The 230686-nt window shown below is 47.4% G+C and carries 188 protein-coding genes, 1 pseudogene, 1 riboswitch and 1 other annotated feature (1 of these 191 cut by a window edge); of the genes and pseudogenes, 158 read left to right on the top strand and 31 right to left on the bottom strand.

What is annotated here, in order from left to right:
• The 3 genes from BUA14_RS16950 to BUA14_RS16940 form a co-directional block, all read right to left on the bottom strand.
• Positions 1 to 227 carry the start of an APC family permease gene (locus BUA14_RS16950; RefSeq protein ID WP_072773693.1) on the bottom strand. It extends 1600 nt beyond the left edge of the window, so the window shows 227 of its 1827 coding nt (coding positions 1-227); its start codon is at positions 225 to 227; its stop codon lies beyond the left edge, outside the window.
• Between the two features lie 249 nt (positions 228 to 476).
• Positions 477 to 1175 (bottom strand): response regulator, encoded by a 699-nt coding sequence (locus BUA14_RS16945; RefSeq protein WP_072773692.1) that lies wholly within the window; start codon positions 1173 to 1175, stop codon positions 477 to 479.
• Positions 1165 to 2724 (bottom strand): DUF4118 domain-containing protein, encoded by a 1560-nt coding sequence (locus BUA14_RS16940; protein WP_072773691.1) that lies wholly within the window; start codon positions 2722 to 2724, stop codon positions 1165 to 1167. Before BUA14_RS16940 ends, BUA14_RS16945 begins: the two co-directional genes overlap by 11 nt.
• A gap of 257 nt (positions 2725 to 2981) precedes the next feature.
• Between BUA14_RS16940 and gatC the strand changes: the two genes are divergently transcribed.
• The 17 genes from gatC to BUA14_RS16850 all read left to right on the top strand — a co-directional run bounded on the left by gatC (position 2982) and on the right by BUA14_RS16850 (position 26954).
• Entirely contained in the window at positions 2982 to 3266 is a 285-nt protein-coding gene (gene gatC / locus BUA14_RS16935) for an Asp-tRNA(Asn)/Glu-tRNA(Gln) amidotransferase subunit GatC (RefSeq protein WP_072773690.1), read from the top strand.
• A gap of 14 nt (positions 3267 to 3280) precedes the next feature.
• On the top strand, positions 3281 to 4747 hold the full coding sequence (gene gatA / locus BUA14_RS16930) for an Asp-tRNA(Asn)/Glu-tRNA(Gln) amidotransferase subunit GatA (protein WP_072773689.1): 1467 nt from the start codon (positions 3281 to 3283) through the stop codon (positions 4745 to 4747).
• A 16-nt stretch (positions 4748 to 4763) separates the two neighbouring features.
• Positions 4764 to 6206 (top strand): Asp-tRNA(Asn)/Glu-tRNA(Gln) amidotransferase subunit GatB, encoded by a 1443-nt coding sequence (gene gatB, locus BUA14_RS16925; protein ID WP_072773688.1) that lies wholly within the window; start codon positions 4764 to 4766, stop codon positions 6204 to 6206.
• A 330-nt stretch (positions 6207 to 6536) separates the two neighbouring features.
• Positions 6537 to 7892 carry an MFS transporter gene (locus BUA14_RS16920; protein WP_072773687.1) on the top strand — a complete coding sequence of 452 codons (1356 nt, stop codon included), beginning with the start codon at positions 6537 to 6539 and terminating at the stop codon, positions 7890 to 7892.
• Positions 7893 to 8235: 343 nt separating this feature from the next.
• On the top strand, positions 8236 to 9819 hold the full coding sequence (locus tag BUA14_RS16915; protein WP_072773686.1) for a 4-hydroxyphenylacetate 3-hydroxylase family protein: 1584 nt from the start codon (positions 8236 to 8238) through the stop codon (positions 9817 to 9819).
• Between the two features lie 154 nt (positions 9820 to 9973).
• Positions 9974 to 10744, top strand: a complete 771-nt coding sequence (locus BUA14_RS16910) for an electron transfer flavoprotein subunit beta/FixA family protein (RefSeq protein ID WP_072773685.1) — start codon at positions 9974 to 9976, stop codon at positions 10742 to 10744.
• Between the two features lie 16 nt (positions 10745 to 10760).
• Positions 10761 to 11750 (top strand): electron transfer flavoprotein subunit alpha/FixB family protein, encoded by a 990-nt coding sequence (locus BUA14_RS16905; RefSeq protein WP_072773684.1) that lies wholly within the window; start codon positions 10761 to 10763, stop codon positions 11748 to 11750.
• Positions 11751 to 11861: 111 nt separating this feature from the next.
• The gene (locus BUA14_RS16900) at positions 11862 to 13910 is read left to right on the top strand and encodes a heterodisulfide reductase-related iron-sulfur binding cluster (RefSeq protein ID WP_072773683.1); all 2049 of its coding nucleotides are present in this window, start codon (positions 11862 to 11864) and stop codon (positions 13908 to 13910) included.
• 211 nt (positions 13911 to 14121) lie between these two features.
• Positions 14122 to 14697 (top strand): TetR/AcrR family transcriptional regulator, encoded by a 576-nt coding sequence (locus BUA14_RS16895; RefSeq protein ID WP_242954677.1) that lies wholly within the window; start codon positions 14122 to 14124, stop codon positions 14695 to 14697.
• A gap of 52 nt (positions 14698 to 14749) precedes the next feature.
• Positions 14750 to 16822, top strand: coding sequence for an oxidoreductase (locus tag BUA14_RS16890; RefSeq protein WP_072773682.1), 2073 nt, complete (start codon positions 14750 to 14752; stop codon positions 16820 to 16822).
• A 273-nt stretch (positions 16823 to 17095) separates the two neighbouring features.
• Positions 17096 to 17884: an SDR family NAD(P)-dependent oxidoreductase gene (locus tag BUA14_RS16885; protein WP_072773681.1), complete on the top strand. Its 789-nt coding sequence runs from the start codon at positions 17096 to 17098 to the stop codon at positions 17882 to 17884.
• 628 nt (positions 17885 to 18512) lie between these two features.
• Entirely contained in the window at positions 18513 to 20114 is a 1602-nt protein-coding gene (locus BUA14_RS16875) for a class I adenylate-forming enzyme family protein (protein ID WP_072773679.1), read from the top strand.
• Between the two features lie 251 nt (positions 20115 to 20365).
• The gene (locus BUA14_RS16870; protein ID WP_072773678.1) at positions 20366 to 21391 is read left to right on the top strand and encodes a ketopantoate reductase family protein; all 1026 of its coding nucleotides are present in this window, start codon (positions 20366 to 20368) and stop codon (positions 21389 to 21391) included.
• A 32-nt stretch (positions 21392 to 21423) separates the two neighbouring features.
• Positions 21424 to 22365, top strand: coding sequence for a 3-hydroxyacyl-CoA dehydrogenase family protein (locus BUA14_RS16865; protein ID WP_072773677.1), 942 nt, complete (start codon positions 21424 to 21426; stop codon positions 22363 to 22365).
• A 45-nt stretch (positions 22366 to 22410) separates the two neighbouring features.
• A complete protein-coding gene (locus BUA14_RS16860) occupies positions 22411 to 23724 on the top strand; it encodes a GntP family permease (RefSeq protein WP_072773676.1) in 1314 nt (437 codons plus the stop codon).
• A 56-nt stretch (positions 23725 to 23780) separates the two neighbouring features.
• Positions 23781 to 25619: an acyl-CoA dehydrogenase gene (locus BUA14_RS16855; RefSeq protein ID WP_072773675.1), complete on the top strand. Its 1839-nt coding sequence runs from the start codon at positions 23781 to 23783 to the stop codon at positions 25617 to 25619.
• Positions 25620 to 25667: 48 nt separating this feature from the next.
• On the top strand, positions 25668 to 26954 hold the full coding sequence (locus BUA14_RS16850; protein WP_072773674.1) for a CoA transferase: 1287 nt from the start codon (positions 25668 to 25670) through the stop codon (positions 26952 to 26954).
• 194 nt (positions 26955 to 27148) lie between these two features.
• Here the strand turns inward: BUA14_RS16850 and BUA14_RS16845 are convergent, their stop codons facing one another.
• Entirely contained in the window at positions 27149 to 29155 is a 2007-nt protein-coding gene (locus tag BUA14_RS16845) for a sigma-54-dependent Fis family transcriptional regulator (protein WP_084078685.1), read from the bottom strand.
• A gap of 354 nt (positions 29156 to 29509) precedes the next feature.
• Here BUA14_RS16845 and BUA14_RS16840 point away from each other — a divergent pair, with 354 nt between their 5' ends.
• From BUA14_RS16840 to BUA14_RS16825, 4 genes are all read left to right on the top strand, one after another.
• Positions 29510 to 29743, top strand: coding sequence for a zinc-ribbon domain-containing protein (locus BUA14_RS16840; protein WP_072773673.1), 234 nt, complete (start codon positions 29510 to 29512; stop codon positions 29741 to 29743).
• Positions 29744 to 29815: 72 nt separating this feature from the next.
• A complete protein-coding gene (locus BUA14_RS16835; protein ID WP_072773672.1) occupies positions 29816 to 32185 on the top strand; it encodes a molybdopterin-dependent oxidoreductase in 2370 nt (789 codons plus the stop codon).
• A complete protein-coding gene (locus BUA14_RS16830) occupies positions 32166 to 32594 on the top strand; it encodes a 4Fe-4S dicluster domain-containing protein (protein WP_084078683.1) in 429 nt (142 codons plus the stop codon). Before BUA14_RS16835 ends, BUA14_RS16830 begins: the two co-directional genes overlap by 20 nt.
• A 160-nt stretch (positions 32595 to 32754) precedes the next feature.
• Entirely contained in the window at positions 32755 to 32985 is a 231-nt protein-coding gene (locus tag BUA14_RS16825) for a hypothetical protein (RefSeq protein ID WP_072773671.1), read from the top strand.
• A gap of 147 nt (positions 32986 to 33132) precedes the next feature.
• Here BUA14_RS16825 and BUA14_RS16820 read toward each other — a convergent pair whose 3' ends face one another.
• A complete protein-coding gene (locus BUA14_RS16820) occupies positions 33133 to 33342 on the bottom strand; it encodes a hypothetical protein (RefSeq protein WP_242954676.1) in 210 nt (69 codons plus the stop codon).
• Between the two features lie 414 nt (positions 33343 to 33756).
• On the opposite strand from BUA14_RS16820, the gene BUA14_RS16815 reads away from it, so the two are divergent.
• From BUA14_RS16815 to BUA14_RS16630, 37 genes are all read left to right on the top strand, one after another.
• The gene (locus BUA14_RS16815; protein ID WP_072773670.1) at positions 33757 to 35388 is read left to right on the top strand and encodes an AMP-binding protein; all 1632 of its coding nucleotides are present in this window, start codon (positions 33757 to 33759) and stop codon (positions 35386 to 35388) included.
• Positions 35389 to 35408: 20 nt separating this feature from the next.
• Complete coding sequence (locus BUA14_RS16810; RefSeq protein WP_072773669.1) at positions 35409 to 36284, top strand: MBL fold metallo-hydrolase; 876 nt, start codon at positions 35409 to 35411, stop codon at positions 36282 to 36284.
• A gap of 35 nt (positions 36285 to 36319) precedes the next feature.
• Complete coding sequence (locus tag BUA14_RS16805; RefSeq protein WP_072773668.1) at positions 36320 to 36736, top strand: PaaI family thioesterase; 417 nt, start codon at positions 36320 to 36322, stop codon at positions 36734 to 36736.
• Positions 36737 to 37344: 608 nt separating this feature from the next.
• On the top strand, positions 37345 to 38928 hold the full coding sequence (locus BUA14_RS16800) for a [FeFe] hydrogenase, group A (protein WP_072773667.1): 1584 nt from the start codon (positions 37345 to 37347) through the stop codon (positions 38926 to 38928).
• A 12-nt stretch (positions 38929 to 38940) separates the two neighbouring features.
• Positions 38941 to 39717 (top strand): 4Fe-4S dicluster domain-containing protein, encoded by a 777-nt coding sequence (locus BUA14_RS16795; protein ID WP_072773666.1) that lies wholly within the window; start codon positions 38941 to 38943, stop codon positions 39715 to 39717.
• Between the two features lie 33 nt (positions 39718 to 39750).
• Complete coding sequence (gene nrfD / locus BUA14_RS16790; protein ID WP_072773665.1) at positions 39751 to 41004, top strand: NrfD/PsrC family molybdoenzyme membrane anchor subunit; 1254 nt, start codon at positions 39751 to 39753, stop codon at positions 41002 to 41004.
• A gap of 25 nt (positions 41005 to 41029) precedes the next feature.
• Positions 41030 to 41962 carry a 4Fe-4S dicluster domain-containing protein gene (locus BUA14_RS16785; protein WP_178371721.1) on the top strand — a complete coding sequence of 311 codons (933 nt, stop codon included), beginning with the start codon at positions 41030 to 41032 and terminating at the stop codon, positions 41960 to 41962.
• Positions 41963 to 42061: 99 nt separating this feature from the next.
• Positions 42062 to 42403: a zinc ribbon domain-containing protein YjdM gene (locus BUA14_RS16780; protein ID WP_072773664.1), complete on the top strand. Its 342-nt coding sequence runs from the start codon at positions 42062 to 42064 to the stop codon at positions 42401 to 42403.
• A 192-nt stretch (positions 42404 to 42595) separates the two neighbouring features.
• On the top strand, positions 42596 to 43900 hold the full coding sequence (locus tag BUA14_RS16775) for an alkaline phosphatase family protein (RefSeq protein WP_072773663.1): 1305 nt from the start codon (positions 42596 to 42598) through the stop codon (positions 43898 to 43900).
• 43 nt (positions 43901 to 43943) lie between these two features.
• Positions 43944 to 44369 carry a universal stress protein gene (locus tag BUA14_RS16770; protein ID WP_072773662.1) on the top strand — a complete coding sequence of 142 codons (426 nt, stop codon included), beginning with the start codon at positions 43944 to 43946 and terminating at the stop codon, positions 44367 to 44369.
• 52 nt (positions 44370 to 44421) lie between these two features.
• Positions 44422 to 45333: a LysR family transcriptional regulator gene (locus BUA14_RS16765; RefSeq protein WP_072773661.1), complete on the top strand. Its 912-nt coding sequence runs from the start codon at positions 44422 to 44424 to the stop codon at positions 45331 to 45333.
• Positions 45334 to 45515: 182 nt separating this feature from the next.
• Positions 45516 to 45905: a rhodanese-like domain-containing protein gene (locus BUA14_RS16760; RefSeq protein WP_072773660.1), complete on the top strand. Its 390-nt coding sequence runs from the start codon at positions 45516 to 45518 to the stop codon at positions 45903 to 45905.
• Positions 45906 to 45941: 36 nt separating this feature from the next.
• Positions 45942 to 46142 carry a DUF362 domain-containing protein gene (locus tag BUA14_RS28015; RefSeq protein ID WP_072773659.1) on the top strand — a complete coding sequence of 67 codons (201 nt, stop codon included), beginning with the start codon at positions 45942 to 45944 and terminating at the stop codon, positions 46140 to 46142.
• Entirely contained in the window at positions 46132 to 46311 is a 180-nt protein-coding gene (locus tag BUA14_RS28010) for a histidine kinase (protein ID WP_242954675.1), read from the top strand. Before BUA14_RS28015 ends, BUA14_RS28010 begins: the two co-directional genes overlap by 11 nt.
• A gap of 358 nt (positions 46312 to 46669) precedes the next feature.
• A complete protein-coding gene (locus BUA14_RS16740) occupies positions 46670 to 47470 on the top strand; it encodes a methyltetrahydrofolate cobalamin methyltransferase (protein WP_072773658.1) in 801 nt (266 codons plus the stop codon).
• A 46-nt stretch (positions 47471 to 47516) separates the two neighbouring features.
• Entirely contained in the window at positions 47517 to 48149 is a 633-nt protein-coding gene (locus tag BUA14_RS16735; RefSeq protein ID WP_072773657.1) for a corrinoid protein, read from the top strand.
• Between the two features lie 37 nt (positions 48150 to 48186).
• Positions 48187 to 49164, top strand: coding sequence for a uroporphyrinogen decarboxylase family protein (locus tag BUA14_RS16730; protein ID WP_072773656.1), 978 nt, complete (start codon positions 48187 to 48189; stop codon positions 49162 to 49164).
• A gap of 78 nt (positions 49165 to 49242) precedes the next feature.
• A complete protein-coding gene (locus tag BUA14_RS16725) occupies positions 49243 to 49791 on the top strand; it encodes a DUF2284 domain-containing protein (protein WP_072773655.1) in 549 nt (182 codons plus the stop codon).
• Positions 49792 to 50119: 328 nt separating this feature from the next.
• Entirely contained in the window at positions 50120 to 52111 is a 1992-nt protein-coding gene (locus tag BUA14_RS16720; RefSeq protein WP_072773654.1) for a sigma-54-dependent Fis family transcriptional regulator, read from the top strand.
• Positions 52112 to 52331: 220 nt separating this feature from the next.
• Complete coding sequence (locus tag BUA14_RS16715; RefSeq protein WP_072773653.1) at positions 52332 to 53552, top strand: CoA transferase; 1221 nt, start codon at positions 52332 to 52334, stop codon at positions 53550 to 53552.
• 22 nt (positions 53553 to 53574) lie between these two features.
• Positions 53575 to 54345 (top strand): electron transfer flavoprotein, encoded by a 771-nt coding sequence (locus tag BUA14_RS16710; RefSeq protein ID WP_072773652.1) that lies wholly within the window; start codon positions 53575 to 53577, stop codon positions 54343 to 54345.
• A gap of 15 nt (positions 54346 to 54360) precedes the next feature.
• Positions 54361 to 55323, top strand: coding sequence for an FAD-binding protein (locus BUA14_RS16705; protein ID WP_072773651.1), 963 nt, complete (start codon positions 54361 to 54363; stop codon positions 55321 to 55323).
• 38 nt (positions 55324 to 55361) lie between these two features.
• On the top strand, positions 55362 to 56660 hold the full coding sequence (locus BUA14_RS16700) for an FAD-dependent oxidoreductase (protein WP_072773650.1): 1299 nt from the start codon (positions 55362 to 55364) through the stop codon (positions 56658 to 56660).
• A complete protein-coding gene (locus BUA14_RS16695; RefSeq protein WP_072773649.1) occupies positions 56657 to 56938 on the top strand; it encodes a ferredoxin family protein in 282 nt (93 codons plus the stop codon). Before BUA14_RS16700 ends, BUA14_RS16695 begins: the two co-directional genes overlap by 4 nt.
• Positions 56939 to 56983: 45 nt before the next feature.
• The gene (locus tag BUA14_RS16690; protein WP_242954674.1) at positions 56984 to 59032 is read left to right on the top strand and encodes an oxidoreductase; all 2049 of its coding nucleotides are present in this window, start codon (positions 56984 to 56986) and stop codon (positions 59030 to 59032) included.
• A gap of 27 nt (positions 59033 to 59059) precedes the next feature.
• Positions 59060 to 59830, top strand: a complete 771-nt coding sequence (locus BUA14_RS16685) for an enoyl-CoA hydratase/isomerase family protein (protein ID WP_242954673.1) — start codon at positions 59060 to 59062, stop codon at positions 59828 to 59830.
• 15 nt (positions 59831 to 59845) lie between these two features.
• Positions 59846 to 60988 (top strand): acyl-CoA dehydrogenase, encoded by a 1143-nt coding sequence (locus BUA14_RS16680; protein ID WP_072773648.1) that lies wholly within the window; start codon positions 59846 to 59848, stop codon positions 60986 to 60988.
• A 115-nt stretch (positions 60989 to 61103) separates the two neighbouring features.
• Positions 61104 to 62567 carry an SLC13 family permease gene (locus tag BUA14_RS16675; RefSeq protein ID WP_072773647.1) on the top strand — a complete coding sequence of 488 codons (1464 nt, stop codon included), beginning with the start codon at positions 61104 to 61106 and terminating at the stop codon, positions 62565 to 62567.
• A 205-nt stretch (positions 62568 to 62772) separates the two neighbouring features.
• Positions 62773 to 64242: an SLC13 family permease gene (locus BUA14_RS16670; RefSeq protein ID WP_072773646.1), complete on the top strand. Its 1470-nt coding sequence runs from the start codon at positions 62773 to 62775 to the stop codon at positions 64240 to 64242.
• 69 nt (positions 64243 to 64311) lie between these two features.
• Entirely contained in the window at positions 64312 to 65526 is a 1215-nt protein-coding gene (locus tag BUA14_RS16665; RefSeq protein WP_072773645.1) for a CoA transferase, read from the top strand.
• A gap of 63 nt (positions 65527 to 65589) precedes the next feature.
• Positions 65590 to 66744, top strand: coding sequence for a methyl-accepting chemotaxis protein (locus BUA14_RS16660; protein ID WP_072773644.1), 1155 nt, complete (start codon positions 65590 to 65592; stop codon positions 66742 to 66744).
• 37 nt (positions 66745 to 66781) lie between these two features.
• On the top strand, positions 66782 to 68359 hold the full coding sequence (locus BUA14_RS16655) for a class I adenylate-forming enzyme family protein (RefSeq protein WP_242954672.1): 1578 nt from the start codon (positions 66782 to 66784) through the stop codon (positions 68357 to 68359).
• A 31-nt stretch (positions 68360 to 68390) separates the two neighbouring features.
• Positions 68391 to 69191: a TIGR03084 family metal-binding protein gene (locus BUA14_RS16650; RefSeq protein WP_072773643.1), complete on the top strand. Its 801-nt coding sequence runs from the start codon at positions 68391 to 68393 to the stop codon at positions 69189 to 69191.
• Positions 69192 to 69612: 421 nt separating this feature from the next.
• On the top strand, positions 69613 to 69963 hold the full coding sequence (locus BUA14_RS16645) for a hypothetical protein (RefSeq protein ID WP_072773642.1): 351 nt from the start codon (positions 69613 to 69615) through the stop codon (positions 69961 to 69963).
• 38 nt (positions 69964 to 70001) lie between these two features.
• A complete protein-coding gene (msrB, locus tag BUA14_RS16640; protein WP_072773737.1) occupies positions 70002 to 71108 on the top strand; it encodes a peptide-methionine (R)-S-oxide reductase MsrB in 1107 nt (368 codons plus the stop codon).
• Positions 71109 to 71172: 64 nt separating this feature from the next.
• On the top strand, positions 71173 to 71952 hold the full coding sequence (locus BUA14_RS16635) for a response regulator transcription factor (protein WP_072773641.1): 780 nt from the start codon (positions 71173 to 71175) through the stop codon (positions 71950 to 71952).
• On the top strand, positions 71949 to 73682 hold the full coding sequence (locus BUA14_RS16630; protein ID WP_072773640.1) for a cache domain-containing sensor histidine kinase: 1734 nt from the start codon (positions 71949 to 71951) through the stop codon (positions 73680 to 73682). The genes BUA14_RS16635 and BUA14_RS16630 overlap by 4 nt, the downstream gene beginning before the upstream one ends.
• Here BUA14_RS16630 and BUA14_RS16625 read toward each other — a convergent pair.
• A complete protein-coding gene (locus BUA14_RS16625; protein WP_242954671.1) occupies positions 73679 to 74197 on the bottom strand; it encodes a hypothetical protein in 519 nt (172 codons plus the stop codon). The genes BUA14_RS16630 and BUA14_RS16625 overlap by 4 nt on opposite strands.
• A gap of 288 nt (positions 74198 to 74485) precedes the next feature.
• Between BUA14_RS16625 and selD the strand changes: the two genes are divergently transcribed.
• From selD to BUA14_RS28550, 26 genes and pseudogenes are all read left to right on the top strand, one after another.
• The gene (selD, locus tag BUA14_RS16620; protein WP_072773639.1) at positions 74486 to 75508 is read left to right on the top strand and encodes a selenide, water dikinase SelD; all 1023 of its coding nucleotides are present in this window, start codon (positions 74486 to 74488) and stop codon (positions 75506 to 75508) included.
• Positions 75509 to 75677: 169 nt separating this feature from the next.
• Positions 75678 to 76271, top strand: coding sequence for a sulfurtransferase-like selenium metabolism protein YedF (gene yedF / locus BUA14_RS16615; RefSeq protein ID WP_072773638.1), 594 nt, complete (start codon positions 75678 to 75680; stop codon positions 76269 to 76271).
• 58 nt (positions 76272 to 76329) lie between these two features.
• Positions 76330 to 78102 carry an aminopeptidase P family protein gene (locus BUA14_RS16610; protein ID WP_072773637.1) on the top strand — a complete coding sequence of 591 codons (1773 nt, stop codon included), beginning with the start codon at positions 76330 to 76332 and terminating at the stop codon, positions 78100 to 78102.
• Positions 78103 to 78274: 172 nt separating this feature from the next.
• Positions 78275 to 79027, top strand: a complete 753-nt coding sequence (locus tag BUA14_RS16605) for an exodeoxyribonuclease III (protein ID WP_072773636.1) — start codon at positions 78275 to 78277, stop codon at positions 79025 to 79027.
• 253 nt (positions 79028 to 79280) lie between these two features.
• Positions 79281 to 79946: an amino acid ABC transporter permease gene (locus tag BUA14_RS16600; RefSeq protein WP_072773735.1), complete on the top strand. Its 666-nt coding sequence runs from the start codon at positions 79281 to 79283 to the stop codon at positions 79944 to 79946.
• Positions 79927 to 80604 (top strand): amino acid ABC transporter permease, encoded by a 678-nt coding sequence (locus BUA14_RS16595; RefSeq protein WP_072773635.1) that lies wholly within the window; start codon positions 79927 to 79929, stop codon positions 80602 to 80604. The genes BUA14_RS16600 and BUA14_RS16595 overlap by 20 nt, the downstream gene beginning before the upstream one ends.
• A gap of 10 nt (positions 80605 to 80614) precedes the next feature.
• The gene (locus tag BUA14_RS16590) at positions 80615 to 81364 is read left to right on the top strand and encodes an amino acid ABC transporter ATP-binding protein (RefSeq protein ID WP_072773634.1); all 750 of its coding nucleotides are present in this window, start codon (positions 80615 to 80617) and stop codon (positions 81362 to 81364) included.
• Between the two features lie 37 nt (positions 81365 to 81401).
• The gene (locus BUA14_RS16585) at positions 81402 to 82295 is read left to right on the top strand and encodes a cysteine ABC transporter substrate-binding protein (protein ID WP_072773734.1); all 894 of its coding nucleotides are present in this window, start codon (positions 81402 to 81404) and stop codon (positions 82293 to 82295) included.
• Between the two features lie 358 nt (positions 82296 to 82653).
• A riboswitch (SAM riboswitch) is annotated at positions 82654 to 82760 on the top strand.
• Positions 82761 to 82858: 98 nt separating this feature from the next.
• Positions 82859 to 83782: a homoserine O-acetyltransferase MetA gene (metA, locus tag BUA14_RS16580; protein WP_072773633.1), complete on the top strand. Its 924-nt coding sequence runs from the start codon at positions 82859 to 82861 to the stop codon at positions 83780 to 83782.
• 74 nt (positions 83783 to 83856) lie between these two features.
• On the top strand, positions 83857 to 84459 hold the full coding sequence (locus BUA14_RS16575; RefSeq protein WP_072773632.1) for an HDIG domain-containing metalloprotein: 603 nt from the start codon (positions 83857 to 83859) through the stop codon (positions 84457 to 84459).
• Between the two features lie 496 nt (positions 84460 to 84955).
• Entirely contained in the window at positions 84956 to 86041 is a 1086-nt protein-coding gene (gene serC, locus BUA14_RS16570) for a 3-phosphoserine/phosphohydroxythreonine transaminase (protein WP_072773631.1), read from the top strand.
• Positions 86042 to 86090: 49 nt separating this feature from the next.
• Entirely contained in the window at positions 86091 to 87254 is a 1164-nt protein-coding gene (locus BUA14_RS16565; RefSeq protein WP_072773630.1) for a phosphoglycerate dehydrogenase, read from the top strand.
• Between the two features lie 126 nt (positions 87255 to 87380).
• Positions 87381 to 88616 (top strand): DUF1015 domain-containing protein, encoded by a 1236-nt coding sequence (locus tag BUA14_RS16560; protein WP_072773629.1) that lies wholly within the window; start codon positions 87381 to 87383, stop codon positions 88614 to 88616.
• A 198-nt stretch (positions 88617 to 88814) separates the two neighbouring features.
• Entirely contained in the window at positions 88815 to 89471 is a 657-nt protein-coding gene (locus BUA14_RS16555) for a DUF1847 domain-containing protein (RefSeq protein ID WP_072773628.1), read from the top strand.
• A 225-nt stretch (positions 89472 to 89696) separates the two neighbouring features.
• Positions 89697 to 90920, top strand: a complete 1224-nt coding sequence (locus tag BUA14_RS16550) for a PucR family transcriptional regulator (RefSeq protein WP_072773627.1) — start codon at positions 89697 to 89699, stop codon at positions 90918 to 90920.
• A gap of 2 nt (positions 90921 to 90922) precedes the next feature.
• Positions 90923 to 92959 (top strand): molybdopterin-containing oxidoreductase family protein, encoded by a 2037-nt coding sequence (locus BUA14_RS16545; RefSeq protein WP_072773626.1) that lies wholly within the window; start codon positions 90923 to 90925, stop codon positions 92957 to 92959.
• Positions 92956 to 93504, top strand: coding sequence for a 4Fe-4S dicluster domain-containing protein (locus BUA14_RS16540; RefSeq protein ID WP_072773625.1), 549 nt, complete (start codon positions 92956 to 92958; stop codon positions 93502 to 93504). The genes BUA14_RS16545 and BUA14_RS16540 overlap by 4 nt, the downstream gene beginning before the upstream one ends.
• A 262-nt stretch (positions 93505 to 93766) precedes the next feature.
• Complete coding sequence (locus tag BUA14_RS16535; protein ID WP_072773624.1) at positions 93767 to 94468, top strand: TorD/DmsD family molecular chaperone; 702 nt, start codon at positions 93767 to 93769, stop codon at positions 94466 to 94468.
• Positions 94469 to 94484: 16 nt separating this feature from the next.
• On the top strand, positions 94485 to 97070 hold the full coding sequence (locus BUA14_RS16530) for a molybdopterin-dependent oxidoreductase (protein WP_072773623.1): 2586 nt from the start codon (positions 94485 to 94487) through the stop codon (positions 97068 to 97070).
• A gap of 16 nt (positions 97071 to 97086) precedes the next feature.
• A complete protein-coding gene (locus BUA14_RS16525; protein ID WP_005815824.1) occupies positions 97087 to 97626 on the top strand; it encodes a DMSO/selenate family reductase complex B subunit in 540 nt (179 codons plus the stop codon).
• 21 nt (positions 97627 to 97647) lie between these two features.
• Positions 97648 to 98517, top strand: a complete 870-nt coding sequence (locus BUA14_RS16520; protein WP_072773622.1) for a dimethyl sulfoxide reductase anchor subunit family protein — start codon at positions 97648 to 97650, stop codon at positions 98515 to 98517.
• A 304-nt stretch (positions 98518 to 98821) separates the two neighbouring features.
• Entirely contained in the window at positions 98822 to 99367 is a 546-nt protein-coding gene (locus BUA14_RS16515; RefSeq protein ID WP_072773621.1) for a ferritin family protein, read from the top strand.
• A 237-nt stretch (positions 99368 to 99604) separates the two neighbouring features.
• Complete coding sequence (locus BUA14_RS16510) at positions 99605 to 100921, top strand: NAD(P)-dependent oxidoreductase (protein WP_072773620.1); 1317 nt, start codon at positions 99605 to 99607, stop codon at positions 100919 to 100921.
• A gap of 237 nt (positions 100922 to 101158) precedes the next feature.
• Entirely contained in the window at positions 101159 to 103660 is a 2502-nt protein-coding gene (locus tag BUA14_RS16505; protein WP_072773619.1) for an HD domain-containing phosphohydrolase, read from the top strand.
• Between the two features lie 197 nt (positions 103661 to 103857).
• Positions 103858 to 105093 (top strand): LL-diaminopimelate aminotransferase, encoded by a 1236-nt coding sequence (locus tag BUA14_RS16500; RefSeq protein ID WP_072773618.1) that lies wholly within the window; start codon positions 103858 to 103860, stop codon positions 105091 to 105093.
• A gap of 279 nt (positions 105094 to 105372) precedes the next feature.
• A pseudogene (locus tag BUA14_RS28550) lies at positions 105373 to 105601 on the top strand (hypothetical protein).
• A gap of 35 nt (positions 105602 to 105636) precedes the next feature.
• On the opposite strand, the gene BUA14_RS16490 reads toward BUA14_RS28550, so the two are convergent.
• Positions 105637 to 106644, bottom strand: a complete 1008-nt coding sequence (locus tag BUA14_RS16490; RefSeq protein WP_072773733.1) for a helix-turn-helix transcriptional regulator — start codon at positions 106642 to 106644, stop codon at positions 105637 to 105639.
• Between the two features lie 382 nt (positions 106645 to 107026).
• Here BUA14_RS16490 and modA point away from each other — a divergent pair, with 382 nt between their 5' ends.
• The 14 genes from modA to BUA14_RS16420 all read left to right on the top strand — a co-directional run bounded on the left by modA (position 107027) and on the right by BUA14_RS16420 (position 120230).
• Positions 107027 to 107866: a molybdate ABC transporter substrate-binding protein gene (modA, locus tag BUA14_RS16485; protein ID WP_072773617.1), complete on the top strand. Its 840-nt coding sequence runs from the start codon at positions 107027 to 107029 to the stop codon at positions 107864 to 107866.
• A 157-nt stretch (positions 107867 to 108023) separates the two neighbouring features.
• On the top strand, positions 108024 to 108716 hold the full coding sequence (gene modB, locus BUA14_RS16480) for a molybdate ABC transporter permease subunit (RefSeq protein WP_072773616.1): 693 nt from the start codon (positions 108024 to 108026) through the stop codon (positions 108714 to 108716).
• Positions 108716 to 109384 (top strand): ATP-binding cassette domain-containing protein, encoded by a 669-nt coding sequence (locus BUA14_RS16475; protein WP_072773615.1) that lies wholly within the window; start codon positions 108716 to 108718, stop codon positions 109382 to 109384. Before modB ends, BUA14_RS16475 begins: the two co-directional genes overlap by 1 nt.
• A gap of 138 nt (positions 109385 to 109522) precedes the next feature.
• Positions 109523 to 110290, top strand: a complete 768-nt coding sequence (locus BUA14_RS16470; protein WP_072773614.1) for an ABC transporter ATP-binding protein — start codon at positions 109523 to 109525, stop codon at positions 110288 to 110290.
• Positions 110283 to 111086: an ABC transporter permease gene (locus BUA14_RS16465; RefSeq protein WP_072773613.1), complete on the top strand. Its 804-nt coding sequence runs from the start codon at positions 110283 to 110285 to the stop codon at positions 111084 to 111086. The genes BUA14_RS16470 and BUA14_RS16465 overlap by 8 nt, the downstream gene beginning before the upstream one ends.
• 13 nt (positions 111087 to 111099) lie before the next feature.
• Positions 111100 to 112113, top strand: a complete 1014-nt coding sequence (locus tag BUA14_RS16460) for an ABC transporter substrate-binding protein (RefSeq protein WP_072773612.1) — start codon at positions 111100 to 111102, stop codon at positions 112111 to 112113.
• Positions 112114 to 112322: 209 nt separating this feature from the next.
• Complete coding sequence (locus tag BUA14_RS16455; RefSeq protein ID WP_072773611.1) at positions 112323 to 113318, top strand: GGDEF domain-containing protein; 996 nt, start codon at positions 112323 to 112325, stop codon at positions 113316 to 113318.
• A gap of 55 nt (positions 113319 to 113373) precedes the next feature.
• Positions 113374 to 113622, top strand: a binding site (T-box leader).
• Positions 113623 to 113755: 133 nt separating this feature from the next.
• Complete coding sequence (locus BUA14_RS16450) at positions 113756 to 114745, top strand: ABC transporter substrate-binding protein (RefSeq protein ID WP_072773610.1); 990 nt, start codon at positions 113756 to 113758, stop codon at positions 114743 to 114745.
• 174 nt (positions 114746 to 114919) lie between these two features.
• Complete coding sequence (locus BUA14_RS16445; RefSeq protein ID WP_072773609.1) at positions 114920 to 115837, top strand: ABC transporter permease; 918 nt, start codon at positions 114920 to 114922, stop codon at positions 115835 to 115837.
• Between the two features lie 17 nt (positions 115838 to 115854).
• A complete protein-coding gene (locus tag BUA14_RS16440; protein WP_072773732.1) occupies positions 115855 to 116649 on the top strand; it encodes an ABC transporter ATP-binding protein in 795 nt (264 codons plus the stop codon).
• Between the two features lie 156 nt (positions 116650 to 116805).
• Positions 116806 to 117630 carry an amino acid ABC transporter substrate-binding protein gene (locus tag BUA14_RS16435; RefSeq protein WP_072773608.1) on the top strand — a complete coding sequence of 275 codons (825 nt, stop codon included), beginning with the start codon at positions 116806 to 116808 and terminating at the stop codon, positions 117628 to 117630.
• Between the two features lie 147 nt (positions 117631 to 117777).
• Positions 117778 to 118437 (top strand): amino acid ABC transporter permease, encoded by a 660-nt coding sequence (locus tag BUA14_RS16430; RefSeq protein ID WP_072773607.1) that lies wholly within the window; start codon positions 117778 to 117780, stop codon positions 118435 to 118437.
• A gap of 18 nt (positions 118438 to 118455) precedes the next feature.
• The gene (locus tag BUA14_RS16425) at positions 118456 to 119220 is read left to right on the top strand and encodes an amino acid ABC transporter ATP-binding protein (protein ID WP_072773606.1); all 765 of its coding nucleotides are present in this window, start codon (positions 118456 to 118458) and stop codon (positions 119218 to 119220) included.
• A 215-nt stretch (positions 119221 to 119435) separates the two neighbouring features.
• Positions 119436 to 120230, top strand: a complete 795-nt coding sequence (locus tag BUA14_RS16420) for a diguanylate cyclase (protein WP_178371720.1) — start codon at positions 119436 to 119438, stop codon at positions 120228 to 120230.
• 263 nt (positions 120231 to 120493) lie between these two features.
• Here the strand turns inward: BUA14_RS16420 and BUA14_RS16415 are convergent, their stop codons facing one another.
• Positions 120494 to 120916, bottom strand: a complete 423-nt coding sequence (locus tag BUA14_RS16415) for a helix-turn-helix domain-containing protein (protein WP_072773604.1) — start codon at positions 120914 to 120916, stop codon at positions 120494 to 120496.
• Between the two features lie 304 nt (positions 120917 to 121220).
• Between BUA14_RS16415 and BUA14_RS16410 the strand changes: the two genes are divergently transcribed.
• The 8 genes from BUA14_RS16410 to BUA14_RS16375 all read left to right on the top strand — a co-directional run bounded on the left by BUA14_RS16410 (position 121221) and on the right by BUA14_RS16375 (position 131981).
• Entirely contained in the window at positions 121221 to 121382 is a 162-nt protein-coding gene (locus BUA14_RS16410) for a Rha family transcriptional regulator (protein WP_242954670.1), read from the top strand.
• Between the two features lie 221 nt (positions 121383 to 121603).
• Entirely contained in the window at positions 121604 to 123394 is a 1791-nt protein-coding gene (locus tag BUA14_RS16405; RefSeq protein ID WP_072773603.1) for a sensor domain-containing protein, read from the top strand.
• Between the two features lie 26 nt (positions 123395 to 123420).
• Positions 123421 to 125409, top strand: coding sequence for a methyl-accepting chemotaxis protein (locus BUA14_RS16400; protein WP_084078681.1), 1989 nt, complete (start codon positions 123421 to 123423; stop codon positions 125407 to 125409).
• 73 nt (positions 125410 to 125482) lie between these two features.
• Entirely contained in the window at positions 125483 to 126088 is a 606-nt protein-coding gene (locus tag BUA14_RS16395) for a TetR/AcrR family transcriptional regulator (protein WP_072773602.1), read from the top strand.
• A 17-nt stretch (positions 126089 to 126105) separates the two neighbouring features.
• On the top strand, positions 126106 to 128796 hold the full coding sequence (locus BUA14_RS16390) for a PAS domain S-box protein (RefSeq protein ID WP_072773601.1): 2691 nt from the start codon (positions 126106 to 126108) through the stop codon (positions 128794 to 128796).
• Entirely contained in the window at positions 128777 to 129163 is a 387-nt protein-coding gene (locus tag BUA14_RS16385; RefSeq protein ID WP_072773600.1) for a response regulator, read from the top strand. The genes BUA14_RS16390 and BUA14_RS16385 overlap by 20 nt, the downstream gene beginning before the upstream one ends.
• A gap of 240 nt (positions 129164 to 129403) precedes the next feature.
• Positions 129404 to 131053, top strand: coding sequence for a hydroxylamine reductase (gene hcp, locus BUA14_RS16380; protein WP_072773599.1), 1650 nt, complete (start codon positions 129404 to 129406; stop codon positions 131051 to 131053).
• 169 nt (positions 131054 to 131222) lie between these two features.
• A complete protein-coding gene (locus BUA14_RS16375) occupies positions 131223 to 131981 on the top strand; it encodes a transposase (protein ID WP_072773598.1) in 759 nt (252 codons plus the stop codon).
• A gap of 150 nt (positions 131982 to 132131) precedes the next feature.
• On the opposite strand, the gene BUA14_RS16370 is transcribed toward BUA14_RS16375, so the two are convergent.
• Both BUA14_RS16370 and BUA14_RS16365 read right to left on the bottom strand, forming a co-directional pair.
• Positions 132132 to 132917, bottom strand: a complete 786-nt coding sequence (locus BUA14_RS16370) for an enoyl-CoA hydratase/isomerase family protein (RefSeq protein ID WP_072773597.1) — start codon at positions 132915 to 132917, stop codon at positions 132132 to 132134.
• Positions 132918 to 132994: 77 nt separating this feature from the next.
• Positions 132995 to 135022, bottom strand: a complete 2028-nt coding sequence (locus BUA14_RS16365) for an oxidoreductase (RefSeq protein ID WP_072773596.1) — start codon at positions 135020 to 135022, stop codon at positions 132995 to 132997.
• Between the two features lie 209 nt (positions 135023 to 135231).
• On the opposite strand from BUA14_RS16365, the gene BUA14_RS16360 reads away from it, so the two are divergent.
• The 8 genes from BUA14_RS16360 (at position 135232) to BUA14_RS16325 (ending at position 147157) form a co-directional block, all read left to right on the top strand.
• Positions 135232 to 136014 (top strand): electron transfer flavoprotein subunit beta/FixA family protein, encoded by a 783-nt coding sequence (locus BUA14_RS16360; RefSeq protein WP_072773595.1) that lies wholly within the window; start codon positions 135232 to 135234, stop codon positions 136012 to 136014.
• 57 nt (positions 136015 to 136071) lie between these two features.
• Complete coding sequence (locus tag BUA14_RS16355; RefSeq protein WP_072773594.1) at positions 136072 to 137058, top strand: electron transfer flavoprotein subunit alpha/FixB family protein; 987 nt, start codon at positions 136072 to 136074, stop codon at positions 137056 to 137058.
• A 144-nt stretch (positions 137059 to 137202) separates the two neighbouring features.
• Positions 137203 to 137796 carry a fatty acid metabolism transcriptional regulator FadR gene (gene fadR, locus BUA14_RS16350; protein WP_005817154.1) on the top strand — a complete coding sequence of 198 codons (594 nt, stop codon included), beginning with the start codon at positions 137203 to 137205 and terminating at the stop codon, positions 137794 to 137796.
• A 135-nt stretch (positions 137797 to 137931) separates the two neighbouring features.
• Entirely contained in the window at positions 137932 to 140319 is a 2388-nt protein-coding gene (locus BUA14_RS16345) for a 3-hydroxyacyl-CoA dehydrogenase/enoyl-CoA hydratase family protein (RefSeq protein ID WP_072773593.1), read from the top strand.
• A 13-nt stretch (positions 140320 to 140332) separates the two neighbouring features.
• On the top strand, positions 140333 to 141487 hold the full coding sequence (locus BUA14_RS16340; RefSeq protein ID WP_072773592.1) for a thiolase family protein: 1155 nt from the start codon (positions 140333 to 140335) through the stop codon (positions 141485 to 141487).
• A gap of 187 nt (positions 141488 to 141674) precedes the next feature.
• The gene (locus tag BUA14_RS16335) at positions 141675 to 143450 is read left to right on the top strand and encodes an acyl-CoA dehydrogenase family protein (protein WP_072773591.1); all 1776 of its coding nucleotides are present in this window, start codon (positions 141675 to 141677) and stop codon (positions 143448 to 143450) included.
• 167 nt (positions 143451 to 143617) lie between these two features.
• A complete protein-coding gene (locus BUA14_RS16330; RefSeq protein ID WP_072773590.1) occupies positions 143618 to 144958 on the top strand; it encodes an acetyl-CoA hydrolase/transferase family protein in 1341 nt (446 codons plus the stop codon).
• 108 nt (positions 144959 to 145066) lie between these two features.
• Entirely contained in the window at positions 145067 to 147157 is a 2091-nt protein-coding gene (locus BUA14_RS16325) for a heterodisulfide reductase-related iron-sulfur binding cluster (protein WP_072773589.1), read from the top strand.
• Between the two features lie 129 nt (positions 147158 to 147286).
• Here the strand turns inward: BUA14_RS16325 and BUA14_RS28005 are convergent, their stop codons facing one another.
• Entirely contained in the window at positions 147287 to 147451 is a 165-nt protein-coding gene (locus BUA14_RS28005) for a hypothetical protein (RefSeq protein WP_178371719.1), read from the bottom strand.
• Positions 147452 to 147593: 142 nt separating this feature from the next.
• Here BUA14_RS28005 and BUA14_RS16320 point away from each other — a divergent pair, with 142 nt between their 5' ends.
• From BUA14_RS16320 to BUA14_RS16295, 6 genes are all read left to right on the top strand, one after another.
• Entirely contained in the window at positions 147594 to 148517 is a 924-nt protein-coding gene (locus BUA14_RS16320; RefSeq protein ID WP_072773588.1) for an MBL fold metallo-hydrolase, read from the top strand.
• Positions 148518 to 148672: 155 nt separating this feature from the next.
• Positions 148673 to 149926, top strand: a complete 1254-nt coding sequence (locus tag BUA14_RS16315) for a DUF445 domain-containing protein (RefSeq protein WP_143153474.1) — start codon at positions 148673 to 148675, stop codon at positions 149924 to 149926.
• A gap of 50 nt (positions 149927 to 149976) precedes the next feature.
• Positions 149977 to 151275 (top strand): DUF445 domain-containing protein, encoded by a 1299-nt coding sequence (locus BUA14_RS16310; RefSeq protein WP_072773587.1) that lies wholly within the window; start codon positions 149977 to 149979, stop codon positions 151273 to 151275.
• Positions 151276 to 151558: 283 nt separating this feature from the next.
• Positions 151559 to 152134 (top strand): TetR/AcrR family transcriptional regulator, encoded by a 576-nt coding sequence (locus BUA14_RS16305; RefSeq protein ID WP_072773586.1) that lies wholly within the window; start codon positions 151559 to 151561, stop codon positions 152132 to 152134.
• Positions 152135 to 152266: 132 nt separating this feature from the next.
• Positions 152267 to 153406, top strand: a complete 1140-nt coding sequence (locus tag BUA14_RS16300) for an efflux RND transporter periplasmic adaptor subunit (RefSeq protein ID WP_072773585.1) — start codon at positions 152267 to 152269, stop codon at positions 153404 to 153406.
• Positions 153403 to 156534 carry an efflux RND transporter permease subunit gene (locus BUA14_RS16295; protein WP_072773584.1) on the top strand — a complete coding sequence of 1044 codons (3132 nt, stop codon included), beginning with the start codon at positions 153403 to 153405 and terminating at the stop codon, positions 156532 to 156534. The genes BUA14_RS16300 and BUA14_RS16295 overlap by 4 nt, the downstream gene beginning before the upstream one ends.
• Positions 156535 to 156648: 114 nt before the next feature.
• On the opposite strand, the gene BUA14_RS16290 is transcribed toward BUA14_RS16295, so the two are convergent.
• Complete coding sequence (locus BUA14_RS16290) at positions 156649 to 157368, bottom strand: FadR/GntR family transcriptional regulator (RefSeq protein ID WP_178371716.1); 720 nt, start codon at positions 157366 to 157368, stop codon at positions 156649 to 156651.
• A gap of 365 nt (positions 157369 to 157733) precedes the next feature.
• On the opposite strand from BUA14_RS16290, the gene BUA14_RS16285 reads away from it, so the two are divergent.
• The 21 genes from BUA14_RS16285 (at position 157734) to BUA14_RS16190 (ending at position 181056) form a co-directional block, all read left to right on the top strand.
• On the top strand, positions 157734 to 159122 hold the full coding sequence (locus BUA14_RS16285) for an FAD-binding oxidoreductase (protein ID WP_072773583.1): 1389 nt from the start codon (positions 157734 to 157736) through the stop codon (positions 159120 to 159122).
• Between the two features lies 1 nt (position 159123).
• Entirely contained in the window at positions 159124 to 160428 is a 1305-nt protein-coding gene (locus BUA14_RS16280; protein ID WP_072773582.1) for a (Fe-S)-binding protein, read from the top strand.
• A gap of 278 nt (positions 160429 to 160706) precedes the next feature.
• On the top strand, positions 160707 to 161564 hold the full coding sequence (locus BUA14_RS16275) for a sugar diacid recognition domain-containing protein (protein WP_072773581.1): 858 nt from the start codon (positions 160707 to 160709) through the stop codon (positions 161562 to 161564).
• A gap of 142 nt (positions 161565 to 161706) precedes the next feature.
• A complete protein-coding gene (clpP, locus tag BUA14_RS16270; RefSeq protein ID WP_072773580.1) occupies positions 161707 to 162315 on the top strand; it encodes an ATP-dependent Clp endopeptidase proteolytic subunit ClpP in 609 nt (202 codons plus the stop codon).
• Positions 162316 to 162491: 176 nt separating this feature from the next.
• Positions 162492 to 163373: a UTP--glucose-1-phosphate uridylyltransferase GalU gene (galU, locus tag BUA14_RS16265; RefSeq protein WP_072773579.1), complete on the top strand. Its 882-nt coding sequence runs from the start codon at positions 162492 to 162494 to the stop codon at positions 163371 to 163373.
• Positions 163374 to 163661: 288 nt separating this feature from the next.
• Positions 163662 to 164387, top strand: coding sequence for a hypothetical protein (locus tag BUA14_RS16260; RefSeq protein ID WP_072773578.1), 726 nt, complete (start codon positions 163662 to 163664; stop codon positions 164385 to 164387).
• 42 nt (positions 164388 to 164429) lie between these two features.
• Positions 164430 to 164603 (top strand): hypothetical protein, encoded by a 174-nt coding sequence (locus tag BUA14_RS28000; RefSeq protein WP_178371715.1) that lies wholly within the window; start codon positions 164430 to 164432, stop codon positions 164601 to 164603.
• A 422-nt stretch (positions 164604 to 165025) separates the two neighbouring features.
• Positions 165026 to 165691, top strand: coding sequence for a Crp/Fnr family transcriptional regulator (locus tag BUA14_RS16255; RefSeq protein WP_072773577.1), 666 nt, complete (start codon positions 165026 to 165028; stop codon positions 165689 to 165691).
• Positions 165692 to 166007: 316 nt separating this feature from the next.
• Entirely contained in the window at positions 166008 to 166712 is a 705-nt protein-coding gene (locus tag BUA14_RS16250) for a Crp/Fnr family transcriptional regulator (RefSeq protein ID WP_072773576.1), read from the top strand.
• A 240-nt stretch (positions 166713 to 166952) separates the two neighbouring features.
• Positions 166953 to 168293, top strand: a complete 1341-nt coding sequence (locus BUA14_RS16245) for an MFS transporter (RefSeq protein ID WP_072773728.1) — start codon at positions 166953 to 166955, stop codon at positions 168291 to 168293.
• A gap of 38 nt (positions 168294 to 168331) precedes the next feature.
• Complete coding sequence (locus BUA14_RS16240; RefSeq protein ID WP_072773575.1) at positions 168332 to 169585, top strand: M24 family metallopeptidase; 1254 nt, start codon at positions 168332 to 168334, stop codon at positions 169583 to 169585.
• Positions 169586 to 169640: 55 nt separating this feature from the next.
• Positions 169641 to 170573, top strand: coding sequence for a ketopantoate reductase family protein (locus tag BUA14_RS16235; protein WP_072773574.1), 933 nt, complete (start codon positions 169641 to 169643; stop codon positions 170571 to 170573).
• 293 nt (positions 170574 to 170866) lie between these two features.
• The gene (locus tag BUA14_RS16230; RefSeq protein WP_072773573.1) at positions 170867 to 171211 is read left to right on the top strand and encodes an autorepressor SdpR family transcription factor; all 345 of its coding nucleotides are present in this window, start codon (positions 170867 to 170869) and stop codon (positions 171209 to 171211) included.
• Positions 171212 to 171244: 33 nt separating this feature from the next.
• Positions 171245 to 171910: an SdpI family protein gene (locus BUA14_RS16225; RefSeq protein ID WP_072773572.1), complete on the top strand. Its 666-nt coding sequence runs from the start codon at positions 171245 to 171247 to the stop codon at positions 171908 to 171910.
• Between the two features lie 210 nt (positions 171911 to 172120).
• The gene (locus BUA14_RS16220) at positions 172121 to 172864 is read left to right on the top strand and encodes a hypothetical protein (RefSeq protein WP_072773571.1); all 744 of its coding nucleotides are present in this window, start codon (positions 172121 to 172123) and stop codon (positions 172862 to 172864) included.
• 163 nt (positions 172865 to 173027) lie between these two features.
• Positions 173028 to 173354, top strand: a complete 327-nt coding sequence (locus tag BUA14_RS16215; RefSeq protein ID WP_072773570.1) for a hypothetical protein — start codon at positions 173028 to 173030, stop codon at positions 173352 to 173354.
• Positions 173355 to 173522: 168 nt separating this feature from the next.
• Positions 173523 to 175376 (top strand): cell wall-binding repeat-containing protein, encoded by a 1854-nt coding sequence (locus tag BUA14_RS16210; RefSeq protein WP_072773569.1) that lies wholly within the window; start codon positions 173523 to 173525, stop codon positions 175374 to 175376.
• Between the two features lie 120 nt (positions 175377 to 175496).
• Positions 175497 to 177359 (top strand): polysaccharide biosynthesis protein, encoded by a 1863-nt coding sequence (locus BUA14_RS16205; RefSeq protein WP_072773568.1) that lies wholly within the window; start codon positions 175497 to 175499, stop codon positions 177357 to 177359.
• Between the two features lie 14 nt (positions 177360 to 177373).
• Positions 177374 to 178729 carry a nucleotide sugar dehydrogenase gene (locus tag BUA14_RS16200; protein WP_072773567.1) on the top strand — a complete coding sequence of 452 codons (1356 nt, stop codon included), beginning with the start codon at positions 177374 to 177376 and terminating at the stop codon, positions 178727 to 178729.
• Between the two features lie 203 nt (positions 178730 to 178932).
• Entirely contained in the window at positions 178933 to 179970 is a 1038-nt protein-coding gene (locus BUA14_RS16195; protein WP_072773566.1) for a Gfo/Idh/MocA family protein, read from the top strand.
• A gap of 117 nt (positions 179971 to 180087) precedes the next feature.
• Positions 180088 to 181056: an N-acetyltransferase gene (locus tag BUA14_RS16190; protein WP_072773727.1), complete on the top strand. Its 969-nt coding sequence runs from the start codon at positions 180088 to 180090 to the stop codon at positions 181054 to 181056.
• 80 nt (positions 181057 to 181136) lie between these two features.
• Here BUA14_RS16190 and BUA14_RS16185 read toward each other — a convergent pair whose 3' ends face one another.
• From BUA14_RS16185 to BUA14_RS16145, 9 genes are all read right to left on the bottom strand, one after another.
• Positions 181137 to 181460 (bottom strand): nucleotidyltransferase domain-containing protein, encoded by a 324-nt coding sequence (locus tag BUA14_RS16185; protein ID WP_072773565.1) that lies wholly within the window; start codon positions 181458 to 181460, stop codon positions 181137 to 181139.
• Positions 181461 to 181603: 143 nt separating this feature from the next.
• Positions 181604 to 182215, bottom strand: a complete 612-nt coding sequence (locus BUA14_RS16180) for a sugar transferase (RefSeq protein ID WP_072773564.1) — start codon at positions 182213 to 182215, stop codon at positions 181604 to 181606.
• Complete coding sequence (locus BUA14_RS16175) at positions 182215 to 183441, bottom strand: glycosyltransferase family 4 protein (protein ID WP_072773563.1); 1227 nt, start codon at positions 183439 to 183441, stop codon at positions 182215 to 182217. The genes BUA14_RS16180 and BUA14_RS16175 overlap by 1 nt, the downstream gene beginning before the upstream one ends.
• 87 nt (positions 183442 to 183528) lie before the next feature.
• Positions 183529 to 184872 (bottom strand): O-antigen ligase family protein, encoded by a 1344-nt coding sequence (locus tag BUA14_RS16170; protein WP_072773562.1) that lies wholly within the window; start codon positions 184870 to 184872, stop codon positions 183529 to 183531.
• 3 nt (positions 184873 to 184875) lie between these two features.
• Positions 184876 to 186294, bottom strand: a complete 1419-nt coding sequence (locus BUA14_RS16165; protein ID WP_072773561.1) for a flippase — start codon at positions 186292 to 186294, stop codon at positions 184876 to 184878.
• A gap of 4 nt (positions 186295 to 186298) precedes the next feature.
• Complete coding sequence (locus BUA14_RS16160) at positions 186299 to 187423, bottom strand: glycosyltransferase family 4 protein (protein ID WP_072773560.1); 1125 nt, start codon at positions 187421 to 187423, stop codon at positions 186299 to 186301.
• Between the two features lie 6 nt (positions 187424 to 187429).
• A complete protein-coding gene (locus BUA14_RS16155; protein WP_072773559.1) occupies positions 187430 to 188617 on the bottom strand; it encodes a glycosyltransferase family 4 protein in 1188 nt (395 codons plus the stop codon).
• 19 nt (positions 188618 to 188636) lie between these two features.
• Positions 188637 to 189980, bottom strand: coding sequence for an O-antigen ligase family protein (locus tag BUA14_RS16150; protein ID WP_072773558.1), 1344 nt, complete (start codon positions 189978 to 189980; stop codon positions 188637 to 188639).
• A gap of 97 nt (positions 189981 to 190077) precedes the next feature.
• Positions 190078 to 191190: a DegT/DnrJ/EryC1/StrS family aminotransferase gene (locus BUA14_RS16145; RefSeq protein WP_072773557.1), complete on the bottom strand. Its 1113-nt coding sequence runs from the start codon at positions 191188 to 191190 to the stop codon at positions 190078 to 190080.
• Between the two features lie 163 nt (positions 191191 to 191353).
• Between BUA14_RS16145 and relB the strand changes: the two genes are divergently transcribed.
• Positions 191354 to 191578, top strand: a complete 225-nt coding sequence (gene relB, locus BUA14_RS16140; RefSeq protein ID WP_427846696.1) for a type II toxin-antitoxin system RelB family antitoxin — start codon at positions 191354 to 191356, stop codon at positions 191576 to 191578.
• Positions 191578 to 191847, top strand: coding sequence for a type II toxin-antitoxin system RelE family toxin (locus BUA14_RS16135; protein WP_178371713.1), 270 nt, complete (start codon positions 191578 to 191580; stop codon positions 191845 to 191847). Before relB ends, BUA14_RS16135 begins: the two co-directional genes overlap by 1 nt.
• Positions 191848 to 191914: 67 nt before the next feature.
• On the opposite strand, the gene BUA14_RS16130 is transcribed toward BUA14_RS16135, so the two are convergent.
• Positions 191915 to 193981, bottom strand: coding sequence for a cell wall-binding repeat-containing protein (locus BUA14_RS16130; RefSeq protein ID WP_072773554.1), 2067 nt, complete (start codon positions 193979 to 193981; stop codon positions 191915 to 191917).
• Positions 193982 to 194345: 364 nt separating this feature from the next.
• Positions 194346 to 195497 (bottom strand): Fic family protein, encoded by a 1152-nt coding sequence (locus BUA14_RS16125; protein ID WP_072773553.1) that lies wholly within the window; start codon positions 195495 to 195497, stop codon positions 194346 to 194348.
• A gap of 535 nt (positions 195498 to 196032) precedes the next feature.
• Here BUA14_RS16125 and BUA14_RS16120 point away from each other — a divergent pair.
• The 7 genes from BUA14_RS16120 to BUA14_RS27990 all read left to right on the top strand — a co-directional run bounded on the left by BUA14_RS16120 (position 196033) and on the right by BUA14_RS27990 (position 205693).
• Positions 196033 to 196245: a hypothetical protein gene (locus BUA14_RS16120; protein WP_015945260.1), complete on the top strand. Its 213-nt coding sequence runs from the start codon at positions 196033 to 196035 to the stop codon at positions 196243 to 196245.
• A 100-nt stretch (positions 196246 to 196345) separates the two neighbouring features.
• On the top strand, positions 196346 to 196513 hold the full coding sequence (locus BUA14_RS27995) for a hypothetical protein (protein ID WP_015945259.1): 168 nt from the start codon (positions 196346 to 196348) through the stop codon (positions 196511 to 196513).
• Positions 196514 to 196897: 384 nt separating this feature from the next.
• The gene (locus tag BUA14_RS16115) at positions 196898 to 198523 is read left to right on the top strand and encodes an N-acetylmuramoyl-L-alanine amidase (RefSeq protein ID WP_072773552.1); all 1626 of its coding nucleotides are present in this window, start codon (positions 196898 to 196900) and stop codon (positions 198521 to 198523) included.
• Between the two features lie 476 nt (positions 198524 to 198999).
• Positions 199000 to 202764: a cell wall-binding repeat-containing protein gene (locus BUA14_RS16110; protein ID WP_072773551.1), complete on the top strand. Its 3765-nt coding sequence runs from the start codon at positions 199000 to 199002 to the stop codon at positions 202762 to 202764.
• Between the two features lie 82 nt (positions 202765 to 202846).
• Positions 202847 to 204772: an Ig-like domain-containing protein gene (locus BUA14_RS16105; protein ID WP_072773550.1), complete on the top strand. Its 1926-nt coding sequence runs from the start codon at positions 202847 to 202849 to the stop codon at positions 204770 to 204772.
• Between the two features lie 258 nt (positions 204773 to 205030).
• Complete coding sequence (locus tag BUA14_RS16100; RefSeq protein ID WP_072773549.1) at positions 205031 to 205456, top strand: transposase; 426 nt, start codon at positions 205031 to 205033, stop codon at positions 205454 to 205456.
• Positions 205457 to 205537: 81 nt separating this feature from the next.
• Complete coding sequence (locus BUA14_RS27990) at positions 205538 to 205693, top strand: hypothetical protein (protein ID WP_178371712.1); 156 nt, start codon at positions 205538 to 205540, stop codon at positions 205691 to 205693.
• Between the two features lie 407 nt (positions 205694 to 206100).
• Here the strand turns inward: BUA14_RS27990 and BUA14_RS16090 are convergent, their stop codons facing one another.
• From BUA14_RS16090 to BUA14_RS16065, 6 genes are all read right to left on the bottom strand, one after another.
• Complete coding sequence (locus BUA14_RS16090) at positions 206101 to 207855, bottom strand: hypothetical protein (RefSeq protein WP_072773547.1); 1755 nt, start codon at positions 207853 to 207855, stop codon at positions 206101 to 206103.
• Between the two features lie 684 nt (positions 207856 to 208539).
• Positions 208540 to 209268, bottom strand: coding sequence for a hypothetical protein (locus BUA14_RS16085; protein ID WP_072773546.1), 729 nt, complete (start codon positions 209266 to 209268; stop codon positions 208540 to 208542).
• 14 nt (positions 209269 to 209282) lie between these two features.
• The gene (locus BUA14_RS16080; protein ID WP_072773545.1) at positions 209283 to 210146 is read right to left on the bottom strand and encodes a tyrosine-type recombinase/integrase; all 864 of its coding nucleotides are present in this window, start codon (positions 210144 to 210146) and stop codon (positions 209283 to 209285) included.
• A 304-nt stretch (positions 210147 to 210450) separates the two neighbouring features.
• Positions 210451 to 211251 carry a hypothetical protein gene (locus BUA14_RS16075; protein WP_072773544.1) on the bottom strand — a complete coding sequence of 267 codons (801 nt, stop codon included), beginning with the start codon at positions 211249 to 211251 and terminating at the stop codon, positions 210451 to 210453.
• 29 nt (positions 211252 to 211280) lie between these two features.
• Entirely contained in the window at positions 211281 to 212141 is an 861-nt protein-coding gene (locus BUA14_RS16070; protein ID WP_072773543.1) for a tyrosine-type recombinase/integrase, read from the bottom strand.
• 185 nt (positions 212142 to 212326) lie between these two features.
• Complete coding sequence (locus BUA14_RS16065; RefSeq protein ID WP_072773542.1) at positions 212327 to 213964, bottom strand: hypothetical protein; 1638 nt, start codon at positions 213962 to 213964, stop codon at positions 212327 to 212329.
• A gap of 611 nt (positions 213965 to 214575) precedes the next feature.
• Between BUA14_RS16065 and BUA14_RS16060 the strand changes: the two genes are divergently transcribed.
• Together BUA14_RS16060 and BUA14_RS16055 are read left to right on the top strand one after the other, a co-directional pair.
• Positions 214576 to 217821 (top strand): hypothetical protein, encoded by a 3246-nt coding sequence (locus BUA14_RS16060; protein ID WP_072773541.1) that lies wholly within the window; start codon positions 214576 to 214578, stop codon positions 217819 to 217821.
• 21 nt (positions 217822 to 217842) lie between these two features.
• Entirely contained in the window at positions 217843 to 218457 is a 615-nt protein-coding gene (locus tag BUA14_RS16055; protein ID WP_072773540.1) for an Ig-like domain-containing domain, read from the top strand.
• An 83-nt stretch (positions 218458 to 218540) separates the two neighbouring features.
• Here BUA14_RS16055 and BUA14_RS16050 read toward each other — a convergent pair whose 3' ends face one another.
• Entirely contained in the window at positions 218541 to 220130 is a 1590-nt protein-coding gene (locus BUA14_RS16050) for a caspase family protein (protein WP_072773539.1), read from the bottom strand.
• Between the two features lie 184 nt (positions 220131 to 220314).
• Between BUA14_RS16050 and BUA14_RS16045 the strand changes: the two genes are divergently transcribed.
• The 5 genes from BUA14_RS16045 (at position 220315) to BUA14_RS16025 (ending at position 227714) form a co-directional block, all read left to right on the top strand.
• Positions 220315 to 222699 carry a cell wall-binding repeat-containing protein gene (locus tag BUA14_RS16045; RefSeq protein ID WP_072773538.1) on the top strand — a complete coding sequence of 795 codons (2385 nt, stop codon included), beginning with the start codon at positions 220315 to 220317 and terminating at the stop codon, positions 222697 to 222699.
• Between the two features lie 38 nt (positions 222700 to 222737).
• On the top strand, positions 222738 to 224654 hold the full coding sequence (locus BUA14_RS16040) for a cell wall-binding repeat-containing protein (RefSeq protein WP_072773537.1): 1917 nt from the start codon (positions 222738 to 222740) through the stop codon (positions 224652 to 224654).
• A gap of 100 nt (positions 224655 to 224754) precedes the next feature.
• Positions 224755 to 225870 (top strand): TolC family protein, encoded by a 1116-nt coding sequence (locus tag BUA14_RS16035; RefSeq protein WP_072773536.1) that lies wholly within the window; start codon positions 224755 to 224757, stop codon positions 225868 to 225870.
• Between the two features lie 27 nt (positions 225871 to 225897).
• Positions 225898 to 227130 carry a TolC family protein gene (locus BUA14_RS16030; RefSeq protein ID WP_072773535.1) on the top strand — a complete coding sequence of 411 codons (1233 nt, stop codon included), beginning with the start codon at positions 225898 to 225900 and terminating at the stop codon, positions 227128 to 227130.
• A gap of 167 nt (positions 227131 to 227297) precedes the next feature.
• Entirely contained in the window at positions 227298 to 227714 is a 417-nt protein-coding gene (locus tag BUA14_RS16025) for a hypothetical protein (protein ID WP_072773534.1), read from the top strand.
• Between the two features lie 81 nt (positions 227715 to 227795).
• On the opposite strand, the gene BUA14_RS16020 is transcribed toward BUA14_RS16025, so the two are convergent.
• On the bottom strand, positions 227796 to 229508 hold the full coding sequence (locus BUA14_RS16020; protein ID WP_072773533.1) for a cell wall-binding repeat-containing protein: 1713 nt from the start codon (positions 229506 to 229508) through the stop codon (positions 227796 to 227798).
• Between the two features lie 387 nt (positions 229509 to 229895).
• On the opposite strand from BUA14_RS16020, the gene BUA14_RS16015 reads away from it, so the two are divergent.
• A complete protein-coding gene (locus tag BUA14_RS16015; protein WP_072773532.1) occupies positions 229896 to 230366 on the top strand; it encodes a VanZ family protein in 471 nt (156 codons plus the stop codon).
• Positions 230367 to 230686 lie beyond the last annotated feature (320 nt).

Raw genomic sequence — 230686 nt, 5'->3', positions numbered from 1 at the left:
GCCATTAAAAGGATTAAAACCCCCACCGCAAGAGGAAGAGAATACCAAAAGGCGGCTGCTCCCGCTGTAGCCAGAACAATCAGGATTTGCTCCGGGCCATAAGCCACTGAGGACAAAGCATCTGAGGACAGAATGGCCAAAGCTTTCTTTTTGTTAAGTTTTTGCTCTCCCAGCTCTGTTGATTTCAAGGGACGTCCGATTAAGAAACGCTTGAGGGAAGAGATCATTGTTCATGCCAGCTCCTTTTATATTTAAAGCAACAACTAAAGCAAGCAACCCTTAGGTTTACTTCCGCCTCTATTTATAACACCGATCATATAAAGAGAGGATTAAGGTTTTTAGCCGGACCATAAAGATTCCATAAAGATTTTGCTGAAAATCTCATAAAAAAACGGCTGAAATCCCAATTATTCCTTTAACCAAAGAATAATTATAGATTTCAGCCGTTCAAGGCGGGTTTTAAGTGTTGCAGAGTACTAGTCTTCCATCATGCGATAGCCGACGCCGACTTCCGTAACAATATAGCGGGGTTCTCCCGGGTTTTGTTCGATCTTTCTGCGGATATTGGCCATGTTGACCCGCAGTGCCTGGATTTCATTGGTATAAGGCCCCCATACTTCTTTCATGATAAAATCATGGGTGAGGACCTTGCCCATATTTCTGGCCAGCAGAACCATGATCTTATATTCAATGGGGGTAAAATGGACCTCCTGGCCATCAAGTAGAATACGTCTTTTCTGATAATCGATCTCAAGATGTCCCACAGCTATTTTTTCCTGCTCTCCGGGGCTCATCATTAAGTTCTTCTGACTATGCCGGATTGCAGTTCTGATTCTGGCCAGCAGCTCCAAAGTTCCAAAAGGTTTTGTGATATAGTCGTCTGCGCCCAGATCAAGAGCTTCCACCTTTTCCTGTTCATTGCCACGTGCTGAGACTACCACAATGGGTATCCCCGTCCATTGCCGCAGTGATTTCAAAACCTCGGTGCCATCCAGATCCGGCAAGCCCAGATCGAGCAAAATCAAATCCGGACCATAGGAGGAAGTCAGGGAAATGGCATCCTTGCCTTTCGCTGCCCTGATGACCTTATAATCATTGGCTGTTAAGGTAGCCGCAATAAAGTTGCTGATTTTCTCATCATCCTCAACAATTAATAGTAAAGGTTTATTGTTCAAGGTCAGTCCCCTCCAAAGGCAGTGTAAACCGAAACATGGCACCGCCCGCTTTTTTATTGGCAGCTTCCATTTTACCATGATGGGCTTTGACTATGGACATGCAGATGGATAAGCCGATGCCCATTCCCCTTGCTGAGTCGGCGCTGCGCTTACCGTTGGGAACATAGCTCTCAAAAAGGTAAGGGAAACTCTGCTCCGGGATGCCGGTTCCATAGTCGATAACTTCAAACAGGGCCTCTTCCCCGAGCTTTTTCACATTGACCTCAATGGCGGCGTTTTCCGGGGAATGCTTAATGGCGTTTTCGATCAGATTAATCAGAACCTGCTCAATCAAGGTGCCATCCATGGGTACCAGCAGCAGCTCCGCCGGTACATCAACCTTGATCCTTTGCTGAGGAAACCGCTTTCTGATGCGGCTGACAGCTGCCGCGACAATCTCCTCAGCAGCCTCGGCCGTCTTGGCGACATTCATCGTTCCCTCTCTGATGCGCGTCACGGACAGCAGGTTCTCCACCATTCTGATCAGCCACTGTGAATCCTCTTTAATATTGGCCAGCAATTGCTGTTGAGTAGGTTCATCCAGGGTTTGACGATTTTCAAGAAGGGTGGAGCTTGCTCCTAGAATAGCTGTCAGAGGGGTGCGGAGGTCGTGAGAAATAGCCCGCAGCAGGTTGCTTCTCATTTTTTCTTTTTCCGATTCCACAAACAGCCTTCTTTGTTCATCCGATAAATGCTGCCTTTCCAGAGCCAGCGCTACCTGGGAGGTGATCACCTGGAGCAGGGAACGGCCGGCTGTATTAAGCTCCCCTTGAGCGCAGGATAAGCCGATTACCCCAAGCACCTTACCCTGGGCAATAACCGGTACATAAAACCCCTGGGAACCCATGGGGGTATCTGAACCTAATCCTGCCTGGGCCTTATGTAAGAAGGCCCATTGAGCCGCTGCCCGTTCCCCTTCGACTAACATAAAGGAAGCATCGGTTTCAGCCGGGGATTGCCTCAGAACACCTTGGGAAGCTCCCGGATCCTGGGCGTAAAAAATTGCCGATCGCTCAAAAAGCTTGATCATATAGTGATTGATTAAATGGATGATCTTATCCAGTCCCCTGGTGACAAGAAGCTGCTTGCTTATTTCATATAAAAGCTCTGTGCGGTGCTCTCTTTCCAGAGCAAGCTGGGTCTGAGACCCGGCGCGGATGGTCAAAGCGCTGGTGAGGGATGCCACGATCAGCATAATCAGCAGCGTAACCGGATAATCGGCTTGTATAACATGAAAAGTATAGTAAGGAGTGGTGAAAAAGAAATTGAATAAAAGAACGCTTAAAGCAGACCCCACACTGCCGTAAACATAGCCATTGGTTGTTCTTGAAATAATGAAGACAGACAAGATATAGACCATAATGACATTCTGCTCACCGATCGCCAAAGCGCGCAGCCCCATGGAAAACAAGGTTGCCGCGGTGAGTAAGCCTATGGTTTTAAACGTATCCGTCCAGGATAAATAAGTAGTTGGGGCAATCGGAGATGGCTTAAAAAGGCTGCTTTTCATAAATTCACCACCTTAAATTGACTATACTATACTCTTATTTTCCTATCTAAGCAAGGTGAAGCGGCAGGAACTCAGCCGGCTTTTTCTGGGCTCTGCAACGAATTTTGCACAAGAGAAGGAGTTATAAGTCATTTGTTGAATTGTTGAGTTGAAAGGTAAATTATAGCGAAAAAGGTAAGATGAAGGTGAATTGCGCTATAAATCGGCCTATAAAATGCTGATTCAGGCATGAACCCGATGGAAAAGGATGTGAACCGATGGAAATAACCGCAAAAGATGTTGAAAGGTTGGCTTTCGTGAGCCGCCTGGAATTGACCGACGAGGAAAGGGCCGCCTATACCAGGTCCCTTCAGGAAAGCTTAAGCTATCTGGACCTGTTAAAACAAGCTGACACAACTGCCGTAGAAGCGGCGGAGCGGGTGCTGCCGATGATCAACCTGTTTCGGGAAGACAAAGCCCAGCCCGGTTTGGCTAGGGAACTTGTTTTCGCCAATGCACCTGAGGAAGAGGATGGGGCTTTTAAAGTACCCCGTATACTATAGACAGGAGGTTTTTCATGCAACTTCATACATTAACCGTTCATCAGCTCAACCAACTCCTGGCGGACAAGGAGCTCAGCAGCCTTGAATTGACTCAGGCTTATTTAGAACGGATCCGGCAAAAAGACCATGAGCTTCAAGCCTTTGTGACGGTTACCGGGGAGGAAGCTTTAGCCCAGGCCAGGCTTGTTGATGAGCGGCGGCTGCGGGGAGAAGAGCTCTCTGCTCTGGCCGGTATCCCCATGGCCGTTCAAGACAATATTTGTACGGCGGGAGTGAAGACAACCTGCGCATCCCGGATGCTTAGTCATTATATCCCTCCCGCCGATGCCTCAGTCCTGGGCAGATTAAAAAAAGCAGGCTCAGTATTGATCGGAAAAACCAATCTGGATGAGTTTGGCATGGGTTCTTCCACCGTGCATTCTGCATGCCATGACACCAGGAATCCCTTTGATCTCACGGCAGTACCCGGAGGTTCTGGCGGGGGAGCAGCTGCCGCAGTAGCTGCGGGGGAAGCCGCCTTTGCCCTGGGTTCGGACACCGGAGGGGATATCCGTCAGCCGGCGGCATTTTGCGGAGTCATAGGATTTAAGCCTACTTACGGCTATGTTCCGAGAACCGGTCTGATCTCCTACGCCTCTTCTTTAGATCAGATCGGACCCTTTGCCCGGGATCTTAAGGATTTGGCCCTGATCTTAAAGACGATTTGCGGTCATGATGCCTGGGATTCAACATCGGCTTTGCTGGAGGTGCCCGATTTCAGGAAGAGCCTCAGCAACGATATTAAAGGCCTGAACATAGGGTTGCCGAAAGAATATTTTGCAGCAGGAGTATCCCCCGGAGTGGCCGCCAGGCTCCAGGAAGCGATCAATAAACTGGAGGAATTGGGTGCCCGCTGTGTTGAGGTAACGCTACCCCATACGGAAGTCGCCGCCGCAGCCCATTATGCCCTTTCCTGTGCTGAAGCCAGCTCCAACTTAGCCCGTTATGATGGGGTGCGCTATGGTTTGCGGGTGGAAGGGGAAGATGTGCTGAACATGTTTATGAAGACCCGCGGCCAGGGGTTTGGCTCCGCAGTGAAACGAGGCATCATGCTGGGCACCCATGTGCTCAGTTCGGCTCATTATGATGACTATTATACCCAGGCCCTTAAGGTCCGGACCCTGAACAACCAGGACTTTGCTCAGGCTTTTGAGCAAGTGGATTGCCTCTTGACTCCGGCCGCCCTGACCACGGCCCCACAAAAGAGCGACCTGGCAGGGGATTCTTTGGCCCTCGTCCATTCCCATCGTTGCACCCGGCCGGTGAGTCTGGCCGGTCTGCCGGCCATGTCCCTGCCCTATGGCCTAAGCGAGGGGATGCCCGTAGGCCTGCAGCTGATAGCCCGCCATTTTGATGAGCAAACATTGCTGAGGGTTGCGTATACCTTGGAGCAGAATACGGATCAAACCCGACCGCAACCTAATCCAGCCGATCAAAAATGATTAATAGGGGGTCAAAATGAGTACATATGAAGCAGTCATTGGTTTAGAGGTTCATGTCGAGTTAAAAACCCAGTCTAAATTGTTCTGTGGCTGTTCTACTGAATTCGGGAAAGAGCCCAATACTCAAGTATGCCCCGTTTGCCTGGGACTGCCCGGCAGCGCGGGGGTTTTAAATAAGACCGTTGTGGAGCTGGCCACGAAGGCCGGACTCGCTTTAAATTGCCAAATCGGCCTCACCACCTGGTTTGACAGAAAAAACTACTATTATCCCGACCTGCCCAAAGGCTATCAGATTTCCCAGGTATTCCGGCCGATCGCCGCTAAGGGGTATCTGGATATTGAGGTGGATGGAGAGCAGAAACGAATTCACATCACCAGAGCTCATATCGAAGAAGATCCGGGCAAGCTGGTGCACTCAGGGGGCTCCATAACCACCTCCCATTCGTCGTGTGTGGACTATAACCGCTCCGGCATCCCCCTGATTGAGATCGTATCGGAACCGGAAATCCGTTCCGGGACGGAGGCTAAAGCCTATCTTGAGAAGCTGAAGGCCATCCTGGAATACACCGGTGTTTCCGATGTGAAGATGGAGCAGGGTTCCCTGCGCTGTGATGCCAATGTTTCGGTGCGTCCGGCAGGGACCACCGCTCTGGGCACCAAGACAGAGGTTAAAAATATGAATTCCTTCCGGGCTGTACAGCGGGCTATTGAGTATGAAGTGGCAAGGCAGATTGCTGTTCTGGAGGACGGGGAGGCCGTTATTCAGGAAACACGGGGCTGGGATGAGAACAAGGGCATCACCTTATCCATGCGCAATAAGGAGAACCCGGATTACAGATGCTTCATCGATCCGGAGCTCCCCCAGATCGAGCTGACAGCGGAGTGGATTGAAGAAGTCAGGGCCGCCCTTCCCGAATTGCCGGATGCCCGCCGGAAACGGCTTGTGGAAGAGCATGGATTGCCGGCTTATGACGCGGGAATCATCACCAGTTCACTGGCCTTGGCCGAATTCTTTGACGCGGCCCTGAAGAAATTCCCCGATGCCAAATTGATCAGCAATTGGATTATGGGCGAACTCCTGCGGCTCCTGAACGCTCAGGCCATGGAGCTGAGTGAAGCCAGGGTTACTCCGGACGGGCTGGCCAAGCTGCTTGAACTGATCAAGAAGGGGACCATCAGCAATAAAGTCGGCAAAGAGGTTTTCGAGCTGATGTTTAAGGAGGGCAAAGAACCGGAGGACATCGTCAAGGAGAAGGGTCTGGTGCAGATCTCCGACGCGGGACAGCTGACCCGGATACTCACGGACATTATCGCCAAAAATCCCAAATCGGTGGAGGATTTCCAAGCCGGCAAAGAACAGGCTATCGGCTTTTTGGTAGGCCAGGTCATGAAGGCTACCAAGGGCCAGGCTAATCCAGGCGTGGTCAATACCATGCTCAGGGAAATTCTCACCAAGTGATAAAGTAAAGAGAAGGGCTCTGTTCCATGAAGAAAAAAGCTGAAGACCGAGTGTGGTGACCGGTCGTTCAGCTTTTTTGCTTCCGTTTCCCCTCTTGATCGAGGCTATCTAGGAAAATTGCAAAGATAGAAAAAATTTACGGTACAGGTAGGGGATAGTATGATATAATAAAGTAATTTATTTAGGTAGAGCGCTCGCTCAATGAGGCTGCCTTGTAAATTCTGTGTGCGAGTCTCTTTATTCAGTCATGTGCAATACGTCACTTGAGGGGAGTGATTATCAGACAGTGTCAAGCAGTGACCATAAAAAAATATAGGGGGCGATAAATAGATGACTAAGACTACGATTTCTGCCATTATCGATCGATTAGGAGTTACGAAATATACGTGGACAATCTGGATATTGGTGGGTCTCGCATTGGTGTTTGATGGTTATGACTACATCATCGTTACTTATACAATGCCGCAGATGGCTCAGGAATGGGGGTTAACCAAGGTTCAAACAGGAAGCCTTGCTTCCTGGAGCATGCTTGGTGTGGTGATAGGGGGAGTAATCGCCGGGATGTGTTCCGATCGTTTTGGCAGAAAAAAGACCCTTGCTTTCTTTGTAGCTTTTTACTCCTTGTTAACCTTCCCCATTTATTTTGCGCCAAGTTTTGCTGTCTTTGCTATGCTCAGGATAATAAGCGGGATTGGCATTGGTGCCTGTATACCGGTCGCAATAACACTGGCATCCGAGAATTTCCCAACGAAAAACAGAGGCTTTTTTACAGCCGCCACCTTGTGTTTTTATGGCTGGGGATGGGTGCTTGGTGGGATTGTGGCCCTTAACGTGGTTCCTGCATATGGGTGGAGAGTGTGTTTTCTGATCGGAGGATTGCCTGCCCTTTACGCCATATTTATTCTATATAAATTGCCCGAATCTATGGCATGGCTTATAGGCAAGGGGCGTGAAGCAGAAGCCATAGAAATAATTAAACGCATGGAGAAAGTAGCGACAGGTAAGTCCAGTGAATGGCTTCCAGGCAGTATAGTCTTACCGGCTCCCCCTAAAAAAGTGGGCGTAACTGCTCTTTTTTCTTCAGGTTATGTCAAAGCAACGATCGGTGTCTGGCTTCTTTACTTCATGAGCATGTTTATTATTTATGGGGTAACAAGCTGGATGCCAACCCTTCTTGTTGAAAGAGGATATGGTTTGGTTCTGGGATATTCGTTCTCTATTTTGCAAAATCTTGTCGGCTCGATTGGCGGGTTCGCAACCGGTTTTGTGGCAGATATTATTGGACGCAGAAAAAATGTTATTTATAGTTTTCTATTTACGGCCGCAGCAATTTTCCTGTTAGGATCTGTTACAGGCAAATGGCCGGTACTTATTATTGCGGTGTTGGTTGGTGTTTGCATGCAATATGCCAATGGCGGAGCATTGCCCCTCATGACTGAAATATATCCCACCGAATTTAGAAATACCGGTGTCTCCTGGGCTCAGTCATTTGGGCGAATCGCAGGATTTCTCAGCCCGTTAATCGTAGGTTATGTTCAACAGCTCGGCCTTGATTTCAGCAATACAATGAAGATGTTTGCTATTCCGGCAATCATTTGTGTACTGGTTTCAGTGTTTTTAATTGTTGAAACGAAGGGAAGAACCGTCGATAGCATTGTGGGTATTAAAGTGGGAGAATTTAATTGATCCTTTGTTTTTTATTGAGCCAAGTTAGACCAGGCAGACCAAATTCCCAAACGCGTTTGGGAATTTGGTCTGTGTCCATATATAAACTCTTCTCCGACATGCATGTAGATGGTCAAGTTAATGGACCACTTCGTAGTGGTTTTAAGTTGCCTGTGTATAACTTCTCATGGGGTATGTTCACCCAAAATCTTTAATAAATATATAAGTAAATATATATTTAAATGATCTTGACGCTAAAAAAAAGATATGATAGGCTTAAAACATGAACGTAAGTTCTTTTTTTCTCATTCTGATATAGAGCGAGCGTTCAATCAATTAAATTATAGTATGGGAGGATTTTAAAATGGGAGTTGGCACTTACGAAGCTTATCGGGAAAGACTACTTAAAATGAAACCCAATGTCTACTTAAATGGTCAGAAGGTTGATCGGTCGGGTAGCTGGATTGATGGCGGCTGCTATGTTATGAAGCAGAACTACGATCTTGCCAATGATCCGGAATATGCAGATGTCTGTACCGCTACTTCTCATCTTACCGGAGAAAAGATCAATCGGTTCACCCATATTCATCAGTCCAGAGAAGACTTGCTCAATAAACAAATGATGACCAGACTCCTTTGCCATCATGTAGGTGGCTGCACCCAGCGTTGTATGGGTTCAGACGCCTTGAACGCTCTTGCCGTTGTTACTTATGATTGTGATGAGGCTTGCGGAACCAACTACCAAGAGCGTTTTAACAAGTATCTTCTATACTGCCAGGAAAATGATCTTATTTGCAATTGTGCTCAGACTGACGTTAAAGGTTCACGCAATCCTAAGTATAAGAGAGCACATATGCAGCCTGACCCGGATCAGTTTGTCCATGTTATCAAGACTGATGTGGACGGCATTGGCGTTGACGGAAAGCCCTGTAAAGGGATCATTGTTCGTGGTGCCAAAATATGTAACTCTAATGCTCCTTACGTGGATGAGATCATTGTTAACCCAACTAAGTTTATGGGCAAGGGCGATGAGGGGTATGCCATAGCCTTTGCCTTACCGGCTGACTGGGACGGCATTAAGCTTATGGCACTTCCCGGCCAGCATCATAAGAGAAAACACCTTGAGGCTCCCTTTAATAAAGTCGGTGATGTGGAATCGCTGACAATTTTTGATGATGTGTTTGTTCCTGAAGATCGGGTATTCATGAATGGCTTTGATCATCCCGATGTCGTTCAGTATGCGGGTTATTTGGCACTCATGTTCGCTCATTTCCACAGACATTCTTATACCGGATGCAAGACAGCGGTATCGGAAGTTATCGGAGCTCAGGCAGCCCTGGTTGCAGATGTGAATGATATCGCCAAAGAACATCACGTACGGGAGAAAGTCTGTGAAATCATCAGTACGGCTGAACTGGTCTTTGCAGCAGGTCAAGCATCCGCTTTGCGTGCCGTGAAGTTTCCTAACGGATCTTGGGTACCGGATGAAATCCTCACCAATGCAGGCCGGAAACTGGCAGGACAAAAAATTTACCATGAGTATGAGACTTTGGCTGACCTGACGGGAGGAATCTGCGCTTCTCTTCCCACTGAGGAATCCTTCTTCGCTCCGGAGACAGCCGAGCTTTGCAACAAGTACATCATGCGTAACCCTGACTACACCGCAGAAGAGACCCACCGTGTCATGCGGATGATGGAGGATAAGCTTTGTGATGCCTTTGAATCCGCCCAAGCCGTCGCCGGAGTCCATGGGGGTGGATCTCCGCTCATGGAGACCATTACCATGATGAGCCGTTATGATCTGGAGCCCTTAAAAGATATTGCCAAATACCTTGCCGGTTTTGAAGGTGTGAAGTGCCCCCGTTACGAGCGGCCAACAGTAACTCCGCGGGCTATGCTGGATAAATTTAAGAAGACTCAGGTCAATACCCCGCAAGAAACGACATAAAGCCTGTGCTACAGTTGGCAATAGTAGTATAAGGAGAAAGGGAAGCCTCCGCTGTAAAGTTGTATTTTGAGATTTATCGATGCCAGTGACTTAACAAGCGGGGGCTTCGCGATGTTTAAAACGCAAAACGCTTGATCAACAAGGGGGAAGTAGAATGAATATCGTAGTGTGTCTCAAGCAGACCTTTGATACCGAAGCTTTAGTTGTTCTTAAAGATGGTAAAATCGACCCAACAGGAGTGACCTTCGTTATCAACCCCGATGATGAGTATGCAGTGGAAGAAGGAATCCGCCTCAAAGAGAAACATGGCGGGGAAGTTGTTGTCCTCGCTATTGGGAATAATCGTACCCCTGAAGCCATTCGTACCGCATTGGCTATGGGAGCCGACCGGGCGGCGTTGATCGATGATCCGGCTCTTGCGGAAGCAGATGATCAAAGCAATGTTGAAGCTCTGGCCCAATATATTTCCACCCTCAACTACGATATTATCCTGACCGGTATAGCCAATGTGGATACCGGCTCCGTACAAACAGCCCAACGTCTCGCCGAAAGACTGAAGCTCCCTTGCGCCAATATGGTCACTAAGCTGGATATTGATGGAATGAAGGCAACAACCCTCCGGGAAATTGACGGAGGTAAAGAGCTGCTTGAATTACCACTCCCGGCAGTCATCGCAGCCCAGCAAGGTCTCAATGAACCTCGATACCCCTCCGTACCCGGAATTATGAAAGCGAAAAAGAAAGAACTTAAGACATTTAAACTGCCTGACTTAGGGATAGATGCTTCAAGTGTGGGAACCCAAATTCAAATCGAAAAAATAACCCTGCCTGCTGCCCGCCGGGCCGGATACATGATTCAGGGGGAACCTGCAGAAGCAGCCGGTGAATTAGCGAGAATACTCTCCGCAGAGAAGAAAGTACTGTAAGAGGAGGAGTTAAGAAATGGCAAAAGGGATTTGGGTTTATATAGAACAGAGCAATATGAAGATACGCAAAGCTTCCCTGGAAATTATGAGCAAAGCCAGAGACGTTGCGGACCAAGCCGGAGAAGAAGTGGTTGCCGTACTGATCGGGCAGGGAGTAGAAGCCCTGGTGAATACAGTGATACCCTATGGGGCCAATAAGGTAATCCTTGTCGATGATGCCCAATTGGCCAATTACACCACAGGTTCCTATACTTCTGTCTTGAATAAGCTGATTCGCGATCATGAGCCCAAAGCACTTTTACTGGGACATTCGACGTTGGGGCGAGATTTGGCGCCCCGCCTCGCTCAACGTCTCGGAGTGGGAATGGTGGAAGATTGTATTGCTATGGAATATGATCCGACAGCATTGCTTACCTTGAATCACGCCATCTATACGGGCAGGGCTTTTGCCCAGGTTAAAGTCATCTCAACCCCAATTATTGCCACGATTCGCCCGAATTCCTTCGCAGTCAGTGAGCCGGATGCCACTCGCCAGGCAGAGGTGATCAGGGAAAATGCTCAAATCGATGCTGATGATTTACGGGCTATCGTTAAGGATATTGTGATGGCCGCATCCAAGCGTCCTGATTTAGTCGAAGCCAATGTGATCGTAGCCGGGGGACGCGGAGCGAAAAATGCTGAAGGATTTACCCTTTTAGAAGAGTTGGCCGACGTCGTGGGTGGAGCGGTAGGAGCATCCCGGGCTGCCGTTGACGCAGGTTGGATCGACATTAAGTATCAAGTGGGGCAAACCGGGAATACCGTAGCCCCCACACTCTATATTGCCTGTGGAATTTCCGGAGCGATTCAGCACCTGGCCGGTATGAATTCTTCCCAAGTGATCGTAGCTATCAACAAAGATCCGGAGGCGACTATATTCAAGGCAGCAGACTACGGAATTGTCGGAGATATGTTCCAAGTTGTGCCTTTGTTGAAAGAGGAGTTTAAAAAACTTGTCAACCGCTGACACCATGTTAGTCAATTAAACAGCGAAGTGTGAACGGCTTCGCTGTTTCAGTTAATGGTAAAAACCCGGACTATCCCTTGATGGAGTATAAAGAAGAGGAGGTTTTCCCCCATGCGATTATCATGGCTGATTGTGTTTTTTGTGTTAGCGTGTGCAGCAGGCTACGGCTTTACTGCAGCCTTCCGCAAAAAACTGAACATAGTGTTGTTAGGCGCGCAAGACGAACCCTTTGCTCAACCCGGTGTACGCTGGAAGAATTTCGTGAGCAAAATCTTGTTGCAAAGCAAAATGATTAAAGAACCTTACGGCATCGTGCACTTCTTCATTTTCTGGGGATTTATCTTTATTTGCCTGGGAGAAATCCCCTTCATCTTTGAAGGATTATTCCCCCGCTATCCCATACCCTTTTTAAGTACTAATCCCTATTTCTTCCTTGTCAAAGATGTTTTGGCCGCGTTAGTGTTTGTCGGTTTAATTATCGGGCTGATCCGAAGATGGATTGTTCGCCCCCAGCGTTTATACCGCACTATGGAAGCCTTTTTAGTGGTATTGTTCATTATGCTGGTCATTCTTACAGAATGGATATCCACAGGGGCTAAATATGTTTTGGAACCCCATAATGTCGCTTATTCACTCGATCCGGTGTACAGGTCGGTGGCAGCCTTGCTCAGTGGACTGAGTGAATCCGCCCTGGTCGGGATAAGGGATGGGGTTTGGTGGTTTCATACGGTGATCCTGCTGGCCTTCTTAGTCTATATACCGAATTCCAAGCACTTACATCTCATTGCCGCCCCCTTTAATGCCTACTTTGCTTCCCTAAAACCCATTGGCGGGCAGATGAAAAAACTGGACCTTGAAGATGAAACCAGCGAAGAATTTGGCGTTTCACGCATTGAAGGCTATACCTGGAATGAGTTATTGGATTGTTTCGCTTGCGGTGAGTGCGGACGCTGCATGGATAATTGTCCGGCAAACCTTTCCGGCAAGCCCTTGAATCCCAAAGAATTGCTGAGCCGCACCTTAAAGCACCACCTCTTAGAGAAAGGGGAAGTCATGCAGAAGTATGGCTTAAAGTCCACCGGAGAGGAGTCGGCAGAAGCCATCGCCGAAATCGCACAAACCCATCCCGAGGATGCAGCCATCCTTCAACAGAGTTTAATCAATGATGTCGTCACCGAGGATGTTTTATGGTCTTGTACCACCTGCATGTCCTGCCAGGTACAATGCCCTGTTTCCAATGAACATGTGAATAAAATCATCGATTTACGCCGCTATCTTGTGACCATGGAAGGTAATTTTTCACCGGAGCTGCAAACCACCTTCCGCAACATTGAAAACAACTCCAATCCCTGGGGTGTCGGCTGGAATAAACGGGACGAATGGGCAGCGGAACTCAATATAAAGCCCATGAGCGAAGCAGAGGATGCAGAATATCTCTTCTTCGTTGGGTGTGCAGGGTCCTTTGATAACCGGGCCCGCAAAGTCTCGACAGCTCTGGCGAAGATACTTCAAGCAGCCAATGTTAATTTTGCCATCTTGGGAGCGGAAGAAAAGTGTTGCGGTGAGTTTGCCCGTCGTGCCGGGAATGAATATCTCTATCAATCCTTAGTGGCTGAGAATGTCGGGTTATTGAACGGCTATAATGTCAAGAAAATCATGACAACCTGCCCCCACTGTCTTAACACTCTGAGAAACGAATATCCGGAATTCGGTGGACATTACGAAGTAATTCATCATACCCAGTTCATTAACGAGCTGCTCAGCAGCGGTAAGTTAAAACTCAAGCAAGATCCGGTCAGCGAACCGCTAAAAATCGTCTATCACGATTCCTGTTACCTGGGGCGTTACCAGCAAGAGTACACGGCACCACGGGAAGTATTCAGCAAAGTGCCCGGAGTGCAATTGCTGGAAATGGACCGTCACCATGACAAGAGTTTTTGTTGCGGTGCCGGTGGTGGTCGGATGTGGATGGAAGAGCATCTCGGCGAGAGGATCAATGATATGCGGGTGGAGCAAGCGCTTGCCAAAGAGCCCCAAGCCATTGGAGCCAACTGTCCTTACTGCATTACCATGTTGGAGGATGGCATAAAAGAGCAACAGAATTTGGAGCAGCTCATCCAGGTTGTGGATCCAGCCGAACTTATTGTTAAGTGGATTTAATACCTATGGAAATCTTTGCAATACTTGACAAAGGTCAGGATATCTTGTATTTTGAACGTTAAAGAAGCCTTATTGGCACACTCGTACTGAAGTATCCACTGTAATCCTTAAAAAGGAGGGAATAGTTACGGATAATAAAGTGTTCAGTCCCCTTGTGAAAACTCATGCAATTTCTTCGGCAAAAGATGAAGGATTAATCGAGAGCAAGCATATGCAAATTGTCGAAAGTGCCTGCAAGCTCTTCTTTACTCAGGGATTTCACCCGACGTCGATCCGTGAGATTGCCGAGGCCTGCAATATGTCGATGGGGCAGCTCTATCATTATATCTCTTCCAAAGATGACGTATTATATCTTGTCCATAAGCACTTTCACAAGATTTCCGATGAGTTCATCCGCAATCAGAATATTGATAAGTGTGTTTCCCCAACGGAAAAACTTATTACTTTTATCAAGGCCAATCTGTTCTTTGTTTACGAAAACCGTAAACTTATCCAATTTATTTCCACTGAGACCAAGTATCTCCAAAAAGACTATCTAAAAGAAGTTTTAAAAATGGAGAAGGAATCCACAATTCGCAAATACCACGAACTCTTAATCGAAGTCGATAAAGAACGGCCTCTTCATGCCGATCTGGAGGTTTTGGCCAGTATACTCGCGTATACGGTAGCTTTTGAGGCACTTAAAGGATGGACTGTAAGTGAAAAATCCAAGGAGGAAATCAATCGTGGTATCCTGGATTTTGTTCTCAAAGGAGTAGGCCTCTCAGATCTAGTGGAAAAACCCTGATTTTCTTCTATCTCCTCTCCCCAAAAGGTGGCTTAAGGAAGGAGGAACAGGCATGCCGCTCAATTTATTCTCACCGGGGAGAATCGGCCGGGTAGAACTGAAAAATCGCCTGGTGATGGCTCCTATGGCCTTGGGTTACTGCGATAAAGGTTTCGTCACCGACAGAATGGTTGAGTTCTTCCGGTTGCGTGCCCGGGGTGGAGTAGGGCTGATTTGCTTAGGAGCCGTTCAAATCGATCCAATTCGTAAAACCGATTATGACATGGTCAATATGTATGATGATACCTGTCTTCCCGGCTTACAGCGTTTAACCGATGCGGTTCATGAGGAAGGAAGTAAAATTTTTGCTCAGTTATTGCATCAAGGCCGTTACGCACGGTCCCGGGAATATAAGGGAATGGAGGCTGTAGCGCCATCAGCGGTGGCTTCAGGATACACAGGGGAGACCCCTCGGGAGCTTACCCTGTCAGAGATCAAAGCCTTGACAGCTTACTATGCGGCAGGGGCTAAACGAGCACTTCAAGCCGGATTCGACGGTGTGGAGCTCTGCACCAATTCGGGCTACCTGATTGGTCAATTTCTGTCTCCGCTTACCAACCAACGAACAGATGGCTACAATGGAGATCTCTATGCAAGAATGACCTTTCTTTTGGAAATCATCGCTGCAGTTCGGGAGGCCGTAGGAAAGAATTTTCCTCTTACAGTCCGGCTTGGCGGCCATGACTTTATGGAAGGGGGAAATACGAATTCTGAAGCTCGTAGGATCGCTGGGGAACTGGAAAAGGTCGGCGTGGATGCCCTAAGCATTACAGGAGGCTGGCACGAAGCACAGGTTCCTCAGATTACCATGGAAGTGCCCCGGGGCGGCTACAGCTATTTGGGACGGGGAATTAAAGAGGCTGTATCCATTCCCGTCATCATGAGCAACCGGATGAACATTGCAGTGGGGGAGAAAATTCTCCTTGAGGGCGGTGCGGATTTCATTGCCATGGCCCGTCCCCTGATCGCCGACCCGGAGCTGCCCAATAAGGCACAGCAAGGAAGAATTGACGAGATTCGCCCTTGTGTGGCCTGCAATCAGAGCTGCTTAGATCGGATAATGACACATACGGCGGTTGAATGTTTAGGCAACGCAGAAGCGGGAAGAGAATCCGAGCTTGCACAGGGCGCATACCTGCCAACCCAGGTGAAAACAGCCCATCCTGAGAAAATACTGGTTATTGGTGCAGGAGCAGCGGGCTTGGAGTATGCCCGGGTTGCCTCGGCCCGCGGCCATAGTGTAACGATTTGGGAGCAGGGCAGTCAACCGGGTGGTCAAATCCTTATGGCTTCGGCAATCCCTGGGCGGCATGATTTGGCTGAGTTAATAAATTATCTGACCTGTGCCTGTGCAAAGCAGGGCGTCCTCATCAATTACCAGGTAACAGCTGGGAAAGAAGATATTATAAAAAAGGTTGAAGAAGGGGATTTTACACGGGTTGTTGTCGCCACAGGAGCCGGCCCCCTTGATCCTAAGATTCCCGCTGAGAAGGAAGCAAGGGTAGTCCAGGCTTGGGAGGTATTAAAAAACCGGGCGGAAGTGGGCTCAAATGTCATCATCGTGGGTGGAGGCGCGGTAGGTGTGGAGACAGCCTTGACGCTGGCGGAGATCGGCACCCTGGATTCTGCGGCTCTGCGGCATCTTATGCTTTATAGAGCGGAGACTCCCGATGAGCTATATCATCTGCTCACCCATGGATGCAAAAAAATTACCTTAGTGGAAATGAGCAATTCCATCGGCAAGGATATTGGACCGAGCACACGCTGGTCAGTTTTGGCGCGCCTTAAACAGCATCATGTTAAAATAATGAAAGGGGCGAAAGCAATCTCCATTGCTGAAGAAGGAGTCAACTTGGAAATAGACGGGGGACAGGTCTATGTTCCGGCGGATACTGTTGTGCTTGCTGTAGGAGCGAAGCCAACGAACAGTCTGTATCATGAATTAAAAGGAGCTATCGGCAATCTGGTACTGATCGGTGATGCATCCAAACCGGGAAAGATCAGCGATGCTATTAGAGAAGCTTATCGGCAGGCCATAAGTTTTGGAAGCGGAGGGAGCATTCCGATTCAAAAGTTATTCGATTAATATTGACGCTGAAATCGATTTGTGATAGTCTGAATTTGAACAATAAGTTCTTTTTTTCTCATTACATATAGAGCGAGCGTTCTATTTAATAAAGGAGGGAAGCACGTATGGGAGCTGGCACTTAGATTGGAAGGGGTGAAGTGCCCTCGCTACGAACGCCCCACGGTAACCCCCAGAGCGATGCTTGAAAAGTTCAAGAAAACTCAGGCCGATAAGAAATAACAAAACCATAACTTAAGGGTTGAGTGCAAAAAATTAAAAGGAGATGTTAAAATGGCTAAAGAAATAGGAAAACCCAGCTTTGATTTGACCGGTAAAGTAGCTATTGTTACAGGGGGAACAAAAGGAATCGGTTATGCTGTCGCAGCTACTTTTGCTATGTATGGATGTGACTTAGCTATTACCAGCCGTACCCCTGCTGACTGTGAAAGAATAGCAAAAGATATTGAGACTCTTTACGGGGTAAAATGCCTGGGGATTGCTGCAGATTCTTCAAATAAAAACGATATTGATCGGGTCGTGGCCCAAACCGTTGAGGCTTTCGGGAAAATTGATATCCTTATTAATAATGCCGGTATCAGCGGAAAGACAGCCGCTCTGTTGGATCAGACCGAAGAAGATTTTATGAATGTTATCAACACCAACCTCAAAGGGGTGTTTCAGTTTGCTCAGGCTGTGGCGGCTCAGATCGCCAAACAAGGAAAAGGGGGAAGGATTGTTAACATCGCTTCAGTAGGGGGGCTTATCGGCGGAAAGAGTGTCGCTCCCTATGGTGCTTCTAAGGCGGGCGTTTTGAGCCTGACGAAGACTATGGCCAACGAGTGGGCCCGTTATGGGATCACAGTCAATGCAGTTTGTCCCGGCTATGTTATTACTGAGTTGAATCAGGATATTTTTGCTGATCCGGAGATTAAGGCCAAGATGGAAAAGAGAACTCCTGTGCGCAGGCTAGGTTCTGTCGAAGAGGTGGCTGGCCCTGTGCTGGCCATGGTTTCAGACAGCTTCAGTTATATGACCGGTACCTATATCCTTCTGGATGGCGGACAAACTATCGGCGGCTGATCCAGCCCTTAAAAGCTGATTCTCCAGGATTTTGCTTTCGGCGTTCACTCCGTAAGCTGCGCGGAGCAATCTAATCGCTCAAGACCTCCGCTCTGTCGGGTCCACCTGCGCCGCTAAGTCATCCTATGTGGCAGGCGGCTTGGGCGAAACCCTCGCCCGGGTTTCGTGCCTAAATCGGCTCCTCGAAAGCACTGCTTTCGCACTTTGTTCTCATAGCTGGTTGGAAACGTCCTGTTTCCAACCCGACTCCGCTGCAGTCTTTTCGCGAAGATTGCTTACCTGCTCGCTTAAATCCGTATTTTGCCTTAAAGCAAAATCCTTGGGCTGCTTTTCACGCTTGAGCGGTGCGATGCAGGAAAAAGCCACTAGACCCGGACCACGTTTTCCATTCAGATAAAAGTAGATGAGGGTTAGAATAGATTCTCTGCCATGAACAGATGGATGCTTCTATTCATGGCAGAGAGAAGCACATTTGATCATAAAATTCCAATAGCCAATGCTCCGATATGAAGAGATAAAATTCGACTGAATATGTGAAAATATACTCATTTTTGACATTATACTTCTTTCAGGGTAAGCCTCGTTATTTCACGCGGATAACATCCAAAGCTAAGGAGGCAACTATTCAATGAGGCCTAAAATGCCAACCATGTCACTGGAGGCACAGTCTCACCTAAAAGGAAGACGTTTGGAATTTGAGAGTATAGCCCAAATGCTCACTGTACGAGCGAATGAAATACCGGAAGCAACCCATGTATATTATTATGATCAGATATTAACCTATAAAAATACCAATGACCGGGCGAACCAGGTCGCCAATTTTCTCAAAGAATCAGGTGTGCGCAAGGGGGACATTGTGGGAGTCATGATCCAGAATTCCCCCGAAATTTACTACACCATGTGGGGCGCCCAAAAGTTGGGAGCGATAGCTTTAACCATAAATTATTGCTTAAAGGGCCCGGAAATTGCTTATGTTCTGAATGATGCCAAGCCCAAAGTTGTCTTTGTGGGCAGCGATTTCATGGATGAATTGACAAAGGGACTAAGGAACACTGATACAAAGCCCTCTGTGGTTGAGGTAATAACCCAGGCCAATCATCAGGCGCTGGAAATCAAAACAAATTTAACAGATATTCTCAACAAATATCCTTTTGACGAATGTCTGGTGAAGCAAAGCCTTGATGATCCCTTTTTATTATTATACTCATCCGGTACAACCGGAAAGCCCAAAGGTGTCTTATTATCCAACCGAGCGCAACTGTCGCAATGCCGCAACTTCAACCAAATGGGCTATATCAAAGGGAATGATGTGATGCTGCTGATGCTGCCTATGTTTCATACCAATCCCTTGTGTGTCTTTACTTACCCGCTGAGTTTCGCCGGTCAGGCCCTTTGCATCCGCAGGAAATTTTCACCCAACGATTTTTGGCCTACGGTTATGCACTATGGAATCACAGTAATTATGGGTGTGCCCACCATGTTTGACTATATTTTAAATAAGATTGACCCCTCCCATATCGACTTATCCAAAGTGAAAATCCGCTACGCCTTTACCGGGGGAGCGCCACTTTCTTTAGCTACTCGTCGTGGGTTTAAGGAAAAGTACACTATTGATTTTCTGGTGGGTTATGGACTTACTGAAGGATGTGGGGGCAATAGTACGGAGCCGGCCTTAGGGCGTTACAAAGAAGGCTCCTGTGGAATGGTTCATCCTGAAGAAGTTATCGAAATTATAGATTCAGAGGGCAGGCTCCTGCCGAATAATGTTGATGGGGAAGTATGCATTAAAGGCGATTGCCTGATGTCAGGGTATTTGAATCAACCTGAACAAACTGCGGAAGTTCTGAGAGATGGGTTTTTACATACAGGTGATATTGGTCATTTTGACGATGAGGGCTATCTATATATTACAGACCGCAAAGGGGACATGATCGTACGCGGGGGTGAGAACATCTATCCCCGCCAGATTGAAATTGTGCTTGAAGAGCATCCCCTGGTGGCCGAGGTAGCCGTGATCGGTGTGCCTGATCAATGCCTGGGACAGCGGGTTAAAGCGTATATTGTACCCCGGCAGAAGGGGTTGGCTGCGGAGGAAATCCGGCAATGGCTGCTTGAACGCATGGCAAAGTACAAAGTGCCGGAGTTCTACGAATTTGTGGATCAGCTCCCCCGGACTCCCAGCGGCAAGGTGCAAAAGTTCGAACTTAGGAAAGATCGTGATGAGAAGTAGGACACTTGACACCAAATTGGGACACCGTTTTTCAGATTACCAGACATATGTCCCAAGCTTTCTCAAAGATACGGAAACAAGGGAAGTTTTTCACATGGCATGAGAATTGCATTGATACTATGTGTATGTACATCAGGAAAGGGGAGTGAGCGGGTTATTAGGAAAAAGGAGGTGAAGTGCCCCCCATAAAAATCAGCTGACCACAGGTAACCCCATTGATTCAGCTTCTTAATTTAAAGGAGGAATTTCCTATGAAGATGGCAGTAATGGGAGCAGGCTCTCTTGGTACAATTCTCGGTGCTTTGTTAACAAAACATGGATACGAAATGGATCTTATTGATGTTAATGCAGCCCATGTGAAGGCCCTCAATGAGAAGGGCGCCAAAATTATCGGTCTCATGGATTTGGTTCAACCCGTGAAGGCTCTGACTCCGGATGAAATGACAGAGCCCTATGATCTTATCTTTTACTTGACAAAGAGCACCCAGGATGAGAGTGCTTTACCCTATGTTGCAAAGTACCTGAAACCCGATGGAATCGTCATCACAGGACAAAATGGCATGCCTGAGGAAACATTAAATGAAGTCATTGGCAAAGAGAGAGTCCTTGGCCAGATCACGGGATGGGGAGCTACCTGGATTGAACCCGGGGTTTCTAAGCTTACTTCCGAGCCGGATCACATGACCTATGAGATCGGAGAACAGGATGGACAAATCACGGACCGCTTAAGGCAAGTCGCTGAAATTTTGTCAAAAGCAGGTAACCCCAGAATGCTTACCAATCTGATCGGTACACGATGGAGCAAATGGACTTCGAATTGCTGCTTTAGCGGTATGTCGGCAGTTGTGGCGGGAACCTTTGGGGACGTCCTGGATAATCCTCACGCCATCCGCTGCTCGGCACATATTCTCAATGAATCCATGGCTATAGCCAAAGCCGCCGGTGTGACACCGGAACCTTTCCAAGGGGATGATTATGCTGCACTGGCTTTCACAACCGAAAAAGAGCGGGAAGGGAATATACCTGGTTTAAAGGCCTGTGTAGAATCCCATCGCAATATTCGGACAGGAATGCTCTACGATATTGAAGCCGGGCGATACCCCGAAATAGATACAACCTATAACGGAGTACAGTGTAAACTGGGCGCAAAATATGGCGTGCCAACACCGGTTAATCAGCAGGTCGTAGATATCGTCCATCAAATGGCCGCAGGAAAGTTAAAGATCGATCCTGCCAATGTCAACCTCATTCAGCTGCCTGTATTGCCTAAAGAGTAAGGTATCGTCAGCAAAACGAAAGGGTGATCGCTATGTTTGAAAATTGGAAGCTGTTAGTCGTAGGCGCTGGAGTTATGGGAAGCGGAATTGCTCAACTCTATGCTTGTAAGGGGTTCCAGGTGGCTCTTTACGATAAGTTTCCTGAGCAACTGGACCGGGCTAAGCAATTGATTGCCAATAACATGGAAAACCTTATCAAGGAAGGTCTGGCAACCCAGGAAGAAGCGGAAAAGACCAGGACACTGATCAGCTATGAGACAGACTTGGAGAAATGTGCCCCTCAAGCTGACCTTGTTCTGGAAAGTGTTTTTGAGAATGCTGATGTCAAAAGGGAAACCTTTGCACAACTTGACAAACTATGTGCTTCCGATTGCATTCTCTGCAGCAATACCTCGGCTTCAAACATCTTTGAAATTGCTCCTGTGTCACATCCGGAACGCCAAATCATCACCCACTATTTTAACCCGCCGTTTATTATGGATCTGGTCGAGGTGGTTATGGGACCCAAGACTTCAGAGGAGACACTGGCTAAAGTGAAAGCTTTCCTGATTCAGGTGGGCAAGGAACCTGCAGTACTTAAAGAATACATCCCGGGATTTATTGTTAATCGCATAGCTACCGCCATTACCCGTGAAGCGGGGTATATGGTTACACAGGGGTGGGTTTCAGCACAGGATATAGATAGTGCCATAAGAAATACCAGTGGCATTCGCTATGCTTTTGAAGGCCCCATGGCTCTTTATGACATTGTCGGCTGGGATTTGACCACGTCTGTATCCGTAGGTGTTCATAAATCATTATGCAATGACACCGAAATCGGTAATTCTTTGGGTAAGGAATTGATCGCCAAAGGTGAACTTGGCCTGAAATCCGGTAAAGGTGTATTTGATTATACAGGTGTTGATCCACAGCAATTTATGAATGAAAGAGCGGCTAAGATTATAAAAATGGTCAAAGCAATTAAAGAACTTTAAAGATGGACTGGATTAAGCTGATAAAAAAATTAGGAGGTAGGCATTATGAGTTGGTTAGCGCCAATAGGTGTCCTCTTAGCTATTGTCATATTGGTGGTCATGGCATGGAAAGGCTTCAACATTGTAATTATTGCGCCCTTTGCCGCAGTCTTAATCATCTTGACCAATGGCATGGAATTCCAAACGGCCTTTTTTGCTGGTAAAGGCGCCTATTTAACAGCAGTCGGAGGATTTATTACATCATATCTGCCCATATTTATCCTGGGTGCCTTGTTAGGCAAGTACCTGGAAGATAGTAAAGCAACTGTGAGCATTGCCAATGGGATTTTCAAATTAGTAGGTAAAGACAGCCCCATGAAAGTCATGGTCGCCATATCCATCATTGCTGCGGTATTGACTTACGGAGGAATCAGCTTATTTATTGTTATCTTTACAGTCGTCGCACTTTGCAGACCCATCTTTAAAGAATTAAACTTGCCCTGGCGTCTCGTCATGGTCCCGATGATCTACGGTGGCACGACCTTTACCATGACCATGGTACCAGGAGTCCCTTCCATTCAGAATGTTATACCGACACAACTGGGCACAACCCTGACCGCTGCACCTTTGATGAGTGTTGTGATCAGTCTTGTATCCGCCACCTATGGTTATTTCATGATGAAATATGAGTTGAAACGAATGGTTGCCTCAGGAGAGACCTATTCAGAAAGTGGTCAGGTGATTGACCTTGGTGACACCTCGAAAGTACCCCCCCTCTTTTTGTCAATCCTGCCTATGGTGGTCCTGATTGTCATCATCTTCGTCGGCAGTGCCATGAAAATTCCTAATCTTGTCGTTCCGGCACTGCTTGTTGCGGTTGTTCTGGCTGCATTATGTCTTAATCCCTATATACCCAATCAACTGAAGACACTTAATGCCGGAGCTACTAATTCTTTGCTCCCCATTATATTTACTGCTGCAGCCGCAGGTGTGGGAGCCGTTGTCTTTGCATCTCCCGGCTTCCAGGTCTTACAAGTCGGGATGAGTGCAGCTCCTGGTGGTGCCTTAACTCAGATTCCCATCATTACCGGCTTTATTTCCATGGTTACAGCTTCGGCATCGGGCGCCTTGGGAATTGTTATCCCCACATTTGGTCAGACTTGGATAGCTGCCGGTATCGATCCACAGGTTGTCCATCGGATTTCATCGTTAAGTTCCGCTGTTTTCTCAGCTATGCCACATAGCGGCTTCTTATTCTCTTGCATGGCTGTATTTGGTGTAAGACATAAGGATGTTTATAGACAAATGTTTCTTTTTGGATTGTGCGGAGGGTTCATTTGCCTGATGGTTGCTCTACTTATGGCGGTTACTATTTATTAAATAAGAACGAGCGCTCAATCTTAAAATGAAATAATAAATATACTTTAGCGGGAGGAATGACTTTGGCTGGTAAAAACTTCTTGTACGACATGAGAGAACTGAAATTTGTGCTTAAGGAATGGCTGGATATGGATAAGATCTTTTCCCTGCCGGACTATCAGGACTATTACAGCAGGGAAGAGATCGACCCAATTATTGACACAACCTATAAAATCTGCCGAGATGAGATTTCTCTGATCAATGAGGATTCCGACAAAATTGGTGTTCATTTCAAGGATGGCAAAGTGGTTACCCCGGATTCCTTTAAAAAGGCCTATAAGACGATTAATGACGCAGGTCTGGGAGCGAGCAATGCGGACCGTGAAGCTGAGGGACATCTTCCCTATACCCTGGTTCAGGCCAATTATGAAATTCTCAGCCATGCGGGGTTAGCTTTCACGGGTTTCTGGGGTCTGAATTCCGGGGCAATATCCCTTATTCAGCAGCACGGCAGCGAATTGATCAAGCAAAAGTTTCTGCCGAAGATGTGTGAAGGGAAATGGGCAGGCACCATGAATTTGACCGAGCCGGGTGCAGGGACTGATGTAGGTGCTAATGTCACCAAAGCTTTTGCCACAGATGAACCAGGAATCTATAAAATCAAAGGGAATAAATTGTTTATTACAGCTGGGGATCATGATCTTTGTGAGAATTTTATTCATCTTGTCTTAGCACGGACAGAGAGGGCCCGCCCAGGTACAGCAGGATTATCACTGTTCGTCGTGCCGAAATATTGGGTCAACGATGATGGCAGTCTGGGTGAGTTTAACGATGTCATTACCACGGGTATTGAAGAGAAAATGGGTCAGCATGGCTCCCCCACCTGTTCCCTAAGCTATGGTGAAAATGATAATTGCCGTGGATATATCATCGGGGAGCCACCGGATGAGAGCGGCAAAGGTCAAGGTATTGCTCAGATGTTTGTCATGATGAATGAGGAACGTTTGAATACCGGTATTCAGGGGCTGGCTGCTGCATCTCAGGCCTTTAACTTAGCCCGCGAATATGCAAAAATCCGTGTCCAAGGCACCAAATTTACGGATCCCAAAGGCCCCAAGGTTCGCATTGTCGAACATGAGGATGTTCGCCGTATGCTGATGCTGCAAAAATCCTGCATTGAGGCGATCAGAGCGCTGATCCTCAAGAGTTGTTATTATCTTGACCTTTCCCACGATAGTGAAGATCCGGAAGAGCGGGAATTTGCCGATGGAATGTTCCAGATCAGCAATCCCATGTGCAAAGCCTATGCCACAGATATGGCTTGGCCCCTGATCGCGGAAGCTATCCAGGTCCATGGTGGATACGGTTATGTATCTGAATATCAGGTTGAGCAAGCTGCACGGGATGTCAAGATTTGTTCGATCTGGGAAGGAACCAACTTTATTCAGTCCCTTGATTTGGTTGGCCGTAAATTCAGTATGAACAAGGGCAAGGTGTTCAGGAATTGGTTAGATGATATTGCCACCTTCATTGAAATAAATGAAACTAAGAAAGGTTTTGAAGTTGAATTCAAGATTCTCAAGGATGCTTTCCAGGAGTACGAAGGGATTATCGGTCAGCTGCAAAACTATAGGCAAGAGGGCAAAGCTCAGATGATGCCGTTATTCTCGACAAGGATTCTTCATGCTTCTTCAATGCTTTACTGCTCCAGACTCATTATGGATCAAGCGCTGCTGGCCAATAAGAAACTCAATGAAATAGGGGAGAATCATCCCGACGCCAAGTTCTATAAAGGAAAAATCGCCAGTGCCCGTTTCTACACTAAAAATGTTTTGCCCGAGATTTTTGTAATAAGAAAAGTACTTGAAATCGGGGATACCTCTGCTATAGACATTGATGAAGAGAGCTTAGGCTGATTCATCACACCCCTATACATCTAAAAAAACATTAGGAGGAATTGAACTATGAACCGATGGGAAAAGATCGAACATAAACCGGCTCCACTGTTTACTCCTGTATTTGGACCTCTCACGGGTATTCGGGTTCTGCTCAATGGGACAGTCGTAGCAGCACCTTTCAGCGCTACCATGATGAGTGACTTCGGAGCCGAAGTTATCGCCCTGGAAAGACCTAAAGTCGGAGGAGACCCGGCACGCCATCAAAGACCTCAGATTGTTGAAGGAGACAGATCCATCAGCGGTGCCTGGATGCAAAATGCCAGAAACAAGCTGAGCTTTGCCTTAGAGACGAATCTTAATGTCCCCGAATCCAAAGAGATCTTTTTATCTCTGATTAAAAACTCGGATGTCTGGATTGAGAACATGGTTTGGATTGATAAACTGGGTATTACCGATGAATTGTTATTGGAAGTCAATCCGAAATTAGTTATTTGCCATATCAGCGGATACGGTACACCGGCATTTGGCGGTGACCCAAAACATTTGAACAGGCCTGGCTATGATCCTCTCGGACAATCTGAATCCGGTTGGGCATTATTGCAGGGGTGGCCGGATATAGAACCTTATTATGCTCAACAATATGTCGGTGATTATTTGAACGGATTGTTCGCAGTGAATGGAATTTTAATGGCCTATATGAACAGCCAAAAGACGGGCAAGGGGCAAGTTATTGATGTCAGCTTGACTGAAGGCTGGATGCGGGTTATGGATGATAACTTTACACTCTGGACCCAAAAACAAATTCTCAAGCAAAGACAAGGAATTAAGCAGAAGAATTACCAGCCCGGAGGTGTTTTCGCCACCAAAGACGGAAAGTATGTCAATTTAGGTGCTTATGGTAAAACGGCCTATGAAAAAACCTTAAAGGGCTTTGGCATCGACCTCGAGAAGTTCCCCTATGAAAAAGCAGGGGGGAATGCTGAAGCTGTGGCAAGCCCACTAGGCCAGGAATTGGATGCCACCTTCGCCAAATTCTTCATGGAACATGACGCTGAAGAGGCTGTAAACATTTGTATTAATAATAAAGTTGGCGCTGCCTTTGTAAGAAGCGCTGAAGACACCTATAACCTGCCTCATTGGCATCAAAGAGGGGATTGGGTGAAATACACCGATCAGACCCTGAATAAGGAAGTTGAAGCATTTGGTTTTGTACCTAAAATGTCGGAGACTCCAGGGCAAGTATGGCGTGGTGCCCCTTACTTAGGTCAGGATACTGAGAAAATCCTCAAAGAGCTGCTGGACTACAGTGACAGTGATATTGAGGCTTTAAAAGGAAAAGGGATTATTGACTAAAGAGAGCTATTCCTAATAATTCCTGATAATTCTTGAGGGAGTGTCGAAAAATTGCTTTTTTTAAGCAGTCGATGATGCTCCCTTTTCTTTCCCTGTTCCGCCTTAAGCGCTTTCGATTTTCGGATGGGCATGCCGGCGGCTGCTCATGAAAAAAGGGCCGTCGTTACTTACAAACGACATGCCCTTTTCTTGGTTTAACTGATCTCGTATTCTTTTATTTTGCGATAGAGGGTTGATTTACTTAGTCCCAGGATCTTGGCAGCACCCCGGATGTGGTTGTTGCTTTCATGCAGAGCCTTTATAATAGCTTTTTTCTCAATCTCTTTCATGGAAGGGGTGTTGTCCAGAATAATTTCATTGGGTGATGGTTCCGGTTCCGGCTGAGCCAAGGTTGAGCCGGAGGGAGGCTGATAACTCAGAATTTCCTCGGGGAGATTTTCAGGGCGTATAATCCCTTCGTTGCTCATGCAGACGGCATAGGAAATCGTATTCTGTAACTGCCGCACATTCCCGGGCCAATTATACTGGAGCAATAAGTATTTTGCTGAATTACTCAGGATAGGTTCGTCAATACCTTGATTACTGGAATAGATACGGATAAAGTGTTCAATCAACTGGACGATGTCTGAGCCCCTTTCCCTTAAGGGAGGGACGCTTAACTTAAAGACGGAGATCCGATAGTATAAATCCTCCCGGAATTGATTGTTTTTTACCAGATCCAGCAGGTTCTTATTGGTTGCTGTAATCAACCGGAAATCCACGGGGATGTAACGGCTTCCTCCCACGTGCATGATCATTTTATCTTCCAGCACCCGCAGCAGTACCGCCTGCAATTCCAGAGGCATATCCCCAATCTCATCGAGAAAAAGAGTCCCGCCATTGGCAAGTTCTATTTTCCCAGGTTTGCCCTGGCGCTCGGCGCCCGTGAATGCTCCCCCTTCATAGCCGAATAACTCGCTGGCGATGAGATTTTGTGGAATCGCGGCACAGTTTACGGCAATGTAGGGACCATTGGGCCGGTTTTCAAAGTGGATTGCCTGAGCATAGACATCTTTACCTGTGCCGCTTTCTCCTTGAATAAGAATATTGGAGTTAAAATGAGCGAATTTCTTCGCCATACTTTTCAGCTTCATGGATTGTGGAGATGAGCCAATGATAGTGTCAAAAGTGAATTTAACCATTGCTGCGTAGGGTGACTTAGCAGCTTTTTTTATGTGGTCGGTTTCTTTCAACAATACGATGTAACCTGAAATTTTCTCCTTGCTTTTAATCGGCTTTATTGAAGTGAGAAACAGCTTTTTCTTGGTGTATTTAAGCTGAAAATCAATATGTGAAAGTGTATTTCCTGTCTCTACAACTGATTTAAAGAAGGGCTGCTCCCCAAGAACGTCTTCCACCTGAGAACCGATCAGATCTCTGCCAAAGAGTTCGATTATTTTTAAAGCATTCATATTGGTTCGGATGATTTTGCCATCGTCATCTGAAAACAACATGATCTCTTCAGTGTTTTCCAGTGCGGCATCAAATATCTCGTTCTGTAAGGCAATTTGAAACTGTTTCTGAATGCCCATGGCCATGCTTATGGCTAATCCCAGAGTTTGGGAGTTATGGCTGCGCAAGTTAGGGCTGGTGATGGTAAGAGTACCTTCCAAATTACCATTCTCATCAAAGATAGGAGCAGATGAACAGGCAATGTTCTCAAAAATATGACTGAAATGTTCAGGGCCGCAGAGCTGGATAGGGCTTTTGAGAAGAATACACATGCCATGGGAACAGGTTCCGATGGTTTTTTCCGTCCAGATCGTACCGGCTTCCAGCTTGAATCCATTTCCCCCCAGTGCTTTGACGACACTGAGGATGACTCCTTGCTCATCGCTGATAATAATATAGCATTCTACATGGGAGAGCATGTTTTCCAGGTGGTGAATGAAGGGAGTGGAGGCTTGTATCAACAAGGCCTTTTTCCTCAGCAGCTGCTCAAACATCAGAGGATCCATCTGCGGAGGATAGTCATAATGACGAGGGTCAAGACCATTTTCAGAGGAGCGAAGCCAGGATTCAACGATTTCCGGTCTAACCTCTTTTACCGCGGAGGGATCAATACACTTACGAATTACATCAAGTTTTTGCTGTTTTATCTTATCCATAAGGACTCTGTCGTCCTTAATAAGTGGACTTAGCAATTCTTGCAAAGATTGCATATTAATCCCCCTCATTTATAAGCCATTTTTCACAAGATTGGCTGAGCAGTTAATCCCAACTTTTTGATCGCTTAGATATTACAAACTATAAGAACGATAAGAATAACATGCTACTTGTACCTAAATTATATCAGTAAACCAGTGGGTTGTGGGAACTATTTATCGCACAATCCACATTCTTAAGGGCATAAATTCAATATGGGACTGGGTGATTTCACAATCGGCGATTTATGTCCCAGGGCATTTAAATACCCGAGAATTATAGGGTTTTTAGTATATGGCACGATAATTGCAATTATATGTCTGTGTTCAAAAGCCATGCGGAAGTTATGCAGATGAAGGGAGTGATAAATTATGTGTTTCAGACCGCCGGAAGTAGCGGCACCTAAAAAATGCCCGGAATGCGGGGCAAGAAATCCAGGTGTGTTTAAAACCTGTAAGAAGTGTGGTAATCCCCTGCCTGAAGCAAAGATTACCTGTCCGGAATGCGGCAAGCAAATGCCGGATAGCCATAAAATTTGCAGCAATTGTGGCTTCAACGGAAAGCCTGGGTCGGGTGATCCAACGAAGCGTATGGAAGAGCCATAATTCAGGAGGGTATATCCTTTAAAAAGGTGGATCTTAAATTTTGAATTGATGCTTTAAGGAGGGGAATTTCAAATGTCCAATAAGGAATGGCAGTGGCAGGAAGGCGAATACACAGTGACCCGCTCCACCCATTGGTCAGGGCCGGGATGCCATGATGGATGCGGCCTTCTCTATTATACGAAAGACGGCAAATTGATTAAGGTCGAAGGGGATCTCGATAACCCTTATAACATGGGGAGATTGTGTATGCGTTGTCTGAATCAGGTTGAGGCATACCATAGCCCCCAACGCTTAAAATGGCCGCTTAAGCGTGTGGGCGAACGTGGTGAAAACAAATGGGAAAGAATTAGCTGGGATGAAGCCTATGATATTATTGTCGAAAAGGTAAGAACTATTCAAAGGGAATTTGGACCGGAAACCATAGTTGGCATGGAAGGGACAGGCCGAAACATTATCTGGCAGGTACCCTATTTAACCTACGCGGCCTTTGGCAGCCCGAACTATGTGCTGGGGTTCCTGAGCGGTGACTCTTGTTATCTCCCCAGAGCAGCGCAGCAAGCCGTTATGAACAGCGATTTCTTTGTTTGTGATTGTGCCCAATTCTTTGAAGAGCGTTATGATAACCCTGAATTTAAAAATCCGGAAGTCATTATGATCTGGGGGAATAATCCGGTCATTACCAATGGCGATGGATTCTTTGGACACTGGATCGTCGATGAGATGAGAATGGGAGCAAAACTCATCGTTGTTGACCCCCGTCTGACCTGGCTGGCCGCAAGGGCAGAGTATTGGCTGCAGCTCAGACCGGGAACGGATTGTGCTTTGGCCATGGGTATGCTCAATGTCATTATCAACGAAGATCTTTATGATCATGACTTTGTTGAAAACTGGTGCTCAGGATTTGAAGAACTGGAAGAAAGAGTTCAGGAATACTCACCCGAAGAGGTTGAGAAGATTACCTGGGTTCCTAAGGAAATCATCGAAGCTGCAGCCCGCCGCTATGCGACGGCTAAACCGGCAGCGATCCAGTGGGGGCTGGCCATAGACCAGCAGGTAACGGGGATTGCCACAGCCCAGGCTGTCAACAGCTTATGGGCCATAACCGGAAATACGGATGTCCCCGGGGGCAATATTATCGCCAAGAGCGGCTATAACGTGGATGATGGTTATAGTTGCGGTTACAGCTGGCTTACGCCGGAAATGCAGGAGAAACGTTTTGGCAATGAAAATAATCCTCTCAAAAAGTACGGATTGGCTTCAACTGCTCATGGGGATTCGGTGCTTACTGCTATTGAAAATGGTGGCCATCCCTATCCGGTTAAAATGTTGTGGCTGCAAACGACCAATCCCATTGCCAACATGGCCTCGGAAGCACCCCGGATTTATGAAGCCATGAGAAAAGTGGACTTCAATGTGGTTGTGGATCTTTTCATGACGCCTACGGCAGTGGCTTGTGCCGATATTGTTCTCCCGGCAGGGATGAGTGCGGAACGTGACAGCTTCAGGGCATGGTTTGCACCGCTGCGTGCCATAACCAAGATCGTGGATTATGAAGAGTGCAAATCTGACGAGCAGATTGTACTCGAACTTGGCAAACGCCTGCACCCGGAAGCATTCCCCTGGGAAAACGTACAGGATTGGATGAACTGGAAAATGGGTAATGACAAGGAAAAGTACCCTGAGGCTTTAGTAAGAGAATGGACTCCGGAGGGCAAAAAGTACCGCGAAAGAGGTAATACTCAGGGAATGACCTATACGGAGCTTAAGGAAAAAGTTTATGTTTACCCGGAATGGGCGTACAAAAAATACGAAAAAGGTCTGCTGCGCCGGGATAGACAGCCTGGGTTCAATACTGCAGATGGCAAAGTTCAATTGTACATCGATTTGTTTGAAGCATTTGATGTGGATCCCCTGCCCACACATGTTGAACCCCCTGAAAGTCCTTATTCAACACCGGAGCTCTATAAGGAGTATCCGCTGGTGCTCACTTCGGGTGCACGTTCCTGGGAATTCTTCCACTCTGAGCATCGTCAGCAGCCGACCATGAGAATGTTCCATCCCCAGCCTTTAGTAGAGATTCATCCTGAAACAGCTGGAAAACTTGGCATCAATGACGGTGATTGGGTATGGATCGAAAGCAAGCGGGGCAGATGCAAACAAATTGCCAAATATGTGGATACCATTGATCCCCGGGTGGTCAGCGCAGAGCATGGCTGGTGGTTCCCGGAAAAAGAAGGGGCAGAGCCCAGCTTATTTGGAGTATTTGATTCCAATATCAATAATGTGACATCTCAATGCCAGAATGGCCCCACCGGTTACGGAGCGCCCAATAAAAACCTGCTGTGCCGGGTTTACAAAGTTACTGAGGAAAATAGTCAGGTAATGCCTGGTGAGCAAGTCACCAGAAGAGGAGGTTGGGATTATGTCAGAGCTACTCTCTAATCAGACCCAGGGAAAAGCATCCGCCAATCCCATGGCGAGAATAGGGCTTGAGAGCCGTCTGAAAGTGGAAGATACATCAGGATACGGTTTGCTGATTGATTACGAGTACTGTACCGGCTGCCATGCCTGTGAAGTTGCCTGTATGAAGGAGCTAGCTCTCCCCCTGAATCAATATGGAATCAAGCTGCTCCAGGATGGCCCCCGCCAAACCCCCGATGGGAAGTGGGACCTGAACTATATTCCTTTTCCGACAGCTCTATGCAACCTGTGCGAAGATCGTACAGCCCAGGGCAAAATGCCCAGTTGCGCACAGCACTGCCAGTCCTTGGTGATCAGTTATGGTCCGGTCGGGGAGCTCGCCGAGAAAATGGCCAGAAAGCCCAAAATGGTATTGTTTACACCCCAATAATTCACTCACCCTTATTTGGTGGCAAGGGGAAATCCTTTGCCACCGGACTGAGTTAACAGTAATAAAAATTCTCCTTTTTTGGTTAGATGTTTCTGTAAATTTTTGTTGATGAATATTTTTAATAAAATATTTTTAATGAATTAAAAAGGAGGAGCTAAAATTGAAAATCACCGAAGAAGATATTTTAAATGCTAAAAAGGCCTATGATCATAAGGAAGAAATTGAAGATGAGACCTTAGCTGTGCTTTATGCCAAAGCATTAACACGCAATAGCAAACGATTCCCGGATATCCCGCAAAAGGTTAAGTACGTAGCCTTAAAACTCAAGTCAGGCAAGTTCGTTGTGGAGTGGAGAGGATCAGAGACTTGCACAGCGGACGGAAGACCATAAGAGTTGGCATTATAGGCGATAAAGGAACTGACTCTAAGTGGAGTTAAAAATAATTCCAAATCTGAAGCTGAAAAGAAAAGAAGCTGGTATCCTATATAAAACAGCCATAGGATCAGCTTCTTTCTTCTGTGTTAATCGTTCTGTCACCTAAATAATTCTCTCACCTAAACAATTCTGCTCATCCTCTGGGACATTGAGTTTCTTCGCAATGATCATCGTGTAACCTATCAGCCAGTGGGCAAGGGCTGTCACATATCTTCCCGGTATATAGGCATTTGGATTGGAACGATAGGTCAGCTTCCCGGGAAACTTCGTGCAAACCTGTTCCACATCGTTTGCATTGCTGATTTTCAACACGATTGGCTCGTCCGCATAGAGGACATTTAATGGGCGGGGTCTGGGCAGGCCTCCCATCATGACGGTTTGAGCAATGGGGACTACAGCCGAAGCAATGATGACACATACACCTCGTCCTTTCGAGTGGGTTCAGGAGTTGACTTTCTCTTAAGTCAGCTCACCTGGATGATATGCAATAATGATGCCAGGAGAAAATTCAGTGAATTTCCTGACGGTTGGCAGAGCAGCGCTTTGATTACGAAGTAACGCCGGGTTTAATGAGAAATTTTGGACGGTTTAATTTGGGACAGATAATTCCTATAAATGGGGTTTCCCGTCCCAGCCCTCCCCAAGACCCCATGATAGTGGGTTGTTTCACATTGGCATTGAAAATGCAAGATAAAAAGAAAAGGATTTTTAAGGAGGTCTGGAGGAATGGAAAGAAAACCTTGGCACCCATTCTATGATCCGGGTGTCGATCATTCACCTGTTTATACCGATATACCCTTGAAGGATCAGTTTATTGCTTTGGTCAAAAATCAGCCCAATAAGCCCTATATATATTATTTAAACAAGATAATTGCTTACTATGAAGCCAATACATCAGCCTGTAGATTGGCCAATGGGATGTTGGCTTTGGGAATCAAAAAAGGAGATCGGGTCGTAATCAATCTTCCCAATATGCCTGAATTTTTAATTGCAGCACATGCCTGTTTTAAAATCGGTGCAATTGTCGTACCGACAAATCCCCGCTATACAAAGCGGGAGCTTCAATGTCAGTATCTTAATTGTAAGGCGGAAACGATTATTTGCTTAGATCTGAACTTAGACCTTAATTGCGAGATATTGCTGGAAAATCAAGATGCGCTGAAGAGAATAATCGTGGTTTCAACCCAAAAGCCACCCCTTAAGGTTCAGGAAAAGGAATTTCTCATCCTGTATAACGACTTGGTTGAAAAGGGACGGGAAGTTGAACCTGAGGAAGAGGTCTCGCTTGATGATATTGCGCTGATTATTTATACAGGTGGCACCACGGGAGTCAGCAAGGGATGTTGTATCACAAACTTTAATCTCATCGCCATGGCGGCGGGATGGAAACAAATGTGCCAATACTTTGTGGACCTGGAGAATTATAAGGTTTTATCCTCCACTCCCATGTATCATATTCATGGATTCCAAACGACATTTAACTTCAATATTCTCATTGGCGGAAGCATTATTATCATACCGGAAATTACCCCGGATCATATTTTAGAGGCAGTCAACCAATACGAACCCAATGTGTGGTTGGGGGTTCCCGCTTTGATCGGGGCTTTATGCCTACATCCCAGGTTAGCCCAATCAAAAATGAATAAACTGCAGCATATAGGGTGTGGAGCTTCGCCCATCCCCATATCCCTCATGAATAAATTTGAAAGCATGGTTGGCGTACCGATTATCGAGGGCTATGGAGCTTCTGAGACATCCATGGCCGTTGCCAGTAATCCGATAAGGAAAAGAAAAGCAGGAAGTGTAGGGATACCTTATCCCAATACCGACTGTAAAGTGGTGGATATAGCTACGGGTACTAAAGAATTGCCCTTAGGTCAAGTGGGGGAATTATGCTTTAAGGGGCCCCAGATCGTTAAAGAATACTGGAAGAATCCCAAGGAAACAGCATTGAATTTCCAGGAGGGGTGGTGGCATTCCGGTGATATTGGCTATATGGACGAAGAGGGGTTTATCTTTATTCTTGATCGGAAAAAGGACATGATCATTTGCAGCGGTTTTAATGTTTTTAGCTCTGAAGTTGAAAATGTATTAAACAGTCACCCCCAAATATTAGAGGCGGCGGTAATTGGAGTCCCCGACTTAAAACGAGGAGAAACTGTGAAGGCTTATGTAGTGATTAAATACGGAGAGCAGGTGACTGACCTGGAGATCAAGGATTTTTGCCGCAAATATCTCGCCGCCTATAAGGTGCCTACCGAGGTGGAATTCATCAATGCCCTTCCCCGTACTTCTGTTCATAAAATCAACCGGAAGGCATTGCGCATGCTAAAGGGGAACTGTCATGAAGTCATTTGATTCTGGGAAGGAGGAGTTCAATGAATAATGATCTTGGAGCGAACCTTGAATTCATGGAGGCGCCGCATCAAGCACGTCCTCCGTATTCAAACAGCTTGCTTATTGATGACGATATCAAAGTCCTGATTGATTGTGCCTGTGGCGATGCAAACATTGAACTTCTTCAAGAAAAGGGCATTGATGTCATCATTAATTCGCATTTCCATATTGATCATATTATGAATAATTACAAATTTCCCTCGGCTGAAATCTGGGCTCATGAAGATGATGCTCCGGCAATCCAGTCATTAAATTGTTACAGGGACTATTTGGGGTTTCATGAATTAGGTGAGGGTAAGGTCTGGGAGGAATATGCAAGAACCTATGATATCCATCCTACGCCAATAAAAAGGAAATTATATGATGGAGAAAGCTTGGATTTCGGTAAGAATCGCCTGAAGGTTATCCATACGCCGGGTCATACTCCGGGACATTGCTGTTTCCTTATTAATGATGCCCAACTCTTTAGTGCAGAGATCGATGCACGTCTTTTTGGTCCTTGGTACGGTCATTTATGCAGCAATATAGACGACTTTATCGGGTCTGTTGAATTGTGCCAAGAAATAAAGCCCGCAGTCTTAATAACCTCACACAATGGAATAATCAGGGATAATATTGAGCTGAGACTCCAAAAATTCCTGGATGTTATTTGTGAAAGAGAGGACAAACTGCTGAAAGCATTGAAAAAGCCTTCAACTATCGAAGAATTAACTCATTTGCATATTTTTTATGGACCGGTGAGAACTTTTAACGAATTCCGCAGAGTAACCGAGAAAGCGGCAATTACACTTCATCTGCAACGATTATTAAAGGCGGAAAGAGTAACTCGTTCCGGTCAATGGTATTACGTAAAATAGGAAAAGGTAAGTTCATTTTAGGAAGGATGAGCAAAATGTCAGAAAAAGAGTATGCTGAAAATTGCTTTGTCTGTGGTGAAAAGAATCCGATTGGCCTTCATCTTAAAACTATAAATGTGAATGAAAAATCCCATATGGAACTGGATGTCCATGAGAATCTTTCAGGTTTCGACGGGTTAATGCACGGAGGGTTCATCTGTATGTTATTGGACGAAGTAATGTTTCATGCGGTTGAGTCGTCTGGAGAAACTACGCTGACACTTAGCATAAATACGAACTTTATTAATCCTGCGCTAGTCGGGCACCACCTGGTTGTCGAGGCATGGATTGCCAATCGCCAGGGAAGAAAGATCTATGTAGAGGGGAAAGTTACAGATGGAGATAAAGTAGTGGCCGATGCCAAGGGACTCTACCTTACGGTGGATATGGATTCATTTTTAGAAACGATTTAAATGGTTCAATTACCTTAGAAAAGTAACCAACGAATACCGCCTCCCCGACCGAAGAGGCCTAAGAAAGATAATCTATCTAGCTATTGAACAGGCAACGAGAAGTGGACCATGCCTATCAAAGAATGGAATGGAAAGATTGTTTAGCTCAATCGTGATGGGATAGAATCCTTTGAGAATCCGAACCGAAGCCTAAATTAAATAAAGTATAATTTACAATAATCCCTAACAACATCCACTGTAAAGGTGGATGTTTTTTATTTTAAAAATAATAAACTGAGTTGCGAGATGTTTTGAAAATATTAGACTATTTTATGATTTTTAGAAGGAAAAAAGAGAAAAATGTTGAATTTCAATTAGGATGAATCACTGAAACTACATAATTTGCCAGTTCGAACTACCCTATTGGAAAGGAGCATCAAGATTAGTTCTGAAAATTATAAAGAAATACCCTTGCAAGTGCAAGTGGGTTTTTATACTAATGAAAGAAAATTCTTAAATTTATTAAATACTATGAACTGCAATTATTGATGATGCAATTAAAGCACCCGTTTCAGTCTGGATTTCAACAGCAATCATGCAAAAGACATACTAAAAAGGTGGTAGTAGACATGGAAAGTAAGGCAGGAAAGGGAAGCAATTTGTCCAGACGCTCCTTCCTTAAATTCGCCGGGGGGGCGGGTATAGCCGGTGCCTCCCTGAGCTTAACAGGTTGCGGCCAACCCCTTACCCCAGCCAGTGCGGTGGGCGGAGAGGGCTGGATGCCGACCCAATACAATGAACCGGGGGGCTGGCCCACCAATGTACGCGGCCGTGTCCCCATTGATCCGGAAAACCCTGCCCTGAAGAGAGATGACCAGAAGTGCATTCTCTGCGGGCAATGCATCGAAGTATGTAAAACCATCCAATCCGTGTATGGGAACTACGAATTGCCCCTTAAAAACGAAATTCCCTGCATCAATTGCGGACAGTGTATCCACTGGTGTCCCTCCGGAGCAATCTCCGAGCGCGAAGATATTGATCAAGTAGCCAAGGCTCTCGCCGATCCCAATATCACTGTGGTGGTACAGACCGCGCCGGCCACCCGTATCGGCTTGGGGGAAGAATTTGGGATGCCTGTGGGCACCAATGTCCAGGGCAAACAAGTCGCTGCTTTGCGAAAATTAGGTTTTGACGCGATTTTTGATACGAACTTCGCGGCGGATCTGACCATTATGGAAGAAGGCACAGAACTGGTTAAGCGTATTACAGGAGAATTGCACCATCCTCTTCCCCAGTTTACCTCCTGCTGCCCGGGTTGGGTTAAATTTGTCGAGTATTATTACCCTGAACTCCTTCCCAATTTATCGTCAGCCAAATCTCCCCAGCAGATGGCCGGGGCTTTGGTTAAGACTTATTTTGCGGAAAAGAACCATGTCGAGCCCCAGAAGATCTTTTCGGTGGCTATCATGCCTTGTACAGCCAAGAAATTTGAGTGTCAGCGTCCGGAAATGATTTCCGCTCAAACCTATTGGCACGATGAGCAGATTTCCCCTGATGTGGATGTGGTCCTCACCACCAGAGAGCTGGCCCGCATGATCAAGAGAGCGGGGATCGATCTGCCCTCTCTTCCCGATGAAGAGTATGATCAGCTGATGGGTGTGGCAACCGGGGCCGGGGCGATCTTCGGAACCACCGGCGGCGTTATGGAAGCGGCCGTCCGCTCCGCCTATTATCTGGTCACAGGAGAACAGCCCCCTGCCGCACTTTGGCAATTAACCCCGGTACGGGGCATGGCAGGGGTCAAAGAGGCTGCAGTTTCTATTCCCGGTGCCGGTGAGATCAAGATCGCAGTCATTTCCGGTCTGGATAATGCCAGAGAGATCATGGAACAAGTGAAAGCAGGGAACTCTCCCTGGACCTTCATCGAAGTCATGGCCTGCCCCGGCGGCTGCCAATACGGCGGCGGACAGCCCCGGTCATCGGCTCCTCCTTCAGACAGGGTGCGCAACACCCGTGCCGCATCCTTATATAAAATCGACGCCCAGGCCAAATTGCGCAACAGTCATGATAATCCGCAAATTAAGCAAGTCTATGCCGGGTTCTTAACCTCGCCCTTGAGTGAGAAAGCCGAAGAACTTTTGCATACCCATTATATTTCCAGGGCTGAAGAGTTTGACGCTAAGAAACCCCAAAGCCATGAGTATGAAGTTTAGGAGGTGGCAGCTATGGCAAAGGGAGTCCTTGTCGATATACCCAAATGTATTGGTTGTGAAGGGTGTTCAGTAGCCTGCAAATTATGGAATGAACTTGAATGGGATCAACAGGAAAAAAGCAAAACAGCCTTAGATCGGGCAGTGGAGCCTAACCATGGCCTCTGGCCTGAAGAATGGACATCCATCAACCGTTATAACCTGCAGAAGGACGGCACCGACCTGCGCAGATATGTCAAAACCCAGTGTTTCCACTGTGAAGAGCCCGCCTGTGCTTCAGCATGTTTCTCCAAGGCTATCCAGAAGCTTCCCGAAGGACCGGTCATCTATGATCAGAGCCTGTGTGTCGGCTGCCGCTACTGCATGATGGCCTGCCCTTTTGATATGCTGAGATATGAATGGAAAAAGGCCGTTCCCGGCATCAGGAAATGCCAGATGTGCCCGACGAGAGTGGCCAATAATATGGAACCGGCCTGTTCCTCAGTCTGCCCCACAGGAGCCTTGACCTTCGGGGAGAGGGATGAATTGCTGGCAGAAGCCAAAAAACGCATTCAGGAAAAGGGTTATATAGACAAAATCTTTGGGGAGAAGGAAGCAGGGGGAACCTCCTGGCTTTATATTTCCGATACCCCGCTGGAAGAAATGAGATTCAGAACAGATGTCACCACCGAGCCCCTGCCCTCTTATACCGAAGGATATATGAAAGCCACACCGATTATCGGGGTCAGCTGGGCGGCTGTTTTAGCCGGGTTATTTTTCATTAATAACAAAAACAAAGATCCGCTGGATTGATAAAGTCCAAGAGAATGGAGGGAAGCATAGGCTATGGAAGTGATTACTACATTTAAAAATAAGGCCGGGGAGAAAATGAACACTACCCGGTGGACATTTAGAATGACCCCCATGAGATGGGTGTTTATGGCCATCGCCGCCGCGGCGATAGCAGTCATCATTGTGAGGTTCATCGCGGGACTGGGGGCCACCACCAACCTCAACGACCAGTGGCCATGGGGCTTATGGATTTCTTTTGATGTCCTGTTAGGGGTAGCCCTGGCCGGAGGCGGTTACGGAACCGCTCTCATCGTCTATGTGCTGCGCCGGGATAAATTTTACCCCATTGCCAGAAGCGCCATGGTGACCTCATTGCTAGGTTACATTGTTGTCGTCCTGGGGTTATTGATTGAAGTAGGGCAATGGTTCTTCTTCTGGAGACCTTATGTTTCCTGGGGCCATGCCAGTGTCTTGTTTGAAGTCTTTTGGTGCATCTCCTGCTATACCCTGATTCAGGTCCTGGAGTTCGGTGAAGTAGCAACTGAGAAAGTATTCAAGGGTGCTCACAAATACCTGAAAAAAGCCATGCCCGTGCTGCTGATCATTGGTATCACCCTGCCCACGCTGCACCAGTCATCATTAGGTCAGCTGTTTTATATTATGGTGGGCAAAGTGAATATCCTTTGGTGGTCGCCCCTTTTGCCGCTGTTCTTCCTGTTATCCTCATTTTTCGTGGGAGCAGGTATGATCATTATTGAAAGCAGTCTGGCTGGGAAGGCCCTTAAGCATCAGGTGGATACCTCCGTCCTGCAGGGGTTGGTCAGAATATCCGGCGGGGCCATGATCTTATATGTGATCTTAAAGATTGCCGATATGTCCGTAAGAGGCACCTTTGCCCATGTTTTGGCCTTTGATCTGCCCAGCCTCATGTTCCTGGGTGAACTGGTGTTAGGCTGCATCCTGCCCATCATCATCGCCTTCAGTTCCCTGTCCGGCACCCGCAAAGGGTTGATTGGATTTGGCATCCTCACTGTGGCCGGGGTGGTCATGAATAGGTTTGATGTCCTGTTCACGGGAATGGGCAGCTATCTGAACCAATACGGCGGCCATTATTTCCCCGCCTGGACAGAGATTATCGTCAGCCTCGGCTTGGTTTCCATAGCTTGTTTGGTCTACCTGTTCATAGCCGAAAACTTCAATATTCTCGGGCATCATGGGTCCGAAGCCGTAGCAGGAAAAGGAGCGAAAGCCGGCACCATAAACACAACGGCTCTGCCGGATTACCACGAACGCCAGGCCGGCAAATAATCTTCCCCAAAGAGGTGTCCTGGTTATGTATACTTGTCAGATGGTCCATCATCACCATAACTGCCTCAACACCAAAAAACCCTATGTTAAGCTGTGCCGGTTATGCATCGACTCCTGCCCCCATCAAGCCATTTCCCTATACCGTGAACTCAATGCCCAAGGCTGCACAGAATGCGGGATCTGCATGGCCGTTTGTCCCAGTGATGGTTTTGTTTACTACAGCATCGCTAAGCTCGGTGAGTTTATACGAAATGCAGGGAAGATCATGCTGAACTGTCCCCAGGCCATGAGCGCAGGCTATGGAATTCCTTGTCTGGGGCTTCTCGACCGGGATTTGTGGCTGACCTTGCTGATGATTGCCCGGGAAAAGGAAGTCACCATCCTCACCGGAGTGTGTGCAGCATGCCCGGATAAAAAGGCTTGCGGAATGAGTGTGCGGATTTTCAAGGAGATCCACAATTCATGGCCGGATCATCCAACCCTCAGAATTAAAGTCGCTCCCGATGACGGGGAAAGTGAAACGGGCGGGGAAACCACATCGGTTCAAAACCGGAGCGGGGGGAAGGGCTGGCGGGACATCGGCCGCGAAAAACTTGAAGCAATGCTGCCGGGGATCACTTCCGATGAAACCTATCCTATTCCGAAGACGCGGCAATTCCTGGAGGAAGCCTGGCGATCCAGAAAGTCCGCCATTAAGGCGCTCCCCCTACCGGCTTTAAAGGTAAGGGAAGGGTGCAGAGAATGCGGCGAATGCGCGGAGGTTTGCCCCCAGGGAGCTTTAACAAACAAGAAAAACGGAGAACAATTAACCCTGATCTATGAGCCGCTGAAATGTGTCAACTGCCAAAGGTGTGTTAATATCTGCCGTTCCCAAGCCTTAAGCATGGAATATAAGTCCCTGTCTTATCGTTTGTTTACAGGCAAAATTCTTGTACATCAAGGAAAACAGCGGTTATGACGATCAAGACCTCCTGCTGCAGGATAGACCTGAGCAGGAGGTCCTTTGCATTTAGGGCCATTTTCGTTTAGACTGGACCCAAAGAGGAGGAATAGCTTAATGGTTGATTTTCCAAAATGCCCACAATGTAATTCAATTTATACTTACGCTGACGGAAGTGGTTTTGTCTGCCCGGAATGCGGTCATGAGTGGACCTTAGCATCAAGCACCGAGCCTAATGAAGATCACAAGACGGTTAAAGATGCTTATGGCAATGTCTTAAACGATGGCGATACGGTCACAATCATTAAAGACCTTAAAGTAAAAGGAAGTTCATCATCCATAAAGATCGGTACAAAAGTAAGGAACATTCGCCTGATTGATGGAGATCATGATATTGATTGTAAAATCGATGGTTTTGGAGCTATGCAATTAAAATCTGAATTCGTTAAGAAGGTATAATGCCGTAACATTCGCTTCAATCTTCATAAAATCAACTTGGGTGGACGTAGTTGCCGCTGAATAGAAAAGGCACCTTGAATGTCACTCCAGGGTGGTCTTTATCATACATGATGGGACTAAAATAAGGCATACGTGTTATTTACCTTGCTCAAGGATACCATAGAAACACTCTGCTGAAAAAAGGGTGATACAATGGAGTTTCAGTTAAAACCGGGTCCAAGGCTGGCCGAGCATGTCATCGTCATCTCTTATGACGCCTTTTCCGAAGGGAATTGGCAGCTGGCCCAATCCCTGCCTAACCTTGAAAAGCTGCTTCAAAATGGTGCCTACAGCACAAAGCTGAAAAGTGTCTACCCAACCCTGACCTACACCGTGCATACCACCATGGTGACCGGTGTTTATCCTGATAAACACGGTATCTTTCACAATAACCCCTTTCAGCCCTTTATTCCGGAAAAGGAGCAGGAATGGTTCTGGTTTCGGGATGCCATTAAAGTTCCGACGATTTACGATGCCGTGAAGCAGCATAACCTGACGGCAGCCGGACTTCTATGGCCTGTTTCGGGGAAGTCCTCTCTCAGGTATAATATGCCTGAAGTGCACGCTGTTCGCGGGGAAAATCAGGCTGTTAAGGTATTAAAGAATGGCAGCCCCTTGTTCTGTCTAGGTTTGGAGTTGCGCTACGGGCGCTGTCGCCAAGGGGTGGAGCAGCCCTATCTGGATGACTTTACAACCCGGTGTGCTGTGGATACCATCAGGAGAAAAAAACCCAATCTGCTGCTGGTGCACCTCATAGAGCTGGATGATGCCAAGCATAGATACGGAACGGACAGTAAAGAAGTAAGGGAGGCCATTATCCGTATGGATGAAAGGCTCGGCGACATCCGCAGAGCAGTGGAGGAAGCCGGTATTCAGGATAATACAGTGATGATGGTGATCGGGGATCATGGTCAATTGGATGTCCGCTATAAAGTCCGCCTCAATCGTCTTTTGCTGGAACAGGGGCTGATCGTTGCAGAAGGAGGCAAAATGCAGTGGCGGGCTTATCTGCAGAGCGCAGGGGGAGGGGCTTACCTTCATATTAAAGAGGGGGATCAGAAAGCTGAAGCCCTGGCCCTGGCCGTATTAGAAAAGGCCTTAAAAACAGAACAGTATGGTATTGAGAAAATTCTCCGCAGAAGTGAGCTGGACGATCTGCATGTGGAGCCATCCATAACCACTATGGTGGAGGCCAAAAGGGGATACTGCTTTGATGACAGGCTTGAGGCGCCGGTTCTTCTGGATTTGGAGGCCATGAACAAAAAGTATGCCACTCATGGTTACTTGCCGGATCGGGAAAACTATCGCTGCAATTTTATCGCATCAGGTCCCGGAATAAAAAAGAATCACTCCTTGGGTCCTCTCGAAATGGTCGATATAGCTCCGACTCTGGGAGCAGTTCTGGGAGTGGAGTTTACCCATGGCGATGGCAGGATTTTAAAGGAAATCTTCAGTTGAATATGGTATATTTATAGCGAATAAACAAAAAAGGAGTGATAAGATGCTGCAAAAGATACTGCTTGCTTTTGATGGCTCCCCAAACTCACTTAAGGCGGCAGATTATGCCCTGATCATGGCCCAAACTAATCATGCTGAAGTAGAAATTATTCATGTGCGGGAATCTGTAACTTCTTATTCAACCCGAGTAATCTACGATGCCTTCGAAATGGAAAAAGAGTTAACCTCCGAGGCCGAAGAGATTATGGCCCAAGCCATCGAAAAATTTAAAGACACGGGGGTGATCTTTACTACCAGTATCCGGACAGGGGACCCGGCCGAAGTCATTTGTGAAGAAGCTGAAAAGATCGGCGCCACAGAAATAGTCATCGGCAGCCGCGGCATGAATGCCGTGTCCCGCTTCTTTCTTGGCAGTGTCAGCCTTAAAGTGCTGTCCCACGCTCATTGCACAACGATAGTCGTCCGCTAATTCATAAGGCGCCGATAGAAAGATCCTATTCAGGTTTGGAGTGGTGATTGACATGCGCATTGAACAGCTGGAATATGTTAAGGAAGTCGCCAACTGCAAGTCTTTGGTGGAAGCGGCGAGAAGACTTCATGTGACCCAGCCCTGCCTGACCAATGCCATCAATAGTTTGGAAGATGAATTGGGTGTTGATATCTTCATTCGTTCCAAAGCGGGGGCTAAATTGACACTGGCCGGCCAGGAAATACTTAAAATCTCCGGGTCGATTCTCGACCAGGTTGATGAGTTATACAGATTATCGGCTAAACATCAATCCCGCCAGGAAGTCCATTTGGCGATTGCGCCGGCGGTATGCAACAGCGCGATTTTGGAGATCATCGAGGATTACCAAAAGACCATGCCTGATGCGCCGATTTATGTTCATGAAACTCGTCCGGAAAGAATTTTTACAGCTTTAACACGCTCAAACCGGTCGATCGGAGTGTTCAATAATTCATGGTTAAGTGCCATCGATCAGGCGGAGTTCAATATTGAATTGCTCTATGAAGATAAATTTCGCGTGTTTGCCAGCTGCAAGAGCCCGTTTCATGGAAAAGAGTCATTGACGATGCAAGAGGTTTTGGAACACTATCCTGTAGCTACGCCAATTTGCGACCAAGATATTATGGCAGGGTATCTCAATCACCCGAAATTGTCCATGCTCAGCACCGGTTTGTATAATTTCAGCGACCGGGAAAGCCTGAAAAATATGGTGGTCAGCGATAAAGCCATTGCCTGTCTTCCTTCAAGCTTTGCCTACCGGGATTTATATATAGAGAATGCCTTGTGGGCTCCCTTAAAAGTCAGCGATTTTGATGCCTCGGTTAATTTCTACATGGCTTATCCACGGCGCAAATTAACCCATGCTGAAAGCACTTTTGTCGGGTGTATACGCGCATTCTATCAAAGATGGGAGCCGGTCGTTTGACAAAAATGAATAGTGCCCTTAGAAAATGGCTTGTGCGGAGCGTTGGGTTTGCACGAGCTTTTATTTTTATCACGAGGATCTCTTCTTTATAAAGAGTCCTTGTCGCTTAGACGGAATTATTGACATTTAAAAAGCAAAGCTTTATACTTAATATACCCTACGGGGGTATTGGAGGGAGATGAATGGAACAATATTTTGGCTTAATTGCCCTGGGTGTCTTGATGGGTGCCTGGATGCTCGTACGGAGCCACCGCAATAAAAAATTTAAAATAAGTCCTGATGAAGCAAAAAGGCGCTTGGACACCAGCAAAGGAATCGTTCTTCTGGATGTGAGAACCGAGGAAGAATACAGGGAACGGCACATCCCCAAAAGCCTGTTGATGCCGTTGAATAGCTTGAAGGCCCAGGCGCCGAAAAGGCTGCCCGATAAAAATAAAGAGATTCTGGTGTATTGCCGGAGCGGCAATCGGAGCGCCGCCGCCGTCAGAATCTTATCTAAACTAGGTTATGTCAAGGTGAAAAATATCGGTGGTATTATCCATTGGCCCTTTGAAACGGTATCCGGGAAATAGCAGGGCTGCCCGGCCAAAAGGAAAAGGAGGGGTATGATGGCAGCATTTATATTGGAGAAGCTTTGTCATGGTTGCCAGCGCTGTCTAAGAGCTTGCCCTAATGAAGCGATTAAAATGGTTGCCCACCTCCCTGTTGTCCATCCAGAGCAATGTGATGAATGTGAAGAATGTATGGAGGTTTGCATGCATGGAGCCATTACCTTTCGCATAGAGGAGGAAAGCAATCATGCCCGATAGCGCCATGATCCAGGAACTCGCCCATAGATTAGCTTATCTTCAGGGTGAGCTTGACGATCTCCTCAGGCGCTGGCCTGCTCATTCCGTGAAGCCGGAATTAATCATACTTCGGGAGGAGCTGGAAGAAGAGATAGCAGAGATCAAAGCGCAGATAGCCAGAATAATTTAGGGGCGGCTCCGTAAGAATCAATGATTTTTATGGAGCTTTTTGTATGTTTGGCCCGTAAACCTGCAGACAGTATTCTGCGAGTCATATTAAATAAAAAGGGGAATAATAGGATATAATGTCGAATGATTAGCAAGAAAAGAAAATAAATATTATAAAATTCAAAAAAGTATAAAAGGATTATTGGGTTGAACAGCGAATATAAATAAATGTTAGGTTGTATAGACAACTGAACTATAAAAGGAGACCTCACCCTTTTGGTCCTGCATACAGCTGAACAAATGGCCTGAGTAACGAGACAAGAACTTATCCAATACCAGGGAATTTGTCAATACAAAAAGTAAAACGGAGGTTGATTCTAATGATACTCATTGGTGAAAAAATTAATGGGGCGATTCCATCTGTAGCTAAAGCCATTGCCGCTAAAGATGCAGACTTTATTCGCAATCTGGCGAAAGTACAATCTGAAGCAGGTGTCGATTTCCTTGACGTCTGCGCTTCCGTAGATAATGACATCGAACTGGAAACCCTGAAATGGCTTATTGATTTGGTACAGGAGGTTTCCGATATTCCTATTTCTATAGACAGCCCCAACGCCAACGTGATCGCTGAAGCCATTAAATTCTGCAACAAACCGGGTCTGATTAATTCCGTATCCATGGAGGGGAATAAGGTTGAAGTGATCTTCCCCATCATCGCCGATACGAAATGGGAATGTGTCGCTCTTTTGTGTGATGACACAGGAATCCCTCAAGATACGGAAAAGCGTCTGGAAGTTTTCGGCGCTCTTATGGCTAAAGCCAAGCAATACAATATTGCCCCGTCACGTTTACACATTGACCCCTTGGTGCAAATGCTTTGCACCTCCGAGGATGGTATCCTGGCCATTATGGAAGTCATTAAGGAGATCAAAGCTCAATATCCTAAGATTCATATCACCGGCGGAGCCAGCAATATCTCCTTTAACCTGCCGATTCGCAGACTGGTCAATCAGGCCTTTATCGTCTTGGCGATGGGTGCAGGGATGGACAGTGCTATCGTCGATCCCACCAAGCAGGACCTGATGGGCATGATTTTTGCTACAGAAGCACTGCTTGGTCAGGACGAATACTGCATGGAATACATCGGAGCCTACCGGGAAGGTAAATTCGGACAGAAATAAATCATGTCCGAATGATCATATTTAATTAAAATAAGGGGGAATTATAATGTCTAAAATCGCAGAAGTTAAAGCTATGGTAGAAGCAGGGAAAGCGAAACTCGTTCCAGGTCTCGTTCAGGAAGCCCTGGATGCAGGCAATGCAGCAGGTGATATTCTGGCCGGGATGATTGATTCCATGAGTGTAGTAGGGGATAAGTTTTCCGCCGGAGAGCTTTTCGTACCGGAAATGCTCATGGCCGCCAAAGCCATGTCCAAGGGTGTGGATGTTCTGAAGCCCCACCTTACCGGGGATGCCGCCATCTCTTTAGGTACCTGTGTGATCGGCACCGTGGCAGGAGACTTGCACGACATTGGCAAAAACCTCGTAGCCATGATGCTGGAGAGCGTTGGCTTTAATGTCGTGGATCTGGGAGTCGATGTATCCGCAGAAAAATTTGTTGATGCTGTCAGAGAAAACGAGAATGTCAAAATCGTGGCTTGCTCAGGCCTGCTGACCACCACCATGCCTGCTATGAAAGAAACAGTTCAGTCCCTTAAAAACAGCGGTTTGACCGGATTTAAGGTCATCGTCGGCGGAGCTCCGGTATCCCAGGCCATGGCTGATGAGATCGGTGCCGATGGCTTTGCTCCCGATGCAGGCGGAGCTGCAGTTAAAGCCAAAGAATTGGCTCATGCCTAAGGATTAAATGTTGAATAGAATAGGGAGGCGGGATACTATGTTGACAATTAAACAAAACTTGTTGGAAACCATTCGCGGTGGCAATCCTGATCGGTTCGTTAATCAATATGAGTTTATGGACATCATTCTGGAAAATCCTGTGGATTTTATGGCTCCTCCCGGAGGATCCATCAAAACAGGCTGGGGTATCACCTTTAGATGGCCGGAAGGTCAAATCGGTCAATTTCCTGTCCATGATGAAGAGCATAAAGTCCTTAAAGATATCACCAAGTGGAGAAAACAAGTAAAAGCTCCTGAAATTCCTGATACAGATGAAGCCTGGGCAGCTGCTGTAGAGCATGCCAACAGCATCGATCGCAATGAAAAATATGTCACAGCTTTTGTCGCTCCAGGTGTGTTTGAAATGTGCCACCATCTCATGAGCATGGAAGATGCTTTAATGGCACTGTATGAGGAACCCGAGCTGATGCATGAGCTTATCGACTACCTCACTGAATATGAATTGAAACTGGCTGAAATCATTTGCCGCCGCCTCAAACCGGACGCGCTTTTCCACCATGACGACTGGGGCAGCCAAAAGAGCTCCTTCATTTCACCGGCTATGTTCGAGGAATTCTATCTCCCTGCTTACAAAAAGATCTACAGCTTCTATAAGCAAAACGGGGTTGAACTGATTGTTCATCATAGCGATTGTTATGCGGCCAATCTGGTACCCTTCATGATCGAAATGGGAATTGATATTTGGCAAGGGGTCATGACCACCAATAACACACCTGAGCTGATTAAGCAGTATGGCGGTAAGATCAGCTTCATGGGTGATATTGACAGCGGAGTGGTGGACTTCCCAACCTGGACCCGGGAAATTGCCGCCAGAGAAGCTGAGCGGGCTTGTACCAACTGCGGGAAGCATTACTTCATTCCTTGCTTAACTCAAGGTCTGGGCTTCAGCTCTTTCCCCGGTGTTTATGATTGCGTCAGTGAAGAAATCGATAAACTGAGCAAGAAAATGTTCTAAAAAACAGACACGGATTGAAAGCCTTCGAAGCTTGTCTTCGGGGGTTTTCTTTAACCCTGTACTGGGAAGGGGCGAATTATGAGTCAGGCAATCACGAAAATGTTAGGTTATTTAGAAACCCTTGGTGTTAACCATAGCGCTCATATTGATACCCGGGATATTTCCTTTAATCCTGATTTTCGCAAGCAATGCGAGCAAAATGTGTGCGGCAACTACCAAAAGAACTGGATGTGTCCCCCTAATGTGGGGGACTTTGCAGAGCTAAAAGAAAAAGCCCTCCAGTATAAACAGGGCATACTGTTCCAGACCGTGCATCAGTTGGAGGACTCCTTTGATTTTGAAGGGATGCAGGAAGGAATGGCAGAGCAAAGCAGAATACTGAGAACATTTTTAGGATGGATCGAGGAAAATAGTCTGATCACGGACTTTCTATCCTTAGGTATTGGCCCATGTCCGGTCTGCAGCCGCTGCTCTATTCTTGACGGTCAGGAATGTCGGCTCCCTGAGCAGGCGGTGGCTTCGGTAGAGGCTTATGGAATCGATGTCACATCCTTGGTGAAGCATTACGGCATACCTTATAACAATGGTGTCAATACAGTATCCTATGTAAGCCTTGTCTTGTTTTAACTTCTTTGCAACAGCACTATTTTGAAATCTCAAGGAGTATATAAACTGTAAATAGACTGAATAAGAACTTGGAGCCGTTATGACGGCTCTTTTTAACACTATCGGAAAATATAAACTTGCGTTATACTTTCTAAGCATAAGGACAGTCGGCGACTTCGTCTCCCCCGGAGATATAGGTCAAAGGCATCAGATTGTCAATAGCCCGAAGTTTTCCGGAGGGTAAGATTCCTAACGCTATTTTAAAGAAGAAGGGTTTAGTGTAGAATCTACAGTAAGAGACTTGTTAAATGGTGAACAAATATTTAGCTTGGCAAAGAAGGTGTAGGCAATGTCGGAGAAAACCCAGGAAGATGTGCTTTTAGCGTGGCAAACCTTTATATCTCGCGGAATCATTCTGGAAGATAAAGTCCGGCCGATTATTGCGAGGTCTTGGCAGCGTTGTTTAAGCTACGGGTTGGATCCATGGTCTTCGGACTTTCCTAAATGCTCAGATACACTTTTAACAGAAAAACGGCGGGAATACGAACCCTTGCGTTTTCGGGTCAAGCCTGTCATGGAACTTTTATTTGCGCTGCTTCATTGCAATATATCCATTTGCGATGGGGAAGGTTTTGTTTTCGATTTAATTACGCCTTTGAAATCTTACCCCCGAACTCTGGGTACCTATATTAAAGAATCCACCTGTGGTAACGGCGCTATGACCATTGCCCTGCATGAGAAGGTTCCGGTACGGATCGACGGGTATGAAAAATACAGGGTGATTTCCCATCCTTACTCAAGCGTATGCTCCCCCATTGTGATGAATGGGGAAGTCCTTGGCGCCATCAACGCCACAAGCCCTTTTGGGGCGCTTCCCCAAGAAGCCTTTGGGCTGATCACCGCTGCGGGGAAACTGATTGAGAGTTTATTGTTTGAAATAAACAGCCCAAGCCTCTCCGAAAACTTCCAGCCCTGGCAGGAGTTAATAGACTGCTCTTCCTGGGCCGTTATCTTTCTTGATGAGGAGAATAGGATAGCGGCGGCCAACACGGTTGCCCGCCAGGAATTAGGATATGGGCATGAAGTGCAATGGCTGAACCAGTCCATAGAAGAGGTGCTCATTGATAAAAGCGATTCAGCTTATTTGACAAGGGACGATGATGGACAACCAAAACCGCCCCAGATCAGATTTAAGGTTCATGACAGCCGCGGCGGGGCAATCCGTCCCATGGAGCTGATCCGTAAAAATGGTATTGAGCTTGTGCAGGGGCAGTACCGGCGGGTGCTGCTGCTGGATCCGGGATTACCGGCTCAGGGCGGGTCGGTTAATCCGGGTCAATCCGTCTCCAACTATTTGGTTAATAATCACTCTCAAGAGGTTGAGTTTCTTGGCAAGGGTGAGGAATGGAAAAAGATTAAGGAATTGGTGAGCAGGACCAGTCCTTTTCCCTCCAGTGTGTTACTGCTTGGCGAGACGGGAACAGGCAAGGAAGTTCTCGCCCGGACGATTCACAGATTAAGCCAAAGGCAGGGCAATTTTGTCGCTGTTAATTGCGGCGCCATTCCCAGAGAACTGCTGCAAAGCGAGTTGTTTGGCTATGTAGGGGGGGCGTTTACCGGAGCCAGGTCCGGCGGGTCCGTAGGAAAATTCGAACATGCCCATAAAGGAACGCTTTTTTTAGATGAGATCGGCGAAATGCCTATGGATATGCAGGTCAGCCTTTTGAGATTTTTGCAGGAACGCACAGTGACCAAAATTAACTCCAATCATCCCAAGCCTGTGGATGTCAGGATTATCGCCGCCACCAATAAGAATATGTACGACTTGGTGGGTCAGGGACTTTTTCGCGAAGATCTATATTACCGGCTGAATGTGATTGAGATTAATATTCCTCCCCTCCGGGAGAGAAGTGAAGATATCTCCATGCTGGCCCAGTTTTTTGTTGCCGAATTATGCAAGCAGTTTAATATCCACCCCAAAAAGATCGACGAAGCTACCATGGAGACCCTTTGCCGGCATCTTTGGCCCGGCAATGTCAGGGAGCTCAAAAATGTGATGGAAAAAGCTGTAGTGATGACAGCGGGTGATACGATCACACCGGATGTTCTTCCTAAGCAAATTTTCCAGACCGTTAACCCCCTTTCGCCCCAGCCTGCCGACAAGCCCGGGGCTGAGTCAGAGGAGATGAGCGAAAGGGACTATATCCTGCACATGTTGGAACAGCATGGCGGCAATGTTGCTCAAACAGCAAAATCATTGCATATTGCCCGCAATACCTTATATAGAAGATTGCTGAAGCATAATATCCAACTTAAGGTGCAGCCTGTGCAAAGAAAGTGAAAGAGAAAAGTGTTACATGTGTCTGCGCACATGTAACACCTAAAGTGCTCCTCTTGGGATAAATGGAGCAAATAAAAGACAAAAAAACCGGTTGAAAAACCGGTTTTTTTGTCTTTTGAGGGTTGGCATGGTTTTTGCTTAATCTAAAGATGCACAAAGTATTTTGTAAAGGAGCAAACCAGATGAGTCTTAACTACTTTACCAGAAAGGAGAGGCAAAGGTGAAAAGAAAGGAAATTCCTCAATTCGGAAATTTGCATGGAGTCAAAGTCTTAAGCACGGGAACCAATATTGCCGGTCCCTTTGCCAGCACCTTATTAGCAGAGCAGGGAGCCGATGTGATTCAGATAGAAAGCACATTGATGCCGGATATGTTACGCAGGCAGGGCGACACTTGGACGGTGGAACACAGAAACAACCGGACGATGGCCTTGAATATTGTTTCTGAAGAAGGCCGGGAAGTACTGTTTAAGCTGATTAAGGAGAGCCATATTCTGATTGAATCCTCTAAAGGGGGCACCTGGGAAAAATGGGGGCTTACCGACGAAGCGCTCTGGCAGGTCAATCCCCAGCTGGTCATTGCCCATGTCTCCGGATTCGGTCAGACCGGTGAGCAAGAGTATGTATCCCGGGCCTCCTTTGATACCATCGGTCAGGCGTTCAGCGGTTATATGGCCATTAATGGCATGCCGGATCCGGCCCCCCCCTATGCCGCCAAACCCTATACCTGCGATTATGTCACAGCCCTGTTTACCGCCTGGTCCATAACGGCTGCCCTGTTTCGCGCCTGGAATACAGGGATTGGGGAAAGCATTGATATCGCTCAGTTTGAAGTGATGGCCCGTATCCAAGCCAACGCTCTCATGGATGGGCTTAATCATGGCAAGCAGGCCCCTAGGCTGGGATCTTACGGAACTCCCCTGGTTGCTTTAGCCAATGTCCAGCAGTGTGGGGACGGCAATTGGGTGGTGACCGGTTTTGGCGGTCAAGGAGTATTCAAGCGTGTTGAGGAGCTATGGGGATTAGCGGATGACCCGGATTTTGCCGAACCCCACGGAACCATGCAGAAAAGCGATGGTGTGAGAGCGGAAAAATTCGTCAAAGCGGCCCAGGAGTTTTTTCAAAGCCATAGGGCAGAAGAAGCAGCGGATATCCTCAATAAAATCCAGGTTCCCTGCAGTGTGATCATGACCTACGAGATGATGAGCAAGAACTCACATTATCAAGCCAGAAACACCTTTGCCGAGTGGTATGACCCTAACACCGGGAAAGTAGTGAAAGGGATCAATACCATCCCTAAATTTAAAAACAATCCTAGTCAGATTTTCCGGGGGGGTCCAACCTACGGCATGGATAACGAAGATGTTTTAACAGAATTGGGCTATAGCGAAGATCAAGTCAGTGAACTCTATGCCAAAGAAATCATCAGGAAAAAATGGTAAAAACCAAAAATGAGGTGAAGCAATGAACATTATCGCTTGTTACAAAATTGTCCCTGAAGAGCAGGATATCGTTGTTCTTCAGGATCGCAGCCTTTCTTTCGCCAGAGCGGAATGGAAAATCGGGCAATATGACTTAAACGCCATTGAAGCAGGAATGCAGATTGTGGAAAGGGCCGGCGGCCAAGTAGCGGCCTTAAGTGTCGGCTCCCAGCCGTTGGAAAATTCCAAGCTGAAGAAAGGGGTTCTCTCCAGAGGGCCGGAAGAGCTCTATCTGGCAGTCGATCCAAAATTGGCAGATGCCGATACCCATTTGACGGCCCAGGCTTTGGCGGCAGCCATCCGCAAAATCGGAGCCTGTGACCTGATTATCTGCGGGGAAGGATCAGGAGATCTTTATGCTCAGCAGGTAGGAGCCCAGCTGGGTGAACTTCTCAATCTCCCCTGCATCAACGGTATAAGCAAAATCACACCCCAGGATAACAAAATTATGGCTGAGCGCACCCTGGAAAATGAAGTTGAAGTGTTGGAAATCCCTTTGCCGGCAGTGCTCTCCGTCACTACGGATATCAATCTCCCCCGTATCCCCAGTATGAAGAATATTTTAGCTGCCGGTAAGAAACCGGTGACCCAATGGGATCTGTCGGCTCTCGATCTTGAGCAGGCAGAGAATAAGACCCAGGTTCTCAGCACCCTGGCTCCTGAACAAGTGGAGCGCAAGCAACTGATCCTGGAAGGCGAATCGGAAGAAGTCATCCAAAAGCTGTTCGAGAGCATTCGTAAGGAACTTTTATAAGAGAGGGTGAAAAGCATGAGTCAGGTTAAAAAAGTATGGGTATTGGCGGAAAAAACCGATGCACTGGCCCAGCTATGTGCCGGCGGACGCCAGTTAGGAGAAGAAGTAGGGGCCTTAGTCTGGGGGAGCCGGGCAGAAGCAGAAAAAGCGGCAGCTTATGGAGCGGACAAAGTCTATTGGCTGGGCAGCCTGGAGCAAGGAAGAATGCTGGAAGACTATCATTTGACCATCAGCGAATTGCTGAAAAAGGAAACCCCCGATCTTTTGCTGGTGCAGCCCAGCCGCAGAGGCAAACACATGGCCGGACGGCTGGCAGCAGGCTTGGGTACCAGTGTCATCGTGGACGCGGCAGACATTACAATTGTCCAGGGTGACATTCAAATCAAGCATATGGTCTATGGCGGTGGGGCCTTCCGGGTGGAAAGAGCGTTTGGTCCCACCACCATCACCACCGTGGGGGCGGGGATTTTCAGCGCCCCGGCTGAAGCCAGCGGCCACCAAGGTGAGATTGACCGGGGTGAGATTGTGGAAGTCGAGTTCAGAGAGCCGGCCGTATCGGTAAAGTGCCTGGAGAAGAAGAGCAAAGCAGGGGCGGAAGTCAATCTTAACGCCGCTAAACGGGTGCTGGGAGTGGGACGGGGCTTTGCCGAACAAGCCGACCTGAAAATGGCTGAAGAATTAGCCGGCTTAATCGGTGCAGAAGTGGGCTGCTCCCGTCCGATTGCCGAAGGGGTCAACTGGATGGCCCGGGAAAGATATATCGGAGTATCCGGAGCCATGCTCAAACCGGAGCTTTACTTGGCTATCGGCATATCCGGGCAAGTCCAGCACATGGTAGGGGCCAACCAGGCCAAAACGATCATTGCCATTAACAAAGATAAAGGGGCTCCCATCTTCCAGCAGGCTGATTACGGCATCGTCGGCGATCTCTCTAAAATCCTTCCCGCCCTGAGCGGTCTGATCAAAGCCAACCGATAGATTAGCCAACCGATAAATTAGAAGAATTAGGTGAAACAATGAGCGCAGACAAATATGAAGTGATCATCATCGGCGCAGGTCTGGCCGGGCTGAGTGCGGCTTACAAGCTGGCCAGGGCCGGAAGGGAAGTTGTGGTGGTGGAACGGGGAGATTATCCCGGAAGCAAGAATCTGAGCGGAGGTGTGCTGTACAGCCGGATTTTGGATCAGCTTATTCCGGACTTCTGGGAAGAAGCGCCTATTGAACGCTATATTACCAACTACCTTACCACCCTGATGACCCCTACGGATTACGTTAACATTGAATACAAAGGTCAGGGACTGGCCAAGACTCCTTACAATGCGGTCACTGTGTTAAGGGCTAAATTCGATCGTTGGCTGGCGGAGAAGGCTGAAGAAGCGGGAGCCATGATCGTAACGGGAGTTAAAGTTGACAAGGTGCTGAAAGAAGGGGGCAGAATGACCGGTATTGTCACTGGGGATGAAGAGATGCTGGCTGAAGTGGTCATCGCAGCCGACGGCATCAACTCCTTCATCGCTCAGGAGGCCGGTCTGCGGGGAGAGATCGAGCCCGCTCACCTGGCGGTGGGAGCTAAGGCTTTGATAGAACTTCCCCAGCAGGTGATTGAAGAGCGGTTCAGACTGGAAGGGAATGAAGGAACGGCCTATGCCATGCTGGGCGACGCCACTCATGGCGTGGCCGGGGGCGGCTTCTTTTATACCAATCGGGAAAGTCTGTCCATCGGCGTGGTCATGCGCCTGGATGATTTAGTTAAAGAGAAGGTAAAGCCCTTTGAAGTCCTGGATGACCTGCTCCGCCATCCTTTGGTGGCCCCCTTGGTCAAGGACGGAACCATGACGGAATACGGAGCCCATCTGACGGCGGAAGGCGGTCTGCATATGGTTCCCGCTCAGCTTCATACGGATGGAATGCTGATTGTGGGGGATGCCGCCGGGTTTACCATCAACAGCGGCCTGGTGATCAGAGGCATGGACCTGGCCATAGGCTCAGGGATCGCGGCAGCGGAAGCTGTCCTTGAAGCCAAAGAACGGGGCGATTACAGTGCCGCAGCCTTAAGTTCCTATCAGCGCAAATTGGACGAGAGCTTTATCATGAAAGATTTAAAACTTTACGCCAAAGCCGTGGATTTTATGGAAACAGACCGGCTCTATAAAAACTATGCCCCTCTGGCCAACAACTTGTTCGGCAAGATTTATAACCACGATCTCAGCCCCAAAGAGCACCTCTGGAAGACGGCCTTAGGGTCCTTTCAAGAGAGCGGAATGTCCTGGCTTGACTTGGCCCGGGATGGCATGAAGGGGGTGCGGGCCCTATGAAGGGTTTAAGTTTGGCGGATAAACTGTCTCTGAACAAATTTGAAGTGAATGAAGGAGAGCCCCATATCCGGATCGACCAGCAGGCCTGCCGGACCTGCCCCGAAAAAAGCTGCCTTACCGCTTGCCCGGCAGGGCTTTACAGCGAACAAAACGGCCAAATCACTGTAGAATGGGCAGGCTGTCTGGAGTGCGGAACCTGCCGGATCATCTGTGACCAAAAGGCCATCTCCTGGGAGTACCCTCAAGGAGGATTCGGAATCATTTACCGTCAGGGATAGAGTTCGTGAAGACAAAGTCTAAAGAAATAATGGATATGCGAGGGAATGATGATGAGCGAGTTTGCCCATTTATTCCAACCAATTCAAGTAGGCAGCCTGACCTTGCGGAACCGGATGATTACAACCTCCATGTCCCCCGGTCATGGCTATACTACGGATGACAATAAACCGACCCAGGTCTTTCTTAATTACTTGGAAGAACGGGCTAAAGGCGGCTATGCCTTGATCTGTCAGTCGGTGGCTTTTTACCCAAGGCAATCAAGGCACCCCTTGCCCAATGCCTACGCCCCGGAGCATCTGCCCCATTTGCGGGCCATGGCCGAAGCTGTGCATAAACATGGGGGCTTGCTGGTGGGACAGGCTTTGGCCCTCCATGACTGGCGGCGCAACTTGAATGAACCGGAAGGGCATTTCGGTCCTTCCGACATTCAGATTCTCAAAGGGGTGGGCCCTTTTCAGACCATGACCAAAGAAGATATTAAAACCTATGCGACTCAGGTGGCCAACTGCGGCAAGATCCTCCAGGCCGCAGGCTGGGATGGCATCGAGCTGCTTGCCGGGGTGGGAGGCGTGCTCAGCCGTTTTCTTTCCAAAGCCACCAATAACCGGACCGATGAATACGGAGGCAGTGTGGAAAACCGCTGCCGGTTTGCCATGGAAGTGGTTCAGGCCGTCAAAGAAGCCTGCGGCCAGGAGTTTCCGGTGCTGATCCGCTGGACTCCGGTGGACTATGTCAAGAATGGCAATGAAATCGAAGACGCCAAGCAAATTGTCCCCTATCTGGAAAAGGCCGGCGTGGCCTGGCATAACCTGGCGGTGGGCTGGCATGAAAGCTCCGTGCCCCTGACCACCAAAGAAATCCCCGACGGCCATTGGTCCTGGATTTCGGCAGAGATCAAGAAAGTGGCCACAATCCCCGTGGTGACCGGTTACCGGCAAACCGATCCGGCGGTTATGGAGAAGATCCTCGCTGAAGGCAAAGCAGATCTGATCGGCGGGGTGCGGTACTGCATCGCTGATCCGGAGTTTCCCAATAAAGTCAGGGAAGGCAGACAGGAAGATATCCAAATGTGCATCACCTGCTGCCGCTGTCTGGATGAGATGGCGGCCGGTCATGGCCTGGAATACTGCAGTGTCAATCCCCGTCTGGGTCCGGAATTGCTCACCCCGGTTGAACCGGTGGGCCAGCCCAAAAGAGTGATGGTGGTGGGCAGCGGACCGGGAGGACTGGCGGCGGCTTTGACGGCAGCCAAGCGGGGGCATCAGGTCACCCTCTATGAGCGGGGGCCAAGAGTCGGCGGCTGTCTGGTGATGAGTGCCATTTTCAGTCCTACCTATGAGCGCTTGACCCACTACTACAAGGCTCAGCTCAGCAAGACGCCCAACATTCAGGTGAAGCTGAACACCCAGGTTACCCCGGAATTGGTGCGGTCAGAAAAACCGGAAGCTGTCATTATCGCAGTGGGCGGGCATCCGGTGGACCTCAAAGCGCCCGGCGTAGAGCGGGGCAATATGGTCCGGTCCCATGATTTTCTGGAAATGCTCAATGGCAAGCCCCCGCAGAAGCCGGGTCTGATCAACAAAGTGATGTGGAATGGGGGCGCTGTATTTCTGCGCTTATTCTACTCCCCCAAGCTTGTGAGAAGCCTGATGGGCATGCCCTGGCCTTTCGGCAAGCGGGTAGCCATTATCGGCGGCGGCTTGCCGGGCTGCGAACTGGGTCAGGAGCTGCTGGCCCATCGACGGAAAATGGTCATCTTGGAGGAACGGAAAAAGATCGGCTATGATGTGGGCGCCAGTGACCGCTTTCATGTGGTCTCCAAGTTCAAGAAATCTCCCGATGTCCAAATGGAGCCCTCAACGAAAGTGTTAGCCATCACCGGAGAAGGGGTCAGATTCAGACGGGAGGATGCCACGGAAGAAGTCTATCCGGCAGACACCGTGGCCGTGACCCTGGGCTTCGAAAAAAATCTGGAACTGGCCGACCAGCTGCAAGGCAAGGTGCCCATTCTTAAAGTCATCGGGGATTGTGAAGACCCTAAGCGCATGGCCGATGCTACCAAAAAGGGTTACCGGGCCGCCATGGAATTATAGAGAGCGGCGGAGAAATGAGGAAGGTGCATGATGGAACACACAGTGTATGTTGAAAAACAAGACAATGGAATCGCCACCCTGGTTCTGAACAAACCCCAACGCAGAAATGCCATCGATCCGGGGATGATGGAGCAGCTGGCCGGGATGCTGGAAAGCCTGGATCAGGATGAGGCCGTCAAAGTGATCATTTTGAAGGGGAAAGGAGAGCATTTCTGCTCAGGAGGCGACCTGAAAGCCGGAGCAGGAACCACGCCCTCCATTGAAAATTCCCGGGCGGCTTTGAAAAAGTACTGCCGGGTGGTCCAAATCATTCAGCAGATGGAGAAGCCCGTCATTGCCATGGTCAGGGGCTATGCCGTAGGCGGGGGCATGAGTCTGGCTTTGGCCTGTGATTTGATCATGGCCTCGGAAAGCGCCAAATTCTCCTCCAACTTTTTGCGGGTAGGCATCGTGCCGGAAATGGGCGCCCTGCTCTTCCTGCCTCAGACCATCGGGCTTTACCGTGCCAAAGAGCTTTGGTTCACAGGCCGGGTTGTGGAAGCCCGGGAAGCGTGGCAGATGGGATTCGTTAATCATGTTTTTCCTGATGCCGAGATTGAAGAGGCGACCTTGTCCCTGGCCCAAGGCATGGCGGCAATGCCTTCCCTGCCTATGAAAATCACCAAGCGGATTACCAATTCAACCATCAACCAGCTGCTCAATGCCGTTATGGAAGCCGAGCTCCAGTCTTCGCCTTTTTGTGCCCAGACGGAAGAGCATAAAGCTTACAAAGCTGCTTTGCGGAGCAATAAAAAGTAAAGGGGTTTGAGGAATATGGATTTCAAGAAAAGCGAAGAACAGGAATTATTGCTGGAAAGTCTTAAAGAACTGATGGAGCGGGAATGCCCGGAAGACTATGTGAGAAGATGCGATGAGGAAGGGCGGTTCCCGGTGGAATTCGCCAAAGCTCTGGTGGACAATGGTTTCGGCTTATTGGGGGTTCCGGAAGAATACGGCGGTACTCCGGTGGATCTCCTGACCCTGTTGCTGGTCAAAGAAGAAATCGCCAAAAACGGCGGTCCCATCAATGTCTTTACCCAAGCTTTTCAGCTGGACAATATGCTCACCTACGGCTCGGAAGAGCAAAAGAAGATCACCATGGATTATGTCAAACAGGGACAGGTCCCTTTTTGCATCGGCTTTACCGAACCCCAAGCCGGTTCAGACACTTCCGCCATCCAGACTTCCTATACCCGGAAAAACGGCAAAGTGTATCTTAACGGGCACAAGACCTTTATCAGCGGCGCTTTGACCAACCCCTACCTGCTTTGCATGGCCCGTAATTGTGATGAGACAGACAAGACCAAAGCCTTTACCATGTGGTGGGTGCCCATGAGTGCGCCGGGAATCAAGGTGGAGCAGCTTCACAAAATCGGCTGGCATATGCTGGAGACCTGCGAAATCTATCTGGAAAACGTGGCAGTGGAGGAAAAGGACATTGTCGGTCAGGAAGGCCACGGCTTCCTGCAATTGATGAAGAACTTTGAAACGGAACGGTTGCTGATGGCTTCCACCATTTTGGGAATGGCCGAGTGCGCCTTTGAGGACGCAGTGCGTTATGCCAACCAAAGAGTGCAGTTCGGCAAGCCCATCGGAACTTTCCAATTGATTCAGGAGAAGATCACCTATATGGCCCTGAAGATTGAGAACATGAGAAATCTCATCTATAAAACGGCCTGGGAAAAAGAAAATGGCATCTCAACCCAAATCACTTCGGCTTTAACCAAGCTTTATTGCGCTCAGTCAGGCAATGAAATTATCGATGATGCCCTGCAGATTATGAGTGGAATCGGCTATACCAATGATTGCCGCATCTCCAGATTGTGGAGGGACGCCCGCAATTACCGGATCGGTGGCGGCACCGACCAGGTCATGATTCATATTGCCGGCAGAAATATTCTTAAGAAATACAAATAGAAACACAGGGGCGGCCAAGGAGGTGGTGCCAGGAAGAATGCGGCCATTATGCCAATTCCGGGAGTCAGGTTTGCCAATCAGGGAAAAAGAATTATTATGAAGCAGGAGGTTTGTTATGGCTATGAGTTCTGCAAGTGCCAATCCATCGGGTAAAAATACTTGGTATTATCTCAATAGTATCATTGCGCTGGTTTTGATGTTCGGGTTTAAATACTTGCCGCCAATTGAACCATTAACATCCTTTGGCATGGCGGTTGTAGGGATTTTCTTAGGCGTCGTTTATGCCTGGGCTACGGTCAGCGTGATCTGGCCGGCTTTACTGGGTGCCATTGCTTTGGGATTCACCGAATTTGGCACCGTGCCCAGCGTCTTTGCCCAGGGGTACGGGGGAGATACCTATTTATTCGTGTTTTTCATGCTTATCTTTGCCGCAATTATTGATAAAGCAGGGGTAAGCAATGTGATTGCCAGCTGGGCTGTCTCCAGGAAATTTGCCAAAGGCAAACCCTGGGTACTTTCCACTATGCTGCTTACCGCCGCTTTCATCATCGCGGCCCTGATCAGCGTCACGCCGGCCATTATTATTTGCTGGGGAATTTTGTATCAGCTTTGCAAAGTGTTTGGTTATACCAATCAGGACAAATATCCTAAACTGATGGTCATCGGCATTGTCTTTGCCGGCTTGATGGGAATGGCGGCTTTACCCTTTAAAGCTCTGCCGGTGATGCTGATGGGTGTGCTTGCCAAACAAACAGGAATTCAAATCAGCTTTCTGTCCTTTACTATTCTGGCCAGCGCCATTGGCTATGGCGGGGTGTTAGGATATCTGGCTTTGTGCAAGTTTGTCTTCCGGCCGGATGTCAGGGCTATTCAGAAGAGCGATTTTGTCATGGAAAATACCATCCGCATGAATGCTTATCAGAAACAAGTCAGTGGCTTGCTGGGACTGTTGGTAGTGCTTTTGTTTTTGCCCGGTTTTCTGCCGGAAGGACCGGTGCTGGCCTTCCTCAAAGCCCTGGGCAACACCGGTATTGTGATCGGTATTTTAGCCTTGGTGGCCTTTATCAAAAGAAAAGACGGCAGCAATTATGTTAACTTGGTCGATACCATCAAAACCGGCGTTCCCTGGGAAACCATGATCCTGCTGGGTACGGCCATGCCTTTAGCCACCGCCATGACCACTAAAGGGACCGGTGTCCAGGAACTGCTTTCCCAGGTATTCACTCCGATCCTGGGCGCCAATGCCAATCCGGTGATGTTTGCCATCCTTATTTTGGTGATTACAGCTCTGTTAAAGCAATTTATGGGTGGTGTCGTTGTGGGAATGCTGATGGTGCCCATGGCCATCACCTATGCTTCGGGCATCGGCGCCAATATTCAGATGTTGATTGTTGCGGTAAGCGTATTTTGCAACATCGCCGTGCTTCTTCCTTCGGCAGGACCCTTGACGGCCCTCCTCCACGGCAATACAGAGTGGGTCAGCACGAAAGAGATTATCAAATATGGTACGCCCCTGGTTGTGGTGGTGACAGTCATCGGAATCATTATATCCTTAACTTTAGGCAACCTTTTATTCTAATACAGGGAGGCTATCCAGCCATTTAGCAGTTAAAAGCCCGACAATACCTGGTTTTTGCATTCAGGTATTGTCGGGATGGATAGCCCAGGCTAGACCAGGTGTAAGTATTCGGTGCCTAAATCCGTGACGCCTCTGTTCTGCCCATGAGTTTAAAACAGTTCAGCCCGGGTGAAAATGGCAATACAAGGCGTTGGGAGGGTAGTGTATGTCTGTGCAGAAAAGAGAAGCCGGGGAGAGATCATGGCAAACCATTCTTTATTATCTGAACAGCCTGATCGTGATTGCTCTGATTTCCGGAGGCTGGTATTTTCCGGTTGTTGAGCCTCTGACGCCGCTTGGCATGCGGATCATCGGTATCTTTACCGGGGTTATTTATGCCTGGTCCACGGTGGGGATCCTTTGGCCTGCTTTGCTGGGTTTGATCGCCCTGGGATTTACCGGATACACCACTGTACCGGAAGCGTTTCAAATGGGTTATGGCGGGGATGCATTTTTATTTGTGTTTTTTATGCTTATTTTCGCCGCTATGGTTGATAAGGCGGGAGTTACTGAAGTTATTGCCAATTGGGTGGTTTCCAGGCGGTTTGCCGGCGGGAGGCCCTGGATGCTTACACTTCTGATTCTGACTGCCGCCTATGTGGTGGCAGCTCTGGTCAGTGTTACGCCGGCCATTATTATCTGCTGGGGGATATTATATAAACTTTGTCAGGTTTTTGGCTTTACCAACAAAGATCACTATCCCAAGCTGATGATCGTGGGTATTGTCTTTGCCGGCCTGATGGGACATGCCGCTTTGCCTTATAAAATGATGGCTGTCATCTTGACCGGTGTCTTTACCAAACAAACCGGTCTGCAGATTGATTTTATGAGCTTTACCATTCTGGCGGCAGCCATCGGCTATTCGGCAGTGCTGGGCTATGTTGGCCTGTGCAGATTCGTCTTCAGACCGGATGTCACTCCCATAGCCCAAAGCAAATTTGTTTATGCCAATACATTCAAGTTTAACACGTATCAGAAACAGGTCATCACCCTATTGGGAGTACTGATTATACTGCTTTTTTTGCCCGGGATACTGCCCGGTGATCTGGGGTTGACGCGATTTCTCAAAAAACTGGGGAATACGGGAATCGTTGTGCTGTTATTGGCTTTTGTAGCTTTTCTCAGAAAAAAAGATTCGGCGCACTTTGTCAATTTCGTGGCATTGATTTGTGAGGGGATTCCCTGGCCAAGCCTGTTTTTATTGGGGACGGCGCTGCCTTTGGCGGAAGCGATGACCAGCGAAGAGACCGGAGTGAAAGAGGTTTTTATGCAACTCTTCAGTCCTGTTTTGAATGCCCACCTTAGTCCCGAATTATTTGTTTTTCTCTTCATAGGAATCTCTGTTGTCATGACCGTTTTTATGGGGGATGTCATCGTGGGTCTGATTTTAGTTCCTCTGGCCTGCACCTATGCCCCGGTGGTTGGCGTCAGCCCCGGGATGCTCACGGTAGCTCTATGCGTCTCCTGTCTGATGGGGATCGTGTTTCCGGCATCCAGTCCTTTGGCAGCTTTGATGCATGGGAACAGTGAATGGGTCTGTTCCAGGGAAATTTATCAATACACAGTTCCCCTGGCCATTGTATCCCCGGTGATTGGTGCCTTGGTTTGTCTGACTTTAGGCCCCTTGCTCTTTTAAAGGAAGCTGGGAGCGACTTCCGGAGGAAAGGGACTCCCGGATAAAAAGTAGGGAAGAAGAGGTGTCACTATGGTTAAGCGTGCGGATGCCCCGCAAAGGGGTGCTCTTCAAGGAGTCCGGGTCATGCATGCTTCGATGTCCATTGCCGGGCCTTTTGCCGCGGCACTGATGGCGGATATGGGAGCGGATGTGATCTGGGTGGAGAGCGCCAAAGCCATGGATATTACCCGCTATGGTCCAGGGATGGCCTCTCAGCTGGATCGGCGGAACCAAAGAACTATTGCCCTGAATATCCCGACCCCGGAGGGAAAAGAGATATTTTTGCGTTTGCTTGGCAAGGCCGACATTTTTATCGAGGCATCCCGAGGAGGACAATACGGGAAATGGGGGCTTACAGATGAGGTCCTATGGGAAGTCAATCCCCGGCTGGTCATCGTGCACATCTCCGGATTCGGTCAGACAGGAGACCGCAGTTATACCGGCCGGGCCTCTTATGATCCAATTGCTCAGGCCTTTGGCGGACTGATGTCTATGAATGGTCTGCCCGGCACCCGGCCTGCTCCCGCAGAAGTCAGCATTGCCGATTATTATACCGGTTTTCTGGCGGCTTATTCCGCTTTGGCCGCCTATATCCGTGCTCAAAAGACAGGAGAGGGAGACAGTATCGATGTGGCTCAGTATGAGGCCATTTTAAGATGTCAGTCAGGGTGGCCCCTGGACAGCTGGAACCATACCGAGCGGGTTTACCGCCGGGGGATGGGAAATAACAACAATGCCGGCTTTAACAGCTATCGGTGCGGAGACGGCAAAAAGGTCTATATCGTATTGTTGGGGGTCGGTGTGGTTAAAGCGGCGCTGCCGATTTTCGGTTTCACTTATGGGACGGATGAATTTCCGGCCTTGGGCAGCTATAAGCTGGATACCCTGGGCGGACAAAAGCTGGAGGAGGCCATTGAGGATTTTTGCCGGCAAAGAACGGCCCGGGAAGTGGAAGAGATCCTGAGCTCTGCCGGGGTCCCCTGCAGTATGCTTATGAATCATGAAATGATGCCGGATCATCCTCACTTTCTGGCCAGGGAAACCATCACCCGGTGGCAGACGGTTGACGGCCAAAGCATTACCGGGCAAAATATCGTCCCCAAATTTAAAAATAATCCTGGACACATCTGGCGGGGCTGTCCGGCCATTGGCATGGATAACGAAGATATCTTGGCGGAGGCCGGCTTCAGCGCAAGGGAGATAGCTTCTTTTTATGAGAAAAATATTATTAAAAAAGGAGTTTAGTTTTACAGAGTACTGGGAAAGCCGGAAACACAGAGTCAAATAAAATTTAAAAGGAGGACATAGATGCTTGATCAGAGAGCAATAAACTCCTGTAAGCTGCTGGCCGAGGTGCTGGTGGATGCCATACCCGGCGGGGCGATGTTTTGGCTGGTGGAAGGAAATACTGTAACCTGGACGAAAAGCTCCGAGAAGTTCGGAATTCAGATCGTCAAAACAGGAGATCAGCTGGATGAGAGATACTCATCCATCAGAGCAATGAAGGAACGGACCCTCCTGCTCAATCAATCGATCAAACGATCCAAGCAGGGAGAGCGGTTGATTATGTCTACCCTTCCCTATGTGGATGAATATGATCAGGTTCAGGGAGCTTTCAATATGGCTTGGCCCCGAATTCATCCGGTCATTGCCGCTTTTGGCAATTTTGCCCCGATTCTGGCGGAAATGTATCATGATGGCGCTCTGTTGTATATCTCGGATTTAAAAAAGGTTGTGATGAGACAAGCCTCCTCCAGATTTGATTTGCAGAGTTTTCAGCTGGGGCAGAACCGGGAAGAAGACGAAGCAGCCCGCCAAGCCTTGTCAAGCCAAAGTCCGGTGATTCTGGAAATGGGGGAAGAAAAGTACGGGGTTCCGGTGACGGTTGCTAATTATCCTTTGTTCGATGAGGAGAATAAGGATGAGATCGTTGCCATTTTGGGGATTATCACCCCTAAAAAGACCGCGGTGGAATTGCGGCAAATAGCGGCCGATCTGGAAAAAGGTCTTTTGGAGATTTCGGCGGCCGTCCAGCAGTTGACGGCCTCGGCTGCGGATATTCATACCAATGAGAAAGTGCAGAACGACAAGATCAGAGAGGTTGCCGCTCATACCGAGGAAATCAGGGGTATTATGGCCTTGATCAGAAAGATCGCCGATGCCACCAATATGCTGGGCTTTAACGCAGCCATAGAAGCGACCCGGGCGGGAAAACAGGGCAACGGATTCGGGGTGGTGGCTGAAGAAATAAGAAAGCTGTCCGAACAAACCCGCAGCACGATTCCGCAAATCCAAAGACTAACGGATTCTATTCAGGAAAAAGTGAACCAGATCAATCTAAAAAGTATGAACTCCCTTCAATCCAGTCAGGGACAGGCCGCCGCTACCGAAGAAGTCACAGCCGGCATCCAGGAAATATCAGCGATGGCCGAAGAACTTAACCGCATCGCTTTGCTGCTCTAGCTCTTTTTCCGGCAGGATGGATGGAAGCGCAGAAAGGATGAACAATTTGTTTCCTCTTCATATAGGATTTTTTTTGACCTTAAATGCTAATCGATATCCGCAAAAAACGGCAATCGTCTGTAACCGGCAGCCCATCTCTTATGCTCAATTAAATAGGCGGGTTAATAAGCTGGCTCACGGTCTTTTGGAGCTGGGAGTGACAAAAGGGGATAAAGTAGCTTACCTGCTGCCCAATGGACTGCGGATTGTCGAACTTTACTATGCGGTGCAAAAGATCGGAGCCGTCTCGGTAGCCATAAACTATCGTCTGGCTTCCCAGGAGATTGGCTGTCTGCTTGAGCAGGCAGATTGCCAAGTGTTCGTCTATCATGAGCTTTTTGATGATCAAGTCCGGCAAGTCAAGGAGAATGTTAAGACGATCTCCTTGGTGATACGGGTGGGTGAACAACCAATACAGGGAGAGTATGCTTTTGAGGCCTTGACAGACCATGACCATGAGGAAGAACCGGATGTACTGATCGGCGAAGAAGATTTGTGCAGAATACAGTTTACCGGAGGAACAACCGGGCGTTCCAAAGGGGTGATGAGAACCCAACGGCAGGAGATTTTCCAGGTGATCGGCATCACAACAGCCTTGGAACTGGGAGGGCCTGACCGGGTGATGCTGACCCAGTCTCCTTTATGCCACCAGGCCGGGCTCTCCTGGCTGAATGTGGCCATCGGGGCGGGTAACACGTTGATTGTCTGTGACGGATTTGAACCGGAGAAAATTCTGCGGCAGATTCAGGAGGAGAGAGTTACCAATGTCATGCTGCTGCCGCCCTCTTCCTATCACCGGATTTTCGCCTTGCCCTCACTTGCGGAATACGACCTGAGTTCCGTCAAGTCCGTTCATTCATCGGCGGGAGGTACTTCGCCGGAGATTGTCCACAAACTCTATGAGGTTTTCCCTAACTGTGTCGTCCGGTGCGGTTATGGGCTTACTGAAACAGGCGGGGTAGGCACCACCTTTGTGCTGACCCGGGAGGTGCTCGAAAACAACCCGGAGCTGACCAAAAGTGTAGGGAAAGAGATGTCTTTCCTCGAATTGCGGCTTGTGGATGAGAGCGGCCGGGAAGTCCCGGTTGGCGAAACCGGTGAATGCATCGCCCGGGGCCCCTCGGTGATGACCGGTTATTATAATCAACCGGAACTGACCGAGGAAGTGATCAAAGGGGGCTGGGTCTATACCGGGGATCTGCTGAGGAAAGATGAAAAGGGCTATTACTATTTCATGGATCGCAAAAAGGATATGATTAAGTCCGGAGGAGAAAATGTTTTCGCTCAGGAAGTGGAAGGGGTTATCCGTACTCATTCCGCCGTTCATGACTGTGCGGTGATTGGGGTACCGGACCCCAGGTTTGGGGAAGCCGTGATGGCGGTGATTAAGACTAAGCCCGGGCAGGCTGTAACGGGGGAGGGGATTCAGGAACACTGTAAAAAATACCTGGCCGGCTATAAAAAACCCCGCCGGGTGGAATTTGTGGATGAATTTCCGGTGGATCAGGCGGGGAAGATTCAAAAGTACAAGCTCCGGACCACTTTTGCCCGTAAGGATTTTCCGGAAACGATGTGAAATTAAATGCTTAAGATAGGGGAGATGGGCGATGAAAGCCATACTCAATGATCTACTGGCGGAACAGTCTTTGGTGGACAGTTTGGTGGATAATCTGACAGAACAGCAATGGCAGGAAGTGATTAAACCGATGGGTTTGCAGGAGGAAGTTCCGGGGCTGTGGACCATTAAAGATGAGATCATTCATATTGCTCTTTTTGATGAGGCGGCAGGGAAATTGATTTTAGGTGAAGCTGAAAGTTTGGGGGATGCCAATCCGCCGGGCACCCATGATGAATTCTACAGATGTCCGGAAAAACGGAACATGAGCAAGGCCGAAGTATTGAGTTGGTGGCGCCAGGTCCGCACCAAGATGAACTGGGCTTTATACAACAGCGATCCCAAGGCACGCATACCCTGGGCGCCTAACTTGCCGATGGCGGCTAAATCCCTGGCCTCAGCCCGCCTGATGGAATTATGGGCCCATTCCACCGATGTTTATGATCACCTGAAAATTCCTGTAAAAGTGGCGGAGCGAATCGTTCACACCCTCTTTCTCTCCTGGCAGGCCCGCCCCAATTCTTATCGGATCCATGGCGTTGAGATGCCTGATACGCCAATTTATTTGGAATTGGTTTTGCCTTCCGGTCAAATCTGGTCGAAAGGAACAGCAGGGGCCCAACAGTATATCAAGGGAAAGGCTGAGGATTGGGCAATGGTGGCGATCAGGCGCAGGAATTGGCTGGATACGGACTTGGTCGTTGTAGGGGATGAGGCGGAAAGGTATGCCTCCTTCGTGCAGACCTATGCCGGGAAGGCTGATGAAGCACCCCCTCCGCAAAGAATGAGATAATCCTTAAATAAGAGTCTCAGTCAGCCCCGGATTAGTCCGAATAAAAGAGCCAAAACAGCCACCAGCGTGGTGAACGAATACTAAAAAATTAACAGCCAGTTCATAATGGACCGGCTGTTAATTTTTTGTATCAGACATCTATGCAGCTGAAGCTGCATTACGTATAATGAAAATTTTGTTTGACAGGTAGCTTAGCATCCATTGGCGTTCAGATGCTGAATGAGTGGCATATTGTGAGTGAGGTGAGGCATAGGCCTCCGAAATAATTCTTGCAAGCAATAGTATAAATACCTGCTTAAATTCAGGTTTTATCCGATACCATTCAATTCCGGCGAATCAAATAGCAGCCTATAATGAAGACAATTACACTCCCCGGGCATGCCCCCAGGGATGAATTAAATAAAGAAGAGGTGCTTAAAGGATGAAAAAACTATTACTGACGCTACTCCTTATTACCACTGTACTTGGATTAAGTGGCTGTGGCAGCAGCGCTGCTCAAGGAAACGACATGAAAGATGCCCCCAAGATGGAAGACACCATGAAAGAAGACAACAAGAGCGGAGACATGATGAAAGATGACAGCAAGAGTGGAGATATGATGAAGGAAGACAGCAAGAGTGAAGACATGATGAAAGAAGACGGCAAGAGTGGAGATATGATGGAGAAAGACGGCAAGAGCGGAGATATGATGAAAGATGACAGCAAATCCGGAGACATGATGGAGAAAGACAGCATGGCCGATAGTATGAAAAAAGAAAATAGTAATAAGTAGAGGAACATAAATCATTCAGGAAAGGATGAGTGGGCACCGTGAAAATCAAGGTAAGCCGGATTCTTCTTAGTGTTGCTATGTTAATATTCTTATCCATTGTCGGTACCGGTTGCAGTGAGGCAGCGGTGCCGGCTGAATCCGCAAAGCGATTTCCGGATAACCCCAATATGGGAGTCTCCTATGAAGGAAAAGAACTTCAGGAGATATGGATAGCCGGGGGTTGTTTCTGGGATGTGGATGCCTATCTCTCAAGAATTTACGGTGTGGCCGATGTGACGGTGGGCTATGCCAACGGGAACACCGAAAACCCAACCTATGAGGATGTTTGCTATCGGGATTCGGGACACGCTGAAACGGCTCATGTTCGTTATGATCCGGAGCGGGTTGACCTGAAAACCATTTTGGAATACTTCTTTAGGATCATCGATCCAACCTCTTTGAATCGCCAGGGAAATGATGTGGGTACTCAGTACCGCACAGGGATTTATTATCAAAATGAAGTTGACCGTGAGATCATTCTTAAGGTCATAACGGAGGAGCAAAACAAGTATAAAAAGCCTATTGTTACTGAAGTGCTCCCTCTGGCCCATTTTTATGAAGCGGAGGAATACCACCAGGATTATCTTGTCAAGAATCCCCATGGCTACTCCCATATTGATTTTTCGCCCATAGAAGAGCAAAAACTTGTGAACATTGATCCTGGACTTTATAATAAACCCAGTGATGATGTACTGCGTAAAACCTTGACCGATCTGCAATATGCCGTGACCCAAAAGGACGCCACAGAACGCTCCTTCGCTAATGAATACTGGGATCATCATGAACAGGGTTTATATGTGGATGTGGTGACGGGGGAGCCCTTGTTTGCTTCAAAAGACAAATTTGATTCGGGAACGGGGTGGCCCAGTTTTAACCGGCCCATTGCTCAGGAAGTCATTATAGAAAAAGAGGATTCTACCTTTGGCATGAAGAGAATCGAGGTTCGCAGCCGGGCCGGGGATTCCCATCTGGGGCATCTCTTTAACGACGGTCCCCCGGAGGATGGCGGTCTTCGCTATTGCATCAATAGTGCCGCCCTGCGCTTTATTCCCTTATCCGAGCTTCAAGAGAAGGGCTATGGACAGTATCTCAGCAGGATAGAATGATATCTTCAGGCTGTGGAATTGTCAAATTCAGGCTGTTGGCGGGAAAGTGAGGGTTCAAAAGATCATGTATAAACTGCTGATTGTTGATGATGAGCCCATAATCCGCCAAGGTATCAAACAGCTCATTAACTTCCAGGAACAGAGCATCAGTGAAGTTTATGAAGCCGAAGATGGTGCGCGGGCGCTGGATATTGTAAAGGAAAAGCGCCCGGATATTGTGCTGGCCGATATCAACATGCCCAACATGGACGGTCTTAATTTAGCCCGGGAAATCAAAGCCGTGGACCCGGAAATCCGGGTGGCTATCATTACCGGCTATGATTATTTTGAATATGCGGTCACAGCCTTAAAGGCGGGAGTGGACGATTACCTGCTCAAGCCGGTTTCACGCAGCGATATCCTGGAGCTTTTGAGCAAATTAGTCAATGATCTTAAAGAAAAAGCGGAGCAAAGACGAGCTATGGAATCCTTGGCGAGCCTGAAACAATTAGAGCATGGGGGAAATGAAGGCCACCATCACTATCGGGATATGATCCTTCAGGTGATGAACCATTCCCTCTCTGAGCCGGCTTTTTCCCTCGGGCGTCTTGCCGAAGAAATCAACTTAAGCAGCGGCTATCTGAGCACAGTTTTTAAACAGAATTTTGGCATTCCTTTTCAAGAATATCTAACAACCATGCGCTTGGAACGCTCTAAGATATTGCTGTTGGTCACATCTTACAAGATCTATGAAATTGCCGAAAAAGTTGGTTTTGACGATCCAAGTTACTTCAGTACTTGCTTTAAAAAGCGCTATGGCCTGTCACCTAACAGCTACAGGGATACTATGGGGGGAAATATATGATGAAACCCTGGCGTTTATGGGGTATTCGTACTCAGATTCTTGTCTTTTACCTTGTAGCTAGCTTGTTTATTGTCGGGGCGATGGGATTGGCTCTTTTCTTCAGTACCACAAGGATTGTGAGCCAGGAAGTGGCCAAGACCACGGCTACAGCCATCGATAAAAGCGGCCGTCAATTGGAAATGTATATTGATCAATTAAAAGGGCTTTCTGATCTATTGGCAGAAAGCCCTCAAGTGCATCGGTACTTCGATCAATCCGGCACTGACTATTTGACCGGTGATGAGCGGAGAGATATCGAGAGAATGATTCAAGGGATGTTGAACACCAATCCTGAGATTGCCTCCATCATTCTGATCGGCGCCAAGGGGCAGCTTATTACCAACGAGCAGAATTTAGAGATGCATTATTCAGGGGACATTCAGGATCAGGAGTGGTATCAGGAGGCACTGGGGAGTACTATGCCCATCCTTACCTCCGCAAGAATGCAGGAGTTTTCTATGGACAAGGACAATTGGGTCATTTCCCTAGGACGGGAGCTTACCGATGAGAAGAAGAAACACCTTGGCGTGTTGCGTATTGATCTCAAATATGATGCCATCGAATCCATTTTGAAGGATATGAATCTAGGGCAAGAGGGCTACTCCTATATTCTTAATCAAAGTCAGCGCGTGGTCTACCATCCTAATCCGGAGTACTTCAGTCAGGAAGAAAAACGCTTAGAGCTCATAGACATGCTGGAGATGGAAGGCAATGAACTTTCCCGGGAATATAAGCTTACCCATCGCTATGACTTAAACAACAGTGATTGGGTCTTGGTTGGTGTGGCTTCCCTGGATGGGGTCAAGCGCATGGAAGCGGAGATCATGATCGTGTTGGTTGTGCTCGGCTCAGTCCTCCTTTTGGCAGCCTTTGGGAGCAGTGCTATCTATGCGAGCAGCGTAGCCCGGCCCATCCGCCAATTGGAGAAAGCTATGGAAGAGGTGGAAAAAGGGTCATTGGCTACAGAAGTATCTGTCGTAGGTAGTGCTGAGATCGCCAGCCTATCCACCCATTTTCTCTCCATGCTGGATCGTATTCAGGAGCTGATGAACGAAATCAGGAGTAAGGAACAGTTTTTACGTGCCAGTGAATTAAAGACTCTTTATAGCCAGATCAATCCTCATTTTCTGTACAATACCTTGGATACCATTGTCTGGTTGGCCGAATTCGGTAATACAGAGCGAGTTATATCCGTGAGTAAAGCCATGGCGCGCTTTTTCCGGCTATCCTTGCGTGGAGGCAGCGAAACCACCACCGTTCGGGATGAACTGGATCATGTACGTCAGTACTTGTTTATTCAGAAAGAGCGCTATCAGGATAAATTGTCCTACGAGATTCAGGCAGAGGATGGTTTAATGGATATAAGCATACCTAAAATCTTTCTCCAGCCCTTAGTGGAAAACGCTATCTATCATGGCATTCGTAAAATGCCAGGGGGAGGAATGATCCGCATCACTGCCCGAAAAGGGGAGAAGGATGAGCTGTTTTTATCCGTTGAGGATAATGGCGGGGGATTTGAGGACATGGAGAAAGGAAAAGATCCCCTCCGGCTCGGTGGTGTGGGCCTGAAAAACGTGGAAGAGAGGATCCGGCTCTATTATGGAGAAGACTATGGCCTATCTATCGCTAACCGCCCGGGACAAGGGGTTACGATCATCCTGCGGTTAAAAACGAAACTGCCTGTCGCTTAGGCTTCTTGCTTGATAGCAAAGAGCAAGCGCTGATTGCCGGCCTCTTCCACAGGACCAATTACGAGATAATCATATAAAGTCATATCAAATTTCTCACAGTTCAAAATGATCTCGCTCTTGCCTTCAGCATCTTCGATCATGAACACGCGCAGATCAAGATTTGCTTTCCGGCCTTTATTGGTATAAAGCTCAAAAAACAGGGCGTCGTTCAAAGCTTCCTTGGTGTGCCCTAAAGAGTCGGCGCTGGTCAGTACAACTGAGTGCTGAAGGGTAGTATCCGTCAGGACAATCTCGTCTTCGGTGTGTATATCGGTCAGATTTATAGACATAAAGGTTCCGTCCTTATGCTTGTATTGGTGGTCCAGCAGATAATTTTTGTTTAACTCACCTACAGAAAAATTCTTTTCCTGAGCGAGACCCTCCACAGTGAATACTTGATTGGAGCCGAAAGAACAACCGGTTAATGTTACGACCATTACCAAGAAAAATGCTGTAATGATTTTCTTTTTTAGCAAAATAATTCACTCCTTCAATCTTATGCGCTTCTATCAAGAGCTTCGGCTATCTAGGTTTTCGATTTTTTATACTATTTTCCTGCCTATTAGGCGCTATATTTTTAATAGTTTGAAAAAGATGAAGCCGCTTCCGTGGCTTCTCTATTTTTATATACGGCTTAATCTGGCATAAATCAAATGAAAGCGTTATGATAGAAGAAGAATTCTTGCCTAATACTCTGTAATACTTAAAACGATGAGGAATTAGGTGTTACAGAGTACTAGGCACGGAAAGGAGATATTCAGCAGATGAAGTCTTTTTTATCAAGCTGTACCACAGGAGGATGCGGAGCTAAAATCGGGCCTGGTGAATTATCCAAAGTTCTTTCCGGTTTGCCGGTTTTTCAGGATCCTCAGCTTTTGGTAGGCTTTGATGCTTCAGACGATGCGGCGGTTTACCAGATAAATGAAGATACAGCCATCGTTTCTACCGTGGATTTCTTTACACCTATGGTAGAGGACCCGCGGACCTTTGGGCGCATTGCCGCAGCTAATGCCTTAAGTGATGTCTATGCCATGGGAGGAGCCCCCCTTTTTGCTCTGAACCTTGTCTGCTATCCTGAGCGGGAGGACATCCAGGACTTAGGGGAGATCTTGGCAGGAGGAGCGGAGAAGCTCCAGGAAGCGGGAGCCGTTCTCTGTGGGGGGCATTCCATCTATGATCGGGAGCCCAAATATGGCCTGGCGGTCACAGGGCGGCTTGATCCCCGGAGAATCTGGAAGAACAATACCCCCCAGCCCGGGGACCGGTTGATTCTCACCAAACCCCTGGGGGTTGGCATTGTCATGGCTGCCCTGCGGGGAGAAATGGCGGAAGCAGAGGCTATAGAGGCGGCCCTGGCTTCCATGCAGCGTCTCAATAAATATGCGGCTGAAAAAGCCCGCGACTTTCCCATTCATGCCTGTACGGATATCACCGGCTTTGGGCTTCTTGCCCACGCCCGGGAGATGGCCGGAGGGTCCACGACCATTGTGCTTCACCCTTCGGAGCTGCCTTATATTGCTCAAGCATATACTTATGCCCAAGGATATCTGCTGACCGCAGCCGGTCAGCGCAATCGCAACTTTATGGAGGGAGCGGTGGAATTTAAAGATATTCCCTTTCCGTTACAGGAGCTGATGCTCGATCCCCAGACCTCGGGAGGGCTGCTGCTCAGTGTGCCCGGAGATTGCGCCCAGGAGGCTTTGCGTGCTATACAGGAGGCAGAGCCCCAAGCAGCACTGATCGGAGAAGTTGTTTCCCGCCAGGCTCTCCCCATTCTTCTAAGGTGAATCAAGGGGACAGGTCCCGCTTTTCATTCTGCCCCGCCTTGTTTTCCGAGAGATCAGCACAATGAACATAAATTTGAATCATCAGTGATAACCTAAAGCAGCATGGCAGCCTGACAATATTAAAACACCGCCGGCTTAGCCTGCGGATTTAGATAAGGAGGACGATTTAATGATAACCATCGATGCTCTGGGACAAGTGTGCCCTATTCCCGTGATTCGTGCCAAGAAAGCCTTGGCAGAATTGGGCGAAGCAGGGGGAGTCGTGACCGTACTGGTGGATAACGACATATCGCGGCAAAATCTGCAAAAGATGGCCGAAGGCATGGGATATCAGGCTGAGTATCTGGAAAAAGACAACGGCGTCATTGAAGTCACCATTGTTGCCGGAGAAGGCTGTGCTGTTGAAACCTCCGGAACGGCGGAAGATTCAGGCCTGGTGGTCGCCATCGGACGGAACACCATGGGAGAAGGCAGCGAAGAACTGGGACGAATTCTCCTCAAAGGTTTTATCTATTCCCTCAGAGAGCTGACCCCGCCGCCTGCCCGCCTTCTCTTCTTTAATTCCGGAGCCCATCTGACCAGTAAGGACTCTAACAGTATAGAAGATTTAAAAGCCATGGCGGCTCAAGGAACCATCATTCAAACCTGCGGTACCTGCCTGAACTATTATGGCATTACCAAGCAACTGGCAGTAGGCCAGGTGGCCAATATGTATGATATCGTCACCGCTATGGCCGAGGCCAAACGCCTCATCAATATTTAGTCTCATCACTATTTAATAGTGAAATTTCCCAAAATTACAGCGCAAGTGAGGTAAAAACATGGACATTCAAGGGCGGGTTGCCGAGCTCAGAAAGCTGATGACGGATAATGGCCTGGCTGCCTATATTATTCCCAGCTCCGACTCCCATCTCAGCGAATATGTCGCCGACCATTTTAAAAGCCGGCAGTGGATTTCCGGCTTTACCGGCTCCGCCGGAACAGTAGTCATTACTTTGAAGGATGCAGGTTTATGGACAGATGGCCGCTATTACATTCAAGCGGAACAACAGCTCCGCAATTCAGGAATTCGTTTGTTCAAGGCAGCCGACCCTCAAGTGCCCAGCTATATAGAGTGGTTAAAAGAGAATTTACCGGAGGGAAGCACCCTTGGCTTGGACGGACATGTTTTTTCGGCCAAACAGCTTAGAGACATGGAAAAAGAATGGGCAGGCAGAATTACCATAAAATTCGACCAGGATCTGGTGGGGCAGTTATGGCAAGATCGCCCTCCCATCCCTGCCCGGGATATCTTCGTTCATGACGTAAGCTATGCGGGGCGTTCCCGGGTAGAGAAGCTCAATGATCTGCGTCAGCAGATGAAAGGCAAGGGAGCCAATGTTCATGTACTGACAGCCCTGGATGATATCGCCTGGCTCTTAAATATCCGGGGGGCCGATGTCCCCAACAACCCGGTGACCATTGCTCATGTCCTGGTTACCGAGGATGCGTGCACCTTATGTATCGATCCGGGCAAGGTTCCGGCTCCGGTAAAAGCCGAGCTGGAGAGAGATGGGATCCAAATCAAAGGCTATGACGCTGTCGCCGGGCTTCTGCAGGGGCTTGGCGGGGATGATGCCGTTCTTATCGATCCGGAGTTCGTCAACGCAATTCTTGACCATGCCATCCATCCTCAAGCGAAGAAGGTCGAGGGAACCAATCCCACCACGATGCTGAAGGCTATTAAAAATGAGATAGAACTGGATAACCTAAAGACCAGTAATATCCATGACGGAGTGGCGATGGTCCGCTTTATCAAATGGCTTAAAACCACCCTGGGCAAGGAAGAAATAACCGAACTCTCGGCTGAAGATACCCTGGAAACCTTACGGAGAGCCAACAAGGAATGTGTGGGCCTGAGTTTCGATACTATTGCCGGCTATAAAGATCATGCCGCCATGATGCACTATAAGGCCACTCCGGAAAAAGCTTACACCTTGGCAGCGGAAGGATTTCTTTTGGTGGATTCAGGCGGTCAATACTTCGGCGGCACCACGGACATCACCCGTACCATCGTTTTAGGGCCCCTGACTGAAGAAGAAAAAAGAGATTTTACCTTGGTGCTGAAGGGACATATCGCCTTAGCCACCGTTAAATTCCTTTACGGTGCTACAGGCTCGAACTTAGATGTCCTGGCCAGACAGCCCATCTGGAAATACGGCATGGATTACAAATGCGGTACAGGTCATGGGGTGGGCATGTTTTTGAATGTTCATGAAGGTCCCCAGCGGCTGAGCCAGACCCCTAATACCGTAAAACTGGAAGCAGGGATGATCCTGACCAATGAGCCCGGTATCTATAAAGAAGGGAAACACGGCATTCGCACCGAGAATATGATGGTGGTGAGAAAAGCCGAGGAGACTGAATTCGGCCAATTTATGGGCTTTGAAGCTGTGACCTATTGCCCTATCGACTTAGGGGGTGTGGAGCAAAGCCTCCTCACAGAAGAAGAGCAAACATGGCTGAATGAGTATCATAAAATGGTCTACACCACCCTGGAGCCTTACCTGGATGCTGAAGAAAAAGCCTGGCTGGCTCAGGAATGCGGCAGATAAGACTTAAATTACACAATGAATACCCTGAAATCAGGCTTTCAGCCTTGTGAAGCTGAAAGCTTGATTTTTTATAGTTACAAAGCTAGACTGATTATAAATAGACAATGACCAAATAAGCTGCAATCCAAAGGGATTAATGGCACAAAGAACGTCATTAAGAGGAGAGAACGGGATGAAATTAATATCATGGAATGTCAATGGCCTGCGGGCTTGTCTGAATAAGGGCTTTATGGACTTTTTCCAGCAGGAGCAAGCGGATATCTTTTGCCTTCAGGAAACCAAGCTTCAGGAAGAGCAGATCCCTTTCCAGTTGGAGGGGTATCATGCCTATTGGAATTTTGCTCAGAAGAAAGGTTATTCCGGAACCGCAGTCTTTGCCAAAAAAGAACCCCTGAGTGTGTCCTATGGGATCGGCCAAGCAGAGCATGATCAGGAAGGGCGGGTCATTACCCTTGAATTCGACACCTTTTACCTGGTTACGGTCTACACCCCAAACTCGCAAAGGGACTTGGCCCGCTTGGATTATCGCATGATCTGGGAAGCGGAATTCCTCAGTTATCTTAAAAACCTGGAAAACTCCAAACCAGTGATCTTTTGCGGCGATCTCAATGTCGCCCATACGGAGATCGATCTCAAAAATCCTAAAACCAATCGCAAAAATGCCGGCTTCACTGATGAAGAACGGGCAAAATTCAGTGAACTTCTTAAGAACGGCTTTATCGATACCTTCCGCCATTTCAACCCGGATAAAACAGAAGCCTACACCTGGTGGTCCTATATGTTCAATGCCCGGGCCAATAATGCAGGGTGGCGTATCGACTACTTTTGTGTCTCGGAAAGCCTGAAGAATGAGCTCAAAGACGCTATGATCTACGATCAGATCATGGGCTCCGATCATTGCCCGGTGGGCCTGGAAATTTTCTGATTCTCCTATGTTAATAGTTTGTTGACCCACAGATAGTGTGCGGCCCAACTAAAAAAGAAAAAGGAACTGACATCTCGCGAACCTTATTCCGGTTCAAAAGCTGTCGGTTCCTTTTTTGCTTTGGCAAAAATTAAGGATTGACAGAGCGACAGTCAGAATATATAATTCCGATATGTCATACTAAATATATAGGAATTATATAAATGTGTGTGAGCAAAGAAGCTTTGCAGAATGGACTGAAAGAGAGGCCGGCATGAATTTAAATTGGGAATTCATTCTTCAAAACATCCCTTTATATGAAAAAGCGGCCTGGCTTACCTTAAAGCTGGCTTTTGGGGGGACACTGTTCTCCCTGCTCCTTGGCCTGATCTGCAGTGTCATCATGTATTACCGTATACCTCTTTTAAAAACGATCATGGGAGGGTATATAGAGCTCTCCCGGAATACCCCTTTGCTGATCCAGGTCTACTTTCTCTATTTTGGACTGCCGAAGCTGGGGGTGACATTAAGTGAGACAACTTGTGCGATTCTCGGTCTTTCCTTTTTAGGAGGGAGTTATATGGCTGAGGCCTTGCGCGGCGGAATGGAAGCGGTGAGCAAATCCCAGATTGAATCCGGCCTGAGTTTAGGGCTTTCGAGGTGGCAGCTGATCCGCTATGTGGTATTCCCTCAGGCTTTTTCCTTCAGCATCCCAGCCCTTGGTGCCAACTGTATCTTCCTGCTCAAAGAAACCTCCGTCCTCGGAGCCATCGCTATTCTCGATCTTATGAATGTTACCAAAGATTTGATTGGGATGTATTATCAGACCGTTGAATCCCTCTTGATGTTGGTCGTTTCTTACTTAATCATCCTGTTGCCTTTGTCTTTGTTCTTGACTTGGTTGGAGAGGAAGGTGCGCTATGCTGAATTCGGCCCTTGAGATGCTCTTTACCTCACAGAATATAGTGCGTCTGCTGGAGGGGTTGCTGGTTACAATAAGGATTGCCTTCATCGCTATCTTAATCTCTGCCTGCACAGGAATTGCCTTTGGTCTGCTCATGACCATGAAATCCAAGCTGATCAAAGTGCTCTGCCGCCTTTACCTGGAAGCCTTCCGAATTATTCCCGTCCTTGTCTGGTTATTCATCGGCTATTTCGGCATAACCTCAGTCTTTAATATTCATCTGGAAGGTGAGGTCATCGTCATCATTGTCTTTATTCTCTGGGGGACGGCAGAAATGGGTGACATCGTCAGGGGCGCCCTGGAGTCCTTGCCCCGGCATCAGAGCGATTCCGGTAAAGCTCTGGGTTTAAGCTTTGGGCAGCTTTACCGGTATGTTTTAATTCCTCAGGCTGTAAGACGGATGCTGCCTGCCACGATTAACCTGGCCACACGGATGGTCAAGACCACCTCCCTTGCGGTACTTATCGGGGTGGTGGAAATCCTCAAAGTCGGTCAGCAGATTATCGAGAACGCTCGCTTTACCGTTCCCACTGCCTCCTTCTGGATTTATGGACTTATTTTTATGCTGTACTTCATCATGTGCTATCCATTATCCCGTCTGGCCAAGAGACTGGAAGCCAAGTGGAGTAGTTAGGAGTGATTCAATGAGTAGTGAGCAAAGAGAGATTTTATTGGCAATCAAGGATTTGCATAAAGAGTATGGGGGCAAACCCGTTCTTAAGGGGATTGATCTCCAGGTTCGCAGAGGTGAGGTCATTGTGGTTTTAGGGCCCTCCGGATGCGGCAAAAGCACTTTGCTCCGCTGCCTTAATGGTCTTGAACCCATTCAAAAAGGAGATATCCTGCTTTCAGGTCAAAGCCTGATCAGAGGAAAAGTCGATTGGGGGCAGATTCGTCAGCAGATCGGTATGGTTTTTCAAAACTATGATCTTTTTCCCCATATGACGGTGCTTGAGAATATTCTCCTGGGGCCGACAAAGGTACAGAACAGGGAACGCAGCCAAGTCATGGAGCAAGCCAAGGCCCTTTTGGAAAGAGTGGGGTTATTCGATAGAATAGACGCTTGGCCAAGAGAGCTATCCGGAGGCCAGAAGCAGAGAATCGCTATCGTCAGAGCCTTATGTATGAATCCGGAGATCATGCTTTTTGATGAGGTGACAGCATCCCTTGATCCGGAAATGGTCCGGGAGGTTCTTGACGTGATGCTGGGCCTGGCCAAACAGGGAATGACCATGATCATTGTCACTCATGAGATGGGCTTTGCCCAAGCGGTCGCCGACCGGGTCGTCTTCATGGATTCAGGTAATATTTGTGAAATTGCCGGTCCCCAGGAGTTCTTCAATAACCCACGCACCGAGCGGGCGAAGCAATTTCTTAATATATTTCAATATTAGTGCCCCAAAACCAAGAGAAGAAAGGTTGAGAGAAAAGATGAAAAAGATGATCAGATCCCTAGCCCTCGTTCTGGCCGGAGCATTGCTCCTGGGCGGACTTGTGGGGTGCGGCCAGACAGGCGGCGATCAAGCAAATAATGCCAACAACGCAAATAAGTCAAACGGTGCCTCTTCAGCAGGCTCCCTGGAAGAAATCAAGCAGCGGGGAACCCTGAGGATTGGCGTATTCAGCGATAAGCCGCCCTTTGGTTATGTAGATGCCAATGGCCAGAATCAAGGCTTTGATGTGGAAATCGCCAGACGCTTCGCCAAAGACCTTTTAGGGGACGAATCCAAAGTAGAGTTCGTATTGGTGGAGGCTGCCAACAGAGTACCTTATCTCGAATCCAACAAGGTCGACATTATTATGGCTAATTTCACAGTTACAGAAGAAAGAAAGCAAAAAGTGGATTTCGCCAACCCTTATATGAAAGTTGCCCTGGGCATCGTCTCACCTGACGGAGCCTTGATCACCTCTATCGACCAGCTTCAAGGGAAGAAGGTTATTGTCAATAAAGGAACCACAGCTCAGGATTATCTGACCAAAAATCACCCGGATCTGGAACTTCTTAAGTATGATCAAAACACGGAAGCCTTTGAAGCCTTAAAAGATGGCCGGGGAGCCGCCTTAGCTCATGACAATACGGAAGTTCTCGCCTGGGCCAAATCCAATCCGGGCTTCACCGTAGGTGTACCTACTTTAGGCAGCACGGACACCATTGCACCGGCAGTAAAGAAAGGCGACACCGAACTCTTAAACTGGATCAATCAGGAGTTGGCAGAGCTCGCTAAAGAAAATTTCGTAAAGCAAGCCTATGAAAAAACCCTCCTGCCCGTGTACGGGGACGATGTAAAACCTGAGGAGTTAATTGTCGAAGGCGGGAAACTTTAAGCTCAGAGTATAGATATCTAAGGATAATGAGGAATAAGACGGTTCTCATCCTGCTTTTAGCCGGGGAGAGCCGTCTTCTGTTATGAAAAAGACCTGTAAAGGAGTCTCAAAAGCCTCAGATAAATGCTGAAAAGGGACCCACAAGCGTAGCTTTACGCACAAGAGTGAACGGATTTAGCGGAGGGGCGGCCAGGTTAACCAGCCCCGGAGCTATGGAGAGAGCGTTGTGCGTAAAGCTACGCGACTCGGACAATCCCTTTACAATAATTTTGTTATAGAGCAGATTGACTTTAGTGCCAAGATGTAATAATATAGTGCCAATGACGATTTACATCGTCATCAACTAAATACAGCCCATTTCTTATCAAGAGTGGTGGAGGGACTGGCCCGATGAAACCCAGCAACCGGTATTCGGATGAATACAACGGTGCTAATTCCTGCGATGGAAGCATTGATAGATGAGAGAGGAATTTTTAGCGATACCCTCTTTCTTGGAAAGAGGTTTTCTTTATTTTGGGAAGAATGAACAAAAAATTTTCTAAGTGTAGCGAAGGGAGAATACTATGCCGATCAATGTACCCGATGGCCTGCCTGCAGCAGAAATACTCACTAAAGAGGATGTTTTTATTATGGAAGAGAAGCGTGCCGAACATCAGGACATTCGCCCTCTCAGTATTGTCATTCTCAATCTCATGCCTAATAAGATTATAACAGAAACACAGATTCTCAGACTCTTAGGGAATTCCCCCTTGCAGGTGGATATTACCCTTCTTTACCCGGAAACCCATTGTTCCAAGAATACCCCGGAAGAATACCTCATTAAGTATTATCAGACCTTTGACAGCATCAAAGATCAGAAATTTGACGGCATGATCATTACCGGTGCCCCTATCGAGCAGATGCCCTTTGAAGAGGTTGATTTTTGGCCGGAGCTGCAAAAGATTATGGACTGGAGCAAAGCCAATGTCTTTTCCACCCTGTTCATTTGCTGGGGAGCCCAGGCCGGGCTTTATCACTTCTTTGGTGTTCCCAAGTATCCCTTGCCGGCTAAAATGTTCGGCGTATTTCCTCATACCTTAAACCGCAGGGATATCCGTTTGCTCAGAGGTTTTGATGATATCTTTTATGTTCCTCACTCCCGGCATACAGAAGTCAGAAAAGAAGATATCGTCAAGGTGCCGGAGCTGGAGATTTTTTCGGAATCTGAGGAGTCTGGAGTCTATCTCGTCGGGACCAAGGGTGGCCGGCAGATTTTTGTCACAGGTCATTCCGAATACGATCCCTACACTCTGAAAGCAGAATATGATCGAGATATATCCTACGAACTCCCCATCAACATTCCTCAGAACTACTATCCTGGGGATGATCCCAGGCAGATGCCTGTCGTCAGGTGGAGGGGGCATTCCAATTTACTTTTTGCCAATTGGCTGAATTACTATGTCTATCAGGAAACTCCCTATAACCTTGAAGAACTGGGCAATAGATAAAGTGCTGTGTCCAATCAAAAATACAACTGAAGTATTGCTAAATACAAATACCACGATAGAAAGAAGGATGTCGGATGCCGGATTATACAAAGGATAGGGAGGCTGCTTGGCAGCTTCTCAATGAGTATGTAAAAAGCGAGACCTTATTGCGTCACTCCCTGACAGTGGAAGCGGTGATGCGCCATTTTGCTTCCCTTTATCAGGAAGACCCTGACCTTTGGGGGAATATCGGCTTATTGCATGATATTGATTTTGAGCTGTACCCTGATCAACACTGCCGCAAAACCCGGGAGATCCTCACCCCCCAAGGATTGCCGGCAGAATTCATCCGGGCTATTGAAAGCCATGGCTACGGTCTGGTCCATGATGTGGAGCCCCGGGAGAACGTGGAAAAAGTCCTATTCACCATTGACGAATTGACAGGTTTGGTCTCAGCCACGGCTTTGCTTCGTCCCAGCAAGAGCCTTCATGACCTGACTGCCAAATCCGTTAAAAAGAAATGGAAGCAAAAAAGCTTTGCCGAGAATGTCAACCGGGAAGTGATCGAAGCCGGAGCCGATCGTCTGGGCAAGGATTTGAACGAGATCATCGAAGAGACCATCAAAGGAATGCGCACCGTCGCCCTTGCTATCGGCTTGGAAGGCAATGTGGAAACAGGTGTCGAAGCAGGAAAATAATTATTTTGCTGATACCTCTTGACAAAAAGCTGTGTAATAGATTAGAATCATAACAACGTCAATCTATAGTCCAACACGATGAAAGGACGTCCGGCGCCGAATATGTGTAGAGAGCTGACGGTTGGTGCAAGTCAGTCATAGAAGCGAAGTGGATTCCATCCTGGAGTGGCCAATGAAGAATTGTGACGGGTTCCGCCCGATATCGCGGACATAAGTTGGCCGATTACGGCAACATGGGTGGCAACGCGGGAATAACCTCTCGTCCCTGATTGGGATGAGAGGTTTTATTTATTTTCTGTGCTGCACTGTCCTAGTTCTCCTTAAGGATACTAAGGAGGATAGGGGCAGGATTTACCGCCCGTAAACCGTAAAGGCTGAAACTTGGGTGGCACCGCGGAAAACCCGCCCCAATGACTGGGGTGGGTTTTGTCTATTCTGGATAACCCAATATCTGTCAACATTCATAAAACATTATAAATAAGGGGGAAATTTCAAGATGAAAAGAGTGTACAATTTTTCAGCAGGACCGGCTGTATTGCCTGAGGAAGTCTTAAGAGAAGCCGCAGAGGAGATGCTGGATTATCAGGGAACGGGCATGTCCGTCATGGAAATGAGCCACCGCACCAAGACCATTGAAGGAATGATGAACGAAGCCGCTCAGGACTTAAGGGACTTGCTAAAGATTCCTGATAACTACAAGGTGCTCTTCCTCCAGGGAGGGGCCTCCCAGCAATTTGCCATGGTTCCCATGAACCTGATGAAGAACCGGGTGGCGGATCATCTGAACACCGGGCAATGGGCCAAGAAAGCTATTTCCGAGGGAAAGCTGTACGGCAAAATCAATGTCGTCGCCTCATCAGAGGACCAGAACTACTCCTATATTCCGGACCTTAAGGATTTAAAATTCTCCGAGGATGCAGACTATGTCTACATCTGCCACAATAATACCATCTTCGGCACCAAGTTTAATGAGCTTCCCGAGGTGGGAGATAAACCTTTAATCGCCGATATGTCTTCCGATTTCCTATCCGAACCCATCGATGTCACCCAATATGGACTTATTTTTGCCGGAGCCCAGAAGAATGTAGGGCCCGCCGGAGTCGTGATTGTCATTATCCGGGAGGATCTGATCACAGAGGATGTTTTGCCGGGAACCCCCACTATGCTCAAATATAAAGTCCATCTGGATAACAATTCCGCCTATAATACACCGCCGGTTTATGGAATATACATCTGTGGTAAAGTGTTCAAATGGCTCAAAAAGCTGGGCGGACTGGAGGCTATGCAAAAGATCAACGAGGAAAAAGCCGCCATTCTTTATGATTATCTGGACGCCAGTGCCATGTTTAAAGGAACCGTGGTGAAAAAAGACCGCTCCTTAATGAATGTTCCCTTTGTGACAGGCTCTGAGGAACTGGATGCCAAGTTCATCAAAGAAGCCAAGGCCGCCGGTTTTGAGAACCTTAAAGGATATCGCACAGTAGGCGGGATGAGGGCCAGTATTTACAATGCCATGCCTATTCAGGGGGTCAAGGATTTAGTGGAATTCATGAGAAAGTTTGAAGCAGAAAACAAAAAATAAGCCTGAAATAAAAAAATAAAAAAGATAAACTGAAGAGGAGTGTTTTACAATGTTCAAAATCAATTGCCTGAATAATATTTCTCAAGCGGGTTTAAAACTGTTCACGGAGCACTATGTTGATGTGGACCGCTATGAAGATGCCAACGGCATCCTCGTCCGCAGTACCTCTATGCATGATCTGGAACTGACCCCTAATATTGAAGCCATTGCCCGGGCCGGGGCCGGAGTCAATAATATCCCCCTTGATAAATGCGCAGAAAAAGGCATCGTTGTCTTCAACACCCCCGGCGCCAATGCCAATGGAGTGAAAGAGATGGTGATCGCCACCATGATTATGGCCGCCCGGAATCTGGTGGGAGGAGTGAATTGGGTGAACTCCTGTCAGACGGATCCTGAAGTAGCCAAACTGGTGGAAAAGAATAAAGCCAAGTTTGCCGGAACAGAGATCAAAGGCAAGAAATTGGGGGTCATTGGTTTAGGTGCTATCGGTATCTTAGTGGCCAATGCCGCCAATAAACTGGAAATGGATGTCTGCGGCTATGACCCTTATATCTCTGTTGAACACGCCTGGAGGCTCTCCAAATATATCAAACCGATTAAGAATACGGAAGAAATCTATCGGGAATGCGACTTTATTACCATCCATGTCCCCTTAACCGATTCCAACCGCGGCATGCTCAATAAACAAGCCTTTGAGCAAATGAAGGACGGCGTGATCATCTTGAATTTCTCCCGGGATACTCTGGTGGATGAAGAGGCCCTGATTGAAGCTCTGAAGACTGGAAAAGTTGCCAAATATGTGACAGACTTCCCCAATCCTAAGGTCTGCGGAGTGGAAGGTGTCATCGCCATTCCCCATCTGGGAGCATCCACGGCGGAATCCGAAGAAAATTGTGCAGTCATGGCTGTAGAGCAAATCATGAATTACCTTGAGCATGGCAACATCAAGAATTCCGTGAATTTCCCCAATTGCGATATGGGAGTATGCAACCAAGCCGGACGGATCGCCATCAATCATAAAAATATTCCCAATATGCTGGGCCAATTCACCTCTACCTTAGCTAAAGAGAATGTCAATATTTCGGACTTAATGAACAAAAGCAAAGGCTCCTATGCCTACACCCTCATCGATATCGAAACCCCCGCTGCCCCGGAAATGATCACCAAACTCAAAGAAATCGACGGCGTTCTGAAAGTCCGTGTTATCAAATAGTGGGACAAAGGGACAGGTTTCTTGTCCCAACAGTGAATCAGGGCGTGATTCACTCCCAAAGTCTTGATCTACTCAAACAAAGTGGGACAGCAGACCTGTCCCCTTGTCCCAAAAGGAGGAAATGTTTTGGCAAGGATTAGGCCCTTTCAAGCCATAAGACCCAGGGAAGATGTAGCGAGCAAAGTTGCCGCCCTCCCTTACGATGTCTACAACCGGGAAGAAGCTCTTGAAGAAATCAAAAAGGAGCCCCACTCTTTTTTGAAGGTGGATCGTCCGGAGACTCACTTTCCGAAGGATTTCGATCCTTACCATCCTCAGGTCTATGCCAAAGCTGCCGAGGTTCTGCAGGGGATGATTCAAGAAGGGATCTTCATCCGGGAAACCAAACCCTGCTATTATATCTATGAGCTTACCATGCAGGGAAGAGCTCAAACCGGTTTGGTAGGCTGTGCCGCCATTGATGATTATCTCCAGGATGTGATTAAAAAGCACGAATTGACCAGGGAAGACAAAGAACTGGATCGCATCAACCATGTGGATGTCTGCAATGTCCAGACAGGCCCCATCTTTTTAGCTTACCGTGCCCAGGCCGGGATCAATGAAGTGATGGAGAGAGTCAAACAGGGTGCGCCTCTCTATGACTTTATAGCCCCAGATGGCGTAAGACACGCGGCTTGGGTGATCGCAGAGGAGCGGGATATAGAGAAGATTACCGCAGGGTTTGCGGAAATCCAAAGCATCTATATCGCCGATGGCCATCATCGCACCGCCTCCGCCGTCAAGGTGGGGTTGAAACGCAGAGAAGAACATCCCAACTATACGGGCCAGGAAGAGTTTAACTTCTTCCTCTCCGTGCTCTTTCCTCACGATCAGCTGATGATTCTGGACTATAACCGGGTGGTCAAAGATCTGAATGGCTTAAGCAAGGCGGAGTTCATGGAAGAGGTTAAAAAGTCCTTTGAACTGGAGGAAATCGGGAATACTCCCTATCAGCCTGAGGAGAAAGCCACCTTTGGCATGGTGCTGGAGGGAACCTGGTATAAGCTGAAAGCCCGGGAGGAGATCCGTTCAACGGATCCTGTCGAGGGACTGGATGTGTCTTTGCTCCAGAATCACCTCTTAACCCCGATTCTGCAGATTAAGGATATCCGCACGGATAAACGCATTGATTTTGTGGGCGGAATCCGCGGCTTGCAGGAACTGGAAAGAAGAACCGGCAGTGATATGAAATGCGGCTTTTCCCTATATCCCACCTCCATTCAAGAGCTTTTTGCCGTATCGGATGCCGGACGGCTGATGCCTCCCAAATCCACCTGGTTTGAGCCCAAGCTGCGCAGCGGCTTATTTATCCACGAACTGTAAGGCAGAGGAACGGTTCTTTTGCTTCATTTAAATACGAGACAATAGAAAGCAGGGTGATGAGAGCCCTGCTTTTCTGTGTCTGAAATTTCCTTGAGTTTTAAGCCTTAAGATCTTACAATTAAGCTAGAGATTATCTTCTGGTACTTTGCCTAGGCACATGGAGTAAAATATAAGTAAATGGAGAAGGAGAATGGTTCAATGACTCAAGAGGATAAAAAGTTGAGCTGCACGGATTGTGCACTTTTAAATTGCCATAAGAAAGATAAGATCTTTCCTCAATTCTGTTTAACAACCCATACCCCTGAAGAAACCATCGAGGGGATCAATGAACTGTACCGTAAGGACGACTTGGTGGCCAAACTCTCCAATGCGGCCGCCGAAATCGAAGGGACCTATTATGGCAAACTCACCCGGGTGGAAGAAATCATTGCCTTTGCCAAACGAATCGGGGCGAAAAAGATCGGCATAGCTACCTGTGTGGGGCTGATGAGCGAAGCCAAAATCTTTACCAAGATTCTTAAAGCAAAGGGATTGGAAAGCTACGGTATCATCTGTAAAGTAGGTGCGGTGGACAAAACCCAAGTGGGGGTGCCTGAAGAACTCAAGGTGAATAAGGGATGTCATGAGTCCTTATGCAACCCTGTCCTGCAAGCCACTCTTCTTAATGAAGAAAAAACCGATCTGAATGTGATCGTAGGGCTATGTGTAGGGCATGATTCCCTGTTTATCAAATATTCCGAAGCTCCTGTTACCACACTGATCACCAAAGACAGAGTGTTGGGGCATAATCCGGCGGCAGCTTTATACGCCAGCGGCTTTTACTACAGAAGATTGCTCCAGGAAGGTGACCTTTAATAATATTATCCCTATGAGTGATTTAAACCACATATTAATTGCGAAAAATTGTGTATCCTAAAGGAGAGGCGACAACTATCGAAAAGGTAGTGACCGTCCCTCCTTTTTGCAATGGTGAAGAGGGGAGTTCAGTTTTTTACATTAGTAGATAAAATAGAAACTTTAGAATAATTCTAAAATAGTGTATAATGTTCTTAAAAGAGAGGCTCAGGGAGGAGGAAGGTTATGATGGTCGAAGAATCCTTGCAACTGCAAAACGAACTATTGAATAAGCTGGTTCAGGGTGGTGGTCTTAAAGAGCTTGCCGACAGCGCTGCTCATTTTGTTCACAGAGAAGTTATGATCGCCAACACGTCAAACCGGGTTTTGGAATCCACCTTCAGTGAAGGATTCAGCCAAGGGGAATTCTTCGCTGTCTTGCCTCTCCAGCCTCCTGTTCCTGGACGAGCTCAACTCCAGGCCGGGGGGAAAAAGATGGAGGCTCTGGTTGTTGAGCTTAGTCATGGCACCAAACGCTTGGGCTTTCTGTTTATATGCGATCCGGGAGCCGATGAAGACAACCGGCTTAAAGTGCTGATTCATCAGGCGCGCAATGTCTTTGTTCTGGAACTGCAAAAAAGGGCGGAGCTTTTGGAGAACAGCCGCAACTATCAGGATGCTTTTCTGTTTGATTTGCTCTATGGCAATATTGAAGATAATGAGGATATTATCGCCAGAGGCCAGCTGTGGGGCTGGGATTTAAGTCTGCCCCATGTGGTCACAGCCTTTGAGCTGGAGGATTACGAGTCCTATTCTCAGGATCATTATCTTGTCACCACCCTTCATGACATTATTCAATCCGTAGTTCAATCCCTGGATAAAACGGTGATTCTTATGGAGAAAAACGAAGAAGTCGTCTTAGCCCTGCCTGTTGAAGCCAGAAAGCGCCGTGATTTTAAGGCGTATTTAAATATGATCATCAATCAAGTGCTGGCTCAGGCAGAAGAACGCCTGGCACCCCGGGTGATTCGGGTGGGAGTGGGCAGGAGATATGAGCAGCCTTCAGAACTATTTCGCAGCTATCAGGAGGCAAAGGTAGCCGTTAAGCTTAGTGTCCTCCTTAAAGATAAAGGCCCCATCGTTTATTTTCGGGAACTGGGAGTAGAAAGAATTCTTTACAGCCATGATAAACAGGAATTGCTGGAGTTCTATCGGGAGATTTTAGCCGAGCTGGAAGTTCAGGATAAGCAAAAAAATGAGCTGATCGAAACCCTGGAGAGCTATCTTGTGCATCATTGTGATTTGAAGGCTACGGCCGACGCTCTTTTCCTTCATCCCAACTCCCTTCGCTATCGGCTCAAACGGATCGAGGAGATTTTGGATCTGGATCTGGAGGATTTTGATACCAGGGTATCTCTGGTCATCGCCTTTAAGATCAAACATTTAATCCATTCTAAGGAGAGGATATAAACATGGCTAAGCAAATTTTCCATAATGTCTGCCCTCGTAATTGTTATGGAACTTGCGGGATTCTCTCCACTGTGGAAAACGGGAAGCTCCTTAAGGTTGAGGGGAATCCTAAGCATAGTTATACTCGCGGCCGGCTCTGTGCCAAGGGCTATGCCTACACGGAATATGTCTACAGCCCGCGGCGTCTGAAGTATCCTTTGCGCCAATTCCCCAGAGGTTCAGGGAATTGGCAGCGCCTAAGCTGGGATGAGGCCTTGGAGCTCATAGCCTCAAAAATGATCGAGCTTCACGACCGTTACGGTTCGAATCTGGCCTGCGGCTATAATAAATTCTCCGGCAACCTGGGAATTCTCCATTACGCCACGGAAGGAATGTTCAGGGGCCTGGGATCATACACCAAGGTCCATGGTGATTTATGCTTGTCGGCCGGAGGGGATGCACTGAACTATAATCGGGGCCAGGGGGAGCTGCTGCGGGATCCCGAGGATATGGCCAAAGCCAGGGGCATTGTGCTGTGGGGAGTTAATCCTGCCCGTACTGCTGTCCATCAGTGGAATTTTATCAATCGGGCCAGAGATAAAGGGGCTAAGCTGTTGGTCGTCGACACCTTGTTTACCCCCACGGCTGCTCAAGGAGACAGTTACCTGCAGATTCGGCCGGGTACCGACGGGCTGCTGGCTATGGCCGCTCTCAAATATTTATGGCAAATGGATCGCCTGGATATGGATTATATTCAAGAGCATGTTCATGGCTGGGATGTTTTTGCAAGCTATCTGCAGGAGGAGGTTTCTCTTGAAGAAGCCAGTGCCATCACCGGAGTGCCTCTTGAGGGAATCAGAGAGTTGGCTGAAATATATCTGGAATCGCCCTGCGCTACCTGGGTAGGATTTGGTCTGCAGCGTTATTCCAATGGGGGCCAGAGCGTACGGGGCATCGATGCCTTGGTTACTTTAACCAAGAATCAGAACCAACAAGGCGGGGGATTATACTATTTTAATTTCCTCGATATCTTTCCCCTTCATATTAAAAACTTTCCCCGTCCCACCGAGCAGGAAAAGGCCTCTGTACGAAGCCTCAATATTATCCATTTTGCTCAAGAGGCTCTGGCTTTGGAAAATCCTCCCCTCAAGCTCCTCTGGCTGGCAGGCCATAATCCTTTCAGCCAGGGCCAGAATTTTCAATATTGGCAAAAGCTCGTCAACCAATTGGAGCTCATGGTGGTGGTGGATTTGTTCATGAATGAAACCACGGCCCAGGCCGACATCGTTTTGCCCGCGGCCAGCCCTTTTGAAGAGTATGATCTGCATGCCGGCTACTGGCACCAATGGATCTCCATCAATCAAAAGGCTATCCCGCCTTTTTACGAAGCGCGCAGTGACCTGGAGATCGCCCGCAGCCTGACCCAAGTTCTGAACAAGCTCCGGCCCGGTTTTTCCAGCTTTCCCTGGCAATTAAGCGCTTTGGACTGGATTGAAGGAGAGCTGACCCCGGAGATCAGGGAACGATTGGAGATCGACACTTGGCAGGAGCTCCTTGAGGGCCCCCGCAAATATAGACTGAACGGGGTGGCCAGGGATGGCCAAAGCTATCCTACGGAGACCGGAAAATTCCAGCTGATGTCCAAAGACGCCAAAGAGAACCAGTTGCCCGCCTTGGTGCGTTTTCAGGAACAAAGGATTGAACCGCCTTATCCTTTGCGTTTGCTCACCCCCCAGAGCTTGTTGAGGCTTCACTCCCAATATCGGGAGTTAAGCTGGCTGAACCTTGAGGAAAAGACGGACACCGTGGAGATCAACCCTCTGGACGCAGAGCAGCGGGGACTCAAAGCCAAAGATCATGTCATAGTATTTAATGATCGGGGCTCCTGTTCTCGAAGAGTGGAAATTAGTGCTTACCTCCCACAGGGAGTTGTAGTCATGACTCAGGGGGAAACCACCAACCAATTGCTGACCGGGCAAAATACGGATATGGGGATTCATACGACGGGAGCCCGTGGGGCAGCCCTCTATGATTCCTGGGTAGAGGTGAAAAAGAAATGACCAAGCTCAGCACCAAAGGGTTTCTTTTCAATGTGGATCGCTGCATTGGCTGCCATTCCTGTGTCCTCGCCTGCAAAAATGAAAACAAGACAGCGGCTGGAGTATCCTGGCGCCGGGTCACCAACACTGGTGAAGGGCACTACCTCTCCATTTCCTGCAATCACTGCTCAAGTCCGGAATGTTTTCGGGTCTGTCCGGAGCATGCCTATATTAAAAGAAGGGATGGCATCGTGCTTATCGATTCCAATCGCTGTGCAGGCTGCCAAACCTGTGTAGGAGCCTGCCCTTATGGGGCGCCCCAGTTCGACCCCGTCGCCGACAGAACCAGCAAATGCGATTACTGCATTGACCGGCAAAAGGCCGGCCTGCTTCCGGCCTGCGTCACCGCTTGCCCGACCGGAGCCCTGCAAGTCCATGAGTTTGATAAATATAATGAGAAGGATACGGTGCCGACGGTGGAAGGATTTCCGGATATCCGGCTCACCAAACCTTCTATACGCTTTTATCCTCCTAAAGAAAAAAAACGGTATTGGCTTAAAAATTAAACGGTATTGGCTTAAAAAATTAAATGATATTGGCTTAACAATTAATATAGTAGGAAAGCCATGGAATCTTCAAGGCTGTAGTCAAGGAAAGGATAAATTTCTTCTGACTACAGCTTTTCTGTAGTTCTATTGAATAAGGAGTAATTTATATTTTATATTAATTCTAAATATTCAAAGAAACTACAAAAAAATATGTCGTAATTTTTGTAACTTCGTACAAATCCTTTTCTGGGATAATGAGATTACAAAGGGGGGTGAAAAAATGAACAAAAACAATATTTCACAGATTGAACCCTTACTTGAAACCCGAGCCTTTATTTATGATGTATTACGAAGAGCTTTTCTGCAGGAACCTACTCTTGAATTTCTCACCTTTTTAAATGATGGAAGTTTACTTGAGAATTTTCCTTTTCAGGAGGAGCAGCAAGATATCAGAGAAGGCGTAGAGCAAATTCTTGCCTTGATCCATGAGAAGGATTTAACAAAAGCGGAGGTTTTTGATTCCCTGCATTGGGATTATACCCGTATGTTCATCGGCCCTGACCGGCTCCCTGCTCCACTTTGGGAATCAGCCTATCTGAGCAAAGAAAGGCTTCTTTTCCAAGAACAGACTCTCAAAGTTCGGCAGGCCTATCTCAAGTATCAATTCCTGCCCAGAAATTTTATGCAGGAAGCCGATGATCATCTTGGGCTGGAGCTGGACTTTATGTATCAGCTCACTGTGCAGGCCCGGCAAGCCATGAATGAAGGGAATATAGAGAAACTGCAGCAGATCTTTACCGATCAAAAAGATTTTTTAGAAAACCATTTACTGCAGTGGGTTCCTGAATTGGCCCTTAAGATCAGGGAAAATGCTCAATCCAGTTTTTATCCTGGCATCGCTAAGATTCTTAAAGGATTCCTGACTTTGGATCTAGAGGCTCTTGAAGAGCTTATGGATAGTACTCAGTGTTGTGTGAAATAATTTGGAGGTGAATAAGGTGGCTAATCTCATTGATAAAGCAAAGAATTATACAATGAACAGAAGACGTTTTCTGGGATGGACAGCAACCGTGACAGCCGGAGCGGCAGCAGCGGTGACCCTTCCCGGGTGCGGATTGACTGCTGTAGATTCCACCACAGCTTCAGCGGATCTGGCTGGAAAAGAAGGGGAATGGATACCGGTAGCCTGCTGGCATAACTGTGGAGGCCGTTGCTCCAACAAAGCCTATGTGGTGGAGGGTGTGGTGGTTCGTCAAAAAACCGATGACACTCACCAGGATACTCCCGACTATCCTCAACAAAGAGGTTGTAACCGGGGACGTTCCCAAAGAATGCAGGTATTCGGCGTGGATCGCCTTAAGTACCCCATGAAGCGGAAGAATTGGGAACCAGGCGGCGGCAAAAAAGAACTCCGCGGCCGGGATGAATGGGTCCGTATTTCCTGGGATGAAGCTTATGAACTCGTCGCCAGTGAAATCAACCGCATTAAAGATCAGTACGGCAACCGCAGTATCTTTGCTTCCAATGCCGGTGATTTCGGCCGACTCCTTTCCTTAGCCGGAGGATATATCGGTTCCTGGGGAACCAGCTCCTGGGGATCCTGGCGCTGGGGTCCTGAAAAATTCGGTATGGCCGAAGGATTTTTTGAGCAAAGTATCAACGACCGGATGGATCTGCGCAATTCTGAGCTGATCGTCATCGTCGGCGGCAACTCTTCCTGGAGTGCCGGTGGCAATCCCACCTATCACTATCTCCAGGCTAAAAAAGCCGGAGCAGAATTTGTTTTCATCGATCCTATCTACTCCGATACCGTGGAATTGCTGGATGCTGAGTGGCTTCCTGTTATGCCCAGTACAGACCATGCCCTGTTTTTAGGAATGGCCTATACCCTGCTGAAAGAGGATAACCCCACCACCAATCCATTGGTTGACTGGGATTTCTTAAACAAGTACACTGTCGGTTTTGACAGCGATCATATGCCGGAGGGTGCGGATCCTAAAGAGAACTTTAAGGATTATGTCCTCGGCACCTATGACAACACACCGAAAACCCCGGAATGGGCAGCAGAACTTTGCGGAGTATCTGCTGACAGAATCCGCGACTTAGCCTTAAAGATTGCTAAAAAAGATCGCGTAGCCCTCTTCACAGCTTGGGGACCGGCTCGTACCCATAATTCCGACTCCTGGCCGCAAATGTTCATGACCTTCGGCGCTATGACCGGCAACATGGGCAGATCCGGCGCTATGACCGGAGTAAGCTGCCACTATGCCACAGCCAATGGCGGCCCCAGTCTTATTCCACCCGGAGCTAATGGACTCCCTGCTGTGGCTAACCCCATTAAAGAAACCATCAACGATAATGAAATGTGGCTGGCTATCCTTGACGGACACTATGTGGCCGGAAAAGGCGATGTCCGGGATGTCAATATCCAAATGATCTACCATGGCCCGGAAGCCCACCTCCAAACCCGTTCTGGTCAAACCAAGGGAATTGAAGCTCACCGTCATGTGGAGTTTGTTCTTTCCACCAGCCATTTCTTAACCACCAACAGTAAGTTTGCCGATATCGTGCTTCCAGTGACTACGGAATGGGAAAAAGCCGGCGGTTTCGGCAGCTTCATCAACCGGGAGGCTCTCGTTTTCTGGCGTCAAGTTAGCGAACCCCTTTATGAAGCGAAAAGCGATATTCGCATTGCTTATGAATTAGCTGAGAAAATGGGCCTGGATGCCAAAAAGGTTCTGCCCATCGACGAAAAACAAATGTTCTACAACCAAATCGCCGGAGCTAAGGTAGTTGGTGCCGATGGTAAAACCATGGAGACTTTGGTGACCTTGACTGAAGCCGATATCAAAGAAATTGGCGCTGCCGGAACTCCCCAACAGGGCCGCATCTCCTATCAGGAGCTGAAGACGAAAGGGGTTTACCAGATCGAGCGCAAGCCCGGAGATAATTTTGGTTTCATCGCTTATGAAGACTTTGTCAAAGACCCTGTGGCCAATCCGCTTAAAACGGCCAGCGGTAAACTGGAAATTCATTGTCAGGCTTTGGTTGATTTCGTCAACGGCAAAGGGTTCACTGAAATCCGCCCCATTCCCACCTACAATCCCGCAGTGGAAGGCTATCAAGCAACCTATAAAGACTTCAAGAATAAAGTCAAAGGGGATTATCCTCTACAGGTGATCAATCCTCACTACCTGAGACGTTCCCACAGTATCTTCGATAATGTATCCTGGCTGAGAGAAGCATGGCCCAACCCTGTCTTCTTGGCTGCTAAGGATGCGGTCGAACGGGGCATCAAAGAAGGGGACACCGTCCTTATCTTCAGCAGTCATGGTAAAACCTTACGTCCTGCCCATATCGTCGAATGGATTGCCCCGGGAGTCGTCGGTCTGCCCCATGGAACATGGGTAGAAATCGATGAAAAGACTCAAGTGGATAAAGCGGGATCGGATAATATCCTTACCGGACCTATTCCCACCGGACAAGGAATCGGTGCTTGGAACTCCACCATTTGCCAAGTTGAAAAATGGAACGGAGAACCTTTGGAAGAAGACGTAAAATGGCCCCATCGGATCGTTTTATAGAAAGGAGTGAGTGATCTTGGCACAAAAAGGATTTTACTACGACCAAACTACTTGTATCGGCTGCAAAGCTTGCCAAGTAGCCTGTAAAGATAAAAACGACTCAGCCGTCGGCGTCCGTTATCGCCGGGTCTATGATGTCGAGACCGGAAAATTCCCTAATCCTCGTCGTCTCCATTTCTCCATCAGCTGCAACCATTGTGAGGAACCCAAGTGTGTAGCGAACTGCCCCACAGGTGCCTTGGAAAAGCGCAAAGAGGATGGCATTGTCATTCATCACTACGATAAATGTATCGGCTGCCGACTTTGCACCTGGTCCTGTCCTTACGGCGCTCCCCAATACCGGGAGGAAGAAGGAAAGGTCGGTAAATGCGATATGTGTGCTGACCTGTTGGCTAAAGGAGAAAACCCCGCTTGTGTGGATGCTTGTGTTATGAGATGTCTTGACTATGGAGATATTGATGAACTCCGCCAAAAACACGGCCAAAATGCCGATGCTCCCGCATTGCCGAGCTCCAAGACGACCAAACCCAACATCGTGATTAACGTAAAGTCTTAGGAATTGAATGGAGGTAATGCTATGATATTCGCAGAAGAATGGCCATTGATGACCTTTACTTTATTAAGTCAGTTGGCTATCGGTATGTTCATCGTGCTGATGCTGGTCAAGGCCGGTGTAGGCAACCAAGATTCCCAGGCCTCCAAAGCAATTCGCAGCGGATTTACCGCTGTAGGTCCTCTTACAGCGTTGGCTTTAGTTTTTTCATTGTTCCATCTCGGCGATCCTTTGGGGGCGCCCCGCTCAATTCTTAATCTGGGGTCTTCTTGGTTAAGCCGGGAAATCCTGACCGCCGGTGGATTCTTTGCCCTTTGGCTGGTTTTCTGGTGGTTATCCCGCAAGGGCAAAGAAAGCAACGCCTTGGGGTGGGTTACGGTTCTGATGGGGTTAGCAGCAGTGTTCAGCATGGCCAGCATTTACAGTTCTTCCATCCGGCCTGCCTGGGATAATGTGAACACCTATATCGCCTTCTATGGTGCAACCTTAGCCATGGGCGTCTTAGGTGCAGCCGCTGCCACTGCCTTTGGACTTAAAGGACAAACCTCGGCAGGACTTATTAAAACCTTAAGAAATATGGCATACCTGGGAGCGGCTTCCGTGCTCCTGCCCCTGGCTTATCTTCCGGTCTTCATCTCCGGCTTAAATGGCGGTGGAACTGCGGCAGAAGCTTCTGCCCAAATTCTGACCGACAGCCTGGGTGTATTGGCCGGCAGAGGAGTTCTCTCCATAGCGGGCGTGCTCCTGCTGGTAGCGGCTCTTAACAAAGGAGTAAAAGGAAAAACCCTTTCTACAGGCGCCGTTTACCTCGCGTTGGCTATGGTTATCGCAGGTGAATTCATTGGGCGATATCTCTTCTATGCTATGGGAGTTACGCCGATGATCGGAACCTAAGCCTCACTGGACGAGATATCTTTCCATGATAAGTTTCTTTTAAGATAAGATGGGGTTATGAGTCGTAAGACTTATAATCCCATCTTTTTGCGGTTTTTAGCCGATGATCAGGCATCCTTTCAGACCTCAGAGGTATGCTTCTGTCGGATTCAGAAGAGATTCTAAATTTCGGACAGGCAGAAAGAAAAGAAATACTAAAGACTATTGACATTTAGAATAATTATAATATAATAATATATGTAATGAGTGACAACAACATAGCTCACCATTTAATTAATGTAATATAAAAGGAGAGAATTGAAAGATGAAAAAGTTTGTTTGTGCAGTTTGTGGTTATATTTATGAGGGTGCGGAAGCTCCGGAGCAATGTCCTCAATGTAAAGTAGGTAAAGAGAAGTTCATTGAAAAAAGCGAAGGAAACCTTCAATGGGCTGATGAGCATAGAATCGGGGTTGCCGAAGGTGTGGATCCGGAAGTGATCGAAGGCCTGAGAGCCAATTTTATGGGCGAATGTACTGAAGTGGGAATGTACCTGGCCATGAGCCGTCAAGCCGATCGGGAGGGGTACCCTGAAGTAGCTGAAGCTTATAAACGGATCGCTTTCGAAGAAGCGGAACACGCTGCCAAATTTGCCGAGCTTTTAGGCGAAGTGGTCGTGGCCGATACCAAGAAAAATCTCGAAATGAGAGTGGAAGCCGAATACGGCGCTACTCAAGGCAAAAAAGATTTGGCAACCTTGGCCAAGAAGCTCAATCTGGATGCCATCCATGATACCGTTCATGAAATGTGCAAAGATGAAGCTCGTCATGGCAAAGCTTTCTTGGGACTGCTCAACCGTTACTTCAAATAAGATTAGACAAGCGGTATAGGGAACATCCTTTTGGGGATAGTTCCCTATTTTTTATCTATAACTAAGGCGTGGGTGTTTTTCTGCATGGATAGAATTACCAGGAATTTTAGCCTGCTCGTTAAAATCTTTACACCCTTCACCAAAAAAATTTATGGTATAATCAACTATATTTTTTGTTTCAATCTGTAAAACTTAACAGGGAGAAAACCTAAAACCTTAAGTATGAGGGGAGATAAAGTGAGTAAGATGATGAAATTTGAATCCGGGTTCAGTCAGGAAGAAGCTCTTGCCGAAGCCTCACGTTGTCTCCAATGCAAGAAACCCTTATGCCGTCAAGGTTGCCCGGTGAACAATGCCATACCGCAGTTCATCCGAGCCTTAAAAGAGGGAGAGTACGCTCAAGGTTTAGAAGCCATCTATCGTCACAGCTATTTACCGGCTGTTTGCGGCCGGGTATGTCCTCAGGAAAAACAGTGTGAGGCAAGCTGTATTTTAGCTCGCAAAGGTAAAGCAATCCGCATTGGTAAGTTGGAGCAGTTTATTACTGACAATGCTACCGAGGTAGGGTTTCCCAAAGTGGCTGCCACCATGGGGGCCATTGCCGTCATTGGCTCCGGACCGGCAGGTTTAGCGGCGGCAGTTCAACTGGCCCAGCTTGGCTATTCTGTTACCATCTTCGAAGGAGAGGCAGAGCCTGGGGGAGTACTTCTCCACGGTATACCGGAGTATCGCTTGCCTAAGGATGTTGTACGTCGTGATATAAAAAAGATTGAAAACCTGGGTGTGGAATTCAGGCTCAATACTTTAGTCGGTGTGGATCTCTTCCTGGACGATCTCCTGACCCAGGGTTATCAGGCAGTCTTTATCGGTACAGGTGCCGGGTTGCCGAAAACTCTGGAACTTCCCGGAGAGCATCTGGAAGGGGTCATATCGGCCCTTTATGTCCTGCAAACCATCAATCTCTATAATTCAGGCCAATTGCCTGAGCAGGAGCTTCCGGTGGAAAAAGGAGAACATGTGGTGGTGATTGGTGCCGGCAATGTTGCCATGGATGCTGCCCGCACTGCCAGCCGTTTAGGAGCGGAGGTAACCGTCCTGGCACGCAGAGGTTTGAATGACATGGCCGCCCGGGATATTGAGCGGGACGAGGCAATAGCTGACGGTGTTAAGATTCGCACTTATGCGGCTCCTTTGGCCATACTGGGAGAGGAAAATGTGACGGGCATAAAATGCGTCAACACCATGGTATCCCCAGAGGGTAAAGTTGTCATTAAGGAAGAGGAAAGCTTTGTTTTGCCGGCGGATAAAATTATTTTTGCTATTGGCCAAAGGCCCTACGCCCGTATCGTGACCACCTCCCAAGGCTTTGAGATTAATAAACAGGGCTTACTGATTTGCAATGACCACGGCATGACCACCCGGGAGGGGGTTTTTGCGGCAGGTGATGTGGTTCATGGCCCGGCTACTGTGGTCAAGGCTATGGGGGAAGGAAGACGGATTGCCATAGAGATGCATGCCTACCTTTTAAGGAAGAAATTGCAAAGTGCCAAGTGAAACTCCCCGACTACACTGCGCTAAGAGGATCTTGCTTGAGATTCATTTGGATCTCAAGCTTTTTTGGTTTTAAAATGCTAAGGGCATCATAATGTTTTTTTGGAGTTAAAGTTTTGTGAATTTTCTAACCACATAGGAAAAATGAGCAGGAATATGAATTTGCTTGAAGAACTTTTAGCGTTGGGAATCAATAGAATCTGGCAACCAGAGGATCATTACCGTGATGGAGGAATGAGAATGCAACAGGATGTCCAGGATGTCAAGCTTATGGCTGTGCTCAACCTTCTTAATCAACTCAGCAATAAAAACTCTCTTGAAGAGTACCTCAACGGAGTTATTGATTTTCTCTCAGGATGGACCGGATGTGAGAATATTGGTATTCGGGTGCTTAGAGAGGCCGGCCTTGCTCCCTATGTAGTGCATCGGGGGTTTGATAAGGATTTTATTGCTTCGGAAAGCTGCATCTCTGTCGAAGGGGATGAGTGCGTCTGTTTACGGGTCTTAAAGCAGCAATTTAAAAGTGAGGATCAAGATCATGTCTCGGCAGCGGGTACCTACTATGCACCGAATTTCTTTCAATATGTCGAAGAGTTGAGAGAGGACCAGCTTTTGAATTTCCGCGGTCTCTGTGCCCATAAGCAATTCAAAAGCTTAGCCGTTATCCCCCTTCTCCACCAGGGGAAAGTCGTGGGGGCTATACATATTGCCGACGTCAAGGATGGAGTGTTTTCTGAGCAAGATATCCAGTTCATCGAGACCATCCGACCTCTTGTTGCGGAGGCTATCTATCGGCACAACCTGGAGAAAGCTTTGGAAAGCACTGTTCGCCGGTATGAAGCTGAGGAAATGGTGATTCGCAAACTGAAGTTTGAAGAGAGATTGGCCAGTATCTCCGCCCGCTTTAATCAGCAAGAGGATTTTAAAGCAGCTGCAGAAGAGTCCCTCAAGGATATTTTAAAATTATTTAAGGCCGAGGAGGTCTGCCTCTATCTTGGTGGGAATTTGAAAGAATACGTCAGCGTCCGTGAACATGGCCAGCAAGCTTGCGGATGTGCTATTCCTTCCGGCACCTTCGCCGAGTTAAGAGGGCGCTGGAAGCAGGGCGAAATCTTATGCCAGAAACCTGCTCTTCAGAATGAGTTCAAAGAGATCGAGTATTTTGCCCAGGAAGTGTTCAGTAAAGATTCCATTTTAACCATTCCTCTCAATTTTAAAGGCTCCTTGCTCGGTGTGCTGATCATCGTTAACATATCCTCAGGCGGGCTGCCTTTTAAGGAAATCCTCAATCCCCTGAAGCTGGTTACAGAGACCTTTGCCAATGCAGTAGAGCAAGGCAGGATTCAATATCAATTAATGTGGTCGGAAAATCGCTACCGCACCATATTTAATCATTCAGGAAGTGCCTTTTTAATCGTTGACGAAAACTTAAAGATACTGCTCTCCAATCCTCAGGCCGAAAGACTTTTAGATTTACCCAGCGCCAAAATTGATAATATAGCTTATCTTACGGATTTTCTGCCCGATACTGAAGTAGGGCGGCTGAAAGAATATAACCGGAGAAGACTTCAAAAAGATCCGCAGATACCCCGTCAGTATGAAATGAAGTATAAAGACAGCCGGGGCAATCTAAAAGATGTCATCGTTTCCGCGGAGGTTATCCCCCAGACCACGCAAACGGTTCTCTCCATTATCGATATTACTGAATGGAAGAAAACCGAAGCCGAGCTGCAATTCTTAAACCTGCATGATCGATTGACAGGGCTCTATAACCGTGTCTACTTTGAGCAGGAGCTGCGCAGGTACGAGACAGAGCCCGGCCAGGAAGTTGGCTTAATTATGGCCGATGTCAACGGACTGAAGCTGATCAACACAACCTTCGGCAGCGAAGCGGGAGACCAGGTCTTAGTGACGACGGCAAGGCTGCTCAACGAGTGCTTCGAGGAACATCTTGTCGCCCGCATCGGGGGAGATGAATTCGCGGTGCTCATCGAAAAAGATAAGAATGTGGATCTGGAACAGGCCTGTCAGCTATTCCGCAGGAATGTAGAAAAATATAATAAGGATCATGACGGATATCCTTTGGATATCTCCCTGGGGTATGCCTGCTCCGGAGCCGATGGCGTAAACATGAGTGAGCTGCTGAGAAAAGCCGATGATGCCATGGGCAGGGAAAAGCTGCACAGTAATAACAGCACGCGGAATTCCCAGGTTCAAATCCTTTCCAAAGCTTTGGAATGCCGGGACTTCATTACGGAAGGCCATGCGGAGCGGGTGCAGAACCTGATTATCAGCACAGGGCAATTGGCCGGCTTATCCGAACAGAGGCTCTCCGATTTGAAGCTTTTTGCTCAGTTCCACGATATCGGCAAAGTAGGAATTCCCGATCAGATTCTGTTTAAGAAGGGGCGCCTGACTGCGGATGAGTGGGAGATCATGAAACAGCATTGTGAAATCGGTTATCGCATCGCTCAATCTACCCCGGATATTTATCCTATCGCCGATTGGATTCTCAAGCATCATGAGAATTGGGACGGTTCGGGGTATCCTTTAGGATTAGCAGGAGAAGAGATTCCTATTGAGTGCCGGATTCTGGCTGTTGCCGATACCTTTGATGCTATGACCAATGATCGGCCCTATCGGAAAGCCCAATCCACTCAAGCCGCTATAGAAGAAATCCTGCGCTGTGCCGGGACCCAATTTGACCCGCATATTGTTGAGCTTTTTGTCAAGACAGTTTAGAGCCCAGGAGAAAATTCCTCAGGGAAGAGTTGCAAAAAGACGGGAAATAATACTATAATTTATAACAATACATCGTAATTCATAATAATACATCAAAATGCATCATGTGCTAAGTCACAGGAGTTTTCACGGTGTATAAGGCCGACCAACACGAAGCGGCGTTTTCGGGGGTTACGATAAGAAGGGGGACTGGAACTATGGCTCAGATCAATGAGAATTACTTAAAGCTGCCGGGGAGTTATTTGTTTTCGGAAATAGCGCGGAGGGTCAATGAATTTAAAGCCCAAAATCCTGATGCAGATATTATCCGCTTGGGAATTGGTGATGTGACGAGACCTCTTGCTCCCGTCGTTGTTGAAGCTATGAAGCAGGCTGTAGAGGAGATGGGCAAGGCGGAGACTTTCCGGGGATACGGCCCTGAGCAAGGGTATGATTTTCTGATTGAGAAGATCATTGCCCATGATTATGCCCCTCGGGGAGTTCAGCTGGGCCTGGATGAAGTCTTTGTCAGTGATGGAGCCAAAAGCGATACAGCCAATTTCCAGGAAATCTTTGGCGTGGATAATATCATGGCTGTGACAGATCCGGTCTATCCCGTCTATGTCGACAGCAATGTCATGGCGGGACGAACAGGGGACTATGATACAGAGAAAGGGCAGTATGGCAGAATTGTCTATCTACCCTGCACTGAAGAAGGAGACATGAAGCCTGAATTGCCCACGGCACCTGTGGATATGATCTATCTTTGCTTCCCCAACAATCCCACGGGAATGACTTTGACCAAAGAAGAACTGAAGGTATGGGTGGATTATGCGCAGGAAAATAAGGCCATCATTCTTTTTGACTCGGCCTATGAAGCCTTCATCCGGGAAGAAGGAGTGCCTCGCAGCATTTATGAAGTAGAAGGAGCAAGGGAAGTGGCTGTAGAATTCCGCAGCTTCTCAAAAACCGCAGGCTTTACCGGAACCCGTTGCGCCTATACCGTCGTTCCCAAAGATATTATGATCTATGACTCCAAAGGTGAAGGACATAGCCTGAATAAGCTTTGGCTGAGAAGACAGACCACCAAGTTCAACGGGGTCTCCTACCCTGTACAAGCAGGAGCCGCAGCTGTCTATACTGAGGAAGGAAAAAAGCAGATCCAGGCCACTATCGATTATTATATGGAAAATGCCCGTATCATCCGGGAGGGCCTCCAGGAAGCCGGCTTTAAAGTCTTTGGCGGGGTAAATGCTCCGTATATCTGGATGAAGACCCCCGGCACCATGGGATCCTGGGAGTTTTTTGATAAGCTGATGACAGAAGCTCATGTGGTCGGCACTCCCGGTGCAGGTTTCGGAGCCAACGGCGAAGGATTCTTCCGCCTCACCGCCTTTGGGACCCGTGAGAATACCGAAAAAGCCATCGAGCGCATTAAAGCTCGGATGAAGTAAAGTTATTGGGGTCGCGTAGCGTTATGGGTCTTTTTTAGCGCTTCTTTTGGGCTTTTGTGGCTCATCTTCAAAATCTTTCCCCGGCTCACCGACCCTGCCGTCCAGGAGGCGTCGGTAAAGACGAAAAAAGCGGCTCGGATCAAGTGACTTGCACTCTATCTCCTACAGCGCCCCGCTCACTCAAGCCCGAAAAACAGCCCAAGGATTTTGCTTTACAGTAGGAAGCGAATTTAAGCGAGCGGAAACAAAACTTCGCGAAAAGCACGCAGCGGAGTCGGGTTGGAAACAGGACGTTTCCAACCGCCCATTGAGCAGGAGCGATTTGGGCGGCGTCCCGGCGGAGCGGAGTGCTTTTCGCGTTAGTTTTGTCCGTGCAGCTTATGGAGCGACCGGTGTAAAGCAAAATCATGGAGACTCGGGGACTTCCGGAGACTTATCTTTCGAAACTCTTCCAGAACCGCAAGAGCCTTTTCCAGCACAACAAAAAAGCCAGTCCTCTTTAAGCTAAGGGGGCTGGCTTTAGCTATCAGGCCCGGAAGGGAGCTAAGCTTCCCCCATAACCTTACCCATATCGGTGATATCATACCCGCCAATTCCCGCGACCTCGTTGCGGAAACTTTCGGACTTCAAAATACTCAGCAGAGCCTGGAAATGGGGCTTCGCCAAATCCTCTTTGCGAAGCACCAGGTCGTAGCGTTCCTTGTGCAGAGGTACAAAATCTAAAGAGCTGACTTGCATGGCGGCCTTTTCAATACCCAGCCCCACATCGGCTTCACCCCGGGCTACCCGGCTGGCCACGGCCATATGTGACATCTCTTCATCCTCATAGCCCCGGACACCGGAATGGGGAATATGTGCAAGACGAAGCTGCTCGTCCAGAAGCACTCGCGCCCCCGAGCCTCGTTCGCGGTTGACAAAACGAACATCGGAGCGCCCTAAATCACTCCAGGTCAGAATCTGCTTAGGGTTTCCTTTGGCTACATAGAAGCCTTCCATGCGATAGACCAGGTTGATAATAAGGGCCGGGTGCCCGGGCAACAATCTCCGCACATAGGGAGTATTGTATTCGTTGGTGTCGCTATCCCATAAATGAGTGGTAACCACATTAGCCTGACCGCGATAGAGAGCGATCAAACCATCAATACTGCCGCTGTATTGGCGAAGAAAACGGACTTGAGAAAATTGCTTTTCCAGATGCCGGGTCAAAATATCCAGGACGATATCCTGACCGCAGATGACCAGGCCTTGATCCAGAAGTGAAGAACCTGGAAAGGCAGAAAGTAGGTCAGGAGTGATTTTCTCTTCACTGCCTGTAAATCCTGACAGAGCATTTGCCGGCAAAGAAGAATTCAGTGTATTCCCGGCGGTGGGAGCGGAACAGACTCCCTTGGATTTACGGATGTAATTCTCCAAATCCGTGTTTTCGATACGAAATTTGCGACCGATGCGGTAAGCGCTGAGATCGCCCCGCTTAATCATTTCGTATACCGTAAATTTAGAGATTTTTAGAATGCTTGCCACTTCCTCAGGAGTATAAGTCACATTGGACAAGGAAATCTCTCCCCCCATAGTTGCACTTTCAAACAGTTGAGCAAAAGACCGGCGAGTGCTTGCATTTATAGCTTGATCATGATTATACCATACTATATAATATACATGAAGTTCAGTTGCGTTTGTTTATGTTAATTGACGCATAAGATTTGTTGATGCTAAGCTACAGTTTGACTCTGGTTTTAGTATGATAATGTTTGGTTTGCTTTGTTGAACTTGGTTTCATTCTTTTTAATTTGGAGCTTTTCAGACATTTAATGCGAAAACGAGAGCTAAAGGCACAACAAAAAATAGTGCGATTGGATGGGGTTTGCGTCTAAGCCGATCAATTTCCATAAATAAGCGGAGCGAAGAAAAAAAGATGATTTTCAGGAGGTTAAGGATGAAAAAGTGGATTAAAGCCCTATTGATTTCCGGTATGGTACTTTCTTTAGGTTTAACAGGGTGCGCCAACAACGGCGGCAACAGCGCTAACAACGGAGATAGCGGTGATAAGGGAGCAACTCCCCAAGAGCCCGTGAAACAAGTTGAACTGATTGTTTCCGCAGCAGCCAGTCTGAAAAATTCCTTGGATGAGATTCAGAAGGATTATGCCGCCAAAGAGCCTAATGTTAAACTGACCTTTAACATGGGTGCTTCAGGAACCCTGCAGCAGCAAATTGAACAGGGAGCTCCGGCTGATCTGTTTATTTCAGCAGGAAAATCCCAGGTGGATGCTCTCTTGGAAAAGAACTTAATGGATAAAGACAGCGTTGTCGATTTGGTGGGCAATGATTTGGTTCTTGTTGTCGGTGCCAACGATACCAGTGTTAGCTCCATTCAGGATCTGTCCAAGGAAAGTGTGAAGCAGATCGGTATCGGCACTCCGGAATCCGTCCCCGCCGGCAAATATGCTAAAGAAGCTTTCACCTCCCTTAAGCTTTGGGATACTCTGGAGCCCAAATTTGTTCAGGCCAAAGATGTCACCCAGGTGTTGAATTATGTGGAGACGGGCAACGCCGAAGCGGGAGTCGTCTATAAATCCGACGCTCAAGGCTCAACAAAAGTCAAAGTTGTAGAAGCTTTCCCCGCTGACAGCCATAAATCCATAACCTACCCGGCCGGAATTGTTTCGGCAACCAAGGAAAAGGAAGCAGCCAATGCCTTCTTAACCTATTTGAAAAGCTCAGACGCTCAGGATATCTTCGCGAAATACGGTTTTAAAACCAACTTAAGCAAATAAAAAGCTGGAAATTACTTTAGATAAAAAACATAAAGTACAAACACAGTGCATTTAAAGGTATAATCGGTCTTGGCTTTGTTTTTCTTGCTGAGGCTGATTATACCTATGGTTTTTACTGACTTTCGATAAATTTGAGGGAAAATTTGAGGGAATAGAGATGGACTTTAATTTTTCACCCATTATCCTATCTGTAAAAGTTGCCGTGGCTGCCGTGGTGATTGTGGTCTGCTTTGCTATTCCCATTGCTACGCTGATGGCTAAGCGCCAGTTCACGGGAAAGGCCGTTGTGGAATCCCTTCTGACCTTACCCCTCGTTCTGCCGCCTTCTGTGGTCGGATTTGTCCTGCTCTACACTTTTGGCAAGAACGGACCTGTCGGCAAGCTCCTGGGAGAGCTGTTTGGTGTGACGGTGGTCTTCACCATTTGGGGAGCGATTATTGCTGCGGCGGTGGTATCCTTTCCTATGATGTACCAGTCTGTCAAAGCCGCCATTGAGAGCGTGGATCCCCAATTGGAAAAAGCAGCCCGAACCCTTGGGGCCGGAGAGTTAAGGGTCTTCTTCACCGTCACCATTCCTTTAGCATGGAATGGCTGTGTGGCGGGTTTTGTATTGGCTTTCGCCCGTTCCCTCGGCGAATTTGGTGCAACCCTGATGCTGGCAGGCAATATTCCCGGCCGGACATCCACCATGCCTTTGGCTATTTATTTTGCCAGTGAAGCCGGAGACACCCGTCAGGCCTGGATTCTCGTATCGATTATGGTACTGTTCAGCTTTCTGGTCATTTTCGGGTTGAATCATTGGGGAAAAGGTAAGGGAAACTCGGCCAAGTCTGATGGGAGGATAGCTTAATGGTCAAGGTGCATTTTCAGAGAAAACTTCCTTCCTTTACCTTGGAAGTGGATTTTGAGGTGGATAATCATATTCTGGCCATTGTCGGTCCGTCGGGAGCGGGGAAAACCACAGTCCTCCAGTGTCTGGCAGGATTGCAGAACCCTACTCAGGGTGACATCTGGATTAATGGTAAAACCATCTTTTCTTCAGAACAAAAAATCAACCTGCCGGTTCGCAAACGCCGGGTTGGCTATGTCTTTCAGGATTATGCCCTGTTTCCCCATATGACCATCGAAAAGAATGTTCTCTATGGCAAGCCTAAGCAGGCAGCAGCAACCGGAGCCTCTCATAAAGCAATGAGCGTGACGGAGCTTCTGGACATTCTTAAAATCGGTCACCTGCGGAAGCGTTATCCTTCGCAGATATCGGGAGGAGAAAAACAGCGGGTGGCTTTAGCCCGGGCGCTGATGACGGAGCCGGAACTCCTTCTCCTGGATGAATCCCTTTCAGCCCTGGATCCCGATACCCGGGCCCTTCTTCAGCAAGAGCTCTTAAAAGTTCAGAAGCAATGGCAGATCCCGTTTATTCTGGTCACCCATGATCCCCGTGAAGCGGAGATCCTCGGCAACCAAATCATGAGGATTGATAAAGGTGTTCAGGAAATACTCAAACCGACAAAGGCATAATCCAAAGCGCAAAATTCCCTTCTCTACCCAGAGGAGGGGATTTTTTTATGTCTCAAACACTCACCCATTTTCGGGGGATTCAATACACTATTACAGATAGTGAAAGTGCTGAGTGCAAAAAGAAAGGGGGGAGGGGCCTTGAGAAAGGTTGTGGAGCTGCATAACCTTGGCATGAAATATCAATCCCTTAACGGAGAAATTGCAGCCCTTGAAGAGATCAACCTTGATGTTTATGAAGGTGAGTTTGTCAGTATTGTCGGCCCCAGCGGCTGCGGCAAATCAACCCTTCTATCCATTATCTGCGGATTGATTTCCCCCACAGCAGGCAGAGTTCTTGTGGAGGGTGAGGTGGTCACAGGAACATCGCCCAAGATTGGCTATATGTTGCAGAAGGACCATCTCTTTGAGTGGCGGACTATTTTACAGAACATCAAGCTGGGGCTGGAGATTCAAAAAGCCATGACACCGGAAGCCAAGGCTTATACAGAGCACCTCCTGCAGACTTACGGGCTTTATGAATTTCGTAATAAATACCCCAGCCAACTCTCGGGAGGGATGAGACAAAGAGCGGCCCTTATCCGCACCCTGGTCACCAATCCGCAAATCCTGCTTTTAGATGAAGCGTTTTCGGCTTTGGATTATCAGACTCGCCTGGCTGTTAACGAAGATATTTACACTATTATTAAGAAAGAGAACAAAACAGCCATTATGGTCACTCATGATATTGCCGAGAGCATCAGTATGGCGGATCGGGTGGTAGTGCTCAGCAAACGGCCGGGTACGATTAAGAAAATCTATGAGATCCGCATGAATTGTGCAAAGAGAACCCCTTTAAAATCCAGGGATATGCCGGAATTCCAGACCTACTTTCAAGGAATATGGAAGGAGCTGGATGTCCATGTCTAATAGTTCTCCGGAACATAGGGCCTATCTGAAAAAAGTACGGCAGGAAAAAGTCAAAGTCAGAGTGACTCAGGCTTTAATTCTGATCATCGCCCTGGGTTTATGGGAGATCTGTGCCCGAGCTGGCATTGTGGATCCCTTCATTACCAGTCAGCCCAGCCGTGTGCTGAAAACCATGATCAACCTTCATCAAGAAGGTGTATTGTTTCATCATATAGCCATTACCTGTATGGAAACCATCATCGGCTTTATCCTGGGAACGGTCTTGGGAACGATGATCGCCATCGTCCTGTGGTGGTCTGAATTTATCTCCAAAGTCTCAGAACCTTATCTCGTTATTCTCAACAGTCTGCCCAAAATTGCCCTAGGTCCCATCTTCATTGTCTGGATTGGCGCCGGTCCGGCGGCTATTATCGTCATGACCCTGGCTATTTCCCTGATTGTGACTATTCTGGAAGTGCTCAATGGTTTTTTATCCATAGACCAAGAGAAAATCAAGCTGGTTCAGACCTTTGGCGGAACAAAAATTCAGGTGCTCACCAAAGTTCTCCTGCCGGCCTCCTTTCCTACCATCGTCAATGCTCTGAAAATAAATGTCGGACTCTCCTGGGTTGGGGTTATCGTCGGTGAATTCCTCGTCTCCAAAGCGGGGCTGGGTTATCTCATCGTTTATGGAGGTCAGGTGTTTAAGCTGGATTTAGTTATGACCAGCGTCTTCATTCTGGGCATAGCTGCGGCATTAATGTATCAGGGGGTGGTTTTGTTCGAAAAGATCCTGGTCAAGAATTCAGATTCATAAAGGGAGGGTTACTATGAAACGCCGATTAGGCCTACTTATGTTCCTTGTGTTAGTGGTATCTCTAATATTAACAGGATGCGGCAACACCGGTGGCAAACAAGATCAACTCACCAAAATCCGAGTCTCGGAAGTCACCCATTCCATCTTCTATGCACCCCAATATGTGGCCCTGTCTCAAGGCCTTTTTGAAGAAGAAGGACTGGAGATTGAGCTGACCAACGGAGGCGGGGCGGATAAAGTCATGACTGCCGTATTGACGGGTCAGGTGGAGGTTGGTCTTGCCGGTCCGGAAGCCACCATTTACGTGTACAATGAAGGCAAAGAAGATAATGCCATCGTCTTTGCCCAACTGACCAACGGGGACGGAACCTTCCTCATCGGCAGGGAGCAGGACCCCGACTTCAGCTGGAGCGATCTTAAAGGAAAAACAATTATTGGCGGCAGAAAAGGGGGCATGCCCGAAATTATCCTGCAATACGTGCTCCGCAACAACGGATTGACCCCGGGAAAGGATGTTTTCATCGATACCACCATGCAATTTAACGCTATGCCGGGAGCTTTCCTGGGTGGTCAAGGGGATTATGTCATTCTTTTCGAACCTACAGGTTCGATGATGGAGAAGGAGGGGAAAGCTCACATTGTGGCTTCTCTGGGCAAGGCAAGCGGCGAAGTGCCTTATACGGCTTATTTTGCCAAGAAGAGCTATATGGAGAAAAATCCTAATATCATCCAGAAGTTTACCAATGCTGTCTACAAAGGCCAACTCTGGATAGAATCCCACTCACCGGAGGAAATCGCCCAAGCGATTAAAGCTCATTTTCCAGATACGGAAGAAGAGATTTTAACCACGGTTGTGAAACGCTATAAGGAACAAAACAGCTGGAAAAAAGATCCCATCTTATTGGAAAAGGATCTCCATGTTCTGCAAAAAGCTCTGCAGGATGCCGGCGAATTGAGTAAAACTGCACCTTATGAAAAAATTATCACCCCCGTTTTTGGTGAGAATTCTGTAAAAAATATTAAATAAGTATTTGAATAATTCTTGAGTGAGAAGAGCTGTTTGATTGTATTTCAAATAGTTCTCTCCTCTCTTATTAAGCCGGATAGCGCGGGCTTAACCCCTTTTTCCAACAGCCGAATTGTTAATGATTTGTTAAGGATTAGCTGATTTTCAAAACAATGGTTTTGAGATAAAATTAAGGTAGATCAGCATAGGTATTTTTAGAGGGTGTTCTTATGTCTTATGGGCTTATAATCGTTTTGATTATTATCCTTGGCATTAGCTTATGGCATGCTAAAAAGTATCGCCGGGCCGTGGTCAACCAGGTTGCTCACGTATGGATTATGAAAAATGCCTTTGAACACACGGCGTTAGGGATGGCGATAGTCAGCCCTGATTGCCGCTTCCTAAAAATCAACCGGGCCTATGGGGAGATTAGCGGCTATACCCGGCCGGAGTTGTTGAAGATGGCTGTTAAAGAATTGACTCACCCGGAGGATCAGGAAAAAGATACTCCCTATCTTCAAGAAGTTTTTGCCGGCAATATCCATTCCTTTACCACAGTTAAGCGCTATATCCATAAAAATGGCAGCACCATTTGGGTCAGATCAACCATTTCCGCCGTCCGCACTGAACGCGGCAACCTCAAGTATTTTGTCGCCCAGATACAGGATATGACCATCGCCAAAAATGCCGAGGATGAGCTGCGTAAGTCGCGGGATAATGCGGAAGTCCTGGCCCGTACCGATTATCTGACCAAGACCCTGAATCGCAGGGCTTTTATCGAACGGCTACAGGAAGAGTTGGAACGAACCAAGCGGACTCAGGAAGGCTTTGCTATGATCTTGGTCGACATTGACTATTTCAAGAAAGTCAACGATCAATTTGGGCATTTAGCAGGAGATTATGTTCTCCAGAAATTTGCGGATTGCTTAAGCAATAACGTAAGGCCCTATGATTTTATAGGACGTTACGGAGGAGAAGAGTTCATTATTTGTCTGCCGGATACCGATATTGAGCAGGCTGTCCTGGTCGCGGAACGCATGAGGGAAAGCGTGGAAGCCCTTGAGGTAGACTATTTGCATGCCCAGATTAAAGTCACAGGCAGCTTCGGGGTAGCGGTTTACGACAGCCATTCATCAGATACCCTTGACGAGCTCATAGAAAGAGCCGATGCGGCCATGTATGTGGCCAAGAACCATAAAAACACCGTCTATCAGTGGGTATCTTAAAAGTTTTTTATCTGAAAAATTTTATTGATTCCCTCGCCATAGTATGATAAGATGTTCTAAACTGTTGACGGGGAAGTAAAACCGCAAGACCAGCTTTAAAGAGAGCCGGGGAAGGTGGAAGCCTGGCAAGTAACGGAGCGGGTAAATGGGCCCCTGAGGGCGGAGCGAAAAGCAATGAGTAGCTTACGACGCATAGCCAGCGTTATTGGGCTAAGGGTGTGATGGCACTCTGCAAGAGAGGATGTATGATTTATTTCATGCATCAATTAAGGTGGTACCGCAGGTTTATACGCCTGTCCTTAAGTTTTGACTTAGGGACAGGCGTTTTTGCTTTGGTACGGCCTAATCCCGGCCATTTCCGCGGATGGTAGGGATATTGCAGGGAAGAACCCTCAATCTTTATCTTAATCAAAAAGAAAGAGTGGAGGAATCTTCAGATGAAAAAGAAATTTGCGGTGATGTTAAGTGGACTATTAGCCCTATCGTTACTTCTCACAGGCTGCGGCTCGGCACAAGGAAAAGCGGATGGCGGCAAAAAAACCGTAGGGATTGTGCAAATTGTTGAGCACCCTTCCCTGAATACCATTCGTGAGGCCACGATTGCTGAACTGGCAGCCCAGGGATTTAAACATGGCGAAAATATTATCATCGACTACCAAAATGCCCAAGGAGACCAAACCAATCTCAAAACCATCGCCCAGAAGTTTGTCAAAAATAATTATGATGTGATCATTGCCATCGCCACCCCGTCGGCTCAAGCGGTAGTCAGTGAGACTAAGGAGATTCCGGTCGTCTTTTCAGCGGCCACCGATCCCCTGGGGTCAGGGCTTGTCAGCAACATGGAAAAACCTGGCGGCAATGTCACCGGCACCTCAGACCGGGTCTCCGCCGAAAAAATCATGGAATTGGCGGAGCAAATCACTCCGGGAATCGAAACCGTGGGAGCACTGTACAACACCAGTGAGACCAATTCTGTTTCTGTAATCGATAATCTCAAGGAATACGCTGCCCGGAAAAATATCAAAGTAGTTGAAGCCACAGTAACCAATAGCTCCGAGGTGCTCCAGGCCGTCAATTCCTTGACCGGTAAAGCCAATGCCATTTTCATTCCTATCGATAACGCTGTGGCCAGTGCCATGCCCGCAGTAGCCCAAGCTGCCAACAAAGCGCAAATCCCCGTTTATGTGGGAGCAGACTCTATGGTTAAAGACGGAGGCCTGGCGACTTATGGCATTAACTACACTGTGCTTGGCCAAGAAACCGGTAAAATGGCCGCCGAAATTCTTAACGGGAAAAAACCCGGCGATATCCCCGTAAAATCTATGACCGATATGGATATTTACCTCAATCAAAAAACAGCCGATACCATCGGCATAACCATCCCGGAAGACGTTCTCCAGAAAGCTGCCGAGGTCTTCACCGAATAGGGACAAGGGGACAGGTCCTCCCACCTGCTCAATCTCCCACGAAGGAACCCTTTTGACGATATTCCCCATTTAACTTAAATCCTTCACAAGCGAGATAAGGGTCAACCATTGGCCCAAGTCTCGCTGATTATCTGCACTCAATAATTTAACGGATAAAGGAGAGACCACCACCCTATGAGCATCTTCGCCTTACAAGGCTCCTTTGAATTAGGAATAATCTATGCCATCATGGCCCTGGGGGTATTCTTATCCTTCCGTACTTTAAATATGCCCGACTTGACGGTGGACGGGAGCTTTGTCACAGGGGCGGCCATCTCTGTTGTTTTATGCATGAACGGCCACCCTTTCCTCGGGCTGCTGCTGGCCTTTGTTTTTGGCTGCGGTGCCGGGTGCATTGCCGCCTTTCTCTACACCAAACTCAAGATTCAGGCATTGCTGGCAGGAATTCTGGCCATGCTGGCTCTCTACTCCATTAATTTAAAGATCCTTAGCGGCCGGGCCAATATCGCCCTTTTAAACAAGGCCACCGTCTTCAGTGAATTTGAAAAGGTAATGAGCGGAGAATACAGCCAACTGACCCTTGCCCTGCTGGTGATGCTTCTCTGCCTGATTCTGCTTTTCCTTTTCCTGAATACCCGCTTGGGCTTCCTGGTAAGGGCTACGGGAGATAATGATCAAATGGTCAGAGCTTTAGGTGTGAATACGGATCTGACCGTATTTGTCGGTCTGGCCGGGGCCAATGGCTTTGTAGCTCTTTCCGGGGCTATGATCGCCCAATACCAATCCTTTGTGGATGTAAGCATGGGTGTGGGCATGGTGGTTATTGGTTTAGCTTCGGTGATCATCGGTGAAGTGGTTTTCGGAATACGGACCCTGCTGCGCCGGCTCATTGCTGTGGTTTTGGGTTCTGTTCTGTATCGCCTGATTATTGCCTTTGCCCTGGAACTAGGAATGCCGGCTACCGATCTTAAACTGGTATCCGCCATTATTGTAGCCTTAGCTATGTCCACTCCTGTTTTGAAAAAGCAGTTTGCTGTCATGAAACGCAGGCATTTTTCTCACCAGGGAAGCAGCAAAGGGAATGTGCAGTGAAAGGAATGAAGGAGCGCATGCTTAAACTCAGAGGAGTCAGCAAAACCTTTGGTATAGGGAGCAGCAATGAAAAACGAGCCTTGGCTGATGTGGACCTTACCCTGCAGTCCGGTGAATTTGTGACGGTCATCGGTGGCAACGGAGCAGGAAAGTCCACCCTCTTTAACTGTATTTCCGGAGTATACGAGATAGAGGAAGGGCAGATTTTGCTTGATGACTTGGATATTACCTATCATCCCGAATATAAACGTTCCAGGATGATTGGCAGAGTTTTTCAGGATCCCCTCAAAGGCACTGCCTTTGATATGACCATTGAACAGAACTTAGCCATTGCCCTGGCCAAAGGGCAGCCCGTCAGCCTGCGCCCCGGGGCAACCAAAAAGGAATTAGCCCTGCTTAGAGAGCGGCTTGCTGTATTGGATCTTGGCTTAGAGGACCGTATGAAGCATAAGGTCGGGCTTTTATCCGGAGGGCAGAGGCAAGCGTTAACCCTGCTGATGGCCACCTTGGTTAAACCTAAAATTTTGCTGTTGGATGAGCATACCGCAGCTCTTGACCCCGCTATTGCCAAAAAGGTGATGGTCTTGACCCGCCAGATAGTAGAAGAGGATAAGCTGTGCACCCTGATGATCACCCATAATATGAAGGCTTCCCTGGAATTTGGCTCACGGACGATTATGATGCATGAAGGAAGAATCATCATGGACCTTCAGGGGGAGGAAAGACGGCAAATGACGGTGGACCACCTGATCGAGCAGTTTGAGAAGCGCAGTGGGGCAGAGTTGGCTAACGACCGCATGCTCCTTGCCTGAAAATAAATAAAATCCTATAAAAAAAGACGAAATCATAAGCATGATTCAGCTAAACAAGTCTATCCTGCAATAATGTGCCGGTTTACCCTTTTATCTCTTTAGCGTATTAAAGTAAAATAGCATCAAGATATTGCGAGAGAGAAGGGGTTGTTCCTAATGAAGAAGTGGGTAGCAGTTGCTATGACTGTCCTTATGTCAGGATTATTATTAGTGGGTTGCGGTGGTTCCAGCAGTGCGGGAGGCACCAATGAGCCGGGCAAGGCGAATACAGAGCCGGAAAAAGGCGCCGTACAGCAAAAGATTGTCATCGGGTTGGATGATACCTTTGCTCCGATGGGCTTTAGAGATGACGGCGGCAATCTGGTGGGCTTCGATGTGGATATGGCCAAAGAAGTGGCTTCACGCCTGGACATGGAGGTTGAATTCAAGCCCATTGACTGGAACAGCAAAGAAGTAGAGCTCAACAGCAAAAAGATTGATATGATTTGGAACGGCCTAACCATCACCAAAGAAAGATTGGAGAAAATAGCTTTTTCCAAACCCTATATGGCTAATCGTCAGATCGTTGTTGTTCTGTCCGGTTCAGACATTAAGACCAAAGCAGATTTAGCCGGTAAGGTTGTCGGTACCCAGGAAGGAAGCTCCAGTGTAGACGCCCTCAATGCTGAACCTGAAGTGACAGGCACCTTTAAGGAGTTAAGAACCTATGGGGACTTTGTGGCGGTTCTCAATGAATTGTCCATCGGCCGGGTTGAGGCTGTGGTCGGCGATGAAGTTGTTTTAAAGTATTATATGAACAAAAAGCCGGGCACCTTTGTAGCTATCGAGGATAATTTCGGCGAAGAAGAATACGGCGTTGGTTTGCGCAAGGATGACACCGAGCTTCTCAGCAAGCTTCAAGGGGCCTTGGATGCCATGAAGGCAGACGGTAAGTCCGCTGAAATCTCCAAGAAATGGTTCGGAGAAGATATCGTCAAGTAACAGGAACCGAGCGAAGGGTAGGGAACGCCTCTTATGTCTTTCCGAAGGGAGAGTCTTCCTTTTCGGAATGGCATAGGAACAATTCCCTACACCTTTTTTCGTTAGACAAATGAAAATATCCTTTGAAAACTCATGAGGAGAGAAATCATGGACTATATTTTGCAGATACTGGGCCCCATGTTAAACGGCACAGTGGTCACTTTAAAAATGTTCTTCGTAACCATCGTTATGTCCGTACCCTTGGGATTGATGCTTAGCCTGGGCCGTATATCCCGGTTTGGAGTGCTTCGCTCGGCGATAGGGGTCTATATTTGGGTCTTCAGGGGCACTCCCCTCATGCTGCAGCTCTTATTTGTCTATTTTGGCCTGCCTTTTATTCCGGTGATCGGTGAGATGCTTATTCTTACGGATTTTCAGGCCGCCATCCTGGCTTTCGTCCTGAATTATGCGGCTTATTTTGCGGAAATTTTCCGGGCAGGAATTCAGTCCATTGAACGTGGGCAATATGAGGGAGCCAGGGCTCTGGGCATGACCTATGGTCAGCTCATGCGCCGCATTATCCTCCCTCAAGTTATTAAACGGGTGCTGCCGCCGGTAAGCAATGAGACCATTACCCTGGTCAAAGACACCTCCCTCATCTATGTCCTGGCCATGAATGATTTGCTGCGTACTACGAGAGCCTTGGTTCAGAGGGACTTTACCATGACCCCCTTTATCGTCGCCGGAGTGTTCTACCTGCTGATGACCCTGGTTCTGACCTGGGGCTTCCAAAGGCTTGAGAAACGCTATGCGGCCTATGATGAATAGGGAAAGAAGGTGAATGGAATGAAAATGATCAGTGCCTTAAATATTGAGAAGAACTTCGATAAGCTGGAAGTTCTCAAAGGAGTCTCTTTGGAAGTGTTCAAGGGAGAAGTGGTAGCCATCATCGGTCCTTCCGGCTCAGGCAAAAGCACTTTTTTACGCTGCCTGAACCGGCTGGAAATGATTGACGGAGGAAGCATCACCATCGAAGGGGATGAGTTGGTCTCTACCACGGCAGAAGGAAAAGTGGCTTATGCAGAAGAATCCCAAGCGCGCATGATCTGCCGCAGAATGGGCATGGTCTTTCAGCAGTTTAACCTGTTTCCTCATCTCACCGTTTTAGAAAATGTTATTGAAGCACCCTTTACGGTTAAAGGGGTAAAAAAAGACGAGATCATCCCTGTAGCCAAGGAATTGCTTGGCAAGGTGGGCCTTCTCGATAAACTGGATTGCTATCCGTCCAGGCTGTCCGGCGGCCAGAAACAACGGGTAGCCATCGCCCGTGCTTTGGCCATGAACCCTGATATTATGCTTTTTGATGAGCCTACGTCAGCTCTTGATCCCGAATTAACCGGCGAAGTACTAAAGGCGATGCGGCAGTTAGCTGAAGAGCATATGACCATGATTGTGGTGACCCACGAAATGAGCTTTGCCCGTGAAGTAGCCAATCGTGTTATCTTCATGGATAAGGGAGAGATCGTCGAAGAAGGAGACCCGGAAGCCGTATTTGGAGATCCTAAGCAGCAAAGGACCCAGGCTTTTCTCAATCACATGAGCGCCAAGTAGACTATTCATAAATAAGAATGTTCAAGCCAGCAAATACTTTTTGCTGGCATTACTTTTATCAGGAGACTATATAATAACCTATGGTGAAAAAAAGGATTATTTAAGAAAATGGCGAATTATCAGAGGAATTAGGAATTACTCATTATTTGGTTGCTATTAGAATAATTATAAAAAGTTGATTATAAAACTATTTTTTATGTATAACGAATTAAGTGATGTTTAGAACAAGCATAAAGACTAAGCCGAAAGGGAGAGAGCGTGGCTTGAAAAAATTTGTTCAGATCTTTACCAAGCTGTTCATGAGCCATGCGCCTTTGATCCTCTCTCTATTAGGTATCTTACTGTGGCTCTTAGCCTATTTTATTTATTGGTTTTTTCCTCTGCACCAAGCACGCTGGGTATGGCTGTCCGTCGTGGTCGTCTTAATTTTTAATGGCATTTCTCTGGGTGAATTTGTTAAGACTTTGGCGGTTAAGGGGTATACAGACTCCATGACAGGGTTGCCCAATAAGGGTTTTATGTACCTGCGCCTGAATATCGATATGGAAAAATACGCAAAGAAAGAAAAAGAATACTCCCTGGCCATGATTGATATCGATCGTTTTAAGAATATCAACGATACTTATGGCCATCTTGCCGGGGATAAGGTGATTAAGGAAACCGCCGAGATCCTGCGTAAGAATGTCAGGGCCAGTGATGAAGTCATCCGCTGGGGCGGCGAAGAGTTTGCGATTTTATTGCCTGAAACCAGTGAGGAAGGAGCCGCTAATCTTATTGAGAGAATCCGCAAGCTTGTGGAAAACCATGACTTTGGCCCGGAGATAGCTTCCCAAAAAGTAACCTTTAGTGCGGGCGTGGTTTCTTACAAGAAACTGGAAGAAGTCAAAGTCAAAGAGAACAGGCTTACCAACAATACGGATCTCATCGTAAATTTCTCCGACCAGGCTTTGTACCAGGCCAAGAAGACCCGCAATACCGTCTGGCGCTTCAGCCAAGGGATGATTGCTTAAGGATTTGTTGACAATTTTGCTTATAAGCTTTTGAGGGACTAGACCCTGAATAATATTGGGTGTAGTCCCTTTATTATTTATGTACCAATACGAAAAACCGCTCTTTGGAGAGCGGTTTAAGCATAAGGGCAACCAGCGGCTTTGCCTCCTTGGCAAGCACCGGTTTAAGGCAAACAAGTGGGTAGACAGTGTCTTCAGTGAAGCCGTGTTTTCTTGATATGTGGAAAATTTTCCACATGTGCGGCTAAAAATAAAGGCTGTTCTTATTCCGCCTCATTAAAGTGCGTTGATTCCAGATCGATGGGTTTGCTTTTATGTAAAGGTTGTTTTATCAACTTAGAATAATCACTGGATAAAAGAAAGGCTGCGTTGGCCATAAGAATCTGCTGCTCCGTACCATTCATGAGATTGAAAATCTCGATTAACCTTTCGTGTTCAGCATTTAGATAATTGGGTAGAGCCGGTGTAGTTCCGGTTAATAACCAATCAGCTGAAACATTGAAAAATGAGGAGATTTCATAAATGAATATAGCTGACGGCATAACCTCACCATTTTCGATCCGTCCCAAATTTGCGCGAGAAATACTGGGAAGATGCCTTGAAAGATCCGCTAAGGACAATTTACCATTTTTTCTAAGCTGTTTGATTCTGGTGCCTAGAGATTTTTTAAATGATTCAGCATTCATAAACTTTCCTCCATCCAAATACGGTGCAGAGATATAAGACGTACAATCGTCTAATATTTGCGCTAATATCTATTGTATCGTCCCACATATGAGCCTATAATATTCATAGGGAAATTCTTCCGCAAGACAAGTGTAATACAGCACCAGCTAAGGTACAATGGTTGAATTTGTCGGTATCTGGTAAAGAAAAAATGTGGCACCTGAAGCTCTAGGTAAACCGATGCTGCCGAAATGGAAAATTTATCTCATATATGGGAGGTAGTGATCCGTGCGTTTAAAAGAACTGACCCCGTTTGGAGTTGAAGTGAAAAAGAGACTAATCGACAGGCGAATGAGCAACAGCGAATTTTGCAAGAAGTACAACATACCCATGAACCGGTTCAGCGAAATTCTCTATGGCAGCCGCCCCGGCAATAAATACCGGGACAGGATAGCTGCGCTACTCGGGATTGAAGAAGCGGCCTAGCCGGACAGCAATGATGTTCTAAGCTGAAAGAGATAAAGAGGTAAATGTCGTAATATGTCGCAAAAAGAATTATCTGGTAATTAAAGATAGTATTGACATATTTATAGCAGTATTAAATAATAAATCGTGTAGCGAAAGAGAGTGAGTGATTACTTACCTAGCTTGAGGATGTAACTTAAAATCGATTAGATACAGGGGTTTCCCGATGAAAGGATCAAATCATGAGGAAAAGTAGTATATTAGCCCGGAATAAAACCATTGCTAAAAACGAAAAAAAACGCAATCCCAGCACAAGTCATACCTTGAGGAACCTGCAGAGACGCTTTCAAGTTTTAGTGCAGGATTCCCATGACGTGTTTGAGATTATCAACTCAGATGGGACCATTCAATACATAAGCCCCGCTGTTGAAAAGATCCTTGGTTACAAGCCCGAAGAGCGGATAGGTAAGCCAACCTATGAACTTTTTGAACCGACAGAAAAAGCTAAATTTACGCAGATGCTGAGTGCAGCCCTCGGTCACCCTGATCAAGTGGTGCAAGAAGAAATAAAGATTAAGACCAAAGCAGGGCAGGAAATAACCTTGGTCTGTAGTATGCGCAATAAGTTAGCAGAGCCCTCCATACAAGGATTAATTCTCAACTGGAGAGTGTCTTCTTCATATCGTAACAGAGAGGATAGCCAGGCAAAAGCCTTTACAACCCTGGATGAACTAACCAGGCTTCCCGCTCGGGGCGCCTTTGAATCACTGCTGAGTCAGCACATGGCGGAGGCCGGGGAAGAAGAAGCCCTGGCATTGATCATTGTGGACATTGATCGATTCAAATACATCAACAGCTACTTAGGCTATGAGCATGGGGACCAGTTGCTCAGGCAAATCAGCCGGCGCCTGCGCTTGATGTGTACGGATCAGGTGTTGCTTTGCCGCTTTTCCGGGGACCAGTATGCCATAGTGGCTGCCCGGGGAGAGGGGCAGGATGATTATATCCCTTTGGTTGAAGAGGTTTTGCGCCTTTTTGATGCCCCCTTTATAGTGGATGAGCATAAACTGGATATTAGTGTGAGTCTGGGCATTAGTATCTATCCTCATGATGCCCAAGATAGTGAGACTCTTGTTAAGTCTGCTTACGCCGCTTTATTACGAGGCAAAGCTGCTGGCAACAAGCACTACCAATTTTATTCAGCTGATGTGGAGCATAAGAATTACAGAGAATTTCTGCTGCGCCGTGACATGCAGAAGGCCCTTAAGGAGGGTCAGTTTGCGGTGCATTATCAACCTATAGTCAATCTATATACCAATGAAGTTCTTGCCGTAGAGGCTTTGCTGCGCTGGAAACACCCCTTATGCGGAATGATTTCCCCCGCTGAATTTATCCCGATTATGGAAGAAACCGGTTTTATAGTGGATGTGGGAAAATGGCTGTTGGAAGAAGTATGCCGCAGTCATAAGCAATGGCAAAAGGAAGGACTGCCTCCCCTCAAAGTATCCATCAACTGTTCGTCCGTGCAGTTTGCGGAAGAGTGCTTTGTGGAGAGCATCCAGGCCATTCTTGACAAGATGAAGCTCGATCCCCGCTATCTTATTATAGAAATCACGGAAAGTGTCCTCATCGATAATGCCAAGAAGGTCATTGCCGATCTGCAAAAACTTCAGGAGATCGGCATTTTGGTTGCAGTGGATGACTTCGGTACAGGTTTTTCATCCTTATCGTATTTGCTTACCTTTAATATAGATATTATAAAAATTGACAGCTCCTTTATACAGAACATTCCTACCAATAAAACCAGCACGATTATTACCCATTCTGTGATCAATCTGGCCCGTGAACTCAATATTAAGTTGGTGGCCGAGGGAATTGAAAGTCTGGAGCAGCTGTCCCACCTGAAGCGGTTCAACTGTCACACCGGTCAGGGGTATCTCTATAGTAAGCCGATACCACAGCATCAGCTTGCTGAAATTATAGCGAATAAAAAATGCGAGCCGCAAATCAACGCCAAGGCTCTGGGGATTTAATTAAAATGAAATTGGAGGACTGTGTGTTGAAAAGTATCAGAACACAACTGGTCATTTATTTTTCCATACTTGTATTGCTATCATCTTTAGCCCTGGGATATCTGTCTTTGGCAAAGGCCAGCAATGCCCTGACGGCTGAAGCAGAAAAAGCTTTAGGTACCCTTGCCGCCGATTCGGCTAAACTCACGGAAAGCCGTTTGGAAACCCAAAAGAAAACCTTGGAGATGATCGCCTTAAGGGAAGATATGCAAACCATGGATTGGCAGGTACAACAACCCATCTTGCAAAGACAACTCCCCAACACCAATTTTCTTGATCTTGGGGTGGTTCAGTTGGACGGTTCCGTCAGCTATACCGATGGGTCAACCAACCAACTGGGAGACCGGGATTATGTGCAAAAGGCCTTAAAAGGGGAAACGAATGTATCTGATCTGATCATCAGCAGGGTGACCAACAGCCTGGTTATTATGTATGCCACACCGATTGTCAACGAAGGGAAAGTGGTGGGGGCATTGATCGGGCGCCGTGACGGCAATGCCTTAAGCCTGATCGCGGAAGACACAGGATATGGTCAAAATGGTTATGGATATATGGTTAATAGCCAAGGAACGGTTATTGCCCACCCGGACAGAGAAAAAGTGTTCGATCAATTCAATCCTATCGAAGCAGTCAAAGAGGACCAAAGTTTAATGTCCACGGCGACTATGATTGAAAACCTGCTGCAGAGCGGCCAGGGAGTAAGTTCCTATACCTATAACGGTCAGGATTTATATGCGGGATATGCTCCTATTCAGGGCAGCGATTGGACCTTTGTTATTACGGCCAGTCAGGAAGAAGTTCTGTCAGCCATCCCTGCTCTCCAAAAGGATATTTTAGTTACCGGAGTGATTATTTTCTTCATAAGTATGGGCTTTGTCACCCTGATTGGAAATTCTATGGCTAAGCCCATTATGAAAGTGAAGGAGAGTGCCGAGAGAATTGCCCGCTTGGATGTGACCCAGGATGTACCTGAAGGATTGCTCAAAAAAGCCAATGAGATCGGAGCCTTGGCCAAAGGAATCCAAGTCATCACCGCCAGCCTCAGAGAGTTCATAGGGGATGTCAAAGAGTCCTCTGAGAAAGTCGCCGCTGTATCTGTGCAACTGACAGCGTCAACCCAGCAAAGTGCCATCACTGCGGAAGAAGTATCGAGAGCAGTTACGGAAATTGCCAGAGGAGCATCCGAGCAAGCCGGTAATACGGAAGAGGGAGCGCTGAAAGCCGCCCGCCTCGGACAAGCCATTGAAAAGGATCTTGAGTTGGTGGAAGCCTTAAATGCTGCATCGAATAGGGTTTCGGCTGTTGTGGATGAAGGCTTGCAAGAGATTGATAACCTCACCCGTATCTCTCAGGAAAACAACGGAGCCACTGAGGAAATACGTCAAGTAATTTTTAAAACCAATGAAAGTTCCCAAAAGATTGAGCAAGCCAGCAATGTCATTGCTTCCATAGCAGAGCAAACCAATCTCCTGGCCTTGAACGCAGCTATCGAAGCAGCCCGGGCAGGAGAAGCAGGACGGGGATTTTCCGTCGTCGCCGAAGAGATTCGCAAGCTGGCTGAGCAATCCTCCGCTTCCACTAAATCCATTGATCTCATGGTGAAGGAGCTGCAAAATAACTCTCAGGATGCGGTCAAAAACATGGAGAAAGTATCCCAGATATCCAAGGAACAAGCGGAAAGCGTTATGACCTGCCAGGATAAATATCGGGTGATTGCCCAATCCATGGAGGAAGCTATCCAAGCCGTGAACGAGCTGAATGTTTCGGAAGCGGCAATGGACAAAATTAAGGATGAAATCCATTCCACATTACAAGCTCTCTCGGCCATCGCTGAAGAGAATTCCGCCGCCACAGAGGAAGTTACCGCTTCCATGGAAGAGCAAACAGCATCTGTCCAGGAAATCGCGGCTTCCAGTGAAGGGCTGTCAGAATTAGCCCAAAGCCTTAAAACAGTCATCATGAAATTTAAACTATAAATCTGCTGGTCTTTGGAAAAATGTGCTACAATGAAGAAAGGTTACGAGTTTTGACGAAATAAGGAGAATTGATGTGGATAGCAATCTTATACACAGAAAAGAGAGCCTGGTTATTACAGCCATCTCCCTCATCAATGAAAAGGGCTTTCAAGGCTTTTCCACAAGAGAAGTGGCCAAACGAGAAGGAGTTTCCGAAGCTACCATCTTCAAGCATTTTAAATCGAAAAACGAACTCGTATCAGCCGTTCTTGAGCACTCTTCCCAATATGATCATGCTTTGTTGGAAGCAACCCTAACGAAGAACTTAACTCCCAAAGAGAAGGTTCTTCATCTCATCGACAGCTATATAACTTACTGTGAGAACTATCCGGAAATTACGGCGATTCTTCTGGCCTACAATGGATTGTTGTACGACGAAGAGCTCAGGGATAAGGTTATGGAGATTATTTACCGACGGTCAAACGACATCCAGTCTTTAATTCATAGCTCGATCGGAATGGGTGAACTGAAGCCATCCGCTCATAGTGAAAGTTTAACCAATATTATTCTGGGAATGATTCATGAGATCATTCTCAAGTGGCGAATGGCGGAGTTCAGCTTCTCTTTGCGGGAGCAGACTCTTACTTCGGCAACCATGCTTTTAGAGGCTTTCACCATGACACACGAAGCCAAACTATAGAGAGGAGATAGAGAAGGGTGGATTTCAGTCTGCATTTAGGAGATAATCTCCCAGCCCTGATCTGGAGCAGCGACCGGGCGGGAAACTATGACTATGTCAATCAGGCCTGGTTGGAATTCACAGGGCTTGCCTTTGCGGAAATCCGTGATCAGGGTTGGCTGAGCTGTGTTCATCCTGAAGATTCTCCGGGGGTCATGAAAGGGCTGGAGCATAGTCGCAGACATAAGGCTCCCTTTGAAGCAGAGTACCGTTTGCGTCGGTATGATGGGGAATACCGTCATTGCCTGAGCCGTGGTCAGCCTTATGATGATTCTAAGGGAGAGCTGGCCGGCTACACCGGTGTGGTCATAGATGTTACAGAGCGCAAAGAAGCAGAAATCATGACACGAGAAAACGCAGAAAAATTCAGAGAGATTTTTAATCGCATTACGGACTGTGTGTTTATCCATGAAGTTAAGGATGATGGACAGATTGGCAAAATTCAGGAAGTCAATGATATGGCTTGTGAGCTTATCGGCTTGACCAGGGCAGAGATTATCGAGCTAAACCAAGAAGTGATCAAAGTCAGGAACCCTTTGACACTGGCCAATGAGTTCACTCAGAAATTATTGAGCAAAAATTACCTGGTTTTTGAAGGAATGCTGTTGACCCATCAGGGGAAGGAGATCCCTGTGGAAGTCAAGGCCCATTACCATGTCTTAAACGGTCGCAGGATGTTGCTTTCTATTGCCAGGGATATTACCAATCAAAAACGGATCCATAAAATCTTATTGGCAAGCCATAATAAATACCGTCAGCTTTTCGATAACATCACTGATGCGGTTTTTGTCTATGAACTGCAAAAGGGTGGATATCCCGGGCTGTTGATCGAAATAAACGAAAAGGCCAGGAGGCTTATGGGCTATCATGAAGAAACATTCATGTTTTCTGCAGGACCCTGTATTCGCCCATCCTCACCACAATTAACCTTGGATGACGTGTGGCAAAGCCTGGAAAGAACCCATTCAGTAAGTTTCGAGGGGATCTGTACCAATCTGGAGGGCGAGGATATTCCCGTCGAAGTCAATTGCCATACCTTCCCTTTAAACGGCAGCAAGGTGATGCTGACCCTTCTTCGCGATATTACCGAGAGAAAGCAAATCGAACAGGAACGAAAACGGACTGAGGCGGAGTTTCAGCAGGCCAAGGAGAAGGCTGAAGCAGCCAATCGGGCCAAAAGCGAATTTCTGGCCAATATGAGTCATGAAATTCGTACACCGATCAATGGGATCATCGGCATGATCGATCTCACCCTCTTAAGCTCCTTAGAGAAGACCCAAAGAGAGAATTTAAAGATTGCCAAAAACTGCGCTTACTCTCTGTTTAAAATCATCAATGATATTTTGGATTTTTCCAAAATCGAAGCCGGAAAACTAACGGTTGAAGAGATTGAATTTAACCTTAAGGAAGTCATCGAACAGATTATCAAAACCCACAGTCCTGAAGCTGAACGCAAAGGTCTGGACTTGGTCTACACCCTCTCGGCCAACCTCCCCGGTTACTATAAAGGAGATCCGGAACGGATTAAGCAAGTCCTCAATAACCTGCTGAGCAATGCTCTCAAGTTTACCGAGCGGGGAGAGGTTTCCCTGGCGGTCAAACGCCTGCAAGGGGATGAGGACGTTTCGGATTTAAAATTTACTGTCATGGACACGGGAATCGGCATAGCCCAAGAGGATCAGCTGCATCTTTTTGAAGAGTTTAACCAAGTGGACGGCTCCATTACCCGCAACTATGGGGGAACCGGTTTAGGGTTAGCCATATCCAGAAAACTGGTTGAGATGATGGGGGGAAGAATCTGGGTCGAAAGTGAAAAAGGGCAAGGGAGTTCCTTTGGCGTTGTTTTAAGGCTGAAACATGGCGACAAAGACACGCTGCGCTTCAAGTCCACCCAGAATAATGACGAGGCAAGGAAAGCATCAGCCGCAAGGTCTTACCGAATCCTTTTAGCTGAAGATCATATCGTGAATTCCATTGTCATAACGGAAATGCTCAAAATCCAAGGCCATCTGGTCGATATCGCCATGGATGGAGAAGAAGCCTTGGCTCTTTATTATCAGAATCCTTATGATGTCATTCTTATGGACATCCAGTTGCCGCGTCTGGATGGGATCGAAGTGACGAAAAGAATTCGGGCAAGTGAAGGGGCTCAAAGCCATACCCCGATCATTGCCTTAACCGCCTACGCCTTGCAAGGGGATCGGGAAGGATTCCTCCAGGCCGGTATGGATGAATACATCCCCAAGCCCGTAATGATGGAGGAGCTGATCATGGTCTTGGATAGAGTGGTGACCAAGTTCGCTTCCCCAGAGGGGCAAGCCCAGCAGGAGGAGGTTGTTATTACCGATGAGGGTGTCTATTTCAAGGATATGCCCTCCTCCCCGGAGAGCGTCAATAAGGACCTTGAACTCAGCGAGATGGCCTATGATTTTAAAAAACTGCGCATCGCCCTCAACAATGGCGACAGTGTCGCTCTGGAGCATATCGCCCATCGCATCAAGGAACGGTGTTCCGTAATCGGAGCTCATAAATTAAAGGCTCTGGCCTTTAAGATTGAACTGGCCGCCCGGCGTGGCAATCCCGAGGAAGCAAAGGACTATCTGCACGATTTGGATAATGAATACAATCAATTGAGTGGAGGAATGTTGAATGAAAATACTCGTAGCTGAAGATGATTTAGCCAGCAGCGCTTTTTTGGTCCAATTCCTCACCCAATATGGAGAAGTCGATCGGGCGGTGGATGGTTTGGAAGCACTTGAAGCCTATTCCTTGTGCCGGCAGGAGCTGAGGCCTTATGACATCATCTTTCTGGATATCATGATGCCTAAAGTCGATGGAGTCACGGTCTTAAAGGCCATAAGAAATTATGAAACCAAAAAGAGGGTTAAACCGGAAAATAAAACCAAAGTTGTCTTGACCAGCGCCTTAACAGAAACCGATTATGTTAAAAAAGCCAGGGAAGTCGGTTACGAAGGCTGCTTATCCAAACCCCTCGATACACAAGAGGTTCATAATATCATGCAGCAACTGGTATGAATCAAGGGGAATCAAGGGGACAGGTCCCATTATTCAAAAATGAATAACGGGACCTGTCCCTCTTTTGATTTGCACTTTTTTGCAGTGTGAGTTTTATCACACTCCCTAAAAACTGAAGTCACAGAATTGTTCCTTACCTTGCGATAAGATAATTGCAGACGGTTGGCATGGGACTGACTGTCCAATGACACAATCCATGAACAAAAATTTATTAATAATGGATAGGGAGGATTCGCAAAGATGAGTATGTTCTGTTTTCAATGTCAGGAAACCGCTAAAGGAACCGGCTGTACCATCAAAGGAGTATGTGGAAAAACTGCAGATGTCGCTAACCTGCAGGATCTTCTGCTCTATGTCATGAAAGGAATCGCCATCAACAGCCTGCAAGCCCGTGAACTGGGGATTGTCCGCCAGGACGTAGACAAATTCGTTATGGAAGGCTTATTCGCCACCATTACCAACGCTAACTTTGATAACGCTCGTTTCGTAGCTCTGGTTCGTGAAGGTCTTGCTTTACGCGACAGCTTAAAAGCCGACATCGTCAAAGCCGGGGGAGTTCTGCCCGCTAATCTTCATGATTCAGCAACTTGGACTGCAGATTCTGCGGAAGAATTTGATCAAAAGGCAGCACAAGTAGGTATCTTAGCTACTGAAAACGAAGATGTACGCTCCCTTCGTGAACTTTTAATCTATGGACTTAAAGGAATGGCTGCTTACGCAGAGCATGCCTTTGCTCTTGGCTATGAAGATAACAGCATCTTTGCTTTCATGATGAAAGGCCTGGCCGCTACTACCGATGACAGCCTCTCCGCAGACCAACTGGTTGCTCTGGTACTCGAAGCCGGAAAATACGGCGTCGATGTCATGGCTCTGCTGGATAAAGCCAATACAACTTCTTACGGCAACCCCGAAATCACTAAAGTCAATATCGGTGTACGCAATAACCCTGCCATCCTCATCAGCGGTCATGATTTGAGAGATTTGGAAGATCTCTTGAAGCAAACAGAAGGAACCGGCGTGGATGTTTATACACACGGCGAAATGCTCCCTGCTCACTACTATCCGGCCTTCAAAAAGTATGCTCACTTTGTGGGTAACTATGGCAATGCCTGGTGGAAACAAGACAAAGAATTTGATTCCTTTAACGGAGCTATTCTTCTCACCACCAACTGTTTAGTACCCCCCAAGGATTCCTATAAAGACCGTCTCTTCACCACCAGTGTCGTAGGCTACGAAGGTGTAAAACACATCCCTTCCCGTGAAGCAGGCAAAGTCAAAGACTTCTCGGCAGTGATCGAATTAGCCAAAATCTTACCGGCACCGACAGAGATCGAAACCGGAGAAATCGTTGGCGGCTTTGCTCATAATCAAGTCTTTGCCGTAGCTGATAAAGTGGTTGAAGCTGTAAAATCCGGAGCTGTAAAACGCTTCTTCGTCATGGCCGGTTGTGACGGACGGATGAAGAGCCGCGATTACTATACAGAATTCGCCAAAGCCCTTCCCCAAGACACCATCATCCTCACTGCAGGTTGTGCCAAATATAAATACAACAAACTGGAACTGGGAGATATCGGTGGCATTCCCAGAGTCCTGGACGCCGGACAATGTAACGACTCCTACTCCCTGGCCGTCATTGCCCTTAAGCTTAAAGAAGTCTTCGGCCTTGACGATGTCAACCAACTTCCTATCTCCTACAATATTGCCTGGTATGAGCAAAAAGCTGTGATCGTGCTTCTGGCACTCCTCTACCTGGGCGTGAAGAATATCCACTTAGGACCCACCTTGCCTGGATTCCTCTCTCCCAACGTAGCTAAAGTTCTGGTTGAGAACTTCGGAATCGCCGGTATCACCACAGTTGATGACGACATGAAAATCTTCATGGGTGCATGATCATCCTACTCAATACCTTCCCCTATCTAAGCAGGAGGCCTAAGCCTCCTGCTTTTTTTGGGACAAGGGGACAGGTCTACTGTCCCACCTTGTCCCAAAACACTATAGTGCATCTGATAATATTGTAGCTTATTGGAGATAATGCTATAATTCCCCTGAGGTGATGACCATGCCAAGGAGGCCAAGGAAACAAAGCTCAACGGGTATATATCATGTCATCATGCGGGGCATAAACCGACAAAATATTTTTGACGACAAGGAGGATCGTCGTAAATTCATAGAGAAGCTGGTTTACTATAAAACGGTATGTGGTTACAAAATATATGCTTATTGTTTAATGGATAATCATATTCATGTTTTAATACAAGAACTCAACGAACCTCTAAGTATATCAATAAAACGAATTAGTTCCAGCTATGTCATGTGGTTTAACAAGAAATATGAACGGTGCGGACATTTATTCCAGGAAAGGTTCAGAAGTGAAGTGGTAGAGACGGATCGCTACTTTTTAACAGTGTTGAGGTATATCCATCAAAATCCCGTAAGGGCTAAGATTGTTGAAGATGTAGCCAAATATCCGTGGAGCAGCTATCATGAATTTTTTCTAACGGACTCTAAAGTCGATAGAGAATATGTTTTAAAAATATTCGGTGACATATCGGCAGACGCCTTGATCAATTTTAGTGAGTTTCATAAGGATAAGAATGATGATAGCTGTCTTGACGCTGAAACATTGAGACTGATTAGTGATGAGACTATCAAAGAAATGATCAGGGTGCAGTTTGGCACCGATTCCGTTAGACTAATAGAGATGGAAAAAACCTTACAAAGCAAGATCTTAAGAGCGTTAAAGTCTATGGATGGTGTAAGTGTTCGACAAATATCAAGGGTGACTGGGCTATCGAAAAGTAAAGTTTGGCGTGCATAAAAAAGCGAGTGAAGGCTCAATGAACAAAACTGTTCAGGAGACATCACTCGCTTTGCCATGATTGGACGGCAGGATTGCCCTCCAAGTTCAACAGGTCAAAGATTGATAGCTTGAAAAGGTGGGACAGCAAACCTGTCCCCTTGTCCCGCCCTAGCGGCCGTGGAATTTGGGTTCACGTTTTTCAAGGATGGAGTCGATGGCCTCTTTTTTGTCTTCCGTGCCCATACAGAAGGTGGAGCCGGCTTCCTCATACATCAGACCTATTTCCAAAGGAGCATCCACAGCCAGGTTAATGGCTTTTTTGGCAAAGCGAATGGCATAGGGAGGCATGCTGGCAATCTGCTCTGCCATCTTTAAAGCCTCATTCAATAAATTCTCCGACTCCACCAAAATATCCACAAGCCCGATGCGGGCCGCCTCCTGGGCATCGATCCGCTCGGCGGTAAAGATCAGGCGTTTGGCCTGGCTGGGGCCGACGGTCCGTGTCAGACGCTGGGTTCCTCCCATATCCGGGTTAAGGCCAATCCGCACTTCGTTAATGGAAAAAAGTGAGGAACTCGAAGCAATGCGGATATCCCCGCATAAAGCCAGCTCTAAACCGCTTCCTACGGTAATGCCGTTGATTGCCATAATCACCGGTTTGATAAAACGATCCCAACGGGTGTTAATGCCTTGATAGCGATACAGATCACGGGAGATAAAGTGAGGGTTAAGCTTGGCTAAAAGAGAAAGATCAGCGCCGGCACAGAAGAATTTATCCCCTGCCCCGGTAAAGATAACCACCCGCACCTCATCATCATAGTGCAGGTCCTCCTGAATTTTCTCCATCTCCTGGTAGGTATCCAGGGTCCAGGAATTCCCTTTATTGGGACGGTTTAAAGTAACGAGGGCAATAGCCCCTTTTTTCTCCACTGTGAAGTCATTGTATGAGCTCATCAATCTTACCCCTCTCATGGGTTGGCAACCCTATTTATTTAGTGTATCAACGTTCCTTATTCCTGGAGATATCCGGCCTACCCCAAACTAAGGGCTGCCTTATATCCGGTATGAACTGCATCCAGAACTTTAGCGGGCTTAGTGGCATCTCCGATCTGCTGCAGGGTTACATGGGCAGGCAACTTATCCTGGAGAGCTTTCATCAGCTCCTGATTAGCCACAGAGCCAACCGCCGATATCACAGTATCTCCGGGAATCAGGCTTTCACCCTCCGGACCTTCCACCCAGACTCCATCGGCACGGACCGCCTTCACCATGGTATTGGTTAAAACCTTGACCTGATAACGTTGGAGATCGGCCAGCATTGCCCAGCGGGTGCTTGAACCCAGATCCCGGCCCACGCCCTTGGTCATTTCCACCAGAGTAACCCGTTTTCTTCCCTGGAAAAGCAGCCTGGCCAGAGTCTCTGTGCTTTCGGCCTGATTGACGATTAGAAAGCGAAGGATTTCAGCATCCAGGGTTCCTTGACCGGCCAGATAGAGGGCTGTTTCTACTCCCACCGAGCCGCCGCCTACGATTACGACCTGCTCCCCTGTTTCTTTGCCGGCCAGGACATCCCAGGCCTGGGCAATCTCCACCCCTTCCTCCACGGGGAAGGGAGGGGCCATCGGCAGGGCACCGGTAGCAAAGATAATGTCGGTAAAGTCCTCCTCCGCAATACCTGCCAAAATATTTTCCACATCAGCTTCTTGATTGGTATAGATTTTGACTCCCTGAGCCTTACAGGCCTGAACCAAGTACTCCGTAAACCGATTGAAATCCTGACGCTCAGGCGGTGCCGCAGCCAAATTGAGCTGCCCACCCGGCCGGCTGGATTTTTCCCAGACCGTTATATTATGTCCCTGTGAGCTGGCTACCCGCGCGAACTCCAGTCCGGCGGGACCGGCCCCTACGACGAGAACCTTCCTAGGGGATGAAGAAGCTCCCTGGCCCTTGAGCTCAGCTTCCCGCCCGGCTTCCGCATTGACTAAGCAAGCTACGGGTATCCCTCGGAACACATGATCCAGGCACCCTTGGTTGCAGGCGACGCAGGGACGGAGCGGTGAAGGATCCAAGCCCTGGGCCTTTAAAGGCAGGTTGGGATCCGCCAGAATCGGCCGGGCGAACCCTACCAAATCCGCATCCCCGGAAGTAAGGATATCCCGGGCCAATTCAGGGGTGGTAATGCGATTGGAAGCAAACACCGGCAGGTCAACCACTTGTTTAATTCCCCGCACTAAATAGCGGAAGGCGGCCGGGGGAACATTCATGGTAATCTGAGGGACGAGGGTCTCATGCCAGCCTCCTGTTACATTGATGGCATCAACCCCTGCTGCCGCCAAGGCTTTGGCAAAGGTCCGGGCCTCTTTATTGGTATGTCCCCCCGGAATAAAGTCATTGCCCGCAATCCGGACAACGACAGGGAAGTCAGGCCCTACTCCTTGGCGGATGGCCGCTATAATTTCCAGGGCAAAACGCATCCGATTGGGCAGATCCCCGCCATATTCGTCTGTCCTCTTATTGGTTGCGGGAGAGAGAAACTCCGAGATGAGATACCCCGTTCCGGCTAAAATCTCCACCCCGTCAAACCCTGCCTTTTGAGTACGAACAGCGGCCTGGGCAAAAGTTTGCACCAGTTCCTTAATTTCCTCTACGGTCAGTTCATGAGGAATTTCTTTCGTTAATTTAGAAGGGAGAGGAGAAGGGGCCACAGGTTGATTCCCGGTTAATAGAGAAGATGCATAATTTCCCGCCTGATAGAGCTGGGTCATGACCTTGGCGCCCTCCTGATGGACAGCCTCCACAAGCTTCTGCAGTCCGGGGATATAGCGATCTTCATCCAATTGAATCATGCCTAAAGTATTGCCGACCCGATCGATGCCGCAGCCACCGACTATAACCAGGCCTACTCCGCCCCAGGCGCGCACCCGGTAGAATTCAATGAGCCGATCCGTGACCTCCCCGTCAGGACAGTAGTTGAGATGCATGGCGGGCAGCACCATACGGTTTTTCAGCTCCATTTTCCCGATGCGAATCGGTGAAAAAAGAGGATCTTGTTTTGACATAGTTGGCACCTCCAAAAATGAACGATCATTCATTATCGAACAGCATACCACGAAAAGCCTTGCGGGGAAATACTTTTTTAAGAATAATCAGATTATTAAATAAATATAAAATATTTTAAAAATGGTATTCCGTTTTGTCCGGGAATTTGATATTATATTATAAAAATGAATGAGTATTCATTCATGGATGAGGAGAAAGGGGAAACGAGATGAACATATTGGTTTGTCTAAAACAAACATTTGACACCGAAGCGAAGATTGTGATCAACCCACAGGGTCAAATCGACTCGACCGGGGTAAATCTCATTATGAATCCTTATGATGAGTTTGCTGTGGAAGAGGGAATCCGCCTCAAAGAGAAATTCGGCGGCGAAGTAACCGTATTGAGCATGGGTGGCCCCAAAGTCAGCGAAGTGTTGCGCACAGCCCTGGCTATGGGAGCGGATAAAGCGGTTGCCATTCAGGATCCTGCTTTGGACGGCAGTGATGAATTTGTTACTGCGGTCGTTCTCGCTAAAGCTGTTCAAAACATTCCCTATGATATCATTCTTTCCGGACGGATTGCCATTGATGACGGCTCAAGCCAGGTGACCGCCCGTCTGGCAGAGCTGTTAGGTGTGCCGTCGGTTTCAACTGTCTCAGAGTTGAAGGTGGAGGGCATGACCGCCACAGTGTCCCGTGACATCGACGGGGGTATGGAAGTCGTCGAAGTGCCCTTGCCGGCTGTGATCACCGCCCAAAAAGGGTTGAATGAGCCCCGCTATCCTTCCGTGGCCGGAATTATGAAAGCCAAGAAAAAGGAATTGAAAACTTTGAGCTTGACCGATCTTGGCCTGACGGCAGCTGGAGCCGGCACCCAAGGGGCGAAGATGAAGGTGGTCAAGATGAGCCTGCCTCCTGCCCGCCAAGCTGGCCGCCTTATCCAGGGGGAACCTCCTCAGGCTGTTGCCGAATTGGTCAATGCCTTGATGAATGAAGCAAAAGTAATTTAGTTGACGGAAAATAAGGAATGAGTTGAAGGAAAACAAGGAAAGAGAGGATTGAGCAGGATGCCTAAGGGAATTTTAGTTGTACTTGAGCAGTATAACGGGGAGCTTCGCAAGGTCTCCCTGGAGCTTCTGAGCGAAGGCCGGCGTTTAGCGGACATGGCTGGATTGAACGTCACAGGGGTATTATTGGGCCAAAACCTTAAGGATTTGGCTGCGGCGGCAGCTTCCTATGGTGCTGATAAAGTGATCGTTGTCGACGACCCGGCTTTAAAAGATTATACCACCGGTGCCTACACCTCCGTACTCAACCGGGTGATCCGGGATGAGGAGCCCGAAGTGGTGGTGATGGGCAATACCGGGATTGGCCGGGATCTGGCTCCCCGTCTGGCCCAGCGCCTGGGAGTGGGATGCGCGTCAGATTGTGTGGCCGTTACCGTGGACCCTGCCTACAAACTGCGCTTTAAGCGCCCTGTCTATGCCGGTAAGGCCTATGCAGAAGTAGCTACTGAGGCACGCCCCATTCTGGCCACCATCCGCCCCAACAGCTTCAGCGTGGCCGCCCCTAATCCGGACCGTCAAGCCGAAGTGGAGGAAGTTGCGGCAAGTATTGATGCCGCTGATCTCAGAGCCATCGTCAAAGAAGTGATTCGTCAGGCTTCCAGCCGCCCCGAACTTACCGATGCCAATGTGATCGTTTCCGGCGGGCGGGCCATGAAGAATGAGGAAAACTTCAAGATCCTTGAAGACCTTGCCGATACCATAGGAGCCGCCGTAGGGGCTTCCCGGGCAGCCGTTGATTCCGGATACCGGGAATATAAATACCAGGTAGGTCAAACCGGCAAGACCGTTTCCCCAACCTTGTATATTGCCTGCGGAATTTCGGGAGCTATTCAACATTTGGCGGGAATGGGTTCCTCCAAGGTGATTGTAGCGATCAATAAAGACCCGGAAGCAAACATCTTTACCGTGGCGGATTATGGCATTGTCGGGGATCTTTTTGAAATCGTCCCCTTGCTTACTGAGGAGTTCAAAAAGCAACTGGCTTAAGCAAACAGAGCACTGCCTGGAAAGGTCTCAAGAGGATAAACAGTCCGCGGCCTCGGGTAACCCTACTGAAGAAAAGGAGAGCTTGACAAGTTCGATAAGAAGGATGTCTAATTAAGTCAAAAAAGTAAGTAAAGGAGACGAAGTATGGCTGTTTCCCGGGAAGACAAATATGAAAGAATTTTAGATGCAGCAATAGAAGCATTTGCAGAGGTTGGCTATCATTCGTGTCAAGTATCGAAGATTGCCCGAATTGCGGGAGTGGCTGACGGGACGATTTACCTCTACTTTAAGAATAAAGAAGATATCCTCATTCGTCTCTTTACGGAAAGAATGGGAGATTTTATCCAACTCATTCGCAGCAGGATGGAATCCTGTCAGGATACCCGAAGCCGTCTTAGGGCAATTGTCCACACTCATTTGACCCATATGGAGAATAATCGTGCTCTGGCAACCGTTACCCAGGTCGAATTAAGGCAACCCAATTCAAATCTGTACAGTGCGATTGCGGTGCCGCTGCGAGAGTACTTCCGACTGGTTGAGGAGGTGATTGAAGAAGGAATAAAGCAGCAGGAAATTATTCCTTCACTCAATATACATGTCGCCCGCCAAATGATTTTCGGCACCATCGATCGGGCGACTACCGACTGGGTTTTTGCACGGTCTGAGCGCTCCTTAAGCAAGGAAGCAGACTGCATGCTGGAGCTGTTCTCAGGAGCTCTCGGGCTGCCGAAGGAATAAGCAATCCCCTTGTAAATTTTCTCAGGGAAAGTCATTGGCGTAGAGGATCTGAGGGCTTTCTCTCGAAGTAAAAGACTGAATATTCATAAATTTAAAAATCATACAACAAAGCCAAATGAGAGAAGGAGGATGAATATGGCCATCTATAAAGTGGCGGTTTTAGGCTCAGGGGTTATGGGAAGCACCATCGCGGCCCATCTCGCCAATGCCGGAATTCCCAGTATACTGCTGGACATAGTACCCCCTAGTTTGTTGCCGGAGGAAGAAGCGGCCGGGCTGACCTTGGCATCCCCCCAAGTCAGAAATCGTTTTGCCGCATCCAACAAAGCCAAACTCATCAAGATGAACCCTGCTCCATTGTTTGTTCCGGAATTTGCGGATCGTATCGAAGTCGGCAATTTTGAGGACGATCTGCCCCGCTTGCAAGAAGTGGACTGGGTTATTGAAGTGGTTGTAGAGCGTTTGGACATCAAAATCGACCTCTTTAAGAAGGTGGCGCAGCATGTCCGCCCGGGAACCATCGTAACATCCAACACTTCCGGTATTTCTTTAAAATCCATGACAGAAGGGCTTCCTGAAGAATTTACCAAGAGCTTTTTTGGCACCCACTTCTTTAATCCTCCCCGCTATATGAAGCTTTTTGAATTGATTCCCGGCCCCAACACAGATCCGGCCGTTATTCAGGAGATGGAAGAGTTTGCCGAGCGGGTGCTGGGCAAAGGGGTCGTCTATGCCAAAGATACTCCCAACTTCATCGCCAACCGCATCGGCGTCTTTGGCTTGGCGGCAACCATCAGGGAGATGCAGCGTTCCGGCTTAACCATCGATGAAGTGGATGCTTTAACCGGGCCGGTTATGGGACGTCCTAAGTCAGCCTCCTTCCGAACCGTGGATATGGTAGGCCTGGATACCTTTGTTCATGTCGCCAATAATGTGGGAGATAATGTACCTGAAGAAAAAGAGTTCTTCGTCATGCCGGACTTCATTCATACCATGATCAAAAACGGCTGGCTGGGGGATAAAAGCAAGCAAGGGTTCTATAAAAAGGTCAAGACGGCAGAAGGCAAAGAAGTGCTGGTTCTTGATCCCCATACCATGGAGTATGTTCCCAAGAAAAAAGTCAAATTTGCCTGCCTGGATAAAGCCAAGAATGCGGGCGGTCTTAAAGATAAGATGAAAACCTTGGTCAACGGCAAAGATCCCGGAGCCGAATTCGCCTGGAATGTCTTGAAGGAAGTTCTCCTTTATGCGGCCAGCCTGGCTCCTCAAATCGCCGATGATCTTACAGCTCTTGATGCCGGTATGAAGCTGGGCTTCAACTGGGAAATGGGACCCTTTGAGACCTGGGATGCCTTAGGCGTTAAAGCCACCGCGGAGCGCATCGTAGCTGAGGGCGGGACCTTGCCCGAGATTGTGGAAAAGCTGCTGGCTGAAGGTAAAGACAGCTTCTATCAGAAGACCGAAGGCGGGGATACTCTGTATTATGCCGAGGGCGAGTACAAGGAAAAGGCTGCCAGCCCCTATTCCTTCTCCCTTAAAAAGGCCCATAAACAAGGCAAGAAAATCTTCGGCAATTCCGGTGCCAGCTTAGTTGATATGGGTGACGGTGTGGCCTGCCTGGAATTCCATTCACCGAACAACTCCATTGGCGGGGATATCATGAATATGATCCACAAGTCCCTGGCAGAGGTGGAAAAGAACTATTTGGGCATGGTGATCGGCAGTCAGGGTAAGAATTTCGCCGTTGGTGCCAATCTGATGCTGATTATGATGGAAGCGGAGGAAGGCAATTGGGATGACCTGGATCTTATGGTCCGCGAATTCCAAAGAGGAACCATGGCTCTTAAATACGCCAAGAAGCCGGTGGTAGCCGCTCCCTATGGTATGACTTTAGGCGGCGGAACTGAGGTTTGCCTCCATTCCCATGCCATCCAGCCTGCAGCTGAGACCTATATGGGTCTGGTCGAGCTGGGAGTCGGCCTCATCCCCGGCGGCGGCGGCACCAAGGAAATGGCCCTGCGCGCCATGGAAGGAATTCTTCCCGGTGTGGTCGTTGCTCCGGACTATTTCTTCGCCAAACGCTTCGAAGTAGTGGCCATGGCCCAGGTTTCCACCAGTGCGGAAATGGCCAGAAAGCTTGGCTTCTTAAGGGCAAGTGATCGCTGCAGTATGAATGCCGACCATGTTCTTCTCGATGCCAAAGCCCGTGTCCTTGATTTGGCAAGAGACTTCCGCCCCATCATTCCTCAGAAGGTCAAAGCGGCAGGACCGGGAGTCCGTGCCTTCCTGGAAATGGCCCTGTACGGCATGAAAGAAGGGCGTTATATCTCCGAATACGATGCTCACTTAGGGAAAAAACTCGCTTATGCCATGACCGGCGGCGATGTCCTGGCCGGAACTCTGGTGGATGAGCAATATCTCCTCGATCTGGAAAGAGAAGTGTTCTTAAGCCTTGCCGGAGAACCCAAGACCCTGGATCGCATCCGGCATATGCTCACCAAGAATAAGCCATTAAGGAATTAGGAGGTGAAGGATCATGAAAGAAGCATTTATTATTGAAGCGAAACGTACTGCCATCGGCAAAGCCGGTCGGGGCTCCCTGGCTCACATGCGTCCGGATGATTTGGCAGCCTTTGTTATTCAGGATGTTTTGAAAAGTGCCCCCGATCTAAATCCATCAGACATTGATGATTGTGTCATCGGCTGCTCCTTCCCCGAGGGAGAACAAGGGATGAACATGGCCCGGGTGATTGCTCTGCGGGCAGGTCTTCCCATCGATGTATCCGGACTCACCATCAACCGCTTTTGTTCCTCAGGACTGCAGGCTATCTCCCTGGCAGCAGACAGAATCCGTTTGGGAGAAGCGGACGCCATGCTGGCCGGCGGAGCAGAAAGCATGTCCGCAGTGCCTATGGGCGGCGGCAAGCCGGCCCCCAATCCCTACATGATGGAGCATTGTCCGGAAGTCTACCTCTCCATGGGACTTACCGCTGAAAATGTAGCCAAGAAATATGAAATTACCCGGGAACAGCAGGATGAGTTTGCCGCAGCCAGCCATCAAAAGGCCCACGCAGCCCAAGTCGGCGGCCGTTTTGAGGAAGAGATCGTTCCTGTCCTTATCGCCAGTGGTAAAAAAGGAGAAGTATGGTTCAGTAAAGACGAAGGTATCCGTGCCGATAGTACCGTGGAATCCCTCGGCAAATTAAAGCCGGCCTTTAAAAACGGCGGCTGCGTCACGGCGGGGAACTCCTCTCAGACCAGTGACGGTGCTGCAGCCACCCTCCTTATGTCCGAAGAAAAGGTCAAGGAACTGGACCTGAAACCCCTTGCCGTATGGCGCGGTTTCGCCGTGGCAGGAGTCGAAGCGGAACTTATGGGAATCGGTCCTATCAAGGCCATCCCTAAAGTTCTCAAGCAAGTGGGCTTAACCCTTGAGCAAATAGACCTCTTTGAACTCAACGAGGCCTTTGCCTCTCAGTCCCTGGCCATCATCAAGACCCTGGGCATCGACCCGGCCAAGGTCAACCCCAACGGCGGCGCCATCGCTTTCGGACACCCCCTGGGCTGCACCGGAGCTAAGCTCACCGCCACCCTGCTCCATGAAATGAAACGCCGCGGTCTCAAGTACGGTATGGTGACCATGTGCATCGGCGGCGGTATGGGAGCCGCAGGAGTCTACGAGCTTCTGTAAGTGGGACACAGGGACAGGTGAACTGTCCCATAGGGACCCGCATTGAGAGCAGCCAATAGTTAATCTATCATATTTTTTCTAAGTTAAATCTGTCATGTCTTTTCTAAAGTAAAGTGAAATTAAATTAAATGGGAACAGAAATTGGGACAGAGGACCTGTCCCCCTGTCCCGGGAGGAGAGAAATACTATGGAATTGGAATTAGGCCTCAAAGGCGGCGGCTTCCTGCTTGCCGAAGTAACTCCCGAGCAAGTCTATGTCCCGGAGGAATTAAACGAGGATCATTTGCAGCTTAAGAAAATGACCCGTAACTTTGTGGAAAAAGAGATCGGGCCCAAGCTCGAAGCTCTCGAAGAGCAGGAAGACGGCCTCATCCGCGGTTTCATGGCCCAAGCCGGTGAGTTGGGACTGCTTGGCTTAGAGGTTCCCGAAGAATTAGGCGGCATGAGCATGGATAAATTCTCCACCGTTGTCGTCGGGGAAGAAGTTCCCCGCGGCGCTTCCTTTGCCGTGGCCTTTGCCGCTCATACCGGAATCGGCACCCTGCCCATCGTCTATTTCGGTACTCCTGAGCAAAAGGCCAAATATCTCCCCGGCCTTGCCTCTGGAGAGAAGATTGCCGCTTACTGCCTTACCGAGCCCGGCTCCGGTTCAGACGCTTTAGGTGCCAAAACTACAGCCGTTCTCAATGCTGAAGGAACCCACTACATTCTCAATGGAACCAAGCAATTTATCACCAATGCCGGTTTTGCCGATATCTTCCTGGTCTACGCAAAAGTGGACGGCAAGCTTACCAACTTTATCGTGGAGCGGACCATGCCCGGTGTTTCTTTCGGACCGGAAGAGAAGAAGATGGGCATCAAAGGCTCCTCCACCCGCCAAGTCATCCTGGAAGATGTGGCCGTTCCGGTGGAGAACATCGTCGGTGAATTGGGCCGCGGTCATGTGGTTGCCTTCAATATTCTGAATGTCGGACGCTTCAAGCTGGCTGCCGCAGCCATCGGTAGTGCTCAGCTTGCTTTGGAAGTCACTCTGAAATATGCTGGTGAGCGCAAGCAGTTTGGCGTTCCTTTAAGCTCCTTCGGTGCTATTCAAACCAAATTTGCCGAAATCGCCACACAGACCTATCTGGCTGAGAGTGTGGTCTACCGTACTGCCGGGCTGATGGAAGAAGCCTGCCAGGATCTGGATGTCACCGGCGATTGCCGTAAAGAAGCCGGCAAGGCTATCGAAGAGTATGCCATCGAGTGCTCCCTGAATAAAGTTCTGGCCTCTGAAGTACTGGATCTGGCTGTGGATGAAGGGGTGCAGATTCATGGCGGTTATGGCTTTATTGCCGAATATCCCATTGAGCGTATGTATCGGGATTCCCGCATCAACCGTCTCTTCGAAGGAACCAACGAAATCAACCGTCTGCTCGTTCCCGGCACCTTGCTCAAACGGGCGATGAGCGGCGAGCTTCCCCTCTTGGCAGCAGCGAAGAACGTCAGCAAAGATCTTATGTCCGCCGGTTTAGGTTCAGAGGAAGAAGGATTGGCAGCTCTTCTGGATATGACCCAAAAAGCTAAGAAGCTTTGCTTAATGGCCGCCGGAATTGCCGCCCAGAACCTGGGCATGGAGCTCAAAGACAATCAATATGTTCTACTGGGCCTGGCTGAAATGGTTCTCCAAGTCTACGCTATGGAAAGCGGTGTTCTCCGTGCTCTGAAAGTTCAGGATATGGATGTCACCGATGATCATAAGCTCTTTGTGGAAAAAGCTGCTACCTTGGGTGCTTATAGTGCCATGAATATCATTGAGCAGCACGCTAAAGAAGTCATTTGCGCTGCCGAGCAGGGTGATTCCCTGAGCACCGTTCTGGCAGGAATGCGCAAGCTCTTACGCCGTCCCACCGTTGATATGATCGGACTTCGCCGGGAGATCGCCAAGCTCGTGGTGGAAAAGGGCAAGTATCCGGTCCGCTAAGATTTTCAGCTATTCTCGGGGGAAGAAATTTAGGAACGGTTAACTGCAGATGGAAGCGAGCTTAGGAATGTGCAAAACCTAAGCTCGTTGTCCACCCAAACCGGAGCAACAGAAAGAGAAAGCCCGGTTTGACTGGATTGTAATGAAAGAAATGGGGAGGATTCAATATGTCAACATGGGTAGAAGAATACCGTAAAAAGTTAACCACTCCGGATAAAGCGGTAGGGGTAGTGAAGAGCGGAGATTGGATTATTTACTCCTATGCCGCCAATACTCTGCCTGTTCTCGACATGGCTTTAGCCCAAAGGACCCCCGAACTGCACGATATTCAGCTCCTTGCCGGAGTCTCCATGCGTCCCCATGCCGTCGTTAAAGCAGACCCCAGGGGAGAACATTTCACCTGGGATTGTGTGCATTTCAGCGTTATTGATCGGAAGTATTATGAGATGGGCCGGGCTTTCTATATCCCCCTAAGATATTCTGAGGTTCCCCGCTACATCGCCGAAAACATCAGCCGCATTGATGTGTTCATGGTTCAGGTAAGCCCCATGGATCAACATGGCAATTTTAACTTTGGCCCCACAATTTCTCACTATCCGGCAGCCGCAGCCAAAGCCAAAACCGTGATCGTCGAAGTCAATGAAGATATGCCCATCGCCCATGGCGGCTATGGCAACTACATTCATATTTCCGATGTGGACTATATTGTCGAGGGCGGTCATACCGGCATGCCTCAGATTCCCTCCGCACTTGTCACCGATGTGGATCAGAAAATTGCTCAGTATGTTCTCGACGATCTGCGGGATGGGGACTGCATCCAATTGGGAATTGGCGCTATGCCCAATGCCCTGGGTCAGATGATCGCAGCTTCCGATCTCAAGGATCTGGGGGTTCACACGGAAATGTTGGTGGACAGCTATGTGGATATGTGGGAAGCCGGCCGGATCTCCGGGCGCAAGAAACAAATCGACAAGGGACGGATGGTCTATACCTTTGCCGGGGGAACCCAAAAACTCTATGATTTCATCAACAACAATCCTCAAGTAGCGGGATATCCCGTGGATTATACAAACGATCGCTTTATTGCCAGCCGCAACGATAATTTGGTTTCGATCAATAATGCTTTAGAGATCGATCTTTCCGGGCAAGTATGCTCGGAAACGATTGGACCCCGCATGATCAGCGGAGCCGGGGGACAGTTGGATTTCGTCGATGCAGCCTACAGCTCCAAAGGCGGCCGCAGTTTCATTTGTATGGAATCGACCTTTACCGATGCCGAAGGGAAAAAGCATTCCCGAATTCGCCCCCTGCTGACTGAAGGCGCCGTAGTCACGGATACCCGGCCGATGGTGCAATATGTGGTCACTGAGCACGGTAAAGCGAATCTGAAAGGCGCCACGACCTGGCAGCGTGCGGAACGCCTCATCAGCCTGGCTCACCCCGATTTTCGTGAAGAGCTTATTCAAGAAGCAGAGAAATTGAAAATCTGGAGAAAATCCAATAAATAATTGATCAACAGACTTTAGAAGTTTTATGTTTGAAGCTTTATTGTAGAAGCTTTAGTGGATGGAGCCGGCGCATAGTGCAGTTAAGTCGTTAAAAGGAGGTCGGAATGTATGACTCCTACGCGGGAGATCTATTGGAATATTGATTATCACCTTATCATGTATTTTTTTGCAGTAATTATGCTGGGAACCTTCGCTTATGGCGTTGTCCGGCGTTATCGCCTTTGGAAAATCGGGCAGCCGGAAACCCGGTGGAAGGACAGCTGGCAAGGAATCAAAGACATCATCATCTATGGTTTTGGGCACAAGAGAATTCTCAAAGACTTTGCGCCGGGAGTCATGCATCTGGCTGTTCTGGTCGGGTTTATTTTCCTTTTCTTCGCCACAGCCATCATCACCTTGCAGGCAGACTTTGGGATCAATATTTTCAAAGGGGCGTTGTATGTCTTCATTAAGATAACCACGAACCTCTTTGGATTGCTAGCCACCCTTGGGGTTTTGTACCTTTATTACCGCCGTTATGTCAAGCGCCCGGATAAATTGGACAACAAACAAGATGACCTTATTGCCTTAACCCTTGTCTTTGTCATTTTAGTCACAGGTTTCCTGCTGCAAGGCTTCCGGATGGCCGGAGAGCACGATCCCTGGGCTGTTTATGGCTTTGCAGGTTATTGGATGATTGAACCCCTCCGGGCCATGTTTAGCCAGGAACAACTGCTGGCTATGCATAAATTCACCTGGTGGTTCCATATGTTCGTTGCCTTTGGGTTCATAGCTTATTTGCCTTACTCCAAGCTCTTTCATATTTTCCTGGGACCGCTTAACCAATTTCTGCGTAAACGGGAACCGATGGGTGTCCCTGAGTTGATCGATTTTGAAGACGAATCCCAGGAAACTTTCGGGTTAAGCGAATTCAAGCAGCTCTCCTGGAAGGCTATATTTAACTCGGATGTCTGCATACGCTGCGGACGCTGCCAAGAGAACTGTCCTGCCACCGTCAGCGGTAAGCACCTCAACCCTAAGCAGATCATCCAGGATATTAAAGTCCGGGCCGAGGAGGAATATCAAGCTGTTTGCCAAGCCAAAAAAGAGGCCAAACAGGCAGGGGCAGGCCGGCAAGCAGGTGTGATGGCTTCCGGGGAGACAGCCACGGCGGTGGAAGGAACGGCTGCTTTGGCAATACCTCCCGGTCGCGGCTTGATTGGTGAAGTGATTCAGGAGCAGGACATTTGGGATTGTACCACCTGTCGCTCCTGTGAACAGCAATGTCCCGTCTTCGTAGAGCATGTGGACAAAATCGTGGAAATGAGAAGAAATCTTGTGCTGATGGAATCCCGTTTCCCCAGCGAGGCCCAGCTTGCTTTCCGCAATATGGAAAACAACGGCAATCCTTGGGGCATCGGCTGGAACAAGCGGGAAGAATTCCTGAAAGGGCTGGATGTTCCCACCCTGGAAGAGAATCCTGAGGCAGAAATTCTCTATTGGCCCGGTTGCTCCGGGGCTTTCGATGCCCGCAACCAAAAGGTGTCCGCAGCCCTTGTTAAACTCCTGCGGGCAGCCAATGTGAATTTCGCCATTCTCGGCAATGAGGAAAAATGTTGCGGAGACTCAGCCCGTAAACTGGGCAATGAGTTCCTCTTCCAAACTTTAGCCGCTGAGAACCTTGAAGTGATGAATGGTTATGGCGTCAAAAAGATCATCACCCAATGCCCTCATTGTTTCCAAACCCTTTGCCATGATTACCCTCAAATGGGCGGCAAGTATGAGGTTGTTCACCATACCACCTATCTTAAGGAGCTTTTAGACAGCGGAAAGCTCAGGCTCAAGGATTTGGAAAGCCTGGGTAAGGATCTTAAAGTAACTTACCATGACTCATGCTATCTGGGGCGTTATAATAAGATCTACAGCGAGCCGCGGGAAATCCTTAAGGCTGCCGGTTTAAAAGTGATCGAGATGAAGCGGACGAAGGACAAGAGCTTTTGCTGCGGTGCCGGCGGCGGACGGATGTGGCTGGAAGAGCATGGCGGAGAGCGCATCAATGAACTGCGTACCAATGAAGCCATGGCTACCGGGGCTGATATCATCGGTACAGCCTGTCCTTTCTGTCTCACCATGATCAATGACGGCATCAGCGCCAAAGAAGAGGCCGGGGACAAAACCAAAGCCTTGGATATCGCTGAAGTTCTCGCTCAAAGAGTTTAGGTGAAAAAGTCAGGTAAAAGTTAGGTAAAAAAGAATAGATCCTGAATCCAGGCAAGAGGTAGAATAAGAGAGAACAATGTGTTCAGGCTAAATAAAAAGAGACGGTCATGGATCCATGACCGTCTCACCTTAAATGCCGTCGCACTTGTCACATTTGACTAAGAAAACTTCACCATCCTTGCCGGAATAGCTGATGGTCTTTTGGCATACTGAGCAGACCACTTGAAAGGGATGTTTTACTTTCTGCTTTGCTTGGGGATGAGTCGTCGTTTGTGGCGGGGTTTGCAGATTCATGGGCAAGAAAGCCTCCTTAGAAAATTAAAGATGGCTATATTGTACTACATGTTGCAATCATACACAAATAAGAGCAGGTCAGCTCAAATGACTGAGGAGAAATAAATCCTGAAATGAAGAGGGCTTTGAGGGGAGATATGAGATGGAATTAAAAGAAATTGCGCCTGAAATCTTTTGCCTGAAAGTTGCCATTGATTTAAGCGAAGAACATGTTAACTTGTACATTCTCCGTGGCAAAGTACCCACATTGATCGATGCGGGAACGAATACCCCTGAAGTTTATCAAACCATTCAAGAAGCCCTGCAGGAATTGGGCATTCAGCGCCTGGAACAAGTCCTGCTTACCCATTGGCATGTGGATCATGCGGGGAGAGCGGAGAGCTTAAGAAAAGACGGTGCCCGGATTCTGATCGGGAAGCGGGATTATGAAGAATGGGTTGATTTTTGCAGCGGCAAAAGCTTTAAGGTTTTTGAAGAATATGCCGGGCAGGTTTGGGGAGTGCCCCCAGAGCAGCTGGCCATGATTTTAAAATACAATAAAAAACTGGCCTATCTCACAGCACTCCCGGAAGAAGTCGGCAAGATAGAGGTTGGAGAAGTGATCCAAGCCGGCAACGGCACCCTCAAGACCATCCTGACACCGGGGCATACTGCAGGTCATATGTCTTATTACGAAGAAGACCTGGGGCTGCTCTTCTCCGGAGATTTCCTCCTGCCCGATGTGGTTCCCTATCCGGGAGCATGGCTGGAAAATGGAGCAATAGTCAGCGGACTCCCCAGTTATATGCGGGCCTTGGAACGGGTAGAATTCCTGGGTGCCAAAGCTTATTTCCCGGCCCACGGCAATGCCCGGAGAACCCCGGCATCACGCTGCATGGAGATCCGCAATCAGATCCTCAGGCAGATCGACCGCTACACACCCTCAGGATCAGTCTATGCAGGAGGTTTGGAGTTAAGCAAAGGTCATTTTAACCCCATTTCTGCTTTTGCCTATATGCATTATGTTTTTGGCTGGGATTCCCTGAAATTCCCCTCAATCACCCCAAGAGCATCTGTAATGAGCTAGAATTAGACTAAGGCCTCTCCACTGGAGAAGGCCTTTTTCATACTCCGAAAAAACGTGGTATACTAAGAAAGATTAATCCGGCTGCAGAGATTTTCATAGATATCAGTACTCTGTAACACTTAAAACGCTCATTGCCCGGCGAGGAAAATTTTCCTATGACATTAAATACTGATAAGGTGAAAAAGATGATAAACAACGATCAATTCTCCATCCCCAAAGAAAAGAGAGCCCACGGCGGCACCTATCGCAAGGCCAATATCGCTCTCGGCCTTTCAGCCCTCGGTTTGGCTGCAGCCTATCCATTCCAGAGCGCCTTCTGGGGAGGGCTTGTGACGAGCGGTTGTTCAGCTGCCTTGGTGGGGGGACTTGCCGACTGGTTTGCAGTCAATGCCCTGTTTCGGCGCCCTTTGGGAGTACCGGCAGGAAAGGTCTTCCGTACAGAGATTATCCCCCGCAACCGGGAACGAATATTTCTGGCTTTACGGTCCATGGTGGAAAATGAATTGCTTTCCCATGAGGTTTTGAAAACCAAAGTGGAAACCTATGATTTTGCCGCTCCGGCCACGGCTGTCTGGAAGGCACTGGATAGAGATTCTCTGCAAGACATTCTTACCCGGTGTCTGCAGCAGTTTCAGGAGAACCTGAGGGACAGCGTCCAGGAATTGCAACAAGAGAGCCTGGCACTTTTGGAGCAGACAAGTATACGGGAAGAGCAGTTTATCCCTTTGGCTGAAAAAGCTTTCCGTAATTTATTAGCCAGCCAGGAGGGAAAAAAGGCTGTTGCCGCCCTGCTGGACAACCTTAGCCACTGGGTTCAGGAGACCGAGATCCATCTTTGGCTGACCCGTTGGCTGGAAAAATCCATCGAGCGCTATATAAGCCAGAATTCCTCCCGCAAGTTCCTGGCCATGTTTCTGCCCGAGCCTTCTCAGCTGGCCCACAGTCTTCAAAGACAGCTCGCTGAGTATCTGTTGGAGGAGCAAACCGGCAGGGAGGTTCTGGAGTGGTTGGAAAAGGCCCCTCTGATGGGGACAATGTATGCCAAGTTAACAGAGGCTCTTACCGCGGAGCTCATCCAAAAGCTTCATACCCCGGAAAGTGCCCTTACTTTAAAGAAGCAGCTTTGGCAAAGCCTGGATGAAGGCGTTCTTTCCTTAAATGAAAGTCCGGAAAAACGCCATGGTTTTAATCAACATGTCCAAAGTCTCTTGATTCCTTTTCTCGATAATAAACATGAGAAAATTGGCGAGATCGTCCATGAAGGACTGGAGAAATACTCCAATGAGATGCTCGTGGAATTGATTGAATCCAAAGCCGGGGATGATTTGCAGATGATTCGGATTAATGGCTCTGTAGTCGGAGGGGTAGCGGGTATAGCCATCTATCTGGCAAGTCAGCTATTGGTCTGAGTCAACTTTTTCGTCCATAAAAGAAACACCAAAAATTCGGAGGACAAGCCATGGACTATCATCGTAAAGCCAATAGAGTTCTGGGAAGCGTTTTTATAATATTTCTCATTGCGGCAGGATTAAGGTTCACCTATCCCACGGCTCCAGGGGTTCACTTCTTCCTCTTTGTCAGTGAGGCAGCCCTTGTCGGTGGACTGGCGGACTGGTTTGCCGTGACGGCCTTATTCCGTAAACCTTTAGGCTGGCCCTATCATACGGCCTTGATTCCCCGCAATCGGGAGAAGATGGTGGAAGCCATAGTAATCATGGTTCAAAACGAACTGCTCAGTGAGAATCTCCTGCGCCAAAAAATACAAGGTTTCCGCCTCAGTCCCTGGTTGATCAGTAAAATAGAAAAATCCGGAGGAGCATCATTTCTTGCCGAAAAGCTGGGCACAGCTTTAGGGAAAGGGTGCGAAAACCTGAAGATACCTGAGTCCGCTGCAGTTTTAGAATCTATGATCAAAAATAAACTTATGGATTCAGGATTAGCGAAACTTTTTCTTGCCAAGCTACGTATCATAGTTGAAAAGGATGAACTTGACCCCTTGCTCAAGGAGGGAATCGACAAAGGTATAGACTTGGCCACCACGCCCCGAGCCAAGGAACTGTTGATTCAAGTTCTCGGGCAAATCCAGGAAAAACAAATAGGCAACGGGGGCAAGCTTCAGAAAACGATCCTGGGGCTGTTTCAGGTCACCGACGGCATCAATCTGGATGAGGCAGCAGAGGACTTGCAGATCGAGCTCATCCTCCATTTAAGAGAGCTCCAGGCACCTTATCATCCCGTAAGAGGTCAGCTAAAGGAACTTATACTTGAGAAACTGCAAAGCTGGGAGCGGGATCCTGATGCACTAAATACTCTGGAGAGCTGGAAAAACACCCTGTTTGCAGAAACCACGCTTCAGCCTTTCCTGGCCAGCCTTCTGGAGCAGGCTCAAGTCAGCCTTAAAGCAGGGAGGCTTCCTTCCGGTCAGGGACTTACCGATGTACTGGAACCGATGCTGGCTGCTTGGTGGTCCGCGCTAAAGGAAGACACTCATTTCCATGCTCTGGTTGATCAATTTGTGCAGGATGTGTTGGCCCAAGCCTTACAAAGCGAACATGCAATGATCGGCCAAACCGTCCGTGATACTCTGGAGAGCTTAAGTAATGAGGAACTCAACCATTTCATCGAAGATAAGGCAGGCAATGATCTCCAATGGATCCGTATCAATGGCTCCCTGGTGGGGGGGATCGTGGGAGGACTTCTTTTTGTAATCTTGAATTATGGCTACAGCCCTTTGCTGGAGTTAATACAGCTACATTAAAAATAGATTAAAAAATGGAATTTAATTTGACTCCACAAAGCATCTGGCATTACAATAATATAGACTGACCGAACAGTCGGTTCTGAACAGATGCTCAATTTAATAATCTATATTATTGCGATTGCAAAGATAGGTAAAGTTCTAATAGGCTTGCCGAAATGGTCTTCAGAAGGGGGGATATGAGTTAAAGCAAGTGTGATAATTTAAAAGTGATCAAAAAGCGTTACTTGACAAGACAGTGGTCGGGTTCGCTTTGCAAGAATTAAAACGGAGGATCCTTAACGTGGGAAAAGAAGAGAAGCGCATAGAAATCCTCAAGGCAGCTCTCAAAGTCATTTCCGGGGTAGGATTTGAGGGGGCAAAGATGGAGGATATCGCCAAGGAGGCGGGGGTAGGAAAAGGTACGATTTACGAGTACTTTGACAGTAAGAATGCCTTGCTTTTAGAAATGATCCGCTATTGCACTAAGTGCTTCCAAGAAGGGCTAATAAAGACCTTGGCGGAAGGGGAAGACATGCTGGGTAAAATCCGGAACTTATCCATGTATGGTGCAGCGTTTTTGAACGCCCATGCCGTGCTGATGAATTCACATATTGCCCATCAAGCCATGCCCGAAGACATGAAGACACAGATGAAGAGCGATTGGAGTTTAGTCTATAAAACCATCGAAGATGAGGTTAGAAAAGGGATGGAAATCCAGGAGATTCGTTCTGATATCGATCCGGAGATGGCTGTTGCGGTAATCATCGGAGGAGTGAATCAATACACATTCAAAAAACTTATGGAAGATAACTTTACTCCTCAGGAGATCGATCATACGGGGATTGCTAAGACCATCCTGACAGGTCTCCTTTACTAAAACCCGCCGTCTTTTAGTAGTTGACATACATTTATTATCCGGACTTATTAAAAAGAGAACATAATAAAAGAACAAAATTTCCTTGCACATTAAAAACTTAGGGCTTAGACCCAAATGGAGGATTACGATTATATGAAGTTAAGGTTTCGTTTATTATCAGCTGCCCTAATCATCGGGTTGACCCTGACCGCTACGGGGTGCGGTTCCCAAGCAGCACAGGCGGTGGTTGAAGAAGAATCCTATATTCCTGTTGAAGTTCAGTCGGCTGCGGCCAAGACTTTAGTAGAGACGGTAGTTTTCAGTGGGAAGGTCATCTCAGATCAAGAGGTTTCCATCGTTCCTAAAATGCCGGGAAAAGTTACCAATATTAACGTGAAGGTAGGGGATACGGTCCAGGCAGGACAAATACTCTTCACGATGGATACGGTTGACCTGCAGAAATCTGTCGATGGGGCGGCGATAGCCGTAAAAAGTGCGGAGCTGTCCTATCAAATGACCAAAGATTCTCTGGATTCGGCGAAGGAGAATCTGGAACGGCAAAGAGCCCTTTACGAAGCCGGAGCTATTTCCAAAGTCCAGTTTGAAGGCATAGAAGATCAAGTCACTTCCTTGGAGAATAACCTTAAAGCAGTTCAGCTCCAGATGGAGCAGGCTCAACTGGGCTATAACCAGGCTTATGACGCTATATCCGATATGACCGTAACGGCACCCGTCAGCGGAACCATTGCCGCTCTTAATGTGGTGGTGGGACAAATGGCTTCTCAAGCCATGGCTGCCGTGACCATTACCCAATTGGATGCCCTTTATGTTTCCTTAAGTGTTCCTGAGAATATTGTCAATACCCTGAAAGTGGGACAAGAAGCAACCGTTATTATTAATTCCGCCGGGCAAAAGGAGATCAAAGGCGTCTTAACCAGCCTTGCTCCGGCAGCGAATCAACAGCTCGGTCTCTATCCTGTTAAAGTGACCATTGAGAATACAGAAAACCTGGTTAAGCCGGGCATGTTTGCTAAAGTAGAGATTCCCACCGAAACCAAAGAGAATGTCCTTGCTGTCAACAGTGAAGCCGTTGTTTTGAAAAACGGAGAATATGTAGTCTTTGTGGTTGAAGAGGAGCGCGCTGTCGCCAAGAAAGTGCTCTCCGGGCTCGATACCGGAGCTGAGGTGGAGATCCGCGAAGGCCTGCAGGCAGGGGAGCAAGTGATTGTCAAAGGTCAAACCTTAGTTGAGCAAGGAAGCAAAGTCAAGGTGGTAGGGGGGAGCGAATCTTGAAACTAGCGGAAACCTCCGTCAAGCGCCCTGTTACCATTATCATGGTGGTTTTGATCGTTATTCTCTTAGGAACCGTCTCCTTAACCCGTCTGCCCATTGACCTTTTTCCGGAGTTTGAACTTCCCATGGCCATCGTCATGACAGACTATTCGGGAGTTGGCCCTCAGGAAATTGAGAAATTGATTACGAACCCTATTGAAGGAGCCGTATCTTCTACCGAAAATATTGATATCGTAACCTCCACCACCACAGAAGGAACGTCCATCGTCATGGCCTCCTTTAAAACGGGAACCGATATGAACTTTGCCACTCTGCAAATGCGCGAAAAGGTCGATATGATCAAATTCGCTTTGCCCGAAGGGGCCGGTTCTCCGATGGTTCTCAAAATCGACATCTCCATGATGCCCATCATGCAACTGACCATGTCCTCGGCAAATGTGGATTTAGCCCAGTTGCAGGCCCTGGCCGAGGATGAAATCAAGCCGCGGATTGAACGGGTCAAAGGTGTTGCCTCAGTCTCCATCAGCGGTGGCTACGAAAATGAAGTAAAAATCAAAACCCATCAGGAAAAAATGCAAGGCTATGGTCTAAGCATCAATACTCTGTCCAGTGTCCTTGCGGCAGAAAACCTTAATTCTCCCGCCGGGGAAGTTAAAAAGGGCAACCAGGATCTAACCATCCGTACCACAGGTGAGTTTCAAACTCTCCAAGAGATAGAGAATCTCCTGATTCCTCTCAACACAGGGGGGCAGGTCCGGTTAAAGGATATTGCTGATGTGGAACTTGGCCATACCGATGTGACCACTATTTCCCGCACCAACGGCTTACAAAGTGTCAGCATTGCCATTCAGAAACAATCCGGGGTCAACACCGTGGCCGTTGCCGATGATATTAACAACGCTATCGGCGAATTAAAAGCAGAATTCCCGGAGTTGACCTTGGACACAGTCTATGATGAATCGGTGTACATCAAAGAGACCATTAATACCGTATTCAAAGAAGCCCTTCTTGCCGGTATTCTGGCCATCGGCATCCTCTTTATCTTTTTCCATAACCTGCGCACCACCTTTATTACAGCAACCGCCATCCCCATTGCCGTTATGGCGACCTTTGCTTGTCTGTATTTTATGGATGTCAGCATCAATATGATGACCTTAGGCGGTTTGAGTCTGGCCATGGGGCGTCTGGTTGACGACAATATCGTAGCTCTGGAAAACATCTACCGCTTCCGGGAGGCCGGACATTCCAAATTTGATGCCGCCATTAAAGGGGTGTCAGAAGTAGGAATGGCGATTACGGCATCGACCTTGACCACCGTAGCCGTATTTTTACCCATTGTCTTCGTGGAAGGCCTGACAGCCACCCTTTTCCGGGATCTTGCTCTCACCGTAGGGATATCCTTAGGTGCCTCTCTGCTCGTATCCCTGACCTTGGTTCCCGCCTTATCCGCTAAAATCATGAAGGTTGGGGAGATTCCGGTGGGCCGAAAAGGGCTCAGAGGCCTTTTTGACGGCTTTGGCCGGGGCTTTGATAACGGTTTTGGCCGGATTGAAAAAAGCTATCGGCGCTTTCTTCACTATGCTCTTGGTCATCGCAAAACCATCGTTGTGGGATCCATTCTCATCTTTGTTCTCTCCGGAGCTACCACCTTATTTGTGGGAGCAGAATTCATGCCTTCCTCCGACGCGGGGCAGATGACAGTTAGTGTGAAACTGCCTGAAGGAGCTCAATTAGAAGATACCGATGCCGCCATTGCCGAAGTGGAAAAACACCTGGAAGGTATTGAGGAAGTCCAAACAGCCTTCGCTCAGGTCGGAGGGGGAGGACTGATGTCCTTCGGTGGTGCATCAGGGAATTCTGGCTCCATCACGATTCAGCTGGTTCCGCTCATGGAGCGGGAGCGCAGTGTTGATGAAGTGGCCGAGGAACTTCGTGCTTTGACGAAGGATATTCCCGGAGCCAAAATCGAAGTCGCGGTGACCGATATGATGTCCATGGGAACGACAACCCCTATCGATATAGCCATTAAAGGGGACGAACTCGACCAGCTGCAACAGATTGCCACAGATATTCAGGCCATGGTGGCCTCTGTGGAAGGAACCCGGGAAGTAAAAACCAGCATGGGTGAAGGGATTCCTGAAGTCCAGGTGGCAATTGACCGGGAGAAGGCCTCCAAATACGGGCTTACCGCCTATCAGATTGCCAATGGTTTGAAAGGTACTCTTTCCGGGACCACGGCCACAAGATATCGCTACGAAGGAAAAGAGATCAACGTGGTCATCACAGGAGATGATACCTTTAAGCAATCCCTATCCAATTTAGAACAAACCCCCATCACAACACCCCTTGGTACAGATGTGCCCTTAAGCCAGATTGCCGAAGTGACCATTGAACGCGGCCCAACAGCCATCGAACGTTCAGGCCAGGCCCGTGTCGTTCATGTGAGCAGTGATCTTGTCGGCCGGGATCTGGTCAGCGTCACCAATGATATTCAAGCCAAGCTCAAGGGCTACCCTCTTCCCAATGGCTACACCTATGAAATGGGCGGAGAAAATGAAGAAATGGTTAAATCCTTCCAAGACTTAGGCATGGCTCTAATCCTGGCTATTGTCCTTGTCTACATGATTCTGGCCGCTCAGTTTGAGTCCCTGATCCATCCCTTCACGATCATTTTCTCGCTGCCCATGGGCTTTTCAGGAGGAATGCTCGGCCTCTTTATTACGAGGAGTACGATCAGCGTTCCTGCCTTTATCGGGCTCATTCTCCTTACGGGTATCGTAGTAAGTAATGCCATTGTGTTGGTAGACTATATTAATAAGCGCCGTGAGATGGGCGATGGCCGTGAAGAAGCCATTGAGAATGCCGGTCCCATCCGTTTGCGCCCCATTATGATGACCTCACTGGCTACGGCGCTGGGCCTTATTCCCATGGCTGTGGGCATCGGGGAGGGCTCAGAGACGATGGCTCCCATGGCTATCGTGGTTATCTTTGGTATGGTTCTATCCACCCTTTCCACACTCATTCTGGTTCCGGTAATCTACACCATCAATGAAGACTTTAAGAATTTCCTGAAAAGAAAGGGTAAAAGAAAAGCAACCTCAGAATCCAGTGAAACCGTCACAGTCTAATATGGGTGAATAAGGGGACAGGTTCCTTGATTCATCCTGGGTGAATATGATTCACCTGAGTTAGCAAATGAAAGAGGAGGGCATCGCCCTCCTCTTTCATTGCCTATTTAAATTTCATTCTTCTTCCCGATACTTACCCAGCGCCAACTCCACTTTGCGCAGGTGTTCATAAGTCAATTTACGGGCCATATCCGCATTTTGCTCCCGGATCATTTCGTAAATATTGCGGTGATCTTCAAAAAGCCGGTATGAAGTTCCTTCGGTGGTAGCCGACATCCAAAGGGCCCGGGTCACTTGCAAAGTCTGGCCCATAATTTCCTGGACAGTATTCATCATCCGGTCGAGGAGAGGATTCTCACTGGCCTTTGCTAAGGTCAGATGGAATTTTAAATCAAGGGCCTCGCTGTTTTGGGCACCCGGCAAATCCTGCTCCATATGCTCGATGAGTTCTTTAAGGGTTGCCAGCTCTTCCTCGTTGCGGCGAAGGGCGGCTAAACCGGCAGCTTCCACTTCCAAAGCTTTGCGGACCTCAAGAATATTCTGCAGCTTATCCTTTTCCAACAGGAGAATAAAAGTCAAGGGCTCGATAATAGCGTTGGAGGCATTAGCTTTGACATAGATGCCGCCCCCTTGGCGAATCTCTAAAATTCCTGTTAAGCTTAGAGCAGCCAGGGCTTCCCGGACCGAAGTCCGTGAGACCTGGAAACGTTCCGAAAGCTCATTTTCAGTAAGGAGCTTATCCCCCTGAGAAAGTTCGCCTTTCACAATAAGCTCTTTAATTTGATCTAAGATAATTTCAGTGGTCCGTTTGCTTTTGATCGGTCGAATATCCATTTCTTTTACCTCGCAATTTTGATCATTGATCACTGCTTGATTTTGTTTAATAATTCTTACTTGTGTAAAAATTATATCATATTGCACAGGGCAGGGGCTAGTACCCTGTAACATCTAATTCCTCGCATTTCCCTCGCCGGGCCAGGCAAATTCATTCCCAAATCTGAAAATGCGAATAAATAAGGTATAATCAGAAAGTTTTTTTTAATCTAAAAGTTCTTTTTTTCCCAATGTAGGAATTTATCAAATCTCACCGAATAGTATAGTGTAATAACACAGCGTATCATAGGATGGTCAGACCAATAGATACGTAATCATTATAGCTTATTCATTATTTTAATTCCACATAAGGAGGATTTATTGTTATGTTAAAAGCGGAAGCTTTGAATGAACTGATCCAAGTCCTGGGCAAGGAGAATGTGGTCACGGAGCATGAAGAACTCCTGTCCTACTCTTATGACGCCACAGCAGCTATGCCCCATCAAACTCCGGATGTCTTTATTACCCCAAAGACCACGGAACAAGTCTCTGAAGTCATGAAGATTGCCACCAAGTACGATCTTCCCGTTTATCCACGGGGATCGGCTACTAACCTCAGCGGCGGGACTATTCCTATTGAAAAAGGCATTGTCATGTCCATGCTGCATATGAACCAGATCATCGAGGTGGACGCTGAGAACCTGACGGCGACCGTTCAACCCGGTGTGATCATTCAGGATTTAAACGATGCGGCCTTAGAGCATGGCCTTTTCTATCCTCCCGATCCCGGTACGGTAAAAACTGCGACCATGGGCGGTTCTGTCTCCGAGTCCTCCGGTGGTCTGCGTGGGCTGAAATATGGTGTGACCAAGCATTATGTTATGGGCATGAAACTGGTTCGCGCTAATGGGGATATCATCAAATGGGGCGGCAAAACGGTGAAGAATGTTACTGGTTATGATCTGACTGCTTTATTCACCGGTTCAGAAGGAACTCTGGGTGTCATCACCGAGATCATTGTCAAGCTGAATCCTGTACCCGAAGCCAGAAAAGCACTCCTTGGAGTATTTGATGATATCGATAAAGCAGGAAATGCCATCGCAGCCATTATCCGCAACAAGGTCATTCCTGCTACCTTGGAGATTATGGACAATATCACCATCCGCACGGTAGAAAACTTCACCCATGCCGGACTTCCTGTGGATGCAGAAGCAATTTTGCTCTGTGAAGTAGATGGCTATAAGGAAGCCGTTGAGCGTGAAGCAGCTCTGGTAGAGAAGATTCTTAAAGAGCAGGGCGCTGTAGAAATCAATGTGGCTAAGACCGATGAAGAACGGGACAAAATCTGGCTGGCTCGTCGGAATGCTTTGCCTGCCCTGGCTCAGCGCAGACCGACCACTGTACTGGAGGACGCTACTGTACCCCGCAGCAAGATTCCCCACATGATTAAAGCTATCCGCCAAATCGCTGAAAAATATGATCTCTTGATCGGAACCTTCGGTCATGCCGGTGATGGCAATCTCCATCCCACGATTCTGACCGATGAAAACAACAAGGAAGAAATGGAGCGCGTCGATAAGGCTGTCGAGGAAATCTTCCAAGTAGCCGTATCCTTGGGCGGAACTCTTTCCGGTGAGCATGGTATCGGCATGGCTAAAGCCAAGTTCTTACCCCTGGAATTCGGTGAGGCCGGTGTAAAGCTCCTGAAAGATATCAAGGAAGCATGTGACCCTGATTATCGTATTAACCCTGGTAAAATGGTGAGGAGGGACTAAGGTGAGTATTTACAGTTCACTTGACTCCATCCAAGACGAATTGAATAAATGTATGAAATGCGGAAACTGCCAAGAAGTTTGCCCCATCTATAAAGAAAACCGCCGGGAAGTCTCTGTGGCACGGGGGAAAATCAGCTTGGTTCAGATGGTCATGAATGGTGAGGTAGAGATGACAGAAGGCATTGCCGACCGTCTATCCCTCTGCACCACCTGTATGGCCTGCAATAAGATTTGTCCTTGTGGAGTTCGCTTTGATAAAATTATTCTGGCAGCCCGGGCCGAAGCCGTTCGTAAAAAAGGCCTCCATCCAGTCAAGAAGATTGCCTTTACCGCCCTCAAAGCCAACCGTCTCTTTGACTTTGGCATGAAGATGGGAAGCACTTTCCAAGGGCTGGCCATGAAACGTGTTCACGGTAGTGATAAAGGAGCTCGTCTCCGTATTGATATCGGCATCGGTAAGGAAAAGATCCTGCCCAACCTTGCTTCCCGCCCCCTAAAAGATGAACTTCCTGAAGTCACCAAAGTAAAAGAGCCCAAAATGCGGGTGGGCTACTATATCGGCTGTATGACCAACTACTTCTACACCGATATGGGTAAGGCTGTCGTCGATGTCCTAAAGGAAAACGACTGTGAAATTGTCGTTCCTAAAGATCAGGGCTGCTGTGGAACTCCCGCAGCCGTCAATGGGGATGTTGAATCGGCCAAGGCTTGCGCTCGCCGCAATCTGCTGGCTTTTGAGAAACTGAACCCTGATGTGATCATTTCCAACTGTTCTTCCTGTGGGGAAGCATGGAAGCACACTTTCCCGCAGATTTTCGAAGAGGATTCGGAAATGAAAGCTTTAGCAGATAAATGGGCAGCCCGGACCTATGATATAGCGGAATTTCTGATTCACAAGGTTCCCTATAAGAAAGAAGGGCTGGGACCTGTTCAACGCAAAGTGACCTATCATGATCCCTGTCACTTAAACCGTGGTCAAGGGGTCAATCAAGAACCCCGTGAGATTCTCAACTCCATTCCCGGTCTGGAATTTATTGAGATGAAGAAACCGGATCGTTGCTGCGGCATGGCCGGCTCCTTCTATCTGGTTCATCCGGATCTGTCCGGTCAGATCGGCGCCAAGAAAATTGCGGACATTGCCCAAACTCATACTGATACAGTGGTCACCGGCTGCCCGGCCTGCCGTTTGCAACTGACCAGTGGTGTGATGAATGCCGGCTTGCATGAAAATGTCATGCATACCGTTCAAATTCTCGCTGAATCCTACCAAGCAGGTAAAAAAGGAGCAAAACAAGCAGCCCGCTAAGGGGACTTGCTCTTTGTTCTCCATAATGTGTTCAATAAGCTGAAGAGGATTCAGGTGAAAAAGTTAAGACTTAAGCAGTGCAAACTTCGGTTTGCACTGCTCTTTCGCATTATTGGCATATACTTTTATTCCATAATAAAAAGGAATATATAGAGTGCAGCAAGAACTCTTTGACAAGAAATTCTGAAGGCAATCCTCACTATGCCGAATATACTTAGGATATTCTCTGGAATATCTCTTATAGCATGTACAGCAAGAACAGATAAAGGGGTGCGACGATGGAATTAACTTCGGCTATCGCCAATAGAATAGTAGAATTTATTTATGATCAAAGCGGGTACCATAGTATCGTGTGCGATCCTTCGGCCCGCATTATTGCCGACTCGGCCAAAGCCCGGCTGGGTGTGATCCATGCAGGAAGTCAAAAGATTTTAACGAGTAACCAGGATACCGCGGTGGTTACTGAAGAAGATGCTGAACGATCAGGGGGAAGCATGAAGGAAGGGTTCAGCCTGGCGATTAAGCTCAATGGAGCCAAGATCGGAAGCTTTGGCATTGCCGGGCCCTTAGCCATTATTACACCCATTGCCAAGGTGGCCACCGGTATGGTCGTTACCACTATACGGGATGAAGAAATTAAGGGCACCATTCGGAATCAGGTTCAAACCCTGACAGCGTCCATCGATCAGGCAGCGGCGGCTATAGAAGAAATGGTCGCCTCCTCCCATGAGGTAGCTTCGATTGGGGTGTCGGTGGCAGAGCAGGCGCAGAAAGGCCATGAGCAGGTTAAAGCCACAGAAGAAATTCTCGACTTTATTCGGCGGGTCGCCAACCAGACCAATTTATTGGGTCTTAATGCCGCCATCGAGGCTGCCCGGGCGGGAGAACAGGGACGGGGCTTCCAAGTGGTGGCAGGAGAGGTGCGCAAGCTTGCCGAGGACAGCAGCCGTTCGGCCAATGACATCCAGGTCATTCTGAAGAACTTTCGGGATACCATCGAAGCTGTCGCAGCAGGTGTGAGCCAGAGCGGCAAAATTAACCAAGAGCAGGCCGGCAATACCCAAAATATCGCCGCCATGGTGGAAGGGGTAAAAAAAGTCGGTCATTACCTGAGTAAGCTGGCCGACGAGTTATAATTTGTCGCTAATTTATATTTGACCTTTATTGACCTTTGTACTAAAATAAGAGTATCGGGAAAGGATATAGTGAGAACAATTAATGATTACTGGTTAACAACAGACAAGTTACTGGTTAAAGAACAGACAAGGAGGATTCTTAATGAGCTATTTAGTGCCAATGGTCATTGAACAAACCAATCGTGGCGAGCGTTCCTATGATATTTATTCAAGACTGCTAAAAGATCGTATCATCTTCTTAGGGGGACCGGTTACCGATGATGTAGCCAATCTGGTCGTCGCCCAAATGCTTTTCCTGGAAGCGGAAGATCCTGAGAAGGATATTTTCTTATATATCAATAGCCCGGGAGGATCCATCTCCGCAGGTATGGCTATTTATGATACCATGCAATACATTCGCGCCGACGTTCATACTATCTGCGTCGGTTTGGCGGCCAGCATGGGAGCCTTCCTCTTAACCGCCGGGGCTAAAGGCAAGCGGGAGGCTCTTCCCAATGCCGAGATCCTTATCCATCAGCCCTTAATTGGCGGCGGCGGAATCTCCGGGCAGGCTACCGAGATCGAGATCCATGCCAAGCATTTACTCCGGGTCAAAGAACGAATGAACCGCATTCTCGCTGAGCGCACAGGCCAAACCATCGAACGAATTGAAGCGGACACAGACCGTGATCGCTACATGACAGCGGAGGAAGCCAAGGAATACGGACTGATTGATGCAGTCCTGGAAAAACCTAACCAGCCTAAAAAATAATAACCATCGTGAAGCAAGGGAACGATTCTCTTGCTTCACTTTTTTTATCCGGCTCATGATGAGCTTGAGTAAGATTATGGATAATATATACAAACCAGCAAAATCCAGCTATAATTTACATATCTGTTGAGAGATATTAGTACACATAGAGAATGAATTAAAAAGGAGTAGAGGAATTGAGCACGCGACGGATTAGAAAGGCCATTATTCCGGCAGCAGGCTTGGGAACACGATTTTTACCCGCTACCAAAGCCCAGCCCAAAGAGATGCTTCCCATCGTGGATAAACCGACCATTCAATACATTGTCGAGGAAGCTGTTCACTCCGGAATCGAAGATATTATCATTGTCACCGGCCGCAATAAGCGGGCCATTGAGGACCATTTTGATCGCTCGATAGAATTGGAGACCTATCTTCAGAAAAGTGAAAAGGAAAAACTCCTGGACATGGTTCAGGATATAGCCCGGATGGTGGATATTTATTATGTGCGCCAAAAGGAAGCCCTGGGACTGGGACATGCTATTTATTGTGCCAGGAAATTCATCGGCAACGAGCCCTTTGCGGTCCTTTTAGGCGATGATATTATCCACTCCGAAGTACCCTGCCTCAGGCAGATGATGCATGTCTACGAACGGCATGGCGCCAGTATCGTTGGTGTCCAACAGGTGCCTCTGGAAGATACCTCAAAGTATGGCATCGTCGACGCGGTGCCTCTCGATGATTCCTTATACCGGGCTCTGGACCTGGTGGAAAAACCACAGCCTGAGGATGCTCCTGAGGCCCGTTTGGCCATCATGGGCCGCTATATTCTTAATCCCGAGATTTTTGGCATTCTGGAGAGGATCCCCCCCGGCAAAGGTGGAGAGATCCAGCTTACGGACGGTTTAAAGGAACTGGCCAGGTTCCAGGAGATTCTTGCTTATGAGTTCGACGGACAGCGTTATGATGTGGGAGATAAGCTGGGTTTTGTTCAAGCCACCATTGAATACGCCCTGCGCCGGGAAGACCTCGCCGAACCTCTCATGCGCTACCTCAAACAACGGATTGAAGCGGAATGAATCACAGGGATAGGCCCCTTGATTCTGGGGTTGCTTGCTATAAATAACGTGATTTTTTAAAGAGGGCATAGCCCTCTTTTTTGCTTCATAAATCTCCCATACTGCCGGCACGATAGAATTTACTGTTCTTTTTTCGCGAAAGCTTGTACCCCCAGGTAGACTTATGCCAAATCGGACAAGCTGAGGACGGAAAAAGGGTCGGGATATTCAGGAAAAGCGACAGGTTTTATTCCTAAAAATTGGTAATATAGTAAAGAACTATATTCCATTTAAAAAGGAGGGAGATTCATGGAGTTCGACAAAAAGAAGGTCCTTACTCTGGCGGGAACCCTCGTACTGGCCGGTGCGGTGGTTGTCGGCGGAATCTATGGACCGAGTGCCTGGAAGGTCTTTATGAATAAGGCAGCGCCCGAAAAAGATTCTGTCGTTATTCAAGCTCCTCCTGTTGAAGGCGCGAACCCTCAGGATCCTAATGTAACCGAAAGTCCGCCTGGACAATCCCCCGGGGTTAGCCCTGCTGTAACAGTGACAGAACCGCCAGGTATCAATGCCACTCCGCAGGGAGATGTCTCAGGGCCAAAGAAATATAAAGAGCCCGATACAAAAGACATCAATTTAGCCCCATCTGTCGCCGGCTTTTTTGGCGAGAATGGCTTGAGCCAAGATGCCCAGAACCTGGTTTTTGGTGCGGCTTGGAATGTCCATCAGTATGTGGATGGATATTTATTTGGACCTAACGCAGGTCCCCAGATGAATGAAGAAGACATTAAGCGCTATATCGTATTCCACAAATCACTGTGGGATCAACGCTTAAAGGGCGAGACCAACCCAACGGCACAATTTAGTGAATACTTCAGTGCCTTGCTGAATCGTGGAGCCGATGCTTTTGATGCGAAGGACAAAGTTCGCATTGAGCAGTTCCATCAGGAACTTCATGATTTGGACACCCATCTCATGCGTGATGATCAGAGTTCGAAGGTTTACGGGGCCACTCCATTTGCCACCAAACGGTAGAGGGTTCGACTTTTTACAGGGACTATAGGAAGGAAATGCACTATGGAAAAAGTAAAGAGTATGTCAAAGATTGCGGCTGATTCTCCACGAAAGATCGAATGCAATACCGTGACGGGCAAAGGACCGTTCGACGTAATGATGAGCAAAAGCATTGAGATAGAGTTCAAATCAAGAGGACAACTGAATATGGCACGGGAAGAACGTTTTTACGTATGAAGAAAACCCTTAAGGGGTTTGGGTCTGCAGAACGATTTTGATTCAATCGATGCTGCAGGTATCAGGAAAAGCAACGAAAGTGCGCACCAGCCGGCGTAACAATAGGCTGCATCACTTGAGAAAGGATCTATGCTAAGTGAGAAGATCTTCTCCATGGAGCATTGCCGGCCTTGAGCGCTTAAGGCCGAAATGCTCATAATGTCAGAGAGGTTGAAGCGGTGAAGTAGATTCGCTTCATGGTGAATAAAATGAAAATAATGCGCGCTTTAAAGAAACAAGATCTGACCGACGGGTCAGGTCTTGTTTCTTTAAAGTTAATATTTAGCCGGAATATAGTTTGATTTTTGGATAACCGGCCTTATAATACAGAATAGAATGAAAATTGATAAGGCGATACTCTGTTCAGCAAAGAAGGATTCATTATGTCAAACAATAATTTCTTTTTTGACCAAAACACATGGCGAGAACTCCTTAAATTGGGTACTTTAAGAAAGTATCGGACGGATGAGATTATTTTTTTGCAAGACCAGCCCTCGTCAGGGTTAGTTTGCCTTAAAGAGGGCAAATTGAAAACCTGTATGCTTTTTCCTAATGGTAAAGAAAAGATACTCTCAATCCTGGATGTACCTTATATTTTGGAGGAGATGCCCATCTTCGATGGTGGGGTATATACCTGCTCAGCTATTGCTATGGCTCCTACGGAAATTGTTTTTGTCTCTAAAGAAAAAACTTTGGATTTTTTAAAGTCAAATCCGGATTTATATAGAGTGGCTTTAAGGGTGATGGCCAAAAAAATGCGCTGGATGCATATCCAGGCTAATGATATGCTGTTCAGTATACCTGAAAGACTGGCTTATTTATTGCTGAACTATAGTGATTATGGAATATTTCCAAATAAACAAAAGGATGTAAAATTGATTATAACTCACGATGAACTTGCCTGCTTGCTGGGAACCACAAGACCACTTATCACTAAGTATTTAAATGAATTCTATCGATTAGAACTTATTGATAAAGGGGAAGGGTATATAATAATAAAGGATTTTGAGGGCTTAAAGAAATTAGGCAAGGCAGATTATATAAGATAGCAGCTATATAAACCAGCGAATAGCGGAACAAACTGGAGCAAGACCGAGCATTTCTGAGCCTTGTTCCAGTTTTATGTTTTTCAATGATAGTACCCAAAATGACATCGCATTCCTTTGCCTAACATGTATAATAGATTGAAAAAGGCTTGCAGGGAAAATACCGGTATGCTTGGCGGCAAGAATTGTGAAGCAGGGAACAAGGTTGTGAGACCGAATGCTCAGTAACAAGACGGCTATCCCGAAAATCACCAGTTGCTTAACTTTTATAGGAGAAGCGCTATATCAAAGGGTTATTGATTTAGAGGGGGTGTCTGCTATGCCCAAGGTTCAAAATCAATTAAACACAGATCTTTGGAAAGCATTGTTGGCTTATGGCGATCCTCAGGAATTTAATTACGGTGACATTATTTATAAGCAGAATGAATTGTCTAAAGGTCTTTATTGCTTTCTGCAGGGAAAAATACGACTTTATGCGGCTTTTTCAGACGGAATGGAAAGAACAATTCATATAAGTATGACTGCGCCGGAAATTTTGGGAGAAACATCGGTTATCGATGATGGCAAAAATCTTTGCACAGCAGTTGCTCTTGCTAAAACCAGAGTTATATTTATCTCAAAAGAGAGTGTCCAGCTCAATTTATTATCTAACCCTAACTATATAGATATCATCATTAAAGGCTTAGCTCAAAAACTAAAATTTATGCAGGCCCAGGCAGAGAATGCGGCCTTTAAGCTTCCGCAAAAGATTGCACGGCTGTTGCTGAGCTATAACTATGTTCCTTTCACCACTTACTGCAATGGCAATACAAGAATAATCATTACTCATGATGAACTGGCGGGCTATTTAGGGACAACAAGAGCAAAGGTGACAAAATACTTAAATGAACTCTATAAACTTAACCTGATTGAAAAGGGCAGGGGGTTTATACGAATTACTGATTACGAAGGGTTAAGGAAATATGCAGTCAGTGGCGCTGCATCAAGTAAAAGCAGTTCCGATTTGCAAAAATGCCATTGGTGAAAGGACTGCTTTTGATATTGGCAACGGGCCGGGATTATCCTTGGCTCGTTTTTTATTGTCTATGGAACTTTCTGCTTTTTTTATAGTACCTAAATGGACATCTGGTTTTAAATTAAAAAGATACAATTTGAGAGAATTCAAAATCATCTATTACCAAGTATGAGAAGGAGGTAAGAAAATAGAAAAAAGTCAATGCAACCGGCAGCCATAATTACCAAAATAAAAAAGGAGGTCAATACGGTGAACAAGGTCAATGTCAACGCTATTATTGATAATTCTAAATTCAATAAGTTCTTTGCTATGGTCTTTTCCATTTGTCTCTTGGCAGTTATTTTTGATGGCTATGATATGAATGTTTATGGCACCACGCTTCCCTCCATTATGAAAGAGCTGGCCCTCAATCCCACTCAGACCGGCTTTCTGGCAAGTACAGCCCTGGCGGGGATGATATTCGGAGCTATCTTGTTTGGAATGCTGGCTGACAGAATAGGCAGAAAAAAAGTACTCATGATCGGTATGGCTATCTATGCGGTTTTCACCGGGCTTTGCGGTTTCGTCAGCGATGTGAATGCCTTCGCAGTCCTGCGGTTTATTGCCGGCATGGGTATGGCCTCCATTTCACCGGTTGCTACCAGTCTGCTTTCGGAGTTTTCGCCCAAGGCCATAAGAGGAATTCTGGTTACGCTCCTGATCACCTCCATTCAAGTAGGACAGCTTATCGCCACCCTGAGCGGCGTCGCGCTAATTGAAAGTGTCGGCTGGAGGGCTATTTACTGGATTGCTTTTGTTCCGCTGCTGCTGGTTGCTATTGCTTACGCACTTCTTCCTGAATCCATCAATATCTACTTGCAACAAGAAAAAACGGATAAAATCTGCAGCATTTTAAAAAAGAGCAACCCTGAATTTAACTCCTCTGAGGACGATGTCTATGAAGTCAGTGCTGTCAATAAAACAAAGGCGACCTTGGCCAGCCTGTTCCAGGAAGGCCGGGCCTGGAATACGGTTATGATCTGGATTATGTTTTTCTGCAATTTGTATATCGCCTTCGGGGTACTGACCTGGCTTCCCAAATTGATGACCATGATGGGATATACTTTGAAATCAAGCCTGATCTTTTCAGCGATTATCTCTTTGGGAGGAATTGTCGGCAGTCTGGCCGGCGGCATGATTGCCCAGAAGATTGGGTTCAGAAAAGTTCTCATTGCCTATTACCTTGCCTGTGCCGTTATGATCAACCTTGTTACCTTAAAAATGAGTTTTGGCTTATTTATCGTGGTACTTGCGGTAACCGGGCTATTTATCGGCTCTCAGCAGAATATGCTCTATGCCTACGCTTCGGATAATTACCCGGGATCAATTCTGGGAACCGCACTTGGTTGGGGTTCCAGTTTTGGCAGGCTGGGCAGCGTCATAGCGCCTATGCTCATCGGGGTATTGATGACGGCAGGATTATCTGTAACGTCGCTCTTTACAACATTTACAGTTCCGGCTCTTGCAGCAGCCATAGCGGTCTTTTTAATGAAAAAGCCGCCCGCTGCCTATGATGATCCTATTGCCGGGAAGGTACACCCCAAATTATAGTTCATTAAAGTTGAAAGTTAAGAGAGGAGTTAATGATTATGATTAAGATGTCTCAGGAAGATCGCCAATTGATGGAGGAATTGATTATTTGGTCCTGTTCCGATCAGGAGCTTGAACGGCGCTGGGATGCTACAGTCAAGGCCATGGAGGAAAAAGGAGTGGATTATCTGGTTATTGCCCAGCGCAGTGACTATTTAGGCCAATATGTGAAGTGGTTCACGGACATGCCCACTTGGGACGAATACGGCGCCACCGTCATATTTTCCAAAGACAAAGAGATGATCACCATTTATACAGCCGGAGGCTTTGATGAAGAACAGCGGCCCTGGAGGCCTGCCAACAGTTTTCCGGAGTCTTACTGCTGCAGGGGTGTTGCCCGGCGCTGGTCAAGAGGCTATTTCCCCAGCCTCAACTACACGGCGGCCTATGATGCAGAGATTGTTGTCCATGAACTCAAGAACAGGGGTAAGATCAAAGTCGGTATTGTGGGCACGGCCTTTATGACCGTCCAATGCTACGAGCATATCAAGGCCAATCTTATCAATGCGGAATTTGTTGATTTCACAGATGACATAGATGCTCTCAAAGCGGTTAAAAGCCCGGAAGAGCTGGATATGATCCGCGCTGTCGTCAAGCTCCAGGATGAAGTCCTCTTCGGCCTCCGGGATTTTATTAAACCTGGAATAAGGGAAATCGATATCTATGCTGAGATGCGCTATCAATCCCATAAGCGCGGTGCTGAAAACGGCATATTTCTTGTCGGGTCCAACAGCTACAATAAGCCCGCTCCTTTTTACAATGAGCATTTCCACAGCAATAGGGTCATTCAGAAGGGCGATACCGTCACCGTGCTGAATGAGGCCAACTGCGCCAATGGCATGTACGGACATGTTTCCGCCGTCTATTCTCTGGGTGAGCCCTCTCCGGCGCTCATCGAAAACATGAAAATATCCAATGAAGCACATCAATTTATCAGAGAGCGGCTGGTAAACGGTGCCGACTGCAATATAATCTTTGATGAGTATAACGCCTTTCTTAAGAGTCTTGGCAAACCGCTTGAGACCAGGCTTCTCGGCCATGGTCAAGGCTATTGCCTGGTAGAAAGACCGGCTATGCTGCCTGGTCGCGGCGAAACTATTAAGCTGGCTGCCGGTATGAACTTTTCCTATCATCCGACTATTGCAACCCCGCAAGCTTTTGGCATAACCTGCGCCAACTATTTCATTAGAGAAGAAGGGCCTGCAGAATTGGTCAATACTTTCCCAACCGGCGAAATACAGATTATCGGATAACAGTCGCATCAGGAAATGTCTGAGCAATAAGTTTCAGATAAAGGAGTGCTGAAAAATGAAAATATGTATAGTCGGTGCCGGAGCTATGGGCTGCCTTTATGGCGGGTGCCTGTCGCTGATAGGACATGATATTACCTTGGTCGGCGGCAGGAGTATTCCCGTCATTCGCGAAAAGGGTCTGAAAATGAATACGGCCTGGACCGGTCCGGTCGTTGTTTATCCTAAAGCCTGCAATGCCGAAGAGCTGGAGGGGGAGTATGATCTTCTTATCCTTCTGACCAAGACCTTTCAGTCCCGTGCCGCCATGGACTCCGTACGCCATATCTTAAATAATAAAATGACGGTTCTTTCCTTACAAAACGGTTTGGGCAACAAAGAACTGCTTCAGGAATACGTTGCCACTGAGCAGATTATGCTGGGGATGACTCTCTACCCGTCCGATCTCATAGCCCCCGGGGAAATAGTCAGCAGCTTTGCCGATATTGGTGCACTCGTGGATGCCGAAGGCCCGCTGAGCGAACGAACCAGAAAAATCTCCGCCGAAATGGATAAAGCCGGCATCAAGCACATTATTGGCGAAGGAGCATGGGAATTTATCTGGGAAAAGGTTATTTTTAACGCTTCCGCCAATACCGTGTGCGCTCTCATGGGCGTTTCCTCCGAGATGCTTTCACCCATCGGTGCCTATGACCTGCTTTATCAAATGGCGGATGAGGGGGTGGCCGTTGCCAATGCCAACGGTATTCCTATTACCGGTGAAGGTATGAGGAAACGCTTATTCAATATATTGGAGCTGGGAAAAACTCATGCTCCTTCCATGTTGGTGGATATTACAGCCGGCCGCAAAACTGAAGTTGATTTCATAAACGGCGGTTTGGCACGGGAAGGCAGAAGACTTGGTATCCCTACTCCGATCAACGATGTGATCATTCAATTGATTCATCTCAAAGAGAATTCCCGGGGAAAAGAATATATTTCCCATAGCTAAAGCTTCCCAGTAGCTAACTACCATTAAACTAATTTCATAATTGGCTTCACAGCCTGGTTGAACTAAAAAGCTAAGCCGAGTATTGAGAAATATTCGGCTTTTTGGAGTATCAGGCATCAGCGAAGTCCAAAGGTTGAAAGGTTATGATACCAAGTAATTCCTTTAAATTATATGGGTTTATAAGTTGACGGTAAGAGCTTTATAATATACAATAAATATGTTAGATGATTATCTAAATACCTAATAATTAAACTATTCGATTCAAATAACAGTTTAAGGTAAGGGGGGATCACATGTCTCCACTCAATGAAACCTTTAAAGCCCTCTCGGACAAAACACGCCGTCAGATTCTTAAACTCCTGCGAGCCGGAGATTTAACAGCCGGAGAAATCGCCGAGCATTTTGATATGACCAAGCCAAGCATTTCCCATCATTTAAATATGCTGAAGCAAGCTGATCTCATCAGCGATCGAAGGCAAGGGCAGAATATCTATTATTCGCTTAATACTTCGGTTTTCGAAGGCATTATGGGGTGGTTTCTGGAATTTACAGGCAAGCAGCCTGAAGAATTGGAGTTTTTTCATGATGACCACGATGCCGACGAAACTCCACAGAAAACAGCTAAGACCAAGAAGTAGAACATTCAAATCGAAACCATAGGGGGAATATGTATGGAAAAAACAAACACCAACACTCAAGGAAGCCTTCTTAAAGTCATATCAGGCATACTTGTTATCATTAATATTATCATTGGTAGTTGGGCTTATCCCCGGCTCCCTGAACAAGTTCCCTCTCATTGGAACTTTGCAGGACAGGTGGATGGATATTCCGGAGCTTTGACCGGCGCCTTTCTTTTGCCGCTGATCACACTGGGAGTCTATATCTTGTTTTGGCTCATTCCCAGGATCGATCCCCAAAAGGCTAATTACCTTAAGATGGGACGGGTTTTCTGGATTGTCAGCACCACCCTGGTAGTATTTTTGTCCCTTATGTACTGGGGAACCATAGCAGTGGCTCTGGGTTATTTGGAGACCCTGCCCCGCTGGTATTTCTCGGGAATTGGTATTATCTTCATCCTATTGGGCAATTACTTCGGTAAAATCAAATTCAATTATACCTTTGGTATCCGGACTCCCTGGACCTTGGCCAATGAAGAAGTCTGGGCAAAGACCCATCGTTTTGCCGGACCGATCTGGATCATCGGAGGTATACTGATGGTCCTGGCCGGAGTTCTTCCTGCAGCATGGACGGCTCCTCTTTTTGGCATCGTCATCGGCCTCATTGCGGTGGTGCCCATGGCCTATTCCTATCTCATCTATCGCAAGCTCAGTATCTAGTGCTCGGTAACACCTAATTCCTCACCTTTCCGGCGGTTAAATTTCCGTATGACTGGGTTGTTGTCAATCGTAATTTCTCTCGCCGGGCAAGGCAAGGTTTAGATATTACAGAGCACTGGTGAGATCAAAAAAATAGTTAGGGGCTTGTGTCTAAAATCTCTTTTCCCTGGTCAAGCTATGAATAGAATCCAGGAAAAGGAGATTTTTGTTATGCGTAAGATGTATTTACTCATTGGGTCTGTAGCCCTTGGGGTAGGCCTAGTCATCGGAGTCGTAGGCCATGCCCTGGCAACCACACCGGCGGATGGCAATCCGCGGCTGGCTTTCTGGAATAAGGACTCACAATCCACCACCGGGGCCATAGGGGGGATGTTAAATGATTCTACCTCAGGTTCCGCTTTAAATCCGAATAACCCCGGCAATGGATCAAATCCTTTCGGATCTGGCGGTTTGACTTCTCAGGCCGGTATGGATGGACTGCACCCCTATAGCCCGGAAGAAGAAGTTTTGGACCCCGCAGAATTAGAGCCGGGAAAGGTAACGAACGATGTTCCTGAAGATTTGGCTCAAGCGATCCTGGCCGATTACAAACTTAATGTAGCCACATTATTTGAAGCCTGGAAATCCCCGGATATGATCGCTTTCCGGGCCAAACTGGCAGAGGCTTATACCGGAGAGCTTTTTGAAAAACATGCCCGCCAGGCGGAACCATTCATCGCTCAGGGAGTGGGGATGGAAGTCAGTTCTATCCGCTTTGATGAACTGAAAGTGGACTCCGCTGCCTCGACCTCGGCGACATTGACGGCCGTTTATAGTTATGTTGCTCAAGACTATGATATCGGCAATCAAGTGACTCTGGGTGAAAGCACCAAACATCAGATTAAAGTGCGAGCCAATTTGGTGAAGAAAGATACCCGCTGGCTCATTACAGGGGAGACTCTCTTAGAACCCTAGAGTCCAAAAGCACTTCTAAACCTATTATAAGCTAGGAATTCAGCCCAGCCATCGGTTTCTAAATTTAGGAATCGATGGCTGGGCCTGTTTCATTTGTTATGAAAATTTGCTAAAATGGGCTTGGTAGAATACCAATTGTTTGAGTGATGGGGAGGGCTTAGGGTTGGAAGAGAAAATCTTAAGCATCTTGGGTGAACTGCTTAAAGGTCAAGAAGAATTAAGGAACGATGTAACAGCTTTAAAGGTTGGTCAGGAAGAGTTAAGGAGCGATGTAACAGCTTTAAAAATCGGACAAGAAGCTCTGGCGTCGGAAGTGACTCACATTAAACTGACATTAGAGAATGAGACTAATGTCAAGATCCAGGCCTTATTTGACGCCCGGGAAGTTCAGAAGGATGTCAATCAACATATCTTTACTGAATTGGATCAGATTAAGGGAAAGCTTGATCGTTTGCAGATCGAAACAGCACATGTAAGAGTAGTTAAATAATAAGTATTAAGGCTTAAATAATAAAGCACGCTACTAATCGCCTGGTTTTGTTCTTCGGCAGAACAGAACCAGGCCTTATTATTTCCGCAGAATCTCCAACTTTGAGGAAGGAAACAAGGAGAAAATGTTGAAATAAGTACAAATCGACACGAATTAGGAGGAGTTGCCGTGATTCGACGCTACGCCATAACCGGTATGATGATTTGTGCTTTATTAACCACTCAAACTTTAAGTCAGCCTGCCACCCTTTATGCTGCTGCGGCAAGTCCGGAGAGTTTATCGCAAACAACGGGCGATACCTATGTTAATCCATCCTATGATGAGATCAATCAAATGATCGAAGAGGTAGCCAAAGAAAAAAAAATTCCCAGCATAATACTCAAAGCCATCGCCTTTAAAGAAAGTTCCTGGCGTCAATTCGATAAAGAAGGGAATCCTTTGTTTTCGAGACCGGAGCATCCTGCCATTGGGATTATGCAGGTGGCAACCTATAATGATAACGACCTCGAAACCATCCATAAACTTGAAACGGACATTATGTTCAACCTCCGCAAGGGTGCCGAACTTCTCGATGAAAAATGGCGCTTTACGCCAACCATCGGGGACGGGGATCGCAATAAGTTGGAAAACTGGTATTTTGCCTTATGGGCCTATAATATCTGGACGGACAAAAACAACCCCAATACTCTCGCCGCAACAAGCCCTGGTACCCTGACTTATCAAGAGAAAATCTTTAACGTTCTGGCTCACCCGGAGGGCTTTTTAGCCCGGTACATCGATCCTGTGAAGGTCACGCCCATTTCCTTGGAGCTGCTTCCCGCTGCAGGAATTCCCCTTAAGACGGATAGTTGGATGACTCCGGAACCTATCCATTATGGAGATCTCAACTCAGCGGACACCCCCGGCGGCGAGCCCGCCGATCCCGGTGATCCGAATGAGCCGAAAAGCCCGGATGATCCTAATAGCTCTGGCGATGCCCAAGGCCCCCCTTACGAAGAAGAAGTACCTGATCCGCCTCAAACACCTGTAGCTTTGGAATTGATTCGTTTAGCCGGCAAGGATCGGATTGATACAGCTATTGAACAAGCCTTAAGGGGATGGCCGGATGGAGCGGCAACCGTCGTCCTGGCCCGGGCCGATCACTTTCCCGATGCTTTGGCCGGCGCTCCTTTGGCAGCTCAATATGACGCGCCGATTCTCCTGACTTCAAGTCAAGCGCTGGAAGCCCGGGTGGCGGAAGCCATCATGGCCTTAGGTCCGGAAAAGGTGATCCTGCTGGGTGGAGAAGGAGCCTTGAGCCAGAAAATATCAGCTAAGTTGGAAGACTTAGGCTGGGACAGTGATCAGCAGATACGGGTCAGCGGGCTTAATCGCTATGAGACGGCAGCGAATATTGCCTTGGCTACAGCAGGAATATCCCAGCATCTGTCGACAGGTTCAATCGAAGCCGTCGCCCTTGCCACGGGACAAAACTTCCCCGATGCCCTCAGCATTGCTTCCATCGCCGGAGTCAAACAAATGCCCATCCTCCTTACAGAAGCAAAGACGCTACCTAAGGAAACCATGGAAGCCTTAAGAGATTTAAATCCGCAGAAGGTATATTTGATTGGCGGCGAAGGGGCGATTAGCCTGTCGATTCAAGATACAATCCAAGAGCAGCTCAGTTTATCTTCCTCACAACTGGTGCGTTTATCTGGAGATTCCCGCTACGATACTATGGCCGCAGTAGCGGAGGCTTTCGCGGTCGAAGGCCAGGGCTTATGCTTTGCTACAGGGCAAGAATTCCCGGATGCCTTAGCCGGTGCCGCTTTGGCTGCCCGCCTCAATGCCACGGTCATCCTGCTTCCTAAAAGCTCCATCGAGGAGTATCCCCGGCTGAAAAATGCCATTGCCCAATACCCCTGTAATTTTGAAACCCAACCGTATATCTTTGGAGGAGAGGGAGCGGTATCCCCTGAGCAGGCTGCCGAGCTTAAAGAGCTATTGGAAAATACTTATGTAGCCGTCAACCTGACCGATTAAGATGGAGCAGGGGCTATTTCCCGCCCCCGCAGACAAGGTATGTCATGTTGTAAAATGGCAGAAACTATAGTAAACTGAAGAACGGTGCAAATAGTTTGCAGGGAAGGGATTATTTTTACCATGAGATTGCGCAAAAGAACTCTATTATTAATGGCTATTGACGCTGTGTTAGTTAACCTGGCAGTGTTTTTAAGCTTTTATATTCGTTTTGGTTTTGATGGAAACGGAACCATACCTGAGGAGTACCTGCTCACACTGACCCATTCCGCCTGGACGGCAACCCTGATTTACTTAAGTGTGTTCTATATCTTCGGCTTGTATAACAAGCTCTGGCAGTATGCCAGCATTGGCGAGCTCATATCCATTATCTTTGCAGTGACCGTCGCCACAGCGGGGACAATCACCATGGTGTATTTCCTTGCCCCCATGCGTTTTCCCCATACAGTATCCGCCCTTCTGTGGTTCAGCACTCTTTTCTTAATTGGCGGCTCCCGCTTTATTTGGAGAATTCTCCAGGACAATATTTTTACTCCCCATGTGCCCGGCTCTCAGAATCAAGTCCTGATTATTGGCGCAGGGGATGCGGGAGTGATGGCCGCCCGGGAGCTGAAAAACAAAAACTATCGCGAAGGCCGTCCTGTGGGCTATATCGATGATGCAGCCACCAAGCAAAGACTGCAGCTCATGGGGATTCCTGTCTTAGGCACCCGCCGGGATATCCCCCGGGTCGTTAAGAACCATAATATTGATAAGATTATTATCGCCATGCCTTCAGCTTCCGGGGACGTCATCCGGGAGATCGTGGGCATCTGCGAAAAAACCGGTGTGGATCTGAAGATCATGCCCGGTGTGTTTGACGTGGTCAGCGGTAAAGTGGATACCAAAGAAATCCGCCAGGTTCAAGTGGAGGATTTACTGGGGCGTGAAGCCGTTACCGTCGATCTGGAGGATGTAGCCGGTTACCTTTCAGGTGAAGCGGTCCTGATTACCGGCGGCGGCGGGTCCATCGGCTCGGAGCTTTGCCGGCAGGTGGCTCGTTTTAACCCGGCTAAACTGGTCATCGTGGGCCATGGCGAAAACAGCGTCTTTGACATCGAACAGGAACTACGCTCGGAAAATCCGGGGTTGGATGTAGTCACGGAGATTTTGGATATCAAGGACCAGGAAAAAGTCCACCTCGTCTTCCAACGCTATAAACCAGGTGTAGTGTTCCACGCCGCCGCCCATAAACATGTCCCTCTCATGGAAAAGAATCCGGAAGAGGCTATGAAAAATAATATTATGGGTACCAGCAATCTGGCTGAGGCAGCGGATGCCGCCAAGGTCAAGACATTTGTCCTGATTTCCACCGATAAGGCGGTCAATCCCACCAGCATCATGGGGGCCACCAAGCGGGTGGCAGAGATGGTGATTCAGAGCATGGACAAGCGTTCCGACACCAAGTATGTGGCGGTACGTTTTGGCAATGTACTGGGCAGCCGGGGCAGCGTTATTCCCACCTTTAAGCGTCAGATTGCCAAAGGCGGGCCGGTTACAGTCACCCATCCCGATATGGTTCGCTACTTTATGACCATACCTGAGGCCTCTCAGCTGGTGATTCAAGCCGGCTCCATGGCTCAGGGGGGGGAGATTTTCATCCTGGATATGGGTCAGCCGGTCAAGATTCTGGATCTTGCCCGGGATCTCATCCGCCTCTCCGGGTTTGAACCGGATGTGGATATCAAGATTAAATTCACAGGGATGCGCCCCGGTGAAAAACTCTTTGAAGAACTCCTTACCGCAGAAGAAGGGACTTCAGCGACGAAACATAAACGAATTTTCGTAGCCAAACCCAATAATATTAATGTTTCACAGCTTGAGGAACTCATCCACCTCATCCGTGAGCGGGGCTCCTATCTCACCCGGGAAGAAGTTATGGGACAGTTGCAAGCCATTGTGCCTACATTTAGAAAGCAAGCTTCCAAGGCAGTTGCCAATCAATAAGGGGGAAAAATTTCATGTTGCGTATGAAAGAAGTCATTACCAGTGAAGATGTTTTAGCAAAGAATCTAAAAGACAAACTCCAGGACCATTCTGCCACAGTGGGGGTTATCGGTCTTGGTTATGTAGGGCTCCCCTTAGCCGTAGAAAAGGGAAAAGTAGGCTTCTCAGTCATCGGGTTTGATATTAACGCCGCTCGTGTAGCCAAAGTCAATGCAGGAGACAATTACATCGCTGATGTCAAGGATGAAGAACTTCTGGAACTGACCCAAAAAGGAATTATTACAGCGACCACGGATTACGAGAAACTTGCCGAGTGCGATGTGGTCGTTATCTGTGTCCCTACCCCTCTGACCATCACCCGGGATCCGGATATCTCCTATATTCAGGCCTCTTCCGAGCAGATCGCCAAATACCTCAAGCCCGGACAGCTGGTAACTTTAGAAAGCACCACCTATCCCGGCACCACTGAGGAAGTTATTCTCCCCATGCTGGAACAAAGCGGCCTTAAAGTGGGCAAAGACTTCTTCCTGGCCTTCTCACCGGAGCGGGTCGATCCAGGCAACAAACGCTTTACCACCAACAATACCTCAAAAGTTGTGGGCGGTATGACTCCAGTCTGTCTGGAAGTCGCCTATACCTTCTATGCTCAGACCATCGTCAATGTGGTTCCCGTATCCTCACCGGCTGCCGCGGAGCTCACTAAAGTCTTTGAGAATACTTACCGTGCCGTGAACATCGCTTTGGTCAATGAGCTGATGCTTCTTTGCGATCGCATGGGCATCGATATCTGGGAAGTAGTGGAGGCCGCAGGAACCAAACCCTTTGGGATTCAAACCTTCTGGCCCGGCCCGGGAGTGGGCGGGCACTGCATTCCCATCGATCCTTTCTACCTGACCTGGAAAGCCCGCGAGTATGACTTCCACACCCGCTTTATCGAGCTGGCCGGCGAGATCAATGTCGAAGTCTCCTACCATGTGATCAATAAAGTCATTCGTGCTCTCAATAATGAAAATAAGAGCCTTAAGGACGCTAAAGTTCTTATCCTTGGGGTAGCCTATAAAAAAGATATCGACGATGTCCGTGAATCACCGGCCCTTAAGATCATGGAGCTGCTTAGGAAAAACGGAGCCAATATCGCCTACCATGACCCCTATATCCCTGTTATCGAGCCTCACGGCGGCTCCACAGTCCATCTGGAAAACACTGAGCTGACCGACGAAGCCCTGGCTGCTGCAGACTGCGTCCTCATCCTCACCGACCACAGTGTTGTCGACTATGAGCGAGTGGTAGAAAAGGCTCCCCTTATCGTCGATACCCGCAACGCCACCAGAGGCGTCGAGAACAACAGAGAAAAGATCGTCAAAATCTAAGGCGAGTCATGGGAGAATCATGGGGACAAGTACCGTTTTGCATAATACAAAAATCTAAAGCTTAAGGGGAATCGCAAGATTCCCCTTTTTAAAAGAAACTTCATCCCATGAAGGCCATCATGAATGCTATAATAAATGGAGTTAATTGCCGCGCAGTCTGCGGAAGTCTTTCGTATAAGCTGAATTGTTTAAGGAGTGAGACTATGGATAAGAAAATGCGCTTCGCTATTATTGGCTGTGGAAGAATTGCCCCCAAGCATGCGGAATCCATCGTAGCCTTAGAAGAGGCCGAGTTAGTGGCAGTCTGTGACATTGTTCCGGAGAGAGCCCAAGCCTTTGCCGATAAATACGGTGCCAAGCCCTATACCTCTTATCAGGAGATGCTGGCACAGGAAGAGATCGATGTCGTAACCATCGCTACAGAATCGGATCTTCACGCACCCATCGGCATCACCTGTGCCCAAGCCGGCAAACATGTCATGGTCGAAAAACCCATGGCCATGACTTTGGCAAGTGCCGACGAGCTGATCCGTACCTGTCATGAAGAAGGGGTCAAATTGTCGGTTATTCATCAAAACCGCTATAACAAATCCATTAAACTCATGCGCCAAGCCCTGGAAGAAGGCCGGTTCGGCAAACTGACCCACGGACAGGCTGCCGTGCGCTGGAACCGCAACGATGCCTACTATGCTCAAGCCCCCTGGCGGGGGACAAAGCTCCAGGACGGCGGCGTTCTCATGAACCAGTCGATTCATAATATTGACCTGCTGCAATGGACCCTGGGCCCTGTGGAGTCCGTCTTCGGCTATACCCGTACCGCCCTGCGCAAAATCGAGATGGAGGATGTAGGCGTCGCTGTCATCAAGTTTAAAAACGGCGCTCTGGGTGTGATCGAGGCGGCTTCGACTATTTATCCTAAAAACATCGAAGAGACACTGAACATCTTTGGGGAAACCGGGTCCGTCATGGTGGGCGGAATTGCGGTGAACCGCATCGAGGCCTGGGAGTTTCCCGACAGTGAAGAGGAGAAAAGACAGATCTTTGACAGTCAGGAAAATGATCCCCCCAATGTCTATGGGTTTGGCCACCGGGAAGTGGTGAAGGATATGATCGATGCTATCCGCGAGGATCGGGCACCGGCTATTCCCGGGGAAGAGGGGCGGAAGGCCCTGGAGATCATCCTGGCTATTTATAAATGCCAGGAGACGAAGGAGCCCGTGGTCTTTCCTTTGTGTGAGTAGGGTTCCTGGCTTTGCCGGATCGCCCCTCTGGGAAAATCGTGCGCTTTTATGCGGGAAGCTGCATTCAGCGGTCCAGCTGGGGCTGCTTTTAAAGACGCTGGAAATGAGGTCATGCCTATGTCAGATCAACCTATTAAAGCGGATCAACCTATCAAAGCTGAAAGACCAGCTTACCAAAGTGCCCCTGTCTACATCGATACCACGGCTGCGATCCCTGCCGGTGTAAAGGTTTCACCCTTTTGCGTGATCCAGGCTCATGTTACCTTGGGTGATCAGGTCACTCTGGGTGTGGGCTGTGTGATCGAAGAGGGAGCTGCCATCGGTGCAGGCACTTCTTTAGGCCACCATGTCACGGTTGCCGCCGGGGCGAGCGTGGGAGAAGGCTGTCAGATAGCCGCTCATGTGAGCATTGGCTCCGAAGCACGCATCGGGGCAGGGACTCGCATCGGGGAGCATGCCGCGATCTATCCCCGGGCAGAGTTGGGTGAAGAGGGTTTTATCGGGAGCAGCGCTTCCGTCGGACGTTTTCCGAAAGCGGCGGCGACCAGCACCGTGAAGGCCCAAGCGGATTTGCCTCCCCTGAAGATGGGGAACGGTTACACCATAGGCTGCTCTGCAGTGCTCTATGCCGGGACCACTTACGGAGATCAGGCCTTCCTGGGGGATGGAGCTTTGGTTCGCGAACGCTGCACTATCGGTAAAAACGTAGTCATCGGCAGCGGTGCGGCAGTGGAAAACGATACCCGTATCGGAGATTATACCAAGATCCAGACCGGTTCTTACATAACCGCTTATATGGAACTGGAGGAGCGGGTTTTCATCGCTCCCATGGTGGCCACCACCAACGACAACTATATGGGCAGAACAGAAAAGCGCTTTAAAGCCATCAAAGGCCCGACCATCTGCCGGGGGGCCCGGATCGGCGGCGGCGCCATTCTTCTGCCGGGAATCAGGGTCGCCCCTGAGACCTTTGTGGCAGCAGGAGCATTGGTGACCAGGGATACCGAGGCCAAGCGTGTGGTCAAAGGCTTCCCGGCCAAAGATTTGCGGGAGGTTCCTGAGGAAGAATTGCTTCCGGAAGAGTAATATAGTTAAAAAATCAAGGGATCATCTCATGAAGCGAGGTGATCCCTTGATTTATGGAAAGGAGTTGAAGTGCTCAAGAATTAAGTTAATGGGATTTCGATACCTGTTTTGATTATTTCTTCTACCACACCTAAGGAACCTTTATAATCATTCATTGTGAATGCAAGGGGTTGTAGATCTTTATCATAACTAAGTGTCGGCATGAATAGGAGCTTAAATGCATCTATGCCTTCAAGATTGACAAAGTAGTCTGAAAATATAGCAATATCAATATCGCTTTCATCGTCATAATTTCCCTTTGCATATGAGCCAAATAGTATTGCTTTTTCTATAGGAATCTGTTTTCCGATCTTCTGTACATAGCTTTCTATTATATCTTGTACTGACTCAGGGATTTTAACCACTCAAATACCCCCTTCGATTTATCCAAAATTTCCTTAGCTTTCTCTTGATTTACAAATGAAGATAATTTCTGCTTATATGTTGGATACCTCTCAGAAAATAGCCAAGAGATCAACTCATAAGTGAGGTGAGCCCTTGGCTTATTTTAATACGCATCTTTCCCCAGGAGCACGACAAAAATAGTTTTCCAGAGAATCTTAATATCTGACCCCGGGGACCAGTCCTTCACGTACTGAACATCATACTTTAAGGTCTCGGTCAAAGTCAAGGCGCTGCGGCCATTGATCTGGGCCAGGCCGGTGACGCCGGGAGGCATATTCAGCCTTTGGCGTTGTTCAGGGGTGTATTGCTCCACAATCTCCGGCACCTCAGGACGAGGTCCGACCAAGCTCATGGTTCCATTGACGATATTGAGGAGCTGGGGAAGTTCATCAAGGCTGGTTTTGCGTAAAAAGCGGCCGCTTCCCGTAATCCTGGGATCATCTTTTTCCTGGAAGACGAATTCATCCGCATTGAATTTGCCTTCTTTTTTCAGTTGCTCGATCTTGGCTTTCATCACTCGATCCGCATCCGGTACCATGGTGCGGAATTTATAAATGGTAAAAGGTTCTCCCTTAAGGCCCACCCGCTGCTGGCGAAAAATAGCCGGGCCCGGTGAATCCACTTTAATCCAGGCCACAATGAAAAGCCAAAGGGGCGAGATAAATATAAGCAACGGTATGGCTATGATGAGGTCCAAAAGGCGTTTAAAGCCCATCAGTATGCCTCCTTACTTGAGTCCAGCTGCTTCAGCCAATTGCGAATGAGGCTGTTCCAGGAATAATGTTCTATCACATAAGCCCGCCCTTGCTCAGCCATCGCCCGGCATCCTTCGGGATCCCTTTTCAGCTCCAGGATGGTGCGGGCCAGAAGCTCCGGATTCTCGGGTTCCAGAACCACGCCGCCGCCGCTTTCTTTAACGATCTCGGCGCCTTCTCCCTCACCCACATAGATGAGGGGCTGACCACTGGCCAGAGCGGGAAAGACCTTTGAAGGACGTACCCCTTCAGAGAGCTTGTACCGCCTCAAGGTGGAGAGATTAATGCTGCTGAGGGAGTAATAGCGGGGGATAACCTCTAAGGGCTGAAAATCGATAAAACGCACATTAGGCAGCTTTTTCTCCCGGGCTATCTCCTCCAGCCTGGGACGCTCGGAGCCGTCTCCCACGAAAAGAAAGAAGAGCTCCTCGTCATTTCGTAAGATATCTGCTGTTTCCAAAGCGGTTTCTATACCGTGGGCGTAACCCATAGTTCCCGCATAGAGGATCACGGTTTTGCCTGCAAGCCCCAGACTTTCTTCCAGGTCCCGATCCTTTGGCCGTGGTTGAAAAAGCTCCGTATCCACGCCATTGGGGAGAAAGAGGATATCCTCCGGGGGAACGTTTTTGCGTTTCAGCCCCGTTACGATGCCTTGGGTTTGTGCAGATAGCTTATACGCTTTTTTGTAGAAATATCCCTCCAACCATTCGGTGGCCCGGATGATGGTTTTGTTGGTGACCAGCCCCAGCTGCACAGCAGATTCCGGCCAAAGATCAGAGACATTGAAAATATAAGGAGCCTTTTTCAGCCAGGAGGCAAAGATGGCGGAGAAGCCAATAAAAAGGGGCGGGGACTCCACAATGATCAAATCATGTTGGCCGGAACGGGCAATACCGTAGAGAGAAGAAAAGACAAAGGAAAAATAATTAAGCAGGCGCAGCCAGAACCGGCCTCTCTTTACAGGGTAGATCCAGGTCCGCAGTACTTTGACCCCTGCCATCTCTTCCTGCATAAACCGCTTCCCCTGGTATTCCTCAGGGATGATTCCGGTGGGATGATTAGGGAAGGCAGTGACGACGGTAACCTCATGGCCTTGATGATGCAAGCCTTTGGCCAGCTCCCAAAGGCGGACCTGGGCAGCTCCTTTTTCCGGTGGGAAGTATTGAGTTAGCAGCAGAATACGCATTGTGGGTATCTCCTAAACTTAAATTCGGGTCATTGTTTGGGTCGTGCAGCAGCAGTGCAGGCCTTTGAATAACGGTACCTGTCCCCATTATTCACTTACGCTGTACCGATAGCTTTCCTGCCGTAGGCGCAGGAAGACCAGTCCCGCGCAGCTGAGCCAGAGGACGGGATCCTCAAAGAAGCGGCCTTCCCCCTGGGAGCTGATGAACACGGTCATAGCCCAGAGGAAGTAGCCGGCGGCCACGGAGTATTTTTCATTGGTTTCACTGAAGACGCTGAGGTGGGCTCGATTTAGGTTGTATAAGGTATAGAGACGGCCCAAGATAGCCACCCATAGTGCAGTTAAGACCAGAAGCCCTAATACTCCCAGTTCAGAGGCAATGGTCAGGATGGTGGTATGGGATAAGGTCGCTCCGTCGGGAATATTTTTCAGATGGATGTAATCCTGGAGAAAGACCGTCTGGAAACTGCCTAAACCTGTGCCGAGCCAGGGGTGATCCGTAAAAATGGCAATCCCGGCTTGCCAGAGGTATAAGCGTTGCGGGCTGGACACCTCCAGATCCTGAGTGAACAAAAGCATCCGTTCCCAGATTTCAGGACGAATCAAGAGCAGCACGACCGCACCCAGGGCACAGGCACCTAAAAAGTAAAGGGTGTTCTTTTTATTGGGCAGGAAGAATAATGCCAGCACCAGCACCATCCCTAAGGTCAGGATACCTCCCCGGGAACCTGTCAAAAGCAGCTGGATCAGTAAAAGAGGCAGGCATGCCCAATAAATAAGCTTAATCCGCCGGTTGTGAGTAAAGATCTGGATGACGAAGTTAGCCACAATGCCTAAAATGAGAAAACGGGCATAAATATTGGGGTCGACAAAAGTGGCGTTAACCCGTAAAGTATGTTCTTTTAAAAGGTTCTCACCCTGCCAGATCAGATTTCCGGAGATTCCTTCATAAAGAGCCAGCGGCAGCAGGGCCAAGGCAGCGAGATGAATCCCATGGAAAGGCAGAAGAATGGAGTCCTGATCCAGAAGCAGGGCAATCGAGAGAAACACGGCAAAAAGCACCAGGAGGCGCAGGATTTCCTTTACAGTATTGCCCATATCTGCTGAATATACTAAGCTTAAAGCCCCATAGGCGATATAAAGCAATAGAATCAAGGTTACCGGGTCCTTGAAGAAGGCAATAAGCCTGGCCCGTATCTCCACTTCGAAAAACACGCGTAAACAAGCCGCCAGAACAATGCTGATACTGGTAAAGCGTGTCAGAGAAACTTCCCCCAAGACCTTTTCCAGGATACCAAGATCCGGATACCAGGTGCTGGAGATCTCCAAGGCCACGGCGGCCCCCAGCAAGGGAATCAGCCAAAGGGGCTTTTTCACAATGAGAATACCAAGAGCGAGGAGGGTTAACAGCAATACTGTCCACTGAATCATGGGTTATCGGCCTCCTGTCACACGTTTTAGAATGTATACACCGATTCTGCGGAAATCCTTGTCCAGGATGGCAATGGCCAGACAAAAGACGATCCCGGCCAGGGAAGCGGAGAGCAAAGGATGAAAGCCAATCAAGAGCCAGGCGGTTCCCGCCATAAGCAAAGAGGAAATCAATGTGCCGGGCAGCTGCCGCCAGATGCGAATCTTATAGACATTCTTTCTGATCATGTAATAATAGGCGAAAAAGATAAAGACCTCAGCGATAATGACCGCATAAGCAGCTCCGTAAATACCCATTACAGGGTTTAAAGCATAGGTCAGCACTGTAAGCAGCAGCAGAGCCAGCCCCTGAACCAGGGTTCTTTGCATTTGGCGGCCGGTGGTGGTAAGAATGTCGCCCAGAGAAAAACTCATACACTCCAAGGCCAGCAGCCAGGCCACAATCATGAAAATGGGAATGGCTTCATTGAATTTCCCGTCATATAACCATTCCATCAGGGGTCCCGCCAGGACAAACATCAGCATACTGCCGGCAATGCCCACAGCAGACAGGACCTTGAAGACCTTTTCGATTACATTCTGATGCTGGCTCCGGTCCGTATCTCCCAATTGGTAAAGGATGGGATAGAGAGCACTGGTCATGAGACTGGGAATAAAGATCAAAATCAGAACCAGTTTATAGGCCGCGGAGAAGATCCCTACTTCCACATTGCTGACGGTTAAAGAGAGGATAAGAATACTGAATTGGGTAAAAAGGTAATAGAAAATCCGGTGCACCCCAAAAGGCAGCCCATTCCAAACCATTCCTGCCAGATGGGGAAGATCCGTCCGGGGTTTGATTTCTTTCCGCAGAGCCAGATAGAGGAGGATGGTAATGATGATGTAACTGAACAGATGGGCAAAGGTAATGGAGACCACACCTAACCCGGCCACCAGAACGATGATGGTAAAAAGGGCGATCAGCAGGGTGGTGAGAAATTGAAAGGATGCGGAGAGATAGATTTTTTGCACAGCCTGATAATAATTATAGATCGATTGATTGATGGCGTTAAAGCAAACGGCAACTCCTACAAAGACGATCATCAGTCTTACAGTTTCATTGTATCCTGCCGGAAACATAAAGACCAGCATGGCCAGATAACATAAGACGCAGAGCAGGGTCTTCAGCAAAAGGGTGTTGCCGAAATACCGGGGCAGAACAGCAGGATCCTTGGCTCCTTCCTGAACCATCAGCTGGCTGATGCCCAACTCGGCAAAGAGGATGAAGGTTCCTACATAAGCATAGGCTGTGGAGTAATCTCCATAAGATTCCGGGCCTAAATAGCGGGTAACCAGGATACCCAGGACAGCGGCGATGGATTTGGCCAGAATGCTGGAAATTCCTAAAGCGGTGGCATTTTTGGCAAGGAGGCGAGTATCCATTATTTCACTTCCTCACTTCAAGTCGGGCGTAGAGGTTGAGGAGCCGCTCCTCCATCTTTCCCCAGTTATAAGCTTCCCTGACGGCTTTGAGGCCATTGGCCCCCATTTCCTGACGCAGCTTGGCATCGGCAAGCAGGGTTTTAAAGGCCTGAGCGATCTCCTCCGGTTGGGTAGGATCCACGATCAGACCGCTGTGGTAAGGAGTAAGGAAGCGGGTGATGGGAGGCAGGTTGCTGCCTACCACAGGGATGCCGCAGCTCATGTATTCAAACTGCTTGATCGGGATATTCTTGTAATACTTCGGCAAAGGGAGCAGGGTTACGGCACCGATCCGGGATTTACGCACGTAATCTTCCACTTCCACATGAGGAACCTTGCCGGTAAAGAGGATATTGTCCTCCAGGTGATGTTTGTGAATATATCCGTCCACCAGGCGCTGACCTTCCGGATCATTAAAGGGACCTACAAAGACCATCTTGACCCCGGGGTAATCTTTTTTAAGCAGGTGAACGGCTTGAACCAAATGATAGGCGCCGCGCTCTAAGGTAATGCCCCCCTGATAGATAATGTCATATTCTTTTTCCAGGTGAACTTCTTTAGGCTCAAACTCTGAAAAATTATAGATCACATCCACATGAGGGTGATAAGGATCAAAGCGCTCCTTCACCGCATCATCCGCCGTAATGATCTGGTCGAATTTCTTGGCTAAGAGGATCTCGCTCTTATCCACGACAAAGGTGGCCAAAGGCCGGAGCAGCCGGGGAATCTTCTTGGACATGCTCATCATATCAGGATAATGCTCATGGACATCATAGATGAGCTTGCAGTGAGGGAGGGCCTTCTTGATCTTGCCCACTTTATAAATCAGCTCAAAATCATGAAAATGATAGACATCAGCCCCGACTTCGATAGCCTTTTGCACTACCGTATCCCCTAACTGGAATCTGCCGTAGAGGGAATTGGCCCGTTTCACACCGAGAATGCGCACACCTTGTTCCAGATATTCTTCCCGCTCATCGGGAACGATTAGGGTGATGTCATCATAGTTCTTCTTCAGGGTCAGGGCCTGTTTGTAGAATATCCTGTTATCCAGGGCTTGGTGTCCTGTGGTGAGAATACATAGTTTCAAAGGTGTTTACCTCCCTAACAAACTCCTATACAGCTCAATCGTCCTCGCCGCATTATGCTCCCAGGTAAAGCCTGCCAGAACCGTAGCCTTACCGGCTTCAGCCAATCTCCGAGCGTAGTCGGGAGACTTCAGGAGAGACTCCAGGGCTTCCGCCAGGTCCTCCACCTCATGAGGGCGGACGAGCAGTCCGTTTATTCCAGGGTCGATGACGTCCTCGATTCCTTCTCCCTTGACTCCTATGACCGGAATCCCCAAGGACATGGCTTCGATATAGACCACGCCGAAGCCCTCCTGCCAGCTGGGCAGGCAGAAGATATCCGCCTGGGCCATCTCCTGGAGAGCTTCCCGGTGGGGGAGTTTTCCCAGGAAGAATACATGGTTGCCCAGATCCAGACTCTCTGCCAGGGCTTCTAAATTCTTGCGTTCCTCCCCGTCTCCTACGATTCTGTAGGTCAGGTTAGGATAGGTTTTCACCAAAGAGGCCAGGGCTCGGAGGTTCAGATCGATTCCCTTGGTCTTTTTGAGGTTAGAGACACTAAGGATGGTAATTTGATCCCGGGCTCTGGATCTGCTCACTTCGGCCCGGTCAATCTCGGCAAGATGGATGCCATTATTAATGACCTGGATTTTAGGATAGTAAGGCTCATCCTTAACCAGGTTTTTCAATTTGGTGCTGACGGTAATCACGCTGTCCGTACCCAGCAAGACTTCCTGCAGCCTCTTCCGGCAGGAAGGTCCTTTATGTAAAGTGGATTGAAAATCCTGCCCATGGATGGTGACCACTCCAGGAACGGGAAACTCTTTTTTCAGGCCATAAGCGGCATGTCCATCAGGCAAAGCGACATGGGCATGGATCAGATCGAAGGGAAACTCTTTACCAATAGTTTTAACCAGATTTCTCAGGCCCAGATACATCAAAGCCCCGGAATGCTCCAAAAGGTAAGAACGGGGGAATTCCGGGTATCTGGGATAGAACACCTCAATCCCATCCACTCTGTCCTTTGCAGGCATGGAAGCGTAAGCCTGCCATTTTTTTTTCAACACAGGAAGAGGCCAAGGGGCATAGGGGACGGGAGAAATGACTTTGACCTCACAGCCTCCTGCCACTAAAGCCTTGACCTGCTCATGAACGAAAATTCCGTAAGTAGGATTTTGGGTTGAAGGATACATATGGGAGATGACTAAGATCTTCATGATGGAACCTCAGGCTTCTTTAAAGTAATCCGCGTCGTCTTTTCAGGGAATTGTAGACCAGTCCGATGGTAATGGAAAAGAGAGTCATAAGTTGGAGATTGTAGAATATACCGGCCATAAAATTATAGACAAAGATGGAGGGCAGGACGGCCACATAGGCCGCGATCAGTTGCGAAGGCAGATCGTAAGAGCGTCCGTGCACCAGCATCTGACTTTGTCTTCTCAGATGCATAAACCCTTTGATAAAGGGCAGGAGGAAGAAACTCAGATAAACCGCCAGCCCGACAAAACCATAGCGTCTGGAGAAGAGGGCATATTCATTATCCACCAGGGTGGTCATGACATACTTCTGGGTACCCCAGCCCAAAATCGGCGATTGGGAGATGCTTCCCACGGCGACTCCCCAACGATCCATATGCCCTTGGAAAGAAGTGCTGTTGGAGAAATTAAGCCCCTCGGTAAGCCGGTAGAAGAAATCCCCGGAAGCCGTGGCAAAAAGGATGATAGTCAGCAAGAACAAGGCCCCTATTTTGATCAGGACCTCTTTACTGCGATGGTGATAGAAAAAGGCCCATGCACACAGAATGATATAAAGCAAAGCAATGCCAAAGAGAGCCGTGCGGGAAATCGTAAGAAACTCCAGTTTGATGACCAGGCCGATAAGAACAAAGATCAGCCAGGGGAATCTGCCCTGATGTTCCCCGAAGAAATAGCGAACAGTGAGATAAGACAGGGTAATCACCGTAAAGATACCGAAGACGTTAGGATTGTCAAAAGTCCCCAGAACCCGGGCCGGGTTACCCAGAATCAGGGTATCCCAGTGCAGGGGGTTGAAGAAAGGGGAGATCCAAGTATTCATATTAAATAAATTGAAATGCTGTCCCCAGCCAAAGAGGATGAGAAACCCTAAGGCTCCTAAGAAGACGTTCTTAAGGAAACCGAACTCGCCTTCTTGCAAGTCAATGGACAGAACAAGGGTGATCACCAGAAAATGTTTAAAGAAAGTGACCAGTTCCATCACGTCTCTTAAGCCGTAGTAGCCGGCTCCCAGAATCACCACGCCATAAAAATTGGAAATGGCATAGGAAAGGGTAAGAAGCCCCCAAAGGATCAGAACCCATTTGAGTACCGGCTGCTGTGCCCGAAGCTCTTCCCGGACATCAGGTGAGAAACGAAACCCCCTGGCTATAAAGGCTAAGAAATTTAAGCCAAAGATTCCGAATAAAAGCACCTCATCCACCCGGATATTGGGTAAAGAAGGGTGAACTTCAAAGGAGGGGAGAAGCATCGCTGATAGCATCACCAGTACCAGTAAAATCAAACGACTCTCATTGCGTCGGGTCAGTCCATTATTCCAAAACATAGGGGCCTCCTCAAATGCTTACTTATTTTGCATCTATCTAATCAACAAACCTCGTATTCCAGTTATTAATTTACCCTAAACAAAAAATATCATGAACTCAGCCTAACATCTTTAACAGGATGACCGCAATTTCCTCCTGCTGTTGCTGAGTTAATTCCGGATAACAGGGAACAGCCAGGGCTTGCTTACAAGCTTCTTCGGCGATGGGGAAATCCCCGGCCTGGTAGCCCAGATAGGCTAAGGCTTTCTGCAGATGCAGGGGCACCGGATAATAGACAGCATTGGCCACGCCCCTATCTGTTAAAGCAGCCATAAGCTTCTCCCGCTGTGTCGTCCGCACTACATAAAGATGGAAAACATGCTTATTATTCACATCCGTAAAGGGGAGGATGACCTTATGAGCATCTGCCAAAGGAGCCAGCAGTTGATGATAGACAGCGGCCTTTTCAGCCCGGATCTGATTCCATTGATCGATGTAACGGAACTTAACCCGGAGGATAGCTGCCTGCAGTTCATCAAGACGGCTGTTATACCCGATCTCATCATGATAATACTTGGTCTTGCAGCCATGAAAACGCAGCATGCGGGCATCCTCGGCTAAAGCATCGTCATTGGTGACGATCATCCCGCCGTCACCATACCCTCCTAAATTCTTGGTGGGGAAAAAGCTGAAGGTTCCCGCATCCCCTAGAGCTCCGGCTTTATGTCCTTTATATTCTGCCCCTATGGCTTGTGCCGCATCCTCGATCACTTTTAACTGATGTTTTTGAGCCAAAGCTAGGATAGGATCCATATCCGCCATCTGGCCAAAGATATGGACAGGGATAATTCCCTTGGTTCGTGGGGTTATCTTTTCCTCCAGCTTAGCCGCATCCATATTCAAGGTACGGGGATCCACATCTACGAACACCGGCGTAGCACCCACTTGAGCGATGGCTTCTGCAGAAGCAAAAAAGGTGAAGGGGCTGGTGATTACTTCATCGCCAGGGGCTATGCCACAGGCTTTTAAGGCAATCACCAAAGCATCGGTGCCGTTGCCTACAGCTATGGCATGCTTGGTCCCGCAGTACAGGGCCATCTCTTCCTCAAAACGCTTCATCTCGGGACCGAAAATAAATTTGCTGGAATCCAGAACCGCCAGGACGGCCTGATCTATTTCCTCTTTAATAGAAAGATATTGAGCCTTCAAATCCAACAGGGGAATAGACATAGTATTCTTCCTTTCATCATATAATGTCTAATACGTTAAAAATTCTACACTTAAGGGTACAACGAAAAAGGGCATATTTCAAGGCGTGAGCCAGGATTTTTAGTTCATTGACAAATGACTCATGAGTGTAATACTATGTATTACAAGAAGAAAGGAGGTCAGCATGATGACTATTTCGATTAGGCTTAGTCCTGCTGAAGCAGAGCTTATCAAGGGATATGCAAAAATGAAAAATCAAAGCGTCTCGGATGTGATGAGAAAGGCAATCCTTGAACAAATAGAAGACGAATATGATCTTGAGCTGTATGAAAAAGCAATGACAGAATACCTAAAAGATCCTGTGACCTATTCCCTAGATGAAGTTGAAAAGGAATTGGGTATTCGCTGATGTACAAGGTTGCTTTTACTGAAGAAGCGAAAAAGAACCTTAAGAAGCTGGATAAACCTATTGCCCTCCTTATTCTAGCCTGGATACGCAAACATTTGGAGGGGTGTGAAAATCCACGCCAGCAAGGAAAGGCACTTAAGGGTAATTTGGACCATAAGTGGCGATATCGGATAGGTGACTATCGTTTGCTTGCAGAAATAAATGACCGTCAAATCACTATACTCATCGTGGCTGTAGGCCATCGTAAAGAAGTTTATAAAAAGCAATAGCACAAAGGGAGTGTCCAGCTGCTGTGAAGCAGCCAACGACACTCCCTTATCTATTTGGATTATCTTCCTAGCGCAGATGCTGATTGAGCAGTGGAAACAGGCCTTCAGCCGTATTCTCATCCACCCAGCCCATAGCCCAGGGGCCTACTCCGGCCAGTCCGAATTCATTGATGATGGAGAGCTTGGCATTCCAGCTGGTATAATCATCGAAGAATACGGTGTGCTCCACACCCTTCTCATCGGTATACTTAAAGGTCGGTGTCCCTACAGGATCTGCATCATTGTATTTGGAGTAGGTGATAGTTGCGCCATAGGAGTCGGCGAGCTCTAAAGCCTTGGAATAGCCGAAGGCTGTAGAATTGTAGGTGGGATTGCCATTGGCATCTTTGCCGTCAACCACCCAATCCCGTCCGTAATAAGGAATCCCCATCAGAACCTTGCTCATGTCTACCCCTTGATCTTGGATATAGGTCAGAACCTGCTTAATCCAAGGATAAGGGGCGATGGGTCCGGGAGCGGAAGTCCGATAATGATGATCATAGGTCATGACATGGAGATAATCCACAGCATGAGAAAGAGCTTCATAATCATAGGCATCCAGCCAGTACTGAGAAGAAGACATGCGGGGCATGACCGCCATGACTACCAGCTTATTCATAGACTGTAACTCAGAGTGGAGGGATTCCATAAAGGTGGTCAAATCGTTTCTTACCCCATCATAAGGATCCTTGGCATCCCCGTAATCCAAAGGAGTCTCAAAATCGATGACCACTCCGTCGGCATTGGTATTCTTAAGCAGAACCACGATCTCGCCGATCAGCTTTTCCTGGGCAGCCGGGCTTTTCAAGAGGGTATTCAGGGTTGCCCCGCTGCCATTGATCAGAGGCAGAACTTTCATACCCAGCCCGTGGGCCATATTGGTCAGTTGCTTATAATTGCTGGAGCCTTCGTCCCATACCAGCTTCAAGCTTCCGTCCGTACCGATGGAACCGCGCCAGTTCGGGGACACATAGTCCACATAATCTGTAGCCTTGCCGGGAATCAAGGAAAGTTGACGAAGATAGGTCTCATAGCTGGCATAACCGTCCCAGTATTGGAGGGAAATCTTTGGATTCACATTCCCTGTGCGAATAATGCTTTCCATGCCATAGCTGATCACTCCCCAGCCACCCAGCAGAGTGAAGGAGGCTCCCTCGTCACGGCGGCTGCCCAGGTAGCTCATGCCTTCTTCGCTGAAGGCCTTGGGTGGGGCTAAGACGATGGGGTGATTGTTCTGTGCTGCCAGGGCCGCTCCTGCCAAGGCATCCGGGAATTTCGCCCCTGTAGCGATATAGACAGCCTCTGTGTTGAAGCTTAAGCTGTTGAGTATTTCCAGATTGGTTCCATAGCGGTCCGCGCCGGACAGACGATCCACGGTATAGTCCAGACCCTCCAGCTGCGCCTTCACTTCAGGAAGGATGACTCCCTCCCCGCCGATTAAAGTCACTTCGGAGACGCCCAGGGCTTGCAGAGTTTCCAGAGTCACCTCAGGAACAGATTTCTTCTCTGTTAAAAGTAACGGAATTCCCTGCGCGGCAGCGTAAGAGGAGATGCTTAAGGCATCGGGAAAATCACTGCCGGAAGCCAGGAAAACTTTTTCGGACTGAGGAACGGCTGCTTTAGCGATTTCACCGGCCGTCCCATAACGATTAGTTCCCTCAAGTCGTTCTACGGTTAAGCCTTGATCGGCCAGGGTGCTCTCGACTTTCTCGGATACGGCGCCCGGGCTGCCCAGGATATAGACCTTAGTGGCCCCCAGACGTTGGATTTCTTCCAGCACACCTTCGCTTAACTGAGCGGTCTCGGTCAGGAGAAGCGGGCCATTGACCAAGGAGCTCTTGGCCAACACCACACCGGCCAGAGCGTCAGGAAAATCATCCCCCCGGGCCAGAACCACCGCCTCGGCATAATTCCAGCCTGATTGGGAAACTTGAATAGCTGTATCATAACGGGAATTCCCCGCAAGACGCAACGGCTGGGTCAGGGAGGTTTCCGCTTTAACTTCCTCTGGTATTGTGGGAGTAAACATGGGACTTGTGAATAAAAGGGTGAATGCCGTCAGAGTCACAACGGCTGTTTTGATTCTCTTTTTCATCGTTCTCTCCTTCCCTACTTCTCATCCGGCCCGACTAAGCTTCAAATCAGCTTGTGAACCCGGCTTACCCACCTATTGATCAACATTCTAAGCGTAATAATTAATAGGATTAATAGGCAAAGTCTTTAAACATAGACTACAGCAGACCACAAAATCTGACATGTTTTTGGATACTTGAAAATAATTCGTGACAAAAGGTCAAATACCTTGTAGAAATAACAGGGAAATCCAAAAGTTAATAAATTATTAACATCTACGCCAGGGTTTTCTAGAAAATAGCCCCTAGCCCGAAAACCGTGAAATAATTGGGCTTGAAAAAAAGCACCTGAATAAACAGATGCTTTCATAAATTGTTCTTTTCATTTTAGGTATCTTTACGCAGTATCTCCAGATACTCTTCATAAGCAAATACCCGACTTCTGCGGACATTCTCGGTTTGCTTTAGTATTCCCAATTCAACAAGCTTGTTAACAGCATTGGACACTGTATTAAAAGAAAGTTCCAATGCTAGACTGGTTTTTTTTATGTCGATAATCGGACTGCTTTCAAGATAATTGAATACCTTCATGATAGTTTTTGAAGCTTTTCCAGTGTTTTTTACAACTTCAACATTTTTATAATGCAGCTTGATTATCCTTTCAATGGTATCAATTGCATCCTGAGCTGACTCATAGGCCGCTAAAAGAAAGAATTTCAGCCATTGCTCAAAATTACCTTTCGATCTAACCTCTGTCAATCGGTCATAATACTCAATTCTGTTTCTCTTTAAAAAATAAGATATATATAAAGTCTCATGACGCAATAGGTTTTGGTTAATCAGATAAAGTGCAATGAGAAGCCGGCCTATTCTGCCGTTACCATCTAAAAATGGGTGGATGGTTTCAAACTGATAGTGAATCAAAGCTATTTTAATTAATGGATCAAGCTCATCCTCGCTGTTTATAAATTTTTCAAGGTCAGACATCGCCTCAAGCATGTCTTCAGGATGGGGAGGAATGTACCTTGCATCCCTTAAGGTGCTGCCTGCCGGTCCAATCCAGTTTTGGCTACTCCTGAATTCACCGGGGCTTTTTTCTCCATCTCGTACGTCCTGCATGAGTATCTCGTGAATTTCCTTAAGCAGGCGATTGCATAATGGAAGTTCAGCAAGCCGTGCTGAGCCATACTGCGAGGCCTTGATATAGTTGATGACATCGGCGACATTCTGGTTGGTGTTTTCCTCAATGTTCGGGTCAAGTATATCATCCAGTGTCGCCTGAGTACCTTCAATTTGCGAAGACAGCAAGGCTTCCTTGCGTACATACATAGAAACAAACAGATCAATATCAGGAATCTGTCTTGACATGCCTTCTAAAATACCGATGCTGCGGTTAGCCTTAGCAAGCAGCTTAATAGTTTCTTCATCAAGCTCAATGGGCGGACTTGGCGGCAATGGATAAGGTAAAAAGGATCGATATTGAAGCTCACCGGTTAAATTTGTTCTATATTCGCCAGCACGGTTTTTCATGCTTCCCATCTCCTAAAATGAAATTACTGTCTTCAAAATAGCACAGTTATTTCACTTTATCAATCAAAATGAAATAACGCCATGGTTTCGACATCCTTATTTCATTTTACCCGTAATAAGCAATTGGCAAACATTTCGTGACAAAAGGCCAAATACCTTGTAGAAATAACAGGGAAATCCAAAAGTTAATAAATTCTTAATATCTAGGCCTGGAGCTTATATGGAAAAGCATCTAAAACAAGGAGGTGTTAGAAATCTAACTTTTTTGAGAATATCTGGTATACTATAATTAGCATCAATTGAGTTCTTACGACGCTTGGAGTATAATAATCATAGGAGGATGTGTGTCCATGAAAATCTATTTGGACAACTGCTGCCTTAACCGCCCCTTTCAAGGCCTACGATGCGCTCCATTTGGCAAGCGCGGAGGCAGGTGGCGTTGATATTTTTCTCACCACTGATCGCAAGCTGATTAACGCAGCGATCCGCTCAGACGCAAATGTGAAAGTAAAAAATCCCTTGATATGGCTGACGGAGGTGCTATATGATGAACAGTAATTTAAACTCCATCCAGGAAGAGGGCTTTCGTCTTTTGGTAAACGGCCTGGGTACGGCGGGAGCAGTGAATTTCCTAAGGCAGTTCGATAGCGGAAGCGGCAACTACACCGAAGAACGCACGAAACTGCTTGAAGGCGCAACGATTGATGAAATTGCTGCCCGAATACAAAGTCGCAAAGGACTGGGCGGCAAGTTGTGAGCGTCAAACCCAAATCACGTTTAGACAAATAGCTTATGTACCTGTGAAACCTAATAATAGTGTCTATTCCTAGGACTTTAACTGTTGGGGAGGGATCTTTGTGCTGGCTGAGGACAAACTTCGCGAAGAAGCATTAACAAACCCTTTGTACGATGACGAGGAGCTGACAGAAGAAGATAAGGCTGCCATTGCTCAGGGTAAGGAAGACATAAAAGCCGGTAAGATCCATAGCTTAGATGAGATCAAGAGACAGTTAGGTGACCTATGAATATAGTCATTACTACCTTATATACTCTTAGAGTTCTTCACCGCAGGGAAGTCTACGATAGATAATGATCGAGGGAAGGTCTCCCTCGATAAAGTTAGAGAAATCTGGTCGCTCATGAGAGTGGCCAGGTTTCTTCATGTTAATTGTGCAATTTGCAAATACCTTGTAGAAAGACAGGGAAATCCCAAAGTTTATAAATTCTTAACATCTATAAGAGGAAGAAAAGTTTATTTTTTTCTGTCTATGTAATTAAGGACAGGTCGGCTTTTATAACCGGACTTATAATATGAAAGAAGTCTCATTAAATGGTCAGAATTTCCAGGAGGATTAAAGTGAAACCTGTCGAAAGTCCCAAGGATACCAAGTTAGCAAGGAGGGTTTTCTGTGTGGCCACGACGAAACAAATGGAGCCTGGTCCTGGGTGCTGTCTTCAGCTTTTGGCTGATGGGGCAAGCCAGTGTTAATGCCGCTCCCTTAACGGCAGAGGTAACGCGCATCTATGGAGAGACACGCATCGAGACAGCCATACGGATTGCTCAAGAAGGTTGGAACGAGGCGAATACTGTAATCTTAGCCCGCTACGATGATTTTCCGGACTCCTTAGTCTCGGTGCCCCTTTCCAAGCGTTATGACGCTCCCATTCTCCTGACGGCCTCTAAAGGCTTGGATGAAGGAGTCCTGGCGGAAATCAAGCGGCTCGGAGCCCAGCATGTGATTCTTTTAGGGGGCACAGGTGTTATGGGAAATCCCATTACCAAGGCTTTGGAAAAAGAGGACCTGACTTGGGAAAGAATCGGGGGCGCCGATCGTTATGAGACCGCAGCTCTGGTGGCGGATCGCTTAGGCGGCAACGGTCAGGTAATTCTCACCAGCGGGGAGAACTTTCCTGATGCTCTGGCTATCGGCCCTTATGCGGGAATGACCGAAACTCCCCTCTTGCTTACCAAAGCCAAAGACCTTCCCGAAGTCACCCGTCAGAAGCTGGTGGACTTGGGGGCTTATCAACTGAATCAGGAGACGGAAGCCGTAACCAAGACCACAGTGGTCGGGGGCGAAAAAGCGATTTCTCCGGAAGCAGTGGCCGGACTGACGGGAATGACCCGTATTGCGGGAGATAACCGGTATGAAACAGCGGCCAAAGCTTTCTGGTTTACTCAAGAGGAATTTGGATCAGACTTTGCGTCTGAATCCCAGAGAACTTTTCTAGTGACAGGGGAGAATTTCCCTGATGCTCTGGTGACAGGAGCCTTGGCTGTTAAACAAAATGCTTACTTATTTATGGCCTATCAGGAAGACTTACCGGCGGTGACCTACTCGGCTCTGGGCAATGCGGCAACAGGTCAGTTGCTGGTTACCATCATCGGCGGGGAAACCGTGCTTTCCGAACGGGTTAAAGGGATCGTGGAAGGAAGTATACAACCTCCCTACCTCCTGGCGGGACTCACCGTCGTAGTGGACCCGGGACATGGAGGCAAGGACCCGGGGGCGTCGGGTCCCGGCGGGTCTCATGAAAAGAATTCCACCCTGCCGGTGGGACTTTACCTAGCGGATCTTTTGCGGCAAGCCGGGGCGAAAGTTGTCATGACCAGGACCGGAGATACCTCCCCCGCCGGTGTTAACTATACAGAATTAAAAGATTTACAAGCCAGAGTAAAAATAGCGAATCAGATTCCGGCCGATCTCTACGTCTCTATACATAACGATGCCTTTTCCAACCCGGAAGCCGGTGGGGTGACCACCTACGTCTCCGCAGAAAATCCTAAAGCCGAGGAGGGAAGAAAACTTGCTTCCGCTGTTCAGCAAGAAGTGATTAAGCAGGTGGGGCTCCAGGATCGCAAGGTGAAGACCGCTAATTTTTACGTGATCAAGAATACCACCATGCCGGCCATCCTTGTTGAATTAGGCTTTATCTCCAATCCGGTGGAAGAGAAGCTCATCAATGATCCGGAATTTCAGAGAAAATCTGCTCTGGGAATTTACCGGGGAATTCTCATTCACAGGGGATATTAGCTCAAAAAAACGGCAATTAAGAAAAAGTTAATAAAAAAGTTTACAAAGGGTCTGGAAAAACGCTTCGTTTTTAGTTAGAATTTAAACATGCGCTCGTATAATTCTAAACTCCAAGACTTTCTAAGATTTTCTAAGAAATTTTTTTGGATAGTTGCAGGAATATTAAATCCAGCATCGAATAGTTTATTACGAGTGTAGAAACTGTGAAAGGTTTCTTCATTAGTTCTGTCTAAAGGGTAAGCCACCCGCGAGGCGTAAGCTTCTCAGGGGGGACGCCCCCTTTAAGGGGTGGGATGCCTTTAGATATTGCGCAATGTCTAAAGATTTGCGGCTTATTTAAGGGGGTGAGTGACGACCACTGATCAGCAAAGGTGAGGAGTCTGGCACAGAGCTTCTTAATTAAAAAACGAACATGACCGCCGTGACTCCGGAAGACAAAAAACGTTACCACAAGAATGAGAGGAGAAATTCACTACATGAAGAAGACTAAAAAGGCTTTAGCCTCCTTAGCTATCGCCGGTATGGTATTGTCAATGGCCCCGATCAGCGTATTTGCTGCTGACGAGGATACCCGTCTTGCCGGTGCCGACAGATACCTAACCTCGATCAAAATTGCAGAAAAAGCGTATGCTTCTGCAGATACCGCAGTTGTTGCTGCCGGTAACCCCAATAACCTCGTTGACGCTCTTGCTGCAGCTCCCCTGGCAGCTCAAGAAGACGCTCCGATCTACCTGACCGATAAAGCTGACATGAATGACGATGTCGTCAAATCCATGAAAGCTCTCGGCGTTGACAAAGTCATCGTAGTTGGTGCTGCTGCCAGCAAAGCTGTTGTTGACGAACTGAAAGCTGCCGGCTTCACAGTTGAAGAAGTTAAAGGCGCTGGCCGTGTTGAAACTGCCGAAGCTATCAACGCTAAGCTGACTGCTCCTGCAGGAACCTTCGTTGTAGGTTATGACGGCGTTGCTGACGCTATGTCCGTTGCTTCCTTCGCAGCTGCCAACAACTATGCTATCGTAGTTACTAACCAAAACGGTATGGCTAATGGCACTGTTGAAGCTGACTACATCGTGGGCGGAACCACCCGTGTTAAAGACATTGCCGGTGCAAAACGTCTTGCCGGTGCTGACCGTTACGACACCAACAAACAAGTTATTGCTGAACTCGACTTCGATTTCGGTAAAGTTTATGTTGGTAACGGCCTCACTTTGGCTGACGCTCTTGTCGGTTCTGTGCTTGCTGCACAAACCAATTCCCCGATTGCTTTAACTGACGGAAAAACTGTCAAAGCTGACATCGCTTCCAACTTAGATGCAGACAGCGTTATCGTTGCTCTGGGCGGAACCGCTGCTGTTAGCAACGCAGTAATCGATGCTGTGAAGAATCCTCCTTCCGATGGAGTATTCGCAGTTGATACTGTAAGCGCAGTTGCTGCTGATGTTTTTGCAGTAAACTTTACCAAAGCTCCTGCTGACGCTTCCAAGATTACTTTCGAAGTTAAGCAAGGAACTGCTCCTGTGACTGTCTCCGCTACCTGGGATGGCGCTAAAGCTGCTCTGAAGAAATCCTCCAAGTTCATTGCCGGAACTTACACTGTTGTTGTAAAAGAGGGCGAGAAAGAACTTGCTAACAAGGAAATTACCGTATCCGAGCAAAAAGTGGCTAAGATCGAGATCACTTCCAGCAAACTGGGTGTCGTCAGCAAAACGACAGATAATGAGACCGTTCAAACCGGTTATGCCACCTATAAGGTTTTGGATCAATATGGCGTGGATATAACCAACATGGCTCTGGGACAAAACGTTCAATTCCAAACCGGTGTCGGCTCTATTGAAGCAAGCAAAGGTTTGATCAAAGTTACCCCGTCAACCGGTCTGAACCTTCTGACCTTCAGCGGCGGCGTGGTTATCACCGCTAATGACACAACTTCTGGTGTTTCCACAACCGCTACCTTGGCCACATCTTCCCAAATCGGCACCTTGAGCGATATCGTATTGACTACCTTGACTAATGCTGATGGTAAGGAACTGACCGCCGGGGACAGCACCACGGTGTTCTATCTTGGTTACGAAGCTACCGACCTCAGCGGCAACCCCACAACCAACTATGAGCTGGTCAAGCAAGGGTTGATCTTCCAAGGTGGGGAGAATTCAACGAACCTGACTTCTTCCAGTCCTAATGTGACTGCGGAACTCGTTCAAGATCCCAAGGATTCCACCAAAGCGGCCATCAGAGTCACTGCTTCCGATGAAAGAACTCTGGTGGATCAGCCAGTGATCATCACTGCTATGACTTGGACCGGTAAAAATTCGCAGTTCAATACAACCTTGAAGAAACAAGCCGAAGTTTACACTTTCAACCTGTATGCTCCCGCGGAAGCTATCGCCAGCGGTGAGTCCAAGGAAATCCCCTTTGTGGCTTATGATCAAAACAACGTTCAAATCACTAAGTTCAGCGATTTGGACGGCAAAGTCAAACTTACCGGTGCTTACCTCGATAGAAATGTAGATGGAACGGCTGTTGTTAAGAACGACCGTGTTACAAACAACACCAATTCTTCGATTCCGGCCGTTATCTCCGCATCTGTGATCGAAACCGGTAAATTCAGCACCATCACCATCAATATTCAAAAAACGGTGAAAGCGGATGGGCTGGAGTTTGACTCCAGTGTCGTCAAGACCAATCTCCAAGCCGGCGGTGCCTCCCAAAAAGCCGACTTCGGCTATGACAAAGGCGGCTTCACTGTTAAAGACCAATACGGCAGAGAGATTGACATGACCACGGCTGCCGCCAGTGATTACAAGATCAGAGTAAAATCAGATGCTCCAACTGTCATTAACGCTACTGTTACCGGCGGCGACGCTGATGGCAATCTTACCACTGGTGAGTCTCAAGTCGTCTTCACTTCAGGTGCAGCTGGTTCAACCACTGTTCGTTTCGAGCTGTTAGACGTCAACAATAAAGTAGTTGACAGCAAGTCCCTGACCTTCTCTTCAGTAAAGGATACGGACATCAAGGACTATTCGATTGATGAGTTGTCCAAAGTTGTTTATGGCGGTACTGCCAAGAGAGCGGATAACAACTATACTGATCAGGAAAAAGGCTGGAATGCCAGTCCGAAAGTCTATGGTAAAACTTCTTCCGGAGCTCTTGTTGTTCTGAAAGGAACCCCGGTTGTCAGTGCCAAGAGCACAAGTGGTGACTTCTACGTTTATGGCGGAGCTACTGGTGGCGCTTATGATTCGGTTAAAGTCCTTGCCACGAAGCCTGCGGATCTGGCGAAAACCGGAGCTACCGGAACAATTAGTGTTACCGTTAAGGGAGCTGACGGCTATCTCTATCCGGTCAGCACAGCCATTGAATCCTCCACAGCAGGACCGAAGGCTGAGAGTGTAAGCGTTGAGGTTGCTACCGAACAACCTGGTGTTGAACGAGATAATGATGTGGTTACCCTGACCGCAGATCCAGCCAGCGGCAGAACTATCGCTTCCCTGCTCGGACCTACTCTGGCTAAATTCCAGGCAGACGGTTCCAAAGGAACTCAAAACGTCTACTTCCAGGCAAAAGACCAATACGGCAAAACCGCTTCCAATCTGGCTTACTACAGTCTGCTCAGTGAAGGAACCAGCTTGACGAAGGGTTCAATCGTTACGGTAGCTGCGAACGGAGAGATAAGCGGTACCTTCGTACCTGGAGACTATATCACGGTTTCCGCTACCACAACCACCAACCTGGTCAAAAACGTTAAAATCGTCTTTGCTACAACAGGAACTACTCCTGGCGACACAACTGCTCCGGTGGTAACTGGTGTAGAAGATGGCAAAACCTATTCTGCAGCAGTAACACCTGCAAGCACAGATACTGACATTGCAACTGTTGTCTTGACAAAAGGCGGCACCGCAGTAGATGGGTATGCATTAGGAACTGCTATCTCTGAAAATGGTGCTTATGTTCTGACTGTTACCGACAATGCTGGTAATAAGACAGAAATTAGCTTCACAATCGACAGTGAGAGCAAGGTATTAACAGGTGATTTCCAAGATGTACTGGGTGTTAAGTTCGTAGATGTTACTCTTCCTGCTGGAGTCACAGCTGTAGACGGTGTTGCTAAAGACGGCGTTGCTGTTACAGAAGGAACTGGATACACAGTTGAGGGATCAAAACTGACAATAGTTGATGTGACAGATGCTAATGTAATCACCGTTACGATTGGCGATGACGTATACACTGTTGTTAAATAAGTAAACACACTAGAATCGAAGCTAAGGGATGATTTATCATCCCTTAGCAATAGCATAAAACAATAATCGGAGGAATTAAGCGATGAATAGAAAAAAATTCACTCGTGCAGCGAAGATTGTCACAGCGAGTTTAGTTGCATTCACGATGACAGCTTCACCCGTGTTTGCAGCGACCGGTGATTTGTGGAAAGGCACAACCAATAAAGGTTCAGTTGCACAAATGATTCTCGGGGGCTCTGCTGGGCGGTTAGATTTCGCAACTAACATAGGTCAGTATACTTATGAAGTAGACGGTGTTGGATATGCAGTAGGCGAAGTTGATACTATGTTTAAAGCAAATCCTACCCTATCACCGGCTGAAGTTCAGGCTAAAGTTAAAGCAGAGCTGACAGGTACACCTGTTTCTGATGAACTTGTTGTTGAGTCGGTAAGTGCTATTACCGGTACAGTTGACATAGTAGTGGGACAAAAATTAGAGTTTGCTATCAATAGCGGAACTGAAGCGGCTGATTTGGCCGCTTTAGCAGAAGAAGGGTATACTGTGGAATTCTTAGCTTCAAAAGCAGTTTTCACAGGGGCAAGTTCAACTAGTTCAAATGGAGTGCTAGTTGCTTTAGCAGCAGATACTACTTTTAAATACCAAGTAAAAGTATCAAAGGCTGGTGCAGTAGTAGCTGAATCTGAATTAAAAGAAGTAACAGTACAAGATAAAGCAAATAAAGTTACTTCTATTTCTGCAATTGAACTATATGTGACACAAAACGGTGAAGAGGTTAAAGTCGAAAGTGGTAAATTGGCTACTGGAGATGTAGCTAAAGTTGTAGTAATGGGCAGAACTGCAGCTTTGGCCGCAGATGCTGATGATGCGGACATTACAGCTAAAGTAGGATTATCAACAAGCAAAGTAGCAATAGCTACAGTGGCAACTACTGGTGCCGTAACTCAAACAGGTGCCAAAGGTGATGTCACAATCACAGCAAAGGTCGGAGATATTGTAAATGCAATAACCGTAAACGCTGGAAATACAGCCAGAGCAGTTAATGCTACTAAATCATCAATAGCGCCAGCTAGCTTAGAATTAGCAACTGGAGATTCTGCAGACATCGTAGTATCTCTTAAAGACCAATACGGCGATACTTTTGTAACAGTAGCAGACGCTGTTAAAACAGCAGCAACAAATAATGCTGATGCTGATGTTATAGCTGCGGCAGTTGCAACTTCCACTGTAGAAGATGATCTAACAGTAAAGCTTACATTAGTCGCTCATGCAGCTAATTTCGGTACTGGTAAGGTTGTAGTCAACCATAATGCCACAAAGCTAGGGGAAATTTCATTAACAGTTAAAGCACCTGGTGAAATTGCAGAATACAAATTAGAAACTATTGATAAGAAATATGAGCTAGAGTTGATGGGAGCATCAGCTGCAGTAACATTACAACTATTATTAAATGGATATGATGCAGAAGGGTTATTTGTAGCTCCAACAGTTCCTCTTGCCAATTATTCATTTGAGTCAAGTGACGAAGATGTTGCAGCAGTCGATAATTCAGGCGAAGTAACAGCAGTCGCAACAGGAACAGCAGTTATTAAAATATATGAAACAGCGGACGCATTCAAAACGACCGTAGCAGAAGTGACAGTTATGGTTAAAGATTCCACTCCTTCAATTGCTGATGCAACAGTTGCCACACCAGCAAAAGTTGTTGCAGCAGGCGACATAACACTTGCTGATCTCTTTACAAAAGTAACGGCATTAGATCCAGAAGGTAAAGCGGTGGATGTTAATGCATTCAGCACAGCAGATGTAACTGTAGGAGCACCACCTGTTAAAATCGGGAGTTTCTTAGTTACATCAATTATACCTGCAGGATCAACTATAGAGGCGGATCCAATTGCAAGTGGTAAAATTGCTGTGAGCGGTACGGGGAAAGCAACCATCAACATTGCCTTACTAAATGCTAATGGTGAAATTGTTAAAGATGTAGATGTATTAATAGATATTCAGTAATCTACTCGGAAAAGGGCTTTCGAAGATTTATCTTTGGAAGCCCTTCACTTTTCTTTTCGAAAAACAGACAGTACATTCTCTTGGTGAATACCCGAAAAATGTTTTGTGATCACCCCCATTGTTCTCATAAAACTTTTGCGGAAAGGCATCCTTTTGTGACTAGAAGCGGCAAAAAGACCAAGCGTCTGCTCGAAAATATACTCCATACCTCTTTAAAGCTCAGTTCCGTTAACGCATCAACTTTTGAGAACAGCATCTGTGAAAGCGTGTAAAAGCAGCATATGTGCTCTGCGTAAAAAAATACCTGATACTATGGATAAATCTCAAGTAGAAAAAATCTGTGTCGATGACTTTGCCTTAAAGAAACGGTACTTCCATGACTCTATTATGGTCAATCTGGAAACGCATAAGATTGTTGATATAATTCCCTCAAGGGATGCCCATAATGTCAAGCAATGGCTGGATACCTTTCCGAATATTAAAGTCATATTCAGAGATGGTGATCTTACTTATGCTTCAGCAGCTACAGTGGCCCACTCATCGGCCATCCAAATTAGTGACCGTTTTCGTTTACTGAAGAATCTGGCGGAAGCCGTTGGCAGATATATCATCAGAACATTTCCCTCACGTGTGGAAATGCCATCGGTACACGGGGATTACACCCGAAATGCAGGCTCTTTATGATACAGCTAACCGCTCGTTGCGCATAAAATTTGCTCATCAAAAGGGAAAAGAAGGACTTACCCTAAGCGACATAGCCTTCTTTTGCATTCATCACCAGTAACTATCCGCAAATATCTGGCCATTCCTGAAAACGAAATTCCCGAGGATAAGAAAATAGCTAGAGAACTCCAGCATCAGCTTGCCATAGAGCAAAAACAGAAAGAAGTCGATGAGGCCAGAGAAATGTATTGGCAGTGATATGCTATTGAAAAGATTGGTGTATTGATGCATCGGATCCTTCCTATTCCGTGGTCAACGGTCACTACGATACCCTTATCCCTGGGAAATTGTCACCTTATGAGCAACAGGTTCTTAAACTTAAAAGCCAGGGATACACCTATCAGAAAATTCATGACATGATAAGTGCTTCTGGATATAAGGGCACTTAAAGCTAAGGTTCTCTTGAATAAGCTTTACACTTAAATCAACAAACTTTGGAAAGAACCGATTATGCACTTACGAAACCGTTCCCTCGATCATTAACATCAAGAAACCTGGTCACTCTAATGTGCAACCAGGTTTCTCTAAATTTGTTGAATCTTGGGGGGCAGACCCCGGGGGCGAGGTTCGGCCGATGCCCGCCGATTGCTCGAGGGGATGGATGGTTAGGATGCTGCTACAGTTAATTCTGTAGTAGGCTCGCCGGGAAGGGTTAACCCAGTTGCCTTAAGACGAACTGTATAGTCACCCGCAGTAACTATTGTTTCTGCATCGCTGCAATCTATCCATGTATTTCCATCAGAACTGTATTCCATAGCGGTTGTTGTTCCAGTTATTTTCAGAACTCCGCCTTCGACACCTGTAGGTGCTGCGGGTCCAGCAAGAACGTCAAGTGTTTGAATTGCTCCTACGGGTACCATACCTTCAGCTTTAACACGCACCTTGATATCTTTATCAGCTGTGATAGATGCTAATAAGCTTGCTAATGATTCGTCTACACTAGTGATAGTAGCCCAATTTTCACCACCATCAATGCTGTATTCATGCGCTGTAGTAGCACCCATTAACTTGTTTTTATTTATTCCGTCAAATGCGAAGGTTGTCGCTGGAGCTGCTGGTGTTTTTTGTGTTACTGTTACTGTGAAGATTTCGTTTAGGTCAACCGTGTGAGTTGTTGGAGTTCCTGTTCCAACGGCTATTTCGATTTTACTAATCACTAATGTAGCTGTTCCAATTTTAAGACTCATAGTAGTTGCGTTTGTAGCATTGGTTGCACTTGCAATTAAATCACTGTTGTCAGATACAAAGGATACTTTACTAATTTTATAGTCCGTTGCAGCTGATGGGGTTCCATTATAATTTAATGTATCGCTTCCAAGTTTAACTTCTAGTTTTGCGCCTAAAGCTGCGATGATATCTGCAACTGCATTTTCTGCTTCGATTTTTGAATTTTTAACGGTTACAACTGGTTTTACGACTACTGTTGTATCCACAACTACAAATGCGCCATTATAAACTGTCAGTGAACCTACTTTAACAGTTACAGTATATGTTCCTACTGCAGTAGGAGCAATTTTTGCATTTCCGCTACTTGCTGTTACCAAACCAGTAGTTGAGATGTCTATTCCATCTTTGTCTTTACCTTTTAACTCCACTGTATAGGGAGAACTAGAAGCTGCATATACTAATGCAGTTCCAGTTTTAACACCATTTGCATCTACGCCAAATACTTTTAATGTCATATCAGCAGGATTCTTTTCTACATTTGATATGTTTTTATCTAATGTAGCTTTAAATCCTTCTACAGCATAGCTATCAATTACTCCAGCCTTTTTTACATTTACAGTTAAAGTTGTTTTAACATCTCCAACTGCAAATTCAATTGTTGCTGTTCCTTCTTTTCCTGATACAGGTGTAATTGTATATGCCTGTGTATCAAAAGAGCCATTCAAGGCGGCTGTTGCTGGAGTTACGCCAATTATGTTCGACCCACTTTTTATTGTTGCTGTCAGACTTCCTGTAGTTGGTTTGAATTTAGATCCGTATTGGTCTTTAATGACCACATCAACCGATTGATTTACTTGATCCGAGATTTCAATTGAAGCTTTTTCTAAGTTTAAAGTAGCAAGCTCTGAATCTGCTACTACCTGGATAGGTCTTACTACTGAGAAATCACCAATTGTAATTCTTACATCAGCGGTTCCTTCTTTTATTGGAGTTATTGTGCCAGTGTTTTGGTCAACTAATGCTACTTCTTTATTTAATGATTCAAATTTTGCATTAGAAGTCCAGTCCGATTTATCACCAAATTGGTCTTCTACATATACAGTTATTGATGATAGACTATCAGCTTTTTGTACGGTTGTTACAGCTTCAAAATTTGCCGCGGTGAAATCTGCTCCGTCAACGGTATAATTCAATAGTTTAACTGCTCTCGGCGCTTCTGCTGTTACTGTTATTTTTCCGGTTCTTAATACTTCTTCACCGTCTTTTTCATATACTACATATACAAATGCAGTATTACCTGCTACAAGTGTAAGTACACCGTTAGAACTAATGGCTACATTTGATTCAAATTTTACTGTTGTGCTAGAAGTAATATCTAATCCATTAGTATCTAGAACTTTATATTTTACTGTTGGATTAGCCTTACCAGTTTGAACTGTTGCGGCTTCTATTGAAGCGACATCAGCAACTACAAAATCAAATTCTTTTTCAGATTCACCGACTACTACTTTGTAAGTGTTTTTTGTTACTAAAGCATCGTAGAAAACTACTTCTGCTGATTTTTTGTCTTCTGCTAATTTTACTTCTTTAACATATTGCTTGTCTGCAGTTTCGACATTTGTAACTACTACATCTTCTTTTGCAAGAGCCTCAACGGCTTTATTAAAATTTACCTTAATTGAAGTGCTGTTAATAGCACCACCCCTCCTACCCTAAGGAAAATAAAGGAAGCCCTGAACCCGCATAACGCTAAGGGTTCAGGGTCTTCTTAATAGCCTATGCTAGTGCCTAGCCATATAATAATTAGCATTATCCATAAATAATAAGCTTTATAAGCTTATTATTTATGAAGGGTTTCCTTAATTGTTGCCATACAGCTACTGATTTTTCAGCAGGGTTTCAATCTCCCGCTTAAAGCCATACTTCTGGAGAAACTCGATCAAGGCCACTTCCACGATCTCCCGCTGGGTGACGTTCTTCTCCTTGCTGAATTCAGCTGTAAGCTTTGCTATCATATCACTCATGTAGATGGCTTTGGTTCGGACAATCCCCGGCACCACATATCTGGGAATCTTGCCGTCTTCTTTGGTGCCGGATAGCTGCTGGTAAATATCGTCCCTTTTTTCATAAAGGAAGCGAAGGAAGGGCAGATACTCCTCTATATTCCCTGGTGGACTTTGGGTTGTCACTGTTTCCTCTATGACCTTTGTTTCATCTACTTTTCCCACGGTTTTTACATAATTGTTTTTGTAGATATTCCACTCATAACCCTTATTGGCCATATACTTGGCCATTTCCTTGTGATCCCGGAATCCTTCCTGCTTGGCAATGAGCATAGGGTCGGCGTATGCTTCCTCAAAACCGGCGATGATGCTCACAACCTTAGTAGGGGCATAGTTCTTGGGGTCCCGGTCCAGCTTGGCGACTCTGGTTTCCAGCGGTACATACTGCTGCTTTTTCATATCAAACCTGAAGTTTTTTCTGCGCATATAGATGTCTAAGCTCTTATAGTTCTTATATCCTAGTTCGACTGCAACCTCATCCCTGGTATAGAATTTTAACATCTCAATTACTTTATTCACTTTTGCACTATAAGTTGACTCCATTGCCTTTTCACTCCCTATAAAAGATTGACGGTGTCACTGAGCTTATTCATGTCTTGGTGCAGATATCTTGAAGTTACCGCCAGGTTGGAGTGTCCCAGCAGCTTTTGGATACTGACCACCGAGGCTCCTTTTTCTAAGAGATTAGTGCCAAAGGAATGGCGCAATACGTGAGCACTAATATTCTTTTCCCAGCCTAGTTCCTCAACGGCCTCATAGATGAGTCGGTTAATATAGCTGTCGGAGACTTTACCGGTTCGGTCAATGGCGAAGAAGCGGTTTGAAGACAGTTCCGGATTGCGGATAGTTGCCAGGTAGTATTTAAGAATAACATGGAGCTTGTAGTTGATGGGTACGTCCCGGCTTTTCTTGCCTTTGCCTTCAATGATGTGGAGTATATTGCTCTCTAAATCCACATCCTGCAGCTTCAGGTTAATCATCTCCGCCATTCGGCCCCCGGTATAAAACATGGTTTGCACCACCGTTCTAATCACCGGTTGCTTAATAGTTGTTGTGAGCTCTGCAAATTCCTCTTCGGTAATATAAGTTCTTTCCTTTTGAGCTACTTTCACCGGTTCCACCAGCGTGGCAATATTCTTCGTGAAGATGTCTTTCTTTACGCAGTAGCTGTAAAAGCTTCTGATGATGTAAAGGGATCTGCTGCGGCTGGATGATGCCATTTTTCTTTTCTTTTGATCGAGAAGATAATCCTCGATATCCTCCAAGGTAATGTCCTCCAGATACACCGGGCAGTTATGTTTAACACTTAAAAAATTGTTAAAGAAGCTAAGCTCCTTTTCATATCCAGTGATGGTTTCCGGTGAGCGGTCAATCACTTTCAGATACTTTGTAAATCCTTTTATAGCTTGATTTAAGAGCATTTTAGCCCCTCCTTTCGTTTTAGTATTAGCATATTTAAATAGGTTTTGCTACCTATCAAGTTAATTTCTAGTTATAATAGCTAATATTCGTATTGCAATTCAAGGCTTAAGAGTAAAAAATATGCCCTGAACGAATATGTCCAGGGCAACTCTACGTATGCTGTATATCATAAACCAGACCGCGAGTCGCAACGGATTCGCGGTCTGGTGGTCACTGAATTATTACATAGGCTTTTGGCAAAAAGTAGGCAGGCTAAAACAATTAAAATTCGACAAAATTCGCGATATACTGCAAGTGAGTATTTTAATGGACCTTTTCAAGTAAACAATTGATCTCATGTTCATAACCGTGCTGGGCTAAGTATTCTATCAGTGCTGCTTCGAACCCTTGTTTTTGGCTCATACTATGATCCTTGCAAAAGGCCGTCATAAGGGTGGCAAGTTCATTGGAAAAGAAGATGCTTTTTGTTTTGGCTTCTCCGGGAATAGTATAGACTTGGACCTTATGACTTTCACTTTCTTCGATGGATTCGATCATTTTGATGAGCTTATCCCGTGAATTCCATAGAAATTCGAGAAGTGTGATGTACTTATCGCTGGGAAATCCTTCAGATAACGAAGAACGGCTATGCTCGGCAGCTACTCTCGCCAGAGTATCTTCGTTTTTACCGATACTATTTAAGCTTTGCTCCTGTGGTGAGGGGTTTGAATCCATATAGTTGGACTCTGTAGAGGACCATATATAGCCGCGCCGGCGCATGAAGGCCGCCATGTCTTTATGGCTGGGGAACCCAGTCTTTTTTGCTATTTCCCGGGCATCGAGAATGCCCAGCTCAAAAAGCCGGATGATTTCGGCAGGATTTATCTCTGTCAAGTCTGTGCCTGCCGATGATGGTCCTTCGGTGCTCCCGGCTTCAGCATTGGTGTAGATTCTTCTCTGACTATCCCAAGTAAAACCATTACGCCGCATGTACATATCCAGGCTTTTCCAAGTGCTGTATCCATAGTGAACGGATATGGCTTCCCGGCTTTGGCCGGAGCGGAGTTTATTTAATATTTCATTGACACGACTCGCCTTTCCCTGTTGATTTTGTAGTTGAGACATGATATACGTCCTCTCACATTATAATCGCTTTAGAAGGTGTTGACTGCCTCTGCCAGCTCGTCCAGGGTTGCGTGAGTATAAATGCTGGTAGTCTTCAAGCTGGCGTGCCCCAGCAGCTTCTGAACGCGGACGATATTCACATTTTTACGCACTAAGTGGCTGGCGAAGCTGTGGCGTAAGACGTGACAGGTCACTTTTTTATTCCAGCCCAGCTCGAGGACCGCCTCTTTGAGGGTCTTATTGGCCATGCTGGCGGAGAGGCGCCCGGAAACTTTAGTTGCAAAGAAGTGCTTGCTGCCGGATGGGGGCCTGATTCTTCCCAGATAGTCTTTTAAGATCGGTAAGAGTTTATCGCTAATGGGCACTTTACGACTCTTATTGCCCTTGCCGTGCCGTATGCGAATAACTTTTCCGGCGAGATCAACATCCTCCAAGGTAAGGTCCAGAGCTTCCTTAATTCTCAGTCCTGTCATAAAGAGAGTATAGCAGAGCACCTTGATCGTAGGGTTTGCGATCACTGAGACGAGGGCTTGAAACTCCTCATCGCTTAAGAAGTTCCTTTCCTTTTGCTGTACTTTGACTGAGTCGACAAGGGCGGCAATATTTTTACCGACAAGTTCCTGGCGGATTGCGAAGTTATAAAAAGAGCGCAGGATGTAAACCATTCGGCTCCTGCGGGAAGTGGAACTGCCTTTAAGCTTGAGTTCATGGAGGTATTCTTCGATATCCTGAACAATGATTTCGTCAAGATAGACCGGACCGTTATGCTGATTTTCTGTAAAATCAATGAAGTTTTCCAATTCGAACATATAGCCACGCAGGGTCTCCGGCGAGCGCTCATTGACGATGAGATGTTTTTTAAATAATATGATCCCCTCTCTAAACAGCATGTACTTCACCTTCTTAAACTTGTGTTTTAACTTCAGACAGGGCATATACTTCTCTATATCGCTAATATTTTAGAAAACGGCGATATTTATGCATACTCGGAACAATTCTCTGATAGTTAACAAAAAAGAAGGAACCACGTACAGCGTAGATTCCTTCTTTTCGCGATGCCACACTATTTGTCAGGTTACTGAATCACAACTGTGCTGCCGTCTGTTGTTGCCTCAAGAGTCGGTGAGTAAATGCCTTGAGCATTTTCTACATTGATTTGGAACGTGGCTGTTCCAGGGGTATCACCTGAATCAACCAGGTGGGTGACGATATAAGTATTACCGGTGTTGGAAAATGAGTTCGGATTACTTCCGCAGATTTTAAAGTTCCCTAAAGCAGTTACAGCTTCGTCGGTTGTGAAAGTTAAAATGACTGTGTCACCATCTGTAGCAATGGTGGAGTCTGCATTGGTCGAATAAATTTTGACATTAGAAATCCGGGCGTATTTATCAATAATGGTTACAGAGCTTCCGTCTGTCGTCGCTTCAACTGTTTGCGAATAAATGCCAGCTTCGTTTTTCACGTTGATTTGGAAGGTGATGGGGTCTCCTGTGACTGAGTCTCCCGAATCGACTAAGTGGGTAGCGGTATAAACATTGCCCTCATGAGTGAAGGTATCGGGGTTGCTTCCGTTAATTTTGAAGTTGCCTAACTTTTCAATCGGTTGGCTGGAGGTAAAGGTTAAAGTAATTGTATCTCCGTTCATAGCCTTAGTATTATTGGCATTATTAGAAGTAACGGTGATATTGCTGATGACCGGGGCGGTAATAGCTGCCAGTCTTGCTTCAAGGTTTGCTTTTGAGGTGTCCGGAGCTACGTCGGCCGGCAGAGCATCAACCAGAAGCTTAGCTGCGGCAACATCATCTTGGAGTCTGGTGTCTTCCGCATATTCTACAGCCTCAGTGGCTAAATGCAAGGCGATTCCGGATACGACAACTGAGCTTTCGTCTGTTGTGGTCTCCAGAGTAGGTGTGTAAATGCCGGAAGCATTCTTGACATTGATTTGGAAGGTTGCGTTTCCGTCCTTATCCCCTTCATCAATGACATGAGTGGCAGCATAAAGGTTGCCGATGTTGACAAAGGTGGCAGGATTGCTGCCGTTGATTTTAAAATCGCTAAGCTTTGTAACGGCTTCGTCGGATTCAAAAGTGACAGTGATCGTATCGCCGAGATTAGCTATAGAAGGATTAACATTGCTGGAGTAAATATGGATGTTGGATAATCTTGCGTATTTAGGGATGATGGTCACGGAACTGCTGTCGGTTGTACTCTCAACTGTTTGTGAATAAATGCCCGCATCATCTTTTACGTTAATTTGAAAAGATGCCGGTTCTCCGGTAATGAGGTCACCTTCATCGACAATATGTGTTGCAGTATAAACATTCCCGACATTCGTGAAACTGTCGGGATTACTGCCATTGAGTTTGAAGTTGCTTAGTTTATAGACGGGGCGATCTGCCGTGAAGGTCAGAGTAATGGTATCTCCGATCATAGCTTTGGTATTATCAGCGTTATTGGAGGCAATAGAGACATTGCTGATGACCGGTATTTTTACTACTGTAACGGCCGGAGCAGCTACCGGTGTTCCACTTTTATAGGATACGCTGTATACGACGGATTGATCTTCGGTTGTGGCAACAACCGGATCAACGGTTAATGTTACTACTTTTTCTGATTCGTCAACATGAACATCACTGGGGACAACTTCTAACCCCTCCCCGCCATCGATGGAGCGGGTAACCGCAAAGTCGCTTACCACAGGGGTTTCGGGCAAAGCGTTACTGAATGTTACCTGGATTTGGTCGCTGGTAATAGCACTTACCCGGAATAATGAAAATCATTAGAATACCTAAGGGTAACAGAATTATATCCTAAAATAATCCGTATTAACAATTAGTTTACAATTCGGCCAAGACTTACAGATTGTGCACTTCTATAGTTTCCGTTAGAATAGAATCGTATCCAATAAGTTAATTCTACTTTTATAGGATGCGCTGTAGACAAATGTCTCATCGATCGTCGGTTGTGGCAAAGACCGGCGGTCAACTACATAAGAAGCTCAACCATTAGAATTTGAAAAGCCGTCTCGACTTAAACGTCGAGGCGGTTTTTGCTATAATTGACTTTATCTTATTCAAGGATAGGTAGTAAGTAAATGAAAAATTGGATTTGAAGTAGGATTTTGGAAATTAAGATAGAATAGAATTAGGTATGAGAATTCTCTGTGGAAAGGCGCTAGCATTGGAAGGAGCGATTGAGTTGGATTTTAGAATTACAAAAAGGAGATTACGCGATAGAGCACGAGCACGAGGGCTGTCATGTCTAGTCATCGTGCTTTTATTGCTTTCACTTTTCCCGGTGTCTATATGGGCGGCACCTGCGTCAATGACAATTATGACGACCCCTGATTGGACGCTGCCTAATTCGTTAACTGAACGTGAAGTCAGAGCGGGTGGATTTACCATTGAGCTTACACTGACAGACAATACTTGGGCCACTGGTTTAGGAGAAGTACCTACCCAATTAGTTCTTGTCCCCACTTTGATAAATAGGTTTACAACCGATTCTAATAATCCTGATGTGGAACAGCTGCAGGCACTGTTGAACCAGCCTGGAGCTACTGTCATGCGCGATGCTGGTGGTGCCACCTTAACAATTACTATTCCCGCATTGACTTCGTATAATATTACCAAAGATCAAGAGATCACCTTTGTCCCGCCTCCAGGACTGCTTCAGGATTCCTCAAATGTTCCTGCGGAACAGTTCTTTAGGATTACTGCCGACCCTCAGGCTGCGCTGTCGGGCTCCTTAACAGAGGGAGTGACCCAGTCGGATATTGTGGCAGGAGGAAAGCAATTAGTAATCACTCTCTATAACTGCAGTTGGGCCGCCGATGTGACAACGGATTTCGACCAACGCCGCCTCCTCTTTGGGAAGATATGGCCGGTGGGATCATCGATTTATAATACTCTGATTAGTAAGCCGCTTCCCAATGATATCATTACTGTGAATGGCGATGCTTTGACGATCACTTTACCGGCGGTGCCCGGCTATAGCATAGCCGCTCCTGTGGATTTTACCCTAGGCAGCCTTGAACGAGGGCTATTGGGAACACCTACAGATCCACTATTGGAACCCTTATTAACTCCATTAACTAATATTGTCAACCCGCAGTTTACTATTGCTACAGATAACTCTATTGTTTCCTGGAAGACAGTTCCGGTAGTGACGGAAGCTACAACGGTCAGTACAGGGATTACATTGTCTTTAGCCTTAAGCAACAATACATGGGCAGGGGATCTTGTTACGAATTCAGCAAAAAAGGCTGTTTTGCTGAATGGATTGACTGCTTCGACCAATAGCGCAGCCTGGGATGAGGCGAAAACTTCTCCCGGAACTGCGTTTGTGCTCGGTACTACGAAAGTAGCTGATGATACGCTGACGATTACTATACCAGCAGCTGCACAATACAGCATTGGCGAAGACCAAGTAATCACTGTGGCCATTCCATCGACCGTGCTTACTAACAATTATCCCCTTTCCAACACCTTAACCTTTGCGATCAAGGCCAATCCGTCGGTGGCCATCTCAGGAACCCTTACCTCCGGCGCCACGATTCTTGATCTGGTCTCCGGAGGCAAAGATATTGCCGCCACTTTGTATAATACCACTTGGGACTCGATGGTCACTATCGATCAAGTAAAAAGGGAATTGCTGATCGATGGACTATTCAGCCATGGGAGCTGGAATGCCTTACTTCCTTCTATTAAAGCGGGAGCCCAATTTACGCGAAATAATGACAAGACAGTTACGATAGTTTTACCACCCTTGCCTGAAATCGCCGATCCTTCCTCGCCGATAACATTACAGCCAAATATCAACACCATCAAAGGTCTGACAGCCGCTGGTGGTGGAGCATTTTTTGACAATGCCTCAGCCTCGCCGACCTTCAGTATCACCCCGGTAAGTAATCAGTCCGCAGTCCTTACCGGAGCGGTTCTGACGGCGACCGAATCGGACATTGTAACCGGGGGCAAGGACTTGGTGATCACTCTGCAAAATGATCTATGGGCACAGGATATTGCTACAAATTCGACAAAAAGGAATACATTGATGGCAGGAATTACAGCAGAGACAAAGCCGGCGGCTTGGCAAGCAGTACTAGCTTCCTCTACCTTTGTCAGAAGCAGCGATTCGATGCTGACCATAACCTTACCTGCAGCTCCGAATTATGCGATTGATTCTGAAGAGAAAATCAAGGTCGTTATCCCATCTGGCTGTACTGCAAATTCTACGGGCTCATTTACCGCTGGTTCCTTTACCCTCAAGGCAGTGACTCTGGATTTAAGCGGCACGGCTGTAGTTTCCCCTCTGGAAACCAAAGCGGTGATAGCCGGTGGCAAAACCATCATCATCACGCTGAATAATGGGACATGGGCTTCAGATATACTGACACCCACCAAGTTCGGAAATTTAAAGAATGGTTTTAGTGCAGGCACTGCCGGAGCCAAAATAAAGGACGCCATCACAGACAAAAACGTTTCTGTTAAGGGAAGTACCCTGACGATCAAGTTGCCTCCCATCCCTGATTTCACCTCAAATACCCCTGAAGAGATTAAGTTTAGTCTAAACGGAGCTGCCTTAACCCAGTTGGTCAATGAAAAGCTCAGTGCTGCAAAAGTGTTGGCGGCAGCCCAGAGTGTACGGATTGGTGTAGCCGCCACCTTGTCAGGGACTGGACTAAACATGACCACCGCCGAGGTAGTGAATGGGGGGAAAGAGATTATAGTCACCCTGACGAATGGAGAATGGGATCCGGCGCTTTTGACAAATAGCTCGAAACTCAAAGCGTTGATCAATGGCTTTGCTGCCGATAGTGATAGTGCCAGCTGGACACTTGTCAAGACGGCTCTGACCAAGGCAGATCCAACCAAGACTTTTGCGTTAGAAGCGCCGAATGGATTGAAAATTACGCTTCCCCCAGTGCCTGGATATGCTCCGACTTCTGAGCAGAAGGTCACCTTGACGATACCTACTACAGCCCAGCTTAAGGGGACTTCCAGCGTAACGGCGGCAGGACAGCTGCGAATTACCTTACCTACTGCGGCGACGACAGCCATCCTTGAGGAGTTGCTGGAAGATGGAAGCTTCGCTGCCCTAATTAATGCGACGACTTTTGATAAGGTTTTCTTTAAGATTTCCCCGAAGCACCTCAAGTCTGTGGTAAGCAAAGAAACGAAGATCGGCAATACGAAGATAACTTCCTTGGATTGCTATACACACACCGCCGTGGCGGAGATCAGTGTGACGATCAATGGCACCGCTTATACCAGCTCGACCTATACTGAGAATGGGGACACCAGAGTATTTAATATCGGGTTTGCTATAGTCGCCGAGGGCGATCCGGATCCAGTGAATACCGATGCGTACATTAAGGTTTTAGATAGTACGGGCAGTGCGTTGCAAGGCGATGAAGTCATTAAGCTCAATGGCAATAAAACCTATACCATTGCTCCCAAGAAGGCCTTGGAGGGAACTTATTCTCTCTCTAAGCTGATCAACGAAAAAACGCTGCTGACGGATATTTTAAACTGCTATAAACTTAGTGAGATCGAAGTATTTGATATTTAAGCTGAGATGGAGGTGAAGCAAATGATGAAAAGATTATATCTAGCCCTCATCTGGATAGGCCTCTTTTCGTTCTGGGTCATGCCGGTTCAGGCAGCGGAGATTCCACAAGAGTTTGATACATGGACAAGTATGTCGACCACAGATACTCTTAAGGCCTGGATGATAAAGTTTAATAAACCTATTGACTCAGGCACAGTTAATAAAAACAATATTTATCTTACCGATGATCGTAATAACCCTGTAGCAGCCACTCTCACTTTGTCGAAGGAGGAGAATTCCGTTATTATTAAACCAGCCAAGGCTTACACTGTGGGCAATAAATACTGGATCTTTGTCACCGGCGGGATCACTGGGAAGGATGGCATAAAGCAGCTGAGCCAGCCCATTGCGGTGCCATTTGAAGTCAAGGGCAAGATTAGTTCTGTAGCAAGCAGTTATTCCGAGATTATTACGAGTTTCAAGGTGACCACAAGCTCTGATGTCTACAGCGTCAAAATCAATTCGACCCCTATGCATTATCAGGGTGACAACACCTATACCTTAGGCATCTCCGGTCTGAAGCAAGGTGGTAAAGTTACAATTTATGCCTACGATAGCAGTGGTAAGTTGTTGACAAGTGAGAGTTACCAGATTTAATTGCAACGAAAGGAAATTGAGGAAGAAGCCTGGCCACTCTAATGAGCGACCAGGCTTCTCTATTTCATTGAATCTTGAAGGGGTCAGGTCAGATCTTTATACTCATCCAGGACTGGACTATCATCTTCATCTATAAAGATATCGTCAATGCTATTCATATCCCTTGGATAAAAATAATTAGTATAGATGACATCTAAAAGACCTTCAAATTCATAATAACTCATCGGATCAGAGTCAAAGGCAGCATAATTAACTGAAAAGCTTTCATTCTCAACATCTACCGTAAATTGGATTGTCACCGTTCCATAAACATAATTTTTATAAGCATTTCCATTAAATTCAACAACATGTGAGCCGTCAGTTGAATAAAAGTAGTCCCAGGTAGGGTAGCCAAAGAAGCTTTCAAAGGCCTCCTGTACTGATGGATAGGGATGACTATAAAAGTAACCGCTTAAGACGGTATTTAGAGCGAGTTCTTCATAATCCAGTTTGTTTTTTTCTGTAATGAAATAAGCTAATACTTTTTTCTTATGTTGACTCCCGCTTGCTGCCAGTATACCATTTTCTATAACTATCGTGTAAGGGGAGCTATAATCATAATTATGAGATGGAATGATCGAGATAATTTGTCCGTTGGCGCTTTTTTCCAGACGGGTAGGGAGTTTATTCTGGTAAGTATCGAGTACATATATTTTGTTTTTCCAGGAGTTTTCATCTAATTGCAAATTAAATTTTATATTCCAGATTTTATCAATAGGTGTATCTATGAAGGTATCCCATACGGTGATACCATCACTTGATAAGTCCCCAAAGTCTGATCCGATAATAAAATTATCAGCTTGTGGCCAAACCTGGACATTACTATTTTTAACATGATTGCTGGCATAGTTATAAATTTCATTAAGGGTAATATTGAAGTCCAAGTTAGTATCTGCTGTGAAATTTCCATTATAGCCATTACCCGTTACAAAGGCTCTTGTAAATTCGCCACCCCATCCCCATCCATCGAGATAGCTGATGTCATAAGAATACTCATATTTAGAAGCGGCGGTGATCACCTTGTACTTACTGCTGGTTAGGTAATTTCTGCTTTTTTTCTGAGCAAAAATATCTACGATGGAATGATTGAAGTCATTGATATAGTCTTCATCTACGGTATCCCCTGAAGATTCAAGATGTAGTTCCTTATTTATAAATCCTCCTGAGTGGCAGCTATCCAATACGACTACTATAGTACCAGGGATAGTTCCTAGCTCCATTTCCAACTCATGAACTCCTAATCCTTCACCATCGACACCAATTAGATAAGCACTGTTGCTATAATAATCAAAAGCACCATGTCCAGAATAATAAAAGTAGGATATATCGCCTTCTTGAGCATCCTTGAATGTTTCCCGTATGCTGCTGATGATTTCCTGCTTGGTTACATCTCTCTTTGCTTTTATCGTGCTGAAGGATGTGTTATTACTGCCATAGTAATGATGAGAAAGAGCATTTTCCATTTTGACCAGGTCATTGGTGGGTCCCTGAAGGTTGTTGTTATCCCAGTAATTGCTATTGCCGATTAATAGAGCTCTGTAAGTAGGTGTTGTCTCACCATAGCTTGTACCAGGAATTACAAAAAATAAAGTAATCATAGTAAGGAAAGTAATGATACATCTTTTCTTTATCAAGTCATCTCCTCCAAAATAATTAATAACTATAGCTAAGGATTAATTGTAATTATATACTACTTATGGAAAATTTGAAATGATGAAGGTAAAAACATTCTCGAAACTTTCGGCTTTATCGGTTATAATTGTTATGTGTGAGGCAAGTATCGGCTGTGCAATAGAATAAGGTAAAAGAGGGGATAAAATGAGAAGGCTAAGATCCAAATTCATGTTTATAGTATGTTTTGCATTGATCGTGGCGCTGATGATTCCACAGAGTACATACGCTCTAAGCAATCCCTCTGTTCCGACCGGGTTGACGGCAGCAGCGGTGAGCGGGAGCCAAATCAATCTGTCCTGGAAGGGGGTCGGCGAAGCGAGTCAGTATTATATTTATCGTTCTAATTCGGCTTCAGGTGTTTATACTTATGTGGGTGCCGTGACAGGCACAAACTACAGCAATACGGGTTTAACGCCTATGACTACCTATTACTATAAGGTTCAGGCGATCAATAGCGCAGGCTCCAGCGATTATTCTTCACCGGCCTGGGCTGTAACACCGGCAGAGTTGGATACTTCTTCTATCTTGAGCGACCGGATCTCGGGTTCTGATCGATATGAGACTTCCGCCAATATTGCCGAGATGGGCTGGACGGCATCCGACTATGCTATTCTGGCCAGTGGGGAGAATTACCCGGATGCTTTGTGTGCGGCGCCTTTGGCAGCTAAGTTCGATGCCCCTATCTTGCTGACTTCCAAAAATAAACTGGAAGAAGAGACCAAAGGGCAGTTTTCCTATCTAAACGTGAAAAAAGTCATCATCGTCGGCGGAGAAGGTGTAATCTCGGCTAAAGTGGAACAATCCATTAAGAATTTGGGTATCGAGGTATCACGCGCTGCCGGATTGAATCGGTATGAAACTTCCCTGCTGGTTGCCAAGATGATGGGGAACTTTGACGAAGCGGTCATCGCCACAGGTGAGGATTTTGCGGATATTTTATCCATAGCTCCTATCGCTGCTCAAAAGGGGATGCCCATTCTTCTGACTCCGGGAAACAGTCTGTCTAAAAATCTGAAAGATATCTTAAGCACTCAAGCAAGAAAAACTTATGTTTTAGGGGACATCAGTATTCTCAGCGATGCTGTAGTCAATCAGTTGCCTGCTCCTCAGCGTTTAGGCGGTTCCAATCGTTATGACGCCAATACGCAGATTATCCAGTATTTTGCCAATGACCTTGATCTGAGCACTTGCTATGCGGCTACAGGGGAGGCATATCCCGATGCCCTGTCCGGCTCGGTCCTGGCTTCATTATCCAAGTCCCCGGTGCTTCTGGTCAAGAAACCCCTTCCTTCCGGAACCGAGAAATTGATTGAAAATAATGCTTCCCGCATCCAAAAGATCGTAGCCTTTGGAGGAACCGGAGCTGTATCAGACAGCTTGTTAGAGAGCCTCACTCAGTCCAACGGTGCCCAGAGCGGTTCCTTAGCTGCTCCGGCCAATGTGGTGGCTAACCCTTTAGGCACCGGACAGATTCATCTGTCCTGGAACGCGGTCAGCAATGCGTCATCCTATGCCATCTACCGGTCAACTTCCTATTCAGGAACTTACAATCAGATCACGACGGTAGGTGTCCCTTACTATACGGACGCTAATCTATCTTCAGGAGTTACCTACTATTATAAGATAAAGGCAGTCAATTCTTCCGCTGCCAGTGCTTTTTCCAACAGTGTTCAGGCGGCCACTCTTACGGATACCGGTTTTCTGCAGGCTCCGGATAATTTCACCGTAACTCCTTTGAGTTCCAAAGAGATCTATCTGACCTGGAGTCCTGTGGACAACGCTTTCACCTATAATATCTACAGAACCACGGCAGATACGGGCAACTATGTTCTGCTTGCTTCCGTCAACAGACCTTATTATACCGATGAAAGTGTGACGTTGGGAACCACTTATTTCTACAAAGTGCAGGCTGCTTATTCGGGAGGAACAGGGCCTTATTCGAAAGTTGGGGCCGGTGCGCCTTTGCTGAAAGGAGATACCCTGACTGTTCCCGCTAATGTGACCGCTTCCGGTATCGATTCAGCCAGTATCATGGTTACTTGGGGTGTGGTAAATAACGCCACATACTATCAGGTCTATCGTTCCACTTCTTTTTCGGGAACTTATTCCATAGCCGGAACTTCGCCTCTGACCTACCTTATTGATGAAGGCCTGGTGCCGGGGATGACCTATTATTACAAGGTGCAGGCGGTCAGCAGTGCAGGCTTAAGCGATTTCTCAACCATTGCCTATGCTGTGACAGGTGCCGGCGCGGTTGGACCGGCTGCGCCGGATAATCTGGTTGCTACCGTGCTTGGCTCCAGCCAGATTTATCTGACCTGGAATGGTGTGTATAATGCTACTCATTATAAGATCTATCGCTCTACTTCCAGTTCGGGGACTTACACCCTAATTGATACTATAGTAAACCCCTATTATACGGATCGGAACTTAACTCCGGGAACCACGTATTATTATTATATTCAGGCGGGCGGTGATTTCGATACAAGCCCTAAATCAAACACAGTGCATGCGAGAACATCGAACTAAGCTTGCTGCAAAGAAAGAGGATAAAGGAGGATTATGGTTTGTTGCGTTGGAATAAAGCTGCTGCTTTTTTAGTGAGTTTATGCCTTTTTACGGTCTTGCTGATTCCGGGAGCGGAAGCAGCGACGGAAAGTTCGCGGCTGGCAGGGAGTGATCGTTATCGGACAGCGGTGGCGGCAAGTCAGGAGGGTTGGCCCACCGGCTCAAATGCTGTGGTCATCACCACGGGAGAGAATTATCCAGATGCCCTGAGTGCTGCACCTTTGGCTGGGAAATATGATGCCCCTCTCCTGCTGACGGCACGCTCCGGATTAAGCCCTGAAACAATCAACGAATTGAAACGGCTCAATCCTAAAAATGCCTATATAGTGGGCGGAATCGGTGTGATACCGGTCGCCGTGGAAAAGCAGATCGCGGGGTTGGGGATTTCCGTGAAACGATTCTCAGGACAGGATCGTTATGACACGGCACTTGCAGTCGCCAGAGAGGTGGGGACGAGTCAAGGGATTTTTGTAACATCCGGTGCCGCTTTTGCCGATACCTTGGCAGTGGCTCCTATCGCAGCGGCTAAAGGAATGCCGGTCCTGCTTGTTCCTAAAGACGAGCTCACCCCTAACCTCAAGAGCTATTTGACCCGTTTGAGAAACACCAGCATGATTATTGTTGGCAGTGAGAATGAGGTCTCTAAGACGATTGCCAATCAGCTTCCAGAAGCAGAGCGGATCGGGGGAACGGATCCCTATGCACGGAATATTGCATTGCTTCGCTACTTCAATGATGATATTGACCCGACCATAGTGTATGCGGCCACTGGAGAAGCTTTTCCAGATGCATTATCCGCTGCGGCTTTAGCTCAAAAAGGCGGCCATCCGTTGGTTCTTTTGAAAGGAAACCAGGTTCCCCCGGCAGTACAAGACTATCTGAGTACAAAGGTCATCAACCAGGTCACGGTCTTCGGCGGGACGGGAGTTATTCCGGTGAGTACGGAAAGTCAATTGGCCGGCTTACCTGCCGAGATTGATGTGGTCAGAAATATTACCGTCCATGTCAAAGAGAAAGAGACCTACGAGCTGCCTAAGAAGGTCACGGTGATTACGAGTAAAGGTAATCAGGAAGAGGTTCAGGTGGACTGGAATCTGGATGATGTGTCCACCCAAAAGGCGGGAACCTATTATTATCGCGGTGAGATTGAGGGTTATTACACGACAGTGGAGTTAACGCTGTACGTGGAACCCTTGCTCAGTAAAGCAGATACCTTTGCCGCAGAAGTTGTTCAGGGAAGTGAATATAGCTTGCCGGAGTCGGTAATCGTCACTCTGAGCGACCAAACGACCAAGGAGTTACCGGTCACTTGGAGTTCGAGCCCGACGGTGAGTATGCTGAATAAGGTCGGAACATATACCTTTCAGGGAACTGTGGCGGGTACCGATCTGAAGACAAAGCTGACCCTGAAAGTGTCGGAAGACTCAGCCATCAAGTTTAAGGATTCTAATCTGACCTGGGCAGTAAAATTTATGCTGGGTAAGAACTCATCTTCCCAGCCTATTTACCGAAGCGATGTGCTGAGCCTTACTCATTTGGATGCCAAAGGATACGGTATCCGGGACCTTAGCGGACTGGAGAACTTTACGAATCTGGAGTCACTGGATCTGCGCAACAATTTCCTGGAAGGAGCCAAGCTTGCCCCGCTGCAGAAGCTGAGTAATCTAAAATCCCTAAGCCTGGGCTATAATGATCTGGAGAAGATTAATTCTCTGCAGAATATGACCTCTCTGACTTATTTAGATCTAGGATATAACGTCATCGATGATTTTTCGCCGCTTCGCAAACTAACCCGGTTGACCCGCTTGTATATCAAAGGGAATGGGACTCAGGATTATAGTCCCACACGAGGGTTTTACGATCAATTGGCGGATAAAGATTTTGATCTGGATTCGGTAGATTATCCGAAGCCGTAAATAAAGGGAAAGGTGCCTTTTTTCCTTTGTTCCGGATACTTCGTTAATCATATAGCAGCACCTACTAAATTCTCTCTATAGTTAGCAAAGGAGGATGTTCTTGAAAAAAGCTCTTGCGTCCATACTACTTGTGGCTTTGCTGCTGGGCAGCACCGTTTCTGCTGCCCAAGCCTCAGAGGATACTCTGGACATTGAAAAAGCAGCCATAGAAACCATCGAAAATTCCCAAATTCTCAAAACTAATAATCTGCGTATTGAGCAGATGGAGAAAAACTACTCCAGTGTAAAAGGGCAGCTCAATCAAATGATAGGGCTTTTGCCCTATATGCCCAACCCTTTTGAGCTGGTTCAATCCTATGTTTTGACGCCGAAGATGTATGAGGATTACCTGACTCAGTTTTATGGGGGGCAAGCAGTCCTGACCAATGCCGTGCGGCTTTCTGCTTACAGCAGTTACATAGAACTTCTGAAAGGGGATTATGAGGTCAATGCCCAAAACGATCTGATGAACTCCCTCTACGAGGACTATAAGAAGGCTCGGCTTCAAGAAGAAAAAGGGATGGTCACCGCATCTCAGTTAAGGCTGGCGGAAATCGCCTATGAGCAAATTCGTTATCATTATCTCAGTGCCCAGAACAGTAAGGATTCGGCTTTGATGGCCCTTAATAACATGATGGGGGGAGATATCTCCCGGAAATACTCTGTTCTGCAGGATTATAATGTTACTCCCGCTCCACAGATCCGGACTCTTGAAGAGTATACGAACCAGGCATTGGCCAATCGGGCAGAGATCATCAGTGCTCAAAGCGCCCTTGACTTGCTTGAGGAGCAATATCTCTATGGTTTGGCCAGCATCCCCAGTGATTACGAATTCTACAAGCAGCAGCAGGAATATGAGATCGCTAACGCCAGGAACACTCTGGACCTGGCGCGAATCAATGTCCGCCAAAACATCGCCGAACTGTATGCCGGCCTGGAAAGCTCCATGAAAGCCCTGGAGGCTATGCAATATCTTGCCGAACAAGCGGAAAAGAATATCCAAACGGCACAAATCCGCTATGACCAATCTGAAATTACTTTCGTAGAATTAAACAATGCCAAAATTGCTAAAGTGCAAGCAGAGATCGATCTGAAAAAAGCGGAGTTAGATGCCTGGCTGATGCAGACGACGATGAATCTGGCTTGTGATGCGGGTGTTCAACCCACCGGATATTAATCTTGTATAATGTGTGGAGGTGCCTTAGTGAATAAAAAATATGTAAAACTTCTGACTTTTGTTCTCGCTGCTTCGCTTATTTTTACAACCAACAATATTCTGGCCCAAGACGGACAGACACCATCCGGCAAGGCTGCGACAGATGAGGTAGGTTCCTCTGAGTCCGCTCAGACTTCCGGATCGACGGATCCGGCTGAAGCGGCAGAAACCCCCGGTGAGGCTGCCGATACTCCTGCGGCCACCGAACAAGGGACCTTGCGTCTTTCTCTCGAAGATGCTTTAGACCTCATTGAGACAGGGAACAGCAGTCTGAAGCTAGTAGACAGCAAACTGCTCATCTATGAAAAGCAGTATGAACAAGCCCTGGCCAGAAGCCAGGCCAGATACTCAGAGGTGGATGAAGATTCTACCAAGAGGAACAAACTGAATCATAAGCGGGCCCTCTGGACCTTAGAGAACGCTAAACACGACCGGGAAAACCAAGTAAAGGATTTGAAGGTTCAGATCAGCAATCAGTATCAAAACATTTTGGCCTTGCAGCAGCAAGTGAAGAACTTGAAAAGCCAGCTGAATAATGTGGATACGTATATCGACCAGCTCAATCTGCAGATCGATCTGGGTCTGGCCGTTGAATCTCAGCGTTATGCCTTAAACGCCCAAAAGAGCTCCCTGGAGGCAGGCTTGAAAGCGACGCAGAACACGATCACCAGCTCCATGATTGCTTTAAAACGGGATTTGGGCATTGATTTAAACCGCGAAGTCATCCTGACCTCGGATTTAACAGCTTATACAAAATTTGAAAGTGTCAAGTTCGAAGAACAGCTTGCACAAGCTATCACCAACGACCATGATATCCAAAAATATGAACAGGATATCGAACTCACGACTATAGAATATGACATTGCTTTCTATTATTCGAACCCGGCGGCCGATCAGCTGCAAATCAGCATTGAAGATAAAAAGGCAACCCTGGAAACTTTGCCGGTGACGAAGGAAGTCGCTTTGCGCACTGCTTATAATAACCTGAGGTCTTTGGAAAACTCTGTGCAGGCAGCTAAGCTGGCTGTTGAAGCGGATAAGATCAATACAGAAATTCTGCAGAAGAAAATTGAAGTAGGTATTTCCAGCAGCATCGAAATGATCGAACTGCAAAATAAACTTCTCAATGATCAATATACTTTACTGCAGAACATCAACAACTATATGTCGGCTGCCGCCGGCTTACGAAACAGCCTGGAAGTAACATCTACCCAAAAATAATTTATGCGGAAGATCAATGATCTGGAGCAGGAGATCTGGTTTGCCAGTAGTGCAAATCGGATCTCCTTTTTTAAAAAAAGGGATATTATGGATATAGTGCTTGCCAAAGTACTCAAAATGAGTTACCCTAAAAAGGACGTGAAAGATAAAAGGATGTGAGTGACTGTATGCTAAGAAAACTATCGATGGGCTTGATTATCGCTGCCCTAACTTTTGGGATCGGCGGATGCGGGAATACTGATAAAAATCAACCCCAAAATCCCGCCGCTGAGCAGCAACAGAATGAAAACGTTAAATCAGAATATTTAACACCTATCCCGGAAGGAACCCCCATTGGCGAATCCAATTTAAAACTGTCGGAACAAATTATGGCACAGAAAGATGTGCTGGGTACTCAAATCTATGAACAGCAGGGGATTACCTATGGGGATATTACCTTTAACGCCGGGGTGGATAAAGCCTATGCTAATCAGCTGCTCGGGGAACTTTTGGCACAGATGAAGATCAATTATCCAGGAATGCCTCTTACTGTTCAAGGAATCAGTGACGGCCAGGTAATAGACTCTATTAACTTCAAACCATAATAATAGCTACGTTAGGATTCTTTACCCCAAAAAATAACCCAGCCACAATGTGGCTGGGTTTTGACTATCTCGCTGTTTGAATTACTTAGTAAATAATTTGTTGATCACATTGTCACTGACCACAGCCTGGAGTCCAAACACGTAAACATCATCGGTTTGGATAAGCGAGTCAGCTGAGTATTGGCTGGTTACAGACTTCAGGCTATTATTATCCAACAATACTATGGCGGAAGACAATTTTGCCGCCAGAGCTGAACCGGAAAGTGCATCGGGGAAATCAGCTCCTGTAGCTATGCATATTTTTGACAAATCAAGATCATCTTCAAATTCTTTGAGGATATTGATATTTCTTTCAAATTTGTTGCTGCCGATGATTCGTTCTGCATTAGGAAGTACATTTTTAACCTGATTGCCGATCAGATCCGTGCCGCCTAAGAGATAAGTCTTACTGAAATTACTGGAGTTTACAAATGATTTTACAGAATCAGGAATGCTGCCTTTATCGGTTAATACGATGGGGATACCTTTTTTAGCGGCAATAGGCGAGACTGATAAGGCATCGGACCATTCGTAGCCGTTGACAACGATTAACTCCCCTGATGTAACACCTATTTTTTTAGCTATGGCGATCGAGGTTTCATACCGATCTTTGCCTTCAAGTCTTTCAGTGATGATGCCCATACCATTGAGTTGGTTTTCAATCGTCTTGGAAATAGCACCGGTGCCGCCACAGATGAATACTTGAGCTGGTTTTAAACGTGTGAGTTCATTTATGGTAACCTGAGGAAGTGTTTTATCGGTAAGTAAGATGGGAGCGTCATACTTTTGAGCTAATGGAGCGGCACTTAAGGCATCCGGATAATTATTCCCAGTTGCCAGAACAGCATATGTTGAGCCGTCGGGCCAGCCGTTTTTGGAGATTTGGACGGAAGTTTCATATCTGTTTGCTCCGCCCAGTCTGATGGTATTGATACCGGTTGCAGTCACATTAACATTACATGTGGCACTGCCGGAGCCATCAGAGGCAATGGCTGTAATGACGGCACTTCCTAAAGCTCCCCCTGTGATCACCCCTCCGGATACGGACACGATCCCGGGATTTGAAGATTGCCACATTAAATAAACATTGGAGGGGAGGGCCGGTGACACATTTGCGGTTAGGGTCGTGGTTTTGCCAACGCCTAAGGTAGCAGTGCTTTTGTTTAATGTAATAGTGGCCTTGGCATCCTTAACAGTTACAGTGCATGTTACACTTTTTGAACCGTCGGCAGCTGTCGCGGTGATCACTGCTGTGCCAACTTTTTGAGCCATCAATACACCATTGAACACGCGAACGATCTCGGGATTTGAAGAGTTCCAATCGACGGCTTGACTGGGTGAAATATTGACGGTCAGGGTCTCTGTAGAACCGACGGGAAGAACAAGATTGGTTTTATTGATTGTCATTTCTGAATCAGGCTTTTTGACGATAACAAAACATGATGCGTAGTTGCTGCTAGCATAAGGATTCATAACGGTAATATAAGCCGTTCCTTCATTGAGACCCATCAGTAATCCGTTAAATACGTTGACTACATTGGGATTGGAAGAGATCCAAGTGAGATTTTGACTAGGGGAACCTGCGGGGAGGATGGTTGCAGTTAAGGTATCAGTTTGACCAACGGTAAGCACGATCGTGCTTTTATCCAGGCTTACGGATGTTGACGTAGTATTTGCCGATACTGGAATACTTATGGATAGTAGTGAAAAAATAAGTAAAAAGCATATTAAGGAAAGTGAATATTTTTTCTTCATAAAAATCCTCCTTGGGTTGATGTTTATTCATAGTTTTAATGGCAGTGTTATGTTGTTGCAGTTAATCCCTCCACTGTAGTTTGATTTTTATCGAACAAAGGTATGGCCTTTGGTTCAAAAATTACACGATACAGTGTATGTTCTACGTTAAAAAGTTAAATCCTTCAAAGAATCGACATATTTAATGGGCAAATATAGTGGCAGTCATATGATTCAATCAACAGCGCTCCCTTGCTAAAGCACCCTAAATGAGTTACCCTAAAAAGGGCTATAACAGCGTTCCAATGCTCGTACAAAGATCACCCAGCCGCTTAGGTGGTTGGGTTTTGATTACGGCATCAAAAACATCTCCGTGGATATGGGGAATAATATGGGAGATAGAGTCAGATGCAGGATAGAAAAGAGAAAAACAGCTTAATTTTTATAATATCATGGGCGGCAGTCTTGCTTTGGATGGGTATAATCTTTTATCTGTCGGCTCAAGCAGCAGCTCAATCCGATGAACTGAGCCAAGGCATCGCTGAAAGGCTTTTTAGCGCTGTTGCTAAGGCCTTGCCAGGGTTGAATATGGATTATATCCAGTCAAATTTTATTGTAAGGAAATCTGCTCATTTCTTGACCTATTTAGTTCTTAGCGTTTTGACCATGAATGCCTTAAGGCAGTGCAGCGTTAAAGGAGTGCGGCAAATTGCTATAGCTTTAGGAATCTGTGTGCTCTATGCTGTCAGTGATGAAGTGCATCAGCTCTTTGTCCCGGGGCGCAGCGGTCAGATTGAAGATGTGCTTCTCGATAGTGGAGGAGCTATTGTAGGTGCTGCTTTGCATAGGTTGTTCAAGGGGAAGATAGGGCATGGATGATAAGAGGCTCAAAGATGTAGAGAAAAAGCATAAGCAGAGAAGGAAGAATAATTAGACTTAGCCAGGATATCTTTCATGAGCAAAGAAATAAGCCGAAAAGGCTTATTTCTTCTTACAATGGCATTAGATTATGAGCGAAGGGGGTGGGATGGAACCGGAAGTTTAAGGCTTGAATTCATAGGAAATGTTCTCTCCCAGCACCGTCGCTTGCAGGGATTGGGCAACGCTGATATAGCGTACGCCGCGGTCAAGCTCGCTTTGATCTACAGGACCAGGGAAAAGGACCCAAATGTTCTTGCCGGTTGCTTCCCGGTAATTGG

Origin of the sequence: Desulfitobacterium chlororespirans DSM 11544 (assembly GCF_900143285.1) — a bacterium.
GTDB classification, from domain to species: Bacteria; Bacillota; Desulfitobacteriia; order Desulfitobacteriales; family Desulfitobacteriaceae; genus Desulfitobacterium; species Desulfitobacterium chlororespirans.
This window is presented reverse-complemented; position numbering and strand designations above follow the sequence as displayed.

What these genes read in the sequence shown, in the direction of transcription:
- BUA14_RS28010 (WP_242954675.1), top strand. Translation starts at nt 46,132, where the DNA reads ATGCCCGATAGCGCCATGATCCAGGAACTCGCCCATAGATTAGCTTAT.
- BUA14_RS16540 (WP_072773625.1), top strand. Translation starts at nt 92,956, where the DNA reads ATGACCAAGCTCAGCACCAAAGGGTTTCTTTTCAATGTGGATCGCTGC.
- nrfD (WP_072773665.1), top strand. Translation starts at nt 39,751, where the DNA reads ATGGAAGTGATTACTACATTTAAAAATAAGGCCGGGGAGAAAATGAAC.
- BUA14_RS16285 (WP_072773583.1), top strand. Translation starts at nt 157,734, where the DNA reads ATGTTAAAAGCGGAAGCTTTGAATGAACTGATCCAAGTCCTGGGCAAG.
- BUA14_RS16405 (WP_072773603.1), top strand. Translation starts at nt 121,604, where the DNA reads ATGAGGAAAAGTAGTATATTAGCCCGGAATAAAACCATTGCTAAAAAC.
- BUA14_RS16585 (WP_072773734.1), top strand. Translation starts at nt 81,402, where the DNA reads ATGAAAAAGATGATCAGATCCCTAGCCCTCGTTCTGGCCGGAGCATTG.
- BUA14_RS16555 (WP_072773628.1), top strand. Translation starts at nt 88,815, where the DNA reads ATGACTCAAGAGGATAAAAAGTTGAGCTGCACGGATTGTGCACTTTTA.
- BUA14_RS16850 (WP_072773674.1), top strand. Translation starts at nt 25,668, where the DNA reads ATGAACCGATGGGAAAAGATCGAACATAAACCGGCTCCACTGTTTACT.
- BUA14_RS16170 (WP_072773562.1), bottom strand. Translation starts at nt 184,872, where the DNA reads ATGATTCAGTGGACAGTATTGCTGTTAACCCTCCTCGCTCTTGGTATT.
- BUA14_RS16120 (WP_015945260.1), top strand. Translation starts at nt 196,033, where the DNA reads ATGATGAACAGTAATTTAAACTCCATCCAGGAAGAGGGCTTTCGTCTT.
- BUA14_RS16205 (WP_072773568.1), top strand. Translation starts at nt 175,497, where the DNA reads ATGAGATTGCGCAAAAGAACTCTATTATTAATGGCTATTGACGCTGTG.
- relB (WP_427846696.1), top strand. Translation starts at nt 191,354, where the DNA reads ATGATGACTATTTCGATTAGGCTTAGTCCTGCTGAAGCAGAGCTTATC.
- BUA14_RS16785 (WP_178371721.1), top strand. Translation starts at nt 41,030, where the DNA reads ATGTATACTTGTCAGATGGTCCATCATCACCATAACTGCCTCAACACC.
- BUA14_RS16440 (WP_072773732.1), top strand. Translation starts at nt 115,855, where the DNA reads ATGCTTAAACTCAGAGGAGTCAGCAAAACCTTTGGTATAGGGAGCAGC.
- BUA14_RS16450 (WP_072773610.1), top strand. Translation starts at nt 113,756, where the DNA reads ATGAAAAAGAAATTTGCGGTGATGTTAAGTGGACTATTAGCCCTATCG.
- BUA14_RS16025 (WP_072773534.1), top strand. Translation starts at nt 227,298, where the DNA reads ATGCTAAGAAAACTATCGATGGGCTTGATTATCGCTGCCCTAACTTTT.
- BUA14_RS16730 (WP_072773656.1), top strand. Translation starts at nt 48,187, where the DNA reads ATGTTGACAATTAAACAAAACTTGTTGGAAACCATTCGCGGTGGCAAT.
- gatB (WP_072773688.1), top strand. Translation starts at nt 4,764, where the DNA reads ATGAGTACATATGAAGCAGTCATTGGTTTAGAGGTTCATGTCGAGTTA.
- modB (WP_072773616.1), top strand. Translation starts at nt 108,024, where the DNA reads ATGGACTTTAATTTTTCACCCATTATCCTATCTGTAAAAGTTGCCGTG.
- BUA14_RS16865 (WP_072773677.1), top strand. Translation starts at nt 21,424, where the DNA reads ATGTTTGAAAATTGGAAGCTGTTAGTCGTAGGCGCTGGAGTTATGGGA.
- BUA14_RS16515 (WP_072773621.1), top strand. Translation starts at nt 98,822, where the DNA reads ATGAAAAAGTTTGTTTGTGCAGTTTGTGGTTATATTTATGAGGGTGCG.
- BUA14_RS16045 (WP_072773538.1), top strand. Translation starts at nt 220,315, where the DNA reads ATGAGAAGGCTAAGATCCAAATTCATGTTTATAGTATGTTTTGCATTG.
- BUA14_RS16070 (WP_072773543.1), bottom strand. Translation starts at nt 212,141, where the DNA reads ATGCTGTTTAGAGAGGGGATCATATTATTTAAAAAACATCTCATCGTC.
- BUA14_RS28000 (WP_178371715.1), top strand. Translation starts at nt 164,430, where the DNA reads ATGGAAAAAGTAAAGAGTATGTCAAAGATTGCGGCTGATTCTCCACGA.
- BUA14_RS16150 (WP_072773558.1), bottom strand. Translation starts at nt 189,980, where the DNA reads ATGTTTTGGAATAATGGACTGACCCGACGCAATGAGAGTCGTTTGATT.
- BUA14_RS16200 (WP_072773567.1), top strand. Translation starts at nt 177,374, where the DNA reads ATGTTGCGTATGAAAGAAGTCATTACCAGTGAAGATGTTTTAGCAAAG.
- BUA14_RS16195 (WP_072773566.1), top strand. Translation starts at nt 178,933, where the DNA reads ATGGATAAGAAAATGCGCTTCGCTATTATTGGCTGTGGAAGAATTGCC.
- BUA14_RS16855 (WP_072773675.1), top strand. Translation starts at nt 23,781, where the DNA reads ATGACTTTGGCTGGTAAAAACTTCTTGTACGACATGAGAGAACTGAAA.
- BUA14_RS16355 (WP_072773594.1), top strand. Translation starts at nt 136,072, where the DNA reads ATGCCTAAGGGAATTTTAGTTGTACTTGAGCAGTATAACGGGGAGCTT.
- BUA14_RS16175 (WP_072773563.1), bottom strand. Translation starts at nt 183,441, where the DNA reads ATGCGTATTCTGCTGCTAACTCAATACTTCCCACCGGAAAAAGGAGCT.
- BUA14_RS16275 (WP_072773581.1), top strand. Translation starts at nt 160,707, where the DNA reads ATGGAATTAACTTCGGCTATCGCCAATAGAATAGTAGAATTTATTTAT.
- BUA14_RS16310 (WP_072773587.1), top strand. Translation starts at nt 149,977, where the DNA reads ATGGACTATCATCGTAAAGCCAATAGAGTTCTGGGAAGCGTTTTTATA.
- BUA14_RS16455 (WP_072773611.1), top strand. Translation starts at nt 112,323, where the DNA reads ATGTCTTATGGGCTTATAATCGTTTTGATTATTATCCTTGGCATTAGC.
- BUA14_RS16690 (WP_242954674.1), top strand. Translation starts at nt 56,984, where the DNA reads ATGATGATGAGCGAGTTTGCCCATTTATTCCAACCAATTCAAGTAGGC.
- BUA14_RS16920 (WP_072773687.1), top strand. Translation starts at nt 6,537, where the DNA reads ATGACTAAGACTACGATTTCTGCCATTATCGATCGATTAGGAGTTACG.
- BUA14_RS16890 (WP_072773682.1), top strand. Translation starts at nt 14,750, where the DNA reads ATGCCGCTCAATTTATTCTCACCGGGGAGAATCGGCCGGGTAGAACTG.
- BUA14_RS16445 (WP_072773609.1), top strand. Translation starts at nt 114,920, where the DNA reads ATGAGCATCTTCGCCTTACAAGGCTCCTTTGAATTAGGAATAATCTAT.
- BUA14_RS16895 (WP_242954677.1), top strand. Translation starts at nt 14,122, where the DNA reads ATGCAAATTGTCGAAAGTGCCTGCAAGCTCTTCTTTACTCAGGGATTT.
- gatA (WP_072773689.1), top strand. Translation starts at nt 3,281, where the DNA reads ATGCAACTTCATACATTAACCGTTCATCAGCTCAACCAACTCCTGGCG.
- selD (WP_072773639.1), top strand. Translation starts at nt 74,486, where the DNA reads ATGAAGTCTTTTTTATCAAGCTGTACCACAGGAGGATGCGGAGCTAAA.
- serC (WP_072773631.1), top strand. Translation starts at nt 84,956, where the DNA reads ATGAAAAGAGTGTACAATTTTTCAGCAGGACCGGCTGTATTGCCTGAG.
- BUA14_RS16385 (WP_072773600.1), top strand. Translation starts at nt 128,777, where the DNA reads ATGAAAATACTCGTAGCTGAAGATGATTTAGCCAGCAGCGCTTTTTTG.
- BUA14_RS16085 (WP_072773546.1), bottom strand. Translation starts at nt 209,268, where the DNA reads ATGGAGTCAACTTATAGTGCAAAAGTGAATAAAGTAATTGAGATGTTA.
- BUA14_RS16110 (WP_072773551.1), top strand. Translation starts at nt 199,000, where the DNA reads ATGAAGAAGACTAAAAAGGCTTTAGCCTCCTTAGCTATCGCCGGTATG.
- BUA14_RS16700 (WP_072773650.1), top strand. Translation starts at nt 55,362, where the DNA reads ATGAGCGCAGACAAATATGAAGTGATCATCATCGGCGCAGGTCTGGCC.
- BUA14_RS16320 (WP_072773588.1), top strand. Translation starts at nt 147,594, where the DNA reads ATGGAATTAAAAGAAATTGCGCCTGAAATCTTTTGCCTGAAAGTTGCC.
- BUA14_RS16695 (WP_072773649.1), top strand. Translation starts at nt 56,657, where the DNA reads ATGAAGGGTTTAAGTTTGGCGGATAAACTGTCTCTGAACAAATTTGAA.
- BUA14_RS16680 (WP_072773648.1), top strand. Translation starts at nt 59,846, where the DNA reads ATGGATTTCAAGAAAAGCGAAGAACAGGAATTATTGCTGGAAAGTCTT.
- BUA14_RS16805 (WP_072773668.1), top strand. Translation starts at nt 36,320, where the DNA reads ATGTCAGAAAAAGAGTATGCTGAAAATTGCTTTGTCTGTGGTGAAAAG.
- BUA14_RS16800 (WP_072773667.1), top strand. Translation starts at nt 37,345, where the DNA reads ATGGAAAGTAAGGCAGGAAAGGGAAGCAATTTGTCCAGACGCTCCTTC.
- BUA14_RS16155 (WP_072773559.1), bottom strand. Translation starts at nt 188,617, where the DNA reads ATGAAGATCTTAGTCATCTCCCATATGTATCCTTCAACCCAAAATCCT.
- BUA14_RS16810 (WP_072773669.1), top strand. Translation starts at nt 35,409, where the DNA reads ATGAATAATGATCTTGGAGCGAACCTTGAATTCATGGAGGCGCCGCAT.
- BUA14_RS16905 (WP_072773684.1), top strand. Translation starts at nt 10,761, where the DNA reads ATGGCAAAAGGGATTTGGGTTTATATAGAACAGAGCAATATGAAGATA.
- BUA14_RS16685 (WP_242954673.1), top strand. Translation starts at nt 59,060, where the DNA reads ATGATGGAACACACAGTGTATGTTGAAAAACAAGACAATGGAATCGCC.
- BUA14_RS16460 (WP_072773612.1), top strand. Translation starts at nt 111,100, where the DNA reads ATGAAACGCCGATTAGGCCTACTTATGTTCCTTGTGTTAGTGGTATCT.
- BUA14_RS28005 (WP_178371719.1), bottom strand. Translation starts at nt 147,451, where the DNA reads ATGAATCTGCAAACCCCGCCACAAACGACGACTCATCCCCAAGCAAAG.
- BUA14_RS16105 (WP_072773550.1), top strand. Translation starts at nt 202,847, where the DNA reads ATGAATAGAAAAAAATTCACTCGTGCAGCGAAGATTGTCACAGCGAGT.
- BUA14_RS16165 (WP_072773561.1), bottom strand. Translation starts at nt 186,294, where the DNA reads ATGGATACTCGCCTCCTTGCCAAAAATGCCACCGCTTTAGGAATTTCC.
- yedF (WP_072773638.1), top strand. Translation starts at nt 75,678, where the DNA reads ATGATAACCATCGATGCTCTGGGACAAGTGTGCCCTATTCCCGTGATT.
- BUA14_RS16635 (WP_072773641.1), top strand. Translation starts at nt 71,173, where the DNA reads ATGTATAAACTGCTGATTGTTGATGATGAGCCCATAATCCGCCAAGGT.
- BUA14_RS16020 (WP_072773533.1), bottom strand. Translation starts at nt 229,508, where the DNA reads ATGAAGAAAAAATATTCACTTTCCTTAATATGCTTTTTACTTATTTTT.
- BUA14_RS16860 (WP_072773676.1), top strand. Translation starts at nt 22,411, where the DNA reads ATGAGTTGGTTAGCGCCAATAGGTGTCCTCTTAGCTATTGTCATATTG.
- clpP (WP_072773580.1), top strand. Translation starts at nt 161,707, where the DNA reads ATGAGCTATTTAGTGCCAATGGTCATTGAACAAACCAATCGTGGCGAG.
- metA (WP_072773633.1), top strand. Translation starts at nt 82,859, where the DNA reads ATGCCGATCAATGTACCCGATGGCCTGCCTGCAGCAGAAATACTCACT.
- BUA14_RS16840 (WP_072773673.1), top strand. Translation starts at nt 29,510, where the DNA reads ATGTGTTTCAGACCGCCGGAAGTAGCGGCACCTAAAAAATGCCCGGAA.
- BUA14_RS16250 (WP_072773576.1), top strand. Translation starts at nt 166,008, where the DNA reads ATGCCCAAGGTTCAAAATCAATTAAACACAGATCTTTGGAAAGCATTG.
- BUA14_RS16630 (WP_072773640.1), top strand. Translation starts at nt 71,949, where the DNA reads ATGATGAAACCCTGGCGTTTATGGGGTATTCGTACTCAGATTCTTGTC.
- BUA14_RS16375 (WP_072773598.1), top strand. Translation starts at nt 131,223, where the DNA reads ATGCCAAGGAGGCCAAGGAAACAAAGCTCAACGGGTATATATCATGTC.
- BUA14_RS16535 (WP_072773624.1), top strand. Translation starts at nt 93,767, where the DNA reads ATGAACAAAAACAATATTTCACAGATTGAACCCTTACTTGAAACCCGA.
- BUA14_RS16260 (WP_072773578.1), top strand. Translation starts at nt 163,662, where the DNA reads ATGGAGTTCGACAAAAAGAAGGTCCTTACTCTGGCGGGAACCCTCGTA.
- BUA14_RS16505 (WP_072773619.1), top strand. Translation starts at nt 101,159, where the DNA reads ATGCAACAGGATGTCCAGGATGTCAAGCTTATGGCTGTGCTCAACCTT.
- BUA14_RS16710 (WP_072773652.1), top strand. Translation starts at nt 53,575, where the DNA reads ATGAACATTATCGCTTGTTACAAAATTGTCCCTGAAGAGCAGGATATC.
- hcp (WP_072773599.1), top strand. Translation starts at nt 129,404, where the DNA reads ATGAGTATGTTCTGTTTTCAATGTCAGGAAACCGCTAAAGGAACCGGC.
- BUA14_RS16665 (WP_072773645.1), top strand. Translation starts at nt 64,312, where the DNA reads ATGGTTAAGCGTGCGGATGCCCCGCAAAGGGGTGCTCTTCAAGGAGTC.
- BUA14_RS16430 (WP_072773607.1), top strand. Translation starts at nt 117,778, where the DNA reads ATGGACTATATTTTGCAGATACTGGGCCCCATGTTAAACGGCACAGTG.
- BUA14_RS16370 (WP_072773597.1), bottom strand. Translation starts at nt 132,917, where the DNA reads ATGAGCTCATACAATGACTTCACAGTGGAGAAAAAAGGGGCTATTGCC.
- BUA14_RS16600 (WP_072773735.1), top strand. Translation starts at nt 79,281, where the DNA reads ATGAATTTAAATTGGGAATTCATTCTTCAAAACATCCCTTTATATGAA.
- BUA14_RS16290 (WP_178371716.1), bottom strand. Translation starts at nt 157,368, where the DNA reads ATGGATATTCGACCGATCAAAAGCAAACGGACCACTGAAATTATCTTA.
- BUA14_RS16235 (WP_072773574.1), top strand. Translation starts at nt 169,641, where the DNA reads ATGAAAATATGTATAGTCGGTGCCGGAGCTATGGGCTGCCTTTATGGC.
- BUA14_RS16075 (WP_072773544.1), bottom strand. Translation starts at nt 211,251, where the DNA reads ATGTCTCAACTACAAAATCAACAGGGAAAGGCGAGTCGTGTCAATGAA.
- BUA14_RS16325 (WP_072773589.1), top strand. Translation starts at nt 145,067, where the DNA reads ATGACTCCTACGCGGGAGATCTATTGGAATATTGATTATCACCTTATC.
- BUA14_RS16765 (WP_072773661.1), top strand. Translation starts at nt 44,422, where the DNA reads ATGCGCATTGAACAGCTGGAATATGTTAAGGAAGTCGCCAACTGCAAG.
- BUA14_RS16760 (WP_072773660.1), top strand. Translation starts at nt 45,516, where the DNA reads ATGGAACAATATTTTGGCTTAATTGCCCTGGGTGTCTTGATGGGTGCC.
- BUA14_RS16595 (WP_072773635.1), top strand. Translation starts at nt 79,927, where the DNA reads ATGCTGAATTCGGCCCTTGAGATGCTCTTTACCTCACAGAATATAGTG.
- BUA14_RS16340 (WP_072773592.1), top strand. Translation starts at nt 140,333, where the DNA reads ATGAAAGAAGCATTTATTATTGAAGCGAAACGTACTGCCATCGGCAAA.
- BUA14_RS16605 (WP_072773636.1), top strand. Translation starts at nt 78,275, where the DNA reads ATGAAATTAATATCATGGAATGTCAATGGCCTGCGGGCTTGTCTGAAT.
- BUA14_RS16240 (WP_072773575.1), top strand. Translation starts at nt 168,332, where the DNA reads ATGATTAAGATGTCTCAGGAAGATCGCCAATTGATGGAGGAATTGATT.
- BUA14_RS16060 (WP_072773541.1), top strand. Translation starts at nt 214,576, where the DNA reads ATGACAATTATGACGACCCCTGATTGGACGCTGCCTAATTCGTTAACT.
- BUA14_RS16770 (WP_072773662.1), top strand. Translation starts at nt 43,944, where the DNA reads ATGCTGCAAAAGATACTGCTTGCTTTTGATGGCTCCCCAAACTCACTT.
- BUA14_RS28015 (WP_072773659.1), top strand. Translation starts at nt 45,942, where the DNA reads ATGGCAGCATTTATATTGGAGAAGCTTTGTCATGGTTGCCAGCGCTGT.
- BUA14_RS16900 (WP_072773683.1), top strand. Translation starts at nt 11,862, where the DNA reads ATGCGATTATCATGGCTGATTGTGTTTTTTGTGTTAGCGTGTGCAGCA.
- BUA14_RS16740 (WP_072773658.1), top strand. Translation starts at nt 46,670, where the DNA reads ATGATACTCATTGGTGAAAAAATTAATGGGGCGATTCCATCTGTAGCT.
- BUA14_RS16055 (WP_072773540.1), top strand. Translation starts at nt 217,843, where the DNA reads ATGATGAAAAGATTATATCTAGCCCTCATCTGGATAGGCCTCTTTTCG.
- BUA14_RS16125 (WP_072773553.1), bottom strand. Translation starts at nt 195,497, where the DNA reads ATGGGAAGCATGAAAAACCGTGCTGGCGAATATAGAACAAATTTAACC.
- BUA14_RS16415 (WP_072773604.1), bottom strand. Translation starts at nt 120,916, where the DNA reads ATGAATGCTGAATCATTTAAAAAATCTCTAGGCACCAGAATCAAACAG.
- BUA14_RS16345 (WP_072773593.1), top strand. Translation starts at nt 137,932, where the DNA reads ATGGCCATCTATAAAGTGGCGGTTTTAGGCTCAGGGGTTATGGGAAGC.
- BUA14_RS16550 (WP_072773627.1), top strand. Translation starts at nt 89,697, where the DNA reads ATGATGGTCGAAGAATCCTTGCAACTGCAAAACGAACTATTGAATAAG.
- BUA14_RS16815 (WP_072773670.1), top strand. Translation starts at nt 33,757, where the DNA reads ATGGAAAGAAAACCTTGGCACCCATTCTATGATCCGGGTGTCGATCAT.
- BUA14_RS16610 (WP_072773637.1), top strand. Translation starts at nt 76,330, where the DNA reads ATGGACATTCAAGGGCGGGTTGCCGAGCTCAGAAAGCTGATGACGGAT.
- BUA14_RS16940 (WP_072773691.1), bottom strand. Translation starts at nt 2,724, where the DNA reads ATGAAAAGCAGCCTTTTTAAGCCATCTCCGATTGCCCCAACTACTTAT.
- BUA14_RS16915 (WP_072773686.1), top strand. Translation starts at nt 8,236, where the DNA reads ATGGGAGTTGGCACTTACGAAGCTTATCGGGAAAGACTACTTAAAATG.
- BUA14_RS16360 (WP_072773595.1), top strand. Translation starts at nt 135,232, where the DNA reads ATGAACATATTGGTTTGTCTAAAACAAACATTTGACACCGAAGCGAAG.
- BUA14_RS16225 (WP_072773572.1), top strand. Translation starts at nt 171,245, where the DNA reads ATGGAAAAAACAAACACCAACACTCAAGGAAGCCTTCTTAAAGTCATA.
- BUA14_RS16775 (WP_072773663.1), top strand. Translation starts at nt 42,596, where the DNA reads ATGGAGTTTCAGTTAAAACCGGGTCCAAGGCTGGCCGAGCATGTCATC.
- BUA14_RS16830 (WP_084078683.1), top strand. Translation starts at nt 32,166, where the DNA reads ATGTCAGAGCTACTCTCTAATCAGACCCAGGGAAAAGCATCCGCCAAT.
- BUA14_RS16545 (WP_072773626.1), top strand. Translation starts at nt 90,923, where the DNA reads ATGGCTAAGCAAATTTTCCATAATGTCTGCCCTCGTAATTGTTATGGA.
- BUA14_RS16190 (WP_072773727.1), top strand. Translation starts at nt 180,088, where the DNA reads ATGTCAGATCAACCTATTAAAGCGGATCAACCTATCAAAGCTGAAAGA.
- BUA14_RS16725 (WP_072773655.1), top strand. Translation starts at nt 49,243, where the DNA reads ATGAGTCAGGCAATCACGAAAATGTTAGGTTATTTAGAAACCCTTGGT.
- BUA14_RS16230 (WP_072773573.1), top strand. Translation starts at nt 170,867, where the DNA reads ATGTCTCCACTCAATGAAACCTTTAAAGCCCTCTCGGACAAAACACGC.
- BUA14_RS16795 (WP_072773666.1), top strand. Translation starts at nt 38,941, where the DNA reads ATGGCAAAGGGAGTCCTTGTCGATATACCCAAATGTATTGGTTGTGAA.
- BUA14_RS16080 (WP_072773545.1), bottom strand. Translation starts at nt 210,146, where the DNA reads ATGCTCTTAAATCAAGCTATAAAAGGATTTACAAAGTATCTGAAAGTG.
- BUA14_RS16720 (WP_072773654.1), top strand. Translation starts at nt 50,120, where the DNA reads ATGTCGGAGAAAACCCAGGAAGATGTGCTTTTAGCGTGGCAAACCTTT.
- BUA14_RS16655 (WP_242954672.1), top strand. Translation starts at nt 66,782, where the DNA reads ATGAACAATTTGTTTCCTCTTCATATAGGATTTTTTTTGACCTTAAAT.
- BUA14_RS16180 (WP_072773564.1), bottom strand. Translation starts at nt 182,215, where the DNA reads ATGGGCTTTAAACGCCTTTTGGACCTCATCATAGCCATACCGTTGCTT.
- BUA14_RS16705 (WP_072773651.1), top strand. Translation starts at nt 54,361, where the DNA reads ATGAGTCAGGTTAAAAAAGTATGGGTATTGGCGGAAAAAACCGATGCA.
- BUA14_RS16645 (WP_072773642.1), top strand. Translation starts at nt 69,613, where the DNA reads ATGAAAAAACTATTACTGACGCTACTCCTTATTACCACTGTACTTGGA.
- BUA14_RS16590 (WP_072773634.1), top strand. Translation starts at nt 80,615, where the DNA reads ATGAGTAGTGAGCAAAGAGAGATTTTATTGGCAATCAAGGATTTGCAT.
- BUA14_RS16870 (WP_072773678.1), top strand. Translation starts at nt 20,366, where the DNA reads ATGAAGATGGCAGTAATGGGAGCAGGCTCTCTTGGTACAATTCTCGGT.
- BUA14_RS16130 (WP_072773554.1), bottom strand. Translation starts at nt 193,981, where the DNA reads ATGAAAAAGAGAATCAAAACAGCCGTTGTGACTCTGACGGCATTCACC.
- BUA14_RS16255 (WP_072773577.1), top strand. Translation starts at nt 165,026, where the DNA reads ATGTCAAACAATAATTTCTTTTTTGACCAAAACACATGGCGAGAACTC.
- BUA14_RS16500 (WP_072773618.1), top strand. Translation starts at nt 103,858, where the DNA reads ATGGCTCAGATCAATGAGAATTACTTAAAGCTGCCGGGGAGTTATTTG.
- BUA14_RS16735 (WP_072773657.1), top strand. Translation starts at nt 47,517, where the DNA reads ATGTCTAAAATCGCAGAAGTTAAAGCTATGGTAGAAGCAGGGAAAGCG.
- BUA14_RS16300 (WP_072773585.1), top strand. Translation starts at nt 152,267, where the DNA reads ATGAAGTTAAGGTTTCGTTTATTATCAGCTGCCCTAATCATCGGGTTG.
- BUA14_RS16335 (WP_072773591.1), top strand. Translation starts at nt 141,675, where the DNA reads ATGGAATTGGAATTAGGCCTCAAAGGCGGCGGCTTCCTGCTTGCCGAA.
- BUA14_RS16885 (WP_072773681.1), top strand. Translation starts at nt 17,096, where the DNA reads ATGGCTAAAGAAATAGGAAAACCCAGCTTTGATTTGACCGGTAAAGTA.
- BUA14_RS16675 (WP_072773647.1), top strand. Translation starts at nt 61,104, where the DNA reads ATGGCTATGAGTTCTGCAAGTGCCAATCCATCGGGTAAAAATACTTGG.
- BUA14_RS16780 (WP_072773664.1), top strand. Translation starts at nt 42,062, where the DNA reads ATGGTTGATTTTCCAAAATGCCCACAATGTAATTCAATTTATACTTAC.
- BUA14_RS16435 (WP_072773608.1), top strand. Translation starts at nt 116,806, where the DNA reads ATGAAGAAGTGGGTAGCAGTTGCTATGACTGTCCTTATGTCAGGATTA.
- BUA14_RS16465 (WP_072773613.1), top strand. Translation starts at nt 110,283, where the DNA reads ATGTCTAATAGTTCTCCGGAACATAGGGCCTATCTGAAAAAAGTACGG.
- fadR (WP_005817154.1), top strand. Translation starts at nt 137,203, where the DNA reads ATGGCTGTTTCCCGGGAAGACAAATATGAAAGAATTTTAGATGCAGCA.
- BUA14_RS16660 (WP_072773644.1), top strand. Translation starts at nt 65,590, where the DNA reads ATGCTTGATCAGAGAGCAATAAACTCCTGTAAGCTGCTGGCCGAGGTG.
- BUA14_RS16845 (WP_084078685.1), bottom strand. Translation starts at nt 29,155, where the DNA reads ATGCAATCTTTGCAAGAATTGCTAAGTCCACTTATTAAGGACGACAGA.
- BUA14_RS16015 (WP_072773532.1), top strand. Translation starts at nt 229,896, where the DNA reads ATGCAGGATAGAAAAGAGAAAAACAGCTTAATTTTTATAATATCATGG.
- BUA14_RS16835 (WP_072773672.1), top strand. Translation starts at nt 29,816, where the DNA reads ATGTCCAATAAGGAATGGCAGTGGCAGGAAGGCGAATACACAGTGACC.
- BUA14_RS16670 (WP_072773646.1), top strand. Translation starts at nt 62,773, where the DNA reads ATGTCTGTGCAGAAAAGAGAAGCCGGGGAGAGATCATGGCAAACCATT.
- BUA14_RS16365 (WP_072773596.1), bottom strand. Translation starts at nt 135,022, where the DNA reads ATGTCAAAACAAGATCCTCTTTTTTCACCGATTCGCATCGGGAAAATG.
- BUA14_RS16330 (WP_072773590.1), top strand. Translation starts at nt 143,618, where the DNA reads ATGTCAACATGGGTAGAAGAATACCGTAAAAAGTTAACCACTCCGGAT.
- BUA14_RS16575 (WP_072773632.1), top strand. Translation starts at nt 83,857, where the DNA reads ATGCCGGATTATACAAAGGATAGGGAGGCTGCTTGGCAGCTTCTCAAT.
- BUA14_RS16425 (WP_072773606.1), top strand. Translation starts at nt 118,456, where the DNA reads ATGAAAATGATCAGTGCCTTAAATATTGAGAAGAACTTCGATAAGCTG.
- BUA14_RS16135 (WP_178371713.1), top strand. Translation starts at nt 191,578, where the DNA reads ATGTACAAGGTTGCTTTTACTGAAGAAGCGAAAAAGAACCTTAAGAAG.
- modA (WP_072773617.1), top strand. Translation starts at nt 107,027, where the DNA reads ATGAAAAAGTGGATTAAAGCCCTATTGATTTCCGGTATGGTACTTTCT.
- BUA14_RS16420 (WP_178371720.1), top strand. Translation starts at nt 119,436, where the DNA reads ATGTTTAGAACAAGCATAAAGACTAAGCCGAAAGGGAGAGAGCGTGGC.
- BUA14_RS16220 (WP_072773571.1), top strand. Translation starts at nt 172,121, where the DNA reads ATGCGTAAGATGTATTTACTCATTGGGTCTGTAGCCCTTGGGGTAGGC.
- BUA14_RS16910 (WP_072773685.1), top strand. Translation starts at nt 9,974, where the DNA reads ATGAATATCGTAGTGTGTCTCAAGCAGACCTTTGATACCGAAGCTTTA.
- BUA14_RS16565 (WP_072773630.1), top strand. Translation starts at nt 86,091, where the DNA reads ATGTTCAAAATCAATTGCCTGAATAATATTTCTCAAGCGGGTTTAAAA.
- BUA14_RS16520 (WP_072773622.1), top strand. Translation starts at nt 97,648, where the DNA reads ATGATATTCGCAGAAGAATGGCCATTGATGACCTTTACTTTATTAAGT.
- gatC (WP_072773690.1), top strand. Translation starts at nt 2,982, where the DNA reads ATGGAAATAACCGCAAAAGATGTTGAAAGGTTGGCTTTCGTGAGCCGC.
- BUA14_RS16650 (WP_072773643.1), top strand. Translation starts at nt 68,391, where the DNA reads ATGAAAGCCATACTCAATGATCTACTGGCGGAACAGTCTTTGGTGGAC.
- BUA14_RS16475 (WP_072773615.1), top strand. Translation starts at nt 108,716, where the DNA reads ATGGTCAAGGTGCATTTTCAGAGAAAACTTCCTTCCTTTACCTTGGAA.
- BUA14_RS16145 (WP_072773557.1), bottom strand. Translation starts at nt 191,190, where the DNA reads ATGTCTATTCCCCTGTTGGATTTGAAGGCTCAATATCTTTCTATTAAA.
- BUA14_RS16315 (WP_143153474.1), top strand. Translation starts at nt 148,673, where the DNA reads ATGACATTAAATACTGATAAGGTGAAAAAGATGATAAACAACGATCAA.
- BUA14_RS16875 (WP_072773679.1), top strand. Translation starts at nt 18,513, where the DNA reads ATGAGGCCTAAAATGCCAACCATGTCACTGGAGGCACAGTCTCACCTA.